Origin of the sequence: Legionella sheltonii (assembly GCF_026191355.1) — a bacterium.
GTDB lineage: Bacteria > Pseudomonadota > Gammaproteobacteria > Legionellales > Legionellaceae > Legionella > Legionella sheltonii.
Genome location: NZ_JAPHOQ010000002.1, coordinates 57,672 through 288,357, shown reverse-complemented (window position 1 = coordinate 288,357; position 230,686 = coordinate 57,672). Strand labels below are relative to the sequence as shown.

Here is a 230,686-nt window from a genome sequence, read left to right as displayed (position 1 = left end):
AAAACGATGATTGTCCAAATAACCCATGTAATCGCTATAAAGTGTGGCATGTCGCCACCTTTTATAAGTCTATAAATTAGTGCTGGAATGGCGGTAATAATTAATGGTAACAAGACAAGAACTAAAATTTTGCGAATCACAAGCCCCCAACCAGTTTGGCTGAATATGGGCGTTAATTTCAAATTAACGTATGTGAAAAACATATCAACATAGACAATAACGAGATGAGCGTATTTTGCAAATAATACTACTAAAATACTGAGTAACAGGTAGATAAGACTGTGTCGTAGCATGTACATCCTTTTTATATCAAATCCCCAGCTACCTATGTGGGACTGGGGAGAATTTGTTTTTTACCAATCAATAAGTTCACCACATCATATTTGATTGAAGCTGCAGTCAAATCTGACTTTTCTTCCCCTAAGGCATTTAAAATGTGGTGAACAGTACCTTGTTCTTAAATTAATTCAATGGCCATGGCTGTTGCTTCGCCACCACCAATACACAATGATGCGACACCACGTTTTTTTCCTTGATGTTTCAAAGCATGTATTAGTGTAACTAAGATACGAGCACCAGATGCACCAATAGGGTGACCTAAGGCACAAGCTCCGCCGTGAATATTAACTTGTTCTGGATTTAATTCAAGTTGAGTCATGGCTGCCATTGTAACTACTGCAAAGGCTTCATTAATCTCATAAAGATCTACATCATTTTGTTTCCATGATGCTTTATTCATCACTTTGCGAATGGCATCTACGGGTGCTGTGGTAAACCACTCAGGGGCTTGGGAATGACTTGCATGAGCAACAATACGGGCAATAGGTCTAATGCCACGTTTTTCTGCTTGTCCAGCACTCATTAAAATGAGACTTGCTGCACCATCAGAAATGGAACTTGAGTTGGCTGCAGTAACGGTTCCATCTGCTTTAAAAGCGGGTTTTAACTGAGCAATTTTTCCCAGTTTTGCCGCATCAGGACCTTCATCTACAGTTACCGTAACATCACCTTTGCGTGAGCTGACTGTTACTGGGGCAATTTCCTCTTTAAAAGCCCCTTTTTCTATTGCTTGGAGGGCTCTGCTCATGGAGCGAATAGCGAATTCATCTTGTTGATCTCTGGTAAAATGAAAATGACTTGCAGTAGCTTCTGCGAAAACACCCATTAATTTTCCTTTATCGTAGGCATCCTCTAATCCATCAAGAAACATATGATCTTTTAATTCACCATGTCCAAGTCGATATCCAGAGCGTGCTTTACTCAATAGGTAAGGTGCATTGCTCATGCTTTCCATACCACTAGCAAGGATAATATTTGCAGTTCCAGCTCGAATTAAGTCATGAGCGAGCATTACTGCTTTCATTCCTGAACCGCACATTTTATTTACAGTGGTAGCACCAGAAGAATTGGGCAATCCTGCCTTAATCGCCGCTTGTCGCGCTGGAGCTTGACCAATTCCGGCTGATAAAACACAACCAGAAATTACTTCATCGATTTCTGCTGGACTAATACCTGCTTGGGATAAAGCTGCTTCGTGTGCAATTGCCCCTAACTCTGGAGCTGAAAGAGAAGATAAGTTTCCTAACATGGCTCCCATAGGAGTTCTTTTTGCTGCAACGATTACTATTTCATTCTGTTCCATTTTCATTCTTCCTTATGCTGTTTCTTTAAAAAGTTCTCGTCCAATAAGCATTCTTCTGATTTCAGAAGTACCGGCGCCTATTTCATAGAGTTTTGCATCACGTAGTAAACGTCCTGTAGGATACTCATTGATATACCCATTACCACCAAGGATTTGAATCGCTTGTAATGCCATTTGTGTTGCTCTTTCAGCTGTATATAAAATAACACTTGCTGCATCTTTACGACTTACTATACCTTGATCACAAGCTCTGGCTATAGCATACAAGTACGCTCTTGAAGCGCCTAGATCGGTATACATATCTGCTAATTTGCCTTGGATGAATTGAAATTCACCTATAGGTTGTTCAAATTGTTTGCGTTCATGTACATAAGGTAAAACAACATCCATGCATGCTTGCATGATTCCTACGGGACCTGCAGCCAGAACGGTCCGTTCATAATCAAGGCCACTCATTAATACTTTAACACCTCGATTCACTTCACCCAAAACCTGTTCTGCAGGAACTTCACACTGTTCAAATACCAATTCACAGGTATTTGAGCCACGCATTCCCAGTTTGTCGAGTTTTTGAGCGGTTTTGAAGCCAGGCATTCCTTTTTCAATCAGAAAGGCGGTGATTCCCTTACTTGCAGCCTGTTTATCCGTCTTTGCATAAACTACTAATACATCGGCATCAGGTCCATTAGTGATCCACATTTTTGTGCCGTTGAGAATATATTTATTGCCTTCTGGACGGGCATGTAATTGCATGCTGACTACATCAGAGCCTGAATTGGACTCACTCATAGCCAGAGCACCAACATATTCTCCACTAATAAGCTTAGGCAGATATTTTTGTTTTTGCGAATGATTACCATTTAAATAGATTTGGTTGACGCATAAATTGGAATGTGCACCGTAACTCAGGCCTATTGAAGCGGATGCGCGAGAGATTTCTTCCATGGCAATGACATGCGCAAGATAGCCCATATTGGCACCACCATATTCTTCGCTGACGGTAATTCCTAATAGCCCCATATCACCTAATTTTCTCCATAAATGATTAGGAAATGTATTGTTTTCGTCAATTTGAGCAGCGAGTGGGGCAATTTCAGCACGAGCAAATTGACGAACACTGTCGCGCAACATATCGTAAGTTTCACCGAGTTGATAGTTCGGTCCTGTGTACATAGATGACTTCCTGTTGTTGTAGCTACTTATTGATAAGAGTTTTGCAAACGCTTTATTTCATATCTCTTGATAAATGAGTAGTCTGTTGAATTTTACAAATGTGTTAAACTATACCCAATCAAGTTGAAGATGAAAATAGAGTTTCTCAGATCTTTTTTCTTATTAGAAAAGTTGAAGACATTATTTAGGTATCCACTTAAATTGTTCTTTGTATAATCGGCTCTCAAGAGATTGAGCGGCATAATTTAAGTAAATATTGAGAAAATAGTGAAAGGTTGTTTCTTTTATTATCAGGTTTGTTGAGCAAGTAGTGATTTTAAATGTTCCTTTACCTGATTTAAAAAATCGCCTAATCTTAAGCCAAAGGAAAACTACCGGTTATTAAGGAGGTAGTTACAGCCAAAGTGTTAGCGTTCAGATTTATTATTTAGGAGAGTCATTCATGCGTAAATTAGTACTCTGGGGACATAGTGTTGATGAGTATCGTGAGATGTTTGATTTGTCTCAAGAGGACATGAATTCCAGGATTTTAGAATATGGATGTGGTCCGAGTGCAGTAAACGCCCAACAATTTCAAGAAGCACATCAAGCCGTAAGCTGCGATCCTTTATTCGTTTTGGATAAAGATACTTTATCCTCCAAAGCGATTATGATTTTTGCACAAATGGCTGATGAAGTACGCAGAGAGCAAGAACAGTTCGATTTCAGTCGGAGCGGAAGCTTAGAACAATTGCTTGAGCATCGAAAAAATGGAATGAAAAAATTTTTTGCAGACTACGAGCAAGGCAAGGCTGAAGGACGTTATTATGGCGCAGCAGATTATCATTTACCTTATCCTGATTTCTCTTTTGATTTTGCATTAAGCGCGAATTATTTATTTGCTGATTTGGAAGATCAAACAGTTGCATTTCATTTAAATGTAATTCGTGAATTAGCAAGAGTAGCTAAAGAAGTAAGAATTTTTCCTTTAAATGATATGGAGGGAAAAACTTCTGAATTCTTAGGTCCAGTATTGTTGGAACTGCAAAAACAGGGTTATGGTGTGGAAATTAGACAAGTAGATTATCATTTGCATAAATCTGAAAACGCAATGCTACGGGTCTGGGCACAGAAATGTGATATTTAATCAATGTAGTCTAGGTGAAGAGTATCCACTGTTAATTAAGAAACGTTTATTGCCTCCGTTCAGCAAGCGTGTCCGAGGATTCAGTGATAGCGAGTAATTCTTAGATCCCGTGGGCAAACTGCTGGACGTAGAGGATAAGTATAATCCAGGAATTCAAGGTTTTTGTATGTATTCAATGTTACGCCCTTTGCTTTTTAGTATGGCTCCCGAACGTGCTCATGCTTTTAGTTTATCTGCTTTACATTATCTGCCTAGTTTTTGTTTTAAAAAGGCAGAATCAAAACCCATAGACGCTTTGGGATTGCAATTTCCACACGTTGTCGGTTTGGCAGCAGGTTTGGATAAAAATGGAGAGCATTTGGATGCATTGGCCAAATTGGGTTTTTCTTTTATTGAATTAGGAACAGTGACACCAAGACCACAAATTGGTAATCCTAAGCCGCGATTATTTCGTTTGCCAGAGGCTCATGCCATTATTAACCGCATGGGTTTTAATAATCTAGGTGTAGATGCTTTGGTGGGCAATGTAAAGAAAGCACGTTATAAAGGAATTTTAGGGATTAATATAGGTAAAAATAAAGATACGCCATTAGAACATGCTGCAGAGGATTACATCCATTGTTTGGGTAAAGTATATGAGTATGCTTCCTATGTAACCATCAATATTTCCTCGCCCAATACTCCTGATTTACGCCAATTACAGCAAAAAGAATATTTTGCCAATTTATTATCGCAAATACAGACGGAACAAATTAAATTATCCAATAAATTTCAGCGTCATGTGCCTTTAGTCGTTAAAATATCACCTGATGAAGATTTAGAAACATTAAAACAAATGACTGAAGTGATTTTGAATTATGGTATCGAAGGGATTATTGCGACGAATACGACTTGCTCTCGCAAGGGAGTTGCCCATTTGCCTTATGCTGAGGAAGCTGGGGGATTAAGTGGTGAACCTTTATGGGACTTATCAACCCAATGTTTGCGTTTGCTGAAACAGTATGCAGGTGACGACATAACCTTGATCGGCGTGGGTGGCATTGACAGTTGTCATACGGCTCAGGCTAAGTTGGATGCAGGGGCTTCTCTAATCCAGGTGTACACCGGTCTGATTTATCGAGGTCCAGGTTTGGTATATGAACTATCAAAGGGATTGCAATAAGAATCTGACAACCTTTAATAAGTTTGTTTATGGTTTTGCCTGCACTCAGACACTGGTTTGATAGGAATAATATGAGATGAAATGTATTACTAAAAATCTGGCAGCACAGATGGAGTCTTGCATCAAACAAACCCATATAGAAGTGACCAAACAGTATCCACAAGGAAGAATTTTGGAGGTCAATGGAGGCGCTGCCTGTTTTTCAGGGTTTGATTCGTATTTATCGCAGGTAGTTGGATGGGGTTTTGCTTCAAAGCCGGACCATTTTCGGACTGAAATTGAATATATCGAACATTTTTATAGAACCTTGAATCATCATCGTGTAGATATCGAGTTGTGTCCTTTTGTTGGAAATGATCTCACCCTATTTTTAAGTCAACGTGGCTACCGTATCAGTGAATTAAATAATGTATCGTTATTGGATTTAAAGTCATTTCAGCCTCTTGATGATGCTGCAAAAAATTTCACCATCAGAGAAATAAAGTCAAATGAAAAGGGCCAATGGGCCAAAAAAATAGCTTTAGGCTTTGATGCGCCTGAAGCTGAAGATCAATTTTTTCGTTATGCCCAATCTAAAGGGGTCAGTACCTTCGCTGTTTACGATAATGAGGTGATTGTAGCAGGAGCGACAATTGCTATGCATGGAGATTTTTGTGATTTAGGTGTTACCAGCACTTTGCCTGCCTATCGAGAAAGAGGATTACAAAAAAAATTATTAATCGCTCGCTTAAATATGGCAAAACAACGTGGGTTATCTTGGGCGACAGTCACTACTGAACCGGGAAGTGTTTCAGATTGTAATGTGCAAAAAATAGGTTTTCATTGTGCTTATACTCGAATCAAGATGACTTTAGAGTGACAGTTAACCAACTACAGTAGCGCTGGGTGCAGTGAAAACTGCCCTTAAAAATCTCCTCTTCCACTCGAGGGAGAGGGGCAACTAGCTATTATCAAGCCCCTCATCCGCCCTAACGGGCATCTTCTCCCCATGGGGAGAAGGAAATACCATTAACTTTATGGCTGCATCGCTGCGCAATCCTTGTATGAAGGAACATTAGCACTTCCAACTAATAACAGTTACAATAACACACTTTTCGATTGAACCATTGAGTGATGAAAAAGAAACTCTCAGTTAAGACCAGCATTTTATACAAACGTTTGTTAGCTTATGTGAAACCGTTCTGGCCCATATTGGCATTAGGTATTTTCGCAAACATTTTGTACTCCCTGATTGATGCTGGTTTCACGTACATGATGCGGCCTTTTTTTGATAAAAGTTTTATTAATATCGATATGGATTTTATCAAGAAAATTCCATATATCGTTTTAATAGGGATTACTTTGAGGGGGCTTGTCAGTTCACTGGGAAGTTATTGCATGACTTGGGTTGCCCGAGCAGTAGTTAAGGTATTAAGAGAAAAGGTTTTTAATCATATTTTGCATTTACCTGCCGATTTTTATGATGAGGCAACCTCTGGGCAAATGCTTTCTAAAATTCTTTATGATGTAGAGCAAGTAGCCCAGGTTAGCGCAGATGCCTTAACTGATATTGTTCAAAATACCTGTTTAATTATTGGTTTTCTTACCGTCATGATGGTGATTTGCTGGCAATTATCACTGATGTTTCTGTTAACCATCCCTTTTGTTGGCTTTATTGTGAACTACACAAATAAACGGGTTAGACGAATCAGTCATAAAGTCCAAAAAACAATGGGCGAAGTGACGGAAATCGCGAGTGAAGCCATTGAAGGTTATAAAGTAGTTCGTATTTTTGGAGGCATTACTTATGAATCTGGAAAATTTAGTAATGCGATAGAACGCTCCCGTCAAAATGATATGAAAGTTGCTGCGAGCAAGGCACTGAATGTCTCTGGCGTACAAATTGTCATTGCTATAGGCATTGCAGCAATTATTGCGGCCGCAATTCAATTGTCTACAGTAGTCATTATTTCTGCTGGATCTTTTTTAGCAATTATTGCTGCAATGATCCAGCTAATCAAACCTATGAAAACTTTAACTACGTTGAATGCTGTAATCCAAAAGGGTTTAGCTGGCGCAGAAAGTGTGTTCCATATGCTGGATCTGCCCATAGAGCAAGAGCAAGGTAACGTTTTGCCACAAAGAGCACGTGGTGATCTTGAGTTTAAACAGGTATCTTATGCATACAGGCAAGGAGAAAATGTATTACATAACGTGAGCTTCACTGTTGAAGCCGGTAAAACGGTTGCATTGGTAGGGCATTCAGGGAGTGGTAAAACAACTATAGCCAGTTTATTGCCTCGTTTTTATGAAGTGACTCAAGGTGTTATCACTCTAGATGATACACCGATCAATGAAATAAGTTTAAGTAGTTTACGTCAACAAATGGCTTTGGTGAGTCAAAATGTGACACTTTTTAATGATACTTTAGCTAATAATATTGCATATGGCCGTTCTGATGTTAGTCGTGAACAAATCATACAAGCCGCCAAAATGGCTTTTGCTGATGAATTTATCCGTCGTTTACCTGAAGGTTATGACACGCGTGTTGGAGAGAATGGGGTATTACTTTCTGGTGGCCAGCGTCAAAGGATAGCGATTGCACGGGCTATATTAAAAGATGCGCCTATTTTAATTCTTGATGAAGCAACCTCTGCTTTGGATAGCGAGTCAGAACGATACATACAGATTGCTTTGGAAGAAGTCATGAAAAATCGTACGACTTTAGTTATTGCGCATCGTTTATCAACCATTAAACATGCAGATAAAATTATAGTGATGCAAAATGGATGCATCGTGGAGCAAGGTACTCATCAGGAGTTACTTGATTTACAAGGGTACTATGCACAACTTCAGGGAATACAACGCTCAGATACAGGTCAAAAGGTTGCAATAGTCTGATGTATTTCTTCTTTGAGAAATTATGGTATGGTGATCACCCGATGCAATGGGTATTACGTCCGTTCTCTTGGGTGTATGCGGTTTTCGCTTCAGTCAGACGCTCTTTTTTGCAACGTTTTAGTCAGTTTGATTGCCCAGTTCCGCTAATTGTTGTGGGAAATATAACGGTTGGGGGAGTGGGTAAGACCCCATTGGTTATCGAATTGGCCAAGCGAGTACAACAAAAAGGATTAAGAGTGGGGATCGTAAGCCGTGGTTATGGCGCGAAAATCAAACATTTTCCTTATGAAGTACAGGTTAATGATTCTGCACAGAGGGTTGGAGATGAGCCCTTACTGTTAGCACAAAAAACCAAATGTCCTGTAGTGATTGCCCCTAAACGCACTGATGCGGTTCGGTACCTTTTGGAAAAACATCAAAGTCAAATTATTATTAGTGATGATGGACTACAGCATTATCGCATGGGACGAGCTATAGAAATAGCGGTTATTGATGGAACTCGTGGATTGGGTAATGGTTTTTGTTTGCCAGCAGGGCCGTTAAGAGAACCTGCTACACGCTTAGATCAGGTTGATTTTATTGTGGTGAATGAAGGTAAGTGGAATAATGCGTATTCCATGGTATTAAGACCTGGAAAAATAAAGAAATTAAGTACTGATGAGGAAATTGATCCCTATGCATTAAATGGTAAATGGGAAGCGATTGCTGCGATTGGTAATCCTCAACGTTTTTATTCCACTTTGCAGCAATTAGGGATAGAATTCGATACGTGTTCTTATCCTGATCATTATCAGTTTAAGCCAGATGATTTGAATTATTGCAAATCACTTATTATTATGACGGAAAAAGATGCAGTGAAATGTCGATCTTTTAGTTCAGACACAATGCATTATTTGCCCGTAGACGCTGTATTGGATGATGCTTTTTGGGATGCATTGTGGTTACATCAACAGTTAAAAGGTTATTGCTGATTATGTTTGCTTGGATTCGCTGTTTTTTATTTTTAATCATATTTCCTATAAGTACTGGAGTGCTTGCAGCTGAAATAAAATCAGAAGCGCAGCAACAGGTACAACCCATAGATCCTAATGTAGGAAGTTGGACTTTTTCCGGCATGGTAAAGAATGAAAGTGGTGATAAATACGGATATTTTTTTGAAATGCAGCGCCAAGGTACCGAATTTCATACTCAAGCTGCTTTAATCGATGAAGAAACCAATACGCTGGTATTTTTTTACGAAAATAAAGAAAAAATAGAGCAATCAACACCGCTTGATTGGCATGTTGGTTATGCATTTATCCGCTATAATCCGATCAATGACAGCTGGATCTTTGGCGTTAAAGCAGCAGATAAAAAAGGCTTTAATTTTAAAGTGGACATGTTGAAGCAAGCAAACAACAATGAAACCTTGGTCTTACGACCTGGAGTAAAATTTCAAGTGTTACAGACTAGCCAGCTCAATGGACATATTCGTATTGATGATAAAGAGCAATTTGTTACCGGGAATAAAGCATGGTTTGGTAAATTGGTGTTAAATGATGATCAAAAAGACACTCATGAAATCAGCACCACGTTTTGTCGTTTAAATGATGATAATGGATTTTACTCGGCAAATCTTAAGGAAAAAGATGCGACCAGTGCCGCAGTTGCTGGTTGGCTAGATCCTTTAGGCAATAAAGTAAAAATGTCTCAATTTATTTCACTAAAACCTTTAGATGATGATCAGTGCATGTTAAAGGTGGGCTTGCCTAAGCTGAGCTTAAAATTGATTAATACCTTAAAGAGTAATGATTCATCATCACATACTGTGGCAGGTTTTTCTAAAGACAGTAGGGCGGGCTTTTGTTTTATGACTCAGCAATCATTTTTAAAGAATAAAGCCACTGAATTATCTGAGCATGACGTTAAGTTACATGCTTAATCCGGGCTACCAAGCGGTCATCCCTGCGAATGCAGGGAGCCATTTGTAAAGTACATCCTTTGCCTGGTTAGGATATTCTATCTTCCCAACGTCGCAAACAATGCTCAGTGGATTCATTTGAGTTATGAACTATTTTTATGAATGCATCTCTGCCTTCGCAGTGATGACAGAGCATGCGAGAAACGATAGGCTGTTCAACCACCCTGAAGAAATTGTACCATTTTAGGGGGGAGGGGGAGTGCAAAGATATAATCAGACAGCCGCGAAGTACCAGGCCATTATTATATAGTTAAAGGGGTGCTAATAGACACCTCTTGTTTTAAATCTGAAGTTTTTATTGGTTGTAAAGGAGTCTCTGGTTCCTTGATACTCGATTTATTATCCATCATTTTTTGTAATCTTTCTTTTACTGCAGGATCTAAAGCCAGCAGTTCGGAAGGAGGAATTTTTTTGGGCAGAGGTTTTGGCTCTGCACTCTCTCCACCTAATGCCCCGCGCATCATCATCTTATACGAATCAGGTTTCACTAAATGAGGATCTAACTCTGCTTCCAACTTTCGTGCATAATCAGGATCCACAATCCACATCGCATCGGCTAGCGCAGGAATTCGCATGTTGGGTTTGTCATCTATCCACCAGCCTAAATCAGTCATTGTTTCGCGTACACAATCACCGTCAACGCTTTGGTCAGTACGTGCATAATGCAATATGGAGATAAGTGCTTTTTCTGGTTTCTCATAAGGAATACGAAGTTCGGTACAAAAACTAAAAAATCCAAATGAAAGCTCTTCTAATTTTTCATGATATTTTCGATTAAAAATTTCAGATATACGTTTTGTGCTTAATTCTTGTTATTTTATCGAAAGATTATTAAGGCATTATTAATTGAATAAGCCTTGCTGTTGTTTTTTTAAAAAAGTAAGACAGGATAAAAAGATAGACAGCTTTGGTTACATCTCTTTCTCTGGAAGAAATTGTGATAACGCACTGGCAATAACTAATGCAGCCGGAATGATTAAAAGGGTTAATTGATAGTCCGCTAAAACATGGAGGTTCGTAGCGCCTTTGGAATAATCCAATAAATAACCAACTAATGGTTGGAGTAGGGGGGCTGTGACCATCGCTAAGGTATTCGTGAAGCCTGTACAGGCAGAGAGTGACTCTTCTGGGGCCAGCTCATTGGCAATAGTATAGGCAAGCATATACGCGCCACAACACAGTCCGATTGCGAACAACAAGATCCCTGTGAGGAGCATATTATGTATGGGTAAGTAAAGAACGAGAATGAATAAAACCGCAGTGGACAAGCAAGAAATATGGATTAGCGGTTTGCGCTTAGGCAGATGGATAGACAACCAGCCATATATGGGACAACTTAAACCAGCTCCTAACAAGATCATTGAGGTGAGAATACTGGCTGCTTCTATAGAGCAATCTAATTTCAATTGGAGAAAAGGAACGGCCCACATGGCGGCAAAAACAGTAATTACCGAAAATTCCAAGCCTACAAATAATCCATTCATCCATACCAATTTGTTTTTTACCATGAACAGCAAATGTTTTTTGTATTGATGATGATTGGTGATAACCGGTTTGTTGCTGGGAATAAAATTCGCACATAAAAAAGCAATTAAAAGACCAATGCCCCCTGCGGCAGCAAGAAAATAATGCCAGCTAATGTGAGTTATTTGCGAACCCATTCCAATCATGCTGATCACCGTTACAGTAAACCCTAGCGTTTCTGTGAGACCAATCATAAATGCATATTGTTTCAGAGGATAATGCTGACGTAAGATTCGAGTCATGCCAACAAAAGCAAAAGAAGACCCGCCACCAATAATTAAACGGCCAAGAAATAAAACAAATAAGTTATAACCAGAAGCAAATAAAAAGCAGCCTAAAGCGCATAATACGGCATTTAGGGACAATAAAGTTCGGGTATTGTACCTGTCAAAAAGAAGCCCAACCGGAATTTGCATTGTAGTATAAACGTAGTAAAAGGCACTACTTAATAGACCGGCGGTGAATGCAGTTAATTGTTTCTCATGCATTATAGCGCCAATAATAATCCCTGAAGACAATTGCAAGAAAAATTGAAATAGTAAAAAAAATACTCCGACCAACCAGATAATGGTTCTTTGGGGGCTATATTTTGGTGTGGATTTTAATAAATTCATTAATTCAATTTGCGAGCAAAAGGCGCAATATATAGCATCATGGGGAAAGTGTAAATTTATTTTAAATAATGCAATGTACTCATATTAAAGATAGGGCGGATCTTTTAAACGAAACGTAGCTACTGAGGCGATGCTGTTTCTTTAAACTCTCCAGCTTTGTTCATGGTGATTAGAGATTCATCCAATTTATTCCATCCAGAGCCTAGCTAAACCCAGGCTATCAATATTACACATACAGCCACATATTAACGGTATCTAAGGGAAATGTGTGATAGGCACACCAACGTTGGATCATATCTTTATCTAATGTTGAGGGTATTCCATGTACCCCAGAAGTCAGTTTTTCTTTCAGAAAGGTTAAAGCAACCAGATTATGGATATAAAATTCGGGATCAATATACTTCATTGGTGTAGGGTCATTCAGTACAAAATTAACTGGCATTTTATGATTTAAGACTTCATCATCACTAAATTGAGGACCAAATTCATCATAAACCCCTAAATTGGCAAGTATCTTGCCACTAAACCAGGAGTGAGGGTAATTATTCATAATCGCTTTTTTTCCGGTCGCAGTAATCACCACATTTGCGTCGATTAATGCACGTTCGAGTCCGCTGAAGTCTTGGGGATCGAGCGCTTTGATACCTAAGTTTTGAGCGAGATTTCTTTGTTTTTCATTAGGATCTACAACTACAACAGGTACTTTATTTTGAGTACAGAAATAGGCAATCCCACGACCAATCTTGCCAAAGCCAAAAATAACCCATGATGTTTCAGCTGGATTAATTCCTGTTAATTGAGTCAGAGCCATGTGGCTGCTCTCCGCGCATCCAAAAACTGTTTCCAATTGTTTTGTGAGCGAGCGATCAACACTGATCACTGGAAAATCAAGCAATTGTTGGCTATAGAGTTGATCTCCTGAGCCGGTTAATTCGATTGCTCCAATTTGGGGTTTTCCAAGAAATTGATGCAGTTGGGCACCACAATCAAAATAAAGATCAAAAGTTTCCCCAGCTAGAGTATGTGGATCCTCAACATAACGAATTTTTGCTTCATTTAAACAAGAGATTGCCTGTGGTTGTGCATAACAAAAATCGGAAGGATTGGTTACCGTTATATCCGCACCTGCTTCAACTAAACAGGCTATTTTTAATAAGGTATTCATCACTAAGGGAACATGGTGGACTACCCGTAATCCGGTTAAAGGACGTGTATTACTCCACTCAGTGAGTTGTTGGTGCATAAAGGGAGCTTCTGTTTGAGGATATTTTTGAAAGAGTTTTTTTAAAGCGTCCTGCATCATGTTTTCAAAATTAGTAGAGAATAGCCAATCCTAACATAATTTATTAATGTAGAAATATTTTTAAAGATAAAAAGAGAATTGCTATATAGCTCAATTGCTTTTAGCCCGGATTATACTGAGATAATCTGGGCTAAAAGACTAAAATAATGCTACAAGGACAATTTATTTTTCTCAGTAGAGGTGTTGTCATCACCGAGCCAGCTTTCAATCCATTGCAAAAATCGAGATATTAAATCGGGTTTTGGGGCTTGGAAAAATGACAGCGGCTGCAATGTCCTTTGGTGATTACGTATTTGTCCTAAATAGCCCAACTCCTCTTTAAATAAGCTCTTTGTATCCGTTTGCTCATCTGTATTAATTTTTTGATTGATCGAATCAATCCAGTTATCTAATTGAGATAAGTCGTTCGATGTAAAGGCATAGGATTTTTTAATTCGTGCTTTGAGTTGTTTGATATAGGCGCGGTTTTTTGGACGAAAAAAGGTAATTTTTAAGAGCTATTCTTCTAAGTAACAGAGGAGAATAGAATGAGCAAAAAAAGAAACTATTACACGGCATCAAAAAAATCAAAGATAGCAGTTGCGGCAATTGAAGGAAAATTGACTCAGGCTCAACTGACCAGCGAATACGGTGTGCATCCTACCCAAATTAAAGCATGGAAGCAAACAGCATTGCAGGCTATTTCAGATGCTTTTTCCAATTCTCATGATAAGGATAAAAAAGAGCAAGCCGAGCTTGTTGGTGCTTTGTATGAGGAAATTGGTCGACTTCAAGCCCAATTATCATGGTTAAAAAAAAAGACTGCCACTGAGCTTGGATGAAAAGCGTAAGCTGATTGATAGCAACGCTGAAATATCAATCCGAGAACAATGCATGCTACTCGGATTGAGTATTTCCAGTTATTATTACAAAGCGTCTCCTATATCAGCAGAGGACGAGCGGCTCATGGCGCTGTTAGACGAGCATTATCTCCAGTATCCATGTGAAGGTAAAGTGAAGCGCGCACAATGGTTGTCCCTTGAAGTTGGCTATCCTGTTGGTAAACGACGCATCAAGAGACTCATGGAGGCTATGGGATTAGAAACCGTCTACCCAAAGCCAAATACAAGCGTTCCCAATAAAGAGCACACCGTGTACCCCTATCTATTACGTGACATCGATATCACTAAGCCTAATCAGGTCTGGGCTGCTGATATTACCTACGTGCGTATGAAGGGAGGCCATGTTTACTTGGTTGCCATCATGGACTGGTATAGTCGGTATGTGCTTCAATGGGCGGTGTCCCCAACATTAGAAGCAGAATTTTGTGTAGAGGCGCTAAAAAACGCGTTATTACAGGGGCGGTGTGATATTTTTAATACCGATCAGGGTGCTCAGTTCACGTCTAATGATTGGATCAATACCTTGAAGGCCCACAAAATCTCTATCAGTATGGATGGGCGCGGCCGATACCTCGATAATATTTTCATAGAACGTTTATGGCGCAGTGTTAAGCAAGAAAAACTCTATCGGTATGATTTCGAAACAATCGAAGAGATAGAGCTGGAATTAGCTGAGTATTTTGAATATTATAACAACCGAAGACTCCATCAGTCTTTTGGATATTTAACACCAGCTCAAGTGTATTTCGGACACCCTAGTACGGTTTCTAAAACATAGTTCGGTGTGTCATGGCTTACCCACAGGGTCCACAGGCCTATCCGAGACGATGAAGGCTCTACTGGCCTATGGACTTGTGGATAAGCCATTCTGTGAGAGCAGGAGTTAATAAACCAATTCGGAATAGCTCTTATTTTTCCTGAATTTTGTTCCAGATTACCAGACCTAGATTAGTTCTTGAGCAGTATATTCATCTTTGAATTTGAGTTGGTCTGCCAAATCTTTCTTTAATTGTGTTCCATTCTCATTGGTTAAAATAGCATATTCTAAGAGATACAACTCTTGTTCGGTTTGCGCCGATGCAATTAAATTCTTGTAATGTAGGGCACGAGTTTGTCCACGATAATAATCAAAAAAATAAGAAAAAAAGCTTAAATTTTTATCGCGATTTTTCAGGTAATAATTTAAGGCTTGGGCGCATTGCGTTCTCAAAGCATGGAAATCGGATTGTGCACTTATCGATTGAGTAGGCGTTTCTCCTTTTTTGTGTTGTCGATTTTGGTTTGTTTGAGAAGGATTTAACTGTTGCTGAATTCCACCATCTTGAGGTTCTCTGGGGTTTGGCGAACCAGGTATGGTTTTTGAAGGAGCTCGATGAGCCTGAGTTTCATGACCTAAGTTCGATTCTTCAATGATTGCAGTGGGTAACACTTCTTCTTTTGTTGGTTGAGGCAAATACTGCAAAATTTCTGGGAGAACAAAATGTGTAGGCAAGTTTGTTACTTCCAAAGCATGCAGGAGTGACTGGATTTTTGTATTGAATTCTTTTCGAGTCTCCTCACTTTGTTCTAAAAGTGGCTTTTTAAATAGTCTGAGTAAACGATAAAGCTCGAGTTCCAATAGGCAAACCTCTTTAAATCGAGGGTTTTCTATTAATTTTTCTAACAGATTATAATGGCTTTCGTCGAGATAATCGGGAGCAATATCTTGTCCTGCAATGATAATTTTTATTTGTGCCAGATGATTCACTATTTCAGAGGATTCAATGGCTTTATCAAGATCAATGTTTTTCTCTTGAATGACCTTTTGACATTCTTCGAATATTTTGTCGAGTTGCTCAAGTGCTCGCTTGAGTGGCAAAAGATTAAATGTATGACGGTAAATTTGATTATTTAAATCAAGTTGTTTTTGCAGCATATCAAGCTCAATTTCTTCGAGTGCTTTTTGAATTTCCTCTCGATGCGGGATTGCCAATTGAGCAAGTACTTGAGGATTTGTGCTTTCCAGTAGTTTAAACAACTGAGGGCGAACGTCCGTCTTATCATAATGCGCTTTGAGATTTGCAACATATGCTTTAATGATATCCATCCCGTGATCTTGTATCGGTTGTTGCAGCTCAGCATCCAAATCACTTAATTTTTGCCTCTCAATAAGATTTGCTAGAGCAGCCCATTCCTTTTGTTTTAGCGCTTCAGTTAATAGTTTTTTATAGCCATATTTTTTTTCAAATAAAGGGGCGATGCCTTTAAAGAGTACCGGATCTTTTAAGAGGTCTAGAATACTTTTATCGGGATCACTTGGAAGGTCACTTTGAATAAATAGGCTTTTAAATACCGCTTCATTTTTTTCTTTAATAGCTCGTTTTAAAGGACTTAAAAAGTCTGAACTTGTAAACAATTTTGTATTCTGGAATGTAGGATCTTGTTCCGGATTTTTAATAGAGCTCAATAAGGAAGCTTTAGGGTGTGGTACGTTAGCTTTTAAAAATAATTGATATAGTCTACCGAGCCCTTGGGCATAAACTTGTTCAAACAAAGCCGAAGCGGATTGATCACCAGCTAATTGTTGGACAGCATATTGTTGTTCACTAGTGCTTAGGATAATTTCCCGCGCCAGTAGCTGATTGGCTGTTTTTTCTTGTTTTTTTTCGCAACTAAAAAGAAATAATTCTTTAAAATCCAGTCCGAAGTTAAGCTTTGATTCAATAAAAGGTTCTAAAACAGCATCATTGCCTTTTTCTATGGCTTGTTTTAATAATTCTAAAAGAGGTTGTTTTAATTGGGTTTTTGGGGTTACTCTTCCTTGACTCAAAAATCGAGCGACAACGTTTTTATTGTTATTAACTAGCGCAGAGGTAAAAATTTGCTCCGTTAATTCTGGCTCAATCACCACACTTTCTTTATCCAATAAAAAATCCAATGGAATTAACATGTGATTTTGTGCCAGCAGCGGAATCAGCTTTGGATTTTCCTTTAAATTGGGAAAGAGTTGCAGCAGTAATTTCATCCCATTTTGATTTTTATTCTGAATTAATTCAGTAATGAATTCTTCAAGTTCAGTTTCTTCCCAGGTTACCTTGGGACATAACGATTTAGCTAGATAAGGAAGCTTATTTTGAAAACAACTTTTGACTAGCTTTTTTTGCTCTTCTGGTGTCAGTTTCTTTAATGAAAGCGCACTGGGTGGAATCTCGGATCCAGCTCTATTGAGTTTGGCCAGTTTTCCAGGGTTTGTAGCTGAATTACTGAGGTACTCATTAAAAAGTTCAGGGTCTTGTTGGACACAAGCCTTTATTACGGAAGGAATATTCCAATTTAAACCGTTTTCTAAAGTGAGTTCTTTGATCTTAGGGCTTGCTTTTGCAAGACTTTTTTCGATGATTGAATAATCATCATAATCAGAGCACAACAGGAATAATTCACGTATATCCTTAGTATCATGCAGCACATTGTAATTTAGCTGAACTAATGTGGATAAAATGGATAAGTCTTCTTCTTGTAATCCTTTGGCATAGAGAAAATCCAAGGTTTCCGGTTCAAGCTGACTTTTCTTCGCGTTGAGTTTTTCCTGAAGAAATAGGCTCATTTCTTTATTGCCATTCAATATGGCAAGAGTAAGTGCATTTTTAATCGTTTCTTCAGAAATATTATCTTTCCATGAGTTCTTTACAAGCTCATTTTTTCTCAAGAAAATCAGCGCATTAAGTAGCGTTGTAGAACCAAGTGCTGTATTTAAATCAATTAATTGATACTGATGCTCATCAATGTTTTTCCAAAGTGTTGGCTGATGCGTTTGTTCTGCCCATGCACGTGCATAAGTTTCAAAAATGGTTGTGTCATTACGTTCCATGCACAAGGTGAGCAAATCTGGATCGTGAGTATCTACAACAAAACCAATTTCAAGAAGTCTTTTCAAAGTTATCGCATCAATATTTTGGACGAGCTCTTTGTTGAAAATGGATGGGAATGTCTTGGGATCAATTTTCGCTGTGGTTAAATAAGGTATTAACAGATTTAAAACTTGATGTTGGTTAGTGATGGCTGCATGCTGGATTTGTTTTATGATTTGTTCTGGGGACAACTTATTTAAAAACTGATTAGTTTGAACCGACGGTGTTTCCTGTTTAACAAAAGTTAGAAATTGTAGATGGTTATAAGCAGTTTGATTTTTAGGTTCCTGAGAAAGATTTAATTGATCGAGTACCTTCAATAAGTAGCTGTGATCGGTTTCTTTTTTCATTAACAAACGGTATTCCGTTACTGAGCTGTTAAAAATGAGGCGCAGTTGGTCTTTTAATTCATTTTGTTCATTAGTTGCAGTATAGGTCTGGAGATAATGCTCAATTAATTTTTCTGCCTCTTTTTGATTTCCCATACACAAAGTGAGAATAATTCCTTTCAAAACAGCTTTTTTTAGAATGGGTGATTTAGACTTTTGCAGTAAAAGATCATTGAACTCAGGACGAAAATATTCTTTTGATAAGTTGTCGTAATCGATTTTATCTTGTTGAAATAAGTATTTGAGTGTCTCGACATCTCCTGCCATGGCAGCAAAGAAACTTGAGCGTGTATCGATCTGATTTGAGAAGGCAATTTGATGTAATTCATCATGAGAAGGGTAGTGCTCGGGAGTTGCATTGGGATGAGCAAATGTACGAATAAGGAGACCAAAAGAATTATCCTTATAATCAAAGCAAATCTTAATTTCTTTGATTAACTCATCAATTGTCTCAAACTCTTTTATTTTTCTATTGTAGTTTGGATCGTAAACGACATATTTTCTGTTTTCAAAAGATAATGCAATTCCATGGTTATGACTGAAAACTAGGTAGGACCGATTCTCTCGGCCAATTTTTTTGAATATTTCTTCCCAGTGTGACTGCTCTGTAGTGAGTCCTAAATTAAATTCATTTTTTAATGGTTTGTTACCTATATTCAAGATTTTTTCAATATCACTTTGCTGAATCTCGTAATTACTATACTCATCAGCATGAAATGTTTTTTCGATTTGGATAATGAAATTGTCAATAGCAGGATTATTACCAATATGATAAGTACTAGGTAGGGAGGCTAACTGATCGAGTAAATCAAAAAACTGTGTCCTTTTATTTTGTAACGTATATTTGATGTATAAAGCAGCAAGTGCGGCACAAATTCCTTTTTTATTCAGTATAAAAGAGATATTTTTTTTTTGCTTTAGGCAAACGTTAACTGCGCTAATAATTTTGCCTTGGTTTGGCATGGGAGGACCCTCTCAATTTTAAATTTTTGACATTATAAGTGACACGTTAATTTAATACAATTCACTATGAACAAAAATAAATCATTTGTTCGGGGGGGGATTAAGAATTTAAGTAAAGGAAATATAAAAAATATTATGCTTCTAAAATAATTTCTTTTGCAGGTGGTCTTAAATTGTAATTGGAACTCATACAGTGTCCATAGGCCCCGGTATTGGCAATTAACATGATATCTCCTTCTTGAGTGATAGGTAATAAGCGGTCATATCCCAGTGTATCACCTGATTCACAAATCGGACCTACAATGTGTGCTACTCCGGATTGTTCTGAATAGAGCCGACTTAAGTTAACAATTTCATGATAAGCCCCATATAAAGAAGGCCTAATTAATGAATTCATTCCCGTTTCAATTCCTACAAATTGCACCGATCCTTTTTCCTTACATTGAGTGACCTTAGCTAAAATGATGCCACTTTCTGCGACAAAAAAACGCCCGGGTTCCATCCAGAATCTTAAATGAGGATATTTTGATTTGATTGCGAGTAGTTTTGAGTCAAGTTTTTTGAGATCTAAAGAGCTTTGTCCTGGTTTTTCAATGATTCCCAAGCCACCACCTAAATTAATGAACTGAACCTGAGGGAATTGCTTAAGAAATGAGGTAAGTACTAAAGCAGTTTGTTCCCAAAGTTCTGGAGTAAGAATCCCACTGCCTGAATGGGAATGCAGACCAATGACATGGATGTTATGTTCCTGGGCTAAAATTTTTAGTTGTTCTATATCATTTTGAGTGATACCAAACTTTGACTCATTGCCTCCAGTCACAACATGTTTGTGATGACCCGCACCAACACCTGGGTCAATGCGGACTATGACCTCGCGATTTTTAAATAACTCAGGCCAATTCCTTAGTGGGTACAAATTATCTATTGTCACATAACATCCTGAGTTCATCGCAACTTGATATTCCCTCTTTGGAGCAAAATTCGGAGTAAATAAAATTCGCTTTTTATCGATGTGAGGAAATAGATTATGTATGTGACTTAATTCCTGGATGGAAACGCATTCAAAACCAATACCTTCTTTTTCTAATGTTTTTAAAATTGATGGATGAGGATTGGCCTTGATTGCATAAAATAGCGTGTCGATTGCTTGTAGCGCCAATAATTTTCGTGCCTGGGATGTTTGTGTTGGGCAGTGATAAACATAACAGGGTGAATGATCCTCTGCAAGAGCGAGTAAATGTGTGCGTTCCAGTTCCCACCATGGGATAGCTCGAGTAACTGGTTTTTCCTTTTTTTTGGGGTGGAACACTTTTTCCAGTTGAATGATAAAATTATCCAAAATTGGATTATCCCCAATGAGATAATCGTTAGGTATAGAGCATAATTGGGCCAATGCCTCAAAAAATTGTTCCGTTTTATTTTCTAGAGCATAGTTTTCATAGAGGTTGGCAAGCCCTGCATAAGCAGATGAATTATCTAATTTAAAATCCTTAGTGGATTTTTGTTTGAGACATAAAGTGAGCGCATCAATCATTCGGTTGTGTGTGGGCATTATGAGCTCATGATTCCATTTTTGTCATATGAAATTATAATGCACAGCTTGCTTTAATTCAATTCAAAATGAATTTGGTTTCGTATTATGCACTATGGTGTTTTAAATTTATGCTTGCAATTTTATTGGCACTCAAATAGGCTGTATTGAAAAATAATTATCATAAGGAGTTGATATGTCACAATCTAAAATCAATATGGATGATGCTGGAAAGACGGGCGCATTGCTGGCAATTGGAAATACCCTTTTAGCGCCACTGTATTGGCTTGATGCAAAATTCGGTTTGACTACAGCCATTGTGGCAACCGGCGCTTTTTTATATGGTGCGCACGAGATAGGCAAAAAAAGAAGAGCAGTTGAGAATGGAGTAAATAACATGAATTCTTTTTTTGGTGGTAAAACGGGTGATAAAAGTACAGAGGTTCAAAATACTCTGGCAAATATTTCCGTTGGAGGCGCAGCGATATTTGATGAAATTATGCCTAGTGATAAAAATGCTCGCCCTTAATGGGTACGTTTTCAAATTATGTATCAAGGAAGTGTAGTATGCCTAGAGATCAAGTAAATCCTGAAAAAACCCTCAAGACTGGTGCATTAATCAGTTTTGGAAATTTATTTATGTCCCCTTTTTATGCCAGATTAGGTCCATTTGCCTCATTAACTCTAACCGCAGCAGCGGTGTTTGGATTGCATGAGATTGGCAGAAGCAAACAAGCAGGGAATGGTTTTTTAGGCTTTTTTTCAAACAAGCCTAATCCCGGTGTCTCTGATGTAAATACAGCGATGAAACATGTAGTGGAAGGTGGTGCAACGGTATTTGATCAAATTTTTTCTCCTGGAAACAAATAAATGTTGTAATCTGATGCAGATCAGCGAAACCGGTGATCTCATTGACCTTCACTTATAAAAGCTCCTCCCTTCGTTATCTCGAGCATAGCAAGGGAGCGCCTCGTTGAGACTCGTTGAAGAGCTCCCTCGTTATGCTCGTGAAGACGGGAATAGGAGAGAAGGGAAGTTTCTTTATGACTCCAATTGGTGAATCTTAACTAACATGCCTATTTGAGCATTATCTAAATAATACACAACATTCTCTTTAAGGCGTTGTTTTTGTGAAATAGTAAATGACGATTGTGGATTATTGGGCGGTGATACTTGGAACTTTGCATCAAAAAAATAATAACTCGCTTGTTTCACATTTAAAGTCCCTTGCATTTGCCAGCCGTTATGTTCAACCATCGGAAAAGCGACACTACTTTGATTATTAGCTGGTTGCCTCCATGAATAATGGGCTAGGACTTGATAGTGGGATTTACGAGTTAGCAAATAGTATTCATCACGCAAGCTTGAAGAAGATGGGGGCAACAATCGGTAAGGTTTTCCTGATTTGTCTGTATCAGTCTTTAAGGATATCGCGTTTGCACCCATTGGAATGAGCGGTGCGTCGATAGCTAGGCCAGCGTTTTGATTGGGGTGTGCAAATAGGATCAAATCAATTTGATAGGGAGATTTGGCTAAGGCCAGACAGGAATACAGAATACTTATTGCTACTATTATTAATCGTTCCATGGCTAATTTATTTTTATTGTTATTGATGTACCATCGTAGTTTAGGTGCAGAATAATTACCCTTCTCCCTATTAGGGGAGAAGGTGCCCACCAGGGCGGATGAGGGCTACGATGATCCTATATTAGTTGAGCAAGTATACCCCCTCTGGAAGAATTCACTCAACAACAATTTTAGGAAACTTGTCTGCGTAATTAACTGGTTTTTTGGCCAATTCAATCGCGCTCTTCATTGCTGTTTTAATTAATGTATCCGTTAATTCATCACGGGCTTTAGTTGCAGTGGGAGTACCTTCATCACAGTTTTCTCTTATGCGTCCATCTAAGGGAAGTTGTCCTAGTAATGTCGTATGGTGCGCAGTACAAAGTGTTTCTGCACCACCTGCACCAAAAATTGATTCTTGATGTCCGCATTGGCTGCAGATGTGAGTGGACATATTTTCTATGATACCAAGAACATCAATTCCTGTTTTAGAAAACATATGTATTCCTTTTTGTGCATCAAGTGTTGCTACGTTTTGTGGGGTAGTCACTACTATTGCTGCAGTCAATGGAATTTTTTGTACTAAAGTCAGTTGGATATCACCCGTACCAGGGGGTAAATCAATGAATAAATAATCTAAATTATCCCAAAGGGTAATATCCAGCATTTGGATTAGGGATTTGGCAAGCATAGGACCTCGCCAGATTATCGCTTGGTCACTGTCTGTTAGATAGCCAATAGACATGCTTTCTATTCCATGGGCTTTTGCAGGAAGATAATGTTGTCCACTCACTTGCACTGGTTCTGTTTCGCCGAGCATTAAAGGCATACTAGGGCCATAGATGTCTGCATCTAAAATGCCTACCCGCGCCCCTAATCGAGCTAATGCAGTTGCTAAGTTAACGGTTATAGTTGATTTCCCGACTCCTCCCTTTCCGGACGCTACAGCAATAGTATTTTTTACTCCACGTAAGCCTTTGCCTACGAGTTGCGTTTTGTGAGGTTTAATCCATTGATTGAAATGAATTACTATCTCTTGATTAGGAAATGCTGATTGTAAGGCTCCGAGAAACAGGGGTTTGTAATTTTCTTCGAGCAAATTACAAGGAAAGCCTGCGGTAAGATTGACGAGCAACTGATTGTCAGCCATTTCAAGGCTAAATTGTAAGTTCATTTCCTTACCTGTGAGGCCGAGAAACGGATCTTTTAGAGTATTTAGTAAGTGAATTACAGTATTTTCAGTGGTCATGGCTTAACCTTGAATGGAAAAGAGGAATGATAGCGCAGAGGTGGGTCTGTTTACAATTCTACTATCTTGGTCAAAATGGCTCAATCTAGCGAATTGTAAATAGACCCTAGGAGAAAAGATTCTATGTGATGAGCATTTCGGAGGGCTCGTATTGCCAATTAGTCCAATGATTGCTCAGGAGATAATAAATCCCGCAATAGATAGGTAAAGGTGTTTGTTTTGATATATAAGAACCGTACTCATTCAATTGATCTCGGTGTTTTCTCAAGGATGTTTCATCTTCTTTTCCTGTTTTGAAGTCGATAATCCAGCGTTTTCCTTGATCCTCAAAAGTACGATCAATAATCCGGGTAATCGGTCTATTTTGTTGTTCTACCAATAATTCGTATTCGTTTTGTTCTTGATGATGTTTGCTAATAATCCACAACCCTACTTGATCCTTAAACATTCGGGTGATTTGTTCTTGCATATTGAGCAGGGCCTCATGTTGCATTGATTCATCGAAGCCTAGCTTCCGTAATTCATAACGGGCTAAACTCCAGGGGATTTCGGTTAGGGTTTTAGGATGATTATCACATATCCATTGCAATAATTGGTGCGTTACTATACCGATGAGTCGAGGAGTAGTCGTTGATAAAGAGGAAGATGTTGTCTTGACATGGGTGAGCATTTCAAGGGTTTCAGAAGTTTTATTTTGATAATAAACGAGGGGTAAGCGTCCGATTTTGGGTAAAAGCTGGTTTGATTCTTCAATACTGGATAATGGCTCTTCTGCAATAAACTCTATATTTTTCAGAAGGTTTCGAAATGAAGTTTTAGAAGACTTTTCTGAGTGATCCGTTAAATACAAACGCGACTTTGCTCGTGTTACAGCAACATACAGTAATCGTTGTGCTTCATAACGACTTTTTACTTCATCTAACTGACTTAAGTAATCATATAAAGCACAATGGTCTTGATGTGCCGCGTGGATAGGGGACATCAGCAACAAATTACCATGTTTCTGAGTAGGTAAATTGAGCCAACGTAACATTGGATTATCACCACGATTGGGTTGTGCTCCCAAACCAGGTAGAAATACAGTATCAAACTCCAATCCTTTAGATTTATGAATCGTCATCACGTGTAACCGTGAAGGATTTGCTTGTTGTGAATAGAGTTTATTAAGTTCTGCGAGAAATTCATTCATATCCGATAAGCGACCGTCTTGTTGATAACGATCAAGCAAGGTCCAGAATTGTTCCAGGTCATTGAGTTGATTGGCATTTAGGATATGTTCAATATGTAATTCTTTTAAGGTTCTGATCACCCAGGCTGAGAGTTGGGTTTCATATCTTTGGCTGAGTGATTTGTGCATGACACGTATCAAATAACTCGCGCGAATCCTGCCTTCTTCACTGAGGCCTGAGATCTTGTCTAAATGTAATAAAGCGAAGTAAATCGATTTTTTCTTATTGAACTGGGCTATGGCATGAATATCACTTAAAGACAACCCACAATAAGGACTATGCAGGACAGCGAGCCAGGAGAGGCGATTGGCGGGTGTCAATAAAGCTTGAGTTAGTGACCAAACATCACGTAAGTGGCCTAGATTGGCCAATAAAGTAATATCAGTGCCTTGATAGGGGATTTGATGTTGGCGTAAGAGACGAATAATTTCGCTAAGTTGGGTTCTTGAGCGTACAAGAATCGCCATAGTTTGCTCAGGATCAGTTTGCAGCTCCTGTTGGATGATTTCTATGAGTTTTTTTGCTTCCTGTTTTCGATTTTTAAATTGCAGGGCTTGTACCATGCTGCATTCTTTATTTTGAATGACATTGACACTAGGATGAAATGAAACGGCCCCAGATTCTATATCGACTTGCTTAGGGAAAATATGGGTGAACTGATTATTTACCCAATTAACAATGGTTTGTGTAGAGCGAAAATTACAGCTTAACTCTAGAGACTGAAGTGTAACAGGACCTATACCTTGTTCTTTAGCACGAAAGAATAAGCCTACTTCCGCTTGCCGAAAACGGTAGATGGATTGCATGGGATCGCCCACAATAAAAAGGGTTCTTCCATCGCCTTCTTCCCATCCCAAAACTAGTTTAGTTAAAAGTTCAAATTGGGTAATCGAAGTATCCTGAAATTCATCAACCAGAATATGTTGAAGAGTATGATCTAAATACAAAGCTAAATCAGTTGGATTTTCTTCATTACCTAAGGCATTTAATGCTTGCTGAGCTATGGCAGTAAAGTCAATTTCATTATGTTCGCTAAATAAAATGTGCAAATGACCTACAAGGATAGGGAGCAACAAAAACAGGGCTTGCAGAACTTCCCATTGCTCAGGATCATATTCTGGTGCGGGTAAATTACTGACTTGGATTAAAGCTTCCAGGAAATCAGGGTACTCATTTAAATCAGTGAGTAATTCTTTGCTTGCATTTTTAAGTCTCTTGTATTCATCAGCCGGGCAGGAGGTACTAAGCAGGCCAACATGATGATCAAAACTTTTACGTAAATTGCCATCACCAGTAAGCAATAATTTACTTAAGGCAGTTGCAGTTTCTTGATTTGTCTGTTGAAAATCATACCAATCTTTGAGACGGTAACGTGGCGAATTCGGGTTGTTTTCTATAATCGCTAATTCACGTGCAGATCGAGTCAACTCCTCACATAGATGTGGGGGGAGACTTTGTTTGAATCGCTTTAACTCGTGTTGCTCTATAAGTTGGAGTGCTCGTTCAAAAGTCGATTTTTCTTGAGTACGTGCTTGAAATAAAGGGGCTAACCATTGATCCCTTTGAGATAGGAGTGTGGTAAAGAGTTCTAGCAGTCGATCTTGACGGTTATCCACATGCAACAAGAGCGTTTTTATTGCTTTTTGGTATTCTGGTGTTGTCAGAGCAAATTGAATACAGCGTCGTCCAGCATTTAAATAATGACTCTCTACTTTTTCCGTAATTTGTGAATAAGCAATTTGTTTTTCCAAAAGAGGAATTGCTTGATTGATGCTTTGGCATAAGGAGTCAATCGTAATCACTCTCAATCGATTCGGCTGTTGTAATAAATTCCATTGAAAATGTGCATCTCGTTGAAGCGCTTCTCCAGCGAAAGCAAGTGTCTTTTGTTGATGGGGTGTATCGGCTTTTTTTTTATTTGCTGCTTGCTGTAAGGCATGCACAATACGTTCGCGCATTTCGCTTGCTGCTTTACGCGTGAAAGTTAGTGCGATAATTTGTTCTGGGGCAGTGACTGTGCTTAACAGTCTCAAATAACGTTGGGTGAGAATTTCAGTTTTGCCTGAGCCTGCAGGAGCTTGTACGATAAATGATAAGGAAGGATCCGTAGCTTGGCTTCGTTGATCACTGTCGACTAACATTGTTTTAATCCCTGTATGTTTATTTTTTGAGAATGTAAGATGTCTTCACCCGTCTTGGCAGGCACATTATCCCCATGTAGCTTAGGCCTTGGCCCAACATCACTGAATCACAATCGTCTTTGTCGTTGGGCCAAGGCCTAAGCTACATGGGGATAAGGAAGACTTATTCAATAACGATTTCTTGTGCTGGTGGGCGCAAATTGTAATGTGAACTCATGCACCGGCCATAAGCTCCTGCGTTGGCGATTAATAATACATCGCCTTCCTCTGTCACGGGCAATAATCGGTCATAGCCAAGGGTGTCACCTGATTCACAAATTGGACCAACTATATGCGAAAATCCGGCTTTTTCTTCATACAATCTGCTTAAGTTAACAATCTCATGGTAAGCACCGTATAAAGAGGGACGAATTAGGGAGTTCATCCCTGTTTCGATGCCAACAAATTTTACCTTACCTTTTTCTTTACATTGAGTTACTTTGGCAAGAATAACACCACTTTCTGCCACAAAAAATCGTCCGGGCTCAAGCCAAATTTTAATTTGTGGATAACGTGTTTTTACTGCCATTAACAGGGCATCTAAACTTGTAAAATCCAATGGTTGTTGCCCTGGTTTTTCCACTACGCCCAATCCTCCACCTAGATTAATCGATTGAACGTGTGGGAATTGTTCCGTTAAAGAGGCGAGCATTAAAGCTGTTTGTTGCCACAATTCTGGGGTTAGAATGCCGCTTCCTGAATGAGCATGCAATCCCACCACTTTGATATTATGCTTTTTGGTTAATGCGACAACTTGCTCAATATCATTTTGTGTAATACCAAATTTTGACTCATTGCCTCCTGTTGAAACGTGCTTGTGATGGCCAGCTCCAGTACCTGGATCGATACGAATAATGACTTCACGGTTTTTAAACAGATCTGCCCAGTGCTCTAAAGGATACAAGCTATCTATGGTGACATAACAACCTATATTGAGTGCATACTCATACTCAGTTTTTGGTGCAAAATTTGGTGTAAATAGAATACGCTTTCGGTCTATCTTAGGGAAAAATTCCAATACTCTATCCAGTTCTTGAATAGAAACACATTCAAAACCGATGCCTTCTTTTTCCATAGTTTTTAAAATCGAGGGATGAGGATTGGCTTTTATCGCGTAAAACAGCGTATCAATCGATTTTAAAGCCAGTAGTTGCCTGGCTCGGGCAGCTTGGGTTTCGCTATGATAAACATAGCAAGGTGAATTGAGTGAGGCAATGGTTAATAAACGGTCGCGCTCTTTTTCCCACCAAGGAATACTACGCACAGTAGGTTTACCGAATTCTTCATGCCAGCTTTTTGAGTAATAAAAAATTTGAGGGTTATTTTCTATGAGCAAATGATGCAGCTTTTGGCATAATTGATTTGCTTGTGATTCATCAACAACAAACGTGAGGTTCAAATCATTGGATGCAAGCGACATTAAATAGACTTGTTTGGCTTCAAAAACTTCTAAAGCTGGCCCAAGTTGTGGCAGTACCGTTCTGATGTGATGACCAACGAGACTTACTGCACTACAGGGTTCAATGAGTTTCGCTCGACCGAATTGATTTAATTCTGCTAATAAAGCATTAATTGCAGGTCGATCATGTATTTTACTATTGATATCGAGGGATAAAGTCACGTTAAACTCAGAAGACGAGAGTAAGTCTACTGAGAAACCATGATGTTTAAAAGCGGTAAATACATCAGATAAAAAACCCACTTGTTGCCACATGTGTAATGTATCAATAGAGATCAATAGGATACTGTTTTTTATCTGAATGGATTTAATGAGGGGGGCCGTTTCATCAATATCTTTAGTGATGAGCGTTCCTGAATGTTCCGGCATTTGTGTAAATTTGACTGACATTGGAATATTGGCTCGACGAACAGGAGGAATGCAATTGGGGTGTAATACTTTGGCACCCATAGTTGCAATTTCCTGCGCCTCATCGTAGTTTAATTTCTTCAATAAACGGGCTTGTGGCAGTTGATGCGGATTGGCTGTATATATTCCAGGAACATCCGTCCAAATTTCACACGATGCAGCTTGAAGTTTCCCTGCGAGCAGAGCAGCTGAAGTATCCGAGCCTCCTCTGCCTAGCAAAACGGTTTCACCTTGTGGATTTGCAGCAAAAAAACCTTGAGTAATAATGGCTTGAGCGCCACAGGAGATAAATTTTTCAACTAATTCAGAATCATACTCACTCTCACAACGAGCGGATAGATAATTCGCAGACCCTCCATCTGGGAATGGGATACTGGTTAAGAGTTCACGAGCATCATACCATGTACAATGAATTCCTTGCTTTTCGAGAAAAGCATGGCCTAGGCGAGTCATCATGAGTTCGCCCATACTTAAAATTTCCGCATGAGTCTTGGCAGGAGCTTGTTTCAATAAGGCAATACCAGTGAGCCATTGTTCTAATTGAAGCAGATCTTTAGCAATTAACTCAGGATCTACCTCAAGTTGTTCCGCAAGATTGAGATGTCCATTACGAATCTCAGTCAAAATGCTCTGATGTTCATTGATTAAAGCAGCCTCAATGGCTTTTTCAAGTTTATTGGAAACTTGCGTCAGCGCGGAGCAAACAATAACAGGTTGTACCCCAGAATTTATATGTTTCTTAGTAATGGAGGCGATATTATTCCATGTGTTACGAGTTGAAACGCTGGTACCACCAAATTTGGTTACTATTTGTTGCATGATTCATTTCCGCACAAAATTAATACACATTACCATGGAGGGGAGGAGCAGCACAAGTCTCCAGAACACGAATTAAAAATTCAATGGCAATATTACTCATTAATTAACCATGATGGATTTAATTGCTTCATTATGGATTAATATTCATTAGCTGTTGAATCTAAATAAGAAAAAAGTATTTTGAAGGTGTTTTTAATGATTTGAAAACAGGGTACACTCGCTTTTTAGCGGACGTATTTTATTCAAATTTTGAAGTATGTTATTAAGGAGTAATAAGGAGTGAAAAATATGCACAAACCTTTAAGGACACTAGTTAATGCAGCTGTTATTAGTGTTCTAGCTGCTGCTGGTGGCGCTCATGCAGCTGGATTCTCTTTATACGGAGAAAGCGCTGGATATGCAGTTGGTAACTATGCCGCGGGTTCTGCAGCTGAAGCAGCCGACGCATCAACAGGCTGGTATAACCCTGCCGGTTTAGCTTTGCTTCGTGAGCAGCAAGTGGTTTTCGGTGGTATTGGCATATTTCCCACCCTGAAAATGGATGGCTCAAGTACATTTACTACTTCAACGGGTCTTCCTCCACCTTTCCCTCCTGTCGTTCAATACGTACAAAATTTCGAAGGAGTTGATGGCAGTTATGATGCGTTTGTTCCTTCATTCCATTATGCTTTGCCGTTAGGTGAGCGTACTACTTTTGGCTTAAGTGTTACTGCTCCATTTGGATTAGCTACTGATTGGGCTCCTGATTCCCCAGTACGCTATTCCGCGACTTATACCGAAATTTTAACGACTAATATTTCGCCAGAATTAGGAACTCGACTGACTGAGCATTTTGCATTGGGAGCTGGTCTGGATCTGCAATGGGCGCGTGCAAAGTTTAATCAAATGATTGGTGCGCCGACTCTTTTCTTGCTTCTGCAAGAAGATCCCGCTAAGGTTGATTCTTTAAGTTATAACAAAGCTTCATCTTGGGGCGTTGGATTCCATGTTGGTGCGATGGGAATGTTTAATGACAATCACACTCGCATAGGTCTTAATTATCAATCCAGAGTGCGCCATGTTTTCTATGGACATAGTCGCTTATCAGGAATATTGGCTAATAATAATTTTGAATTGGTTTTCCCAATATTGCCTCCTTCAGCATCCCGTACAAATGATGACTTATTTAGTAACCCACAAGAATTCCCAGATGTGGTTACATTGAGTGCTTATCAAGACATCAATGACAAATTGGCTTTATTAGGTTCGGTTGTATATACCGGCTGGGGTGTGTTTAAAAACATCCAATTAAATAATGTTGCGGTACCCAATATTGGATCACCACCATTTTTTAATGTGACTCAAGCAAATATTGATAGTAATGTAATCCAAGATTACCATGATTCTTGGCGTGTTGCTCTGGGTGCCAATTATTGGGTAAACCCAAAATTAATGCTTCGTTTGGGTGGTGGTTATGATCAGACCCCTACAAATGATACCTTTAGAAATGTTCGCTTACCTGACGTGGACCGTTGGGCTATTGCTGTTGGTGCTCATTATCAATGGCGACCCAATGTTGGTGTTGACGTAGGCTATACTCATTTGTTTGCTGGGTCTAGACCAGATGTTGATTCCTTCCAGGCTCTTTCAACAACCTCTGTATACAACGTAGATATTGATGGCGGTCATTTTGCTGCTGATCTAGTGGGTGCTCAATTGACATGGGTTATTGATAAAGTCCCTGAAGCACCAACAAAATAAATAGTTCAGACATTCTGAATAGTAAAAAGCCACTTTATGTGGCTTTTTTATTTTATGAATTAATGTGTCCAGTTATCAGCCTATTACGCATAAACATCATTCCATGGGTAGAGGAGGCAATGTGCTGCCAGCGTTATTGATATTAAATCAAGAGATCCTTTGTCGTAAAATCCTCAGGATGTTGAGGCGGAGAGGAATTTCTAATGTATCTTGGGGGCAGGGCCGTTTTGCTATATGTTACTGAATTTTATGATTTATCGATAGGTGAATACCGAGATGGAGGCGAGAGCCGCCTCCTAGCATATATGGAGCATTAGCCTTTGTTTATAGTCGCTTCACCAGGTCCATTTACAGTCAGCGTATATCCATTCTTTGATAAATATTTTGGAGTAATATCACCAGAATCAAGATCCATATGAACCTCACCTACTTCTACTGGATTAGAAGTATTAGTAGCCATTTTAATTACTGCTGTACATTGTTTGCCAGTTGTATGTCCATAGCAGGCTAATTTTACGAGATTCCAATAAACTTTTTGTGTTGAATTGCCAGCAGTTGGGTACGCAGAAGGAACGCCTGCTATATAAGCATTTGATTCTTCTGGGGTATTATTGTGAGTGACTAGATAAGCTGGACTTGCAAAAGCTGTGACAGCACTTAAACTTAAAGCAATTGCTGAAAAACCTTTAAATAATAAATTCATTATATCTTTTTCTCCGTTTAATTATAAATGATTGGTTCGTGTTGTCCTTTTCAATCTCTAAAGCAAACTTAATGTTCTAAACCAATCGACTTTTCTACATCTTAAAACGCACCAAGAGTATATCGCAAAATATCTTAGTGTCTATCACCATCAGTCTTAGGCCATTTAATAGCTTACTAAGACTTAAGTTTTTTAGGAAAATTTATTCTGAGATATTAAACGTGCGATATCTTTAGCAAAGTAAGAAATAATAAAATCCGCCCCAGCACGCTTTATCGCAGTTAAGCTCTCTATGATGGCGTGTTCTTCATTGATGAGTTGGTTTTGGGCGGCTATCTTAATCATTGAATATTCACCACTTACCTGATAAGCACAAAGGGGCACCTCAGGGAAATGTTGCTTGAGTCTTGCGATAACATCCAAGTAAAATCCGGCCGGCTTAACCATCATCATATCAGCACCTTCCTCCAGGTCTAATGCGGTTTCTCTTAAAGCTTCAGCGCCATTGGCGGGATCCATTTGATAGCTCTTGCGATTGCCAAATTTGGGTGCTCCCTGTGCTGCCTCTCTAAAAGGTCCATACAGGCAAGAGCAATATTTCGCACTGTAACTTAATATAGGTATATGCTGATATCCTTGGGCATCTAATGCATTACGAATCGCATGGACCATCCCATCCGTCATTCCGCTAGGCGCGACCCAATCAGCACCAGCTTTTGCATGACTTACAGCTTGTTTTGCAAGAAAAGTTAATGTCTTATCGGTATCAATACATTCGCCATTGAGTACACCACAATGTCCATGATCTGTGTACTCACAAAAACAAAGATCAGTAATAATTAAGATGTCTTTATTCACAGTGCGAATTTTTTTTATCGCTTTTTGGATGATGCCTTCATCATTGAATGATTCACTGCCATATGCATCTTTATGTTTAGGAATACCAAATAGCAGGACAGCAGGAATACCTAAAGAACTAAGTAATTCAATTTCCTGAGGAAGGCAATCGAGGCTTAATTGAAATTGACCAGGCATAGCACTTATTTCTTGAGGCTCATGAATGAGTTCGCTAATGAATAAAGGAGCGATAAATTGCTGAGGATGCAACCGTGTTTCTTTAACTAAAGCACGAGACATCGCATTGCTTCTTAAACGAGTCAATCTTAAGGGAATGGTGTAATCGGTCATGGAATTGATCCTGTTATTTGTTCATTTTTGTAAGGCTCGTAGTGAAGAGCCAAAATAAAAGTGGAGGTATTTTAACATAACTCGTGTAGCCTGAGTGAAAATGCATGGAATTCGAGTTGCGAAATTTCCCCATCCCGATAGAGGGATCTCCGTGCGAAGCACGGGTGTTATGATGGGAGAACCCTCGCTACGCTCGGATCACGTGATTACTTCAGGAGATGAGGCGGATGATAACCAATTTAGTATTTCCTTTTTTTAATTTTCTTATTTGAGGTATACAAAAAATCAATGGCGCTACTGGTATCACTGTTGCTTATTTGAATACTAAAAAATCTGTTGAGTAAATATCTGAGGGTCAACATATTGGTATCTGTTTGTGAGAGACCAATGTTATAGCTTAAATAAAGGCGTTTTGAGAGCGATTTACCAACCACCAATGAAGTTGTGTCACTTGAGGTGTTCGTGATTTGATTGTAATTCGTATTGGTTTGCACATTAAAATCAATACCTGCAGTTTGTTTGAGTTGCTCTAAAAGTTGGAGGCTGTTGGTATTACTTCCCAAGTTCATCGACGATATCGCTGCGAGCAGCAATTGTCCTCCAGCCTTATTGGCCTGATTTGCTGGTCGCCTTAGAACAAGCATGGAAAGAATATCAGCTTGAGAAAGAACAGCAGGCTCAGAAAATAGTTGAATTTTCGGACGAGTTAACCGACCTGTTACTTCCACTCCTAAAGTCATGGTTTCCCCATAATTAATGTTTTGCAGGTTCGTACTATTAAAGTCTAAAAGTTGGCTGGAACTGGCAAAGGTTGTGGGAGAAATACTAATTTTTTTTGCTGCACGCACATTAATTTCTGGAGTAGAAATCGGTCCTCCAGTAAAAATGAGTTGTCCTTGTTGTATCGCTAAATCTTGTCCATAAGCCTTATAAGTACCGTTTCTAACTGATAATTCTCCATATGCATTAATTGAATTCTGTTGCGATTGTTTTACATGCAGTGTTCCATCCAAATTCCCTTTTAATCCTTTAACATTGATGGCCACTTCTTTACCCATTTGAAGATCAATATCCATGCCGTTAATTAGTGTAAAGGAGGGGGATGCTTTCTCTTTACGCTTATAAACTACGTCATCGGGTAATGAAATACTATTGTGGAATGAGCGAGGTTGAATTTCAGCATAAGGAACCAAAATGGTACCCGAAAGAGTTTGGGTTGTTGGTGTGATATTAAGATTAAGTTTTGGGGAAATATGGATTTTATATTCGCTGGTTTGAACTAATGGAAAATTTTCTCCTTCTAGAGTGAAATTCCCCATAAATTGGGTACTTAAATTTCCTTTTCCGCTAAGTGATAAATGATGGCCTGCAGAGACTGCCGAACCGATTGCTTCCCAGGATCGTTGTTTACCGTGTACATTCATCTCAAGTGCATCAAGATGAAGTCCTATTTTAGGCAATGAAAGGCTGGTTTTACTGAGTATGAGCCGACTTTCAATAGTATTTTTATTCAAAGTACCGCTTATTTTTAATGAGGCAACCAATTGTCCTTTTAAGTTATTAATTTCTGGACTGATTTTTTGTAAAAAGTCTAATGAGCTTACATTCAATGATAATTCACCGTTTATGGGTTGGTTGTCTTTTAAGCCAGTATCAAGAGCAAATTTAGGTAGTTTAAATTCCAGTTTTAAATTTTTCTGGTCATCAATGGCCAAAGTGCCAGTACCTTTAAGCTGTTCAGGTGAAAGGATGATTTTTAGAGAGCCCCCCTTAAATTGCAGACGAGGTAGGGTATCCTTATTAGGTGTTTGGTAAAAACCGGGATGTATCTTGAGTAGTAAGTGTCCCTGATTTTTAGCGCTAGTCTCCCCTTGAGCAGATAAATTGGTGTATAAGCCAGTATGCTGACTCGATACCGTGTCAGGTTGCGTCAGATTGCCATCGAATGTCCATTGCCATGGGAATCTTCCACGAATATTTGCATCCATCAGCCAATGATCATTGGGGGAAGTGTTTGCTTTAGAGTGTAAGTTAATTTGCATGTTAGGTAAGACGCCAGTCGCGGTGATTGTTCCCTTTTCACTAGCCATGACTTTATCTTGTGCTTTGTACCATTGCATGCCATGCCATTGAGCAGTTATTAATTGGCTTTCTCGCAGAGAATGAGGCTGCCATTGAACGTCTAGTTGTTCTATTTTTAATTTAGAAGATTTATTTTGATACTCAATTCCGCTCAAGACAAAATGATTTAATAAACTGCCCTCAATTTGTTGCACTTTAAGAGTCCCTGGTAGATACAAATGGCTGAATTGAATGAGGGATCTTAAACCTGACTTTGTTTCTAATAAAAATAAGGCTATCCCTGCAAATAAAATAATAAATAAACAGCTAATATAAAGGATCTTAACTAAAATTCGGAGCGTTTTTAGCAGGAATCGCTTCATAAGTCGGGTCCCATGCTGATCACCAAACGTGGGCTATTGCTATCGCGCTGCCATCGGCCATTAATTGCCTGAGCTAATCCTACTTTAATTGGACCTACGGGTGAAACCCACATTAAACCACCGCCTGCATCATAATAACTTTTTAGAGGAGTTGGATTGTAAATCGCTCCTGCATCATAAAATGCAATTAAGTACCAATTTTTTTTGGTTTCTTTTTGAATTTCAAAACCAGCATAACTTATTATTCTACTTGGACCTATTGAATTAAAACTAAACGCTTTTAAATTATCCGTTCCTCCTAAAAGTAATGCAAGTGATAAGGGCTGCTGGTTAATATTATTGATTGCAGTAAATCCTTGAATTGCATGTCCATAAAGACGTAAACGGAGTGGTTCGATTCGCATTGCAGCTTTCATGTCTAATGAAGCTTGAGCAAAATTAATAGTCGATAAAAGGATTTGATTCGCAGCAAGACCATTAATGGTGATGTTATATCCGGAGGGTGAGAAGAGGAGATCTTGAGTTTTGCTCCAGGTAATAGTTGCCTTGGGATAGAGTAAAAATTGTTTTGTATTTTGTTGAAGTGCGTAATGAAATCCTTCGTAAAGCGAGTTTATAGATAAAGTACGTTGATAATTGGTTATTCGATGTTGTTGGGCAAGTGAGATAAGAAACGAATTACTGTATCCCGCACTGTAGTTTAAATTTGAAAAATTGCCTGTAAGTGTGTATTGATCCTGAATGGGGTTTTTTCCAGGAATAACATACTGGGCCTGTAATGCGTTTTGCACAAAAGAACCTTGAGCCATGAGATTGAATTTATGTCCTTGGCGATTGACGGGTATTACATGCAAAGCAGCACGACCACGAACGCCCGTATCTGTTCCATAACCCGCACCAAGAGTATAAGAGTATTTAGATACAGGCTCGGTATAAATTTGTACAGGTACTGTTGGATTTTCGGTAATTTGTGGCTTTACAAGTACCGAACTAAAATATCCGCTATTTGATAAATCATTATTTAACTGGAGTACTTTATCACCAGAATAGACTTGTCCAGGGTGAAAAGGAACAAAACGGTGCAATAAGGCTGGATTAATGTATGTAGGATTAAATTGAACTTGCCCAAAATAAAAAAGAGGGCCCGTGTCAAGAATTAGGGTGATTTCTGCTGTATAGTTCTCTTCATCAATTAAAATTTCACTTTTTTTAAAGCCTGCACGCATATAACCTTGGTTTTCTGCTGCATCAAGCAGTTTTAATTTGGTTTGCTCGTATTGTTCGGTAAAAAGAGGGGCTCCTGGAGCGAGTGGTATATTTTTTATTGCATCCCGCAACATGCGGTTATGTGAACCTTCCCCGATCAGCTCAATTTTAAGTCGCGAAATCATGACTTGAGGACCAGCATGAATAATAACAGTCAACTGATGAGCGTCAGGTCTTTGTAGTTTCACTTCCCCTTTAAAATAACCAAAAGGTTGAATTGCCTGAATGACATGTTCTTGTAACTCATCTAAGCTGAATTGGGCAAGGGGTTTTAATTTTTGTAACTCATTCAAACGTTTTTCAACATTGGCTTCGACTTTTCCAGAAACTCCAGAAATTGTAATTGATACTGAATCATTGCCTTGAGCAAATAATGCAAAACAGGTAATGAGAAGTATCAGATAAATGAGTTTTTTCACGATAGTCTCAATACTCGTTTCACTTAAAAAGTCCTCTTGATTTGCATAGGAATCATTTTTAAGAATATACACTTATTAGACATATAAAGGCTAGGCATCAACTGTTTCCATACTCTTAAATCGATATATCAAATCAAGAGCCTCTCTTGCAGTTAATCGATCCGGATCAATTTGAGCCAGTTCGCGTAAAATGGGTGATTGGGGTTTCACTTCGACTGATGTGTGTATTGGAGTGGCTGAGGGATTCTGATTTTGAATATGATTTAAGTGCGTATGAGCCATTGTTAAAACATCAGCAGGTATCCCCGCAAGTTCTGCTACTTCAAGCCCATAACTTCGATTCGCATGTCCTGGTTCGACTCGATATAAAAAGATAATCCGACCAGAATCCAAGGATGCTTGTAAATGAACATTCCGAATGCAAGGCCATTGTTGGGGAAGATTGGTTAACTCAAAGTAATGTGTGGAAAATAAAGTATATGCTTTAATGGTCGTGGCGAGATAAGCGCAGCTGGCATAAGCCAAAGCCATACCATCATAGGTACTGGTACCGCGGCCAATTTCATCAATTAAAACAAGGCTCTCATGAGTTGCCTGTCTTAAAATTTGTGCCGTTTCCGTCATTTCTACCATAAAAGTTGAACGACCGGAGGCTAAATCGTCACTGGCGCCAATACGGGTAAAAATTCTATCGATAGGGCCTAAAGTTACTGACTTAGCAGGTACGAAACTGCCAATATGAGCTAATAGTACAATTAAAGCGGTTTGTCGCATGTAAGTTGATTTACCGCCCATGTTGGGGCCGGTAATGAGCAATATATTTTGCGATGGTTTGAGTTGTAGGTCATTTGCGATGAAGCGTTCTTGCAGTAACTGTTCAATTACTGGATGACGACCTGCTTCAATAGAAATTTGTGACTCAGGTACCAGAGTAGGGCAACACCAATTGAAACTTTGAGCCCGTTCTGCAAGAGTTGCTAATACATCCAATTTGGCCAGTGCTTGTGCTAAAAGCGTTAATTCGTGTATATGGTTCTGGATTTCGATCAATAGATTTTCATAGAGCCATTTTTCCCGCGCCAAAGCCTTAACTTGTGCTGACAACACTTTCTCTTCAAATTGCTTTAACTCTGGGGTGATATATCGCTCTACATTTTTTAAGGTTTGCTTTCTGTGGTAATGAGGAGGTGCTTTTTCTGATTGGCCTTTTGAAAGCTCGATGTAATATCCCTGTACGTTATTGAAGCCAAATTTCAGACTCGACAGACCAGTTTTTTGTTTTTCTTCTTGTTCTAAATGGATAAGTTTATCATTGGCACGCGTACTGAGGATTCTGAGCTCATCCAATTCTTCATCAAAACCTGGGGCGATCACCCCACCATCACGAATCAATACGGGAGGATTTTCTATAATCGCTGTCGCAAGTATTTGCTGGAGTACAGGTAACGGTTTAATATGTCTTTTTAATTGAACTATGAGTTCGCTTTGGTGATGAGTAAGTACGGAATTCAATTCTGGAAGTAATGCTAAAGTATGACTCAACGCAACCAAGTCACGTGGACGAGCTGATTTTAAAGCAATACGCGAGACAATCCGTTCTACATCACAAGTTTGTCGCAACAACTCATGGAGTGACATGCTTTGTTGCAATTGCATGATTTCCAGTACGGCATTCTGGCGAGCCTTAATTAGGTTATGTTGTTTCAGCGGTCTTCCTAACCAACGCTTGAGTAAACGACTGCCCATGGTACATGCGGTTTTATCCAACAACGATAACAAACTGTTTTCATGGCTGCCGCTCATATTTTCAAATAATTCCAGATGTTTTTGGGTCGAGGCATCCAGTTGCAAGTAATCATGGGTATGTTCAAGCGTCATTGTTGTTAAATGGGGAAGAGCTTGTTTTTGCGTCGTATGTAAATAAGATAATAAAGCACCCGCGGCAATAAGGGCATTAGTATGATCTTGCTCACCGAATGCTCTAAGATCATGTACTGCAAATTGCTCACATAAAAGTTTTTTAGCATGATCAATGTGAAATTCCCAACCTGGTCTCATTTTAATTGGGAAATTCAGGCAGTATTCTTCCAAGGGAGATGTTTCTTGTAAAAGTAATTCAGCAGGCTGCAATCGTGTTAGTTCCGCGCTAAGCTGATTCGTTTCGGTTAATTCCAGTAAATGAAAACGCCCACTACTGAGCTCAACCCAGGCAAGGCCAATTTTTTGTTTTTGGTGATGTACTGCCAGTAATAAATTATCTTTTTTAGCATCTAAAAGTGCTTCATCAGTCACTGTTCCTGGAGTAATAATACGAGTAACTTGGCGTTCAACTGGTCCCTTGCTGGTTGCAGGATCCCCTATTTGTTCGCAGATTGCTACTGATTCCCCTTTTTTAATCAATCGTGCTAGATAATTCTCCACTGCATGATAAGGAACGCCGGCCATAGGAATTGGTTTGTCAGCAGATTGACCGCGATGGGTCAAAGTGAGATCTAACAATTGTGACGCACGTTTGGCATCATCAAAAAATAATTCGTAAAAATCACCCATACGATAGAACAAGAGCATATCAGGGTGTTCTGACTTTATGCGTAAATACTGTTGCATCATTGGTGTATGGGCAGTGGTCATGAAGGTTTTTTATTTGAGTGGAAAGTGGGGCGATTTTAGCAAAATCATTTAAGGTAGAGTAGAGGCAATAGAACGAAGAGCGTGTGGATATCCAAATCCGCTTAATGAAGAAAAAGATTAAGTCGCGGAAACGTGGCAATTAACTGGTTTGCCATAATGTAATTTTTATTTGGGTAATGAGTCTATAAAGCCAAAAAAACCTGAGCTAGAGATACAAAAGGAAGCAATTATCTTTACATAATTGTCTCTACAAACTTCAATAAATAACCCTGGATTCAAGAATAGAATCTGGGATATTATCAATTACTTATCATGGAATGGCAAAGGAAAATGCTATGTTAACGACAAAGGATGTTAAGTCTGTTGAGGCCGCAAAACAAATTATTGAAGAGCGTAATCTCACTCATGTCAAGGTTGGTTTATTTGATGTGGATGGGGTGATGCTTGGAAAATATATGAGCCGTAATAAATTCTTCTCGGCTTTGGACAATGGTTTTTCTTTTTGTGATGTAATCTTAGGTTGGGATTCCAAAGATAAACTCTATGATAATGGGAAATATACCGGGTGGCACACCGGTTATCCCGACACTTCGGTACGCATTTTGCCAGAGACATGCCGAGATCTTGTTTTTGAAGAGAATCAACTGTTATTTATGGCGGAATTTTCAGGGGAAGCAGAGAATTTATGTCCGCGAGCATTACTTCGCCGAATTATTAATAAAGCAGATTCGATGGGATTTGACGCTTATGCAGCCCTGGAATATGAATTCTTCATGTTTAATGAAACGCCTGAAAGTATACGCTCTAAAGGTTTTCGTGATTTAAAACCCATGACCCCTGATTTTTTTGGTTACTCAATGATTCGAAATACCGTTCATGCGGAATTATATCATCAAATCCTCAATATGAGTGAGATTATGGACTTTCCTATTGAGGGTTTGCATGCTGAAACAGGTCCAGGGGTAATAGAAGCGGCGATTGCTGTAGATAAAGCTGCAGAAGCCGGCGATAAGGCTGCATTATTTAAGACCTTCATGAAGGTCTTAGCACAACGAAACAATAAAATAGCAACCTTTATGGCTAAATGGTCCCCACACTATCCAGGACAAAGTGGACACATCCACCTGTCCTTACGGCATAAAAATAATAGGGGTAGTGCTTTTTTCGACCCTACAATGCAATATAACATGAGTAAAATTCAAAGACATTTCGTGGCAGGACAACAAAAACTCATGCCCGAATTTTTAGCCATGGTTTCTCCTACTGTGAATAGCTTTTCTCGACTCATTCCAGGTTTTTGGGCTCCAACAGATGCGACATGGGGGGTAGAGAATCGTACCACAGCATTACGCGTTATTCCGGGAAGTGATAAGTCACAGCGTGTTGAGTATCGTTTAGGTTCTGCTGATTCGAATCCTTATTTGGCTTTGGCAGCAGCTTTGGGATCAGGTTTGTATGGAATTGAGCATGAACTGGAGCCCTATCCAGAAATTACAGGTAATTCTCATTCGCAACAGCATCAATCGGAGCTCGCTTTGCCACGGACCCTCTGGGAAGCTGCTACTCGTCTAAGGGAATCACAAGCTGCCCGTACGTTATTTGGCGAACCATTTGTTGAGCATTTTGCTGCCTCACGCGAATGGGAAGAACGTGAGTTTCGTCGTCATATAACCGACTGGGAATTGGATCGCTATTTTGAAATTATTTAACTCGGATTTTCCAGATCATGAATGATACATTGAAAACCTATTCACCTATAGATAATTCACTCTATGTAGAGCGAGCTTTTTCGGATGACGATGCGATCCAATTGGCATTAGACCGAGCATCAAGTGCCAAAAAACAATGGGCTAATACCTCGTTGGCTGAGCGTGAGCATTATTGTCAGGCTGCAGTAGATGCTCTAGTTGCCAATAAGGAAGAGATTGCCTGGGAAATCTGTTGGCAAATGGGAAGACCAATTCGTTATGCCCCAGGAGAGATTAATGGTTTTGAGGGGCGTGCTCGATATATGATTGCTGCAGCAAGTGCTGCACTCTCGCCGATTAGATTGCCTGAAAAAGCAGGTTTTATTCGTTACATCAAACGCGAGCCACTAGGACTCGCTTTTGTCATAGCGCCCTGGAATTATCCTTACCTTACCGCTGTGAATGCAATTATCCCAGCCATAATGGCTGGGAATGTAGTCTTGCTGAAGCATTCAGCGCAAACGCCGCTGGTTGCTGAGCGATTTGCTCAGGCATTTAAAGCAGCAAATCTCCCAGAAGGGGTTTTCCAATATTTGCATCTGACTCATGCAGACACAGAAAGGGTTTTACGTCACCCAGCAATCAATCACGTTGCTTTTACAGGTTCTGTTGCGGGTGGTGAGATGGTGGAACGTGTAACTGCAGGGCGTTTTTTGAGTGTTGGATTGGAACTTGGAGGAAAAGATCCAGGGTATGTTCGTTTTGATGCAGATATTGATCAAGCAGTAGAAACGCTGATAGATGGAGCGTTCTTTAATTCAGGTCAATCGTGTTGCGGTATTGAGCGCATTTACGTTCACAAAGATGTTTATGAGCAATTTGTGAATAAAGCGGTAGCATTGGTGATGCAATATAAACTTGGACGTCCTGATGATCCGGATACTACTTTAGGACCACTCGTAAGGCCTTCTGCTGCGGAATTTGTTCGTACCCAGATTCGAGAAGCAGTGACACAAGGTGCTGTAGCGCATATTGATAGTCAAAAGTTTGTTATGGATCAACCAGGGTCTGCATATATGGCACCCCAGATTTTAACGGAAGTAAACCATAAAATGAGGATAATGACGGAAGAAACATTTGGACCTGTGGTGGGTATCATGTCCGTTGACAGCGACGATGAAGCGATTGCGTTAATGAATGACAGTGATTACGGTTTAACGGCAGCTGTCTTTACTCAAGATATCGACCAGGGAATCGCCATTGGTGAACAGCTTGACACTGGAACATTTTTTATCAATCGTTGTGATTATCTGGATCCTGCTTTGGCCTGGACTGGAGTTAAAAACTCAGGGCGTGGATGTACACTTTCTGCTATAGGATATGAGGCATTGACCAGGCCTAAATCTTTTCATTTAAAAACAAACGATTAGGGTTTTTTATACAATTTGCAGCATTTTGACCAAGAACTAAAATTGTATACAAACCCCAGCAAGGGATCTATAAATGAGTACATTATCAATGAAAGCTAATTGGAATTATCCTACTTCGATAAGGGTAGGGGCGGGGCGTGCACGCGAACTTACTGAAGCGTGCCGTACTCTGGGCATGAAATCCCCTCTGTTAGTCACAGACAGCAACCTTGCAAAATTACCGATGATTGAAACAGCATTAGCAGATTGTCGAGATGCGGGTTTAAATGGTGCTTTGTTCACTGATGTAAAAGCGAACCCCACCGGTGAAAATGTTGCTGCTGGTGTCGATGCTTATCGAAGTGGTCAACATGATGGGGTTATTGCTTTTGGGGGCGGATCAGCTTTAGATGCTGCGAAAGCAATTGCATTAATGGTTGGCCAAACTCGTCCCCTTTGGGATTTTGAAGACATAGGAGATAATTGGCGATGTGTGAATGTTGCCGGTATAGCGCCTGTTATTGCCTTGCCAAGCACAGCCGGTACTGGTTCGGAAGTTGGGCGTGCTTCGGTGATAACCGATACACAACACCATCGAAAAAAGATTATTTTTCATCCTAAGATGTTACCTTCCATCGTTATTTTAGATCCAGAATTAACGGTTGCTTTACCACCGAAGATTACGGCAGCAACAGGTATGGATGCATTATCTCATTGCCTGGAGGCTTATTCTGCCCCCAATTATCATCCAATGGCTGAAGGGATTGCTGTTGAAGGAATCCGTTTAATCAAAGAACATTTGCCTCGAGTAATGAAAAATGGAAACGATTTAAATTCCAGGACACAAATGCTTGTTGCATCAATGATGGGAGCAACCGCATTTCAGCGTGGGTTAGGTGCAATGCATGCGCTCGCTCATCCTTTGGGCGCAATATATGATGCGCATCACGGTCGATTAAATGCTATTTTGATGCCTTATGTAGTGCAAGCCAATCGCTCAGAGATAGAACAAAAAATAGCGCGCCTAGCGTATTACTTAGAGATTGATAATGGATTTGATGGGTTTCTAGAGTGGATACTGCAATTGCGCCGTGAACTAGGCATCGAACACAGCCTGGTTGAAATTGGCATCGATGCACGTGATGTGGCTCGTATTGCGACCATGGCCACTGAAGATCCCTCAGCGCAAAGTAATCCAATTCTTTTTGATGCGTTGCAATACAAAAACATTCTTACTGCAGCGATTCATGGAGATCCTCATCCTTTGTAGATGAAGCGATTATATTGGCAGAGGCACCTTGAGGAATATCATGAATATTGGAATCTTACAATGCGATGAAGTAGAAAAAGGGTTGATAGCCATTCATGGCACGTACCCAGAGATGTATATTAAATTTCTACAGCAAGCAGAACCAAATTTAACCTTTAAAATTTATGATGTTCGTCAAGAGGAATTACCAAGCGATATCGATACTGCAGATGCATATGTGATTACCGGTAGTCGTCATGGTGTCAACGATGGTTTTCTCTGGATTGCTGCGCTTGAAGAATTTGTTCGACGTCTTCATGAGTCAAGAAAAAAAGTCATAGGGATTTGTTTTGGCCATCAGCTTATCGCGAAAGCATTAGGGGGAGCAGTCATTAAATCGCCTAAGGGCTGGGGAGTAGGAATGTCCGTAAATAAAATGACACAACATAAATCGTGGATGTCCCCATCCCTTAATCAACTTAACCTGCTCGTTAGCCATCAGGATCAAGTTGTAGTTCTTCCTTCAGAAGCAGAGGTTCTGGCCACAAGTGATTTTTGTCCCTTTTATATGCTGCAAATTCGTGACAACCTATTAACTGTTCAAGGTCATCCCGAGTTCAGTAAAAGCTATTCCCAAGCTTTGATTGAACTGCGTAAAAACAGACTTGGTATGGAAATAGTTGAGGGTGGATTACAATCATTACGGCAACCCTGTAATGATACCGTATTTGCCGAGTGGGTTGTTAATTTTTTGAACTTTTAAAATACATATCGTCACTGTTGTTGACTTTTTTATTGAAATATCAATAGGTCATGGTTGAATTTAAATTTATTTGCTAGAATCTAAAGGGATTTAAAAAAATATTAAATTTATAGGGAGAATGAAATGAATCGTTTCGCGTTAATTGCAGCTACTGGTTTTTTAGCACTCGCTTTAACTGCATGTGGTCAGCAAGGTAACAAACCTACTGCAGGAACTGAAAATACTACTACAACAACTCAACCAGCTCCAAATCAACCTGCTGGTGGAACTCAAAATCAAACGCAACACTAAGTCTTTAACCTGGGTGAAGGCGTAAGCCATAACCCAGGTTCCTTGAGGTATACTCATGAGTTCCTTTGATAGTCTCATCAAAGAAATTGCCGCCATTTTAAAGAAAAAGAACTGGCAATTAGTTACGGCTGAATCATGTACTGGCGGACTTGTCGCAAGTTATCTTACAGAAATTCCCGGAAGTTCAATTTGGTTTGAACGTGGATTTGTTACCTACAGTAATTTAGCTAAAGAGGAATTGTTGTCTGTTCCTAAGCAATTAATTGAGGAATATGGCGCAGTGAGTGAGTCTGTTGCCCAAGCTATGGCGACTGGTGCTTTACTACACAGCGCGGGACATGTTGCCGTATCCGTTACGGGCATTGCTGGCCCAGATGGAGGCAGTCTTGAGAAGCCTGTGGGAACTGTGTGCTTTGGTTGGGCCGCTAAAGATATGAATCCTAAAGTAGTAAAAAAACAACTTACCGGAAATCGACAAGAGATACGCCTGGCTGCATGCAAAGTGGCATTATCAGGCATTCTTTCTTACATCAAAGATTAATAGATTAACAGTATGAGTTTGCTTGGAGGCAAAACGGCTCATGCTTATCTCAAAGAAATAAATATTCATTCTCTTATTGGTTTACTCACTATGAGGTGGCTTGTTGTCTATAATTTAAACAATAGACAGAGTAGACCATGGAGGGCTTATGCATACATTCAATAGCGGAAATAAGATAACGGTTTATAAGACAGGTGATCGAGATCTTACAGTAGTCAAGGGAGTCTCAGGGGTGCTCTACCCATTCTACAAATCATCAGGTGTTAATAGTGGAAGCAGTGAAACCTGGTTTCCCTGGATGGGCTACTTAGAGCAACACCCTCTTAGTAAAACAGATCCCACCTTTAATAATAAACTCTACATGGTCAAACCCGTTGAGAGAACTTTATCGGAGGAGTCAAAAGGAATTATCAGAAATCACCTTGGAGCATTGGCCGATACTTTTATTAGTCGTATGGGCAATGATGAAGCATTAGCGATTTCTTGTTCTTTTGGTGGCGGAGAGTGGGATAAAGAGAAACATCCAGGATTTCGTAATGATATATTGAGTGCTTTTTCAACAAAAAAATTCGTCCTGCCTATTAAAGAAGAAGACATTCTTTATAAAGAGGCCATTATGGAGAGCATACCCGAAGTAGAGAAAGATGAAGTAGTGGATTTTGTGGGTAAAGGATATGAAGGTCAAATTATGAATTCCCATGCAAAAATGGCTACTCATGTGGAAAATATTATTGCTCAGGAATCAGATAAATATGTCTCATCCTATTCAATTCAGGACGAACAAAGGTTCCCTACTACCGAGGAGATTGCTCCACTTGGACATGCTCGAGAATTAAGGGAAAAATATGTAGGGTCAATACTTAAGGTAGTTGGGGAGCACCGACCAGAAAGAGAAGAAGAAAAAGCGAAGCTAGAAAAAAAGCTTGGTTTAGATGGAGATGAGATTGAAGGGGGTATAAAGTTTAACTAAAGCAAAATAGGGCTGTTTTAATTTTGGTTCATCTAAATCAGTGTTAAAGCAGCCGTTTGTGCAATTATTGCATTATAAATTATCCTAAATATGAGAAATGGGGCTGGTAGATCGCTTAGGCCCTTTTACTTCATACAGCTCTAAGTGTCTTTTTACGCTCTATGCTTGGACAAAAAACTTTTTTAAACCGGTGAATCAATTTGCTGCTTATTCTTATCTGTGTGATAATTTTACCCTTGCATAAACTACCTGGAAAATATTATGGAAGAAAATAAACAAAAAGCATTATCAGCCGCCCTCTCGCAAATTGAACGTCAATTCGGTAAAGGCTCAGTGATGCGTATGGGCGACAGCACCGTATCTCGAGATATCGAAGCCATTTCAACAGGGTCTTTAGGATTAGACATTGCATTGGGAATTGGTGGATTACCTAAAGGACGTATTGTTGAAATTTATGGACCAGAGTCCTCTGGTAAAACAACACTCACATTGCAAGTTATTGCTGAGTGTCAAAAAATGGGTGGAACAGCTGCATTTATTGATGCAGAACATGCTTTAGATCCAAGCTATGCGCAAAAACTGGGTGTTAATGTGGATGAGTTACTGGTTTCTCAGCCAGATACCGGGGAACAAGCACTGGAAATTACCGATATGCTGGTACGCTCAGCCGCAGTGGATGTAATTATTGTCGACTCTGTTGCTGCGTTGACTCCCAAAGCGGAAATTGAAGGGGAAATGGGGGATTCTCATGTCGGTTTACAAGCTCGTCTCATGTCACAAGCTTTACGTAAATTGACTGCCAATATTAAGCGCTCCAATACCCTAGTCATTTTTATTAACCAGATTCGTATGAAAATTGGTGTCATGTTTGGCAGCCCTGAAACAACTACGGGTGGTAATGCACTGAAATTCTATGCTTCTGTTCGCTTAGATATTCGCCGTATCGGGTCAATTAAGAAAGGTGAAGAAATCTTAGGTAGTGAAACACGAGTTAAAGTAGTGAAGAATAAAGTGGCACCACCATTCAAGATGACGGAATTTGATATTCTCTACAATGAAGGTATTTCTCGTGAAAGTGAAATTATCAATTTGGGTGTTCAACTCAATCTAATTGAAAAATCTGGAGCTTGGTACAGCTATAAAGGAGAGAAGATTGGCCAAGGCAAAGATAATGTGCGTTTATACTTGAAGGATAACCCTCAAGTTGCAGCTACTCTTGAGCAGCAAATTCGTACTGAGCTTTTAGAGAAAAAGCTGCCTATGCTTGCGTCAGCCAGTGCGGAAGAGTTTGAGGCTGTTGATGACTAAAGCTTTTGATAGTGCTGTGCGCCTACTGTCCAGGCGCGAGCACAGTGCATTCGAGCTTTGTGAAAAATTGAAACAAAAAGGATATAGTGCCACAGAAGTAAAAGAAGCGTTGGATGAATGTCTACGCTTGGATTTACAATGTGATCGACGTTTTGTAGAAGTATATAGTCGTTCACGTATACGTCAGGGTTATGGACCTTTAAAAATAAGTCAGGAATTGAGTAGTAAAGGAATTGATAGGGAATTAATTCAGCAATTCTTACACCATGAAGAGGACAATTGGTTGACTTATGCTTTGGATGTTTGGAATAAAAAAAGCAAAGGACAACTTGATTTATCTTTTGACGAATTGCAAAAACAACAGCGTTTTTTGCTGTATCGTGGATTTGGAATGGATACCATTGTTCAAGTGAAAAAAGAATTGAAAAAATAAAAATGAAATCGTAGTCTTGAGGAAAAAAAACCGCTGTGTAGCCCGGATTAGCGCAGCATAATCGGGAGCTCCGATCCTAATACGGGGCTACAAGTGGAGAGCCATCGCCAGGTTCGTGATGATGAAGCGTTTCCGCTGCGCCGCCCCAGGTTATGATTAAAAATTAAAATTAACTCAAATTGGTGTTGATTAGAAAATGAAAAGTTCTGAAATTAGAAAAGCCTTCTTTGATTATTTCACACAACGTGGTCATCAACTCGTGGAATCCAGCTCTTTAATTCCTGCAAATGATCCTACTTTATTATTTACCAATGCAGGTATGGTGCAATTTAAGGATTTATTTTTAGGACTTGAAACGCGTTCTTATCAACGAGCTGTTACTGCACAACGGTGTGTGCGTGCTGGTGGAAAACACAATGATTTGGAAAATGTGGGTTATACCGCAAGACATCATACGTTTTTTGAAATGTTGGGTAATTTTAGTTTTGGCGATTATTTCAAGCGAGAAGCCATAAAATTTGCTTGGGAATTTTTAACTCAAGTTCTGCGTTTACCCGAAGAGCGTTTGTGGGTGACTGTTTATAAAGAAGATCAGGAAGCAGAAGATATTTGGTTAAAAGAAATGAAGGTTTCCGCTACACGCTTTTCACGATGTGGTGAAAAAGATAATTTTTGGTCCATGGGGGATACTGGTCCTTGTGGCCCTTGCACTGAAATTTTTTATGATCATGGTCCTGAAATCCCAGGTGGTCCTCCAGGAAGCCCTGATGAAGATGGGGATCGATATATAGAAATTTGGAACCTGGTATTTATGCAGTTTAATCGGGATAAGGATGGAAACCTACATCCGCTACCCAAACCTTCTGTGGATACAGGTATGGGGCTCGAGCGACTCGCAGCAGTAGTGCAAGGCGTACACAGCAACTATGAAATAGACAGTTTCCAATATTTAATAAAATCTATTGCAAAACTTGCTGATATTGCCGATTTAAACCATACCTCGTTAAAAGTAATTGCTGATCATATTCGTTCTTGTGCGTTTTTAATTGCTGATGGAGTAATTCCAGGCAATGAAGGCCGCGGGTATGTGCTGAGAAGAATAATTCGAAGAGCGATAAGACATGGTAATAAGTTAGGTTTGCCAACTCCATTTTTTTCTAAATTGGTAGAGCCTTTAATTGAAGTCATGGGAGATGCTTATCCTGAATTGATAAAATATAAGGCGCATATAGAAAAAATTCTTAATCAAGAAGAGAATCAATTCGCTCGTACTCTGGATCAAGGTTTACGCTTATTGCAAGAACAAATGCATTCTCTTGGTGGCCATGAAATATCAGGGGAAATTGCATTTAAGCTGTATGATACTTATGGTTTTCCTGTTGATTTAACTGCCGATATCGCCAGAGAACAAGGTCTCTATGTGGATATGGATGGTTTTAATCAATTGATGCAACAGCAACGCGAACAATCGCAGGCAGCCAGTCAATTCAGCGTTGATTACAGTACCAGTGCTCCATTGGATTACCAATCTGATTTTCATGGGTATGAGAAAAAAGAGATGGAGTCCAAAATTATTGCCTTGGTTCAGGATGGAACAGAAGTGAACTCTTTAAACGAAGGCATCAAGGGAGCTGTAGTCCTTGATCATACTCCGTTTTATGCAGAGAGTGGGGGACAAGTAGGCGATAAAGGATTCTTAACAGGACCAGGTTTTAGTTTTCGTGTCGATGACACACAAAAGAAAGCTCAAGCCATTGTGCATTATGGAGAAGTAGTCGAAGGTACTGCGACCCTGGATCAGTTAGTTAAATCGCAAATCGATAACGAACGTCGAGAGGCAATTCGTTTAAATCATACTGCAACTCATTTGTTGCACGCAGCACTTAAAACAGTCGTCGGGCCACAAGTCCAGCAAAAAGGTTCATTAGTTGATGCAGAGCGCGCCCGCTTTGACTTTTCTCATTTTGAATCATTAACTTCGGAACAAATACAAGCAATTGAACAATTAGTTAATGACCAAATTCGTGCAAATAATGAAGTTGTAACCCAGATTATGGATATTGAGTCTGCTAAAAAAAGCGGTGCCGTCGCTCTTTTTGGGGAAAAATATACCGATAAAGTGCGTGTATTATCCATGGGCGAATTCTCTAAAGAACTTTGTGGCGGAACACATGCACGAAGGACGGGCGATATCGGGTTGTTTAAAATCGTTGCCGAATATGGGATTGCCAGTGGGGTACGACGTATCGAGCTGGTGACCGGTCGTTATGCTTTAATTTGGGTGAATGAACAACAGTTTTTGTTACGTGAATTAGCGTCTTTATTAAAAACCACAACCAATAATCTACCAGATAAAATCACGCAACTCATCTCTGAAAATAAAAGTTTGGAAAAAGAAATTACCAAATTGCACAGCGAGAAAGTACAAAAATCAGGAGCTGATCTGGCCAATGAGGTAGAAAAAATCAATGGAATTAGTTTGCTTGTGAAACAATTGGAAGGAGCAGACAGTCAAACCATGCGCACTACTTTGGATCAATTGAAATCAAGACTTGATTCAGCTGTGATTGTTTTATTTACACTCGATGAAAATAAAATGAATGTGATTGCTGGGGTGAGTAAAAATATTTTAGGCAAAGCTCCTGCTGCGGCCAGTTTGGTAAGACATCTCTGCGGGAAAGGCGGTGGCCGGGATGATATGGCCCAAGGTGGCGGTGTTGCTCCGGATGACTTGGAGAAAAAGATAGAAGAAATTAGAGAAATGGTTCGCCATTCATAAATGAATTGGATGTAGCCTGGAATTTTTTCCAGGTTACTTTTGTAAATAAGCATATATAGGGAGATGACATGCGTTTTTTACAAGAGTTTAAACAGTTTGCCCTCAAGGGAAATGTAATTGATCTTTCTGTCGCAGTGGTTATTGGTGCTGCCTTTGGCAAAATTACGAGTTCATTAGTTAGTGGCATTGTTATGCCTTTGATAGGCCTATTATTAGGCGGAATCAATGTTGCAAATAAAACATTTACCGTCGGTGATGCGGTGGTGAAATGGGGCGAGTTTCTCCAGGCAGTGATTGATTTCACCATCATTTCCTTTTCAATTTTTATAGCAATTAAAATGATTTCTTTATTAAGGAAAAACGAAGAAAAGAAAGAAACGCCACCAACAAGGGAAGAAACTTTATTAGCTGAAATTCGGGATCTATTGAAGGAAAAAACAGGCCCTCAAAGCGAATAAGGTGTTTGTCAGTAATTTTCTATTGCGTGTCGCATGGTTGTAAGATGCCTTTGATTAGCAGAGGTTGATCAGGGGCATTTAGCCCTCATCGCGAGGGTCAGATTATCCTCACATTTTTTGTCATCAGTCTGCAAAAATCTAAGTATTTGTAACTCTGCTATAATTTTAAGAAACAATCTTAATAAGGACAGTCATGAGTGGACTACTCAATTTAATTGCCGTAATTGTTATTTTTGGGGTAGTGTTATGGTTAATAGACACTTTTATCCCTATGCCTCCATCAATTAAAAGTCTGTTAAATGTGCTGGTACTTATTGTTTTAGTGATCTACATTTTACAATTTTTTGGATTGATAAAAACCATCTTGCCTATGATTAAGATCATAAAATAACTACATCTATTAGATATTTCTCATTGCCTGGGTGATGGCGAAGCCCTAACCCGGGTTCCACTAAAAATCGATAGGCATTCAACATCAAATCTTGCCCATTTTTTTATACAGAAAAAATGGTACTCTAGTGATAATTGCCATAATCATTCGCCAGAAATGAGGATAATAAAATATCCTTTTTCTACGCATTAAAGCCTTCCAACAGGCTTTTGCACAAGACTCTGGTGGTGCAGCATAAAAAATTCCCGGAAGGCCATAGGTTTGTTTGGTATCAATAAAGCCTAAGCGGGCGATGGTGATGTGTTGATTAGTGCTGGCAGCCTGTTGTAGGCCTTGAAGATAAACTTCGATACTTGCTTTACTTGCACCATACAGACTGTTTTTGGAACGTCCTCTACATGCCGCAACGGAACTTAAAAAAAGTAAATGATGTTCTTTTTGCTGACGATTTAAATAGCTGTGGATGACTAAGGTAGTCGTTAGAATATTGAGTCTGATGAGGTGGGTTATTGTCTCGACATTAAGATGCTCGTTATCGGTGAAATCACTGTGGGCAATGAACAAATCCAATTCATTCTCTGTTGTTTTAAATACAGTGATTAATGTATCGACCTGTTCCATCAGATCCACAACAAGTACATCGCAATTTATTTTATATCGAAGCATAATATCGTTGGCAATGATTTGGAGCTGCTTTTGTTGGCGTCCTACCAACAGTAATTGATGCCCCGAGCGAGCAACAATATGTGCAAATTTTTCGGCAATAATGGAGGTTGCGCCGAGTATCATCCAAGTTCTTTGCGTCATTTTACAATCCCTAATCGTTTTGCCAGATCAGAGTGCATTGTACAGCCATAATGGCCTAAAATCTGAGAAAATTGTTGATGATTCTCATACATGCTATGAAATTGTTGTTCATTCAAAAACAAATCCTTAGCTAAGTAAATTCGACCGTTAAGTTCAGTGATTCGCTGATTCATCGCCGATATTGCTTGTGTTGCCTGAGGATTATGAACGAAATCAACGGCTAAGGTAAATCCTGGTTTACAAAAAGAGAGTAAGCCCTCACCGGGTTGGGTAAACAACTTGAGGACAGCTAGAGTAGGGGTAGCTTTATTAATCCGCATTAATTCGATTAACTGCTCCAAAATAATTGTCGCATGATCGACATCAAATACAGCTTGGAATTGAAGCAATCCTTTAGGGCCATAAAGTCTATTCCAGTGCATGAGTTTATCAAGTGGATTATTAAATTGTTCCAGTGCTAATTTTTCTTGACCTTTTTTACTGGTAAAAAAATGCTGATTAAACAATTTCATATTCCATCGCTTGATCAGAGAACATGGAATTTTAGGTACGGTATGGATCTTTGGTTTTTCTGCGTTGATTGGTTCACAATGATCCGCTGTAGAAAGAATGGCTCGAGGGGTGGAATTCAGAAGATCAAGCCAAGATACCTGATAGTCATGATGAATACCCTCGGCTACCATATTTTCAGTTAATGCCTGGATGGATTCAAATTGCTTGTGTTCTGCATGAACAAAGCGAGGCGCTTTTTTTAGACGAAGTTCGGCTCGAGTAATAACACCGGTGAGTCCTAAGCCCGCAATGGTGGCATGAAATAATTCGCTGTTTTCCTCACGGCTGCAATGAAGTTTTTTATTGCCCATGAGTAGATCAAATCCAAGGAGATGATGGCCAAAACTCCCAGATTGGTGATTGTTTTTTCCATGCACATCATGAGCAATTCCACCGGCTACGGTAGCATGAACGGTACCAGGAAGAACTGGAGGAATGAAATCAGGATGTACTAAAAATAAATCTTGGAGTGATACTCCAGCTTCACATACTATAATCCCGGTCTCATGATTAAAATCGATAAAATGATTCAGACGTGCGGTGTCGATAATCAAACCATCAGTATTAAAACAACTGTCGTTATAACTTAAGCCTGAGCCCCGTACGAGAATGTTTTGCTGAGGATTATGAGCAAGATAATCAGCAAGTTGCTCTTCATTATCTGGACGTATGCAAAACGATTGACTAAAGCGTGCACGGCTAAAATTAGTGAACTTTCTTGTTTTGCAGTGCATTTTTTCTTCATTCAATTATATTCTATACTAAGACTATAATTCATTTAGGAACACATTTAAAAGGAATTATGATGAAAACTTGTTTAATCATTTTTGGATTTTTCTTTTCTTTTTCAGTTTGTGCAGCGGATATCCCTCAAGATAATTTAGGCGCACAAAAATATGACAAGTCGCAGTGTTTCAATAATACAACCCAAGATTGTATTAATTCACAATGCTTGAACTCAGATCAAATTGATTGCCAGGATAATTGTCGAAGAATGGCGCAAGCGAAATGCCAGCAACAAACGAATGAATAAAGTTGCTTGCATTTTTACCCATTAATTTGAATACATTGTCAAATGATTGGCAGATGATTTTTTGACTGTCAAATTTAATAGGCTCCTCATTCTTCCCTCCGTCATCACGAGGGCAAATAGGACTCTCTTAAAATACTGTGCTACAGCATCGAGAGTCCTTGCTGAACTCGGGATGACCAGGGTGGCTTGGGCTGACGAGTGTTGCTTGGGTGATGGGACCTGAGTAGTACCCAAGTTGCATGTCCTAGTCTGATGACAACACTTTATATAAATGGCATATAGTTTGCATAACGTAGATATTCAATAGAAAAATCAGGTGGTTCCTTGAATTTAATGAGTGAATTCAAGTTTAAAATTAGTATGGATTGCTGATATGGCTGATAAAAACGTTTTATCACAAGAAGAAATAGATGCTCTGCTGAAAACTGTGGATGAACATCCTGAAGATCTCCATCAAGACTCAAAAGAGCCTGCAGTTTCTGATGAAAAAGGCGACAATAAAAAAGCAAAAGCGAATAAAAAGAAGGTTACTGAGGCTGTATTTGAGACAGTAGAGATAAAAGACGAAAATGATGTAAAAACACTGAATTTTACGGCTCAGGAACGCATAGTCAAAGGCAAATTACCTGTATTAGATAGAATTTATGATCGCGCTGTGCGCTTATTTGCATCAGATGTCTACAACGTTACCGCCAAAGATTTTGAGATTAAACAAGATCCATTGCTCATTACCAAACACCGTGATTTTATGGAGAGTCTACCCAATCCAAGCTTAATGTGTATTTCTAAATTTAAACCATTACGTGGTAAAGGGATTATTCTTTTTGATAGTACTTTTGTCTACGATCTGGTCGACTATTATTTTGGTGGAAGCTCGCAATTTTTTGCTCAAAAAGACAAAACTGATTTTACTGCGACTGAGTTACGGGTAATGGATGTAATTACCAAGAAACTGATTGCCAACCTGACTCAGGCTTGGAAGCCAATTATACAGCTTGATATTACCAAATTTAATGATGAAACAAACCCGCAATTGGTCAATATAGCAGAACCTGAAGAAATGTTGTTAGTTGCACGATTTTCGATGGATTTTGGGAAAGAAACAGGAACTTTTTATTTCATTTTACCGTATTCCATGGTTGAACCGATTAAAGAGCAATTGGAACTTGGTGCCTCTAGACCCGATGATGAAATTGATCCTAACTGGGTTAAATCGCTGAAAGAAGAATTAATGGATGTTGAATTAACGGTAAGCTCTGTAATGGCTGAAACAAAAAGCACTCTAGGGGCAGTGATGTCATGGCAAGTAGGTGATTTCATACCAATGGAAATGAAAGAAGTGGTTACTTTAGATATTGAAGGAATTCCAGGTTTTACGGCAACTCAAGGTGCTGCAAATGAAAAACGCGCAGTAAAAATAATAAAAAACATTAGTTATTAGGAGATAAGTAATGTCTCAAGAAATGGAACAACCCAAACCAGCAAATACTCTTCCTCAGGAAGCAGACAGCGACAAACTCGATTTAATTTTAGATATACCGGTATCTGTGAAGGTAGAAATTGGTCATACCAAAATGACCATTCGTAATTTGCTTCGATTAAACCAAGGCGGGATTGTTGCCCTGGATCGTTTAGCGGGTGATCCGCTTGATGTTTTAGTCAATGGCACTTTAGTTGCGCACGGAGAGGTTGTTGTCGTTAATGATAAGTTTGGAGTGCGATTAACCGACATTGTCACTCAAGCAGAACGAATTAAGCGATTAAGATAATGCAAAGTGCACTCAATCAAGGAGAGCTCATACGTGTGGTGATGGGCCTATTGTTGGTTTTATTACTCATCATGTTATTGTCTTGGGTAGTGAGGCGATTTCATGGTATGCATATGGGCTCGACCAACGGATTTCAATCCATGGCCAGTATGATTTTAGGACCTAAAGAAAAAATCACCTTATTAAAGGTGGGAACTCGTTATTTATTGGTTGGTTCAGGTTCCGGAAACATCACATTACTCCATGATTTTGGCGAACAGCTTCCACCAGGATTTGAGGACACTCTAAATAAACCTTCATTTGCGGCTCTGCTTAAATCGGTTGTGAAATCATAAGATGAACATAATGAATTTAATTACTCATTGGTATCCAATATTCTGTAATTCTCATGAGAAAAGTCTCCGTCATTTCGAACGTCGCGCGGGATCTTATCGCTTTAGCGCAGGGTTGCGATGGGAGATTTCTCGTGACACTCGGGATGACGGTAAAACATCCCGTATTCCGCTACGCTGCACCCAGGCGACACTATTTCTTATTTTATTTTGTTGCTTCCCACTGATTTTACAGGCAGCACCGTTATCCTTGCCTGCAATGACCGTACAACCTGGTGCCAATGGCGAACAGACCTACAGCGTTAACCTCCAAATTTTGATTTTTATGACGTTGTTAACCGTGTTGCCTGGGATGTTGATGGCAATGACAGCGTTTACAAGAATAATTATAGTGCTTTCCATTTTACGTCAGGCTATAGGGATGGCTCAAACTCCAACTAATCAAATTTTAATTGGTATTGCTTTATTTATGACTTATTTTGTGATGTCACCTGTATTTAATAAAATCAATGACAGTGCAGTACAACCTTATCTCGCAGAGACTATTAAATTTCCTCAGGCCCTAGCCAATGCCCAAGTACCTTTACGGGAATTTATGTTAAATCAAACACGCAAAAATGATTTATCCATGTTTGAAAAATTCGCTCAAGAAAATCCCGCTACGCTTAATGAAGTACCAATGAGTGTCGTGATTCCTGCATTTATCACCAGTGAATTAAAAACAGCTTTTCAGATTGGATTTATTTTATTTTTGCCCTTTTTGATTATTGATATGGTGGTATCTAGTGTTCTAATGGCTATGGGTATGATGATGTTATCGCCTTTAATTATTTCATTACCCTTTAAGATCATGCTTTTTGTTATGGTTGATGGTTGGACACTCATTTTAGGTTCACTGGCTTCGAGTTTTGCTATGAGTTAATGCAGCATTACGTCCAGCGTTATAAATTAAGAGAAAATAGGGACTATTTACAATTCGCTATTTTACCACATCATTGCTCGTTGCCTGGGTTGACGTAGGGATGGGCCGAGAAGGTAGCGCTGTAAACAGAGCCCCAAATTATAGGGAAATAATATGACTCCAGAGTCTGTAGTTTCTATATGCAGTGAGGGTGTGTATTTAATGCTGTTATTGATCACAGTACTCATTCTTCCTGGTTTAATTATTGGTGTTCTCGTTTCTATGTTTCAAGCAGCGACACAAATTAATGAAACGAGTTTGAGTTTTATACCCAAATTATTTATTACCTTTTTGATGCTTGTATTTGCTGGTCCTTGGTTATTGAAAACGATGGTGAATTACACCGATTCGTTAATTACCAATATTCCTTACTTAATAGGCTAATTCAAGATGAAGCTGGATTATCCAACAATTATCGGTATGATAAGTCAGGCTATTTGGCCAATGGGTCGTATTGGCGGGTTGTTGCTTACAGTACCAGTGTTTTCTTCTGTCTTATTACCAGCGCGCATTAAAATTATTTTCCTTTTTGTTTTAAGTTGTGCCTGTGCTTTTATGGTTCCTAAAGAACTTTCTTTTCTGAATTTCAAAGGAATTTTTTTAGGATATATCCTCCAGGAATTGCTCTTTGGTTTGTTAATGGGATTTGTCTTACAACTCGTTTTTCAGGTTTTTGTTTTGGGTGGACAAATTATTGCAATGCAGGCTGGCCTAAGTTTTGCGGTGATGATGGATCCTGCAAGCAGAGCCAGCGTCCCACTGGTTAGCCAGCTTTACTCCATGATGATGACCTTAATTTTTTTGGCACTTAATGGTCATTTGACTGTTTTTGAAACCTTATTGGATAGTTTCAGAATCATGCCTATAGGACAGCTTTCAGTGACTCAATCTATGGTTTGGAATGTCATTTTATTTTCGGGCTGGATGTTTAAACAGGCCTTATTGATTTCAATTCCGGCTTTATTGTCTTTACTTATTGTGAGCCTTGCATTCGGAATTATGTCTCGTGCAGCACCACAATTGAATATTTTTTCCTTAGGATTTCCTATAACGTTGATCATGGGAATGGTTGTGATTAAGGTGGGTTTGCCTAGTGTTGCCGCACAAATGGCAGATCTTATCAAAGATGGAATGCGTTTTATGATAGGGATGTTGCACTGATGGCAGAGCAAGAACAAGCACAAGAAAAAACCGAACAGCCCTCGGCCAAACGGCTCAAAGAAGCACGAAAAAAAGGTCAGGTTGCTCGTTCAAAAGATTTCAACACCACAGTGACCTTACTTTTTACTGCTTTAGGATTTCTTATTTTTGGTAAACAGTTAGCGCATCAGATGGCAACAATGATGCGTCATGCCTTTGAGTTTGATACACGCGTTATTATTACGCCTATGACAAGTTTAGAACGTTTATTTTTTCTAGCCAAGATGGGATTTTGGTCTTTAATACCTTTATTGGTTGTAATTTTTCTGATTACTTTGGCGGCTCCTTTGCTTATGGGAGGGTGGGTGTTTAGCGCGCAAGTGATACAACCTAAGTTTTCACGACTCAACCTATTTCAAGGACTTAAACGAATGGTTTCGGTGAAAAGTTTTGCCGAAATGATTAAATCGTTTTTCAAATTTCTTTTAGTCGCAGTTGTAGCCATAGTGGTATTGAAAGCACAAGTACCTGCCTTGTTAGCTTTGGCTCATGTTCCCATAGAAACAGCAATTGGCAGCGGTGCATTGATCGTAGTGAAGTCATTTGTATTAATTACTGCCAGTTTGATTGTGATTGCTGCTTTTGATGTGCCTTTTCAATTGTATGAACATCAAAAAAATATGAAAATGACGATGCAAGAATTGAGAGATGAATATAAAGAAACAGAAGGTAAGCCGGAGGTAAAAAGTGCAATTCGTCGCGCCCAGCAAGAAATCTCGAGGCGACGGATGATGAATGAAATATCTAAAGCGAATGTCGTGTTAACTAACCCTACTCATTATGCCGTAGCAATCAGTTATAAAGAAAAGAGTCATAAGGCACCCATAGTTGTGGCAAAGGGCAAAGACTTAGTTGCTTTTCAAATAAACAAAGTTGCAAAATCACATCAAATTCCCATTATTTCGGTACCACCCTTAGCACGTGCGCTCTATTTTTCTACCAAATTGAATAAGGAAATACCCAGAGGACTCTATGTCGCTGTAGCCCAGGTCTTAGCCTATGTGTTTCAGCTGCGAGATAAGGAACGTTACGATTATAAACCCACGGTATTACAGGATGTTCCTATTCCGCCCGAATTAGCGCGCAAAGCAGAGGAGAATGCTAATGAATAAAGCATTGCACTACATTCAATATTGGCTGCGTCAAGGTTTAGGTACGCCTTTAGTGCTGGTCATGATGCTTGGCATGATGATGCTGCCTTTGCCTCCTTTTTTATTGGATGTGTTCTTTACTTTTAATATTGCTTTATCTCTTGTAGTGCTGTTAGCAGTAATATACAGCGAAAGACCTCTCGATTTTGCTGTATTTCCAACCGTGATATTGCTTGCTACCTTGTTGCGATTGTCGTTAAACGTTGCGTCAACCCGCGTGGTATTACTCAATGGATATAAAGGAACGGATGCTGCTGGGCATGTGATTCAATCATTTGGTGAAGTAGTTATTGGTGGAAACTATGCTGTAGGCCTTGTCGTATTTATTATTTTGGTAGTAATCAATTTTGTTGTGGTCACTAAGGGTGCGGGGCGTGTATCTGAGGTCAGTGCGCGTTTTACTTTAGATTCTTTGCCTGGGAAACAAATGGCTATCGATGCTGATTTGAATGCAGGGTTAATCAATCAAGAACAGGCAATAAAGCGTCGATTAGAGGTAGCCCAGGAAGCAGACTTTTATGGTTCTATGGATGGTGCCAGTAAATTTGTTCGTGGTGATGCAGTAGCTGGAATTTTAATTCTGGTTGTAAACATTATTGGTGGTTTGATCATTGGTGTTTTTCAACATGGAATGAACGTCTCTGATGCACTGCATAATTATATCCTATTAACTATTGGTGATGGTTTGGTTGCGCAAGTACCTTCTTTAGTTTTATCAACTGCCGCAGCCATTATTGTTACGCGAGTTTCTAGTGCGCAAAATATGGGACATGCAGTGATTTCCCAATTGCTGGCTAACCCACGTTCGTTAATTATTGCAGCGGCAATTATCGGATTGATTGGTATTATCCCTGGAATGCCTCATGTCGCATTTATTTTACTTGCTGCAGGTTTGTCGGGAATTGCTTATTTGTTTCAACAGCAAGAAAAGGTAAAACGCAAAGAACAACTCAATCAGGAAAATGAATCTCTGGCCATGCAAAGTCCTAGTATTTCATCGGAACTCTCATGGGACGATGTGAATCCAGTTGATGTGATTAGCCTCGAAGTAGGATATCGCCTGATCCCTTTAGTGGATCAGTCACAAGGCGGTGTTTTACTATCTCGTATAAAAGGGGTACGCAAGAAAATATCTCAAGAACTGGGGTTTTTAATTCCCTCTGTGCACGTACGTGATAATTTGGATTTAAAACCTAACCATTATCGAATTAGTTTGGCGGGAGTTGTAATGGGAGAGGCCTCAATTCATTTAGATCGTAGTTTGGCTATCAATCCAGGACAAGTTTTTGGCGAAATTGAGGGAATAAAAACTCATGACCCAGCATTTGGTATGGAAGCGGTTTGGATAAATGAAAGTCAAAAAGAGCAGGCACATACTTTGGGGTATACTGTAGTTGATGCCTCAACAGTCGTTGCTACGCACCTAAGCCAAATATTAGAGCAAAACAGTCAACAGTTATTAGGTTATGAAGAAACACAGCAGCTGTTAGATAAGCTTGCAATAAATTCACCTAAATTGGTAAAAGAGCTGGTCCCAGATGGACTTTCATTAGGCATGGTCAGTAAAGTATTACAAGGATTATTAGTAGAACACATTCCTCTCACTGATATTCGGACCATAGTCGAAACTTTGGCGGAACTAGCGCCAAAATCTAAAGATACAGAGTACCTAATCAGTCAAGTACGAATTGCCTTATCACGATTAATTACGCAAAAAATCAGTGGTATTCATGAAGAGCTGCCGATCATCACATTAAAACCCGAGTTGGAACAATTATTGCAAAACATTATTCAGAGTAGTGGATCTGGCGGCGTAAATTTTGAGCCAGGAATGGCAGATAAGATACAACATTCTTTAACACAATTAGCAATGCAACAGCAGGCAAAGCAGGAGAGTTCAGTTTTGGTTGTACAACCGGGGATACGCGCAGTGTTGGCACGATTTGTGCGTAATATCTCTCATGACTTTCATGTTTTGTCATATCAGGAGATTCCTGATAACAAACAAATAAGAATAGTAGGCACAGTAGGATAGAAATGGACACATTTTTTTCATGGAACAGTAACCTAGGCCAGGAAAAAAAGGCGCTAAAGAGTATAAATTTCTCAGTTTTCCTACAATCGGACTACAATTTCTATAGAGGCATTGCGTGAATAGTGGCAAATTTCTTCATAAGCAGGAGGCTTTATGAAATTAAAACGTTTTGTTGCGGCCGACACACGCAGCGCTATGAAACAAATTAAAGAGACACTTGGTGCTGATGCCGTTATTTTGTCCAGTCATCATATAGAGGGTGGAGTAGAGGTTGTTGCTGCAATTGATTTTGATGAAACCATTCTATCCGCTTCTGCGGCAGTTGCTTCTGCCGAGCCACCGAGTCAGATTAATAAATTTCAAATGCAAACACCTCTTGATGATATGCGTCAAGAAATTCAAACGTTAAGAGGCATGCTTGAAGCCCAATTACGGGGAAATGTGGGGGTTTATGAGCCTTTGCATACCATTTTGCTGCAGAAACTTTTGTATCTTGGCGTAAGTCATACGACCGCTGCTGCTTGGGCATGTTCGGTACGCCCCGATTTTAATCAGCAAAAAGGATGGGAAGCCATATTGAATTTAATTTCTGAGCAATTAACCATTCGTGACAACCATAGGATAGAAGAGGGGGGCGTTTATGCTTTTGTTGGACCAACTGGTGTCGGAAAAACGACGACCCTGGCCAAAATTGCGGCGAGATTTACCCTGAGATTTGGGGCAGATAAGTTAGGTCTTGTGACGATGGATACCTATCGAATTGCCGCACAAGAGCAACTCATGATGTATGGAAAAATTTTGGGGGTAAAGGTTTGTGTTGCTCAGGATGAGGTCTCTTTGGCGCGAGTACTACGACAATTAAGTGATAAGAAATTAATTTTGATTGATACCGCGGGAATGAATCCGGCAGATGAACGAGTTGTAAAACAAATGCATGTATTGAGTACTTATTTGCAGTCGATTTCGAAAGTTTTGGTTTTACCTGCAACCAGCCATTATCAAGTATTAATTGATGCAATAAGACGTTATGAAGCAAATCAAGTCGATCAGTGCATTTTAACCAAGCTGGATGAGTCATTAGCTGTAGGTGGCGCACTCAGCGCACTCATTGAATCAGGCTTGGGGGTCAGCTATCTCACACACGGACAACGTGTCCCTGAAGATATCAAAATGGCAACACGTCACCAGCTTATTGAGCTGCTTGCGGAGCAGGAAACACAATTGTTTCAGGCGGACAATGCTGGGAAAGCACATCAAGGTGCTGGGAGAGAATATCATGTCTAAAGTAAAGCAGAATGTAAGTGATCAAGCTTCTGGTCTGAGGAATCTATCACGTGCGAAACCCATTAAAGTAATTGCTGTTTCTGCTGGGAAAGGAGGTGTAGGTAAGAGTAATGTTTCCGTTAATCTGGCAGTTGGTTTGGCTCAGCTTAATAAAAGAGTCATGATACTTGATGCCGATTTAGGATTGGCAAATATCGATATCATGCTCGGATTACACACTAAATATAACCTGTCTCATGTAATTCAGGGAATCTGTCATTTAAGTGACATTATTTTGCCAGGACCTAATGGCATTAGTGTCATTCCTGCAGCTTCAGGGACAGAGTTCATGACGCAACTTTCCTCACCAGAACTTGCCGGAATTATCGATGCATTTAATGAACTCACCGATGATTTAGATTACATGATTATAGATACCGCTGCGGGGATTTCAGACACCGTTCTAAGTTTTACTCGTTCATCGCAAGAATTAATTGTCGTTGTATGTGATGAACCTACTTCATTAACTGATGCATATGCTTTAATTAAAGTAATGAGTAAGCGTTATGAATGGACTCGCTTTCATATACTGGCGAATATGGTGAGAAATGAAAGAGATGGGCGGGAACTATTTAACAAATTATTCAAAGTTTCCGAGCAATTTCTTGAGGTTCAGCTAGACTATTTAGGAGCGGTACCATTTGATGAACACATACACAGGGCAGTAAAAATGCAGAAGCCTGTATTAATTGCTTATCCTGATTCTGCTGCTGCTTCGGCACTCAGGCAGTTAGCTGATGAAGTCTCTGAATGGCCTCCCAGTTCTTTATTGGGTGGTAATACCAGTTTCTTTTTAGAGCGTTTGGTTGCAGGTGAATTTTAAGGAGAATATTGTGGATGCTTTGGCTGCCTATAGCAAAGTAAATCAGCAAATCCAAGAAACGCTGGTAAAAAACCATGCCTTGTTGGTTAAACGCATCGCACATCATTTATTGGGGCGTTTGCCTCAAAGTGTGCAGTTGGATGATTTAATACAAGCGGGAATGCTTGGATTACTGGAAGCAACAAAACATTATGATTCTTCCAAAGGTGCATCATTCGAAACCTATGCAGGAATTCGAATTAAGGGGTACATGCTTGATGAAGTAAGGCGTAATGATTGGGTGCCTCGTTCTGTATATCGAAATTCAAGAATGATTTCTGAAGCAGTAAAACATGTCGAGCATCGGTTAGGTAGAGAAGCTAAAGATTCAGAAATTGCAGCAGAGCTTGGCATCTCACTAGATGAGTACCATGAAATGTTACAAGACTCAGTGAGTAGTCATTTATATGGCTTTGAAGATCTGGGTGTTACCGATGATGTTTTGCAAGTCGAAGATGGATATGCTGAACCTCATGCCAGTGTATTCCATAGTGATTTAATGAGTCGTTTATCGGAGGTTATTCGCGGATTGCCGCATAAGGAGCGAATGGTCCTCTCTCTATACTATGAACAGGATTTGAATTTAAAAGAAATTGGGGAAGTTATCGGCGTCAGTGAATCACGTGTTTCACAGATTCTTAGCCAGGCAACACATCGGATTAAATCACGTTTACCGGAATAAAAAAGAATGGATGTTTTAACTTTACTAGGGATGTTAACCAGTTTTCTAGCCATTATAATCGGCCAAGTGTTTGAAGGCGGGAATATGCAGGCATTAGTCAATTTGTCTGCACTGTTTATCGTGCTTGGAGGAACAATTGGTGCGGTTATGGTCCAAACACCGCTGAGTACCTTTAGGAGAGCATTTACTATTTTACCTTGGGTCATCAGACCACCCAAACTTGAATTTGAATCCTGCCGTAACAAAATGTTTGAGTTGGCACGAAAAGCGCGTCAATTGGGATTACTTTCTTTGGAAGAACATTTGGAAGTTGAAAAAAATCCACTCATTAACAAAGGATTGGAGTTATTGGTTATTGGTGTAGATAAACTCACTATCAGACAAGTTCTCGAGGATGAGATTGAGCGAATTGAAAATCATGACCTCCATGCAGCACAAGTTTTTGAAAGTATGGGAGGGTACAGCCCAACTATAGGAATCATGGGAGCAGTATTAGGGCTGATCCAAGTCATGCGACATTTAGCCGAGCCGAGCGAATTGGGATTAGGTATTGCAGTTGCTTTCGTAGCAACTATATACGGTGTTGGCATGGCTAATCTTATTTTTTTACCTGTGGCGAATAAATTAAAAAGTTGTATTGCCCATAAGGTGCACTACGATGAGATGATAGTGGAAGGTTTAGTCGCCATCGCCTCTGGGGAAAGTCCCGGGATCTTGTTGTTAAAACTCAATAACTTTGGCCAGCACAAGAAAGATGAAATCAAGAAAAAAAAGAAATGAACAACATAACGACCATCATCGTTGGGTAGTCTCCTATGCAGATTTCATTACCTTGCTTTTTGCATTTTTTGTAGTGATGTATGCTATTTCTTCCGTGAACACCTCAAAATACAAATCGCTTTCGGAGGGGATGAAATCGGCGTTTAATAATAAAGATGCGGCCCGTGCGCTTAAGTCAACGGACAATAAAAAAGACGGACCACAAACCCAACAAGTTCATGGACTCTATAACGATGGTCTTGATGAATTAAGCCAATCCTTATCAGAATTAGAAGATGGCAATTATAAAATTAACCGCCAGGAAGGCTGGATTGAGCTGGACATCAAATCAGGAGCCTTGTTTGAGTCAGGTGAAGCAGATTTAAAACCAGATGCTTTTGTTAAGTTAATGCGATTGGCGAGTAAAATTAAAAAATCATCCGCTATTATTGCTGTAGAAGGGTATACTGATAATGTCCCCATAGAAACCCCTCAGTTTCCTTCAAACTGGGAACTTTCAGCCATGCGTGCGGCGGTTGTTGGCCGGACTTTAAATTCATTTGGCATTTCAACGGAACGTATTTTAGTAACAGGTTATGGTGAACAATTTCCAGTTGCAGACAACATCACAGATCAAGGGAGAGCGGCAAATCGTAGGGTCAGTGTCGTTATCGCCTTGAATCGAAATGTTCCTCGTCTTTTGAATCCGGCATTAAGTGAGCCAACTCACCGCGTAGTCATCGGGAATTCTGGAAATAAGGATACAAAATGATTATTTTTCTTTTAAGCTTAAATGCAGCCATTCTTTCATTAGGAGTGAATTACCTATTAAATCAGCGAAAAAAATTAATCGCTTTTCAGGAAAAGTTAGATACACAACAAAAATCAATCGATGAAATTACCAAAGATCACCCCATGTTAATTCATGCTGATTTATTATTCTCCAAGCAATTAAAGGAAATTAATACGCAATTAATCAGCATGGATAATCAAATTCAAGATTTGGAAAATAAACGAGATAATGATGGGGGTTATCGTCATGCTTTGCGTATTTTGGAAATGGGTGGTAATCGAGATGAAATTGTCGAAAGTTGCCATTTGTCTCCTGCTGAAGCTGATTTACTAATGAACTTACAAGCCTACCGAACAGCAATGAAGACTTCATAAAGTTGTTTTTTTCATTGCATTCACGGTAAAATCTCAAGCTTATTTTTTACTAGGTTAAGCTTACATAAAATTGTAGCTCGGATTAGTCATGTATCCCGGATTAGTATCGTGTAATCCGGATAAGAAGCATGCGGTTACAATTAGAGCATTGACTCAATCACTATTTTTTAAAGAGACAGTTATGTTAGAAGTAAACCAAATTAATCTTAATCTGGTGGATCTTGAGAAGCGAGTAGAAGCGCTTAGGGGGTATCTTTGACTTTGATGCTAAAAGTGAGCGCTTGGAAGAGGTTGTTCGTGAACTGGAATCGTCTTCAGTTTGGGATAATCCGGAAGTTGCTCAGGCGTTAGGACGTGAAAGAACCCAGCTTGAAGCAGTAGTTTCTACTTTAACTCAATTAAATCAATCCATTATTGATTTCCATGAATTATTTGAGATCGCACGGGAAGAAAATGACGAACAAACGATAAATGAAATTGGTGAAGAGTTATCCTCTGTCGAGCAAAAAGTTGCTGATCTTGAGTTTCGTCGGATGTTTTCTGGGAAAATGGATAATTCAAATGCTTATTTGGATATTCAATCCGGTTCAGGTGGAACCGAAGCCCAGGATTGGGCGGAAATGTTATTGCGCATGTACCTGCGTTGGGGGGAACAACATGGATTTATTACTGAATTAATTGAATGTTCTCCTGGCGAGGTCGCTGGTATTAAAAGCGCTACAATCTATTTTAAGGGCGAGTATGCTTTTGGATGGTTGCGTACAGAAACTGGGGTGCACCGTTTAGTTCGAAAATCTCCTTTCGATTCGGGAAACAGGCGACATACTTCTTTTGCTGCAGTATTTGTTTCACCTGAAATTGATGATGACATTGATATAGAAATTAATCCGGCTGATTTACGTATCGATACATACAGAGCATCCGGAGCTGGGGGACAGCATGTTAACCGAACCGATTCGGCAGTACGTATTACCCATGCTCCCAGTGGGATTGTAGTACAATGTCAGAATGATCGAAGCCAACATCGTAATAAAGATCAGGCAATGAAGCAGCTGCGTGCTAAGTTATATGAATTGGAAATGCAAAAGAAAAACGCGGAGCAGCAGGCATTAGAAGCCAGCAAATCAGACATAGGTTGGGGATCTCAAATCCGTTCTTACGTATTAGATCAATCTCGTATTAAAGATCTACGCACTGGTGTTGAAACGAGCAACACCCAGGCAGTATTAGATGGTGCATTGGATCAATTTATTGAAGCCAGTTTAAAGGCAGGAGTAGGGCAGCATGAGTGATGAGCAAATAGAACATATCGATGAAAGCGAAGTTTATTATATTCGTAAACAAAAATTGGCTGAATTACGTACAAAAGGTTTTAATTTTCCAAACCAATTTCGTCGTGAAAATTTAGCTCAGGAAATTGTAAAACATTACGATTCATTAGATAAGGAATCCTTAGCACAACAACATGTTAAAGTAATTGTAGCGGGTCGTATTGTATTAAGACGTATTATGGGAAAGGCTAGTTTCTTCCATATTCAAGATTTTTCTGGGCGTATACAAGTATACATTCGAGCGAATGATCTCCCTGAAGAGTATGAAGAATTTAAGCATTGGGATTTAGGCGATATAGTCGGTGTTCAAGGTGAGCTATTCAAAACAAATACAGGTGAGCTGACGGTACATTCGGAACGTATAGAATTATTAACGAAATCATTGCGCCCTTTGCCTGATAAGTTTCATGGCCTAGCCGATCAAGAGGTGAAATATCGCAAACGTTATGTTGATTTGATTGCCAATGATGAAAGTCGACTTACGTTTTTAACGCGCTCACGATTGATTCAAGCGTTTAGACAATTTATGGATAAAAACTACTTTCTGGAAGTGGAAACACCCATGATGCATCCTATTCCAGGCGGTGCTATGGCTCGACCTTTTGTTACGCATCATCATACATTGGATATGACCATGTATTTGCGTATTGCCCCCGAACTTTATTTAAAACGTCTTGTTGTAGGTGGTTTTGAGCGAGTTTATGAAATTAATCGTAATTTCCGCAATGAGGGTATATCAACACGTCATAATCCAGAATTTACAATGGTTGAGTTTTATCAAGCATACGCAGATTATAAGGATTTGATGAATTTTACTGAGGAATTATTACGTTATCTCTGTGATACGGTAATAGAAAAGCGTCAAGTTGAATATCAAGGCCAAATTATCGATTTTGATAAGCCATTTGCCCGCATGACTGTAAAAGAGGCAATTTTACATTACCATCCGGAAATTGATGCGCCTCAACTTGAGAGCATCGTGAGTTGTCGTGCGATTTTACAGAAAAAAGGGTTTCCTTTTAAAGAAACTGACGGGTTAGGTAAGCTGCAAATTATATTGTTTGAGGAAACTGTTGAACATCAGTTATTCCAGCCTACTTTTATTACGGGTTATCCCACTGAAATATCACCTTTGGCTCGCCGCAGCGATGATGATCCAGAAGTAACTGACCGTTTTGAATTCTTTATTGCGGGCCGAGAAATTGCTAATGGATTTTCTGAGTTAAATGATGCAGAAGACCAAGCAGAGCGTTTTCGTAAGCAAGTTGAAGAAAAGGATGCAGGTGATCTAGAAGCCATGCATTTTGATAGTGATTATATCGAAGCTCTAGAATATGGCTTGCCTCCCACAGCAGGAGAGGGCATTGGAATAGATCGCTTAATCATGTTATTTACCAACTCACAGTCAATACGTGATGTGATTTTGTTCCCTCATCTGCGGCAATAAAATGAAATCCATCTCCTGCTTGTGAGCAAACAGGCGGAGGCATTGTTATTAAGTTAAGAAGAAATCCCTCTCCCATTGGTGGGAGAGGCGTAGAGGTGAGGGTACATTTGCTGTAATCAAATACCCTCATCTGCTCTGACGGGCCCCTTCTCCCCTACATGGAGAAGGGGCAATACAACCTGAATGTTCTAGAATGTACCCAAAGATCCTGATAGTAACAATCAGGCTACATTTTTAGAGTTTTGTAGGGCTCCCAAGTACAAAAATAATAATAATTATCAGGAGGCTTATGTTTGTTACTCAACTCCAGAAGGCGATTACCTACATTAGAGAAACGCAAGAGATAGCCCTATTTATTACGATGGCTGATACAAGACTATCAGCAATGTTTCGTATATCACCTTTATTTTACATCACGTTGCCTTTTATAGGTTTTTTGTTGACTGTAAATGCGATAATTAATGGATATAAACTTGCAAAAGCCAGCAACCGCAATTTTGATCAATGGTCTCTTTTTCTAACTTCTGCAGTGTGTGCAGTATTAGCAAGTATATCACTTTATGGCGCCGCTCTATCCAAATTATTTAGTTTTAGCTTTGCAGCAGGTCCTTGGTTTTTTTTCAGTAGCTTAGCCTTATCATTAGGGCATCAGTTGGTAATGTTGGCTCTCAATTCATATAGAGCCTATGAGTCTCCCCAAAACAGTACTCAACGAATGCATTACATACAGGCGGCTTTCAATAATGTGTTTGTGATAACTTTCTTAGCTGCCGCTTTGGGATCAGTTGTATTTGCGTTGCTCTTTCCTATTGCACCTGCTTTAGGTACGGTATTTTCCCTTGCGGCGGTATTGTTTACTGGCGTTGATATCTTGTGGCGTATGATTCCTCATGAGATAAAAAAATCCGTCAAGGGATGGTTTCATTTGAGTAAACCTGATGTCATCCAAGATGCGATTGCAAATCAGGAGGAAACATTAACCCCCCAGGATTCCAACGAAATGGAGCCGAGACATCATAGACTGTTTACCTGTCGTGATTACAGCGCGTTGATTCGAACAATGGCTTTGGAAAAGGCCAAACCATATCTGTTAGAACTTATTCGTCAGAAATTAATGAGGTTAACGCAAAATGAAGATCCACAGAATGACACAATAAAAGATAAAATTTACTTATTAACAGCCATGTCAAAAGTAATACAATGTTCTGAAGAAATCTCTAAAAAGGATATGTTGACGAAATTTCCCTTAGCTTTTCAACACTTTTGGGCTGAAAAGGGAGAGGTAGAGCAATTATTTGATGCTGTACTTGTTTTTCGAAACAGAGAGCAAGCAAATCAGGATACTCCTTCAGCAGAAGTAGTATTTACAGGATAGTTTTACATCTTAATAAATATTTATCGAGTCTTTAAGACATGGGAGTTAATTGGTTTTTCTTTTCGGATTTATTTTATTTGCTGTATAATTATCTTTCTTTGTGATTTGAATGTCACTCAATTGCTTTGTGCGTGGGCTATATTAATACTATGCATAACTAAAAAGTCTCCGAGAGTAGAGAGTTATCATGCCATTTAAATATCGAGCAATTACAGCAAATTGTGGTAATGATACCATTGGTATTGATGCCAGTAGGGAGCTTGCCGAGAAGATCGAAGAGGATATTGAAAAGGGTGGAGCCGATTTTTATATTATCAACTGTCAAGAAACCCACTTTGAGAAAACTCAACAACAGCTTGAAGCGGTAATTGGCGAGGGCTATAAAGTACAGTGTTTGGGGCAAATGGCTACCCATACTAAATTAGATACTCAATTTCATTCAAATACAGGAATAGCAAGCTTTATTGTTTATAAGAAAGAATTGGTTATAAGCGATATAAATTCAACAGAAGCAAGACGTACTCCTGCAAGTGGTTTTTTGGAAAGAATCAGTAGTGGTGCAGGTTTTAATAAAGGAGGATTAGTTACTAATTTTGCCATAACGCGAGAAGATGGGGAACGTATTGATATACAAGCGTTAAGTGGGCATTTAGATGCAAGCAGTATGTTGAAGCGCAACCAAGATTGGCATGTGCTTCATAAAAAAACGATAAAAGATGTGCGCAATTGGGATGAACTTCTGGCGGCCTGTCCTAATTTAATGGTTTCAGGATATGATGCGAATACACGCAACCGACTTGATGATAATAACAAAGAAATTAACATGTGGGAAAGTCCCGAGAAATATCCTGAAATACAGGCACTTGATCGTGTTTCTCTTGCGGCAGCTCGATATAGTGGTAAATCCACCTATGAGCATGCACCAGGTCCAGATCCCAAACGACCTGGTTATGCAGGAGGAGGTATGCTTGATTTTGTGACGATTTATGATGGAGAAATATCCGCAGGAAGGATTATAACTGATGAGCAACTTGTAAAACAGATCGAACCCGAGCCCAATTCTGAGCGAGATCATAATGTGATTATCAGTCCACTCCATACCAGCTTTAATGTAAGCCCTTTTGAACGTGTTAGGAATCTAATGGCATCTCGCTTACATGGTGTTGCACCTCTCTTGGCGGAAAAAATTCAAAAAATGAAGGAGACTGAGGATGCTAAAGATCAACTAATAGAAATTTATCAAAAATATTTAGGCCCAGAGGGTTTTTTAGATAAAGCAATTGCTTTACATCAAAGCAAATTGGAGTGTGTTCAGCAGTTAAAGAAGCTTTCATTGGATGAGCGTTTGCAAGAGCAGGTTTCAAAGACGCTATTTGGTGAACTTGAATGGTGTGCTGGCGATCCAGAACAATTAGCAGCAAAACAAGAATTAATGAAGGCATTTCTTACTTCACTAGCTGATTGTGAGCATGCGGTAGGAATTAAAGTGCGCTTGAATTGTTATCTTGATCTGAAAGAAAAGATTGAGAGGAATGAAAAAATAAATGCAGACAAAGCCTTTCAAGATGCAGCAGTAAAATCCTATGAAAGTTTTTATATTGCTTTTGAAAATAAATTAAAAACCGAAACAAATGATAAGCCTGAGCTTCAAGGTGCAATGAAGAAATTATTAAATCGACTTGATGCTATTGCTGATCATGAAAATTTTGAGGCCTTGAGAAATCTGGAGCCAAAGAAGTTGGATGTGCTGACTCATATTGTTGCAGAGTGTTATGATAGCTTTAATTTTTCACATGCAGGTGATATTGAGGACATGGAAAAAACTAATGAAGAAATAAATAGACTTGCTCATGAGGCAATGGGCAGTTCTTCTCCGGTATGGCGGGCTTTGGCTGAGGCTGTGAAATTTTTTGTATCTATAGTTTCTAAGGTATCACGCGACTCAACGTTGGCTGAACAGGGAGAGCTCGTCAAGAGTAAACAATTATCGGATTCTATAAGACAGTATAGGACTGCTTTGCATGATATGCGCCCCCAAGAGAACAGCGGAAGCGATGACGAAAATATAATGACGTTGGATTGATTTTTTAAATAAAATTACCGAGATATAGTTTATGGTTTGGGAAGATACCCTAAAAAAAATCAGCAGTAAAACAGCACTTCAAGCGGCTTCGCAATGGGTTGATCGACCCAATAACCTGCAACTGATTAACAATCAAATCAATTGTGTTTATCGTTTTGAATCCGCGGGAAAAGGATTCTATTTACGCATGACTCATGAACAGATTAGACCACAAAAAGAACTGCTCGCTGGCATCGATTATCAACAACACTTGCTTCAAAATGATGCTCCAGTTTGTGACGTTCTTGTGTCAAAGAACGGATCTTATATTGAAAGCGTTAGACAAGATGAACTTTTTTTCTGGGCCCAAGTATGCTCTGAAGTACCAGGGACAACCATGCATTTTGGATATCAAGATAAAAATACCTACTTTCTCTGGGGACAAGCTTTGGCGCGTTTACATCGTGCTGCGGGAACTTATCAGGCGAAAGAACATCATTTTAGAAGCTGGAAGGACTTGTGGAATGAAACAGCCGATTACCTTGCTGATGAGGAAACGGCGATTCAGGATTTATTTTATACCCTTGACCAACGCTTTGAATGCTTTACGCCGAATAATGTCAATTTTGGCCTCACGCACGGAGATCATCGTCCTGGTAATGTGCTATTTGACGGTAAACAAATCCATTTTATTGATTTTGATGAACCTGTCTATCATTGGTTTATCGCCGATATTGCAAAACCATTTTTAGACTTATGCAGTAGTCCTTTTGCTGAATGGGCAGAAAAATTTGCATGGATGATTGAGGGGTATCAGAGTATTTTGCCTATAGACGCACATTTATTGCAGTCGATTAATGATTTTAGTCAAATGAAAAGCTTGGATATTTATCTTTGGTGTAAATATAATTGGTTCGAACCTACAGCACCGGTAGTGTTTAAATAACTGTGTCATCTCTTTTAATTTGTTTATAATTTAACACTTAAAAGAGGTAGATATGAATAAAAAGAAAATAGATTTATCGAATTTTGATTTCAATGAGTTCAAATTAGAGGCTTTGACCCAGTTAAAGTCTGGCCAATCTCTCACTGGAAAAGACGGCATACTGACCCCCTTAATAAAAGAGCTATTAGAGGCGGCATTAGAAGGTGAAATGGATTCTCATATGACTGATTGTCATGAGACAGGTATTTCAAACCGTCGCAACGGCAAAACGACTAAAACAATTAAATCAACAACTGGAGTTTTTGATTTAGAAACACCTCGAGATAGGGATGGCAGCTTTGAACCCGAGCTTGTAAAAAAACGTCAAACGGTACTCAACGAGTCACTGGATAATAAAGTCCTAGCCCTCTATGCGATAGGCATGAGTTACGAGGCGATAAGCGAGCATTTATCTGAGATGTATGGACTAGAAGTCTCGAGTGCTAAAATCAGCCTGATTACTGACAAACTATTACCCCTGATTACCGAGTGGCGTAATCGCTCCCTAGAATCTGTATACCCAATCGTTTTTCTTGATGCCATGCACTTTAAAGTACGTGTTGAAGGTAAGGTCATAAGTAGAGCATTTTACACCGTCCTTGCTGTAAATTCAGAAGGTAAAAAAGATATTCTAGGGCTCTATTTATCTGAGGCAGAGGGAGCTCGTTTTTGGCTTAGTGTATTAAATGACCTTAAAGCTCGTGGTGTAGAGGATATCCTTATAGCAAGCATCGATGGACTTAAGGGATTTCCTGATGCCATTGCTGAAGTTTTTCCTAACACCGAGATCCAGCTTTGTGTCGTTCATCAAATTCGCAACTCATTAAAGTATGTGGTTAGTAAGGACCAGAAAGCCTTTATGGCCGATTTAAAGCTGGTTTATAAGGCTTCAAGCAAAGATATGGCTTTGCATCATCTACTTGAGTTGGAAGAGAAATGGGGCAAAAAATACCCGGCGGTGATGAAATCCTGGAATAACAACTGGGAAGCTCTATCACAATACTTCAAATACCCAGAAGAGCTAAGACGCATCATTTACACTACCAATATTGTTGAAGGCTTTCATCGGCAAATTCGCAAGTACACTAAAAATAAAGGCGCTTTCACCAGTGAAAACGCCCTTATTAAGCTTATTTATTGTGCTTGCCAGAAAGTACTGGAAAAATGGAATCAGCCCATGCACAATTGGGCGCTTATCGTGTCCCAGTTACAAATCTATTTCGAAGACAGACTAACCCTGGGACTTAGATAATGACTGAGGTGACACAGTTGGATGAACACTCTCACAGCACCAGGAGGAACGCCAAGAGCGCAATGGTTGAATGAATTGCGTCATATGGCTTTTACTCCCATATTCAATCTTAAATGATTTAACAAATACTTTCTTACAGTTGCTATTAGTCAATATTCTAAATTTTTAATAAATATTCCCTTATCTCCCCGCATACTTCATTATCTTCGTTCAACCATCCCATGCTCTTCATTATTTCCTGACTGCGTTTTCCACTGCCTTGTTTGGAATGTCCTTGAGCATGATCAACTAACTCTTGTAAGGACATATCGTTTTTAACATAGCTGGTAGCAAAAAATGAATACAAACCACACCAGGCTTTTTTATCGGAGGTTAATTTTGCATTATATTTTTGCATAAAATTGCTTTTTAAACGTTCTACCACAAGATGACTATTTAAAAAGTCAATGTTGATAGGATTTCCATATTTTTTAGATTCGGCCATAATTTGATCAATATGTTCTTGGGGCAAATCAGTAGGATTAGGGTAGATCCTGAACGCACGCTGGAGTAAATCAGGCTCTTCAAGTGAGAGAGCCGACTTCATCAGTTCAACAAAACCAGCGGGAACTATATTTTTATTTTCAATATTGGTTAACTCATCTAAGAATCGAGTAAATAAAATAATGCCTTTCCTTCTTGCTTGAGACAGGGCGATTTTAAGGGTTTCGTCATTGTTTAGTACTGGAATTAAATCCTCTTCAACTTCTCTTACAAAATCAAACCCATCTTCTTTTTTAGAAGACATTTCGTACATGGTACAAGCAATATTATTTGCTAAAAACCTTAATCCTCTAAGAGGGCTATATAAAAAGTCGGATTTGTTCCTGGTTCCTGATTTTAACTCTTCTAGAGTTGGGACATAAGGTAAACTTGTTCCTGAAAAATCTGAGACCACATCCCAAAACATAAAGCCTATTACTGGGGGCTCGGTAGATTGCTCTGGATGTAATTTAAAATAAAAATGTTCGCTATCATCTATGTAACTCAGAATGCTAATGGGCAAGGAAAATGTAAATGCGGTTGCATATTCATTGATGATATTTTCTACCATTTTTAGTGCAAAACTCTTATCCTTCAAGCGTTCTTTTAAGATAATAATATCTGGAGGTGTACCAATAACCTTTTGATCCCCTTTGGCGTTATAAATAACAATAGATTCTTCTTGGCAAAGACTTGTAAAATCTTTTGTTACAAGAACATTAATGGTGTAGGTTGGCTTGTCGGGTTCTTGTATTTCGATTGGAGCAATTTCAAATCGTTGTGTTTTTAATCCCAGGTCCGTGATTTGATCAAGCAGGAGTTTTTCCGCTTGAATTTTGTCATCCCAATTACCCCAACCTTTGTTTGGAATAAAAAAGCATAGGTTTGTGTCTTTAATCTTATAGACATGTTTTTCGGAACCCCCTCCAATTCGTTCACAATCCGTTTTTTTAAAAGTTTTACCGTTTAAAGTTAAGGTGATGTTATGATTTTGTGAATAAAAACGCTGTAACCATTCTCTCATTTGATGTAAGAAAAAAGTTGATTTGCTTGGTATTTTGCCATTTGAGAAAAATAATGGCAATACTATTTATAAATTGATCGCCTTTATTGATTTTTTATCACACCTGAAATATAACCAAATTATATAGAGGCCCGATAGCATGGTTTGCACAGAAAAAATACTTAATTTCTTAATTTAAATGAAAGCTATGAGTATTAAGAAAGGCCAAGCTGGGATCGTTATCTGGTTTAATACCAAAAATAGTTTGAGTATTTACCACGAGCAATGCTTGAGATTTTGCTTGCTTTAGCTTCTCTACTTCCTCATCGATTCTGAGATTATCTTGAGCTAATGTTTGTGCTTTAAGGAGAGATTGTTCTGCTTTTTCCCAATTTTTTTCCAGTCGATAACAACAGGCTATATTTAACCAAGCATCAGTTTGAACCTGTATGTCACTGGTTTGTTCAAGAATCATGACAAAAATTTTTCTTGCCTCCGTATACATCTCTTGTTTGAAGAAACACATACCTGCTTGATTGAGTGCGGGAATATGACTTTGATCCACTTCAAGAGTTAACAAATAGAGTTCTTGTGCTTTTATATAATCTTTACTTTGATACAGATGATGCCCAAATTGAACATAACATTCAGTTAGATCCTCTGTAATCACTTTTTTAAATGCGCAATCCTCTTTAGGGCAATGAGCTAAGGCTTCACGATCTGAAAGATCCCCACGAAATTACCAAACACGGTTAAGCTCCTGTTCTATAATCTCTTGTAAGGTTCTAGGGTCAGGGGCTAAGGAACAGAGCTGATTATGCTCAATCATAAGCTTACCCAGGGTAAAATAAGAGAATATTTTCTTATCTTTGACCGTATTGGCTTGGAAGTATTGTTGTTTATTTTGACTATGTGCAATTACTCCAATAACCCAATAAGTAATTTGCACAATAGCAGCAAGAAGCATTTTTACTCCCCATCTATCTACTGAATGAGTACGCACATAACGTCCTGCTAGTCCGAATTGATGACTTTTAACATCTCTAAACGATTCTTCTATTTGCATTCTTTTAAAATAGAGATTGATAATATCAGTAGGCCCTACATCCAATGGTAAATTAGTAGCCAAAATCCATGGCTCTTTATTAGCTTGACTATAACTTCCATTAGACAGTGTCGAGGTGGTTTTTCCTCGTGATGTCTTTACCTTTCTTCCCTTAGGCTTACGATAGGTTGTAACCACCCTACAAGGTCTTGTATGCTCTTTGGTTAATAGAGCATGCTCATAATGTGTCGTTTTAGATTTAATATCAGGGATTAGTTCTTTAATGAGTTTCCATCCCAGTTCTTCGGATAATTGTACCGATTTAACTCCTCTTACACGACTTAGCCAATACCAGCCCAGCGCTTCTATTTCTTTAAACCATTCTTCATAAAAACCGGCATCCATGATTACGATTACTCGACGATTTTTGGGCAAACAAAGACTCAACTCTTTTAAAAAGTCCTTAGCTCGTCCTTTTGTTTCGGTATCTCTATACACTTCTCGATAAAGAGGAAGACTTCTACCTTTTAACGCTATTTCTGCACTGAGCATTTGAATTTCTCGGTCGTCTTTTAAGCAGCAAATATCTACAATCAAAGGTAAGGTTGTATCTTGCGAGATGTAAGTAAAAACAAAGCTTGATAACCCTTGATAAATGGAAAAAAGTTCATTATGCAGTGCCTTATTGCCTTCCAGCCTATCAACTTTCTTTATCTTATTTTTTAATTTTGCATCTCCAGGCAAGTTCCTCCCTAATTCACTTAATGAAAGGTTTTGGCTATGTCTTAAGCCTGATGCTACATCCATTACTGCATTCAATCGTGATATATGAATTTCAGGACATGATTCTGTAAGCGAATTATAAAGATAGGTTTCTACAGCTAACATTTTAATTTCCATGAGTCTTAATGACGCTCATTTGATCATGAGACGCTCTTTATTTCAACTCATAATTCGTGGGGATAGATCAGTTCACGATAATGGTGAATGGCACACATAAAGTGCACGTTGATTTCCTCTTGCATATATTTTCCAGCTGATGATTGATTTAATAGAAGAATATATTGTTCATGCCAACTTGCGGCTGTATGGAAAAACTTAGGATTATCGCTACATAGTTCCAAGACTGAAATAAGTGCAATTTGTGCGTCCCTAAGTAAAATGAAACAATTTTTTAAATTGGACTTGAGATAATCTTGAGCTAGCTTCATATAGCTTAATCCCAAATTATATCGTGCTGACACACAATTAAAGTCATTCTCAATCGCAGCAAAGTAATAGGAAATTGCCACCTCATTCTGGTTGTTAGCCGCATAACATTGTCCAAGAAGATCAAATGCATCAGACCAGTTTTCCCGATTTTTTGTGTTCATCGATAATTCAAAAAATCGGTTCAAATAGGAAATCGCCTCGTTTTTTTCGTCAGACAAAAAACATGTTTTACACAAAAACAAATAAGCTTCTGGACTTTCAGGATTTAGATTAATTTCTTGGAGAAATAGTTCTTTAGCTTGTATATACTCGCCTTTTTTAAAAGCTTCTACACCTTGTAAATGGAACGAATCAAACATTTTGCCGTCCTTAGAGTAGTTAAATGCTTTTATTTTTTATATGCCCAATGCCAGATTAACCCCAAATTTAGAATATAATAAGCCGATGTTTTTGAATAGCCATTGAACTTATGAGGGTATCTAATGGTAATGATACTTGGTATTAGTGGGGTATCCGGTGCAGGCAAATCAACACTAGCTGCAACTCTGGCAAAGGAATTAGGTGCTGTACTCATCAGTTGGGATGAGTTTGATGCAATTTCAATCGCTCCTGAAGATTATGTTGATTGGCATCAACGTGGACGAGATTATCAAGAATGGAATTACAGTGAACTTGCTCAGGTTCTCCAGGTATTGAAGTCAGAAAACTCTATGGTGCACCCTGTAACTCTTGAGGTACTGGGACCGACTGAGTTTATTATTTTTGATGCACCTTTAGGTCGTTTGCATCAGCAGACGGGACAATATATCGATTTATGCGTTCATATTGAAGTTCCTTTGGATGTTTCTTTATGCAGAAGAGTGTTGCGTGATTATTCAGAAGAAAATAAGGGCAAAAAGGAGCTTTTGGAGGAGTTGGCGTTTTATTTAAATGAAGCAAGAATTTTATTTTTTGATGAGGAACTGAAAAAAAGAGCAGATCTTATTCTTGACGGCATGGCTAAAATTGAGTTTCAAGTACAATTCGTTAAGAGTTTTTTAAGTCATGGGCAAAAGAAGTAATGCACGATCTAATGAAAAGAAGTTAGATGAACCAAAGGGATTGATTCACCTAACGTTTTAATCCTTTATTTTCTCATAGGAGATGGAAATGAATTCTGCTCAACCAGCCTATCATAAGCTTTTATCAAACAATCGGTTGTGCATTGTGTCACTCGTTCATAGTCTTCAACAGTTAATACCGTTTCCAAATATTTGAATAGCTTTTCAATAACATCTTCAAGTTCTAGACCTAAAAAGGACACACTCGATTGGTTTTCAGAAAATTGCATTCTTAAATGAAGAATAAATTTTTCAGGGAGGGGCGTATGGATAAATGAACGAACAAATGGTTTTAAAAGCATTGAATATTCTTTTGATAAGCTTTTTAGCTTTTCTGACGCCTCGAGAGTTGTTTGTGTATCCTTGGCACTTGCTAATAAAAATAGCTGTACTGCCATTTGAATGGCGGGATTAAATGGCTTCCCTTTATATACTGAACTTTCTTGTTGCAATTTCATGGCAGCAAACAATAAAGAATGGGCAATTTTTGCTAGAGATTTTTCAGCTCTTTTGCCATCTGAATATTCCCCTCTTGAATAAAAATATGCCGCAGACCATTTTTTGAATTCAGTTAAAAACAATTCACTGTCTTCCCTAGCTTTGGCAATAGGTTGTGGCCAAAAAATTTGCGGCACTGGACTAGGTTCTGTCATCGATGTCACCAAAATAGGGTTATCATCCATCACCATAGGGGCTATTTCAGTGGCAGCGGTACTTAAAAGTTCTAAGCCACTCAATTCAAAGAGCGTATTTCCATGCTCAAAATGTATTGAATCCGAACTGGATGCACTTGTTTGAACCATTTTGTCAGCCTTTTTCTTCTTTGTATCGGATAAATCTTCTGTATCTGCATGACTATCATCGGTTTCAAGGTGATGACGTTTTGCTGTTTGTTGTGGGGGTGGGCTATCGAGTAAATTTCGTGCTGATTTAAGTCCTTCCTGAATGGAATCTAGGAGTGTACTGTCAATTGAAAGTTGCTCTCGAAGAATGCGATCTTTGTATCTCTTGGTCAGAATTTTGTTAAACTGAGTATATTCAGCAATAATATCTTTTATTTCTTCTCGTACTGAGCTGGAATTTTGCAAGTTGTTCTTTAAAATAAAAAAAAGTCGCATCTCTGCTTGAAGAAATTTAATCTTATGCAGCTGAAAGTGTGCGATTAGCAGATGCTCTGACAGTTCTTTATTTAAGAGCGCAGGAGGGAGTAATTCAGTGGAATTAATAATTCTTTGAAAGCAAACACTTGCTTTGCTAAAAAGACTCAGTAGATTATCAAGATTTTCGATATTATTTTTTTGTGCAAGCGCATAATGAATGTAACTGGATGCAATGGTTAATAAAGCCTGGTTATTTTCCACTAAATCAAAAGCAGATACTTTTTTGTAGAGTTTTCTTAAATAGGAGTTAGAGATCTCTTCAAAAAGTCCAATATTTTCAGCCAATAAGTCTACTTGATTTGTATCAGCTAAATAATTATTTAAATTAGTGTGTATTTTTTTTAGTATTTTCGTTAATTTGGACATGCGTTCCCTTCGATAAAATTGATATTATTTAAAGCCAACAGCACAAGGCTGTTTCACTCTGTTTTATGAAGGGCGAATTATGAGGCAGAATGATGAAAAAAACACTATCAAAATGACACTTTTTTTGTGACATTGTTCAGTATATAGAATTTCAATGCAGGTTGAATTGTAGAACCCAACCTGTCTGAGCGCTTACATCCCAGAATAATTAGGCCCACCGCCTCCTTCAGGCGCATGCCAGACAATATTTTGTCGCGGATCTTTGATATCACAGGTTTTACAATGAATGCAATTTTGAGCATTGATTTGTAATCTGGGGCCATTTTCCTCCTCAATAATTTCATATACTCCAGCAGGGCAATAACGACCCTCAGGGAATGCATAAGTTTTTAAATTTAAATCTATTGCCAATTGAGGTTTTTTCAACACAAGATGGCAGGGCTGATTTTCCTCATGATAGGTGTTGGATAGAAAAACAGATGAAAGCCTATCGAAAGTAAGTACTCCATCCGGTTTAGGGTAGTCAATTTTCTTGGCTTTGCCCGCTGGAATTAAGGTATTGTAATCGGCATGATTTCTCAAGGTCCATGGAGAATAGCCTCGTGTGATATAAGTTTCCAGTGCGGCATTGAGCAAACCTGGAATCAAGCCGTATTTGAATCCTGGTCTTATGTTACGTACCGAATAAAGCTCTTTATTCAGCCAGGAGCTTTTGACTTTCTGGGGGTAGTCAGTAAGTTCAAATGGGGCGAGGTGATCTTGCTGTAATGATTCGAAGCATGCTTCTGCTGCGAGCATACCCGATTGCATGGCTGTATGGATTCCTTTAATTTTAGGAACATTAAGGAAGCCCGCCGCATCACCAATTAATGCACCACCAGGAAAAGTAAGTTTTGGTAGCGATTGCCAACCCCCTTCAATCAGTGCACGCGCACCATAGCTGATTCGCTCACCTCCGGTTAAAACAGGTTGTACCAATGGATGTGTTTTAAAACGCTGAAATTCAGCAAAAGGACTTAACCATGGATTTTTATAATCTAACCCCACTACAAAACCAATGGCAACACGATGATTAGACAAATGATATAGAAATGAACCACCATAGGTTGCGTGATCCATCGGCCAGCCTATGGTATGGATGACTTTTCCAGGTTTATGTTGTTCTGGTTGGACTTGCCAAATTTCTTTTATACCTAGACCATAAGTTTGGGGGTTGGCTTTATCCCTAAGGTGATAACGGGCCATTAGGCTTTGGCTAAGTTGTCCTCGACATCCTTCAGCGAGCAAAGTTTGTTTCGCAAGTAAATGCATTCCAGGTTGGTAATTGTTTGTTTTTTCTTTATTTTTGTCGATGCCTACACTCCCTGTTGCAACGCCAATCACTTGATTTTGATCATTATAAAGTGCTTGAACCGCAGCAAAACCAGGATAGATCTCACAACCCAGAGATTCTGCCTGTTGCGCGAGAAATATGCAAAGCTCACCTAGGCTAATAATATAATTGCCTTCATTATGCATAGGTTTAGGAGTCGGAAGTTTGTAGGCGTTTTTTTTAGTAAGAAAATAAAAAAGATCTTCAGTTACTGCAGTATCTAAAGGTGCATCTTGCCAGGTTTCTGGAAGAAGCTCTTTAAGACTTCTAGGCTCTAAAACCGCTCCAGAAAGAATATGAGACCCGACTTGAGCCCCTTTTTCTAGAATGCAAACTGATAATTCTTTTTGAGCGGCTAAAGCCAATTGTTTTAATTTAATCGCGGCAGATAACCCCGCCGGTCCTGCACCGACGATGATTACATCAAATTCCATGGTTTCGTATTCCACTCGCGCTCCTAACTCTGATTTCAAAAGATAAAATAATCGCTTTTCTATGCTTTAATATCAAGATTTATATTGAAAATTATGAAATCGAGAGTTTTAGTCAAGTGCAGCAGCAGAACCCTGGCTGTAGGGGATTAGGGGGCATACCACTTTATCGATAAATGAGAAATGAATCATCATCTGCACCACAATCAGTTGTTCCTGTAACGGCTGTAACAGTTGAGCGAGTAACGAGAGAAACAAGGCTATGAGGGATACTAAGAACGGTTAGTAATGCACCTGCGACAGTTCCAAGAAGTGTAAAACCTTCAAGACTGAGACTGTTTGCGATGCCTTCTAATGCTGTATTACGATGTTCAGCACTCATCATTATAATTGACGCTAGACCATACAATAGGAAGCCTACGAAATAACATGCAGCAATAAGTGCGGTAAATGCCATAAGAGCTGTACCAATTGTAGAAGCTAAAGGATACCAAATCGGTGCCAGTAATTCTCCCGCAAACTCATTACCATTTTGATATGGAGTAAAGAACCCCGGACGTTCTCGATACTTACTTACCGCTCTGTTCATAATTCCTGAGAGGTAATTTTCATCTTCTGCTTCATCGTTTAAATCTAATATTTCGCTTATTTCAAACCAGCCAATTAAATTTAGCATAAAATTCTCTCGATGACTTAGCTTTGCGCAGGGTATCTAATTTTATGAATACAGTCAATGAGTTATAATCATTAAGAGTTTTAGCCTGCTTTTATCGTTTTAATCAGCATCATTTTAAGCAGTGTATTGCTCAGGATTTGAGAATCACAGAATCTGGTAAAATAGGCTAAACTGATGGGTAGAATATCCAAAAGGAGCTGGTGAATGAAAAAAGTACTTGGTTTATTACTTCTCAGTTGTTCGATGATGACCTATGCAAATGATACTTCAACTATGGAAGTGAGTGCGAATAATCCTAATTTTGTAGTGACGTTACCTGCTAATCCAACTACCGGATTTCAATGGAAGGTAGTTAGTTTTGATAAAAATTTATTAGTCCTCAGCAACAGTACTTATGAAAGGCCAAAGACTAATCTCATTGGGGCTGGTGGGCAAATGCATTTCACTTTTGAATTACAGAAAGGGAAAAGTTATCCTGCAAGTACTATGATTGTACTTAAATATGCGCGCTCTTGGGAGCCTGATACTGCAACAGTTAAAAAAATTAAAGTGAATTTTGTAAAAAACTGATAAAAATTAATAGTGAGTTCGTTTCACTGGACATCCAAATTCTGTCAAAGAGAAATAAAAAAAATTTTATCTATTTTCTTTATCCAACGATGCCTCTCAACATGCAAGTGGCAACAAGAGTGTTTTGGGCTTTCTTGGACAAGTTCAGTTCTGTTGAAATTTTTGTATTATTTAATACACTCTTAATTAGAATAGTTCGATTACGAGTATTAACTATAATTATCAGACAATAAGAAAGGGATGCTGGAAAATAATAATAATAAGGATGTTCTCTCATGAAAAAAATTATAGTTTGTGGCGCATTGTTTCATTTAAGCTTGGCTCAAGTATATGCAGCACAAACTCCAGCTATTCTTTCTGAAACAATATCTACGAATTCCAAATCTCATCAAGGGATACAAAAAGTAGAGACAACTCACCAAAAAAAGAACACGACAACAAAAAAGCGACAATTAGTTGGAATCAATTGTGATTATCGGATTTCTGGTGACACTCAAAAAATTGATAAAGCCTTGGTTGTAAGCTGGGCCGAATATGCTGTACTCCATTCTTTTGATTTTAATTTTCAGTCTTTTGATACTCAGTTGAAAAATTTAAGAGCTTGCTATACTAAAAATGGGTGGGCTAGTTTCGTTAATGCATTACACGATTCAAAAAATATTAATTCAATTAAAACCAAAAATCTAATGGTGAGCAGCACCTTAGATGGGGAAGTTCAATTTATTGATACTCAGGAAAATCAATGGCAAATGAATGTGCCCATTAAAGTTCTTTATAAAAATGATAAAGAAGAGGTGACGCATTTTCTTAATGTTTACATAATTATCAGCTGGAGAAACCCATTTAAACTCGGTATAGCTCAAATTGTCGCAACACCACGTGCTACCCCGTTATCTCAAAAAGCAATAACAATAAGAGAAGCGATGAAAGGTTTTTCTTTGAGTGTTACTCAGCAAATGGATAATGTTGAAAACCTACAAAAAAAGGTTGCTTCGTTTCTCACCTCTTTACTCACCAGCGCCCCAATAAAATCATTTTCTGAACTAGATAAAGCCCTAAATCTGCCCGAATTATGTCTAAAATCAGTGCGCGATGATGCACAAAAGGCCCAGCCTTTAGTTGAAGTACAAAAACATCAGGTACAAAATCATAAGAAATCAATGGCAGCTCAGCCAGTAAATTTAGCTTCTATTGATAAAAAAACTGAGGAAATAATAGCGATTGAAAATCCCTCCAAAGCCAATGGATTTGAATGGGCTCAAAATCAATTCCTTGCTATTAAATCAGATTTCGTGGATACAAAATTGCCTCAGTTACTCACCTATTTCAAAGAGCAAGGTGCTGTTGGATCTAAGCTTGCATTAGAACATTTAGATAAAATAAAAACGCTGAAAACACAAAATTTAGACAGCCAACAGAGAGACAAGAAACGTCAACTCGCTGAAAATAAAACAAATCAATGGCATATTAGTTTCCCCATGCAACTAGTCCACCAAAATGATACCAATCAAATTACTCAATTAAATGTAAATTTAACCCTAGGCAGGAAAAACAGTGGTGAGCTAGTCATTTTAAAAACGAACGCTATGCCGACGGTTAATTCCTCATCTTCCAATCATGCTGAAGCTTTGGTATCCAATGCGCATCTCCCTGCGAGTTACCAGCGAGCTGGTTCCATGCAACAGACTAATAAAATACAACCAGTACAAGATCTCGAACATTTGCAAGCCACTCAAGTCCCGAAAATTATTTTTAACACTACTTCTGAACTACTTAAGACTCCAGAAGCAATCAATTGTGATTTCAAAGTTCCGGATGGAATGACCAAGATCGATGAAGAACTGGTTAAAAAATGGGCGGAAAATGCCACAATTCAATCTTTTGATTTTAACTCGGATTCTATAGATACTCAGTTACAGAAATTAAAGTCTTGTTATACAGCAAAAGGTTGGGAGCACTTTAAGAATGCTTTAGATAAATCAGGAAACATTGAGGCAATTAAATCACAAAAGCTTATTATGAGCAGTAAGGTGAGCGGTCAAACAAAACTCATTGCAACACGGAATAATCAATGGAATATGGAGTTACTTTTACAAGTTGTTTATCAAAACAAACAAATTAAAGTAATTAAATTTTTGAATGTTGACTTAAGCATGGAACGTAAACCTTCTGGCGATTTTGGTATTGCGCGAATTATTGCTACGCTTAATGATCCCGCTAACGCAAATACAGCAGTGACTAATTTATCCAATAAGGACATTGATTCAGTTCAAAAAACGCAACAAGTTCAAGCGGAACAACAAAAGAAAGCAGACTTTATTGATTGTGATTATAAAGTTTCTGCTGAAACTAATGAAATCAATCAAAACATTATATTAGATTGGGCTCAGTATGCTGTAATAAAATCGTTTAATTTTGACTCTGAAGCCATAGATTTACAATTGAAGAAATTGCAGGCTTGTTATACGGATCAGGCTTGGTATGAGTTTATAAGTTCCTTGGAAAAATCAGGCAACATGAAAACATTTAAAACCAAAAAATTAAGGGCTACAAGTCAAATAGATGGAAAAATACAAATTGTTGAATCTAGCGACAATACATGGGCACTAACCCTTCCTTTAAAGATTAATTATCAATATGAAAATGGGAATGTAATCCAATTACTTAAAATTGATTTAACTATAGGTCGGAAAAACACTGGTGGCTTTGGGATTATCCAACTCAATTCTTCTTTAAGGGTTGCTTCAATTCCAAGGAGCATGGAGCTTCTTGCAAATCCTAAGTATGCATTCGGTTAAAAATGAGAGGAATGGGGTAGGTGGTATGTCCATCCCTAGTGCAGCGGGAGATCTCCTATTGTAACTACAGTACTACAGCTTAGAGATCTCTCGTTGCACTTTGGGATGATGTTGGCTCGTTGTGAACCAAGAATCAAGTTTTGCTGAATTTAAATGGCAAATATCTTGGTTCCCAAAACATATCTGCTACCAATTTTTCCAAATTTGCGTCATGGTTTCTTTGCGCAAGACCAGAATCGATTGCACAACGTGCTACAGCTACGGCTATTTCTTTAGCAACAGTTTGGGCATCATCTAGAGAAGGTAATAAAGGTAAATAACTTTCCTTTTTACTTGGGGCAAATTTACATAATGCATGTGCTGCAGCCAGAATCATTTCTTTGGTTAATTTTGTTGCATTAACAGCAAGTACTCCCAAGCCTATCCCAGGAAAAACCAATGCATTATTGCATTGGGCAATTTGTACCATGCGATTATGGTATTCAACAGCAGGAAAAGCAGTCCCTGTAGCAATTAATGCTCGTCCTTGACTCCATGTTAAAATATCTGCAGGTTTCGCTTCGCATCGTTCATCAGGATTTGATAATGGAAATATAATAGGGCGTTCACAATTAATGGACATCGTTTCAATGATGTCTTGAGAGAACGCTCCTGGTTGAGCAGAACAACCGATAAGAATAGTCGGTTTAACATGTCTTACGGTATCAGTCAGTGAAGGGTGTTGTTTTTCATTGATAGCCCATGTCTCGATTTCTTTAGAGTTACGAGCATAGCATTTCTGTGCCTCAGTTAAGTCCGGGTCGGTATTGAGCAATAACCCTTGGCGGTCTATGAGCCAAAAACGTTGATAGGCTTCTTCATGACTGAGTCCTTCGCGAACCATAGCGTCAATAATTTGATCGCTAATTCCTGTTCCTGCAGATCCCGCTCCAAATACTACAATACGTTGTTCATGTAATTTTGAACCGGTTACATCGCATGCCGCTAATAAAGCCGCTAATGTCACTGCACCAGTACCTTGAATATCATCATTAAAGGTACACAGTTGATCTTGAAATTTATCCAGAATGCGTCGTGCATTGCCTCGACCAAAATCCTCCCAGTGTAAAAAGGCGTTGGGGAATTGTTTGTGGATTTCATGAACAAATGTTGAAATGAATTCATCGTATGCTGCTGAATTAATTCGTGGATGGCGACATCCCAGGTACATGGGATCATTAAGAAGCTCTTGGTTGTTTGTACCTGCATCAAGAAAAATTGGCAGGGTGCGGGTCGGCTCAATACCGCCACATAAACAATAAACCATCAGCTTGGCAACAGGAATATCCATGCCTCCAATCCCTTGGTCCCCAATCCCCAAGACACCTTCTCCATCAGTAACCACGATTACATCAATTTCAGGATTGGAACGATTTTTTAATATTTCATCGATCTGATTTTTATCTGAATGAGAAATATACAATCCCCTGGGCTGCCTGTACTCATGACTAAAGCGTTTTACTGCGGTTCCTACTATAGGGGTATATATTACAGGCAGCATTTCACCTAAATGCCGATTGATTAATTTATAGAAAAGAATCTGATTTTTATCATGTAAGTTATTTAGATAAATATTTTGTTGTAACCTTGTGGTATAACTTGAATATTGTAAGTAGGCGCGTTTGACTTGTTCATCCAGTGTTTCAACCCGATGAGGAAGTTTACCTAACAGTCCAAACTCTTTTCGTTCTTCATTAGTAAATGCTGTACCCTTATTTAATTGGGGCGTAGTGAGGAGTGGTTTACCACAAAGAGAAGTTTCAATATATTGTTCTCCTGTTTGCGGATCACGTAGCAATTTAAAATCAAGCATGGTTATCTCATAAGATGGCGTTAGCAGTTGTCTAATGATAATATCGCTTTTTTGTAGTTTATAATAGGTTGAGTATGAATAAATATTTGGCAGTGCTATTCGTAATTTTAGGAGTAACATCATGTTCGCAAGACAATGAACATTATTACAAATCGCACCCCAATGAATTGCAGCAAGCGATAAAGAGTTGTCCACAAAGACAACCACGGGGCTTGACTTGCGACCAACTCGAGGCCCTTGCCAATCGGATGAACCAACTGGCGTATCAATTACAGCTTAGTCCCCAAGGTTTTGGGAAAAAAATACTGGTCTTGCAGGAAACCATTGCAAAGCAGCAGAACCAATTAAAAACTGAGGCTACTAATGCCAATTTACAAGCCGAGTTAACTAAAAACAAAAGTGACTTAACGGATCATTTGGCAGTAGTAAAATGGTTTGAATCACCAACGAGTTAAAAATGAATGTATTGATAAGTAATGATGATGGGGTTTTTGCACCCGGAATTAATATTTTGGCAAAAGAATTGTCAACTTGTGTGAATGTTGATGTGGTTGCGCCAGATAGAAATCGAAGTGGTGCAAGTAACTCTTTGACTCTGTCTCAACCAATAAAAGTCAAAAAACTGGACAACGGTTATTATAGTGTTGAAGGCACACCGACTGATTGTGTACATTTAGCAATAACCGGTCTTTTAGATACTCATTTTGACATGGTTGTTTCTGGAATAAATGATGGTGCTAACTTAGGGGATGATACTCTTTATTCGGGCACTGTAGCTGCCGCAGTGGAGGGGCGCTATTTGGGTTTGCCTGCTCTTGCGATTTCTATGGTGGGAGATAACATTCAACATTATGAAACAGCCGCTATTATTGCCAAACATTTGGTGATGAAATTGAGCAAACACAGCCTTCCTTCACAAACTATTTTAAATATTAATGTTCCTGATATGCCATTACATCAATTAAAGGGTTTGCAGGTAACTCGCTTAGGAACTCGGCATAGCGCGGAGCCTATTGTGAAAGACCGGGATCCTAGAGGACGTCCTATTTACTGGATAGGCTTGCCCGGACCACAAGCAGATGCAGGCCCTGGAACTGATTTTTATGCAATAAGCGAAGGGTATGTTTCAATTACACCACTTCATTTGGATATGACGAATTACAAAATGTTTGATCAATTAGCCAATTGGCTCAATGGGATCCGCATCGAATAAAACAATTGTGTTTGAGGTAATAAATGATAGGTACATTTTGCAAAAGATTATTATGTCTTTTCCTCGTCATCACCTTGGTTGGATGTGGTAGCAATTTAGCTCCCGTTACGGAGTTAAAATGGAATCCCTGGCGCCAACAAAAAGTTTATGTTGTGAAACATGGAGATACACTCTTTTCCATCGCGTTTCGTTATGATACGGATTATAGAACTCTGGCACGCTTGAATCGTATAAGTCCCCCCTATTCATTAAGGGTCGGGCAGGTAATCAACTTACAAGGTATTATACCAAGACATAGGCAAACAGTTCGTCGAAGCGTTCCAATGAGGCATTACTCTATCAAACCTCAAATAAGACCTTCAGTGATTCGTTCGCCCGCAAATAGATATGCCCGTTCTCCTTCAGGATGGTTGTGGCCTGTTAGTGGACATGTGGTTACCTCCTTTGTTCCTGAACAAGGTAAAAAAGGCATAAATATTGCTTCTAGAAAAGGAGAGAAGGTAATCGCTGCGGCAGCTGGGGTAGTCGCCTATGCTGGAAGTGGCTTGGCTGGTTATGGTAACTTAATTATTATCAAACATAATTACGGCTATTTAACTGCTTACGGGAATAACTCAAAAATTATGGTTTCCGAAGGACAACATGTAAAAGCAGGGCAAATTATTGCCGAAGTTGGGGTTGTAGATCGTAAATATACTGGTGTTCATTTTGAAATCAGAAAATCGGGTATACCAGTCAATCCTTTGAATTATCTACAAAAAGGTTGACAGATAGCTTATAGTTATAGCAACAATAATCTTTGTTTTGAAGTATAATGTAGTTATGGAATAAATTTCGCAACATGACTAACACTATAGGTGAAAAAGAATGCACGAAGACGATGAGTCAATTAAAGAACCGGAACTTAAGGATGGGGAATGGACTGAACCAGACGATGAATCGCTCTTAATGGCTGAAGACATTGATTCGCTTCTTGAAAAAGATGATGAAGATGAAGAGCTTCATGATTTTACAGATGATATCGCATTTCCTACTTTTCGTGGCAAAAATGCACTCAAAATGATGGATGCGACTCAACTGTATTTGAGCGAAATCGGATTTTCTCCTTTACTTAGCGCTGAAGAAGAAGTGCATTATGCAACCCTTGCTCTGAAGGGGGATGTTGCTGCTCGAAAAAAAATGATTGAGTCCAATTTACGTTTGGTCGTTAAAATTTCACGTCGTTATCTTAATCGCGGTTTGCCACTTCTTGATTTAATTGAAGAAGGCAATTTGGGGTTAATGAAGTCCGTAGAGAAATTTGATCCGAAACGTGGTTTTCGATTTTCAACTTATGCCACGTGGTGGATCAGGCAAACGATTGAACGTGCTATCATGAATCAAACCCGAACAATTCGCTTACCTATCCATGTCGTTAAAGAGCTGAATGTGTATCTTAGGGCGGCAAGGCAACTCACGCAAAAATTGGATCATGAGCCTTCACCCGAAGAAATTGCAGAAATGGTTGATAAGCCTCTGGAAGATGTACAAAAGTTGCTGGGGTTAAATGATAAGGTCACTTCTGTAGATACCCCCATAGGCTTTGATGAAAATAAATCACTATTGGATACGATCGCTGATGAAAACAGTGTGAATCCTGCAGAACTCTTAACCAATGAAAATTTACGCCTGCATATAGAATCTTTATTGGATAAATTGACTGAAAATCAGCAACAGGTTATTGCAAGAAGATTTGGCCTGAGGGGTTTTGAAAAAGCAACTCTTGAGGATGTGGGTAAGGAAATTGATTTAACACGAGAACGTGTTCGTCAAATTCAAGTTGAAGCATTAAAGACATTGCGTGGTCTATTGGAAAAAATGGGATTAACGCAGGAAGATTTGTTTTAAACTAAATTTTTTATTTTAGCCTGGGCAAAACGAAATAACTTGAGATGTTTTTAGTTTTATTTCGTTTTACTCAGGCTAATTTATTTTAAAAGCCGAAAATAAGGAGAGTAAGCTAATGATAAAAATGATTATATCTGCATTATTTATCTCATCATCAGTAGTCCATGCAGAACAATTAACAACTTTTACAGACATCGCTGATTCAATATCTCAAGGTAAAAAAATTAAATTGGTAATGAATATTCAAGAATGCAATGCAGAAAAATTATCTTCGAATTCTATTATAGCCTCAGTACAACCTAATGCCTTTCTTGTTATTGATAACAATCGAATTGCTGCATCAGTGAAGCATTTTACTTTGGATAATCCTCTTGCTCGTGGTAATCCTGTATTTGAATTTGTTAAATACAATATCAATTCAGATGGAAGTGTTTCTATCAAAAAAACCGTAATGAATGCTAATAATTACCAACAATTAGCAAGTTTTCAAATTGAGTGTGCCCTAAATAAAGGATTTAAGGCGTTTTATTAAATCCTACACAGTAATCGGGTTACAAACCGATGTAAATTTTCTAAAAACCCCCTCACTCTAGCCCTCTCCCCAAAGGGGCAAGGGCGAGGGTGATTTACGGACACTCAAAATTTGCTTTGAGCCCTTGCCAGCAGTTTGTGTACTCTTTTTGCATCTGAGGAATACGCATTGCTTGCTCCGTAACTTGCCATACATCCTTTGTTTCAAACATAAAGGCTAAGGTATTTAAATAAAGCTCAGGTTTAAGTTTTTGTGTTGCAGCCTTTTCATAACTTATTTGATCCGGCCCATGGGGTGTCATGCAATTATGAATACTTACCCCACCGGGTAAAAATCCCTCTTTTTTTGCATCATACTCACCTCGAACAAGGCCCATGAGCTCATTCATATAATTACGATGGTAGTAAGGCGGTCTAAATGTATGTTCAGCAACCATCCATCGAGGAGGGAAAATGACGAAGTCTAAATTAGCTACGCCGGGTGTATCACTATCTGATGTTAATACTGTGAAAATACTTGGATCTGGGTGATCAAAGCTTACCGAATTAATTGTATTGAATAAACTCAAGTCATAGCAATAGGGTGCATAATTACCATGCCAGGCTACTACATTAAGGGGAGAGTGATTGCATTTTGCTGTCCATAATTTATTTTGATACTTACAGATCAGAGTGGCCTCAGTAATACCTTGTTCAAATGCAGCAAGTGGATATTGAAAATGTCGAGGGTTAGCTAAACCGTTTGCGCCTATAGGTCCTAACTGGGGCAGAGTGAGTGGATTACCGTTGTTTTCACAAAGATATCCTTTGGTTTCAGGACCAACAAGCTCCATTTTGAATTTAACACCGCGCGGAATGACGGCTATCATGCCCGGACAGATATTTAATTTGCCAAACTCAGTGTGTAAATTAATTTCGCCAGAGTAAGGAACAAAAAGCATTTCTCCGTCATTATTAGCAAAGTATTTGTTTTGCATGGATCGGGTACAATGATAAAGATATGTATTCACATGCTGACTTCCAGCAAGATGGAACATTCCTTCTACAAAATCAAAATCCTCTTCTTTAAATAAGTCTATGGGAGACCAACGCAAGGGATTAGGTGACTGTTCTGCATGATAGGGTTTAAACAGTTCCATTTCATAGGCTTGATAGTTGCCTTGAACTACAGAAGGTAGTATTCGATAAAGCCAGCTGTGCAAATTATTTTGCCTTGGACGAGTAAAGGCCGTTCCACTTAATTGTTCAGCATAAAGTCCTAAGTTACAGTGTTGTGGTGAATTTTGGCTACTGGGTAAAGCACCTGGAACTGCTTCAGTTTGATGATGATTACCAAATCCTTGCAAATACACTGTTGATCTCCTTTAGCGTTTATGATTCATTGAATAGCTTAGGTGTTTGTACTCGTCATCCCAACTCAACGAGGGAACACCACAATGTAATTCGGGATGATAGGAGCAAATAAAGCACCAAGGCTAGATTTCAAAAATTAAAAACTGAATGTTGGTGGCTACTATAGTCTAAAAAAGTTAAAAATGTCGAGCCTAAATGAAAGTTAAGTTATTCTTTTTAACAAAAGAGCATGTATAATTTATACAAAATTAAATAAGGTTTTGAGGTAGTATTATGGCAGGTCATAGTAAGTGGGCAAATATTAAATTCCGTAAAGGGGTTCAAGACGCAAAACGTGGAAAAATATTTACTAAATTAATTCGTGAGATTACCGTAGCTGCACGTATGGGAGGAGGGGAAGAGTCTTCCAATCCGCGATTAAGAGATGCGGTTAAAAAAGCGCTTGGTGCGAATATGAAGCGTGATACAATTGATAATGCCATCAAACGTGGTGTTGGCGGACTTGATGGCGAAGCAATGACTGCTATGCGTTACGAAGGTTATGGACCTGGTGGCGTTGCGGTTCTCGTAGATTGTTTATCTGATAATAAAAATCGAACTGTCTCCGAAGTGCGTCATGCCTTTACGAAAAATGGTGGCAATTTGGGAACGGACGGTTCAGTATCTTATCTCTTTACCAATCAGGGAGAGATTTTGATGGCATCTGGTCAGTCTGAAGAACAGGTTATGGAAATTGCCATCGATGCAGGAGCCAGTGATGTTTCTGTAGATGAAGGACAAATTGAAGTAATTACTCCTGTTGAGGCCTATCATAGTGTATTAAATGCGCTAACCGAGGCTGGCCTGGAAATTGAACAATCTCATTTAACCATGCGGGCACAAACTTTAGTCCCTATCGACGATGATTCAGCGGAAAGTCTTTTAAAGTTAATTGATATGCTGGAAGACCTCGATGATGTACAAGAGGTATATAGCAATGCTGAATTTTCAGAAAAATTATTAGAATCAATCAATTAATGAGCATTATTTTAGGGATAGATCCTGGATCAAGGATAACCGGATACGGTCTGATAAAAGAATCAGACCGTAAAATCGAATACATTGATAGTGGTTGTATACGTACTAATCCAGATAGTGAGTTAAGTCAAAAATTATTGCAAATCTATGATGGTATTTGTCAGTTAATGGACCATTATTCACCTGCCGAAGTAGCGATCGAACAAATATTTATGCATGAAAATCCTAATTCAGCATTAAAATTAGGGCATGCTCGTGGCGTGGCGATGGTTGCTGCAGCATCGCATCGAGTGAAAGTAAGTGAATATTCAGCGCGTGAAATCAAGCAAATGGTGGTTGGTTATGGGGCTGCAGAAAAAGCTCAGGTAAGCCATATGGTCGTTCATCTTCTTGCATTGAATAAGGCACCACAAAAAGATGCTGCGGATGCGTTGGCTATAGCAATATGTCATAGTCATATGCGTCATAATTTATCATCTGTAATTGGCAGACGAGGATTGAGGAGACGGAAGAGATGATTGGTTGGTTGGATGGGCAGATTATAGATAAACATCAACCAGGAAAATTGGTTCTTAATGTTCATGGCGTTGGATACGATGTTGAAACTTCATTAAATACCTTTTTTCAACTAGAAAGCATTAATGGTTCTATTGGATTACACATACATACTGTAGTGCGTGAGGATGCTTTATTGTTATATGGTTTTCTAGAGCGACAAGAAAGAGAGTTGTTCAGAGCGTTAATTAAGGTAAATGGTATTGGTCCCAAAGTCGCTATGTCGATACTTTCTAGTACTACTCCGAATGAGTTTATACAATGTATTCAACAGGAAAATGCCTCTTTTTTAATGAAATTGCCTGGTATAGGTAAAAAAACTGCGGAGCGTTTGGTTGTTGAAATGCGTGACAGTATAAAACAATTTTCTGGCTCCGTTTCTAACGCACAGAGTAAGGCGATTCCTCTGATGAATGGACCAGATGAAGCAGTGAGTGCTTTAGAAGCTTTAGGCTATAAGCCTCAAGAGGCATTAAAAGCAGTGAATAAAATAAATGATGGTTCTAAAAGTTGTGAACAGTTAATTCGTGATGCACTACAAGTTTTGGCAGTTCGATAAGGTAACAAATACTTGTTTAGCTGTTTTGTGGCCCGGATTACGCTACGCTAATTCGGCTACAGAAAATAAAAGGTTCGCCTTATTTTTCTTCAATGGGCACAAAAAATCTTACAATTAAACCGGTGCCTTCTTTTGGAGTATCCAACATGAGTCTTCCACCATGTAACTCCGCAATCTGTTGAACTATTGCCAAGCCAAGACCACTACCAGGGCTCTTGTTCCCGAGGACGCGAAAGAAACGTTCAAAAACACGCGATTGCAATTCTGAAAGAATACCTGGTCCATTATCACTGACCTCAAGCATTATTTCATTTTTTAGTTTAGCTAAACGCACTATAATCCGACCATGTTCATTACAGTAGCGTATTGCGTTATCTACAAGATTACGAATTAATATTCCCAGCGCAGTTGAGTTACCATAAATAATTAAATTTTCGGCATCGCTTTCGAATTCAAGGTCAATTTGTTTTTCCACGGCAGCTGGTGCAAGCATGGCGAGTATTTCGCGGGTTAGCCTGCTTAAATTGACTTCATCCTTTTCTTCCATATGAGCGGCTTCGGGTACAAGTCGACTCATAGTAAGTAATTGTTGGACTATATGGGTACTGCGATTAACGCTTGCAATAAGTTTTTGTAATGCCTGGTTTTTTTCTTCCACGTCATTAGAATGCAATGCAACTTGTGCCTGTGTTTTAAGTGCTGCAAGTGGGGTGCGTAATTCATGTGCTGCATCAGCAGCAAATCGTTTTTCGCGTTCAAATCCTTCTTTAAGCCTAAAGAACAATTTATTTAACTCGTCGATCACCGGCTTAATTTCTTCAGGTACCTCATGCAAATCAACCGGTTCAAGATGGCTGGGAGCACGGTTGGCTACCTCTTCGGCCACTTTATCTAAACTATCTAATCCTCGACCAATAATAATCCAAATTAGCAAACCAGATAATGGAAAAGTTAAAAGCATGATGTAGAGATCATCTTGCGCGATTCGATGACCCAGTTCATTTCGTGTATCGTAACGCTCGGCTAAAACAGTACGGATTCCTGCTTTATCATTGTAGGTAGTGAAAACGCGCCAATCTTGTTTTGATATTTTTTTATCACTAAACCCATCAACTTCTGAGGTTAAAGGAATTTTGGGAGCTGAAGACGAGTGTAACAATAATTTTCCACCATTGGTCCAAACTTGAAAATTAAACTTATCCAGGTAGTTTTCCGGCGGTTCCTCATTCAAAAATCGTTTTTGATAGTAGGTATCAATTTTTTGAGGGATCGTTTCAAGTGCTTCTTGAATTTTAGAGAGAGGACGTTCATGGAGATCATCACCCAATAACGCCTGATATGAAAGAGCAGAAACTGCCATTAAACTATCTAAGTGATCTTGGATGTCTTTTTGATCTAGGTAATAGTTCCCTATAGCAGTTAATGTGGTCGTTATAGTAATGGCCAACAATAGATTTATGAGAAGAAATTTTCTTATAGATGATTTCACGATACAGCTATACCATCATTTTTTTCTGCCATATACCCAACACCTCTTATCGTCCTAATAAAGTTGGCATTAAGCTTTTTACGTAAATTATGGATATGAACTTCCAACGCATTACTGTCCACATCTTCTTCCCAGCCATAGATACTTTGCATCAGTTGTTCGCGCGATAAAACTTGACCGCTGTTTTCGAGAAGCTTTTGTAACAGTGCGAACTCTCTGCGTGGCACATTAACTAAAACATCATCAACGAATACTGAGTGGGCAGCCGGATCCAGAGTAATATTTCTATATTGCAGAACTGAATCAGCTCGACCTTGTGAGCGTCTGACTAGAGCTCTGATTCGTGCACTGAGTTCATTGAGGTCGAAGGGTTTGATCAGGTAATCATCTGCTCCACTATCCAAGCCTTTTACCCGATCTTCGACTGACTCGCGAGCAGTTAGAATAATAACGGGAGTAGGATTACCATCATGGCGTATACTTTGTAATAATGCGAGTCCGGAGAGTTTAGGTAAGCCTAAATCTAAAATAATTAGCTCAAATGACTCAGATTTTAAAGCAGCACGAGCGGCTTCACCATCTTTAAGCCAATCTACAATATAGCCAAACTGGGTTAATCCAGTTTTGACCGCATCACCAAGTAACTCGTCATCTTCAACTAGCAATAGTCTCATTCTTGCTCCTATTGTTTTTCAAGGCCGGTTTCATCCATATGTTTTGTAAGATAAAAAGCTTGAATTAACACAAAAAGCAGAGTAAAACCAACCCCACCAAATAATTTAAAGTTAACCCAGGCATCAGTATTGAAGTTATAGGCAACATAAATATTTACTGCACCCATTAAAAGGAAAAATAATACCCATGCCATATTAAGCCTATGCCATATTTTTCCAGGGAGTGTTACATTGGCTTCCATCATTTTTTGGATTAATGGCTTACTTCCAATATAACCCGAGCTGAAAAAGGCAAGAGCTGAGAGCCAATAAATACCTGTTGGTTTCCATTTAATAAACCAGGGGTTGTGAAAGAAAAGCGTTGCCCCTCCCAAAACCATGATGATGGCGAGGCTTATTAAATGCATTTTTTCATAATGTTGGAATTTTAATCTATAAAAAGCTACCTGACTTAAAGAAGCAATCATCGCGATAGCTGTCGCGGTATAGATACCAAAAAATTTGTATACTATAAAAAATAAAACTATAGGAAAAAAATCAAATAGTAATTTCATATATCTTGAATACAATAAAATAAGTTACTTTGATTATAACACAAGTTTTTGTGCTCTCCTCCTTGCTTTATACCAGAAATGAAAAATAATTGTTAATAAGGTACAACTATGGAGTTCATAAAAACGATCCGCCTAATTCTGGAACAGAATGGTAGAAGCCTAAAATCAAACTCAAATCCTCATCGTACTCCAAGGACAAAACTAACCAACGAACAATTTTTGTCCAGAATACAATGGGTCATTCCGCATAAGTCCGGGGTTTAATGCAATAATACGTTCTATGCTGGTTTTATGTTGTTGGGCAATGGCGCTCAGGCTGTCGCCTTTTTTTACAATATATTGAATGGGTTGATTGACTTTTTTCCATATCACAAGTTGTTGCCCTTTTTGTAAGGGTTGATTGCTTGCTAATTTATTCCATGCCTGTATCTCCTGGGGACTGACACCATAAGTTTTGATCAGTTTTTGATACGTATCATTTTCTTGAACAATGTGAATGACACGATGATTTCGTACCGCTGCTATTTGATGTTCTAAGGGCATGGTCGCAGCAGCCGGTTCTTTTTTAACAACAGCAGGAGCATTTTTGGTACTGGGGATTAAAATGGATTGATTGGGACTAATTTGATCAGTTGTTAGCTGGTTTAATTGTTTGATTAAACTAACTGTTGTGTGATACCGAACCGCAATGTTGTCTAGGCTATCTCCTGGCTGTACGATATGTTTTTCCCAGCTTACCCTTTTGTCCTCAGGAAGATTGGCAAGATTTAAAATAAATTGGTGTACTTTCTCCGCGGGAATAAGCAATTTAATCGGTTTGTGGGGATCAGTGGTCCAACGATTAAATCCCGGGTTTAATTTAATTAACTCTCGATAGCTAATCCCCGCCATTTTTGCAGCGTGGTTCAAATCAATTGGACTTCCTATATTTACTTCCTGGAAATAAGGAACATAGGGGATTTCAGGCAATATTAAGTGATATTGACCTGGATTTTTGATGATTTCCGCTAAGGCAAACAGGCGTGGAACATAAATTTGAGTTTCACTTGGAACTGGTAATTCCCAAAAATTTACTGAGCGACTCCCTGTGCTTTTGATCGCACGATCAATCGTTCCTTCTCCGGCATCATAAGCTGCTATGGCTAATACCCAATTGCCATTAAAGAATTTATTGAGATACTGGAGATAACTGAGTGCGGCATCAGTTGATGAGCTGATGCTACGTCGGGCATCAAACCACCAATCTTGTTTTAAGCCTAAACCTGCTCCTGTACGTGGCATTAATTGCCATAATCCAGCAGCACCAGCCCCAGAGTATGCAAAAGGGTCAAAAGCGCTTTCAATCATTGGGAGTAGGGCCAATTCACCAGGAAGCTTTCTTTTTTTTACTTCAACAACAATATGATAAATATAGGGTTCGGATTGACGACATACTTTATGTAGATAGCTCGGATGAGCTACCAGCCACCTAATTTGCGCTTGCACTTCAGCTCGTGACGATTCATGATTTAAAGTGAATTCATTGCGCAATACTTCCCATACATCTGGCGCTGCAAGTGCTAATGACCCATTAGTAATAGCAAAAAAAATGAGTAAACAGAATAAAAAGTCTTTTATTTTGAAAAACTTAATTTTCAATGGCTATTACCTATGAATATTATTGGCTATCGAGTTTACTAAAATTAGTTATAGGATTAAACCCTTTTTGCGCTCACCTAATCCATAAAGAAAGAAATTAATTCTTTCTGGTTAATTATTTGAATGAATTTTTTTCTTCTCTTAAAACTCTAAATATTTCTAATGAGCTATTTGATGTCGCTCCATGTGTTAATGCGTATTTTTGCACTTCTGCTTGCTCAGTACGTAAAAAGGGATTAATTAATAACTCTTGTTCTAACGTTGATGGAAGGGTACAGGAAATGGGGGAGTTTTGTATTTTTTCCAAGTATTTTTGAATAGTAGAGTTATTAGGTTCTACTGTATGTGCAAAGCGTAAATTTTGTTGGGTATATTCATGAGCACAAAATATTTTTGTAGTGAGAGGTAATGTTTTAAACAAATTTAGTGATTGGTGCAATTGCTCTAAAGTTCCATCAAAAACACGCCCACAACCCGCTGAAAAAAGTGTGTCACCACAAAACAATAATTTTTGCTGGGGTTCATAATAGCTAATATGGCTTGAGGTATGGCCTGGATTGAGTAAAATTTTGAAAACACATTGTCCCAAGTTAATCATTTGATTCTCTTGCACAGTACTATTTATATTGGGGATGCGTGGATCACTTGGACCGTACACTGTGCATGATCGATAGGCTTTGAGTAATTGACTTACACCACCAATATGATCTTGATGGTGATGAGTTAATAAGATGGCACGCAATTTTAGCTGATTTGCCTGAGCAAATTGCAATACTGGCTCTGCATCGCCTGGATCAACGCAGTCAAATAAACCTGTGGTTTTGTCAACAATCGACCAAATATAATTATCTGAAAAAGCAGGGATAGGAAAAATGGTCATGAATGGCTCTCAATAAGGTAAGAGGAAACTCCTGGATTAAAATATACTTTCAGTGAGTTTAATACTATTTGCATTTCATCTGCTAAGGTAAAAGGTGGATTGATTATCCATAGACCACAACCACTCATACCATCTATTGATTTTGATGTCAGACTAAACTCAATGTGTAAACTATTTTTGGCGTTAATTTCTTTCATACCTCTATTGAGTTTATCTGTTAATTTTTTATTGACCAATGGATACCAAAGGCAAAACACTCCTGTAGCAAAACGAGAATAAGCATGTTTTATTGCCATGGGAATTTCTTTATATTCTTCTTTTACTTCAAACGAAGGGTCAATAAAAATCAGTCCTCTCTTTTCTGGCGGAGGAAGTAATGCATTCATCGCTACTATGCCGTCAGTATTGCTAAAATGTATCTTTTTATTCAAGCGATGCAATTGGTTCAGTGCTTCAAATTCCCTAGGGTGAAGCTCGCAAAAATACATTCTATCTTGTACCCGTAATTTATTAATGGTTAAAAAAGGCGAACCGGGATAGGATCTTAAAGCATGAGTAGGATTAAGCTTCTTAATGACTTCAATGTAGTCTAGAAAAACAGGAGGAAGTGAATCTCGTTCCGACCAGACCAATTCAATACCCTGTTTGTATTCTTGTGTTTTTTCAGCTTGTTTGTTTTTTAAATCATATAACCCCTTTCCTGAATGCGTCTCAAGATAAAATAGGGGCTTTTCTTTACGAATTAAGTAGTCCAGAAGACGTGTTAAAGCAATGTGTTTGATTACATCTGCAAAATTTCCTGCATGATAGCCGTGTTGATAACTGAGCATGTGGTTCCTAAAACATTTTTAATGATTGTCTACTATACTCTTTTTAAGAGAGTATAAAAGGGGAAAGCTATGGGACTTCACGAAGATTATGATGACCAATCATTCTCTGATTATAATTATGATGATGATATTGACTCTTCAACTCATCGAAAGAACGTGAGACGTATGCTCGAAGAAAAGCTAGAGCGTAAACGTTTAAAAGAGGAGTTTAAAGATGATTTTGATGAGTTGAGTGGAGATTTTGATTGGGATATTTTAGACAAATAATTATTTTAACCCGGGCCTAGACGCTAAACTCAGGGCAAATAATGTTTCAGTGCTTGATTTGCATGCTATTTATTTCTTAGAGTTGCGGCTTTAAGAGTATTTTCAAGCAATGTCACTATAGTCATAGGCCCTACACCTCCAGGTACGGGTGTAATCCATGAAACTTTGTTTACTGCATTTTTAAAATCTACATCGCCGCGAATACTGCCATCTGCTAATCGATGGATACCAACATCGATGATTATGTGATCTTTATGAAGCCACTTGGTATCAAGAACATCCATTTTTCCTGTTGCTACGATAACCAAATCAGCGATGTGTACCAATTTTTCTAATTGTTGGGTGAATTTGTGGGCAATTGTGACTGTTGCTCCTGCCAGGAGTAATTCTAAACTCATAGGCCGACCAACAATATTCGATGCGCCAATCACAAGCGCATGCTTTCGTTTAACCTCAATCTGATAATGCTTCAATAAGTTCATGATACCCAGCGGGGTGCATGGACGTAATAATGGATTACGCTGAGCGAGCCGTCCTAAATTATAGGGGTGGAAGCCATCAACATCCTTTTCGGGTTTGATGTGTTCAATAACGACACGTTCATTTATATGTTTGGGTAATGGAAGTTGGATGAGAATTCCATCAATGTGATCAAAGTGGTTTAAATCATCGATAAGCTTAAGTAATTCTTCTTGAGTTGTTTCTTCAGGTAAGTCAAAGGAGTGTGAGCTAATACCCACCTCAGCACACGCTTTACGCTTGTTCGCTACGTAAACAGTGGAAGCAGGATCGTTGCCAATGAGAACGACAGCTAGGCCAGGTGCTCGATGTGTTTTTTTTAAAAACTCGCGTACGTGTTCTTTTAATATATCTCGACGAAGAGAAGAGACGACTTTTCCATCAATTAGAGATGCTGACATAGTTACCCAGAAGAAAAGCAAGGTAATAAATTATGAATTAGAGGGGTTGGTAATGCAATAGGATTAATGGGGCTAGCGCAATTCATCGAAGCCCAATCATTTCATACATAGCGTGGTGCGCTAGCTATTAAGCCTGTGTCTTAATAGATTGTAGGCCCAGGCTACGATATAACTTCCAACGAAGGTACTAACCGATACGGTTATTCCAGCCAGCAAACATTGGAGAAAAGAAAAATCATAGGTAATGTATATTGCTCCCATCGTGCCATTAAAGGGCTTCCCTGTATTAAAAATTAAAATCATCAATCCCATAAAAAAGGTAGATGTTCCAGAGAGAATGCCAAGAGATACACCTAAAGAAACGGGATCTATTTTCCCAAATGTCATGATAATTACCTTATGTTCTATAATAACCAATTCCATTATTAATCATTATCCTAGTCATGGGAAGTGGTTCAATAGGTGGGATAAATTAAAAATATACATTCATTAGGATGAAATGCTGTAATTGTAAAGAGAAGGAGCATAAATGACGCAAAAGGTTTACTGAAGCAGTATCATTGACTCATGAGCTTGCTGTGTCTATACTGGAAAATCATTGATTTTATGGTAAATATCGTGGATGAACTGACTGAATTACTTAGACCATCTTGGGGTGCTGAAAAATGGATTTTAGAAGGGTGGAACAAGATTACTGCAGATGAGAAACAACTCATTAAAAATAGGATAAATGAGTTATTTTCCGATGGTTTACCTTTTGAGCTTCAATCTGACAAACTTTTTTATATTTATACATTCTCACTTTTAGCACAGCTCGAAGTTTTGGCTGTTCAAATTCCTCTTAAATTTGAATCCAAAATGTCTACTGCGGAATACAGAGAACGCATGCGTCAACAATTACTTGACGAAATATTTCATGGTTTAGTATTTACTAAAATAGTCTATATGCTGTGTGCGCCTTATGCCTCTCCACCTCCATACAGTCCCCAGATCGAAATTATTTGTAACTATATCCGAAATGAGACGTGTCCCAAAGTAGCGATTATGTTGCTTAACCTTATTGGTGAGGGATGGATCGAAGAAATCTTTGAGAGTTTACATCGATATGGAGTGGCACCAAAGGTATTCAAAACAATTCTAGAAGATGAACATCGCCATGTTTGCGAAGCAGATTTATATCGTGATATCGGATTGCCAGACGTTGACCAAATAAGGCCAAAAATTGCTTATTTGGAAGAACAATTGATAACCAATATTTTTATGCAATATAAATATATGTCGTCAGTATGTGCTTTATTGGGCGTCGAAGGGGTCATTTATTTTAAAGAGTCTCTCAATAAAAAACATACGCAGCAACTCAGTAAAGTGAATCTCCAGCCTAGTGAAAATTGGAAAAACTTTATTGAATTTGCCGATGAGGTATTACCAAGAGTTCAGAATTATACCGAGTCCAATCGGGAAGTGGAAATGACTCCCATTCGAAAAGTCTTTATGACTCAGTGGGATGGTCCAAGTGATCCAACCATGACAGGGCAGTTTAGTGTCGATATCTCCTGCCTCGATTTTTTCAATAAAAAATTTGCTTCAGAGACTTTGACTACGTTAATGTTGCAGGCTGTTAGTTCCTGGATGACATTATCCGATCATCATAGAAATTATTTAAGTTTTAGAAAAATCTTTCAAACCAAAGAAGCCTATGTTGGTCTGGTTGTCATGTTACCAGGCTGTGGTGATCATCTAGGCACAATTGTTTTTGAAAATTGTCATAATCTTAGTTTTTATGAATTATCCGCAAAAATTCGAACTATAGTGTCTATGATGGTTTATTGTTATAAGAAGCGCGAACAACTAGAAAAAACAAATCCCCGAGTACAACAGCTCATGAAAGATATGGTTTATGAATATGCTTATAACACTTATCCATATCCACTTGCAGGAACTCCTTATATTACGCTAAGTAATATTGGAGTGTTTGGCTATACCCAATCTATGGCTCCTCTTCGCAAAACCGAGGCCATGAGATTTACAATAATGGAAGTTGACCGAAAACTTGTTTGGCAAAAAGATACCCAATCATTCGAACCTAAAGATATGTTGCCGGTATCCATCAGTGCGGACCATCGTATTTTTGATGGTAATTCTACGGTTCCTAGAATGGTAGAAGAAAGGTTTCAGACTATGTTTGCCAAAATGTGTAAAGAAAAACCTAAAGCAAAACAACCAATACATCAGCAGGAGCAATTACAATTACTTTTAGATCAACTCATTGCAACAAATATTGAAATGGGATACAAGACTTTAATGTTATTGCAAACTTGCTGGTATGATTTTATTTCGATAGAAGAGTGTTATGTAGCGTCCAACTATCATGGTATTGCACAAAACCAGGATCAAACTCGGGAAACGACACTTATCTAATGTAATCAAGTAGGAAGTTGTATATCCATGCAACAATATAACTACTAATGAAAGTGTTCATGAGTACTATAGCTGCACCTAGTGCAGCATTACCCATAGAGGGATTATAGGATAAATACATCGTTCCAACCATGCCTACAATGGGTTTATCAGCAAAAAAAACAAATGCTGCTAGGCCCATAAAAAATGAAGCAATTGCTGATGGAATACTAATAGAGATTCCCAGAGCAAGCGGATTTATTTTAGTGAATTCCATGATTTTTTATCCCTATTTTCAATAAATAATTCATTCTATTATTAATCATTCTTCTTGAGATGGGAAGCTCATTTTTGTCAGAAATTTTAAAGGAGTAACTCAACTATTCTGTTGAAAAATAGGAATAATAAACGATTATTTAGAAAAAGGAGTTTACAATTGAAATATTTCTAGATTAACTGTTCAATTAAGTTCTAATTGCTTGAATAGATTAGGAAATAATGTTAGTTTTTTTAAAAACCAATTTCCTTTCTTCAACCCGCCAAGGGCATGGAGCTCTGATTGAAAAAAACTGCTTTATTTTCATCCTTATTTTCACTAACGGTGCCTGTATATGTTTATGCTCTCGGTTTGGGTGAAATGAAAGTAGAGTCAGCTTTGGGCCAGCCTTTTCTTGCTGAGATTACGCTAATTGATTCCCATAACATTTCTTTGTCGAATATCAGGGTGGGGCTTGCTGACCCACAAAGCTATCAAAGTTTAGGGATTGAGCGCTCTGAAGCTGTTGGCGCTCTTTTTTTCGATGTGAGACAAAATAAACATGGATTTGTTATACAAGTTCATTCCAACGAACGGATGACAGAACCTTATATGCAGCTTATTGTGGACTTAAACTGGCCTAAAGGACAAATCTTTAAAGTTTATACTGTTTTGTTAGATCCACCAGGTTATAAATTAACGAGTACTATGGCGCAAAGTGGTCTAACTTATCAGAGGAAGTTCTCAAATTATCATCAGAATACAAAAGCTTCTTCTGGAGAATATCAAGGTGAGTCTGGGGGGACAAAGAAAAAAACAATTTATGGTCCTACAGTGTCCAATGAAAATGTATGGCAAATTGCTCAAAGATATAAAACTTCAGACGCAATTTTACCGCAAATTGTTCTTGCTATTGTGGGAGCAAATCCTGGGGCATTTATTGATGGGAATTTAAATGGATTAAAAACGGGTGTTCGTCTTAAAATTCCTTCTGCCAAGGAGTTCCTTGAGGTACCAGCTGATTTAGCTACAGTTGAAGTAATGGCTCATGATAAGTCATGGAATGAAAAAACAACGATCAATCATGTGTTGGCTCCACCCTATATGACAGGACAAACATCCAATGCTGCAACGGTTGAGTACTCTCAAATACCCCCTGTGCCAAAGTTTTCTGAGACTGAAGCTTCTGTGCCAGATCATATTCTGTCTTCAATTCCGTCTTTGGTAGCTCCGAAACAAGTAAGTCCAGAACAAGATAGGACACTCAAGGCTGAAATATCAATAACAACTGCTGCAGTAGATTCCTTACGAGAGTCTAATGCTCTGCTGACTGAACAATTGAGTTTTTTACAAGCACAAAATACAAAACTGCAAAAGCAATTGGATGAACGTGATAAAGAACTTCGATTAATACATAACCAAATTCAAACCATGATGAAAGAGCGAATGGCAATTGCAGGACAAGCAAGTTCCATGGACTCAGCCAACAATTCATCTTCCGAATTTTGGCTTATATTTATGCTGTTACTTATTGCTGGAGGAGGTGGTGGAGTTGCTGCTTATTTCTATTTAAAACGATCGGAGCAAGCAAAAAGAAGAGTAGGCTCATCCTCAGCAACCGATACTTCAACCTTAACATCCTCTTCGACCCCGCCCATTATTAGTCTAAGAGAAGGGATGGTTACTCAAGAACCACTGCATGATGTAAAGCCAGAAACTAAATTAAAACAGTCTGAGTTAACTCCTAAGCCTGAGTTAACTCCTAAGCCTGAGTTACCCCCTGAGCCTGAATTAACCCCTGAGCCCGAGTTAACCCCTGAGCCCGAGTTAACCCCTAAGCCTGAGTTAACCCCTAAGCCTGAGTTAACCCCTGAGCCCGAGTTACCTCCTGAGCCTGAGTTAACCCCTGAGCCTGAGTTACCCCCTGATCGGGGATTAAATATAGAGCCTGTTGATGAGTTTGCAGAACAAAATTCTCTTGCGATTGAACCTCAATCCACCACAGCAAATGATGAGCCATTATTGGAAATTATCCCGACTGAAAATGAAAATAAACCATCTTCTCAAACTAATGAAGACAAAAACTCCAGTGGTGATATAACTCAGGAAGATAATCTTTTGGAGTTTGAATCTGGTCTACACCATGTACTTACAACGAATCCAGCTCCCAAAGAAAATAATTTTCAAGAGCAAATCAGTGAGGATGGAAATAGTGTGGAGTTTGTTCCTTCTGTCCCTGTCGATTTACCACTACAAAAAGAGGATGAAACCAAAAATCTTTCCCCTTTAAAGAACAAGAAGGCATTAGATACACTATTAGCTTTAGCCAGAACTTATATAGGTATGGAAGATATAGAATCTGCACTGCATTCTTTAAATGAAGTCCTGGAACACGGAAGTCAATCACAAAAAGAAGAAGCACAAAGCTTAATTGATGAGATCAAAGGGAAATCCTAATTTTGCTGTTTTCTTTCCCGAATGCGCTAGGCATCTCCCATCGTAACAGCGTGTTACTGCATATCGATACTTTACTACTCTTAGAATGACGAGGATTTACGCTTTGTCTTTTCAAGGCTAAGCCACAAAGATAATTTTGCTCGGATTTTCCGTGTTTAAAAAATAATCATTGAAAAATATGAATGTACTATAATTACAGGATGGATGAATGATTTTTTAATTTTATGGTGAGGGAATATCATGAGAGCAAAATTGCAGCAGATTGATAGGTTCAATTTGGAATTGCGAGACTTGCAAGAGCGGGTTAGAACCTTGAAGGGCACATTCTACGAAACATACACGAGAACAGAATTAGAGCCAGACACATATAAATTTAAACAGGAAGTTGATCCCAATGCCCCTGATGAATTTAATCTTGAGCCGGATACATGGAAGGAAGTAGAAAAACAGATATTCGTGCCTCGTGATCCGACTATGGGGGAAAAGAATCAACTTGCAGATCTGGCACAACAAATTAAATTTAAAGAAAGGCAAATCAGTCAATTACAGGATTCTATACAGGTAGCCAAGGTTATGGAAACTGTTTCAGATGTTATAAGTTATCTCGATCCAAAGACGCATAAAAATGACATTGCCAATTTGAAATACTTACAAGAGCAGCATTTTTCTGATTTACACGCACTCAAAAGTCATATTTCTGGATTGTCACGTGGTCAATCTAGCGTAACACGAGAACTATATGAAGCAATTCAGAAGACCCAAGGAGCTGATATTGATGACCAACTCAGTAAAGTTTCTGAGAAAATAGAAGAAAGAAACAATGTTCATAAAACTGAAAGGTCATTTAACTTTAAATCATTTAAAGAGCAATTACCGCGTGTAAATATTGATGAGGATTCGAGTAACGAGAACAATGATAATTTCACTTTATAACAACATGAGTGATTCTATTGAGTATTTCTATACCTCAGGAATATTTTTAGAGTTAGAATCTTTGCTGTCATCCCAGGTGCAACTAGGGATCTCCCATCATAGCAACCTGCTACTGAGCGGAAATCCCTCGCTATGCTTGGAATGACGGGAGCTGCGCTAATTCCGCCTACGAAGCCCCCTGACAATTAGCATTCTATTAATCAAAATAGGTTTCGTTTAAAGACTGTATCAGTAAAAGAAGTTTTATCCATAAAAATCCCCATTATTTTTTATTAGCGGTTATTTTATAAAGGCTTTTTCTGCACCAAATAGATACGTTGCGGTGATTAAAACTTCGTTTGATCGATAAGATCCAGGATTTAAGGATTGTTCTGCCCATGTATTAATCCCATTACCCGAAGAAATAGGGCCTAAATCTTGATAAATATAACCTACTGAAAAAATAAGTTGAGGGAAAAATTGTACATCAATACCTGCACCCACGTTATAAGCAAACTCACTGCTATTCGAGTCCCTAAATCCAGGACTGACTCTTGGAGTAACGTTAGTAAAAGCTTCTTCACGATAGTTAGAGACTCTGTTGAATGAACTTCCTATTCCTCCATTAATGTAGGGTGAAAATGCCCCATATCGAAACAGATTAATTTTTCCTGATGCTAATAAAAGATTGGAAGTAAAATCCATGTTATAAGTGTAGTTAGTAAATTCGGGTAAGGAGTATTGTGTAATTTCACCTTGGATTTGAGTTTTAAAAAAATACTGCCAGAAGACACTTAATGAGTAGGAAGGAAACCAGAAATTACTAGTTTGCCAACGTCGACCGCCAGATGCAGCAATAACTCCTCCATTATCACTACCGACTGAGAGTCGATCATAATCAAAGGGGGAAGGAAACTCTGAACCATTATTTACTTTCATATGAGAATGTAACTGAGGGAATTGGGCTCCTCCTCCAAGAGCTAAAAACCAATTACCTTGAGCATTGAAAATAGATTGTGGTAGTGGATTTTGTATGCTTTCAATATTCTTAGAAAAAGATTGGCTATGGCAGACAAATAATAAAGCGGTGATACCTGGATAAAATAAATTCCATTTCATAATGAGTCTCAAAAATTTAAATAATCGTTATAGTAAAGACAGGCACAATTATTGATAATGATTAATTGCAGCATGAGAAAGTATCATGATTGAATGAAATAAATCAATAAAATGGTTAGAAGTTAATTAGGTCTAAAACAGGCTATAGATTGATTCGCAAGTACCCTGAACAATAGCATAATTATTAAAAATCAGAATTTAGACCAAGAGAAATTACTATAATAATTAATAAACTTGTAAATCAATTATGTTAAGGTATAGACAAAACATATACTGTATTATAAATTGGCCCTTTTATCAGGAATAATCAATGCGTATTGCCTTGGTGCTTGAGTACGATGGTAGCCAATATCATGGCTGGCAAGCACAAACAGGCTTGCATACAGTGCAACAAGCCGTAGAACATGCTTTATCTAAAGTAGCAGATAGTCCTATTTCTGTCGTTTGTGCAGGAAGGACAGATACTGGTGTACATGCTACTAATCAAGTAATTCACTTTGACTGCGATAAGGTACGTAGCATCCGAGCATGGATTCATGGTGCAAACTCATTCCTACCTAAAGATATTTGCGTCAAGTGGGGAAAAGAGTTGTCGGAAGAGTTTCATGCAAGGTATTCTGCTACTGCAAGAAGATATCGTTATGTCATTTATAATGGCGCTATTCGACCTGCTTTATTCCGAAGTAATGTTACTTGGCAATACAGGCAATTAGATCACCGACAGATGCACCAGGCAGCTCAGGTTTTATTGGGAGAGAATGATTTTACTTCATTTCGTTCCGTTGAGTGTCAGTCGAATACCCCTATGCGGAACATCCACAAATTACAGGTTAGCCGTATGGGTGATTTAGTAATAATTGATATTACTGCCAATGCTTTTTTACATCATATGGTGCGAAATATTGCTGGTGTACTAATTGCGGTAGGCTCAGGAAAACATCCTGTATCGTGGGTAGATGAGGTATTAAAAGCAAAAGATAGAAGATTAGGCGCTGAAACTGCCCCTGCCTATGGATTGTATTTAGTGCAAGTGACTTATCCTCAGGAATTTTCTATATTACAGAATAATCCAGGGCCTTCTTTTCTTTTGGAGAAATAATTGAATTTGGCACGTGTACGAGTCAAAATGTGTGGAATGACGCGTAGAGAAGATATCGCACATGCTATTAATCTAGGTGTTGATGCTATAGGGTTGATTTTTTATTCAAAGAGCGCTCGTTGTGTTTCTATAGAACAAGCCAAATTATTATTAAAAGATCTTCCTGCATTTGTAGACTCGGTTGCTGTTTTGGTTAATCCTGAGCAAGATTTTGTTCATCAAATACTCGAGGAATTGCCAATCCAATTATTGCAGTTTCATGGTGATGAAACCGTGGGGTTTTGCCAACAATTTAAGAAACCTTATATTAAAGCCATACATTCTGATTCAGCGGAGCACATTCATCAAGCTGCTCGAAATTTTGTGTCAGCACGTGCCTTATTGTTGGATACACCTTCTGAGACTGTTAGGGGCGGGACTGGATGTGTTTTTAATTGGAATATTATTCCCCAAAAGGTAGAAAAGCCTTATATATTGGCTGGTGGATTGGATGAGTTTAATGTACTTGAGGCAATTAAATCATGTCACCCTTATGCGGTAGATCTGTGCAGTGGTATTGAGATGTCGCCTCGAATTAAAGATCATGGCAAAATGAGTCGATTTATGCAGAAATTATTACAGTAGCCTGGGGCAGCGTAACCCGGAAAATTAGTCCTCTGAACCCGGGTTATGCTGCACCGAAACAACACTTTTGAGCAGTTAATGAAGGTAGATTCATGAATAAAAAAGAGCTTCCTGATGAGCGCGGGCATTTTGGTCCCTATGGTGGTATTTTTGTAGCAGATACTTTGATGTATGCATTAAAGCAATTGGAAGAGGCTTATGCAAAATATCGAAAAGATCCTGATTTTTTAGCTGAGCTTGATGCTGAATTAAAAGATTATGTAGGACGGCCTAACCCCCTTTATCACGCACAACGTTTAAGCAAGGAAATAGGCGGTGCTCAAATTTACTTAAAACGAGAAGATTTGAATCATACTGGGGCACATAAAATTAATAATACGGTAGGGCAAGCGCTACTTGCCAAACGTATGGGAAAAACTCGTGTCATTGCCGAGACAGGTGCAGGTCAACATGGCGTTGCCTCGGCAACCGTAGCTGCTAAATTAGGTTTAGAATGTGTCGTATACATGGGTGCTGAAGATATAAAGCGTCAATCATCTAATGTGTATCGCATGAAATTGTTAGGTGCAGAGGTTGTTCCGGTCACCGCAGGTTCACAAACATTAAAAGATGCGTTAAATGAAGCCATGCGTGATTGGGTAAGTCATATTGATGATACTTTTTATATTATTGGAACGGTTGCTGGGCCACATCCTTACCCTCAAATGGTCCGTGATTTTCAAGCGGTCATTGGTATTGAGGCACGAGCTCAGTTTTTAGAAAAAACAGGACATTTACCTGATGCTTTGGTGGCCTGTGTCGGTGGTGGCTCTAATGCAATCGGTTTATTTTATCCTTTTCTGAATGATGCAACTGTTGCTATCTATGGTGTTGAAGCTGGAGGTAAGGGTTTAGAAAGCGGCCAGCATTCTGCTTCATTAATTGCTGGAGCTCCGGGCGTCTTACATGGTAATCGGACTTATTTGCTCTGTGATGAGTACGGTCAAATTAAAGATACTCATTCTGTTTCGGCAGGTCTTGATTATCCTGGTGTAGGTCCAGAACATGCCTACTTAAAAGATACTGGTCGCGTCATTTATGAAGCAATTAATGACGACGAAGCATTGCATGCATTCCGTACCTTAACGCAGGTTGAAGGAATTATCCCAGCTCTGGAATCAAGTCATGCAATTGCTTATGCAATGAAACTTGCTAAAACCATGTCAACGAAGCAAAGCATTATCGTGAATTTATCTGGTCGAGGTGATAAAGACATGCATACTGTGGCTCAAATTGATGGAATTACCGTATGAATCGAATTGATAAAACTTTGATGCGCCTTAAATCTCAAGGCAAAAAAATGCTTAGTCCTTATATTACAGCTGGAGATCCTTATCCAGAGGCCACGGTTAAACTGATGCATGAATTGGTAAGGTCCGGAGCTGACATTATAGAATTGGGTATTCCTTTTTCTGACCCCATGGCAGAAGGCCCTGTTATCCAAAGAGCAATGGAGCGTGCACTTGCTCAAGATGTACATTGCCATACCGTATTGAACATGGTGAAAGAGTTTCGATTACAAGATCAAGAAACACCGATTGTTCTAATGGGCTATTTAAATCCTATTGAACATTTTGGTTATGAGCTTTTTGCACAACAAGCAGCAGAAGTGGGTGTGGATGGAACCATTCTGGTAGATTTACCCCCAGAAGAAGGTGAAGATGTAGCAAAAGTCTGGCAAAAATATGGTTTATACAGTATCTTTCTGTGTTCGCCTACGACTTCAGATGAGCGAATGGCATTAATTAATCAATATGCCAAAGGATATTTGTACTATGTGTCTTTAAAGGGTGTTACTGGATCGGATCTGGATGTTTCATCTTTAAAATCGCAATACCAACACCGAAAAACACAAACCACACTTCCTTTAATGGTGGGGTTTGGTATAAAAACACCTGAAATGGCTGCAGAGGTTGCTAGTTTTGCAGATGGTGTTATTGTGGGGGCAGCCCTCATTACGCGAATTCTAGAAGCTTACAATACGAATAATGATATATTGCAAGCGGGAGCAGATTTAATTTATTCCATGCGACATGCTATGGATGATTTAAAATGATGGCTTTATGAGTAGGGGCTATCATCAATTCGCCATTTTGACCAGGATAGTAGAGTGGTCAACAGACCCTAATAACTGTGGTGGAAAATCTAATGACAGAAATAACTGAAAAACGAGCTCATTTTATAAGACAACTGATTACTGATGAACTGGCGAGTGGCAAACATAAGTCTGTAGTGACTCGTTTCCCTCCTGAGCCAAATGGGTATTTGCATGTAGGTCATGCTAAGTCTATATGCTTGAATTTTGGTTTGGCGCAGGAGTTTAACGGTATTTGTTATTTACGTTTCGATGACACCAACCCCATTAAAGAGGAAGAAGAGTACGTCAATGCGATTATTGAAGACGTGCGCTGGCTCGGTTTTGAATGGTATGCAATGACGCATTCTTCAGACTATTACCATGAGCTTTATGAGTTTGCAGTATTATTAATTAAAAAGGACTTGGCCTATGTTGATAGCTTAAACATGGATGAAATTCGGGCTTATCGAGGAACTTTACAAGAGCCTGGACGCGAAAGTCCTTACAGAAATAGACCAATAGAAGAAAGTTTGGATTTATTTACGCGTATGAAAGCAGGGGAGTTTCCTGATGGTACTCATGTGTTAAGAGCAAAAATTGATATGCAATCAGGTAACTTAAATATGCGTGATCCTGTGATCTATCGTATTCGACATGCACATCATCAACGTACTGGAGATGAATGGTGTATTTATCCTATGTATGATTATGCTCATCCTATTTCTGATGCGCTAGAAAAAATCACGCATTCTTTATGTACATTGGAGTTTCAAGACCACCGCCCACTTTATGATTGGTGTGTTGATAATTTACCGTTACCTGCAAAGCCGATACAAACTGAGTTTGCTCGCTTAAATTTGTCGCACACAGTCACTTCAAAGCGCAAATTACGTACCTTGGTTGAAAAGAAGGCTGTTTCCGGATGGGATGATCCACGTATGCCTACAATCAGAGGGATGCGTAAACGTGGTTATCCTGCTGCTGCAATTCGTCAATTTTGTGAAGTAATAGGAATATCACGTAGTGATTCAGTAATTGATATGTCCTTGTTAGAGGAATGTGTTCGTGCTGAATTAAACAGAACAGCGAAGCGTGCTTTGTGTGTTATGGATCCTATAAAAGTAGTTATAGAGAATTATCCTGAGGGTAAAGTAGAAATGCTAAAGTCTGCGTACAATCAGCAAGATCCAGATGCAGGCATAAGGGAACTACCTTTTTCTCGAGAGGTCTTTATTGAGCGTTCAGACTTTATGGAAGAGCCACCTAAAAAATACTTCCGGCTATCTCCTGGTTCTGAGGTACGCTTACGTCATGCCTATGTGATTAAATGTCATGGGGTTGTTCATGATGAACAGGGCAATATCATAGAATTACGTTGTACCTATGATGAAAAAACCTTAGGAAAAAATCCGGAAGATAGAAAGGTAAAAGGGGTTATTCATTGGGTGTCATGTGCACATGCTTATCCTGTAACTGTACTGGAGTATGACCGTCTATTTAACGATCCTAATCCTGGTCGAGAAGAGGATTTCTTTCAATTTTTAAATCATGATTCATTGAAAATAAAACAAGCCTATTGCGAGCCTGCTTTAGCAAATCAGCAATTAGGAGAAGTATTTCAGTTTGAGCGTTTAGGATACTATTGTGTTAATGAATCAAAAGAAGGTCGTGTTTGTGCATTTCATCGTGTCGTTGATTTGAAAGATACTTGGGCAAAATAATAGAGTCTGTTGACAAATCAAGAGCGAGTCAAAATGACGATTTAGAGCCCTAAAAATCCAGGTCACCCTCAGAATATCGAGGGATGAGGTAGCAGTAGTTACCCTGGGATTTGGGCCAAGATTGTAGGTTTGTCAATAGAATCTGAATGAAGGGGCTGATATGTTGCATTTATATAATTCTTTAACCAGAACTAAAGAACCATTTGTTTCCATTTCTCCCGGAAAAATTGGCCTCTATGTTTGTGGTATTACCGTATATGATCGTTGCCATATAGGCCATGCCCGCTCAATGGTTTCTTTTGATGTCATTGTTCGATACCTCCGCTCTCAAGGCTATGACGTTAAATACGTACGTAATATTACAGATATTGACGATAAAATTATTGCGCGCGCGCATGAACGTGCCATACCAATCGATGAGTTGACCGCTCAGTATATTGCGGCAATGAATGAGGACACACAAGCGCTAAAGATTTTGCCTCCCGATGTAGAGCCACGTGCCACAGAACATATCGCGAGTATTATTCAATTAATTGGACGATTACTTGAGAAGGGAAGCGCCTATCTTAGTGAGAATGGCGATGTATGCTATCAAGTTGATTCGTTTGCTGACTACGGTAAATTATCCCACAAAGATCTTGAGGGATTAGTTGCGGGAGCACGAGTAGAAATTGTTAAGGAAAAACGTTCCCCATTAGATTTCGTTTTATGGAAAAAGGCAAAACAGGGTGAACCAAGTTGGCCCTCACCATGGGGTGAAGGACGTCCAGGTTGGCATATTGAATGTTCTGCTATGGCTATGAGTGAATTAGGTGAGCAATTTGATATTCATGGGGGAGGGTTGGATTTACAATTCCCGCATCATGAAAATGAAATCGCACAAAGTGAAGCGGCTACTGAAAAGCCTTTTGCAAACTATTGGCTGCATGTAGGGATGCTACAGGTTAATAATGAAAAGATGTCCAAATCATTAGGTAATTTTTTTACGATAGCTGATGTTTTAGCCAAACATCATCCAGAGGTTGTTCGCTATTTCCTTTTAAGTAGCCATTATCGCAGCCCATTAAATTATTCCGAAGAAAATTTAGTCAATGCTAAGAAAGCCTTAACACGCTTATACCAGACAATAAAAGACACTCACAGCATCGCTGATGGTGAATTAGATAATCATTGGGTCAATGAGTTTAATCAAGCGATGAACGATGATTTTAATACGCCTGTCGCCCTCTCTGTTCTATTTCAACTTAGCCATGAAGTAAATAAAAGTCGTTCACCTAATTTGGCTATTACATTGAAGCATTTAGCAGGGGTTATGGGGTTATTACAAGAAGACCCTGCATCTTTTTTACAATCTGGGTTTGCTGAAGAAGACAAGACTGAAATTGAACAATTAATTGTAGAGCGACTTCAAGCTCGTGCTGATCGAAATTGGGGTCGTGCTGATCAAATAAGAGCAGACTTGTTAAGTCGAGGAATTGAGTTGGAAGATGGACCACATGGGACCACTTGGCGTAGGATGGAATAAGTAGGTTTTAAATGATACTTCTCATACGAAGCCTGGGTTAGCGCAGCTTAACCCAAGCTACAGTTCTTTTATGGAATACCTTCATCTAAAAATAATTGCTTGTCTTTGCTTGCTTGAGTCCGGCTTCCTCTAGTACGTAATAAAAAAATAACAATTAAAAGAAATAATAAAAAAAGAACCATCCAGCCCATGAGATAAAAACAATCATCTAACGCCAAAGCAGTGGCTTGTCGAGTAAGATAAGCATTTAATTGAGCAGAAGCGTGTTTTCCTTGAAAATGGAATAATTTTGCTCGTTCAAAAAAGAGTTGTGTTTCATGGGAAAAAGCAGTCAAACGACTTCCCAAGCGAAGATGAAAAAAAACTTCCCGTCTGTGCCATAAAATAGAAAATAAAGCCACTCCTAATCCACTTCCAAGTAATCTTGAGATGTGGAAGAAACTTATAGTTTCAGCACGCTTTGTCTCAGGAAAGGCGTTTACTGTCAATTGAAAGAGTGGTGATAAAAACAATGCAAGTCCTATACCGGCCAATACTCGCGAAAAAGCTATCCGCCTAAAATCAATTTCCACATTGAAATAAGTGGTATAGAAGCAGGAAATGGCAAAAAATAGTAAGGTGATGAATAATGGAAAAAATGGGTTATATTGCTTCTTGTTGATGAGTACAGGGATCCACCCACAAAATGCCATAGTTCCAATGATTAGCGCGATCCAATCAGGAGTATAATTAACATAAAGCTTCAACCATAATGACAATAAGATCACCATTCCAAAATAAAGTGCAAAAAATAAAATGATATAGATCATAGCAAGTGAAAAATAAAAATTCTTAAGCAATTTTAAGTCAATGACGGGATGTTGCGCTGAGCAACTCCGTAAAATAAAAAATATAAAGCTGATGAAACCAGAAACAAGTAAAAAAGTGATAAAAGGGGAGCGAAACCAATCTAACTCCTGGCCCGTTGTTAAAGCGCTTAAAATAAAAACCATGCTGATGCAGTAATAAAAATATCCGAGCGTGTCAAAATAGGTTTTTTTTACTGGTTCATGATATTTTCTATAGCCATAACCAACATATACAATAAAAAAAAGGCAAATCGGTATGTTCGAATAAAAAAGAAAACGCCAATCGTAGATGTATGCAATCCAGGCGCCATATGAAGCACCAAGTACTGGAATTATTGACAGACAAATCAACACTAAGGAAACGATAAAGACATTATCTTTATTCGTTGAAAGTAAGGGAATGAGTGTATAGGTAATAAGAAGAAACATTGGTCCTGAAGCAAATCCTTCTAAAAACCTAAATAGGATAAAAGAAAAAAAATCAGTAGCGGTAGCGCATTCCCATGAGAATAAAGCGGTAAGACTAAGACATACCACATAAAGTTGAATGGGGCTTAAGCGAGTCACAGCGGGTTTGCCTAACGGCACCCCGAGTAAGTTGCCAATACAAAAGAAACTGACAGTATAAGATGTCATATAGAGACTACCGCCCAGATCACTGACAATATAGAGACCCGCCATTATAGGTAAAGTCAGATTTAAAATTACCGCAGCCAATGATAAGAGTAAGATATAGAGAATCATCATTACTTTCCATTTAAGACAACTTGATTGAGCATCAGCGGAGCATTGGCGTATTTCTGAAGATTAGGATCTAAATTACTCTGAATAATATGCGCGATAAGATGCTCATTGCCTATTTCTTCTTTTTGGAAAATATCAGTGACGTATTGAGGCGAACCAGCAGTGGACGTGGGTACCAATGGTCCATCCTGATTCGACAGATTTGCGGTAACCTCAAGGGAAAGACCGATTCGTAATGGAAATTTTTTTAATTCGTCTTGATTTAAAGCAACACGAACAGGCAGTCTTTGTACGATTTTAATCCAATTTCCAGAGAGATTCTCAGGAGGTAATAGTGAAAAAGCATTACCCGCGCCTCCTGGTAAACCAACAATTGTTCCGTGGTATACAACACTCGATCCATAAAGATCAGAAGTAAAAGTAACGTTTTGACCGATACGCATTTTTTTGAGTTGTGTCTCCTTAAAGTTGGCATTGACCCATACTTGATCCAAAGGAATAATGGCCATGAGGGGTTCTTTGGGTGAAATCCACATACCCACTTGAATCGTTCTTTGTGCTACAAGTCCATCTACTGGGGCATAAATTTTACATCGATAGAGTTGAACCCAGGCATTACGTACCTCTTGTGCAGCGGCTTGAACCCAAGGATGTTCGGCAATGGAGGTTCCCTGTACAAAAGCGAGCGCTTTTTGGTAATTGTTTTTAGCTCTTTTTAATGCAGCAGTCGCGGCTTTAAGATCATCTTGTGCGTTTTGATAATCTTCTAAAGAAATCGCTTTGGCGCCAATGACATCATAACGATGTTTGAGGTTTTGCTGGCTTTTTAAGAGTTCAGCATTTCTCACTTCAATTTCTGCGGCTAATATAAATACATCATGAAATGCTTGGCATACATCTCGTACAGTTTTGGCAAGTTTCTTTTTTGCTTTTTCTAGAGCAATCAGAGAATCTGTTTCATTTAATGAAACAAGAAGTTGTCCTTTTTTTACCAGAAAACTATCATCTGTATGAATGCCTGTGACAAATCCTGGTTTTAATGATTTGATGTAAACCTGATTTCCTTGTACATAAGCATCATTGGTATAGGCTTGGATTCTCCATACAAAAAGCCAATACAAAAAAAGGAAAATAAATAGAACTAGGACCATGATTGTAAAATAAAAAGAAGGCGACTTTTTTTTCATGAGTTTTTCACCAAGGGTATGGTATTTTGATAGTAACCTCCTCCCAAAGCTTTGGTTAATTTGATCGAGGCTAGGTATTGGTTATAAAGTAAAGCCACATCAACCAGTCTTTTTTGAATCACATCTTCTTGTAACAAATAAACATCAAGTACACTATCTAAACCTTTTTTCTGACGTAAATAACTTAATTCATAACGTTGTTTTGCATAATCAACCACTTGATTTTGTTCCTTTTTTTGTTGATAAATGTCTTCAGCAAATGCGAGTACATCAAGAACTTCTTGAGTACTGTACAGAAGTAAATTATTGTATGCAGCAATTGCTGCATCAAATTGCGCTTTATTTGCTTTGATATTTGCCTGTATGGCACCTGCAGTGAAAATAGGTAAATCAAGCGCGGGTCTAAGCGCTGCTGTGCCACTTGATATATCCAAAAATTTTCTCCAACTGGTACTTTCAAGGCCAACAAGGCCAATTAGGTTTACATTAGGATAATATTCTGCCATGGCTGCCCCGGTTTTATAGGCTAAGGCTTTGGCTCGCCAAATTTGCGCTATGAGATCCGGTCTGCGGGCTAAGAAATCTAATGGCAATATTGGAGGAATTTTTAGAGTTTGGGGTAATTTGGGAAGCGCTGAATCAATCGATAGGGGATTATCCGGACCACGTCCTGCTAGGGTATTAATTAAATGTTTGTTAGCAGAAAGTTCATCATTAATGCTTGATAGTAATTTTCGGGCTTCAAGCAATTGTTCTGAAGTTTCTAATGCAGGTATTTTTGAAGAAAGCCCTTTTTGTACTAATAATTTTTGTAATGTTGCAATTTTTTGGCGTACATTGATTAACTGCGTGAATAATTTTTTTCTTATAAGATTAGTTTTATATGCAAAAAAAGCTTGAGCGATTGCAGTACTGGTTATTAATTCAACGTCTGCTGCTTCCGCTTCTTGAGCCTTTGCTTCTCCTAGCGCTGCGCGGAAAAGATTTCGGTTTTTTCCCCAAAAATCAAAATCATAATTAAATGAAAGTGATAGATCTAAAAGTGTCGCATTTAAAGGAAATCGATGATTGAATGCGCGATATAATCCGTTTTGACTTATATATTGGCGGTTTTCATCTGCATCAAAAAATATTAAAGGAAATAATAGAGATCGCGTAACCCTGGCTTGCTGCTTTGCAACCGCAACTCGGCTCTTGACCTCTTGAATTGAAGGATTGTTCATTAACGCTTCTGTAATCAAAGTATTCAATTCAGGCGTATTATAAGCCAACCACCATTGTCTATTAGGCCATTTTCCTTTGGAAAAAATAGCTTTTTTTTGCAGGTTTTTTTTAATGGAATGTTCCATATTTGGAACGGGTTTTATATTTTTAATTTGGCTTTGTTGCGGTAGCGAGATAGTGCAGGATGCTAATGAGCATAAACTAAAACCAATAAATCCTTTGAACCAAAGCCGCATAAGAAGTCCCTGTTTATTTGGCAGCACATCTTAAATATTTAAAAACAGCTCCATTAAGCTGTTCCTAGTATTGAAGCCATCTGTATCTTATATAGTAACCATTAGTATTTGATTTTCATAGGAGTTTTCTATTGATAACTAGGAAACAAATTTTTTCAGTTTATGTTATCTTATTTTTCCAAAAGTGTATCAACTAACTTTGCGTTGTTACCCGAAGAATTTCGGCAAGGGAGGTGTCTCCGATGAGCACACGCTTAAATCCATCATCACGAATATTGGGAGTAGTCGGACGTAGGTAATTTTCCATCGTTTGTAAATTTTCATTGCGGTGGATCATTCCCCTTAAGGTCTCATCAACAGGTATCAATTCATAAATCCCAGTTCTCCCTTTATAGCCTAAGTGATTGCAGAAGTCACAGCCTTTAGGTTCAAAAACGTTTGAAGTATCTGCGTCAGGTGCTAGTCCCATAAGTTCTTTTTCATCATCTCTTAATTGATGTGGTGTCTTACATTGGTGACATAATTTTCTGACCAGTCGTTGCGCGATAAGTCCAACAATACTTGATGAGAGGAGAAAGGACTCGACACCCATATCGCGTAAACGAGTTAATGCACCTAAAGCACTGTTTGTATGTAAGGTTGAAAGTACTAAGTGTCCTGTCAGACTTGCCTGAACTGCAATTTCAGCCGTTTCCAAATCACGAATTTCGCCGATCATGACCACATCTGGATCTTGTCTGAGAATCGCTCTTAAACCTTTAGCAAAGGTCATTTGTACTTTAGTATTAACCTGAGTTTGCCCAATTCCTTCAAGATCATATTCTATGGGATCCTCAATGGTTAGAATATTACGTGAGACCTCATTTAACTCCGTCAACATGGCATATAAAGAAGTAGTCTTTCCTGAACCAGTCGGTCCAGTAACTAAAATAATGCCATGAGGCTCAGCGATCATTCGTCGCATGGCTTTTACGGTTGGTTCAGGCATACCTAACAGATTCAAATCCAATTGGGCCGCTTGTTTATCCAGAATTCTTAAAACAACACGTTCACCATGGTTAGAGGGAAGGGTGGAAACCCGAACGTCAATATTATGTCCACCAATACGTAGTGAAATACGACCATCTTGTGGAATACGTTTTTCGGCGATATCCAGTTTGGCCATAACTTTAACTCTAGAAATCACTAAAGGTGCTATGGCACGTTGAATTTCTAAAACCTCATGTAACACACCGTCAATTCGATTACGTACTAATACGCGATCTTCATAAGTTTCGATATGAATATCAGAGGCCTTTTGTTTTATTGCTTGAGTAAATAATGCATTCAATAAGCGAATTATTGGTGCATCATCTTGATTTTCCAATAAATCTTCACTTACTGGTAGTTGGCTTGCCAGTAACGAAAGATCCATATCATCCTCCATACCGCCGGCCGCTTCTAATATGGATGATTTTGATTGATAGACATGCGCTAAATGTTGTTGAAAAGCAGATTCATCGACTTGTTTTAAAGTAAATTCACATTGTAATAATCGTTTTATTTCAGCAAGTGCTTGCAAAGGGGTATTTGGTAAATAATAAACAAGGACATGGTTATCACTCATTTCACTGGCAACAACAATCCCATGGTTTTTTGCAAAACTGTATGGGATTTTCAGTGATTTATCTTCATGTTCCATAGTTTATTTCGTTGCTAATAAAGGTGGACGATTAAACGGTTTAGGTAATTCTGCCTGTTTTAAAGCAGGCATTACCGTAGCATTATTACTTTGTACAAATGCATCTTGTGATCTGACCCAATCGAGTTCGTATTGACGTACATTATTATACTTTTCACTGGTCATATGCATACTATCTCGTTCATTACGTAAAATAATGGGTTTAATAAAGACCATCAGCACACGTTTTTCGCGTGAATTTATATTACGTCTGAAAATACGACCTACACCGGGTATATCGCCTAATACGGGGATACGGTTATCATCATTACCCAGACTGTCTTGGGTCAAACCTCCTAAAACAACGATGTCTCCACTATCAACATGAACTGAAGTAACTATGCTACTAATTCTAAATGTTGGAGTAGTTGTATTCGGAGCAACAACCGGCGGATCCAGAGTGTCATTTCCTTGATCGATTTGCATTTGAATACCTTCGCCACGCGTAATTTGGGGTCTGACATAAAGATGTAATGCAACGTTAACCCGATCAAAAGTAGTAAATGGTACGCCATTATTTGTTGTACCCCCCGCATTGGCGGGCTGGGTGGTGGATGCAATCGAAACCTGTTTACCTACCAAAATTTTAGCTTGTCGATTATCAAGAACTACTACTGAAGGCGTTGATAAAATGTTGGCTTTATTTTCCCTTGCCAAGGCGTATATTTGAGCCTGAAAATCATCAAGTCGGGTTTTACTATTAATTATAGCAAATCCAGGTCTAAAGCTACCTGGTTTTCCTGTTTGTTGCTGGCTACCCCATTCTATACCTAAGTCATTGACGTCCTCTTGATTTATTTCGGCGACTAATGCCTCAATAAGAATTTGCGCAGGTTTAATATCCAGTTGGCTAATTACCTTTTTCAGAATTCGTATCACAGATGCTGGTGCATTAAGAATGATGGAATTGGTATTGGGCTCTGCAATAATTTGTACTGATGGTTTTGTAGTACCCTCATTCTGTGATGTTGTTGATGAGGTGTTTCCGGTAGCCCCAGGTGATGTTAATGGGGAAGCACCTGTTGGAAATGGAGAGTTAGAACCAGGGCTTTGATTAGAACCACTATTACTCACAAGATTGGAGGCAGGATTAGTACTGTCTAAAGCAGGTCGAGTGACAGTACCAATAGTTGTCCCAACATTACCGCTGAAATTTGCTTGAGCAATACCGGCAAGAATTGGCACCAGGTCCTCTGCTCGGAGATAGTTCAGATAGACGACTTGAGTATTGGAGTTAAGCCCTGCAGAGCTTTCCTTATCCAGCTTTAAGATTAACATCCTAATGCGGATTCTATCTGTTTTTGAACCACTGATTAATAGAGAGTTGGAACGATCATCAGCGGCTACAGTTAATTGAGTGCGTGCTGCTCCCATACTGGGTTGGGTTTTTACTAAATCTTTTAGAGTGGCTGCAATGTCCATTGCTAAAGAATGTTGTAAATGAACCATGTCGATGCCATTAGCAGACGAGTTATCTACTTGTTTGATGATGTCTGCAAGACTATGAATGTTGTTCGCTCTTCCTGACAGGATGAGCATGTTTGAGGGGGCATATGCAGAGATACTGCTCCATTGTGGCATTAACGGACGCAAAACAGGCACTAATTGCTCTGCCGGAACATAATGAACGGGAACAACCGCGACCATCATGTCATCGCCACGCGGTGGATGTCTCAGTTCATCCAGAAGATCAGGTGATTGAGTTTTCGCATCAATATTAGGAATAATTTTAACGATTGCACCACTGGGTATGGCGGCATAGCCGGACACTTGTAAAACTGAAAGGAAAACCTGATAAAGTTCATTATTATTCATTGGTGTTGACGACACAATCGATATTTTTCCTTGAACTCGAGGATCTATCACAAAATTTTTCCCAGTAACCCGTGATACTTCGGCGATAACCGCTCGAATATCCGCATTTCTTAAATTCCATATTTGGCCATTCTGAGGGAGTGTTTGTGTTTGCTCAGCTGCGCTCTCATTTTCAGATTGATTCGTTTGTATTGGAGAGGGAACTTGATTGTTATTTTGTTGATTTTTTTTGGCACTGAGCTGTAGGGATATTTTATTCTGTAACTCACGCGCTGTAAGATAATCGCTAATAGGACCTATCTGCACAAGATAAAGTTTTTTATCGGATAGGTTCTTAATTTCTACATGTTCACTAACAAGTGCAGACAATTCCTTTTCACGCTGTTTAGCATCTTTTTCTAAATTAAACGCTCCTGCTTGCAGGTAAAAAGTAGTATTCCCGTTCTTCGTTGTAGTGGAAATATTAATTTCGTTTGCGTGAGTTAACGCAGAGCAAATAAATATTAAAATTATAATTACTATCGAGCGCATTGAAAAACCGCAAAATCATAAGTAAATAACATAATAACTAAATTTATAAACTTACCATAGCTTTTTTGGCGAGTAACGGAAGGTATTTTGAAGCAATTTTCTATTTTGCTTTAAGATTATCTTAATTGTTAATAAATTAATGAAATACGGTGAGTTACTCTTTTATTTTGCTCTGGGATAAATAAAATTGGATTAAATACCTTATTAGTCCCGGAGCATATGACGCTATCCGGGACCTCATTTTTGCTAGGGATTGTAATGTGTATGAGTGTGTGAATCATGGTGCTGGTGTTGATGATGGTGATGCTGATGTTGTTGTGGGTGTTGGTAGGGATGATGTACATGGTGATGAGTAGCGAAGAAACCATTAGGGTGGTTTGCGTGTACGGGATTTGTAACAATTACTGTAGTTTGTGGTGGTTGTGTTGTGGATGGGTGATTGTGTTGGTGTGCGTTTTGCTGATGCCCGTGCGTTCTTGAATTATTCATATTTTTTCATCCTAATTAAATAAAGAATTAATGACGCCTAAGATGATAATGAACACTAAATTGTACATTTTAAATATCATCTTAACGCATTATATGCAGAGAGTTTGGTAAATGTATATGTTTTTCAAACAATTCAAATTTTAAATAGTATCACAGCATTAACCTGATTTAGGGCATTGCCTTCTACCCTAATTTTGCAGAAGGCTCTATCCTATTCTTGGGAAGGATTAAGGACAATAAATCGTGTCTATCACTTCTACGAGATCTGCATTGCTCTGATCCTTTAAATCAAAATTACCATGGAGTTCTTCTCCTGATGAACTGATGTAATGTCGTTCAAAAAATCGTGATAATGCAGCGTTTTGTCTCCGAAGTACGAGAGCTGCAGGCATTTCATCAGAATCCGGTAATTGCTCTAACGGATTTTCTGATAAGTCAGCTTCATTTGTTTTTTCTCCGGTAATGAATAAGGTTCTTGTTTTTCTATCGAAAAATTTAGTCATGCGAATCTCCAGGTGAGTGAGTTGGTGATTACATACAACAATTCAGTTGAGCTGATATGGCAGAGCAAGCTCAATAGAGTCTGTTTACAATTCTACTGTCTTGGACAATCCAGGAATTATAAGCAGGCCCTAAACTTTTCTACACGAACGAGACTGTCCCGTCAACATCCTTAGTTGAATAGGTTTTATTATGTAACGTGTTAGTGCTATGAATACAGTATTTCAATTGGACAATACCGCAGCCAATATTCTTTGTCTCTAAAAGTTCCAGTTCGACATCCTCTTTCAGTGGACCAAATAATGATCGACCCGAACCAAGTAAAACAGGAATCAATGTAATTGTTAATTCATCAATGAGATGCTCCGCAATGAATTTTTGAATCGTGATTCCTCCATCAATATAAAGATGTTTCATTCCTTGTTTTGCTAAGCGTTGAACGAGGGCAGTGGGAGATTCAGACGATGAAGAAACGTAATTTTGTAGATGCTTAGGAATATTTACTCCCTTACTACTCATGACTATTACTGGGAGTGTTCCATATGGCCATTCATCAAATGATAATACTTGTTCAAAAGAATGCCGGCCCATGATCAATCCATCAACTGACGCAATAAAGGATTTATAACCACCATCCTCACCTTCGGGTACAAGAGAATTAACTTTCATGAGCCAATCAATAGATCCATCATGGCGCGAGATAAATCCATCAACACTGGTAGCAATAAATACAGAACATTTTATGGACATAACAAAAATATCCTTGTGATTATTTTTGCAAAACATACAGGAAAATGAATTCCACCTGTTTTAACTAACCAGGAAGAATATTATAAATACAATACTCAATATAAACAGTAAAAAATTAATTTTTTGTCGGGTTAATAGTTTTAACAGCGTATAAAGAATTATCCCTCCACCAATTCCATCTGCAATCGATGCAGTAAAGGGAATCATCATAATTGTAACCATACAGGGCGCAGTTTCACTAACATCCTGTAATTTCATATCAGTGAGGTGTTTCATCATACAACACGCTACATAAAGAAGCGCAGGACCTACAGCAAAATTAGGGATCATTCGCGCTAAAGGAGAGAAAAAGAGCATGAGGATAAAGCCGATTGCTATGACGATTGCTGTGATACCACCACGTCCGCCTGCTTCAATACCTGCCGCAGATTCAATATAGGGAGACGTACTCGCTGAGCCCAGTAACCCTGCCACAGCAGAAGCGGCTGCATCCACTGTTAAACAGTTACTGAGACGTTTCGCATAATTTTTTTGTTGTTTGAATACAGACGGATTCAATAAACCGATTAATGTGCCTGTTGCATCAAATACAGCAATTAAAAAAAAGGTGAATGTGGCTTTTATGGCGAGCACCGTATTGAGGCCGGAAAAATCAAGCTTTAAAAAAGTAGCCTGCATGGAAGGGGGCATGGAAATTAAACCTTGCCAGGTAGATAAGCCCATTAACAAACTTAAAGCAGTAATACTCAGTATTCCGAGGATAATAGCCCCAGGTATTTGAAAAAAATCCAGAATCAGTATCAGAAGAAAACCTAAGAAAAATAATCCGGTTTCAGGGCGATTGATTTCACCAAGACGCATTAAATTATGATTGTCCGCGATTATAATTTGATTATTTTCTAAAGTTATTAGCGCAATTAACAGACTTATCCCTATCAAGATAGCAATTTGTAAATTGTAGGGAATGGCTTCAATTAAAAGACGTCGCAGACTGGTGAGCGACATTAAAAAAAATAAAACGCCCGAGAGAAACACAATTGCCAAGGCTTGTTCCCAGGGTATGCCCATTCCTTGTACTACTGTATAGGAAAAAAAGATATTTAAAGCCATACCAGGGGCAATGCCGATGGGCGTATTGGCAAATATGCCGGCAAGAAGACAAGCAAAGGCAGTAATAAGGCATGTCGCTGTAAATACGGCTCCCTGATCCATTCCAGCATCATGAAGAATGCTTGGGTTAATGAACGCAATGTAAACCATTGTTAAAAAAGTGGTGATCCCCGCAAGGACTTCAGTTCTCAGGGTAGTGTCTTTCAGAAAATAGGATTTTAACCGTTCCATAATGTTTTATTCTTCTATTTTAAAATTAAATTTAAAGAATTGGGTACCATTTGTTTCTTATTAAACATAACAAAAATTCAATCTAAAGTATCTATGATTAGTTGATAATTTATAAGTATGAGGTTAATGAATAAATGTAAATTACCTATGTGAATACAATAATATTAATTGCTGCTCACGTAGGGATTTATTAATAATTTTTGTTTTTGATTCATACTACAAAGCCACTTTGAAGTCGTTTCGACACTTAGAAAGTCGTATTTTTACCCAGCTTATGTTTTATTGGGCTGTTGGCGTCAATTTTTTTATCATCCTATAGTTTATAAATGTTGTGCCACCCATTTCTTTAGTTTGTCTTGCTTCAGTAATGTAACCATGATGATCAAAAAATGGTTTCGCTGTAATGCTGACATCAGAGAAGAGTTCTCGGACTCCTAAAGCCATTGCTTTATGCTCACGAACCTCGAGTAAGGCTTTCCCAATTCCTTGATTTTGATAGTCCTTATGCACATACCCACGATTGAGATAACCATTTTCTTCTAAGTCTGAAAATCCAACAATCTTGCCACTTTCTATATTAATTGCGACAAAGGTATAGTTTTTAGCAAGAGATTTTTGCCATTCAATCAAATTGGGATTTTTAGGGGCCCATGCATCGAGTTGTTCTTGGGTATAATCCTTGCAGTTGACATAGTGGACTGTATCATAAAAAAGCTGGTAGATTTCCGCTTCATCGCCTGCTTCAAAAAGTCTAATGTAAAATTTTTGATCGGATGCTCTAAAGGCCGGATAAAATTCTAAGGGTTTTGCACCAGTCCAATGTTTTTTAATTTCAAAGAGTATGCTCTCTGCCATTTGTCTTAAATGAGGTAATAAGTTATTCCTGGATGCAACATGAATAAATGCTTGCAAACGTGATACAACTCTTGGTCTTACCCAATTTTCTTCGGCATTCCATAATGAGTTTTCTGGAGTAGGACCTGAAGGACCCACTCTGTCTTTTTCTAGAGTGGAATTAAGAAAAGGGAGTGTTTGTTGTAATAACCAAAAACCACAGGCTTCGGTATAAGCTTTAGCATAAGCCAAATCATCTGATGCCGCAGGAATAGTTCGTTTCAGTTCTTCTCGATAAATAATCTCGAGAGGGGATATGACATCCTCGGGGATCGCTTGAGCACACCAACATGTTGGCATGCTCATTCTAAGATACGTACCATCCAGTAGGGCATTGCGTACAAAGGCCCATTCAAAATCAATTAGTTGTAAATCACCTGTTTCCTCATGGTCGAAAACATTATCGGGACAAATATCCCCATGAGTTAAAACAGTAAATGGACCCGGTTTAAGTAATGATTCAATCAGTAAAGTAGATTCATTGATGCATTCTGTTGTTAAAGTCAGATTGAGATTTTTAGTTGTTGTGCGTAGTTTCTCGAGTAAATCAGTACGAGTGAAATCTAAATCTTCTTGATGAGTTTCGGCGATCCCATGAATTTGACTTAAAATCGCTTCGTAGCGTGCTGTTTTAGCAAAACCTGCCGCATGGAAGCTTCCTAATGCTTTCATAAAACGTCTTAATGCAAGAATCGCCCTATCTCTATCCGGAAGTGTTAATGTGTCAACTAAACTGATATGCCGTTTTCCTAAATCTTCGATAAGAATAAATCGATGTTCTTTATCACCACCATAAAAATGTGGAACATTATGCATGTTTTGGTGAATTTGATTGGCAAACTCCAGTCCGGCCCAGTCGCGGGCAAAACGCGCATAGGCATCTTGGTCATCCGTCTCTGATTTCTCAGGCAATGATTGTTTGAAAATAATGCTTTTGGGGATGGTGCTTAGGTTGCTGTTCAGCATAATCCGTAACACAATATTTCGACGATCTGGTTCACTTAAAAACTGTAAAGAATCAATTTCAATTTCTGTCATAAAAAGGTGTTGAAGCATTTGGGTGACTTTTTGCAGTATTACTGGATTGATTGTTTGTTGTATACTCATATTGTGTCGTCCCTTAGCGTAACGTTTTCAGCAGAAGCAGATGATGTTTATCCTCACTATACTCAGTGCGCTTAAATCCCGCTTTTTCATAACAGTGAATCGCTTGGTAATTATTAATCTCAGGGTCAACGACAGCAGCACAAAAAGTATTAGCCAGGTTCTCTGTAAACCTATCTAAGATGTGTCTACCTAATCCTTTACCGCGATGTTCATTTGATGCAATAAAGAGATCCAAGCCGACCAACTCATTCAGTTGATAGATATCAAATAAGGAATTATTAGGATGCAAAACACCTTCAGGGAAATGATCTTTGAAACAATAATATTGAATAAAGCCTATGGCTTGTTTATCTAAGTTAATTATAAAACTAGGAACATTATCTTGACCCTGAATTCTCGGTAAGTATTTCCTTTTTATCGCTTCAAGTGACCAAATTGTTCCTCGAGCGTACCATTGACTAATGATAGGTTCCTGGAACCAAGAGTAAAGACGGTTGATATCCTGTTCACATAGAGGCTTAAAATGGAGTGATTCGCGAGGATTCATAATATTCTATTTTAAAAGTTTATTTCTTAATGACGCGCTTCTTTTGCGACATCGGTACTTCTAGTGTTGTAATTTTAAAGAGATGGGTCAACCATTCGCTTTCATCCCATAGCTCTGCTGAGATGACTAAATAGGGCTTTGCACCTGGATAGGGAATGCCTTCATCATAGTTATTGATAAATGCTTTGCCCGCATGAGTCGGTTTAACGAATAATTGATCATCGCAAACTAAAGCAATGACCTTGTTATCGCAGTAAATAGCATATTCACCAAACATCTTGTTCGCATAAACACTTCCGGCTTTTGCAGTTTGATCGATGATAAAGTCAACAGTACTTTGTCTGGAGGCCATTACTCATTCCCATGCTGATCTTGTTTTATAAGTTCTCAATAAAGCCTGAAAATCGGGATTTACTATTTTTTTTATTTGAAAAATAAAAGAGCTGTTGATTTTAATTTATTGGTTCTTAACCAACTAAGGGGAAGCAAATTTTACGTAACTATTTGATTTAATGGTGGCTATGGGTGGACTCGAACCACCGACCTCAGCATTATGAGTGCCGCGCTCTAACCGGCTGAGCTACATAGCCACAAGACGCGTGATTTTGTCGTTTTAATGGAAAATTGTCAATACCGTTATTCTATTTTTTTGGATTTTTTTCATATTCTCTCTAAGCTTTTATATTTTCTACCTCTATATTTCATAAATTCACTTAAGTAGAAATAGAGCAATTGAATGATTATAAAACAAAAGAATAAGGAATAAATACGTGCTTAGGTCTGTTCGCTGTATCCATAATAGAGACAAGGTCATAAAAAATAGAACAAATAGAATCGGTACATTCTATATCAGCTTATTGGGCAGGAAAGATTATTTGAGGAGCACTTAGGGTGAAGTCCTGGGCTCAGCTGCGCTTCACCCAGGCTACCTTTGAGAAAGTTAGATGATGAGTAAGTACATAGCACCTGGTCCACGTAATACTTGAACCAATAACTCTTGTTTTTTCTGTTGAGCAATTTGTTGCAACGTTTTAACGTCTTTAACAGGAGCTTTGTTTGCAGAGATAATGATGTCTCCGGGTCTTAAACCAGCACGCCATCCTGCACTTGTTTCTGAAGCACCGACAACTTGGACACCAACCACGTTTCCATGAGGAGGGGTCTCTTGCTCAAAGTTTCTTAATGCCAGTCCATAAAGGAACGGATTCTCTGATTGCATTTTTTGTTCATGAGACTTAATGTCAGTGACGACTGCATCCAGAGTGATTGTCTTTCCATCACGCTGAACAACCATTTTAACATTTGAACCGACACGTAATAGACTAATGGTAGTCTTTACCTGAGTTGCCTGTGTGATTTTTGTGTTGTTAATTTGGGTAATTATATCACCTGATTTTAAACCAGCACGTTCAGCAGGAGAGTTTGGATTAACTTGTGATACCAAGGCACCTTGAAAATCCTCAGGATATCCTAATGAATGAGCAAGCTCTGGGGTTAAATGTTGAACAAATATACCCATTAAACCTCGATGAATTGAGCCAAATTTGATTATCTGTTGGGCAACATCTTTGGCCATGTTAATGGGGATCGCAAAACCAATTCCCACATTACCACCATAAGGAGAAAGAATTGCAGTATTAATCCCAATCAATTCTCCTTTTGTATTAACGAGTGCACCACCAGAGTTACCAGGGTTAATTGCAGCGTCGGTTTGAATAAAGTTTTCTACACCTTCAATATTTAAATCACTGCGTTTTAAGGCACTCACAATACCAAATGTTGCAGACTGACTATTACCAAAACTGTTTAAACCAAAAGGATTACCAATTGCCACTACAAAATCACCCACTTGCAGCTGATCTGAATCACCTATAGGTAAGGATTTTAAATTGGTAGCATTAATTTTTAATATAGCTAAATCAGTTTCGCTATCACTGCCAATAAGTTTTGCTTTTAAACGTCGACCATCTTGCAACGTAATTGTGACCAGTTCTGCATGACGGATTACGTGATCATTCGTAATAATGATCCCATTTTGTGCATCCACTATGACACCGGAACCTATGCTTTCAAATTTACGTCCTTTTTCGGCATTGGGTTGCTGGCGCTTTTTGTTGTTTTGCGCTTCATCATCAGTGCCAGGTGGTGTTGTATTTGCAGGCAGATAGCCCTGTACTGCAACATTTACAATGGCTGGCATGATGTTTTTCAATGCTGGGGCCAAACTGGGCATAGGAGTAGGGGCTGCTTCATTAGCCGCATAACTGAATGAGGCTGTTATAAGAAGCAGGGTACTTATAATGAACTTGATATGTTTTATCATAATTATTAGTCCTGAGGTTGATCATTAAACCAGATTAAGGTAGCTATTCTACCTGTTTGTGATGCTCTTCGATAGGAATACAACTCATTTTTTAACTCAAAAGTGCATAATTCAGACTGATACACTGCTTTTACGCCCTTTGAAGTCAAAATAATTTCAGCAATTAGAGGTAAATTAGCCAACCATTTTCCATTAACAGGCTTGAATGCTTGTTTACTTAAAGGATAAGTATCGGTAAACGTTTGGTATACTTCTTCACCCACTTCATAACAGTTTTGACAAATTGATGGTCCTATCCAGGCGAGTACATCGGATGTCAAGCTGTTCATTTTATCAAATGTATTTTCGATAATACCATGAGCTAATCCTTTCCAACCAGCATGAATTGCGGCAATTTCGTTACCTTGTACGTTACAAAGCATTATGGGCAGACAATCGGCGGTAAGGATTGCTAAAGGATGATTCATGGAACGGGATATAGAGGCATCTGCATTTCTATTGGGATCCTCTTCAGCAATAACACAATGCGTACTATGCGTTTGATTTAGCCATTGGGGTTCGCCGGGTAAGTGCAACAATTCCACAAGTTGTTGTCTGTTTTGCAACACGTGTTGTTCATTATCACCCACATGCAAACCCATATTATTGCTGTCATAGGGGGCCTGGCTATACCCGAATAGACGAGTTGTGCTTAAGGCAGTAATATTCTTTGGCGCTGGCCAATTTGCTAGGTTATTCTTCATAATGCTCGTCCAATGTGTTAAGAAGAAATTGAAAGTCATCAGGTATTGGAGCTGTAAACGTCAACTCATTTTCTGTTTTTGGATGATACAATGAGAGCGTACGTGCATGCAGTGCCTGTCGTTTAAAATCTTGGAGTAGAGTTCTTAACTGTTCTGATGCATGGGCTGGAAATCGCATTCGACCTCCATACAACGAATCCCCAACAACAGGATGATTAATGTAAGACAAATGAACCCTGATCTGATGAGTTCGCCCAGTCATTAGATTGACATCCAGTAAAGTAAAATCCTGATATTGTTTTTTTACTGAGTAATGAGTTATTGCTTGTCGGCCTTGCTCTTGCACGGCCATTTTTAATCGATTCCGTGGATGTCGTCCAAAGCCGGTGTGTATCGTTCCGCCTGAAATAATATGGCCTTGTACTAACGTAATATAATGGCGTTGAATCTCGCGAGCCTGCATTTGACGGATTAAAGAAGTATGTGCAGGTAATGTTTTTGCTACGATTAACAGCCCCGTTGTATCTTTATCTAATCGATGAATAATGCCTGCTCTAGGTAAGTGTTGTAAGGATGGCGCATGATGTAACAAGGCGTTAACCAAGGTATGTTCTTTATTTCCCGCTCCAGGATGAACGACCATGTTTGCAGGTTTGTTGAGTACCAAAATGTCTTCATCTTCATAAACGATATTTAAAGGAATATCTTCAGGGGCACAATGATTGAAATCTTTATCCATTAAAGTGAAATCAACATTGATCTCAATCAAATCACCATCTAAAGTTTTGTCTTTAGGCTTACAGGGTTTATGATTGAGTGTTATTGCGCCGCATTTAATCCAATTGCTGATTTGTGAACGCGAATAATCGGGAATTAAGTGCGCGAGTACACTATCAATACGTTGATTATGGTACTCGCGTGGAACAGTTAATTGTTGGTGAATGTGCTCAATCATCAAATTGTTTCAATCTCAACTTCAATGAGACGTCCTCGTAAGGAATTGGGTAATGCTTCATTGATTTGAACATTGACGAATTGGCCTATTAAATGGGCTGGACCATCAAAATTCACTACTCGATTGCATTCAGTACGACCGGAAAGCTGCTGGGAATCTTTTTTAGCATGACCTGTAACTAATATTTTTTGTGTACTTCCAACCATCGATTGACTGTAACGAGAAGCGTTTAGTAACAGTCTATTTTGTAATATCTGCAGTCTTTGTTTTTTCACTTCCATAGGCGTGTCATCTGGCAAATTCGCTGCCGGAGTACCCGGTCTTGGGCTATAGATGAAGCTAAAAGAGGTATCAAAACCAATTTCATGAACCAAATCCATCGTGTCTTGGAAATCTTTATCTGTTTCTCCTGGGAAACCAACAATGATGTCGGTAGATAAACGAATATCCGGGCGTACCTTCCGTAATTTCCTGATCTTGGATTTGAATTCCAAAGCGGTATAACCGCGTTTCATTAAACCTAAAATACGATCAGAACCACTTTGTACCGGTAGATGCAGATGATTAGCCAATTCCGGTACTTCTGCATACGCATTAATTAAATTATCTGAGAACGCCAAAGGATGTGACGTTGTAAAACGAATTCTGCCTATCCCTTCTATAGCAGCAAGATAATGAATTAATAGAGCCAAGTCAGCGACATCACCATTTTCCATCATACCACGGTAGTCATTAACATTTTGTCCTAATAAATTGATTTCTCTCACGCCTTGGGTTGCTAATTGATAACATTCAGCCAGTACATCATCAAAAGGACGACTAATTTCAGTACCACGGGTATAGGGGACAACACAGAAACTGCAGTATTTACTGCAACCCTCCATAATCGAGACAAATACAGTTGGACCTTCAGCTCTCGGGGCGGGTAGGTGATCAAATTTTTCTATTTCTGGGAAACTGATATCGACTACTGGCTTTTTCTTTTCCATGCGCGCATTGAGCAATGCTGGAAGTCGGTGTAATGTTTGTGGGCCAAAAACGATATCGACAAAAGGAGCTCTTTTAATGATGTCTTCACCTTCTTGACTCGCAACACAGCCACCTACACCAATCACTACGTGAGGATTTTTGGCTTTATATTCACGCCATTGTCCTAATTGAGAAAAAACTTTCTCTTGTGCTTTTTCACGAATAGAGCATGTATTGAGTAATATCACATCTGCTTCTTCAACGTGTTCGGTTTTAACTAAGCCATGTGATTGCAGCAAAACTTCTGCCATCTTAGTTGAATCGTATTCATTCATCTGGCAGCCGTTGGTTTTGATGTATAGTTTTTTAGCCATATCAAATCTACTTTAAAAATGTATCTGAGTGTAGCAAAGCAGTCTTGTTTATCCTTATCCTCATACGAGGAGAAGGGGCCCAAGAGGGCGGATGAGCGAATAACTAGGATTAACCTCAATCCTAACCCTTACCCGAAACGGGAGATGGGATTTTAAAATAAATAACAAGACTGCTTTGCTGTACCCAGGTTACTTTATTCCAGGAAGTGTCGTATTATTTCATTAATGTACACTTTGGCAATAAGTTTCTTTAATTTTTGGTAAAATAATTAAAGCAATAAGCATTCCTATTGGAAGAATAGCAAGTCCGGTATAGTACGCTTCCAATGGATATACCCGAACATTCCCATTCAGTTCACCTTTCCACATTCTATCAAGGATAAAACCAATCAGTGGTTGTGCCAGTGCAATACCTATCATATTCATCATGTTCATAAAGCTTAAGCCCGTAGCAACATATTTTTTATTGCATAATTCTTTTGCTACAGTAAATGCAGGTAAAAAACCTGCGGAAAATATACCAAATGCGAACAACAACAGTTCCATATATATTTCGTTACTGATTGGAGCAAAAATGAAAATCGTAGAACAAATAAGTGCACCGATGCTTCCGATGTACATAGGTGGTTTGCGTAAGCCAATGCGATTTGAAAAAATTCCCCATAAGGGGCTGGCAATCGCCCAACCGATAAACACTAAAGAAATATAATTTGCAGCGGTCGTCTTGGTGATCTCCATTTTAGTCATCAGGAAGGGAACACCCCATAGGCCGCAAAAAACTGGGGTTGCCATATACATCAGGCCGCCATAGCAAGCAACTAACCAAAGTTGTTTATTTTTTATTAGCGACAGTAAGCTCGGTATTAACGGTTCTTCCTCAATAGGATGGTGATGAGTGATTTCATGATTCTGAGGAGTATCTTTAGCTATGACACTGAGTAGGACTGCAAGAACAAGACCAATGGTGCCCATAATGAGCATGCTTTGACGCCAACCAAAACCATCAATCAATAATGCTAAAGGTGCTTCACCACCAATGGCTCCTAACATTCCTATGGTAACCATAAGCCCCGTAAGCAAGGCAAACCGTTGTGAAGAAAACCAATTTGCAGCGAGTTTCATGGTACCTACAGCTGCAAAGGCTGAACCAAAACCTATCATCAATCGGGCGACACAGGCCATAAAAAAGTTATTGGTCATACCAAAGGCAATGGTACTTACAGCACAAACAATAGTAGCTAGGGTTAATAATCGTTGCGGACCGAAATAGTCCATTAATACACCACCAGGTAATTGCATGGCGGCATAGGAATAGAAATAGACACCCGATAGAATTCCTAATGTTTGGCTGGTAACTGCAAAATCCCTCATTAGTTCATTACTCATAACGCTGGGTGATACTTGTAAAAGACATTCGTAAAAATAAAATAAACAACCTAAGCCCCATACCATCCAAGGCATTATCGATTGAATCCCAAAATTAATTATTGATTCGGACCGTGTATTGTATTGTTCCATGCTTTTATCATTCTCCAAATTCATTTATATGAAATTGATTTTGTATCTACTACTTCAATCATAAAGTAAGAGTTGAGTCTGACTTTGGTCAATTATTCTGAGGCATTCTTCAATTAAAAGAGGCTCATCTGTAGGTTTACTCCACCTTACTTTTCTGACCATAGCGTACTCTAATTTACTTTGTGAGTATGCGAAGTATGTATTTTGAATAAAAACTGGGAATAGCTCCGTAGGTTAGATTATTAAAACCTCGCGTCACTTGTAAATGCAGTTTTTTAAATTACAAAGTCAACCGGCAACGTTAACACACAAATATATAAATTTCACCATATAAAATATTAACAGTTTGTGTATTATTTGTCTACTGTTCGTTTGGATCATCAGGGGGATCAATTACTACACGAGTACCTTTCATGCCATCACCAGGAAGATCAATAAACTCTTCATTAAGCCAACGTGCATCTTCAATAAACATTCTGACACAACCGTGGCTTGCTCTGAAACCTGGTACATCATAACTTCCATGCAATGCATAGCCTCTAAAAAAATGCATGCAATAGGGCATTAAAGCTCCTCCGTCGTTACCATCAGCTCTTCTTGGAAACACAGTGGACACGCAGTCTATATCTTGTTTGCGAATAATTCGAAATGAACCTGTAGGGGTACTACACCCCCCTATGACACCAGGACATTTTCCTATTCCCGAAGAAATTGGCCCCCACCAGAGTAACTCTCCATCTTGATCATAGGCAGCCCAAGCTAATTTTTTTTGACTCACATAAATTGCTTTTTCTCCTGTAGATTCAATATATCTTGGAAAAGGAGAAACGTCATAAATCGTTAGGCGATCGATGTTTTTGGGTACAGCAATAGTCATTCCTGGACGCAATGAAGTATTCATGCGGTTAATTCGTCGTACCATATCTTGTTCTTCGGCATTGGGAAATAGTTTTTCCCAACTTTCGCCATTTTTTATTTTCATGCAGAAATAATCAGGTGAATTGCATAAAGTCTCACCATACCGTGTATAGGCAAGAGCGAGCTGACTGAATGTTAGTAAAGCGATTGAGACGGTCATTGATATCATATTCTTCATAAATGATCTCAATTAGGGTCGTTGTATTCTCTATAGCGGCACTTTAAAAAATAACTTTAAAATGAAATAAGTTTCTATTTGATGCGAATAAATTAAGTAGAAAAAATATTGGGCAAAAGGACCTGGTGTTTATACGGAGAAATACTAAGGATAATCCTAAGTGAAAAAAAGGGAAAAGTTACTTAAGATTAAAACGGCGCTAAGATGCCAGAAAAGCAGCGAGGTTATATAAAAACACAAATCCTCGTAAATTCTTGAGCCACTGAGCTGAAGTCTTTGACCTAACAATTTATATGAGGATCTGTGTTTTTAATTATTTGCTAACCTAGAAAGGGTAGAATTGCAAAGTGTCTCATAATTTCTTCTGCTCTGACTCCATATGTACCTGAAGCACCAGGAACACCTACAGTAGTTAGGGCGCCATTTGCTGTGTCAAAAACTGGAGCTGATGCTGCACCTACACCCCAGGCTGTTGCAGAGGCTGTAACAGCAGCACTTGGAGTTCCAGTTCCAGTGACTATAAGTGCTAAGTTAGCATAAGCAGTTGTTGGAGGCGTAAAGGTTGTAGCTGTTGCTGTAGTTGCAGGGACTGTTGTTGTGGTTACAGAGTCATAAACTACTGTTGAAACAGTTCCAATTGATGTTTTAAGTGGTGTTACTGCTACAGAGCTAATACCAGTACATGAAGTTGAGCTGTGTGTATTTGAAGCAGCCCATTTGACAGTTACAGTACCATTATAAGCAACGGTTGCAGTAGTTGAGCATGGTCCAGTACTGTCTGATACTACAACAGAAATACTTGAAGCCGTACTTCCAGCGTTGCCTGAAGTGGAGTCCACATTACCAAGGCCATTAATTATGACGAGTTGTCCACTTGTAACCCCAGCCGCAAAAGCGGAGCTTGATGCGAATAAGGCAATTGCAAGGGTAGATTTTAAAAATGTATGTTTTAATTGTTCCATTTAAATATTCTTCCTTTGATTAATGATTAAACAACAAAACGTGGAATATACTGCAACCACTCGTGGTAAAGTCTAGCATAAAATTGTAAATCTGTAGTAATTTTCAAAATAAAGTTTTTTCAATTATTTCAGTGAGTTGACAATTAATTGAAATGAGAACAAACACACGTTGATTCAATGTCCAATGATGGCGCTTGTTTGAAAAAAAGAGGGTGGATAGCGCTCGTCATCCTAAGTACAACGAGGGGTAGCTCCCCATCGTAACACCATTGCTACAACACGAATAGTTCCTCGTTGTGCTCGGGATAATTTCCCTGCCTGTTTGTGGCTACATTGATTATCTGTCAAGACGGGCGTGATGAATCTGATTCTGGGTGAGCAGGGCTAACTTTTTGCCACGCATCATGCAATTGCGCAAGCAATGAATTAGATTGTGCTAACAGTTCTTTGTCATTATTAAGATTGGCTTTTAATAACAAAAATTCGATATGTCCATATAATTGGAGTAAGTTCTCTGCTATTGCCCCACCTTGATCACGGTTTAAGCTGTTTTTTAAACCTTCAATGATACTTAATGCTTTACTGATATGCTCTCCCTTTTCTTGTATTTCCTTGCGTTCAATATTACCTTGTGCTGTAGCAATATGAGTGCGGGCACCTTGTAACAACAAATTAATTAATTCATGAGGAGAAGCAGCATCAATACGAGTTTGTAGTTCAATTGTTTTATATTGATTTATAACTTGTTGATAAGGATTTTTCATTAATTATGCTCCAATTTATTTGTTGGTATTCAATTTGGGGAGGTTCGACAAGATTTGAGTCAGCGTATTGCTGGTGTTTTGCATCTGTGAAATTAAGAGATCCACGGCGTTCCATTGTTTATAATATCTTTTTTCTAGAGTAATGCTCCGTTCATTAATGCGCTCTTGCATTTCATCTAATTGCTTTGCTTGACTATTTAATCGGTCTATTCTTTCTTCAATTTCCCCATCTTCGTCCACTAAGGACTCCAAATAGCCATCAATCAACGAGGCTAAACCATCACTAATAATAATTTGGCCTCTATTTCCAGCTTGTCCTGAGAGCACATCAATCGATAAGGTACTGTAATCCCCTGTGCCATTTAGAGTAATTCCATCCGTTGAATTAGCTAAAATACCACCTATAGTCCCTGACATACTCACTCCGGGAGTATATTCACCTAATATAACATCATATGCTCCTGCAGCGACTTCAGTATCCATGGAATTGATTTTGATGTTTGGATCGGTAGCTGTAATTTTTTTTGCAAATAGATTGCCTATATATGGGTAATTATTATCAATAGCCTTATCCAACATTTCTGGGTCAATTTCTAATAAACCATGCTTGTCTGAGGTAATACCTAAGTCAGCTAGACTTTGGATCGGTCCAACTGGAGTTAATGGAGTGGTGGCCAAGTTATATAGGTTGGTTTTCAATTCTCTAAGATTACTGTCGCCTTGCAGTACCCCTTTTTTTCGAGTCTCCATATCGAAACCAGTTAAGTTGGTTAGGAATTTCATAAAATCATTATATTTTTTGACGAAATCATTAATTAAACCCTTCGCATGTTCTACATCTTTTTCCAAAGTTAAAGTGACAGTCGTTGCTGGATCAGCTTGTTGTAGATCGAGGGTGACCCCTGTTATTGCACCTTCAATTTGGTTGCTGCTCTCATTTAGTAGTAATCCATTAATTTTTACCAGGCTATTTTGAGCGGCCATACTTTGGGTTAAAGGAACATTATTTGTTGTAGGATCATAATTGAGCGCAGCCAAGCTTCCGGTAATTTGCATCGCGTAATTTTCACCTGTTTCTGCTGAGGTCAAGGTTAATCTTGAACCTAGACTATCTTGTACAATGGACGCTGTTACACCTGCATTTGCGGCATTTATTGCATCGCAAATCGCAGTAAGACTGTCGTTTCCTGAAGTAATATTAATTGTTACTGGGGAGGCTGCAGTATTTTGAGTGAACGTTGTATTGTTATTACTGTATGTTCCAAAGTTAATGGTCATACTGCCACTACCCACTGAAGTACTGCTGTTGGCGAAGTAACCACTGGCAAGACTTTGTGCTTGAGCTAATTGTTGGACTTGGATTTGATATAAGCCTTCAACTGGTTGTCCTGTACCTGTAAGGGATGCAGAGACATATCCAGGTTCATTGATTTGGCAATTCATTTGATTAAATTCACTAATAAAAGATAGCGAATTAAGAGTTGCTTGAAAGGTTGATATAGCACTTTTTAATTGGCCAAAAGCAGACAACTCGGTAGCAACAGAGTTAAATTTTTTATCATGTTTTAGTTGTAATGGCATGAGATCTGCTTTTACCAGGCCTTCAACCATTGATTTAATGTCTAAACCTGATCCAATACCTGGAGTTGATAGACCCATAATATTCCCTTATCTGTTGGGTAATTTCCTACGAAATTACTTTATCCATAAATTGCATCAAACATGTTTATCTATAGAACCACTAATTATCCCATCAAGCAAGTGTAGTAAATGCAAATATTCGTCTGAGGGTATTTTGCGAATTATCTTATCCGAGATTTTGTCAGTGACTATAGTTTGCAGAAGGCCTGTGGCATGATCGATAGCTTGTTTCGAATCAGTATCCAAATTCAGATCCGATGTAGCACATTTGGTCACAGGTTTAATGTTTTTATCCTTTAGTTTGACTGAATCTGTCTGTAGCAATTTATTATTTGCTGGAGGAATCGATTCCATAGTCATTTTTTTACTCCTTTCCCTTGATTGGTACCATTAATCATTGGGATACAAATAAGCCGAAAGCGGCAAAAGCCGCATTTCGGTTTTTACTTCTTTTTTTACAACTATCCTAACAAGGATAGAACAGATTGTGGCATCGCGTTTGCTTGAGCCAACATGGCTGTTCCAGCTTGTTGCAGGATTTGGTTCTTAGTTAAATTAGCCATTTCTGCAGCATAATCAGTATCTTGAATACGGCTACGTGCAGCAGACATATTATCGGATACGTTTTGCAAGTTAGTTACGGTTGCATCAAGTCGGTTTTGCAAAGCACCTAATGAAGAACGGTTGGTGGTAATACTGTCCAAAGCAGCACCAATTCTCAATATGGCTTTTTCTGCACCAGCTTGAGTAGTGATATCGATTATATTAACTCCATTAGTATCCAAACTAATACTTGATAAACCGATATCGGCTGTTGTTCCACCCACAGTAATGGCTTCAGGAGCACTCATAGTGATATTTCCTCGTAAAGTTGAGGCAAATGAACCACCGGTGACGCTTAATCCATTAGTACCTGCAGTGAATCCAGTACCACTTTCTGTGACGGCAATATTTCTTCCATCTGCTGCAGTTAAAGACATACTTGAACCATTGAGTGTGGCTACAACACCAGTTTGTACGCTAGATGCATTGATTGCGTCCAAAAGGGCGTTGTTGCTTAATGCAGTAGACACGTCTTGGTTAATAAATATGTTAACACCATTAATACTCAGGTTATAAGTATCTCCGGCTGCACCACCGATCGCACCAACAGTTGCACTACCACTTGTAGAAGCAGTTACTGTTAGACCAGAGATACCTGCTGCATTAAGTGCTGCTGCTTTAGCATACGCTGAAGAGCTGTCTTGACCAGTTGCTGCACCAACATAGTTTGCAGAAGAACCAATACTCACTGCTGCACTAGAGCCAAGAGCAATCGTAATATCAGTTGCAGCACTAGCGCTTACTGTGCTTCCTGTTTGATAAGCAATATGACCTATATCTGCAGATGCAATACTGTTTATCGAAAATGTGATGGTTTCGCCAGAGTTAGCACCGACTTGCAGTGAAGCATTGGTGTAGGAGCCATTTAAAATGGTTTGGCCGTTAAATTGGGTGCTGTGAGCGATATCATCCATCTCACTCAAAAGGTTGTTTACCTCATTTTGTAATGCGGCACGGTTTGATTGGCTATAGGTTCCGTTTGCAGATTGAAGTGCCAACTCTCTCATACGTTGTAAGAGGTCAGTTGACTCTTGCATTGCACCTTCAGCTACCTGTGCTAGCGAAATACCGTCATTAGCATTTTTCACTGCCTGGTCCATACCGCGGATTTGTGAGGTCATATTTGTTGAAATTGCCAGTCCTGCAGCATCATCTTTAGCGCTATTAATTTTTAGACCAGATGATAACCTTTGAATCGCAGTAGCCATAGCGCCACTGGATTTAGATAAGTTACGCTGAGCAAGTAACGACGGTACGTTGGTATTAATAATTTGAGCCATAATTATAGTCTCCTCAGACCTAAATCCCTGGTTTGGGACATTTGTTATTTGGTAAATTCCTTTTTAAATGCAAATTCACCGTACGCAAAAAGGTTATCGGACACAATGCGAAAAACTTTAGGCTTATACTTGTTTTTTTTCAAAAAAATGGAAAATTTGTTTATTAAAATGAATGAGTTGTATTTTTGTTCAATCCGTTTTTGCTTCTATTATTTAGTTGTTTTGTTGTTCTCAGAGAGATTTGAAGATTTAACATTCACAATAGGCCATCCATCACCCATTTTTTTTAATAAAAGAAGCAGGCATACCTGATATGGATTTAAGAATATTTTTTTCTGTGTATAATATTGTGATTCTATAATATTAGGTTCCAATTATGAGTTGGTTTAAAAAATTATTGCCTTCAAGAGTGAGTACAGACTCTTCCCAAAAAAAAGGAGTTCCTGAGGGTTTATGGCTTAAATGTTCAGGTTGCAATGAAGTTCTCTATAGTACTGAATTAGAAAGAAATTTAATGGTCTGCCCATCTTGTAACTTTCATCACAGGATTTCCGCACGTGTCCGAATCCAACAATTTCTCGATGAGGGTGGTCAAGAAGAAATCGCTGCATCATTGGAACCTCAAGACCGCTTAAAATTTAGGGATTCAAAAAAATATAAAGATAGAATTTCACAAGCTCAAAAAGCAACTGGTGAGAAAGAAGCTTTGATAATTGTCAAAGGAACCTTGTTGCAGCAGCCTGTAGTTGTTGGTTCTTTTGAGTTCAATTTTATGGGGGGCTCCATGGGGGCTACAGTAGGGGAGAAATTTGTTCGTGCAATTCAAGTAGCAACAGCAGAACAAAGACCCTATGTTTGCTTTACTGCAAGCGGTGGCGCACGAATGCAAGAAGGACTTTTTTCTTTAATGCAAATGGCCAAAACTTCAGCAGCTCTAGCAAAATTTGCAGAGCTTGGATTGCCTTTTATTGTGGTTCTAACTGATCCAACAATGGGAGGGGTTTCTGCAAGTTTTGCAAGTCTTGGTGACGTGATCATTGCTGAACCGAATGCATTAATTGGTTTTGCTGGTCCACGGGTTATTGAGCAGACCGTAAGACAAACATTACCTGAAGGGTTTCAGCGAAGCGAATTCTTGTTAGAACATGGACATATTGACATGATTCTTGAACGGAAAGATATCCGTCCAGTCGTTGCAGAGTTGATATCTAAATTAACGCGCAAAGGCGCAGGTGATTCAGTTGCCAAAGCTATCTCATATTAGACCTCTTACAGCGTTTCAAAAGAAATCTATCGACGAGTGGTTATATGATTTAGAAACTAGAAATACACAAGAGATACAACTTGGTTTAAAACGTATTATGGAAGTTGCGCAAAAATTAAGCCTGCAACTTCCAGGTTGCCCAGTTATTACTGTTGCTGGTACTAATGGAAAAGGTTCAACGGTAACATCTCTTGAAACAATTTATCATGTTGCAGGATATAAGGTGGGTGCCTATACCTCACCTCATCTTATTCAATTTAATGAACGTATTCGTGTTAATTTAACTCCCATTTCTGATGATGATTTATGTCAGGCGTTTAGTGTTATTGAAGAACTTCGTGGAGAAGTTCTTCTAACTTACTTTGAAATGACTACTTTGGCTGCATTGTGGTATTTCAAAAAAATGGACTTGGATATTGTAATTCTTGAAGTTGGATTAGGGGGGCGCTTGGATGCTACGAATATTGTTGATGCGGAATTGTCTATCATTACTACAATCGATTTTGACCATCAAGATTATTTAGGTACTACGCTTGACGCGATTGGTTATGAGAAGGCAGGGATACTCCGCACTGGTAAACCCTTTATTTATGGGGATATTAGTCCACCTGCCTCAATCATTGATGTGGGGATGCAACTTTCTGCACCTGCTTATTTACTTGGACAAGAATTTTCGATTCAAGAACAAGACTCTGTCTGGAGTCTTCATTATAATGAAAAACTTAAACTTGCTTCTGTTTCTGGATTGCCTAAACCTTCAATACAATTGAAATCAGCAGCAGCGGCAATTACTGCTTGTCAGTTGCTAGCACATGATTTGCCAGTGACGCATAGCCATTTTCAAGTTGCGATGCAGCGTATTTTTATTCCTGGACGTTTGCAATTACATAAGGACACCGTGAGTACTTTATTTGATGTGTCTCATAATCCTCAATCGGTAAAATTGCTAGCAGATACTGTATGTACATTAAAAAAAGCAAAAGTACATGCGGTATTCTCAGCTTTAAAAGATAAAGATATTTTGGGTTTGATTCGACCATTAAAGGATTGCGTTGATTGGTGGTATCCTGCACAATTGGATAGCAAACGTGCTGCCAGTGCGGATTTGTTGCTTACATTTTTTAAGGATGCAGAAATTCCTGTGGATATTTGTTATAATAATCCACTTGTAGCTTTTGAAACTGCATTGAAGCAAGCTAAACCTGGTGACTTAATTGTTGTTTACGGGTCTTTTTTTACTGTGAGTCATGTTATGGCTAATAGGAGATTCAATGAAATTAGTAATTGATGAGAAGCTAAAGCATCGTTTAGTTGGTGTGGCTGTTGTTTTATCATTAGGAGCAATTTTCCTACCTGCGATGATGAAGAAGTCGAGCCAACGTCTTGAAAATAATTTTAGTGTTAATGTGCAGTTACCCCCCAAACCAACAACTCCTAATGTCGTAATGACAAATGAAAAGGAGATGTTTAAAACCATAAAAGTAGCTAAGATTGAAACTCCTGATTTAGGGCAAAAAGGCTCCGATCTTGGTAAGGAAGATTTTATTCAATCCATTCAAGTGGCTGATAATGCAGCTGTGGATGCTGCTGTTCCTGTTGCGAAAGCAGCGTCAATGCCTAAGGTCGCATCGACCCCTAAAGTTGATTCAATAGCAAAACCAATTGAACTGGCATTGAGTAATGCAGCAAATAATGTAGTTAAAAAACAAGTCAAAGCCGTGCCTACTAAACCGGTTCGACCTGTTGCACGAGTACAAGTGCAGCCGAAAAATAAACCCATTGTAGCAAAGGCAAATACCACCCGTTTAAATAAGAAAGATATTTATGCAGTTCAATTGGCTTCATTTTCACAATTGAATAATGCCCAAGCTTTAGTTAATAAATTACGCAGCAAGGGTTATAAAGCAAACTATATCAAAACTAATGGAAGACAAGGGGCTATTTATAAAGTCTATGCAGGACATTCACCGGTTAAAAGTGATGTGATGAAATTAAAAAATCAATTAGCAAGTGCCATGCAGCTGAATGGCTTTGTGGTTAATACCGGAGTGAGCTAATGCAAGCACAATGGGTTGATATTATTTTAATAATAGTAATTGGCTTATCTACTATAACCGGCTTACTCAGGGGATTTATTAAAGAATTTATTGCCTTAGGAGTATGGGTGTTAGCTATTTGGGCAGGTTATAACTACTCAAACGCACTTAATCCTTATCTGCAACCTTATATTCAAGATCCCTCTATTCGTAGCATAGCCGGTTTTGTTATTATTGTTCTTGGTGTTTTAATTACAGGTGGTATCGCTAATGCGATACTTGGCCTCTTTTTAAGAGGTAGTGGCCTGGGAGCTATGGATAAAGTTTTAGGCGGGATGTTTGGTTTTGCTCGCGGTGTTCTTATTCTTTCCCTTGTTTTCGCAGTACTCAGTATGACCTCGTTGCCTTATCACCAATATGTTCAAACTTCCAGGGTTTATAATCAACTTTTACCTGTTATAAACTGGATTTCTGGATATTTACCAGGACTTATAAATAAAGCGAAACAGACAGTATCGGTAAATGAGTCCTTTAAGCTTATTGATATAGTCCCTGAGACTTAATGTATTCATAGACTGCTTCAGGGAGCTTGTTTTTTACATCAGCTCCCTTTTTTATTTCTTCACGAATGGACGTGGAAGAAATTTCATAGTGACCCGCATCAAATAAAAAAACTCTTCCAGCATGAGTACTTAAAAAGTCGTGTTTGTTTTTAACTTCATACTGTTCCAAAAATTTTTTCATGATTACCGGAATGGGTTGACTGGAAAACTCAGATCGATTGATTACCAATAAGTTAGCTAAAGTAATAATTTTCTCCCATTGATACCAATTGGGTAATGAGATAAAAGCATCATAGCCAATAATTAACGTTATGGATGAGTTAGAATATTCCATCCGGAAGCTTTTCAATGTTTCAACCATATAGGATGGAGTATCTCGTTGTACTTCACGTAAATCGAGTCTAAAGTAAGGTATTTTTTTTATAGCCAATTTAATCATTTCTATTCTTTGATTATTACTGGCGAGAGTAGGGGGCTTTATAGTTGGTGTTTTACAAGGAAGAAAAATATAGGAATCAAAATTAAAATGCTTTTGGATTGCCATGCTGGCCTGTAAATGGCCATTATGTATCGGATCAAATGTACCACCCAAAATAGCTATGCTGTGCATACGTCACCTATTAAATTTCCCAGACAGAGTGATAGAGCCGCATTTTCCAGGGAACTCCATACTAGAGTATTGAGATTTGATTTAATTCGTTCGTCTATGGAATAACAATAGCGATGAAGTTGTTGTAACATGGTCTTATTGAGTCGATTACAACATGCTTTATAAAGATTAACGCGCTGAGGCCAAATTTTAAGTTGATTGCAAGCACTTTGAGCATCAATTTGTTGTTCCATTAAATTGGACAATTGCATGATTAGGCGTATTTCTTGACTGATTATCCACAGAACTAAAGTGGCTTCGGTCTTATTATTTGCTGCATGACGTAAAATCTGAATCGCTTTATCACTTTGGCCAAGCAGACATGCATCAACCAGTTCAAAAAGATCATGATCGCATTGATTGGATAAATGCTCTAATGCTTGTTGTGTATCTACTTTACTGTTGGGAGCACAAGATAAGGCTATTTTTTCAATAACCTGGGAACAAGCCAGCATATTTCCCTGGGTGTATTGATGAATTAATTCAGGAACCTGAGGATCATAGCTCATTGAGTTTTTCTTTAATTGTACGGCTATCCAACTTTTGATTGCCTCCGAATTCAGTGGGTAGGCTAGTGTAAGAATGGCCTGCTCATGAGAAGATAACCATTGTAATTGCTTCGCAGGTACATTGGGCGCCCTAATAACAATAAAGCAACGTGAATTTACCGAATTAAGGTATTCAGAAAGAATTTTTTTTCCAGTAGCATCTATTGATTTCTTATCATAGAAAATATTTAAGAGTACTGTCTCTGAAAATAAGGAGTAACTGTTCGCTTCTTCTTTTACAATACTCCAATCGTCCACTGATTGGATAGATATGATTTTTTCATCATAATTATAATTTTTTTTAATTGCTGATTTTATGGTTATAAAAGAATCTTCTAGCAAGTAATTATCCTGCCCAATAATTATGTAGAGTGGTGCAATTTTTTTTTGTACTTGTTGAGCAAGCAATTGTTGTCTGATTTGCATGATAATTTAGCTTAAGCCTGTGTATATGATATTGGATGAAGAACAGTGTGCTACTCATGGTGAGAGCGTAGCCTGGAAACTTTTGCCCCATCCTGAGAGCAACGAGGGATCTCCATGCTATAGCAGAGTGTTACTATAGGAGATCCCTTGTTCCACTCGGGATGACGTGAGTTTCCGTTCGCTGCACCCACGCTACAATACTCCAATATCTCCTGTGGTACTGTTCTCCTCTCCAGTCTAACTTGTTTATCTGGGCGGAGGAGGGGGCAAATGACCAAGTCGATAAATGATTTGGGTCACCGCATCTTGCTTCATTTCTCCAATTAAAATACTTTCTTCATCTTTAGAGCCAAGAATTCGATCATTATTTAATGTAAGTTCTCGAGAAATATTGATTTGACCAGGAACCGTTACAACCTGGCCTGCGCGTGTTTTCAAAGCAAATAATACGGTTAGGGTTAAAGTATATTGCCTAGGATTCGTGCTTGCTCCAACACTGATAATCTGTTGTTGCAGGTTTACTTCATTAATCATCAGCCAATATTGCGCACGAGAAGGATCCGAATTAACTTCAATTTTTGATCCCTCAAGTCGGGACTCGAGTATTGAGATAAATTGCTTGTCATTATTCTCAGAAATAATGGCTACATTATTAAGCCAACTTGGTGCATTACTTATGCCTCGAAGATGAAAGCCACATGCTGAGAGTAATAAAACGAGTATAAAAGGAACTGTACTGCGCAAAGTTGAAAGGGGTCGTATTTGTTGCTTTTGATGTCCCGCAGATTGTTCTCGAAGACGATACGGGACATTGGAAGAAGAATCAGAATAATGAGGCTTCATTAGCTAACAACCAAGTTAATTAATTGTCTATGCGCCACAACAATTGCTTTTTTTACTGTTTTATCAGTAAGAAAATCTTTTGCATGTTGTTTTGCTGCAGCAATTAAAGCCTCTTCTGTCGCATCAACACTAGCGGTAAATTGAGCTCTTAATTTTCCGTTAACCTGAACCACATAATCTACTTCATCAGTTTTTAAAGCACCTTTATCCACTCTAGGCCAATTAGCGTCAATAATTGCTTTTTCAAAGCCTAACTGCTGCCAGATGTGATGTGCAATATGTGGTGTTATAGGAGCCAATAATCGCAACAGAATACTTAGACTGGAATGAATAAAGAATTTATCTTCTTCAGTTTCTATTGCGTAATTGGATATTTCATTAAACAGTTTCATACAACCTGAAACTACTGTATTGAATTGATTTCGATCATAATCATGCGTTGCTTGTGCAAGAATTTGATGCACGACATGACGTGATTTTTTTAATCGGCTTTCTGCTTGTTGCCAGTTCACATGCCCATTGCCACTCAGGATGATGTCATTGACTTCAATGAACATATTTTGGTGCTGGTGAGCAAAAGCCCAAATTCGTTTTAAGAAACGATGAGCGCCTTCCACAGCAGTATCTGACCATTCCAAGGATTGCTCTGGTGGGGCTGCAAACATAACAAATAATCGTGCTGTATCTGCACCATAAGTATCAATCAGGTGGTTTGGATCGACGACATTACCTACGGATTTAGACATTTTATGTCCGTCTTTTAAAACCATGCCTTGGGTTAGTAGGGCTTTAAATGGTTCGTCTGAATTTACTAAACCTTCATCACGCATTAATTTATGAAAAAAGCGGGCATAGAGTAAATGCATCACAGCATGTTCAATACCACCAACATATTGATCTACTGGAGTCCAGTATTTTGCTCGATCATCAAGCATTGCGTTTTCCTGGCCTTTACATGCAAAACGGGCATAATACCAAGATGACTCAACAAAAGTATCAAAGGTATCCGTTTCACGATATGCATCCTGACCACATTTAGGGCAGCTTACATTGACGAATTCTGGGGATTGGGCTAATGGTGAACCGGTTCCCGTAAATGTCACGTTTTCTGGAAGAACCACCGGAAGCTCTTCATCTGGAACAGGAACAGTACCGCATTGGTCACATAAAATCATGGGAATAGGTGTTCCCCAGTATCTTTGTCTCGATACACCCCAATCACGTAATCTGTAGTTAATCGTTGCTTTACCTACATCATGTTCTTCAAGGTAGCTGGTTATAGTTTCTACTGCTTGAGAAGAACTTAAGCCATCGAACTGACCTGAATGAATCAATGTACCTTCTCCTGTATAGGCAGATGCATTGAAATCATGTTTTGTATCATTTGCAGGTTTAATGACTTCCTTAATGGGAAGTTGGTATTTACGTGCAAATTCCCAGTCTCTTTGGTCGTGTGCTGGGACTGACATTACTGCTCCCGATCCGTATTGCATGAGTACAAAATTTGCAACCCATATAGGGAGTTCTTCACCGGTTATGGGATGGATTGCTGTCATGCCTGTAGCCACGCCTCGTTTTTCCATGGTAGCAAGTTCCGCTTCAGCCATTTTGGTGCCTTGGCAGCTATCAATGAATTCTTTGACTTCTTTACGGGTACTGGCTGCTTCTTTAGCAATGGGATGATCGGTTGCTATGGCAAGATAGGTTGCACCCATTAAGGTATCAGGACGTGTTGTGTATATTTTTAAGCGTTTAGGATAATTATTAACGTTAAAATGAATTTCAGTCCCGGTGGAACGACCAATCCAATTGCGTTGCATTTGTTTTACTTGTGCCGGCCATTCGTCCAATGTATCCAGTGAGCTCAGTAACTCATCAGCATAAGCCGTGATTTTTATAAACCACTGAGAAATTTCTTTGCGTTCAACAAGCGCGCCAGATCGCCAGCCGCGTCCATCGACGACTTGTTCATTTGCCAAAACAGTTTGATCTACTGGATCCCAATTCACTACAGCATTTTTTTTGTAGACTAAACCTTTTTCAAATAATCGAATGAAGAACCATTGTTCCCATCGATAATATTCAGGTGAACAAGTACAAATCTCACGTCTCCAATCATAAGCATTGCCTAGACGTAAAAATTGCTTTTTCATAGACTCTATATTTTTTCTGGTCCATTCTGCCGGTGGAATTCCGTTTTTGATGGCCGCATTTTCAGCGGGCAAACCAAAAGCATCCCAACCTATTGGTTGAAGAACATTTTTGCCCAAAGCACGCTGATAACGAGCAATAACGTCTCCAATGGTATAGTTGCGAACATGGCCCATGTGCAATGTTCCACTCGGGTAGGGGAACATGGATAAACAATAAAATTTCTCTCTGTTTAAATCTTCTGAAACGTTAAATGATTGTTTTTTATGCCAATACTGTTGAGCTTGTTCCTCAACTTCTTGTGGTATATAGGTATTATCCATAGTCCAGTTTTTTAAGTGACTCTAAATCTGCTAAGGATAACTCCTCTTGTGTCTGCCAGCAATAGATTATTATTCGAATAAGCGACGAAGTTGAATAAAAAGTATAAAAATAATAAAAAATGAACAAAAAATGAGGGATGGATACTCATGCCATATAATCCAAGGAGTTAAACCTTCTGCAGGGAGTATACTGCTTTGTAGGACACCAGGACTAAATGGAGGAAGACTTTCTATTATATCTCCACCTGAGTCGATGACTGACGATAGTCCATCATTATTGACGACTACTTGATATCGTCCTGTAAGCAGAGAAAGCACTTGGGCCATTTGTAGTTGTTGGTAACTGGCTAATGAATGCCCAAACCAACCATTGTCACTTATTGAAACGATCCATTGGGCTTTAGGCATTTGTTCGCGCAATAGCTTGGGGTAAGCAATTTCATAACAAATGAGGCTTGCTATCGGATGATTTTCAATTCGAATCAGGGATTGTTTTCTTTTTCCTGGTAATAAATTAGGTTCAGGTAAATGAAACCAATGATTGATCCTCACTAAAGGTTTTGGAATGTATTCTCCAAAAGGAACAAGTTGGCGTTTAAGTTTTTTACCTTTGGCTTGCCCAAGCGTAATCACTGCGTTGTAATAATTGGTTTCCCTATCATTGGTAGGTTGTAAAATACCTAACATCAGTGCGCTTTTTGCTTTTAATGCTTTGTTATTCAGTCTGAGTAAATATTTATCCAAATAACTTGCGGGAAGTGGTATGGCAGACTCGGGCAAAATAATTAATTGTTTTCCTAAGAGTTTATTGATTGCCTTTTCATAGTACTCCAGCAGGTTCCAAAATAAGGCTTCATCCCATTTATCGCGCATGGATAAATTGGCTTGAACGGCACCAATACTTATAGGTTCTTGTTTTACTTTTGACCATGAAATGTTTTTTAACAGCATTGGACTGATAAGAATCAGTACAATGGCAATTAAATAATGGTAACGCCTCGGAGCGTTTTGTGACACCGCTAAGGTGAGTAATGCGGAAATGAGGACACAAACTAAACTTAGCCCATAAATTCCTAAAATAGGAGCAATATATTTTATTGGTGTATCAATAAGCGGTGTTCCTACTAACAACCAAGGGAAGCCGGTAAATAAATTAGCACGGCAATATTCACTCAAACACCATAAGACACAAAATAAAACTAGAGACAACAACTTCCGATTTTTGAGTTCAAACACTTTATATAGGTAAGCAACTAAGGCAGGGAAGAGTGAAAGATACATAATGAAAATTAATGTAACCAATCCTGCAAGGCAATAATTGAGTTGACCATAATCATGGATACTGACTATGACCCAAGAAACCCCAAATCCGAAATAACCCATCCCGAAAAAAAATCCTAGAGAAAGGCCTTGTTTTCTAGAGCAATTTTGGAGGCTCGAATAAAGAAATGCCAAACTCAATAGTGTCAGCCCTGGTATATGAAAAGGAGCAAAACCAAAGGGTGCCAGCAGACCTGCTATAAATACAAAAAAGTATTTAATAGAGCCAAGACGAATTGAGGAGTTTAATGGGATAGAATTGGCTAAAGCAGTTTGCTTCATGAGTTGTAAAAAAAATATAAAAAGATAAGATAATGTAGTCCTCTGCTCAGGTCAAGGATTAGTGGAGTATTTTAGTAACAATTCACATCAGCTCACTGAAAAGTCATGTATGCCTCATTATTGTTCAATTTGGGGTTCAATCAGGCTGTTTGCCAAGATTCATAAGTGTTGGAAATAATTGCATATTTTATAATTCCGGCTGAATTTTAATCTCCAGCCATTTAGGTTATTTTTTTAAAACATAAGTCCCCGGTGCATCACAAAGTGGTCTTATATCTTTTGCAGGATTACCGAAATCAGGCGGTTTCTTTTTGGAGCTTGAGAGATCTGCAAGCCATTTTTCCCAAGCTGGCCACCAGGAATTTTTAAAATGAGGGGCTTTTTCCAACCAAAGGTCAGGTGATAAATGTTTGTCATCTATCTTATGAGTTAGCATCTGATAGCTTCGTCCCGATTCACCAGGTTTATTAACAATGCCAGTATTGTGTCCGGCGTTAGTCAATACAAAGGTAATATCGCTATCAATGAAGTAATGAATTTTATAAACAGATTTCCAAGGTGCTATGTGATCTTTTATGGTGCTTACTACAAAAGTTGGTACTCTGATGTCGGCAAGATTGATCGTGTCATCAAGAATTTTAAAACGTCCCTCAACTAAGTCGTTATTTAAAAATAAACTACGTAAATACTCGCTATGCATTTTGTAGGGCATTCGTGTAGTATCATAATCCCATGCCATTAAGTCACTGACCTCCTGTCGTTTACCCAATAAATAATCATAAACCAGACGAGACCAAATGAGATCTATAGACCGTAACATACTGAACGCACCAGCCATTTGAGACCCGTCCAGGTAGCCTTTTTCCCACATAATGTCCTCAATGTAAGTAAGTTGGTTTTCGTCAATAAATAACTGCAGTTCACCTGCATCCTGAAAATCAGTTTGGGCTGCGAACAAAGTCATTGTTTTTAATCGATCATCTTCCTTTGCCGCCATTTTTGCTGCAACCATGGATAATAAGGTTCCTCCAATACAATAACCTACTGCATGGATTTTTTCTTTTGGGATAATTTGATTAATTGTATTTAATGCATCCATCACACCATGTATTGCATAATCGGAGAAATCCAAGTCCCGATCTTCAGACGTTGGATTTTTCCAGGAAATCATAAATACAGTGTGCCCTTTATCCACTAAAAATTTAACCATGGAATTGTTAGGTGAAAGATCGAGTATGTAATACTTCATAATCCAGGCAGGGATGATTAATATGGGTTCCGGATAGACAGTGGATGTTGTTGGCGCATATTGGATAAGCTCAATTAATCGATTTCTATAAATAAACTTTCCAGGTGTTATCGCTATGTTTTCTCCCACTTTATAGTGTTCACTACCTGCAGGCGGTAAATTATTTAGATTTCTGGTCACGTCATCAATAAAATTATTCCATCCGTTGATAAAATTCATACCTCCTTCATTAAGTGTCGCATTGATTACTTCAGGATTCATTCCAGGAACATTTGACGGAGCACAGACATCCAGAAATTGACGTGTGACAAAATTAACAATATTTTCGTTATGCTTGGAAACCCCACGAAGATGTGTAGTGGCATCATCCCACCATTCTTCAGTTAATAAAAAAGATTGAGCATATACGTTGAATGGAAATTGAGACCATAACTCATTTTGAAAGCGATAATCTGTTTGACGCACTTCGATACAAGGTTTGTTTTCATCCTGGCTCTGTTGCTGTATGTATAACAATAAATGGCCCAATTTTTTGAGTGCTTCTATATTTAAGTTGCCTAGTTTTGCTGGTGAAAAATATAAATAAAGTAACCAATCTGCAAAAGACAGCAAGAACGTAGCGGGTGATAACCAGTTGCTGAATCGGCTGATTGCCGCATGGAATAGTCTATCGTAACTAAGTCCTGCATAGTCGCATTTTTTTTCTGATTCAGTGGATAGAGGGGCTTGCATATTTCCAACTGATTTTGGATGCTGCTTTTTTGATTTATTCATGACAAGTTCCTTTTGCCAAATCTAAAAGTATTTTAAATATAGTTTTTTTCTAACATTATGCATCAAAAATTGAATTAACTCGATTTTAAAAATAGCATTTTGGAGTTTCTTGGGTATCGATTAGAGAATACTATCCAATTCCCAATATTTTGTGTAGGATGATTGCGTTTTATAATGGAGAGGGATTAAATGTATAATGTAATGATTACTGGTGCAGGGAAAATTGGTAGCTTAATCGCTTGTTTATTATCAGACAGTGGTTCTTACCAGGTCCATTTAGTTGATATAGATTTTAATGGATCAGATGTGAAAAGACTGTTGGAAGCAGTACCCAAAATTAAAACAGTCGCCTTAGATGTTAAAGATCAGCAGTCAACTCAAGCTTATATGGAAAAGCATGATATTGTAGCTGTTATCTCGAGTCTTCCCTATTTTTTAAATACATATGTTGCTGAGGCTGCAAAAGCTGCTAAAGCACATTATTTTGATCTTACGGAAGATACGGCAGTTACAGAAGCAGTAAAAGCGATTGCTCTTGATGCAGAAACTGCCTTTGTGCCTCAATGCGGATTAGCCCCTGGATTTATCAGCATCGCAGCGAATAGTCTCATGCAGGAGTTTGAAGAGAGTTTTCATGTGAAATTACGTGTAGGTGCTCTTCCACAAAATGCAAACAATGCACTTCAATATTCATTAACTTGGTCTACTGATGGCGTGATCAATGAATACGGTAACCCTTGTTACGCAATTAAATATGGAAAAGCTGTAACTTTAGCACCTTTGGAAGGATTAGAAACCATTCAAATTGATGGTTGTGAATATGAAGCGTTTAATACCTCTGGTGGTCTGGGAAGTTTGGCAGAGATGCATGCTGGTAAAGTGCAAACCATGAATTATAAAACAATGCGTTATCCAGGCCATTGTTCTAAGATGCGTTTATTAATGAACGACTTACGATTAAATCAAGATAGACCTACTTTAAAACGCATTTTAGAAAATGCCATTCCCAAAACTTATCAAGATCTTGTGATAGTTTATGTTTCTGTTGAAGGAATGAAACGTGGTGAGTTGACAGAAAAAAATTACGTGAAAAAGATTTATCCCGAGGAAATTTGTGGTTTGGAATGGTCCGCAATTCAAATAAGTACCGCTTCAGGTGTTTGCGCGGTGGTGGACTTGGTGCTGGGACAATCTAATGAATATAAAGGCTTGGTATTACAAGAAAAATTCCACTTGTCTGCAGTTTTAGAAAATCGCTTTGGCCGCTATTACGCGTAACCTGAAATATCGTAGCACTGTTCCCGGGTTCACCTAGTTGTATCCGGGTTACCATGGAGATAATGAATGGATATATTAAAACGCTTGAGAATTCATGCAGTTAATCCAGGTGCCTATAGTGGCCAGGGTTGGCAAAGTGGAGTTCATGAGCATAAATTAATCTCTTATAATCCAGCAAATGGTGAAAAGCTTGCGGAAATAGCAACCTGCACCCTGGATGATTATGAAGAGGTAATGACCCGTGCACAGCATGCGGCACATGAATGGAGGAAAATTCCTGCTCCCAAAAGAGGTGAAATAATACGGCAAATTGGTCAGTCATTGCGCGATCATAAGGATGCTTTAGGCAGTTTGGTTTCTTTAGAAATGGGCAAATCCAAGCAAGAAGGGGATGGTGAAGTTCAGGAAATGATTGACATCGCTGATTTTGCAGTAGGTCAGTCACGGATGTTATATGGGAATACCATGCATTCTGAACGTCCTCAACACAGAATGTATGAACAATGGCATCCGTACGGTATTGTGGGTGTTATTTCAGCATTTAACTTCCCAGTCGCAGTTTGGTCTTGGAATGCTTTTCTTGCGGCCATTTGTGGTAATGTCACTGTGTGGAAACCTTCAGCAAAGACACCTTTGTGTGCTGTAGCCGTTCAGCATATTTGCAATGATGTGTTGGCAGCTAATGGATGCCCTGAAATATTTAGTCTGGTGATTCCGGAAGACCATGATGTAGTAGAGACTTTGGTTAATGACCAGCGGATACCGCTTATTTCATTTACAGGTTCAACGGCAGTAGGAAAGCAAGTTGCCGCAAAAGTTGCTGCCCGCTTAGGTAAGACTATTTTAGAGTTAGGGGGCAATAATGCGATAATTCTTGATGAGTCAGCTGATCTTCATTTAGCAATTCCAGCGATTGTTTTTGGAGCAGTGGGTACTGCAGGTCAACGGTGCACTTCTACTCGACGTTTGTTTGTTCATCATTCGAAATATGATTATGTTGTTGAACGCTTACGTTTTGCTTATGAGCAGATAACAATTGGCGATCCTTTAGATAAAATAAATCTTATGGGCCCTCTAATTGACAAACAAGCCGTAGACCAATTCACTAAAGCAATCGCCCGAATCAAAGAAGCAGGGGGGCGAATTATCTCTGGTGGCGAGGCTGTTCATCGACCAGGCTTTTTTGTACAACCTACATTAGTATGTGATGTAAAAAACCATTGGGATATTGTACAAGAAGAAACATTTGCCCCCATTTTATATGTTATGCCTTTTCAAACAATTGATGAAGCGATTGCTTTACAAAATCATGTACCACAGGGGTTATCTTCTGCCATGTTTACTCAAAATTTAAAAAATGCAGAGCATTTTTTAAGTGCTTGGGGGAGCGATTGTGGTATAGCCAATATTAACATCGGTACTTCGGGTGCCGAAATTGGCGGTGCTTTTGGTGGAGAAAAAGAAACCGGTGGTGGTCGTGAGTCAGGCTCTGATTCGTGGAAAGCCTACATGCGTCGACAAACCAATACGATAAACTGGGGAAATGAACTACCTTTAGCCCAGGGTATTCGTTTTGATTTAGTTTAATGAGTAGCAACTGTGCCCGGGTGAAGCGAGGCGTAACTCGGGTAATTTAATCTGCCATAAGAACCCGGGTTACGCCTTGCTTCGCCCAGGCTACATTTTAATTAACGAGGAAGAAAGAAATGCATGGACCTTTTTTTATAAAAAAAGTCGCAGTTCTGGGAGCAGGCGTTATGGGGGCACAGATTGCCGCGCACTGTGTTAACGCAGGTATTGAAACCTTACTTTACGATTTAGCGTCCAAAGAAGGAAACACGAATGCACTAATTGATAAAGCAATAGCTAACTTAGGGAAATTGAAACCTGCTCCACTTGCAACAGCTCAAACTGCAGCGTTAATGCAAGCACGAAATTACGAACAACACCTCGCTGATTTATCTTCATGCGATTTGATTATTGAAGCCATTGCTGAACGTTTGGATTGGAAAGAGGATTTATACAAGCGAATTTCCCCATTTTTAGCGGAGCACTCTATTTTAGTGAGTAATACATCGGGTTTAAGTATTGATTCTTTATGTTCTGTTTTACCTGAAATGCATAGAAGAAATTTTTGCGGTGTTCATTTTTTTAATCCTCCGCGTTACATGCATCTTGCTGAGCTTATTCCTGCCAAAACTACTGATAAGGAATTGGTAGATAATCTTGAAACTTGGTTAACTCGTTATTTGGGTAAAGGAGTGGTGCGCGCCAAAGATACTCCGAATTTTATTGGTAATCGTATTGGTGTATTTTCACTCTTAACGACCTTGCACCATGCTTTTGCTATGGATATGGGATTAGATGAAGTGGATGCATTAACAGGTCCATTGCTGGGAAGACCGAAGTCTGCGACTTTTCGTACCATGGATGTTGTTGGTCTAGATACCATGGAACATGTAATCCATACCATGCAACAACAGTTGCAAGATGACCCATGGCACTCTAGTTTTAAACTTCCGGAATGGCTCACTAATCTTATTAAAGAGGGGCATTTAGGACAAAAAACTGGCCAAGGTATTTATAGGAAAAATGGTAAGGTTATTGAAGTTTATGATGTTAAATCGGCGACTTATCGCACCGCTCAACCAGCGGTAAATGATGAGTTAAAAGCCATCATGAGTGAGTCTGATCCTGCTGTACGCATGCAAAAACTTATTACTTCCAATAACAAGCAAGCACAATTCTTGGCAAGCTGTTTCAGAGATTTATTTCATTATTGCGCCTATCATCTTAAGGCGATTGCAGATAATGTTAGAGACGTTGATTTGGCAATACGTTGGGGTTTTGGCTGGGTGCAAGGACCATTTGAAACATGGCAATTAGCTGATTTAACTCGAATGACACAGTATATTGACCAAGCCATAAAGGATAAATCATCTCTTAGTACAGCCGAATTACCTGGATGGTTGTTTGAAATTGATGCCTTCTATACAGAAGAAGGAGCTTATTCGCCACAAATGAATGATTATCAGCCTCGAAGCCAATTGCCTGTTTACCAACGCCAATACTTTCCTGACCGCGTCATTAAGCAAACAGCTCATCCTACACCTGTGATTTATGAAAATGAGGGGGTGCGCTTATGGAATTTACAAGATGATGTTGCTGTAGTGAACTTTAAAAGCAAGGCGAATACAGTAGGGCAGTCAGTTCTTGATGGACTGGAAGCGGCGGTTGAAATTGCAGAGAAACAATGTCGCGGTTTGATCATTTATCAACACGACGCGACTAATTTCTGCTCGGGTGCTGACTTACGTGGTGTCCTGAATTTAATTAAAGACGACAAAATGCATGCTTTGGACGACATGATTGCCCAATTTCAACGTGTGGCTTTGCGTTTGAAATACAGTTCTATCCCAACAGTAGCGGCATTGAGGGGACGTGCTCTTGGTGGTGGTTGTGAATTAATGATGCATTGTGATGCTGTTGTTGCTGCCTTTGAGGCTTATCCAGGACTCGTTGAATTTGGTGTTGGAGTGATACCTGCTGGTGGTGGATGTAAGGAAATGGCAATGCGGGCTGCCCAACTGGCTCCCAAAGGCGATTTAATGACAGTACTTCAAGGTTACTACCAACAAATTGCCACTGCACAAGTTGCAGGCTCAGCAGCTGATGCAATGCAGATGGGGTATTTGCGTAGTACAGACAGCTATGTGATGCACGCTGATGAAGTACTCTACGTTGCTTTGGCCAAGATTAATTTTATGCATGCAGCGAATTATCTGCCTCCTTTAAAGACACAATTTCAAATCGCTGGAATTGAAGGTAAAGCACGATTACAAGCAGGGTTAGTTAATTGGTTAGAAGGTGGTTTTATTTCTCAGCATGACTATTTTATTGCTACGGAATTGGCAACAGTACTTTGCGGTGGCAATCTCAATCAAAACACTTTTGTTGATGAAAACTGGATGCTTAAATTAGAGCGAGAAGCGTTTATGACTCTAGCTGCATCACCATTAACTCAAGCGCGGATTAGTCATTTATTAGAAACTGGCAAGCCGTTACGTAATTAAGGGAGATTTAAAAAATGACTAATGTATATATAGTTGACGCATTACGTACTCCTGTTGGTAAAGCACCCCGTGGTGTATTTAAGAATACTTTACCCGATGATTTATTGGCTCATGTGATCAAAAATTTAATGGGGCGTTATCCATCTGTGGATCATCAAGAAATAGGGGATGTTGTCATAGGTTGTGCTATGCCTGAGGCAGAACAAGGTATGAATGTGGCTCGCATTGCTGTATTACTTGCTGACTTACCCCAATCTGTTCCGGCCATGACAATCAATCGTTTTTGTTCCTCTGGAGTACAAAGTATTGCTACAGTTGCAGAGACTATACGAAGTGGCGACATAAACTTGGCTCTAGCAGGCGGCGTTGAAAGCATGTCTATGGTACCTTTAGGCGGAAATAAATACACAGCAAACCCTGTTATATTCAATAATGAAGACATCGCGATTGCGTACGGGATGGGGATTACTGCAGAAAATGTTGCAAAACGCTGGGAAATTACTCGAGAACAACAAGATGAGTTTGCTGCTGAAAGTCATAAAAAAGCAGTAGCGGCTCAGCAACGAGGTGATTTTAAAGCGGAAATTAGTCCCATAGAAATTACTTTAAGACAGGCTGATTTAGCGAGCTCGACAACCATAGTAAAGAAAAAGTGGATCAATGATGATGAAGGACCACGAGCAGATACTTCCTATGAAGTCATTTCTAAATTAAAACCTGTTTTTGCCGCCAGAGGAACAGTCACGGCAGGAAACAGTTCACAAACTAGTGATGGAGCAGGCATTGCTTTGCTGGCTAGTGAACAGGCTTTGCGCCAATATAATTTAAAACCAATAGGACGATTGATGAGTTATGCCGTGGCCGGTGTTCCTCCTGATATTATGGGAATTGGCCCCATAAAAGCCATTCCGGTTGCCTTAAAGCGAGCAGGTATAACTGTAGACCAGCTTGATTGGATAGAGCTTAACGAGGCTTTTGCCGCTCAGGCTTTGGCAGTAATTAAAGAACTTGATCTTCCTCGAAGCAAAGTAAATCCCTTAGGCGGCGCTATTGCCTTAGGACATCCCCTAGGCGCTACAGGGGCAATCAGAACAGCTACTTTATTGCATGGTCTGAGGAGGATTAAAGGACGATATGGTATGGTAACGATGTGTATTGGAACGGGCATGGGAGCCGCTGCAATATTTGAAGCTTTATAGAATAAGGCGAACAGTTACTACTTAATACTATTATTCAAGTGTAAGTTGGGCCTTGGCCCAACTTTTTGAAAATATTTGCCCAATTTGAAATTTTATAAAGGAACAGTGTTTTTTTAAAACGTTGGGCCAAAGCCCAACATTTGTTGTAGTCTTTTGAAGGGCCAGGCTTAAACCGGGAACCTATAGATTACATGTTGTAAAGAAAAGAGTTTTAATTAGGAAGTCGCTTAGTTTTTATCGCGGAAAATGATGCGGCCTTTAGTTAAGTCATAGGGAGTTAACTCGACTTTAACTTTATCACCAGTCAAAATTCTAATGTAATTTTTACGCATACGACCAGAAATGTGGGCAGTGATAACATGTCCATTTTCTAATTCAACACGAAACATGGTGTTGGGTAGGGTATCTATAACAGTACCAGCCATTTCTATATGATCTTCTTTTGCCATAGGTCTCTCAGTGATGTACCAAATTTATAATGTTTATTGTGTATGTATACTGCACTAAAATGAAGAAAATGGCAATCCAAGCATGTCAAAATTTAACTATTATGTCATTCTGTAAGGACAGTTTTCCTAAAAATAATTTATTAAGATAAGTTCGAGCCTAAATTTTTGTTGATGTGAGTTAATTGAGCTATCATCTCAGTTATAAATACCTCACCAACATAACTCAAAAAGTGTTTTTCTTTACTCGCTTCTGCCGGACTCGGTCTAATCAGTCCACTCAAATCAAATTTATACTCTTCTTTTCTTAACTCGTTGATTAGCCGCTTAATTTGATCTGGGGTCGCATTGTGTTCGAATAGAGTCTTAGCTGTATTGATAAAATTTTGCATGTCTTTATCAAATTTTGTTTTATCAAGCGCGTATTTTCGTTTTACTTCAAGTGTATCAGTCAAAGCGGGTTCTTTAGGTGGCTTAGGAACTTTTTTCCAACCGTCACTGGTTAAACCAAATCGGATATTTTTTACCATATCATGCTCTTGTGAGTAATATGAAACGGTCATGAATCCTCGAAAGTTATCATCTTCTCTGATTAAAAATACGGCTTTAGTTTCTTTTTTCTTGGCATCGCTGTTTTCCAAAATCTTATGTAATTGATCCTCCTTCATTTTTCCAAAAATAACAGGAACCTTTGACACAGTTTTTGATTCCATAGGAAAATACTCCAGGTTGTTTACTGCATTACATTATCATCTCATGAGGTTATAATCGTATGAAATGAAAATGAATGATTCGCCTTGTATAATGATAGTACATGATTGTTGCTATTTGAAATATTAAGGCAAGGTGATATTCCATGAACCCTGCTTTGTAGGATGCTCTAATGATTGGCGCAGCAGATGAAGAAATTCTTTACGTTCAATAATTTTAGCGCCCAGACTTTGTAGATGATTGGTGGGAATTTGGCAATCAATAAAATCAAAATTCCATTTTGCCATAGTTTTGCATAAATAATAAAAAGCAATTTTTGATGCATCCGTTAGCTTATGGAACATGGATTCACCAAAAAAAACGCGCCCTAAGCTGAGCCCATACAGACCTCCGACCAATTCATTTTTATTCCATATTTCAAAAGAATGCGCATAACCCATTGTATGCAACTGGGTATATGCCTCAATCATTTCTCGAGTAATCCAGGTATTATTCTTGCGACCAGAGCAAGTGGCACATGCCATCATGACCTCTCTAAATACAGTATCTACAGTAAAGCCAAAGGGTTTTTTTATTGATTTTTGCAAACTATGCGATACCTTGAATTCAGTAGGAATTAATATAAGTCTTGGATTTGGGGACCACCAAAGAATAGGTGTTCCTGGTTCATACCAGGGAAACACTCCTTGTCGATAAGCTTGAAGTATACGTTGAGGCGATAAATCCCCCCCAATGAATAATAAACCCTGATCATCACTCGTTTCTGGATTTGGAAAGGAGTAGATTTCATTATAACTCAATACAATCTCCTAGATTTATCTGGGATTTTTTCTCTCATAGGACCTTTTTGTATTCTACAATTATTATAAACAAGAATTGGAGGAAACAATTGGATTATTTGTATAGTTTAGGAAATATTTTAATTCTTCTTAGTCTTAGCTTTAGGAAAGTGCTTATTATTCGCACGATTTTTGTGCTATCTGATTTATCTTTTTTACTTTATGGAGCATTGGCTAATGTTCCTCCTGTTGCTTTTTGGGCTATCGCATCATTAATTATTAATTTTGTGCAGATTGGCATCTTGTTAAGAGACATGATGCCTAGGGAATTACCTTATGATTTGCAACAAATAAAAGATTTATTTTTTTCAAATATGCAGACGAGTGATTTTATTCGTTTGATTAAATTAAGTCATAGAGGTACTTCAAGTAACGAAAAGATATTAATGAAGGGAAATCCCGTAGAAAATCTCATGTTGATTACAAAAGGGAAAGTTTATATCGAAGTGGATGATGGTATTCTTGAGTTAGGCCCTTATCACTTTATTGGTGAGATGAGTTATTTTAGAGATGGGAAAGCGAACACTACAATTCATGCACGAGAACCTGTAGATTATTTATATTGGCGATATACGGATTTGCATCGCTTGCAAGAAAGAAAACCACCTTTATTTATGAAAATGGTTGAGGCTATGGGAAAAGATATTATGTTGAAAATGCTCAAACAACAAAAAGCCCCAGAGTCATCATAAATAGTATAATCTGCATTTGGCACAGCGGAAGTTCCCTAGCCCCGAGAGAGCAGAGACTCCCTTGGTAACATGCTGCTACCGTAAGGGACCCTGCGTTACATGCGGATGACAGCAAAAAATTTCGATAAGTCCTCAATAGATCTAAATTTTTCCTAAATTCAAATCTAAATATTGTTCTGCATCAAGGGCGGCCATGCAACCAAAACCAGCTGAGGTAATGGCTTGTCGATATACATGGTCTGCCACATCGCCACAGGCAAATACACCAGGAATTGAGGTGCTGGTCGCCATTCCTTCCAGTCCTGATTTAATGACAAGATAACCATTATTCATAAGAAGCTGGTCTTTAAATAAATCGGTATTGGGTGTATGTCCTATCGCAATGAATACGCCATCGACATTTAGTAATTCTTTGGTATCATTTTGTACATTTCGGATTAAAGCGCCAGTTACTTTTTTACCATCTCCAATCACTTCATCAAGAGTAGAATTCCAGATGATTTTAATGTTACCGTTGCGGGTTTTTTCAAAAAGTTTATCCTGGAGAATTTTCTCAGCGCGCAGACTGTCTCGTCGATGTACTAAAGTAACACTAGACGCAAGGTTTGATAAATAAAGTGCTTCTTCCACAGCAGTATTTCCACCACCAATAACACAAACTGCTTTATTGCGGTAAAAAAAGCCATCGCAGGTGGCACAGGCAGAAACCCCTCGACCTTGATAAGCTGATTCGGACTCTAATCCCAGATAACGTGCAGAAGCTCCTGTTGCAATGATTAGTGCATCACAAGTGTAGGTATCGCTATCCCCATGAAGAGTAAAAGGTGCTTGTGTTAAATTCGCTTTAACAATATGATCAAAAATAATTTGAGTGTCAAAGCGTTCTGCATGCTTTTGCATACGTTCCATTAGGGCAGGGCCTTGTAATCCCTCTATATCACCGGGCCAATTATCTACATCGGTAGTGGTCGTTAGCTGACCTCCTGGTTGCATTCCAGTAATTAAAACTGGATGAAGATTGGCTCTTGCGGCATAGACTGCAGCAGTATAACCTGCTGGTCCTGAACCGAGTATAATTAAGCGATGATGATTGCTTGAGCTCATTGTCTCTGCCTTCCTTAATATTTTAATATTTTGTGTTAAGATGGCGAATATTATGACAAAAACAAAGATATGAAAATACCTATGGAAAAACAACAGTCAGGAAAAAAATCGAGCGGTTCTAAAAATCATATGCCTAGCTATGTTGTAAAGCGGCTTAGCGAGGGTAGTTTTATATTAATTTTAACAAGTGCTCTTTTTGTGCTCTTGTCATTACTCACTTATAAAATCAGTGATCCTGGATTGTCACATGTTTCTCGAGCTGGAACTGTTGTTGCAAATTCGGGTGGACAAGTAGGTGCTTATATTGCGGATGCACTTTATTTTGTATTCGGATATTTTGCTTATTTGGTACCGATTGCTTTTGTTTATATTTCTTGGGCTCTGTTACACGATGTACGCGCTCTAAATCGACTAGATAAACGTGTTTTAGTACTTCGTTCCGTTGGCTTAATGCTCATGTTCGCAGGAGGTTGTGGCTTATTAAGCCTTGAAGCAGAAATGAATCAATTGGATTCCATCCATGGTGCCGGGGGATTTATAGGACAAGCTGTTGGTGGCGGTTGGTACCAAATGCTCAATTTGCATGGAGCAAGTTTAGTTCTACTCGCTATGCTTTTGGTAGGAACTACCTGGTTGACAGGCTTGTCTTGGATAAAAGCAGTTGAGTTGATTGGTTTTTATACTTTATTCGTTGTGAATTATATTTCTAAAACCACACACAAGGCACTATCTGTTATTAAATCACGAGTTCAACAATCAAAATCAAATGTGATCCCTAACGCACCGAAGATTCCTCGAGAAAAGCCAGCTCCTAAATTATTTAAGCCCAAAGCAGAGAAAGAAAAAGAGGAGAATATTCCTCCTGTTTTAATTACTCAGGAAGTGAAGCCGGAAATTGTCAAACCGGTTAAAGAAGTAAAAGAAATCCGTATCCCCAAAGTGAGCACTTCAGGTGATTTGCCATCCCTAAGCTTATTGGATAAAGGTCAACCCGGTAAACCTATGGGTGGATATACCCACCAGGAACTAGAGAATTTATCACGCGAGGTAGAACAACACTTACTCGATTTTGGTATCCAGGCGGGTGTAGTAGCAGTGCATCCAGGACCCGTCGTAACTCGTTTTGAGTTGCAATTGGCTGCTGGTGTGAAAGTGAGCAAGCTGACTGCTTTAGCTAAAGATCTGGCGCGTTCTTTATCCGTAATTTCAGTTCGTGTTGTTGAGGTCATTCCAGGTAAAACGGTAGTGGGTTTAGAATTACCCAATCATTCACGAGAGATGGTTCGACTGTCGGATGTATTATTAGCGGATGTATACCAGCAGGCCCATTCGCCTGTTACCTTGGCTCTGGGGGTGGATATTGCAGGTCACCCTGTAGTTGTTGATTTAGGGAAAATGCCTCATTTATTGGTCGCTGGAACAACAGGCTCCGGTAAGTCAGTGGGTATTAATGCCATGATTTTAAGTATCTTATTTAAGGCAACTCCAGACCAGGTTCGTCTCATTATGGTTGATCCCAAGATGCTGGAATTATCTGTTTATGATGGCATTCCGCATTTATTAACTCCCGTTGTTACTGATATGAAAGAGGCTGCTAGTGCTTTGCGTTGGTGTGTTGAAGAAATGGAGCGTCGTTATAAGTTGATGGCTGCTTTAGGTGTAAGAAATTTGGCAGGTTTTAATAGCAAAATCGCCGAAGGCATCGCCAATGGGCAACCTATCGTTAATCCTTTATGGAAACCTGTTGATTCAATGGATGAAACAGCCCCAGAGCTGGAACCTTTGCCCTATATTGTCGTCGTTATTGATGAGCTTGCTGATATGATGATGGTCGTGGGCAAGAAAGTGGAGCAGTTAATTGCTCGTATTGCTCAAAAAGCACGCGCTGCTGGAATCCATATGATTCTTGCGACTCAAAGACCTTCTGTAGATGTTTTAACTGGGTTAATTAAATCAAATATTCCGACTCGAATGTCATTCCAGGTTTCGTCAAAAATTGATTCTCGTACTATATTAGATCAACAGGGTGCTGAACAATTACTAGGACATGGGGACATGTTGTATTTAGCACCCGGAAGTGGGGCGCCTTTACGAGTTCATGGTGCTTTTGTTGATGATAAAGAGGTACATCGTATTGCGGATGATTGGCGTGCTCGTGGGGAGCCTGATTATATTGATGATATTTTGAAATTAACGGGTGACGGTAATGAGGGCGGTTCTGATGAGGACGGTCAATCTGCCGAGGATGATGATCCTCTTTATGATCAAGCGGTAGAATTCGTTATCCAAACACGGAAGGCCAGTATTTCTGCAGTACAGCGACGACTAAAAATAGGCTATAACCGGGCAGCTCGTATGGTTGAAGAAATGGAGCGAACAGGAATTGTGGGCCCATTAGATGGTGGTTATCGAGATGTCTTAGTGTCATCCGTGACGGAGGATTAATTATGAAAAAAATATTAACCGTATTACTTTTAAGTATTTCAACTGCGGTATTTAGTGAAACGCCTGATGTATTGCTTCAGGCTAAATTAAATGGAATTCGCTCAATGACTGCCGTGTTTAAACAAGCAGTTAAAGCAAAACAGCGAGTAGTCTCTCGTTCATCAGGAACAATGGCATTACAAAGGCCGGGTCGATTCCGTTGGCAAACCGTGCAACCTATGGCGCAATTAATGGTTGCTGATGGGCAGAAAATTTGGGTTTACGATAAAGATTTGGAGCAAGTAACGGTCAAAACGCAACGAAAAGGTTTAGGGGGTACTGCTGCTTTATTCTTAAGTGGTTATGATAATACAGTTACCCGAGACTTTAATGTGACTCAAAGTAATGTGGGTGATGACTTGGTTTTTGATCTAAAATCAAAATCACCTAAAGCAAATTTTCAACGAATCAAACTGGTGTTTCGTCAAAATAACCTAACTGGTTTGGAGTTATATGATCAATTGGGCCAAGTAACTACGGTTCAATTATCTCAAATTAAAACAAACCCTAAATTGGCAGCTAGCTTGTTCCAATTCAAAACGCCTAAAGGGGTTGATGTGGTTCAGCAATGAGTTTGTTTAAGACAATGCCTCAACCACCACTGGCAGAACTTTTAAGGCCCAAAAGTCTGGACGAAGTGATTGGACAAAGTCATTTATTGGGTGAAGGTAAATCATTGCGTCTTAGTTTTGCGAGTAAAAAACTTCACTCAATGATTTTATGGGGACCTCCAGGAGTCGGTAAAACAACAATTGCTCGTATTGCTGCTGAAGCATTTGATAGTGAATGGATAGCGCTTTCTGCGGTGTTTTCGGGGGTTAAGGATATTCGTGCGGCAGTTGAGAACGCGCAGGAAAATCTAACTCATGGTAAACACACTATACTGTTCATCGATGAAATTCATCGCTTTAACAAAGCGCAACAAGATGCACTATTACCTTACACAGAATCGGGTTTAGTAACTTTTATAGGGGCTACAACTGAAAATCCTTCTTTTGAAGTGAATTCTGCCTTGTTGTCACGTGCTCAGGTTTATGTTTTAAAATCTTTGACTGATGAAGAATTGAGACAACTGTTTCAAAAAGCTTATCAAGCCCTCTTATCTCCTATTCAATTCGACGATGATGCGCTGGACATGCTCATTGGGTTTGCTGATGGTGATGCCCGACGATTATTGAATAGTTTAGAACAATTACATGGCGCATGTACTGCGATGAACAATGTGCATGTCACTAAAGAATTTGTGATGAATGCTTTGGCAGAACAAGTCAGACGTTTTGATAAAGGTGGAGAAAATTTTTACGATCAAATTTCTGCTTTACACAAATCAGTACGTGGTTCTAATCCTGATGCCGCTCTCTATTGGCTTTGTCGTATGTTAGATGGGGGTGTCGACCCCAGTTATTTAGTGCGACGGATTGTTCGAATGGCTTGGGAAGATATTGGATTAGCTGATCCTCGAGCAATACAAATAGCAAACGATGCTGCTGTAACCTATGAACGATTAGGCTCTCCGGAAGGAGAGCTTGCACTAGGACAGGCTGTCATTTATCTGTCAATCGCTGCAAAAAGTAATGCAGGATATGTTGCTTTTAATCAGGCGATGGATTTTGTAAAACATGATAAATCACGAGAAGTGCCTGTCCATTTACGTAATGCACCTACACGTTTAATGAAAAAACTAGGTTACGGAAAAAAATATCGTTATGCCCATGATGAACCGCATGCATATGCGGCTGGAGAACATTATTTACCGGAGGGAATGGAGGAGCCCGGTTGGTATAAACCAGTACCGCGCGGTTTGGAAATAAAAATTGCAGAGAAACTAGCATTTCTAAAATCGTTGGATGAAAAAAATTCAGAGTCATAATCTAGATATTCTTTGCTTAAGCACCTCGCAGCGAAATCCAGTAATTAGGAACATGAATGAACTGCTCACTCACCTGGTTCCTCAGTGATTAAAATAAATACATCGCTGGTTAATCAATTGGATATTATCGATGTAAAAATTTTGTGTTTTTTTAATAAGTTCTTCTGCAAAGGATGCAGAAAAGTTTTCTAAACTCATTTTTTATATACCATTGGCTTTGATGTTGTATTTTTCATGTGAATTACAAAAAATGATTTAATTTTAATCAATAAAAAGAAGAAATGTTGCTTGATTAATTACATGATTTTAAATGTATTTTCATTTTATCTTAAATTTGTTACAGTCTTCTTATTAATTATAATAATTTCATCCAGTATGCATTATTCTAATTACCAAACATGTGCTGTAAGACCACATATACCTCTTTCTGAGTGGGATATTTTATCCAGCCTCCCTACGGCTTTGGTAATTATTAATTCTCAGGGGCGTATCGTATGGCTAAACCCACCAGCTGAAGCAATGCTTGGATATGGATTACTTGATTCTTTATGGTTGGATGTGATTTTACGTGCTTTTGTTCCTCGCGCTGATGACGGCCATGAAGTTTCTCTTGCCGATGGTCGCCGTGTCCATGTAGCCATCGCAACTTTGGACAGTTTACCTGGCATATTAGTCAGTTTAACGGATATCACTGCTACAAGAGATTATGAGAAAGCCAAAGAAAATGAAAAGCGATTAGTCTCGATTGGTACAATGACTGCACAGCTCGCACATCAAATCAGAACTCCCTTGGCTTCTGCGATGTTGTACACAGAGCATTTGAATAATCTTCCTGATTTGGATGTTCGTACCCAAAATTGGATTCATCGATTGCAAGAATGCCATACCAGTATTGAGCAGCAAATTCAGGACTTATTACTTTTTGCGCGAGGTACTACAATCGAGCCAACGCGTATGGATATGAATTATTGGTGCTCGTTACTGGTACAACGCGCACAACCTTATGTATTGGCCCGTAATGTAACATTCAATGTGAATAATCAGTTAGTTACTCTCGAATCATTAATTCATGCAGAGTCATTAATTGGTGCAGTTTTAAACTTGGTGATCAATTCATTGCAATCTGATGCAACAGAAATTAATTTAACACTTGCATCTATAGATGATTCAGGTATACAAATATCAGTAGAGGACAATGGAAAAGGAATGACTGAAGAGGTGAAGGGCCAGGCTTTTTCACCTTTTTATACTACAAAAGCGCAAGGCAATGGTTTGGGTTTGGCAGTTGTTTATGCGGTAGTAAAAGCACACGGCGGTCGAGTGAGCCTGGAGTCTACAGAAGGAGTAGGTACACAAGTTAATTTGTTTTTGCCGTAATATGTTGAGTCGTCATCCTGAGTAGACGAAGTACCCCTGATTTAATTTTTGATTAAAATACAGGGAGCACTTTGTCGCCTTGGGATGATATCCTTTTTATAACACTTAGAAAAAGGACTTTTTATGAGTCACGTCTTAATCGTTGAAGATGATCCAGTATTAAGGGAAGCGCTGGCTGAAACAATGACTATTGCTGGCCATACATATATTACTGCTAAAGATGGCAAGGAAGCTCTAGCCCTTCTTGAAATCCATAATCCATCGGTCGTATTAACAGATATTCGCATGGATGAACTTGATGGAAATCAGCTACTAGCAGAAATCCAAAAAAGAAGACTTGGATTGCCAGTGATTTTGATGACTGCTTATGGATCGGTACAAGATGCAGTGAATGCACTTCATCATGGTGCAGTAGATTATTTACAAAAGCCATTCAGTGCTCAGTTGTTAACTGAAAAAATCAATCAATACATTAAAGTAGAGCTTGATGAAGACACTGGCGAACCGATTGCTAAAGATCCTAAAAGCCAGGCTTTGTTGACTATGGCATTGAAAGTAGCTCAATCAGATGTTGGTGTGATGATTAGTGGAGAAAGTGGGACAGGAAAAGAGGTTTTAGCCCATTTTATTCATGATCATTCACCGCGAAAAAAGCAACCATTTATTGCTATTAATTGTGCTGCAATTCCCGAGCAAATGCTCGAGGCTACTTTATTTGGTTATGAAAAGGGTTCATTTACTGGGGCTTATAAATCAACTCCTGGTAAGTTTGAACAGGCGCAGGGAGGGACTTTGCTTCTTGATGAGGTGAGCGAAATGCCATTAAGCCTGCAAGCGAAACTGCTTCGTGTTTTGCAAGAGAAAGAAGTCGAACGTATCGGTGCCAATAAAACAATTAGTTTGGATGTACGCATACTGGCTACAACCAATAGACAGCTAAAGGATGAGGTCAAAGCGGGTCGTTTTAGAGAGGATTTGTTTTATCGTTTGAATGTTTTTCCTTTGCAGTGGCACCCTTTACGTGAAAGAAAAAATGATATTATTCCTTTAGCGAACTATCTGATTCGCAAACATTGTCAGCATAAGCAGCCGATTGTCCCGGTGATCTCTCCAGCAGCTCAGAAACTGATGTTGGCTTATCCTTGGCCAGGAAATGCGAGAGAATTAGATAACGTAATTCAACGGGCATTAGTATTACAAACCCAAGGTATTATCGAAGCAGAGCATTTACAATTGTCATTAACCACTACCTTGATTCCTGAAACTAGCCCGGCTGCTCACAGTAAAAATTTACAAATTCATGAATTTGAATTGATCGAAAAAACTTTATTGGAGAATGAAGGAAACAGACAAAAAGTAGCTGCCTTGTTAGGTGTCAGTGAGCGAACATTACGTTATAAACTAGCAAAAATGCGCGAAGAAGGGTATACAGTATAAAAAGTTTTATAGTTTGTAGCTGGGGAAAGCGCGCAGCCGGAACTCCGGTTACACCTGCAAAGACTAAAAGGATAATTACTAAATACTTATGAGGTAAATAGGGATATGAATGATATTAATACAGTTAATCTGTTAAACCAAATAAAGACAATGTCTGCGAAGGCTGAAGGCGGGATTATTGATACAGAGAGTAACCCATCTCCCTTTGGTACAGTATTTCAACAGGCCTTAAATCAAGTCAACGATTTAAACCAAACTGCAGATGCGTTAAAAACTCGTTTTGAAATAGGTGATCCTAATGTCAGTTTAGGGGATGTAATGGTAGCAACTCAAAAGTCCAACTTGGGGCTTGAGGCTACTATTCGAGTTCGTAACAAAGTGGTACAAGCATATCAAGACATAATGAATATGCCAGTATAATTAGGAGCTTGATATGGCATTGGCTGATAGTGCATCAACAGTAGCAGCAAAATTTGCAAATCTATCTATTGCCCGACAAATTGGTTTACTCGTAGGGATTGCTGCAAGCATAGCAATTGGTTTAGCGGTAGTGTTATGGTCTCGCGATCCAAATTATGTGCCTTTATACACCCAAATGAATGCGCGTGATGCAGCTGAGGTGGTATCTGCACTGGAACGCAATGGTATTGATTTTAAGATTGACGGAAACAACAGCATGGTTATGGTTGCAGCAGATAACCTGCAAAATGTGCGTCTTAAATTGGCAATGGAAGGATTACCCCGAGAGCCGGTCGGTTCAGAAGAGCTTTTTTCTAGTTCCAACGCGTTTAATAGCAGCCAATTTATGGAAAATGCACGTTATAAACAAGCCCTGGAAGCAGAGTTGGCGCGTACTATAAGTAAATTTAATGACATTAAATCAGCCCGGGTCCATCTCGCAATTCCACGTGAGTCTGCTTTTGTCCGTGATGCTCATGAACCCAGTGCTTCAGTTTTTCTTGATGTATATTCTGGTTTGGAGCTTAAAAAACATACAATTGCCGCTATTGTGAATTTAGTTGCATCCAGTATCCCCAATTTATCTGCTAGTCGGGTTACAGTGGTTGATCAAGACGGGCAGTTATTAAATGAAGGTGGTGGACAAACCCTCTTTTCAGATACGGAGCGCTTTTTAGATTACAGACAAAATTTGGAACATCAATATGCGCAAAAGATTCAAGATATTCTAACGCCAATACTGGGTTATGGTCGTGTTAGAGCAAAAGTTTCTGCTGATGTCGACTTTACCAGTTACGAGCAAACACAAGAAATGTTTAATCCCGAACAGCCTTCTTTACGTAGTGAACAGACTATGGAAGAAAAGCGTAGTTCTTCAAATGATGCGGTGGGTGTCCCAGGTACTTTATCTAACATACCGCAAAATAATCCAGCTCTTGCTCCCAAGAGTGCTCCCCCTAAAAATGCGCCACCACAAGCTCAAGCAGCCTCTGATTCAAATCAATCCACGGATTTACGTACGCAAAGTACCAAAAATTTCGAGTTGGATAAAACAGTGAGTCATACTAAAAATCAGCCAGGAACAATTAAACGACTCTCTGTAGCCGTTTTGGTTGACAATCGAGCAGTAATGGATGAAAAGACTAAAAAGATGATGAAAACACCATTGACCGCTAAGGAAATAAATCAAATTAAATTACTGGTTGCTGATGCAATTGGATTAAATGCTCAACGAGGTGACAGTTTGAATGTAATCAATTCTGATTTTGTTAAACCCGATCCTATAGCAGCTATCCCTGAGGAGCGTTTTTGGCAGAAAGAGATTTTCTGGTCCATCGTGAAGCAAGCAGCAGCAGCTGTATTTGTTTTAGCACTAATTTTTGGTGTGCTAAGACCCATGCTGAAGACATTAGCAAGTAACCGAAACGTTGTGAATGTTCCGAGTGATGATCAGCCGATAGGTGATTTAACCTATGATGGGACAATCTCAATTAAAGATGCAAATGATTATGAATCACAATTAAATTTATTACGTCAAGTTGTTGATAAGGAACCCAAACGGGTAGCACAGGTCGTTAAAAATTGGGTTGATCGGGGGTAGTTATGGATGGAATAGAGCGTGCAGCCATTTTGTTATTAAGTATGGGTGAAAAAAATGCTGCGGAAGTATTAAGACATCTAGAGCCGAGGCAAGTACAAAAAGTTGGTGTTGCAATGACGACACTCAGTAATGTGACTAAGGCTAAAATGGAAAATGTTTTGGTCGAATTTACCAGTGCGATTGGGGAACAGACAAGCTTAACAGTAGATACAGAACATTATTTACGTACAGTACTCATTGAGGCATTGGGACTCGAAAAAGCCACTCCATTTATTGATCGAATTCTTGTATCTGATAAAGACAGTGGACTTAATCGCTTAAAGTGGTTGGATGGTCGCTTAATTGCTGATGTGATTCGTAACGAACACCCGCAGATTATAGCAACCATATTAATTCACTTAGATAGTGAACAAGCAGCTGAAGTAGTACGCTATTTTAGTGTGGAGAAAAGATCAGAAGTTTTATTGCGTATGTGCAATATTGATACAGTTAAGCCCGAGGCTATCTCAGAGCTAGGACAAGTCATTGAAAAGCAACTCAGTGGTCAAAAGGTCAGTAAAACTGCCTCAGTAGGAGGAATTAAGAGTGTTGCGGATGTAATAAACTATTTCGATGGTGCAATGGAAGAGGAAGTGCTGAATAAAATTAAAGATTGGGATCAGGAACTGAGCGAAAAAATCCGCGATAAAATGTTTGTATTTGAAAATTTGGTCGATATGGATGATCGAAGTATGCAAACTTTATTGCGTGATGTGACCCCTGAACAATTAAAATTGGCTTTAAAAGGGACGACAGAACCCACTAAAGAAAAAATATTTTCTAATATGTCCAAACGTGCTGCTGACTTATTGCGTGAAGACATTGAATTACAAGGTCCCGTTAAAGTTGTTGATGTAGAGCGTGCTCAACGTGATATATTAGCAATAGCAAAAAGTCTTTCCGAAGAAGGTAAGATTGCACTGGGTTCTAAAGGTGGAGATGAGATGATTTAGTTGTAGCTTGAGAATTAGCGCAACGCAACCAAGTCATCTTGAATGAAGCGAGGGATCTTATACTGTAGGACGGTGTTAGGAGAGGGCGATCTCTCGTTTCACTTGGGATGACGGCACGTTATTGTATGATTTCAGGATGATAAGTATATGTCAGATAAATTTGAACCCTTCTTAAAGAAAAAAGGGAGTGAACAAGGGTTTAGTGCTTGGGAATATGAATCGATTTTCAATAATGAACCGAAAGTAGAAGTCAATGAGGAAGAGCGTTTTCTCGCTGAATGTGAACGATTAAAAAAAGAAGCTATAGAAAAAGGTTATGCCGAGGGAATGCAACGGGCCCAGGCTGAAATCGATGAGAAGAGAAAACAGTTTGTGCGTTGGTTTGATATATTAAAAAATCCGGTAAAACTTCTAGATGAACAAGTAACACAAGAAATAATTCAAACAGTAATTTGGTTAAGCCAGCATTGTATTGGGGTTGAATTATCTACACATCCTGAACAATTGAAAAATTTACTCCATAACATCAAATCCGAATTACCCTCCGTAAAAGCCTACAAAGTACTTGCCATGCATCCAGAAGATGTGAATTGGGTTCAAAATGAGTTTGGTGAAAGGGACATCGACGGATTACATGAAATTTTGGTAGCAGATCCTTTATTAAATCGAGGTGATTTTTATCTAAAGGGTGATTATAGTGAATTAGATGGTCGGATAAATACTCGTTTAACGACCTTATTTGCCAAATATATAACTGAAGATAATCCGATTGCACCTATGAAAGATCAGGATTGATCGATGAAAATTTACGAGTCTCGTTTGGTTAAAGTACTGTCAGAAATTCGCGAAAAGAAGCAATTAGGATTATTGCATTGCGGTCGAATAAGTCGGGCTGTAGGACTCACTCTGGAAGCCAAAGGTTTTAATCAGCCTGTTGGCGCACGTTGTTTTATTACTATCGATGAATCACATAGTATTGAGGCGGAAGTAGTTGGCTTTGGAAATGATCGTGTTTATTTGATGTCCATAGGTGCTATCCAGGGTCTTGCTCCAGGTATGATTATTACGCCAACTGGACGTGTTGCTCAAGTTGAGGTAGGAAATCAACTATTAGGACGAATTGTCAATGGTTCAGGAGTACTTATAGATGGGGGGCCTCATCTTGAGTTAAATGAAACATATCCTTTAATTAGTCCTGCCATTAATCCTTTAAAAAGAGCGGTAATTGATACCCCTTTAGATGTGGGCATACGAGCAATTAATGGATTACTTACAGTAGGACGTGGTCAGCGAATAGGCTTATTTGCAGGATCTGGAGTGGGAAAATCTGTTTTGTTAGGGATGATGACTCGTTTTACCAAAGCAGATGTAATCGTTGTTGGATTGATTGGTGAGCGAGGTAGAGAAGTCAAAGAATTTATTGAGGTAAATTTAGGTCCAGAAGGCTTAAAGCGTGCAGTTGTCGTAGCTGCTCCAGCAGATGAAAGTCCTCTGATGCGCTTGCATGGTGCTAAAGTCGCTACAAGTATTGCGGAGTATTTTCGTGATCAAGGCAAACACGTCTTGCTCCTCATGGATTCTTTAACTCGTTTTGCACAGGCACAAAGAGAAATTGCTCTTTCAATAGGTGAAGCACCGGCAACAAAAGGTTATCCACCATCAGTATTTGCCAAATTACCCAAACTCGTTGAACGTGCAGGTAATGGAGAACCAGGAAGTGGTTCGATTACAGCATTTTATACCGTGTTAACTGAGGGGGACGATTTACAAGATCCTATTGCGGATGCCGCGCGCGCTATTTTGGATGGGCATATCGTTTTAAGTCGATCCATTGCTGAAGAAGGACAATATCCTGCTATTGATTTGGAAGCTTCTATTAGTCGAGTAATGCAAACTATAGTATCTGAGCAACAGATGGCTGATATGTTATTATTCAAAAAGAACTTATCACTTTATGAAAAGAATAAAGATTTTATTTTGCTTGGAGCTTATACCAAAGGAAGTGATCCAAATCTTGATATGGCCATTCAAGTCAGAGATAAAATTCGAGAATATATGGAACAAGGCATTAATGAGCGGTTTGATTTCAAGGAAAGTATCGATATGTTATCCCATTTAGCCTCCTCTTTAGGAGTTAAAGGATGAGTCAGCGACTAGAGCGTTTAAAACAACTTTTGCAAATTAAAAAGGACGCAACTTATGCTGCCTACCAAGATCTTTTAAAAGCACAGGAACAATTTAAACAAAATAAAATGAAACATGAGCAACTGGTGAATTATCGACAGGATTATTTAAAGCAAGTTGAGAAAATTGGTGAACAAGGAACGGTCATTGCTCGACTACGTAATCGCATCGATTTTATTAGCCATTTGGATAATGCTTTAATACAATTGAATGCGCATTTAGCTTATTTAGGAAAGGTTCGCGCTAAGGCTGAACTTAATTATAAACAAGCGAAAATTTCTGAAGAGGGAGTCAGTCACTTGGTAGAGCGGGTTACAAAGAGCGAACAGATTAAATTACAGCGCATTGAGCAAAAAGAAAATGATGAGTATGCGCAAAAGCAATGGTATAGTAAAAAAATCAATGAGTAATCGAACACGTACCGTGAACAAAGTACTTAAAAGAATTTGGCTGTTTATAGCTGTCTTGATCATTTTTATGGCTGTATTATCCAGCATATTTCGTTCTCTAACTCCCTGGGCAAAAGAATATAAAAGGGATGTAGAACATCATCTATCCGTTTTAATAGGACAACCTGTAACCATTCAAACCATGGAAACAGGATGGTATTGGTTCCAACCCGTGCTTAAATTGAATCAAGTCACTTTGGGCGACGATTCCACACATAATTTTCGTATCAATAAATTGCTAGTAGGCATTAACTTATTTAAATCCTTATGGAGTTGGCAGATACAACCAGGGGTTCTCTATATTGATGATATGCATCTAAATTTGAGAGAAATAGATCAACATTGGTCTATCGATGGTGTTACAACAGACTCACTCAATAGCGGTGATATGACTCCAGAGAAAACCAAACAAATTTTAATCTGGTTATCACAGCAAGAACATTTAATTATCAGACGTGTTTCAGCCTATTTTCATTTTAGTGATGGAGGATTGATTCCTGTTAATGGTTTAAACATATCAGTAGCAAATAGTAGTGGACATTATAAGTTTAAGGGGGAAGCACGACTTGAACAAACAAGCAGTACTGATTTTCAACTCTTAGGTGATGGATACTTCGATCCCGAGCACTTTGAGGATATTGAAGGACAGTTTTATTTTTCTGCCAAAAATATAGTCCCTGCCCAGTGGCAAAGTCTATTTCCGAAGACCACACAACATTTAGAAGGAGGTAAGGGCAATATTAATTTATGGCTTGATGTCCATCATGGTTCAGTTTCCTCAGTACAAGCACAGGTATCCTTTAAGCGACTTGCTTGGAGGCTTTTGAATAATCAACAAAGTCAGCTGATTCAATCATTTTTTGCTAATCTTTCTTGGAAACCTGATAATGCGGGTTGGCAGCTTCACGTTGATCCAATCAAATTACGTATTGGTGGCGTGACTTGGCCTGAGAATCAATTATTAGTTAAATACAATAGGGAACAACGAAGTTATCTATTTTATGTAAAATCGCTCATTATTGAATCATTGTTGTCAAATGCCATTAACTGGCCGAAAAGCATCCAGACTTTACTGGACATGAAACCACAAGGAGTCTTAAAAGATACCCAGGTCCTTATAACATTAAATGATAATGTTTCAGTTATTCCTCCCATTCCATTTTTTAGTGCAGTTGCAAATGAGCACTCACAATCAGAATCCTCCACTTCTCAGGCTGCAAATCAAAATAACATTAATATCATGCAAAAAAGCAAAAGCATGTTTTCCATTAATGACTATTCAATGAATTATTTTTTAACACGATTTGAGCAGATAGGATGGGATGCTAAAGACAGTATTCCCAAAGTAAAAAATCTTTCGGGAGTGATTAATTGGCAACCTGACCAGGGACGTTTAGAGCTTGATTCCGAAAACACATCAATTAAAGTTAAGGGGTATCCTGAGCAAACATTGGCCATGCTCAATGGCGCCCTTGACTGGAAAGAATTAAGTGATGGTTTACGAATTAGTATGGACCGATTTGTAATCAATCAACCTGAGTTGACCTTAAGTATACAAGGCGCTGTCGATCAGGTGACCCGCCATTCTGTAGGTCATATTCGTTTTGGTGCGGAGTTTGCTGGCAAAAATTGGCAGCAATGGACCGTGTTTCTACCTAAAAAATACATGAAGCCCAAATTGTATCACTGGCTCAAAAATGATGTGAAACGCATTGCAAATGCTAGTGGAAAAGTGAGACTTAATGGTTTAGCAAAAGATTTTCCCTTTGATGACAATACAGGCGAATTCGCGATAGATAGTTATGCGAGCGGAGGGGAGATTGCGATTAATTCCCAATGGAAGGTTGTAAAAGAGATTGATGGATATATTCATTTAAAAAATCGTAACCTAAATATTGATATAGTTCATGCTAATTTTCAGGGGGTGCCTACAAAAGATATGCACTTACGCATTGCTGATATAGGTAAGAATAAAGAAAACTTATTGGTAAATGGCACAATTGATTCATCAGTACAAAAAATGATGAATTATGTTTTAGCTTCCCCACTGAAGCATAAGTTGTCTCTTTTAAAAATGCTTTCGATTAAAGGTTCAGCCTTACTTAATTTAAGTGTACTCGTTCCTTTATATCCAGAAAATGATGAGGTGCTTGCTAAGGGAAATGTAGCATTTAAAAAAAATACGATAATGGTCAATTATGAGTTAGCTCAATTTGCTGTACGAAATTTATCGGGTCAGTTGATGTTTAATGAAACTGGAGTAACGGATAGTTATTTGTTCGCTGATATCTTGGGGCACCCAATGAATATCAAAATACAATCAGCTAAATTGCCCAATCCTGCGACGACGATTGCTATTAATGGAAAGTGCTCGGTTGACTCCTTGAAAAATCAATTCAAATTGCCCTTATTCGATTTATTGGCTGGTTCCTTTGAAGCGAATGCTTTATTAAAGTTAAGTGACAAACCTACCGAGGCGGATAGCATTAGTTTTACTAGTTCTTTGGAGGGACTCGATGTTAACTTACCCGCACCTTTCGGTAAAAAATCAGATGCAAAAGTACCCTTAGAGTTAAACCTTGAACTCAAAGCGAAAAAAGTAATTCGTATTCGTGGTCATTATGACAAACGTTTAAGTTCTGATTTATTGTTTAAAAATTCCCAGGAGGGTTATGCATTTGATTCTGGGCAATTGCGATTAGGCAGTGAAAATGCTGTAAATCAGAATTTACCTGGACTTTCTGTTGTAGGTACTTTACCAGGATTTGATTTAGAAGAATGGAAAGAAATATACAATCAATTTTCTTCAGCAAAAAACGACAGCTCTATCTTATCTAATCTACGAATTATCAATGTAACTATAGAGAAATTCGGCTTTTTGAAACAACAATTTAATACAATGGTTGTTAAAGCAAAAATACTACCCAATAAAGATTGGTCTTTTAATTTACAACAAAAAAATATTGCAGCGGATTTAATTTATCATCCACCTGTAAATGAATTAAGCGGTCATGTTCGTTATTTACATTTGGATAAAATTGATACTGCAGGCGATGATCGAGCTGAAGCGACTGAACTTCATCCGAATCAAATACCAAACCTTAATTTACGCATTGACAATTTATCTGTTGGGAAAGTGCAAGTTGGTGATTTAACTTTAAAAAGCCAATCGACAGCTGAAAAATGGAAAATGGAATATTGTCAAATAAATTCTCCAGTATATCAGTTAAATGCCCAGGGTGAGTGGACTCAAAAAGAGAATTTAAATCAGACTAATCTTGATATAAAACTGAATATTACTAATTTAGCTAAAACTTTAGAACGTTGGAATGTAACACCAGCTGTGCATGCCAAAAAAGGCTATATGGAGTTCCATGGCGGTTGGAAAAATAGTTTGTATCAATTTTCTCTTGCTTCTCTAAAAGGATCTATGTATTTACAACTTAAAAATGGAAGAATTACTCATTTAAGCAAGGAGACCGAAGAAAAATTAGATTTGGGTAAATTATTAAGTATCCTCAGCTTGCAGACTATACCGCGTCGCTTGCAACTGGATTTTAGTGATTTAGCTCATCAGGGATATAGTTTTGATATTTTTCAAGGAACTTTCGTTGTGAATAAAGGAATTATGGGGACACAAGACAGCTACCTTGATGGTCCTGTTGCTTATGCAGGCATGAAAGGAGATCTTGATTTGGTCAAACATACTTATGATCTGAATTTGAAAATATCGCCGCACATCACTGCAAGCTTGCCTGTTGTGGCGACTATTGCGGGTGGTCCTGTAGCAGGTGTTGCAGCTTGGGTGGCGAATAAAATTATTATTCAAGGTATGCAAAAAATTTCTGGATACAGTTATAAAATTTCAGGGCCATGGAATGAGCCTGTTGTGCAACAACTCAATATCGTAAAGAAATTAATAAAAAAGGAAGAGCAGAGCTGAGAAACCGTAGCCCGGATTAGCGCAGTGTAATCCAGGTTTATATGCAAAGCCCCGAATTACGCTGCGCTAATCCTACGAAGAAGAATTAAATGTTACATCTTATATTTGATCGTTATTGGGATATTTGCTTATTGAAAGATAGCCCAGAAAATACGCCTTATTCTGTTACTCGAATGGTTTTGAGTGGCGTTTTGTTGGCATTACTTATGACGCTCGAATGGAATTATTCTTATTTTAACTCTTCTGAAGATATGGTAAATAATCTATTTATTTCTGTATGCTTAGTCATTTCTTATATTATTTATACTTATCTCATTTTGTATTTTAAAGGATTGACTTCACGGCTCATACAAACAGTCACCTCATTATATTGTATCAATATCATCATCCATATATTAGTTATTCCATTATTGATCCTCGCACCTTATTTATCGCTTATTCATTTAAGACATCCTATATTTTTATTTATGGGTATTGTCTATTTATTCTTAAGTCTAGGCTTGTCTGTTTGGCAATTTGTCATTACAGCACATATTTATAAGTACGCATTAAGCACAACAGCGATTCAATCGGTATTAGCTGCATTTGGTTTAATTGCTGTTAATATTTTAACAGTTTCTTTTTTACAATGAGATTAGGATTATCATGCACATACATATTTTAGGTATAAGCGGAACTTTTATGAGCGCCCTTGCTTTACTGGCGCGTGATGCCGGATATAAGGTTACTGGAAGTGATGCAAACTGTTATCCCCCAGTAAGTGATTTGCTTGCAGCAAAAGGAATAGCCTGGACTGAAGGCTATGATGATACTACCTTAGCTTTGCAAGCCGATTTGATTATTGTAGGGAATGCAATAAAAAGAGGTATGCCTGTACTTGAAGCAGTTATTGAATCAGGGAAACCATACACTTCTGGACCGCAATGGCTTGCTGAAAATATTTTACCCGGATATCAAGTAATAGCAGTTTCTGGTACCCATGGAAAAACGACGACCACTTCAATGATAGCCTGGATTCTACATCAAGCAGGTCTTAATCCCGGTTTTTTAATTGGTGGGGTATCATCCGATTTTAAAACGAGCGCATGCCTAGGCTCAGGCAAATGGTTTGTGATTGAAGCAGATGAATACGATAGTGCTTTTTTTGATAAACGTCCCAAGTTTATGCATTATCGTCCCAGGATTGCTATTTTAAATAATCTGGAATTTGACCATGCCGATATTTATCCTGATTTGGCAGCAATCCAATTACAATTTCATTATCTATTACGAACAATCCCAGCGAGTGGTGTTGCAATTAAACCCCGAGATGATAAAGCACTGAATGAGGTCATGGCTCGTGGTCAATATTCACGAGTTGAAGAACTGGCTTTGGATAGCAACGCTCAATGGTGGGCACAATTGATCGAAGAGAACGGTTCAGCATTTAAAGTCTTGCATCAAGGTGAAGAGGTAGCGGAAGTCAGATGGCCTTTAATTGGGCGTTTTAATGTGGAAAACGGTTTAGCCGCTCTCGCAGCTAGTGTTAATGCGGGTGTTAGTCCCAAAATCGCTGCTGAGGCGTTAGGACGTTTTACTCCAGTAAAACGTCGTTTGGAGGTTCGATCGGATAAGCATGGCATCACTGTTTATGATGATTTTGCACATCATCCTACGGCGATTATGCGGACAGTTGATGCTTTAAAACGAAGTAACAGGCATCAACGCATATTTGCAGTATTAGAATTTGCATCGTATACCATGCGTACTGGTGTTCATGCTGATGAAATGGCACATGCATTAAAACCTGTTCAGGGTGCCTATGTTTTAGAGCCACATGATTTTAATCTGTACGAAACGGTTAGCAACTGGACCTGTCCTTATAAGATATGTAAAAGCCACGATGAAATAATTAATGAAGTAACGAACATAGTGCAAGAAGGAGATGCTGTTTTAGTTATGAGTAATCGGGGTTTTAATGGGATTCATCAAGGGTTAATTAATGCAATAGATGAACGGTTTTCAAGATAAATTGGTGTGGTGTCGTTGTAGTCTCGAGCCTTGTAGCCCGGAGTCGCGGAGCGTAATCTTGGTATCGACCCGAGTGTAATGAGTGAGCAATATAGTAAACACTCTGCTGTGCGTCGAGATCTCTAGTTGCACTCGCGATGATGGAGGACTGAATTATCCTCGAACGCATTGGGCATAAAAAATTAGAAAAAAAACTTTTAATTCTTTTTATGTTCAAATAGTTAAATTAATAGTTGCAATATTTTTTATAGGTTGCTATAAAAAATGGAGGGGTTACATTTTTGGACAAATGACGCGTTGCAGTTATTGCGGGTCACTATTTGCAGGAGGGACGCAATGACAAAGTTTGCCGAATTTCAGCAAAATGCAAAACAAATAGCGACGTGTTTAGCAAGAGCTCATGGACAACATGTGGGGTGTTTAAGTTTTTTTTCATTACTCATTTCTAGCCATGCGGCCATGAACGATGCAGCTACAATAAGTATGCTTGCTGACAGTTTAGATGAAACATATGAATTAATACCATATGCTAAACTCGTTAAAAAAGATCCACAGTTAACCCTGGATGATTTCAATGAATTTAGAAGAAAGGTTATTATCGGAATATATTTGGTAAAGTGGTTTCAACATAATTACTCGGTTAGTCATTATCTTCATCATTCTTTGATTGAATTATTTCGAAGTCATTTAGGAGTTCAATCCATTGAGGAAATAGATCGGGATTTTTTTGAATCATGTTTAAGCGAGCTCAGTTATTATTGCACTTTTGTATATGAGCGGCGCGAAGAAAAAGCATATTCTGATCTAAACAAGCAATTAGGAGCAACAATTCAAAAAGACATTCATGAGGCAAAATATTTTTCATTGGACAGAAATTCTTCGTCGTTGTATCAGTTTTGTAGAGGAATCATGGATTCTTTAGGAAAGAATGTGTATTAAGGAGGATGTATGACTTTTATCCCACCAGCATTTGAAACATTTAAAATCAGTACGCTAAACCTGAAACCTAAATACTCTCTTTTATTGGAAAGATATAACATAATGGATGGTACGATTAGCGGCGCATCAACATCTTGCCTTGAGGTACTAATCGCCAGAACAAATGATGTAATAACATGTAAAACGGATAGAGAGTCACAAGTTGAGGTATTCAATTTATTAGTTAATGAGCTACGTCAAATACCCAAAGAAAATGAGAAACAAATTGAACAGGGTGCTTTATTTTTATTGGGCGCATTAATTCATCGCTATTTTCGCTTAATTAAAGAATATGATGATTTTAATAGTTATGCGTCCTGGACCATCTTTGGCAAATGTGAAGTAACCAGTTGTCGGTTATTCTTAGCTATAAGAAAAGCCTTGCATTTTAAAGAGATAGAGGTTGTTAAAAAGAGATTTAGAGAAGAAGATTTAAAAATTCTTGATGCGGTTACCGCAGTAGAGGCGTTGGAAACGTTCCGCGACAATATGCTCATGGAGAATAAAGAAAAAGTTCCTCAATATATGAAATATCCCCATTTTGCTAAAGATGAAAATTTTAAACAGTATTTAGGGGACATGATCAAAGAACAGACCAAACGTGGTGAAGGATGCTTGCGTCGGTTTAAAGCAATTCATTTTGTCCAATCTCTGGCAATACAAATCGAAGAAGAACGTAAAGAGGTTGAAAAAGATATAGAAAAATGGTGTAAGGCTATCACAAAGGATTATAAAGATTTTAATGCGTTTCGACTTTTAAATGATGTAGCTATTCTTGAAAGTATCATGAAGCATGTCAAATCAGAGAGAGCAAGAAACATAATATTCAAATTATTTTATACTCCTCTCATCCAAGACAATTTAGCCGCTACGGATCACAGTACGTTCCTAACAAAAATGAAAGAATGCCATAATTCTACTTGCAGCTTTATGCTTTTTGGAGGCTATGTTTTATTACTGCAACAGCCCAAGTTGCTTGACTCAGACTTGTTATTCACTGTTCAACAGGCTTTAGGATTGGAGAAAACTCTTGATGAGTTGACTAATGATGATATGCGTGATGGCGTGAAATTTCTCAGAGAGTATCTTGAAACAGAACCTGCTGTTTCGAATGATGGATTAGATTATGAGTTTTTTGGAGGGAAAGATAAGATGAAGGCCGCTATTACAAGAGCGGAAAAAGAATTGACTTTGCCTAAGGCTTCTCAAAAAGAGGACACTGAAATAGTCTTCACCTATTAATTTATTATAAGGTAGTCTGGAAAAGCCTTAAAGAGCAATACGCTCTCGAATTCTGTAGACTCGTCCGGACTACATATTCTAATTTGACTGGGCTTTAGCCTTAAAAAATGGTTACTCTCGAGTATGTCTCTGTTTAAAAACTCATTCTCTTCTTCTATATAATCAAGATCAAAATGAAATAAATTAAATTTTGTTTTTTTATCATAAATATCAATTTGTTCTATTCTTTTTAGTTTATTAACCAAATTTATAGACAGAGGAAGTCCGCACAACTCCATAAATACTTTAATAAACCACATGGTCACCATCATGGTCATCAACACGGAATCAGGTATTGATTTATAAAATGCAATCGTTGTAAAAATCATACTATCTAGACCTGATGCCAAAAATGAGGAAAGAAAAAATCGGCCTGCCATATATCGTCCCCGAACTCTAATCTTGGTTTTGGCGATAAGGTATGAATTAAACGATTCAGAAAGAAGGTAACTGATGAAAGAGGCCAAAATAATTCTGAAGTTAGTGGCTAACAGTGTATCAAAAAGAGCATTATTTGTTGCAAAATTGGGGTTGGGCATATGGATTACGAGTTGGCCATATAAAATGAAAAACACATTAAATATAAATCCACACCAAATAGTACGACGTGCGTATTTATAACCATATACCTCGGTGAGCAGATCAGAAAGCAAAAAAGACAAGGGAAAGATTAAGGTTCCAGCATCTGTTGTTAATCCCCAAATACTAATTAACCGTGGATCAAACCAATTAGCCAACACGATGATCATGGAATAGGTTAAGGTTAAATACCATAAATAACTTGAATGAATAATAACGGAGCCATTTTTGTGTATTGCTGTATCCATTATCAAAGCTCTAATGAGAATGGGTTGAAATTCGTTTTCACGTCATAATGATCGATATTATCTTTTCTTTTTAAATAGTTTGAAACGTGATACGTAATCGGTAATGCACATACTTCATACAAAACTTTGAATAAATACATCGTGCCGATGATTTGCCAAATTCCTGCGTAAGGTATTATGAATAAAAAGGCAATATGAGTAAAAATCAGTGTATCAATACCAACGCCAATAACGGTGCTTGTAATTGCACGAAGCCAAAGTCGCTCTCCGGATGTCAGCACTTTCAATTTGGCCAAAATTATTGAATTGGTAAATTCACCGAAAAAGTAACTGATGATAGAAGCTAAGAAAACCCTTAATGTACCCTGGTATATTGTTGCATATGCCTCTTGGTGCGGCCAATAGGGTGATGGGGTCAAATAAATGGTAAGCCATGTACCTAAAAATACGATAGTATTCGCGAGTAATGCCATCCAAATAATTCGTCTGCTCACTTTAAACCCGTACACTTCGGTTAAAATGTCATCAAAGACATAAGTTAACGGAAAAAAAACTAAACCAGCAGCAAAACTGATTGAGCCAAAAGCTGCGATTTTAAAAGCCGCTAGATTCGATAAGATTAAAAAAGTTGTAAACAGTATTCCTACACTGATGACACTGGATTTGTTTGCTGCAGTTTGCTTTGGAAATTTTTTAATTAAATCCAGATTATTGGTTTGTTCTGCAGAATACAAGGCTGCAATATGCGCGACATCTTCATGTGAAAAATTATCTAGCCATTTCTTTTGATACAATTCACTCACAGGCTTATCAAAAGTTGCTGCGTTACCTGCTACTTGGACTGTAACATAAACCTTCTGGGTATTTTGATAATTGTCATCAATTCCAATAATCCGATAGGCATTAGAAATAATTTTATCTGCTGGTACTTGAAACAGTTGTTTAATTTGGTGAAATAATTTATTGATCATGGTTTCATAGGAGGAACAATAATGTCTGACCTATTTATTATGCCTAAGAATAACACAAAAGTCAGTACACTTGTGCCTGAAACGCTTATTGGTACTTCAATTCAAATGGAGCCCCTTGCCATAAATCATTATGAATTTTTGCGTGTTCCAGCTAATGATCCGCGCATTTGGACTTATATGCCAAATAAAGCGAATGGTGAGTTTTATGAATCTTGGTTTCAAGACTGTCTGATGAAGCAGATTCAAGGCTTACAACTCACGTATGTAATAAGACGAATCAAAGATAATGCATTAATTGGAAGTCGTGCCTATTATGAGATAGAGCCAAAACATAAAAAGTTGGAAGTTGGTTACGGTTGGTTTACTCCATCAGTATGGGGTAAGCGATATAATCATGAATCTTTGTTATTATTATTTCAGAATGCTTTTGAAGCATGGAATATGAATCGAGTCCAAATCGCAACAGACCCATGCAACGTCAAAAACTATAATACCTTAAAAAAATTAGGTGCAACGAAGGAAGGTATTCTTCGCCAGCACATGATCCATCATAATGGTCACATTACCGATACGGCTTTATTTAGTATACTTGCTGAGGAATGGCCGGGTGTGAAAAAGAGGTTGGTGGAGCGATTAGAGCATATAAGGAAGTGAGGATAGAAAGACCACCTACTCGATTTGCTTGTTACACATCATTTATTGGTTAAAAAGTACAGGAAATAAATAAACTATATAAAAAAAAGCTTTTATCTTGTTGTAATGAACAAAAAGACTTATAATTGAGCACTTTTTTATGGGCGCACCACTATGTCTAAAATAATTGCAACACCTAAGAATTCTTTTTTTAATGATCTGCTAATAAAGCAACATTTTTTTACTCAACCTGATGCTCCTTTTAATTGGGACGAGATGATTGCTAAAAAAGAAAATATAAAAAAAATAAAACGCGATCAAGGCGGCGATGTCCTCTATGCTTACATTGAATCTCGGTTCGCTCATGCTCATGCCAGACTCTTTAATGCTAAATTAAGGGAAAGAATTGCAAGCGAAAATGATATGGAACATTTAGAAGTTCGAAAAATCTTAGCATATTTCATTAGCAAGGATATAAGTAAGCACACTTCTCCGATCGCCCAAATTAATTCTTTCCGCCGATGGGTAGATACAGCGCTTATCTTGAGGAAAATGCATAATTATGAAGGATATTTTTTGGTGCGTGATACTTTAATGGAAATGGATAGGGAATATCAATTAACTCAAAACAAGATGTTTAAACCCTATCTTAAGCAGTACCACCGATTGGTAGAAATTGATGCCACCCTGATTGATGAGCAGTTAAGAGCGGATTACAGCAGAATCTCATTAGACAGTTTTGCAAACCCAGACGGTTTTGCCAAGAGAGGGAAGGCGAGTCCAGAGCTTAAAACATTTTTTGAGGGTAGAGAGTACATCGAGTCTTGTATTACAAGAGATACAAAGGACGCTCAAGAAGACTGTCAAATTAAGCACTTTTGTCACTGGATTGACATAGCCATTAGCCTTAGAAAAAAACATAATTATGAAGGATATTTTTTAGTGATTAGCAATTTACAATTGCAAGATAAGATCATTCAAGCCGACTTTCCTAAGTCTTATCTCAAAAAATACAAGCAACTTCTTGAGCATGCCAGTCCTTTCGGTAATTTTGCAAACCTTAGAAAATTATGGGATGAAGATAATTCCCCTAATAAATTAAGAGCTACTTTCTACTGGTCCAAAGAGTTAGCTAATCTTAATGAAAAAATGGAGCAGCAAGAAGGTAATGGGGAAGTACTCGCTTCAATGCATCAAGAAAAAAATAGAAAACTTGCTCTGATCAACAAAGAACAGCAAAGTTTTGCTGATCACGCTGTAACCTATTCAACGAGAATACCGGAGTATTTAGAATCAAAGTTTGCCACGGTCGAGGAACAATACAAAAACAGTAAAAATAAAGTAACTGTAGCCAATCCATAGATCCAAGAGGGTAGTAAAAGTTTAGAGAGTACCAGATGAAAAGAACTTGTCTCCCAAAGGGTACTTTGAGAGACAAATCTTTGCAACTAGAGACTCTTAAACTGCATCTCACCATCTTTATAAGTTACTTTAATCGTTTCACCTGCTTTAAATTTCCCTGTCAATATATCTTGAGCCAAAGGATTTTCCATTTGTTGCTGAATGGTGCGTTTTAAAGGTCTTGCACCATATACCGGATCGAAACCTGCTTCTGCTAAATGCGTTAAAGCTTCTTGAGTTACATCAAGATGAATGTCTTGATGCTTCAGGCGTTTTTGCAAATAGGCAATCTGGATCGCAGCAATTTTTGCAATTTGCGCTTTTTCAAGTGAATGGAAGACCACAGTATCATCAATACGATTAATAAATTCAGGACGAAAATGTTGTCGAACCATTTCCATTACTGCATCTTTAATTTGTTCGTATTTGAATTTATTACCCATCTCTTGGATTAGGTTGGATCCAAGATTTGAGGTCATGACAATAATGGTATTGCGGAAATCTACAGTACGCCCTTGGCCATCTGTCAAACGACCATCGTCCATGACTTGTAACAGTATATTGAACACATCCGCATGCGCCTTTTCTACTTCATCAAGTAAAATCACAGAATAAGGTCTACGACGAACTGCCTCTGTTAAATATCCTCCTTCTTCATAACCTACATATCCTGGTGGTGCTCCAATCAGACGAGCAACAGAATGTTTTTCCATAAATTCGGACATGTCGATACGCACCATGGCTTCTTCAGTATCAAATAGGAATGAAGCCAATGCCTTACATAATTCTGTTTTACCTACACCAGTTGGGCCAAGGAATAAAAATGAGCCAATGGGACGATTAGGATCGGATAAACCAGCACGTGAACGGCGAATTGCATTGGACACAGCATCTATGGCCTCATTTTGGCCTATGAGACGATTATGCAATACTTCCTCCATACGCAGTAATTTTTCTTTTTCGCCTTCCATCATTTTGGCAACAGGGATACCCGTCCATTTAGAAACGACTTCTGCAACCTCATCTTCTGTCACTTTGTTACGTACTAATTTATTCTCATGAGATTCTACTTCAGCTACTTGGGCTAAGCGCTTTTCAAGTTCTGGAATACGACCATATTGTAACTCAGACATACGACTCAGATCCCCAGCTCGGCGTGCAGTTTCCATTTCAAGCTTGGCCTGTTCCAGTGATTCTTTAATTTGTGTGGCTCCTTGCATGGTTGCTTTTTCAGCTTTCCATACTTCTTCCAAATCAGAATAGTTATGTTCCAACTCGTCAATGGTATGTTGCAAATCTTCAAGTCGCTTTTTAGATGCTTCATCATGTTCTTTTTTGAGGGCTTCACGTTCAATTTTCAGTTGAATCAAACGTCGCTCTAATTTATCCATGCTTTCTGGTTTTGAATCGATTTCCATACGAATCAAACTTCCTGCTTCATCGATTAAATCAATCGCTTTATCCGGTAATTGTCTGTCGGTAATATAACGATGTGATAAAGTAGCCGCAGCGACTATAGCTGGATCAGTAATTTCAACTCCATGATGTACTTCATAACGCTCTTTTAAACCGCGCAGAATAGCAATTGTGTCTTCAACACTTGGCTCATCAACCAAAACTTTTTGGAAGCGTCGTTCTAAAGCGGCATCTTTTTCGATGTATTGACGATATTCATCTAAGGTGGTTGCACCGATGCAATGAAGTTCGCCCCGTGCTAAAGCGGGTTTCAACATGTTGCCTGCATCCATTGCGCCTTCAGCTTTTCCAGCGCCAACCATGGTATGAATTTCATCAATAAAGAGAATAATCTGACCTTCTTGTTTGGCTAAATCATTAAGAACTGCCTTAAGTCGTTCTTCGAATTCACCGCGATATTTTGCTCCAGCGATTAAGGCGCCCATGTCTAAAGAGAGTAATCGTTTGTTCTTTAAACCTTCTGGAACCTCACCATTAATAATGCGCTGAGCCAATCCTTCGACAATCGCGGTTTTTCCTACACCAGGTTCACCGATTAAAACAGGATTGTTTTTAGTGCGTCTTTGTAACACTTGGATGGTTCTACGAATTTCATCATCACGGCCAATTACAGGATCTAATTTACCTTGTTCCGCACGAGCAGTTAAGTCAAGCGTATACTTTTCTAAAGCTTGACGTTGCTCTTCGGCGTTAGGATCGTTAATCGTTTCACCACCTCGTAGTTCCTTAATTGCGCTTTCGATGGCTTTAACTTCGCCACCAGCCTGTTTCATGATACGAGAAAGACTACCTTCTTCGCTAATTGCTGCTAAAACAAAAAGCTCACTGGAGATAAAATTGTCTTTCTTTTGTTGGGCTAGCTTATCCGTAAGATTTAATAATCGGTTTAATCCATTGGAAATGTGGATATCACCACCAGTTCCAGATACTTTAGGAAGTTTATCCAATGCCTGATCTAATAGTGTTCTTAATAGAGGAATATTAACTCCTGCTTTACTAAGCAAAGGTCTGCAACTCCCTCCTTGCTGATCGAGAAGAGCCTTCATTAAATGTTCTGGTTCTATAAAGCCATTATCTCGTCCTAGAGCTAATGATTGGGCATCTGCTAAGGCTATTTGAAACTTTGATGTTAGTTTATCCATTCTCATAATATATAACCTTTTAATAGGTGTTAATTTTCTGCAAATGTTCACCACGTTTCATCTTGAGCGATCTTAATTCAAAAAATACTTAGATACGAATAAGCACCGCGTATTTTTCTTAGTTGAGATGGTACATCCCGCTCTCAAATACCGCTTTTTCTCAAAGTATTCAAAATGTGGCGAATACTTACAATTTTCTTGTATCTACCGTAAAATGAGGTTTAATTTAATTATTTCAAGTGACTCATTATGACAAATGACCATCCTTCTAATTCTACTCCGGATTCGCAAGCTTTGCTGAACCAAATTATCATTGATTATATGAAAGAGGCAAAGAGGAAACGCAGATGGAAATGGATAATGCGCGTTATTTATTTGTTAATTATTTTATTTATTGTCTATCGTGTGTCATTAAGTACTAGTGAAGACTCAGGCCTCAATATAAAAGATCATGTCGGTATAATAGACATAACCGGTGAAATGGCTGAAGCAAAAGCCAACGCAGATGATTTTGCTAAGGGATTGGATTCAGCTTATAAAAATTCGGGGTTAAAGGCATTAATTATTCGGATTAATAGCCCTGGAGGCAGTCCGGTTCAGGCTGAGTACATGTATAACATGATAAAGTTTTATCAAAAAAAATATCCGGATATAAAAATTTATTCAGTGTGTGTGGATGCATGTGCGTCTGCTGCATATTATGTTGCTGTTGCAACGGATATGATTTATGCAAGTCCTGCAAGTATGGTGGGGTCTATAGGTGTTTTGTATAATGGTTTTGGTTTTGTTGATCTGATCAATAAAATTGGTATTTCCCGTAGATTACAAACATCAGGTGTAAATAAGTCATTTTTGGATCCTTTCTCTCCTGAAACTGATTTAGCCAAACAAAAATTGCAAGTGATGCTGGATCAGGTTCATCAACAATTTATTAATAGAGTAAAAGAAGGGCGGGGAAGTCGTTTACACATTGATGATGAAACATTTTCCGGACTTTTTTGGACTGGTGAACAAGCTTTAACTATGGGGTTAATTGATGGTTTTGCGAGCAGCGGACAGTTAGCTCGTGACGTGATTAAAATTCCTGAGGTTATTGACTACACTCATAAGCAAAATCTTTTTGATCGCGTGACCAAAAATCTGGGAACTGCTTTAGCTGACGAGCTTCCTTTAAGTTTTGGAGCCAAGCAAGGGTTTCAATAAATTTGTAGTTTGGACTTTTCGTAGCCTGGATTAGCTTAGCGTAATCCGGGCTACAGCCCTGAAAAAGAAATCCCCCTCACTCGGTCCAAGAGAGGGGATAGGGTTCACAATAATTCTTCTTATTTCAAAACAGGTGAAATCGTTTGTAATAATGATTTAAATACTTTAGGAGTACCTGCAACAATGTCTCCGTGCTTGAGAAAATCATCGCCTCCTTGCAAATCACTAATTAACCCGCCTGCTTCTCGAATTAATAATGATCCTGCCGCAATATCCCAAGGACGCAAGCCTAATTCCCAAAAACCATCAAGTCGTCCACTTGCCACATAGGCCAAATCAAGCGCTGCTGATCCAGTTCTTCTAATCCCAGCACATTTACCCAATAAAGCTTCGAAAGTAGGTAAGTATTTTTGTGCAATACTGATATCGCGCGATGGGAAGCCTGTTCCCAGAAGTGAGGATATAAGTTGTGTCTGTTTGGAAACACGTATTCTACGATCATTCAATCGTGCTCCGCGCCCTCGGCTTGCAGCAAAACATTCATGTCTTAATGGATCGTATATAACCCCATGTTCTATCCTTCCTTTCACTTTCACTGCTATAGAAACGGAAAAGAATGGAAAGCCATGTAGATAATTGGATGTGCCATCGAGTGGATCAATAATCCAGACTGATTCTCCATCTCCTTCCTGCAAGCCACTTTCTTCGGCAAGGATACCATGCTCTGGATAGGCCTTATGGATTGTATGGATAATTGCTTGTTCGGCTTTGATGTCTACTTCACTAAAATATTCATGGTTATTTTTAGCGGTAATTTTAAGACGATCCACTTGCTCCATGTGTCGAATAATAATTTCACCTGCCTGTCGTGCTGCGTTAACTGCTATATTTAAAAGTGGTTCCATGAATATACTCTTTAATCTACAAAACCGGTGATTCTAACATATTTTTTTTGAACAAAGAGAGTGAAATATGAAAAAAGCAAAAATCGTAAAAAAGGGTGTTCAATGATATGATATAGTGATCTTAATATGTGAATAAAAAGTTTTTATGAATTTAAGTTCTATCCGTATCATTTTAGTAGCAACATCTCATCCAGGTAATATAGGCTCAACAGCCAGAGCCATGAAAACAATGGGATTAAGTTCACTTTATTTAGTACAGCCTAAATCTTTTCCTGATTATAAGGCAAAAGAAATGGCGGCTGGTGCCGATGATCTATTAGATCATGCCATTGTTACTGAAACTTTGGACGAAGCCTTGATTGGATGCCAGCTTATTCTGGGAACCAGTGCACGGCCAAGAGGTATTTCCTTACCCGGCTTAGTCCCCGCTTCTTGTGCGGACTTAATTAGTCAACACGCGGACAATACTCAAATTGCGATTGTATTTGGAAGAGAGCATGCAGGTCTTACCAACGAAGAACTGCTAAAATGTCATTATCACATTAATATTCCAAGCAATCCCGAGTACAGCTCTCTCAATTTAGCCCAGGCTGTGCAGATTATTGCTTATGAATTGCGAATGAAATTATTAGCACCTAAAGCCGAAGTGGCATTGCGGCAGGATGAGTATGCTACAGCAGATGAAATCGAGCAATTTTACGAACATCTAAGGGAAGTTTTTATTGAGATTCAATTTTTAAAAACTTCAAATCCACGACGATTAATGCAGCGGGTACGACGTTTATTTAATCGTGTAAACTTAGAAAAAATGGAAGTTAATCTGTTACGAGGAATGTTAAGCCAGGTACAAAAATCATTGGAATGGGCAAGGAAAAGAGGCTTAAGTGAACGGGATAATTAAAATACCAATCTATTTTGATTATATGGCAACAACGCCTGTTGATCCGCGTGTAGTGGAGCGCATGATCCATTATCTGGGACCGGAAGGAGATTTTGGTAATCCTTCTTCTATAACCCATGAATATGGACGAATTGCAGCTCTTGCTGTAGATCACGCTCGTGCACAAGTTGCCAATTCAATTCATGCATCGGCACAAGATATAGTATTTACCTCGGGAGCCACAGAAGCAAATAATTTGGCAATAATCGGCGCAGCACACTTTTATCAGAATAAAGGGAAGCATGTAGTTACTATGAGTACAGAGCATAAAGCGGTGCTCGATAGTTTTAACCGGTTGGAAAAAGATGGATTCGAGGTAACTTACCTTCATCCTGAACCCAATGGATTACTCGATCTGGAACAATTAGCTCAAGTATTAAGACCCGATACTATTTTGGTTTCCATCATGCATGTAAACAATGAAATTGGTGTGATTCAGGATATTGAGTCCATTGGTGCTTTATTACGTAATAAAGGAATCCTATTTCACGTCGATGCAGCGCAGAGTGCAGGAAAAATTCCCATCGATTTGACCCGTCTTTCTGTTGATTTAATGGCACTTTCTGCGCATAAAAATTACGGTCCGAAAGGTGTTGGTGCTCTTTATGTCAGGCACAAACCGCGAATTCGTCTCCAACCACAAAGTTTTGGGGGCGGGCATGAAGGTGGGTTACGTTCGGGAACCTTAGCTACCCATCAAATTGTGGGTATGGGGGAGGCGTTCGAGTTAGCTGAACGGGTGCGAGAAGAAGAGCAATCACGATTTTTAAAATATCGCCAGCACTTATGGGAGGGTATTAAACATTTGCCTGGTATTCAGCTCAATGGAGACAAACAAAAACGGATTGCAGGTAATCTGAATTTCAGTTTTGCTGGTTTAGATGGGGATTCCTTGTTGTTAGCCTTGAATGAGTTAGCAGTATCTACTACTTCAGCCTGCAGTTCTGCCAGTATTCAACCCTCCTATGTACTGAGAGAAATAGGGCTAAGCGATGATTTAGCACAAAGTACTATAAGATTATCCATAGGACGTTTTACTAAGGAAGAGGAAGTGGAGCACGCGATTCATGTTATTTGTACGCAAGTGACTCGATTGCGCGACATGTCGCCATCATGATATATAATAAAATAGTACAAGATTGTTTTTTTTCACCCAGACATGTGGGCCTTATTGATTTAAGTGAGCGTTTTACAGTTGTTGTTAAAAACAATCAAAAAGGCCAAGGACTTATTGAACTATACATTCAGTCTAATTCAGATGGTACAATTGTACGAGCTTGCTTTAGAACTAATGGTAATCCTTATATTATTGCAAGTTTGGAATGGTTATGCAGACAGCTGGAAGGGCAGACTACAGATACTGTCCCACAAATTGATTACCAGCTCATTGTCAAAGAATTGGATATCCCTGTTGCTCAGTACCCTATAGCATTAAGAATTATGGATGTTTTTAAAGAAGCATTGCTTTTAATAAAAGATAAATCGAATTGAGAGGTAATATAAAATGAGTGTCGTTATGCATCATGTAGAAAATGCGGTACCCGAAATCAGTTTTACTGACGCAGCGATAAAACATGTGGTGTCTTATTTGCAGAAAAACCCTGAATGTAGGGGAATTCGTTTATCAGTAAAAAAAACGGGTTGTTCTGGTTTATCTTATGTCGTGGATTATGTACTGGCTCCTCAAGATAGCGATTTGATACTTGCGTTGACTGAAAATTATATTTTATGCATCGATAAGTCCAGTTATCCCTTTTTAAAAAACATGAGTGTTGATTATGTAAAACAGGGGTTAAATTATAAATTTATTTTCAATAATCCGAATCAGACAGGTCAATGCGGATGCGGGGAAAGTTTCACAGTGGATTAGATGCTCGTCTAGCCGCAATGAAACAACCCGTCATCGCGAGCTCAGCGAGAGATCTCCACGCTGTAGCACGTTATTATTATGGGAGAGCATTCACTGGGCTCGCGATGACGGGGTTCTATACTACATAGAAAAACGGAAACTCGCTTGATGCTCTTTAATTTGTTTTCGGCTTAATTGTTGCTTATTTGAAAAAAAGCCTAAAAATCGATTCAACTCCATTTTGGCTGAGGCGCCGAAAATCGATTCATCATCAGTCCCGGGTACAATGGGATCACTGACATCTTGATAAATCGAGGTCACTGGATGAGGCTCTTTTTCGAGATGCCAATTCAACTTGCTGTGGCAGCTGGGACAAACCTCTATCGGAAGACCCAATTTGTTAATCCGTTCTTTTTGCAATTGAGTTAGGTAAATACAATGGCCTAACCGTACCTTACCATGTAAGGGATTTTTCTCTTGCACGGGTTGTTGCAATTTCCATTCCTCTAAAGCAGTTAAGATTGCGTCTGTGTCGTTTCGTTCTTGTTCACTATCAGACTCACCTGCATGAATAGCAATGGCGATACCATTTTTTAGAGCCAATAGAATCACTTGAGCTAACTCATCTCCTGCAAGCGTTCTCTTGGCTAAAGGGTTTCCGGAAATGTCCAAACCGACTAATACATTATTTGGGCTTTTTAATATGTGTTCGATAAAGTCATTTGCATCTGCCACAGTGTGCAACGTTCTGTCTAAGCTTAACAATCCCACCGCTTTTTTATTCGGTATTTTTTCACGCGCCTGCAATAGACCAGAAACAAATGCATCTATATATTTATCACGCGACTCATTTGCCATTTCTTTGGGGGTTGTTCTTATTTCAAGATATTTTGCTTCGGAGCATTGCACTACATCCACGACACCCTCAGAAATATCCTCCAGATCTTGGATTATTTTGTGGATCAGGCCAAATTGTTTCCAAATAATGTCGATTAACTCTTTAGTATAACCATTTTCTGGCTGTTGGTTTGTATTATGGAGGTATTCGGTCCGTATGCGTATTAACGCATTGTAAAGTTCAAGGCAATTATGCTTTTTGGCTATTTTTTTCAAAAACTTCAAACTAAAACTTCCATTTAAGTGACAATGCAGGTCGCTTGTATGTTTTTTGGTCATGTTTATCCTTAAAAAAAATTAATTGGATCAGTGTATTAAGAATATTTTTAAAATAAATAGGCGCTTCTGATTTTTTTTTATGAAGGAAATAAAATGTGCAAAATTTCTTATTAATATCCGAGACTTGATAAAAAATGATAAAGGGCGATGAATTAATTAATAAATTCGCCTTGTCCACTTTACATGTAAAGTGGTAAAATTTTTTTTCCTTAATATTTCCTTAAGAAATGAATATCATTAAAACAATATTTACACTCTTTGAGATGTTTGGTACTATATAGGCCATAGTGTTCGGTGAGTGTAAGTACTGGGCATAATTTTGTTTAATTTATTTGTACTAGGAGACTTAAATGAGCACAGATACAATGGTGCAAAGCAGCGAAGCACTTTCACATCAAGTAATTCATGCTGTTAAAGGTTATTTAACCAGTGTTAGTAATAAAGATGCTAATTTGAATTTGTATCAATTAATTGTTGAAGAAGTTGAAGCACCTTTATTTCGCACTGTTATGGAATTAACTCGTTATAATCAATCAAAAGCTGCACGTGTTCTTGGCGTAAGCCGTGGTACTTTGCGTACTAAATTAAAGCGTTATTTTGATGACGAATTTATTGGAACTCGCGATTTCTAAGTGATTAAAACAACCTGTTTTTATTGGTTTTTTCTTATTAAATTTCCTAATATAGTGGCCTTTAGCTAGGCACTCTGCTACTATTGATATCAGAGTTGGTCAGACAATCGCTCTTTGCTTTGCAAAGGGAGGAAAGTCCGGGCTCCCAAGGGTAGAGTGCCAGGTAATTCCTGGGAGGTGTGAACCTACGGAAAGTGCCACAGAAAATATACCGCCTCTTTGAGGTAAGGGTGAAATGGTGCGGTAAGAGCGCACCGCGCGGCTGGTAACAGGCGTGGCAGGGAAAACCCCACTCGGAGCAAGACCAAATAGGAGTCCATTTGACTGAAAAGTCATTACGTGTGACCCGCACGGGACTCGGGTAGGTTGCTTGAGGCATGTGGTGACACATGTCCCAGATGAATGATTGTCCGCGACAGAACCCGGCTTATCGACCGACTCTTTTTATTTCATTGGCCAATCATTTATTTGTCGATTTAACTTTAATCCTGATAATAATTTTCAAAAAGAAGATTGGCGACCTCATATCGTTCCCAAAAGTCTGGCCACGTATCCATTCACGCAATGAGCCTCTTAAGCTGATCTTAATCCCGGATTACAACTTCGTCTAATCCGCGCTGCATGTTTTAAGTCACACCATTGCAAGAACTGATACCCGATTTATGTAAAATCAAAGAAGCTGTTATCGAATTTATCTAACTCAATAGATCGAATTATTTTGTGACTCAATCCTATTGCCTCAATGAAAGGTGTTGCCGAAGGACAAAAAATATACTGAGTCGTTGCCTCAAAATAGGTGTTGCTTTTGAGAGGTTTTGTTGCAGTTAATAAATAGTTGCTATTGAGCCTGGGTAAGCGCGCCAGCAACTACATAATTTAATAATTATCTCCGTTTCGTCATACTCTGCAACATCAATTTAGAGAGGAGAGTACGATGAATATATCCCCACAAATTATATCCCCCCAAGAAACAGATGGCACGAAAGAACAGAGATGGATGGAGCATGTAACGCATCAAAAAGAAAGTGGTTTGTCGCGAGTAACGTACTGTCGAAAGCATCAATTAAACTACCATCAATTTGGCTATTGGGAGCGAAAGTATCGGGAAGAAATAGCTTCATCCAAATTAGTACCGATTCAATTAAATAAGCTGACACAAAGAGCTCCAGAGACAGTATGCACCTTGGTATTGAACAATGGGCATGAGCTAAAAATTCACGACCAGACTTTATTGCCAATGTTGTTGTCCTTGTGGGGTTAGCCATGTTTTTATCATTTAATGCAAGCATATGGCTCTATCCAAAGCCTATTGATTTTAGGCGACAAATTGATGGACTGGTGATGTTGATTTCCGACCATCTTCAGTTGAACCCCACATCAGGGCAAATTTTTCTTTTCAGAAACCGCCAAGCCAATAAAATAAAAATGCTGTGGTGGGAGCGAAATGGGTTTTGGCTCTGTTATAAGCGATTGGAGCAAGGAAAACTAAAATTTCCCAAACACGATGACGCGGTCATGAGCCTTACCAATGACCAATTAAGCTGGCTGCTCTCAGGATTGGATTTTGCAAAACACACATTGTTGCCGGAAGTATTGGCTACGAATTTCTATTAGAAATAATTTACAAAAAACGATTAATTTGTTTTTAAAATCAACGTAATGTGATATAATTGACTCAGCAAACAGGTGCCATTTCAACATGATGTACGAAGAAAAAATAGAGCAATTAAGTAACGAAATACTCGCATTAAAAGCAGAGCTTGCTCTATCTCAAGCACGCAATGAACACTACGCGGAAGCCTATGATTCTTTAAAAGCACAAATCATGGAGCTACGCCGTCACCGTTTTGGCAAGCGCTCTGAGCGTTATATTGACCCTGAAAATCCTCAGCTGTCTTTGTTTGAAAATAATCAGAGCATTTTTTCTCAGGCTGAAGCAAGCGGTGAGCAGACCGAAGAAATGACACCAGTGGCTGCCCATACAAGAAAGAAGAATAAAAAAGCGCAGAAAGAACTACCCCGTCGCATTGAAATTATTCCGGTATCTGATGAAGACAAGCAATGTGCCTGTGGTGCATGCAAAACAGTGATTCGTTATGAAACCAAAGAGCTACTGCATTACCAACCTTGCGTCATCGAAATTGTGGAGCAACGACGTGAAGTAGTTGCTTGCACTAAAGGATGCGAGAATCAAATCGTAACCGCAGCAGCGCCCAAACAAATTCTCCCCAAAATTAAAGCAACAGAAGAGTTTTTATCATTCCTGGTGGTCAGCAAGCTGGATGACAGGCAACCACTGTACCATCTGGAGCGACAACTCAGCGAACGACATGGTATTGATTGCTCACGCCAAACCATGGCGCGCTGGCTCATTGAGTTAATGACACCACTGCGTCCCATTTATAATCTGTTGAAAGACAGTGTGATTGAGTATGATGTGGCCAGTTGTGATGCAACGACCTTGCAGGTCTTGCATGAGCCTGGAAGAAAAGCAGAAACCAAATCCTATGTGTATTGCATTCGGGGTGGACCACCGGATAAATCCGTTATTCTTTATGACTACAACGATGTGGAGCACAAACAATTTATTTACGATTGGTTTGTCGGATTCAATGGCTATTTACATGTCGATGGTGACAATTTTTTTGAACTTGTGGGTAGCAGCAATGCGCACATTGTCAATTGCAACGCGCATGCGCGCAGAAAATTTGAACCTATTGCCCAATCTAATAAAGGCAAAGGCATTGCCAAAGAAGCCATGCGCTTTTTTAAAGAGCTTTATAAAATAGAGCGTGAGGCTAAAAATAATCAACTGAATCCAGACCAACGTCACCAGTTGCGTCAGGAAAAATCCAAACCACTCATGGAAGCCTTTAATACATGGGTTGATAAGGTCTATCCTACAACTTTGCCCCAATCACCGCTTGGGAAAGCACTCAATTACTGTGTTAAATATAGAGATGGACTGATGCGCTTTTTAGATGATGGGCGTCTGGAAATCGATAACAATCTTACTGAACAAGAAATCAAACCCTTGGTCATTGCTCGAAAGAACTTCTTGTTTTGCGCCTCTGTTGAAGGTGCTGAGGCCTTGTGTTTACACTTCAGTATCATCAGAACGGCTAAATTACACAATCTCGACCCTTATCATTACTATGTCATGTTGTTAAAGAACGCTCCTCTTTGCAACAGTGTTGATGATTATGAAAAACTGTTGCCTTGGAATATTGGCTTAGATTATACCCCTAAGTTGTAAATTGTAAGCCTGTGGTTCTTGGAGCGCTTACGAGCCTGGTCGATATGTGGACGAGAAGCCTGTGAGTGTGAGCAATAGCTGTGGGTAACATCTTTTTGTTATCCATGGCTTTGTTCACACGTCCCATAGGGCACAGGCAGGTCCGAAGGACTCGTCCATCATATCCACAGGCTTTATCCCCAAACAGGTCTAATGTAATGTTTAATCTTTTCATTAAATAGCCTTTCTCTGTTTTGTATTCTGAACCTGAACGAATCTAAATACTAATTTTAGCTTCTTTTGGATCTTCTTTTGCAGATTAAATGGGTCCAGTGTAATAAACTGCTCTTGTAAGGTCTTTTTTTGATCTAATGTAAGACAGCTGGAAGCCATTAACCGTTGGTAAGGAGTTTGCGGTTTGTCATATTTTTTCTTAATCTTGGATTGGATTCGCACTTTATCAATCAATTTAATACAGGGATAGAAAAAATTAAAAAGAAGAGAAACCTCATTAGAATATAAGCCATTCATGAGTTCCACTATCTTTGGATTATCAAAGCGATGATAGCCAAAGAGCTGACGAACATGAGTCCAGTTTTTCTGTTCAACATGCGCATTATCGTCTTTTTTATAAGGACGTGAACGGGTAAATTGTACGGATTGTTGAGAACCGCGGTCAGTAAAATAACGAATAAGGTGCCAATTAAGAAACTCTGAGCCGTTATCACAATCAAACCCTTTGATTTCAAAAGGTAAGTTTTCTTCTATGTTTTCTATGCCTTGCAGTACACCTGTCGCTCCTTTATTCCAAGTAGCACGCATTTCTGTCCAGCCACTGAAAATATCGGTCATTGTAATTGACCAGACAAAATCACCCATTAGCGAAGTACCACAATGTGCCACAGTATCTGCTTCCATAAAACCAACTTGTCTGGTGTCCCACTGGGTTGTATTAATCGGAATATGTTTTCTTAAAAGGCTTCCGGGTTTCGTTCCACTTAAACCTTTTCCATAGCGAGATTTAATGGGTTTTAGCAAGCGATCGATTGTTGCAGCACTCATTGCCAGCAATTGAGCAGAGAGCTCATCTAATGAAGTCTCATGATGTTTCTGATAATGTGGTAACCATATGGGCAGAGCCTCTTTTAAGCGCTTGCCACACATCTGATCCGTAGCAAGCCAAATCTTTTTAAGCGGCTCCAATAATATACTAGGGTCATAAATTTTCTTTTTGCCTGGTTTTTTAGGTTTTTTATCACCAACGGGTAACTGCCTTAATAACCTAGCTGCCGCTTTACGGTGATAGCCATGTGTCTCGCAAAACTCATCCAATATGCGTTTCTTCACCTCACGATTACCTCGGTGATAACGCCAACGCTGTGTTTTCAAATATAAATCCATGCGTACTTCCCCCATTTTTGCTTTCCTCCTTTCGGCAACAGCAATAGTGAGGCAACGATGCAATTTACATACTTATTTGGACATGGCTTCGGCAACAGGTATTTTGAGGCAATGTGTCAATTGGCTAATCTTTCATCTCTTTAAGTATTCCTTAATCTTAATTGGCTATAATATGTCCATACTGTTTCCTATGCATCAAAATTAATATGAAAACTGAACAGCTGCGGGCCATTTATACTAACCCAGAAGAAATCTCCGAGAAGCAAATGCTCCTAGAGCAAATTAAGGAGCTCGCTGAATTAGAGTTTAATGAAAATTTCAACAAATTCATTAAATCAAAGGAAATGGACATTCAGTTATTCATGTCGCCTGCCGGGTTTGATGCCTCAAAATACAGCTAGAACTATTTGGATTTCCTAAATGATCTCATTCTTGCCCTGTCCTTAGAAGAAAAGGATATCAAGACAGACATTATTCGTCAGAAACGTGCTCTGAATGAAGATTATTCAACACGGAGAGGCTCTAGGGACAAATATAAGCCTATTAACGACGTTGGCGGAAACACGACTCTTCCTAAGAACGTTATTATACGTCTGCATGCATTTATAGAAAAGTTAGAGCCCCTTCGAAATCAACAACTAATCCTCCAAGCGCAGTCCTTAGTAAAATTAACAAATGAAGAGATCACTGCAAAACAGCACGACCTCACACGCATGCAAGGCGATTATCTTAAGTTGCTTTCAAGCTCACATACTTCGCCCCAATCATTTGTTGAGTTTGAGCGGAATTTTGATCTTTTGTTGAATGAGAAAATTTTTTCCGCGCTGAAACAACAACTTGTCAAAAGAAAACTCGATATGAGTGGAATTATGGAGAAAGGAAACGCAACCTCTGTTGAGGAAGCGATTAGGGAGGAGCAATCCAAGCTTGATGTGCTCATCGCGAACTTTGAATCGATTATGGAGCAGGCTGCAGTATTAAAAAACTTAACGGCACTGTTTAAGAAAATAAAAAATATTGAAGGCATTGTCATACAAGCAGATAATCTACTAATGCCTTCAGACGCTCAGAAACTTCAAGAGTTAATCCAATTGCTTGAAAAGAAGGAACAAGAAATACAAAGTATTAAGCAAGAGATTGAGATTAGTGGAACCTCAAAAGAACATCAACAAACTGTCCAGAATATTAATAATATTGAAAAATGCATTAAGCAAAAAAGGGAACAAGCTACATTATTATTAGAGCAAGTTAGTACTACAAGCAGTAAATCCCAACAAAAAGAAGAGCAATCAGATACAGTTTCTACTCCAAAAGAAATTACACCAGTCGTTGTAGAAAGAGTGGAAGAAATACAGCAACCAACTACCCCGCCTATTGAGAAAACGGAACCATCCATTCGGCAGGAAAAGGAACAAGATGTATCGTTGATACCGCTAAATGGCCAACAAAAAGAAGATCCCTCAGACCATATTTCTCTTACTTCAAACGGCGAGCAGCCTCCTAATCAAAGCGACCAATTGAGTGAAAAAGCGATCGCAGATAAGAAAATACGACTGCAAGAGGCAATCTCGTTAATAAATATGTATAAGGGAACATTAGAAGACGAAAAAGTACATTCGGTAAAATTTTTCCATAAATCACGAAATCAAGCGAAGATCGACTATTGCTCGTCATTAGAAAAAGAACTTGGAAAACAAATGGAAACTTTAAACTCTACAAGCAACGTACTTGATATTATTAATGAGGCTCATAACAGCGTAACACAAGGTTCTATTGAAGAAATTACCAAAGGCGGTAGTTATTTCGGTACAAGCCGCATGCTCAGTGTACAACGACTTTTGGGTGTTAAGGAAGCCTGGGAAAAGAAAGGACACTCCAAATTTCTTGGAATTCCAACAACCTCTGATTTTCATGGGCTTAAAAGCGCGGGTATGGTGGGTACGAATGTACAAAACATTGTGAATAATTTCTATAATGAAACAGTGCAAAGTGATAACGAATACCAGGCACTAAAAAAACAGGTATTCCCCGAAGAACCTGTCAGTAAGCTAAGTAATAATTAATAAAATTCGCCTCATTTGAACTCGCGGGAGAAGTGCTTTGTCCCGTCATCCCGAGCGTAGCAAGGTATCTCCCTTTATAACGTTGTGCTAGAACATGGAGATCCCTCGCTACGCTCGGGATGGCCGAGTATTTTGAAGTACCGCCATCACCGATTTCCCTGCGGTAATCCAGGCTACAAAAAACTATAAATTGACCTGTGCGAATGTTATTAATTTTTTCATCTAGATTACTGACTTTCCGCTAAATGTTTTTTTAGGAGCATATTGATTTGCTCGGGATTCGCCTTTCCTTTGGTTTGCTTCATGATTTGTCCTACAAAGAAAGCCAATAATTTCTCTTTTCCTGCTCTGTATTCTGCGGCTTGCTCAGGGTACTGTTGAATTAATTTAATAATCATCTCTTCCCAAGCAGCTGTATCATCTACTTGTTGATACCCTTCGCGTGCGATAATCGCTTCAATATCTTCTTCTCCAGCCCAGAGCAAAGTAAAAATGGCTCGGGCATTGTTTAAAGAAATAGCACCCTCATGTAGTTTATTGAGAAGATTTGCCATAAGCTTTGCTGAGATACGCGGTGTATCAAAAGTTAAGTTCTCTTCATTTAAAGCTGCAGCGTATTGACCTTTTAACCAATTAATAACCATTTTTTCCGGAGCCTGGCATTGGCTTTTAATTGATTTAAAAAATTGGTAAGCGCTGGGCGAAGAAAGAATAAAATTAATGTCTTCTTCATTGAGTGACGGTGTATTTTTTAATTCAGTATGAATTTTATCAGGTAAGTCCGGTAAATTATTCTTAACTTCAGCAATAAGGAAACGGGTGATTTGTATTGGCAGTAAATCGGGATCAGGAAAATATCGGTAATCATTCTCATTTTCTTTACTCCGCATTGCGTGCGTCGTATGAGTATCTGGATTATAGAGACGAGTTTCTTGAATGATTTGTTGTCCACTTTCCAATACATCTTGATGTCGTGATTGTTCATAAGCAATCGCTTTTTCAATGAAGCGGAATGAATTCAAATTTTTCAATTCAGTTCGCGTTCCTAAGACAGAACTCCCTTTGGGTTTTAAGGAAAGATTCACATCACATCGGAAACTTCCTTCTTGCATATTACCATCACAGATACCTAAAAACTGGACCAGCTGATGCAGTTTTTTAAGATAACTCACTGCCTCATGGCTTGAAAACAAGCAGGGGGCAGTTACTATCTCCAATAAGGGAGTTCCTGCTCGATTTAGATCAATACCGCTATAACCAGAATGCACCCCATGCAATGATTTACCCGCATCCTCTTCTAGATGGGCACGGACAATCAAAACCTCTTTCACACGGTCGTCATTCAGAGTAATTGCTAATTTACCATTGCTGACTATGGGTTTTTGAAATTGACTGATTTGATACCCTTTGGGTAAATCGGGATAAAAATAATTTTTGCGCTCAAAAACAGATTGATCATTAATGTCTGCTTGAATCGCTAATCCAAACTGAATTGCCATAATGACGGCTTCCTGGTTCAATACAGGCAAAACTCCAGGATACCCTGCATCAATAAAGCAGGTCTGAGAATTAGGGGCAGAACCAAAAGCAGTAGATGCGCCAGAGAAAAGTTTCGATTTTGTTTTGAGCTGAATATGTACTTCAAGGCCAATGACTGTATCCCATTCCATAATTCACCTTTATTGGTTTGGACTGGCTAAATGCCAGTTGGTATTTTGTTGATAATGATGAGCAATTTGGAGTAATTGACTTTCACCAAAATGTTTTCCCATGAGTTGCAAACCTATAGGGAGCCCCTCAGTAAAGCCTGCGGGGATGGAAATTGCGGGGAGTCCAGCAAGATTAGCTGCTACTGTGAACACGTCAGCAAGGTAATTTTGAATGGGATCTGCAATTTTTTCACCAAGTTTAAAGGCACAGGTTGGGGTAGTTGGTCCGAGAATAACATCAACAGATTTAAGGGTTGTGACAAGTTCTTCCTGGATAAGACGACGGATTTTTTGAGCTTGCAGGTAGTATGCGTCAAAATAGCCCGATGAAAGTACATGTGTTCCCGTAAGAATTCGGCGCTTTACTTCAATTCCAAAGCCTTCACTGCGCGTATTGCGAATAAGCTCCGTTAATGTTGATGCATGTTCACTGCGATAGCCAAAACGTAAACCATCATAGCGTGATAAATTAGAAGAGGCTTCAGCACAAGCCACTACGTAGTAGCAGGGTACCCATAAAGGTTGAAGTTCCAAATTTAAAGAAACAATTTCGGCTCCTGCACTTTCAAAAACCTTCACTGCATCAAGAATCGCCTGTTGTATTGCTTGATCTACTTGTGGCTGAAAAAAACAGGATGGTAAACCTATTTTTAGTTTAGATAAGGGTTTATTAAGATCAGCACAATAATCAGGAATTGCTGAATCAACTGAAGTGGAGTCCTTAGGATCGAATCCAGCCATCGCTTGAAGAACCAATGCTAAGTCTTCTGCACTTCGCGCTAAAGGACCCGCCTGATCCAGACTGGAGGCGTAAGCAATCATCCCATAGCGAGAAATAAGACCATAAGTGGGCTTAATTCCACTGATTCCACATAAGGCAGCGGGTTGCCGTATTGAACCTCCCGTATCAGAACCTATAGCAAAAGGGACCAAGCCAGCGGCTACAGCTGCTGCAGAACCACCCGAAGAACCACCTGGAACGCGCTCTTTATCCCATGGATTTTTTACAGCACCAAAGTAACTGTTTTCATTGGACGAGCCCATCGCAAATTCGTCCATATTCGTTTTACCAATCAAAATAGAACCTTGAGCGAGCAAATTACTGACTAAAGTTGCTTCATAAGGGGATTGAAAATGGGCAAGCATTTTTGAAGCACAGGTCGTTGGCATGCGCAGGGTACAAAATAAATCTTTTAATGCCATAGGAATACCTGTAAGCATTTTACCATGACCTTTTTTTAGTTCTTGATCTGCTTTTTTAGCTTCAAGAATCGCGTGTTCCTCATCTAGACTGATAAAAGCATTTAACTCTTGATGCTTTTTAATTTGTGTGAGGTACTGCTGAGTTAATTCAACACTAGAGAGGTTCTTCTGATGTAATGCTTGAGATAGCTGTTTTAAGGATAAATGTTCCATGATTACTTACTCTGGTCAATAACTTGAGGGACTAAATAAAGATCTTGTTCAAATCGTGGGGCAAGGGTTTCTAAATCGGAAAGACAATTTTCTTCGGTCACCACATCGGATCTTAATCGTTGATTTAATGCAAGAGGATGAAAAAGAGGTTCTACTTTTTGAGTATCAATAGAACGGAGTTGGTCGACAAACTTCATGATTGCATTAATGTCTTCGATGAGTTTAGGTGAATGCTCTATGTCTGTATCCAGATAAGCGAGCTGGGAAATTTTGTCTAATTCTTTTGCCGAGATAGTCATAAAATATAGTACCTCACAGAGTTAATACCTCATTATAGGGCTTGTGTTGAAAAAAAAGTTTGGAAGGGTGCGTTAATTCCCAAACTCCATTTTTGTCACTCCCGCGAAGGCGGGACTCCATTCTTAAATGAGAGATAATGCCAGTTTCACATACGATAGTTTTCAACAAACCTCATTATAACGGGGATGTTATAACTTAAAAATAAAAAGTAAACTATTAGTAGAGATATTCTATTGCAACAATAACACGCGTAATAGAAACTTTCTTTACACTCAATTCTCAGGGTGAAAAATCATTATTACTCTGATCTTGTGATGGTTTTGGATGATCAGGCTGTTTTTTAAAAAAATGACTCAGTAATGCTCTTACCTTCTCGGTAGAGGGCTTAGAAGATCCCTGAATAGGAAAAATTCCCTTTTCAACAGATCTTAACTCCTGATCATCGATTTTCATGGCACCCAAAAGAAACAATTTATTTTGGCTGTCTACATAAATAGTATGATGATCTGCCGTATCAAAATACTTCACATCAGAAGCGATTTTCATGAATCCTTCGAATTCTTCAATCGGACCCAATTGTCCTTTAGTATTTGAACCACTTGCAAGTAATAAATTATCATGAGTTAGAATGAAACAACCTAACGCCGTGGCCTTAATTTGTTTTGCCTTAACATCTGACAACTTAGTCCAAGTATTAATAAACACGTTTTCTGGATTTAATCCTAATAATCCTGATTGATTGTTCCCGTATACATAGACTTCACCATCCGTAGTTAACAAAAGTGCACATTGCTGTTGATTGTTCACCGCAATATCAGCAATTTCTAAGTCAGAAGAGGGCGTGGGAAGCCAATCGGATAAAAAAGCTTTAATGTGTTTCAATGGATAAGCTGTTAATGGGTTACCCATTATTTTAAACGCCTTGTCGGGGGAGTCGTCAGTGAAAATTAAAGCGCTTGTATGATCTTGGGCAAAAACATTTTTTAGTGTTGCTTGTACTTCTATAGGGGTAGGTACATAAATGCTTGTAGCACCTGAATCAGGGGCTATCTGGCTTTCTTCATTTCTTCCCAGGCCATAGACTTTACCTGATTCACCTAAAAAAATTGCATGTGAAAATCCAGTTGCAATATGAGTCACACGCTCTCTAAGTGCAGTGATTTCGGTTAATTGAGAAACATGTTTTATATGTTCACCGAGTCCAAGTTGTCCTCGTAAATTACTTCCTATAGCTAAAACTCGTCCGTGGTTTAAAAGAATCAGAGTGAAATCTTGGCCACAATGCACCTCTTTTATTTTTAATTCCTCAATTAAATAATCTGATGCCAATATGTTAACGGCTTTAGACACTTTTTTTAGTTTTAATATTTCCGTTATGGTGAGGTTATCGAGAACTAAAAATAAGATTTCCTTAGGAAGAGTGGTGAGTTGTTGTAAATCTACCTCTAAACGGGATTCACCCATAAAAAAAATTCTCCTGGCATTTTGTCACGGGTAAGCCTAATTCAAGGCGTAACTTGTTTATTATTTCCACTATCTGCAGAAAATGTATGTTCCTCTTTTTGGGGCAAAAGATCAACTACTTTTCGCAAATGGTTTACGTCCATTTTGCTGATTTTTTCATTAGGAGGAATCGCCTCATGTTTGCTAAGATATCTACTCCAATAGGGTTTAGATTTCTCAAATGCAGGTAATAAAGCGGATAAGGTCTCATTAGTTATATTGGATGAAGCAATACTCCACCGGTAATTATTGTTTCCAGCTTTTTCAATAGATCGTGCTAGAACCGCTTGAGCAGCTACCTTGAGCGCTAATTCAGGGGTGATATCACCCGCTCTTACCTGTCTGTTTAATACATCAAGTAATTCGAGCTTTAAAGTATGTCTGGAAGTCTTATTTACGTAGGCTTTCAAATCATCCAAAAAGGTGACCGCAATTTGTTGTTTACTATCAAGTTGTTGAGAAAAGAAACTACCACCTGAAACAATAGATACTTTTGCCAATTGCTCCCGAAAAGATCGACTCGAAATTGCTGTTTCGTCTGATTGAAGTTGTTCTATTTCTGGTTCCTGAGAATCATAGCAAGAAACCAATTGGGATGTCATCCGGGGAAATGGGTAATTACTCGTCAGAAATGCACCATAACCCTCTTTAGTATGCCCCATAACTACCGCCCATGGATCAACAATAATGCATTGAGATAGATTGTTCAGATCCTGAGAGTTATGATTAAGGAGAAGATAGGTGTGCGAGTATCTACCTCTTTTATGGCTCACCATTTTAATGTGCATCTGAGGTAATTCCCCAGTATCCATTTTTTTTAATAAATGATCAGCAGCGAGCAAAGCGAAGGAATGACAAGCTCCCAACCCCGATTCTCTAACTTTTTCAGCGGTTTCGGCAATTGCAGAGCGTCTATAAGTGGCTTGTGCTCCCCCCAGCCCCATAACTAGTTTTTTTGGAGTTTGTCTTGCTTTCGCCAAAACAGATTCTCTTGCAGATGGTGGTATTAAATCTTCAAATGCCCCTGCATCCATTGAACCATATTGAGAAAGATTTAATTGAAATAACTGAGCAGTTAACGGTGTATAGACAAATGACTTTGGGTCATGTACACGATTAATTGAGGCTAACTGGTTGAATGCGGGATTATTTATTGTGATCTCAAGTACCTGCAATTCAAAAATAGAAAGCTTTCCGTTATTATCGTTAATGTATTTTTGTGGATTCTTTAAAAATGATTCCAACTTTTCATCTGTGTCTATTATTTTTAAAAAATCTGGGAGTGTGCTTGCTAATGAAGAAAATCTAAATTTGTCCCCTGCGATAATATTTCTAACCTCAGTAACAAAAGATAAATCATCTAATTTTTGCCTTTTCTCTAAGAGCTTAAACATCTTATCTTGAGCATTTTCGCTAAGATTCTCATAAACATCTTCAATAAGTTTTGCTAGTTTACTTTGATCATATTTGTTATCAATGTAGCACTCTTTGTTTATTTGCTGAAAAAGGGTTTCATGATAATCATTCCACTCTTTTTCTCTCATTGCAGAAAGTTCGCTGGTTAATTTTAAAATTCTTGCATTGGAGCTTGCCTTTGGATTGATGCTTGTTTTAGCAGTCGGAAATTGTTCTGGTTTGTATCTCATAGTAGATTATCAACGAATAATTGATTCATGAGATAACTATAGAATTTATTTCTTAAGGAAAAATTACTTATTTATTAAGGATTTATTAACAAAAATGAGAAAAATAATAAATACAATAACTTATGGTAAATATACAAATTGAAAAAATATTGGTCTAATTGCTGTGTGGCTCTTTAATCTCAAAAATAGTGAAGGAGCTCTCTCGTTGCATTCGGAATGACGGGATTACACGATAATATGCCCGCTATTTTATTATGTATCCTGGGTTTGGCGAAGCCTTACCCGGGATTTAGGGGATGAAGAAACCACTGAATACAGTTGAGCTCAGATTAATGTTCTGGATTATTACTTTTTCAGGTAAGGAAACTCATCATGAAGAAGCTGAATGACAGGGTTTAATTGTTCTTTACTTTTTACGATAAGAAGCACGGTATCGTCACCGGCAATCGTTCCTAAAATTCCTGAGTCCTGAATGGCTTGAGGTGAAAAAGATACGAATTTTCTATCAATAAAAAAAGCCAAACTGTTTGCATTTCCAGGGTGAGTATGAAGCACTATAAGACCATAATCGGACACTTGCATATTCAGTACCAAAGGTAAGTTAGGTAGATTGAAGTCGACTACTTGATAAGTTCCACCTATTTTTGCAATTTTTAATTTTTTCAGCCTTCGTGATAGGGTTGCCTGAGGAATCGTATAACCCCGTGCTTTTAAGCTGTTTTGCAAATCAATTTGCTCAGCAATTTTTTCGGTTTGCACAATATTTAATATATGTCCATCAAGGGCAGCGTCTAGGCTCATTCAATTCTCCGCTTAATTGGTGATCAGTGAATATAAAGTCATTTTAATGAAATTATATTCAAAATATCTTGACAGGGCAAGTCAAGATTGCTACATTTGAAAAACGCATAAAAACTGGATTTATATTCAAATGAAACAATTATTTTTTGTCATTTTAATAGGCTTTGCTTTGCTTGTTTCCTTTTGTTACGGGATAATACCTAAGGAGAGCATTCAATATATTCATTTTGCCGTGGCTGCGGAATATCCACCATTCGAATACAATGATCATGGGAAAATCAAAGGTTTTGATATTGATCTTGCTCGTTTGATTGCAAAAAAATTAGGTAAGGAAGCATTTTTTGATAGCATGCAATTCAGCAGCATCTTGCCAGCCCTAAGCTCTGGTCAGGTTGATGCCGCGATTTCTACAATTACGATTACAGATCAGCGAAAAAAGAATTTTGATTTTAGTGAGCCTTATTATTTCGAGAGTATGGCGGCTGTTTTTCCTGAAAACAAGCCGATTAAAAACGTACAACAATTAGCTGACAAAAAAATAGCAGTTCAATTAGGTAGTACCATGGAAATTTGGTTGAAGCAGAACGTTCCGAATGCCAATCTTTTAGTGATGGATAATAACAATCAAACCATTGCAGCTTTAAAAGCCGGCCATGCTGATTTAGTTCTATTGGATGGCGTACAAGGTGCCGTATTTAGTAAGAAAAATCCTGGACTGTCTTTTGCTGTGATTGCTCAATCAGATGATGGCTACGGCTTGGCTTTAAAAAAGAATTCTGAGTTGACGCAAAAAATAAATCAGGTTTTACATGAAATCGAACAAACGGGTGAGCTGAGTGCACTCAAGAAAAAATGGCTGGAGAATACACAATGGAAGAGTTAACACAAAACATCCTCTATATTGGTGAGGGAACTCTAGTTACTTTAATCTTGTTAATGGGTGGTTTGCTCATAGGAACTCTATTAGGAACCGTATTTGCTTTATTGCGATACCAAGGAATTATGAAACCACTAATCAATGGATTTATTTCGGTGATGAGAGGGACCCCAGTTATTTTACAGCTTAGTTTTGTTTATTTTGCTGTACCCGCATTAATCGGTATTAAAGCGAATATTCTGACGGCCGGGCTTTTAACATTTGGTCTGAACAGTTCAGCATACATTGCCGAAATTCTCCGTTCAGGAATAGAACATTTGCCCAAAGGTCAGTTTGAAGCAGCAAAAACGTTACAAATACCTAATTTTTATTTATGGAAAGATATTGTTCTACCCCAGGTCGTGAAAAATATATTTCCTGCATTCATCAATGAAATGATTGCGCTACTGAAAGAAACCGCATTAATTGCGACTATAGGAGGAATGGACTTGATGCGTAGGGCTCAATCAGTTGCTGCCGAACAATTTACCTACTTTGTTCCTTTATGTATTGCGGGTTGCATTTACTACGGTATGGTTCTCTTAATTGAATGCATGGGTAAAAAAATTGAAGAAAGGGGGCTTTATGTTAGTCATTAACCAAGCATCTAAATATTTTGGTTGTCTACCCGTATTGAATAACATTAATTTAGAATTACAGGCTCATACGGTGCTCGGTTTGGCAGGACCATCAGGGAGCGGTAAATCCACATTGCTACGTTGCATACAACAATTAGAAACTCTGGACTCCGGTACGATAACAGTAAAGGGACAAAGCGGTTTTATGTTTCAGGATTTTCAGCTTTTTCCTCATATGAACGTGATGCAGAACTTAGTTTATGCTCCTCGCTTACAAAACAAAACATTAAATCATGAAGAGCAAGCCCATTCTTTGCTGCAGAGTTTGGGGATTAGTGATAAAGCATCTTCTTATCCACATCAGTTGTCTGGAGGACAAAAGCAACGCGTTGCTTTAGCTCGAAGCCTAATGATGAACCCCAGTTTACTGCTTTGTGACGAACCGACTTCGGGTCTTGATCTGGCGACAATTGATGATGTCATTAACTTATTAAATTCAGTCAAGTCTTTAGGCGTTACGATGGTCATTGCTTCTCACGATCTCGATTTTCTCAGCAAAATGTCGGATCAATTGATAGTTCTGAAAGGCGGCCAAATAGTTGCGGATGTGGTCCCTAAAGAATTGGCTGAACCTATTTTGCATTTAAAACAATACTACCAGGAGTAACCCATGAATGAATCGATTAAAAAAATTGTCCTTGCTTATTCAGGGGGATTGGATACTTCCGTAATGATTCCATGGCTTAAAGAGCATTACCAACAGGCTGAAATCATCGCTATGGTGTGTGATTTAGGACAAAATGAAGACTTGACAGCGATTAAGGAAAAAGCAAAAAAAAGCGGAGCCTCAAAAGTCTATGTAATGAATGTTCAAGATGAATTTGTTAGCGACTATCTGTGGCGATTAGTTAAAGCGGGAGCGCTTTATGAAAATCAATATATTTTAGGGACCATTTCACGGCCATTGATTGCAAAAAAAATGGTTGAAATTGCATTGGAGGAAAATGCAGAAGCTGTTGCTCATGGAGCAACTGGAAAAGGTAATGATCAGGTGCGTTTTGAATATACGGTAAAAGCCTTGGCTCCAGAACTTAAAATTATTGCTCCATGGAGAACATGGAAGATTAAGTCAAGACAACAGGCAATTGAGTATGCCAAATTACATGGGATAGAAGTACCCGTTACCCCAAAATCACCTTATTCACGCGATCATAACCTTTGGTATATTTCCCATGAGGGCGGTGTGTTGGAAGATCCAGGACAACCTAGACCCGATGATTTATTATTAATGACAGCTTCTTTGGAACAAACACCTGATAATCCAGAGTTAGTGAGTATTGAGTTTGAAAAAGGGGTGCCTATTGCATTGAATGCTACAAAAATGTCTTCGGTCGAATTGCTCAGACAATTAAATCAAATTGCTGGTTCTCATGGAATTGGAGTGGCTGATCTTGTTGAAAATCGATTAGTAGGCATGAAAATCAGAGGAATATATGAAGCACCTGCAGCCGCAGTTTTATACAAGGCGCATCAAATGCTTGAAAGTTTATGTCTTGATCGATCCACTTTGCATTTAAAACAGTCTTTACAACAAACTTATGCCAATCTTGTTTATGAAGGACGATGGTTTTCTCAAGCCAAGCATGCGTTGGATGCATTGATTGATGTGACGCAACAACATATGACTGGAACTGTAAGTGTGCAGTTATTTAAAGGGAATATAATTCCTTATGGAATGTATTCTCCATTTAGTTTACATGATCCTGCCTTAGCGACATTCGAAGAAGATGGTGTTTATAATCAACAGGATGCTGAAGGATTTATTAATTTATTTTCTTTGTCGGCACAAGTGTATGGCAAGGTACATAAAGGAGGTCAATGATGGCCCATAAAACTTGGGGAGGGCGATTCAAGAAGGAGCTCGATCCTAAAGTCATGCATTTTAATGCTTCTTTGGCTTTTGATAAGGTGCTTTATCTCCACGATATTGTGGGCAGTCAAGCACATGCAAAAATGTTAGCACGTCAAGGACTTATTTCAGACAATGAGGCAGATTTGATCTGCAGTGGACTTGATGAAATAAGTCATGAAATAAAGCAAGGGATTCATCAATTTGATGAGTCTTGTGAAGACATTCATATGTTTGTGGAACAATTACTCATCGCCAAAATTGGTGACGTAGGTAAAAAACTTCACACAGGTCGCAGTCGTAATGATCAGGTTGCTCTGGATTTAAGGCTGTATTCTCGTGATGCCGGGTTGCACATTAATACACTTTTGCAACATTTAAATCAGGCTTTGGATGAATTGGCGACTACCCATGCCAATGATAAAATTCCAGGTTATACCCATTTACAACAAGCTCAACCCATTTATTTAGGACAGTTTTTTGCTGCCTACCGGGCAATGTTTCAACGAGACTTAGAGCGCTTGCGTGATTGGCATACACGAATGAATTGTTCTCCTTTAGGAGCCGGTGCTTTAGCAGGAAGTACTTTGCCATTGGACCGGATTTGGGTGGCACAAACTTTGGGTTTTAGCGGGGTAATTGAGAATACACTGGATGCCGTGAGCGATCGAGATTTTATCATTGAATTTTGTTCTGTTGCCTCAATTATGATGATGCATTTATCACGTCTTGCAGAAGATTTAATTCTTTGGGCGACTCAAGAATTTGGTTTTATAACCCTGGATGATGCTTTTGCTACGGGTTCCTCTTTAATGCCTAATAAGAAAAATCCAGATGTTTTGGAGTTAATTAGAGGTAAAAGTGGACGAGTGTTTGGACATTTAATGGGAATTCTAACTGTAATGAAGGGGTTGCCGCTGGCTTATAACAAGGACATGCAAGAAGATAAAGAGTGCTTGTTTGATACAGTCAATACATTGGGGGCTTGTTTGGAAATCATCACACCTTTCCTGCATAGCGTTCAATTCAATACAAAATTAATGGCACAAAAAGCCAATAGTGGTTATCTCAATGCGACAGCAATATTAGAATCTTTAGTATTGAAAGGAATCCCTTTTAGGGATGCTCATCATCAGGTGGGTTTGTGGGTTCAGGCGGCCATTGATAAGAATTGTTTGCTTGAAGAGATTATGAAAAGTGAATCTTAATTTGCGGCCTGGGTGCAGGATGGTGATTATGAAATTATCCCCCTCTGCCACTTGAGGGAGAGGGGCAGGGGTGAGGGTACCCTCATCCGCCGTAACGGGCACCTTCTCCCCTAGAGGAGAAGGGAAGGATAATGGCTACATATCATCCAGGCCACGAGCTTCTTGCAGAAGCTTATTTTTAAAGTAGAATGAGGGGCACACCATAATTTTTCTATTGAGTTAGTCATTCATGTTGCAACATTATAAAACCCAAGGGGGTGTGGAGTTAGAGTGTTTTCAGACGCCACTGGATTATCAGCAAGGTATAGAAAATCTTCTTGAACATTTGGATTCACAAAGAGGCGCTTTATTTGCGTCAAGTTTTGAATACCCCGGGCGTTACACCTGTTGGGATATAGGTTTTTATAATCCACCGTTGGCTTTTATTTGCAGGCAGAATTTAATTCAAATTGATGCACTAAACCAACGCGGTAAGACGCTATTAACCTTCATTATGCCATTATTAGCACATGAAAAAAGTTTAGAAATTCTGGCACAAAGTCATACTTTGCTGCAAATTAAAATTAAAAATTCCGAAGAAGTATTCAGTGAGGAGGAGCGAAGTCAGCAACCTTCGGCATTTACTGTGATTCGGCTCATTCTGGCTTTTTTTAAAGTCGAAGATGAACCTTATTTGGGATTATATGGTGCTTTTGGTTTCGATTTGATTTTTCAATTTGAAGAGTTACAGAAACATAAAAAAAGAGAGCTTTCGCAAAGAGATATGGTGCTTTATTTGCCCGATGAAATTTATGTAGTGAACCATCGTAAAGAAGAAGCCTTTATTCGACGTTATGATTTTCAATATCAAGGCCAATCTACAAAGTCCTTGGCGAGGGAAGGGGTTTCGGTAACCTACCAATCACCGAATAAACCTGAAAAGGCGTGTGATCATATGCCAGGAGAATATGCACAGGTTGTAGCTAAAGCCAAGGAGCGTTTTGCTTGTGGTGATTTGTTTGAAGTAGTACCAAGTCAAACATTTTATACCCATTATCAGGATCAACCTTCTCTTCTATTCAAACAAATGCGTCGTTTGAATCCTTCACCATATGGTTTTTTTATTAATTTGGGTGATGACGAATATCTGGTTGGCGCATCTCCAGAGATGTATGTAAGAGTTCAAGGAAAAAGGGTAGAGACGTGTCCAATTTCTGGAACCATTAAACGGGGTGCCGATGCTATAGAGGATGCAGAAAACATTCAGACGTTACTTGAATCAAAAAAAGAAGAATCTGAATTAACTATGTGTACCGATGTAGATAGAAACGATAAATCACGTATTTGTGAAGCAGGTTCAGTGAAGGTGATCGGTCGCAGACAAATTGAAATGTATTCGCGAGTGATTCATACCGTAGATCATGTTGAAGGTATTCTAAGAGAAGACTTTGATGCCGTAGACGCTTTTTTAACCCATATGTGGGTTGTTACTGTAACTGGTGCTCCTAAAATTTGGGCTCTTAATTTTATTGAAGAGCATGAAAAATCCCCCCGCAAGTGGTATGCCGGAGCTGTAGGCTGGTTTGGCTTTAATGGAAATTTAAATACGGGTTTGGTTTTGAGAACCGTGCGTATTGAAAACGGAGTTGCCGAAATTCGTGTAGGTGCTACTTTGCTTTATGATTCAGTACCCGAATCAGAAGAGCAGGAGACGCGCTTAAAAGCATCTGCTTTTTTAGATATGTTACAAAAACGTGAATCCGATATTGATCGCAAGATAACGCATTTGCCTTTAACTGGAAAAGGAAAACACGTTTTACTTATTGATCATCAGGATTCGTTTGTACATACTTTGGCAAATTATCTCCGTCAAACTGGAGCGGAAGTCAGTACAATTCGTTTTGATAAAGCGTTGCATTATTTGCAAAATCAAAAATATGATCTTGTGGTTTTATCTCCAGGGCCAGGTAAACCAAGTGATTTTAATCTATCTCAAACAATTGCTATGGCTATTTCTAAGGGGATTCCATTATTCGGAGTATGCTTGGGTTTACAAGGAATTGTTGAGTACTTTGGTGGTGTTTTGGATGTTTTAGAATATCCTATGCACGGTAAGCCATCAATCATAAATGTAGTTGGCGAACCGGAGTTGTTTTCGAGCTTAGGAGATAGTTTCAGAGCAGGAAGGTATCATTCACTGTATGCGCGTTTGAATGCAGTACCAAAAGAATTGAAGATTACAGCGATGAGCGATGACGGCGTGGTGATGGCTATTTCACATCAACAATTACCCATTCATGCTGTTCAATTTCATCCTGAAACCATATTGTCTTTAGTTAATCAGGCTGGATTAAAAATTATTACTAATTTGATGGGGATGGTTTAAGACCATGCGCAGTAAGATATTGATACTCTATACGGTATCTTTTGTCCTAGGTATTGTCGTAGGTCTTGTAGGTTCTACATTTCGATTGTCAATCGATGTACTAAGTAATTTATTCGATAAATTTTTTCATTTTCTTAGTGTGCATGGATGGCCAGCAGGTTTTATTTCTGGATTGGTATCGATGGTTCTGGTTTATGCTGCTTATTTTGCTGTAAAGCAGTATGCTCCTCAAGCATCAGGAAGTGGTGTTCCAGAGATTGAGGGTACCTTGCTTCATTTAAAAACCATACTTTGGCGGCGGTTATTACCTGTAAAGTTCTTTTTTGGAATTTTGGTACTTTCAGCAAAGATGATCTTGGGCCGGGAAGGACCTACGATTCATATCGGTGGAAGTTTAGGAGAAATGCTCGGCAGCTTGTTTAACCTGTCTCGACGAAGAAAGGATAGTTTGATTGCTGCTGGCGCTGCTGCAGGCTTAGCTGTTGCTTTTAATGCTCCTTTAGCGGGTGTTATTTTTGTTATGGAAGAGATGCGTAACCAATTCAACTATTCTTTTACCAGTTTCAGTATGGTAGTGATTTGTTGCATTACAGCTACGGTCATTCTTGATTTGATAATAGGGCCCCAGCCAACGATTCCAATGAATGTCTTTGAGTTCCCTCATCTTGATTCATTATGGTTATTTGCTTTGTTTGGTATTGTGGTAGGGTTTGTAGGACTTTTATTTAATCTCTCTTTAATGGGTACTCTAACACTCTTGGATAAATTGAGTTCAAGACAAAAATCATATTACGTCCTGACGGTAGGATTTTTGATTGGCTTCTTAGCAGTATATCATCCTGAGTCAGTTGGTGGGGGTATGAATATCATCCACCAAGCATTAACCATGTCCCCTGGGTTTGGTTTTTTGTGTTTTCTTTTAGTGGCACGATTTATAGGAACTATGGTGTGCTATGGGACATCTGTTCCTGGAGGAATTTTTGCTCCTATCCTTTCTTTAGGTACGATTCTAGGTTTAGCTATATTCCATATTTTAGAATGGTTACATATTGATTTTTTAACCCAACCCGGGATGTTTGCTGTTGCAGGAATGGCTGCTCTTTTTGCGTCATCCACGCGTTCTCCAATAACTGGAGCTGTGTTGGTGGTAGAAATGACTCATAATTATTATTTAATTTTCCCAGTGATGATGGCCTGCATTACCGCAACGATTGTGCTGCAACTTACTCCGAATGGACCTATCTATGAGCAATTATTAAATCGTACTCTTCGTTTGGATGCAAAGAAGATGGCATCAAAGTAGGTTTTCTTTAGGTGATCGTGTTCACTGAGAATCATTGAAGACACAAGTAAAAAGTGTGTTGTATTAATTTTTACTATCAAAGAATACTGGATGTTGTGAAACACTGGGCTTAACAGCCCAGCCTCCTTTTTTTGTGCAACTCGTTATCTCGATATTGTGAAAGATCTTCTACTGTAACATGGTACTATCTCGTGGAGATCCCTCGATAAAGTCGGGATGACCCGGCTTAAAAAATCAATCTACATGAACAACAATTTTCCCAAAATGCACCCCAGATTGCAGGTGTTGATGTGCCTCTTCAATTTGTTCTAATTTAAATTCCGAATCAATGATAGGGGTTAGTTTTTTTGATCTCAGATGATTTGCCCAAGCTTTATGAGCTTCAGTCCATAATTTGCTTTTTTCCCCAATCGATTGAGAACGGAGAACAAAGCCAAAAATTTGTAATCTTTTTCGCATAATCAATGCAAGGTTGCATTCTACGCTACTTCCTTTAAGGCAAGCGATCTGGATAAGTTTACTTTTAGGCTTCAACAAGTGTAAGTGTTTATTAAAGTAATCGCCGCCTATAAAATCAACAATCAAATCAACGCTGTGATCTTCAATTAAATCCTCGAAATCCTGTTTTTGATAATTTATGACTTGATCGGCACCAAGTTTAATTGCCTTATCCAATTTGTTATCAGTTCCTACCGTCGTAATGACGTGTGCACCAATCAATTTTGCCATTTGAATTGCTAACGAGGCGATACCACTTCCTGCACCATGAATCAGCAACGTTTGCCCTGATTCCAACATCCCTAAATCAAATAAAGTAGCATACACAGTCATCAATGCCTCAGGAAGTGCTGCAGCAAGTGTATAATCCCAAGTTTCCGGGATGTGCTGAGCTAATGAGGCTTCGACGGGGCATAACTCTGCATAAGCGCCACTTCCAACCAATCCATAAACTTTATCACCTGGCTTAAATTGGTTAACCTTTGCGCCCACTTCAATTACTTCTCCAGCAACTTCCAAACCCAGAATATCAGACTCTCCGGCAGGTGGGGGGTATTTACCATAACGTTGCATGATGTCTGCCCGATTTATAGCAGTTGCTTTTACACGCACTAAAATTTGTGAGTCGCTGTATTCAGGGGTTGGGCCTTTTTCGATAACCAATCGATTGTGAGGACCGGGGTTTTCTATGTGTACGTAGCGCAAAATTTTATCCTTAAATTAAATAAATAATTTGGCCTGGGTAAAGCAAAGCAGACCATTCATCAACGAGTGATCTCCATGCTGTACTACATTATTACAATGGGAGATCCCGCGTAGCAATCGGGGATGGCAAAATCTCAGATACCTAATGTTACAGCAGACTACATATCACACAAGCCACTTTTTACCACTTTACTTAAACAACCAGAGCTATATAATGCTTACACAGACCCTCTTTTATGTTGGGCAATGGCTAAATTTAATCATCAACGTCTTTGTGCTTGGCTTTTTATCGTTCCTCAGCTAATTGTTACCCTGATGTTTTTTATTTGGCCTGCATGTAATGCATTATTGCAATCTTTTTTTTATACCGATGCGTTTGGCCTACATAAAAAATTTGCAGGACTATCCAATTTTTTGGATCTTTTTTTTGATCCGAGCTACAGCAAAGCAATTGGAGTGACCTTCATTATCGCTTTTAGCGTAACGTTCTTCACCATGAGCTTAGGTCTCCTTATCGCCATATTAGTGAATAATAGAGGCCGGACGCAAGGGGTATACAAATCTTTATTGATTTGGCCTTATGCAGTTGCCCCTGCAGTAGCAGCAATTTTATGGCGTTTTTTATGTCATCCAACATTAGGATGGCTGACGCATTTTTTGCAGTCGCTTGGAATTAATTTTGATTATGTAAATAATGTAAAACATGCATTCGCGGTGGTGATCTTTACCGCAACTTGGCAGCAATTCAGCTATAATTTTCTATTTTATCTCGCAGCACTTAAAGCAATTCCTTCATCATTAATTGATGCGGCAATTATCGATGGGGCTTCTGGGTGGCAACGTTTTTGGCAAATCATTGTCCCACTTTTATCGCCAACTACTTTTTTCTTGATGATTATGAACTTGATGTATGGGTTTTTTGATACTTTTGGGATTATTCAAGTAATGACCCATGGCGGTCCAGGCAATAGTACAACTAATTTGATTTATAAAGTATATCAGGATGGATTTGAAGGAATGGATTTAGGAAGTTCATCTGCACAATCGGTACTCTTAATGATTATTGTTATTATTGTTTCATTAGTGCAATTTAAATACCTCGAAAAAAAGGTCCATTACGCATGAAATTATATTTCGCTCGTATTTTATCACATGGATTTTTATGTTTTTTTGTTATTTTGATGATGTTGCCTGTTTATTTGGCACTAGTTGCTGCCAGTAATGAAGGCAGTGTCATGATGCAATCTCATATTCCTATGGTTCCGGGTACTTTATTATTTAAAAATTTGAAGGCAGTAATGACGGAGGGCTTAGCAGTTACTGGAGGTGAGCCTATTACTTCCATGTTGTTGAACAGTTTTTTTATGGCGATGGCCATTGCATTAGGTAAGATTATTTTTGCTTTAGGCTCAGCGTTTGCTTTGGTTTATTTTGATTTTCCATTTAAAAAATTATGTTTTGCCATGATTTTCACAACGATGATGTTGCCCATAGAGGTTAGGATTGTGCCTACCTTTCAGGTTGTTGCTTCTTTTGGACTACTCAATTCATTTACTGGATTGACCTTACCTTTATTTGTGTCCGCTACAGGAACTTTTTTATTTCGTCAGTTTTTTAAAACCATACCCTCCGAACTTGTTGATGCGGCAAAATTAGATGGAGCGGGAGCTGTACGCTTCTTTTTTGATATTGTTTTGCCATTATCAAAACCGCAAATTGCCTCTTTATTTGTTATTTTATTTGTATATGGTTGGAATCAGTATCTCTGGCCGTTAGTGATTACTACAGAAACAAAAATGGCTACAGTGGTTATGGGTATTCGATATTTAGCTGGAGTAGCAGATCAAGTCCCACAATGGCATTACATTATGACGGTTGCATTGATTGCTCTAATTCCACCTTGTATGGTGGTCATGTTCATGCAGCGCTGGTTTGAAAAAGGGTTAAAATAAGTATGGCAACAGTTAATCTTATTGAAGTATCGAAGACTGTTGGGTTTTCAACAGTTCTGGATAAAGTAAATGTTAGCATCAAAAAGGGGGAGTTTGTAGTTATTGTTGGGCCCTCCGGATGCGGAAAAACTACTTTATTACGTTTAATTGCTGGTTTGGATAATGTAAGTTCAGGCTCAATTTTAATCAATAATCAATGCGTCAATGAAATACCCGCCGCCAAAAGAGACATGGCTATGGTTTTTCAAAACTATGCTCTATATCCCCATATGACGGTATTTGAAAATATGGCTTATGGGTTAAAAATGAGACGTTATAAGAAAGCAGAAATTAAAAAAAGGGTAGATGAAGCAGCCCAACTGTTGCATTTAACCCCTTATTTGGAACGTAAACCGCAGGCACTTTCAGGGGGACAAAAGCAGCGAGTTGCAATGGGCAGAGCTATGGTTCGTTCCCCGGCAGTTTTTTTATTTGATGAGCCTTTATCCAATCTGGATGCAAAATTGCGTACCGAAATGCGCCATGAAATTCGCCGGTTGCATCAACAATTAAACACGACCAGTTTATATGTCACACACGATCAAACTGAAGCAATGACTATGGCTGAACGTGTTATCGTACTTCATCAAGGTATTGTTGAACAAATAGGTACTCCCCAAGAGCTCTATCAAAATCCGGCAACTTTATTCGTGGCCGGATTTACAGGACAATATCCTATGAACATGGTTTCTGGAATCTTCGATAAAAGCAGTAATACCGTGCACACGGATTTGGGAGTTAATTTTTCAATACCTGAGTTGGCTCTTGAACTTGAAGATAAAGATGAGTTGGTTTTGGCCATTCGTGCCGAGCATATTTTGCTTTGTCCTGAAAATAATTCACAAGGGATCCCCATCCATATTGAATTTATAGATGATATGGGGGCTGACAAATTGATCCATGCAACATGTGTCAAAAATGGTCAGCGTCTTAATTTGCGCGTCACAGCGGATCAATTACTAACGAGTGGACAACTCAGTGTTGAGTTTCCTAAAATTAAATTACATCTTTTTCATCGTACTTCTGGAAAACGTATTGGAGAATGGCGTGCGTAAAGAAAAAAACAAACTAAAACCAATTGATACCCCGGTCTATGGTTATTGGTCTGCATTGTATATGTCTTTCTATTCACGGCGTCTGTATATTGATGTTGGAAAACGTTGGCGGGGACTTGCTCTTCTTTATCTCTTATTGACCATAGCCTTATGTTCCATTCCATTTTCATTAAGAATGAGCTTCAGTCTGAATCAATCTTTTAAAGAGCAAATCACTGATCCTTTATCAAAAATTCCTGTTTTTTATATACAAAATGGAGAGGTTTCTTTTGATAAGCCCATGCCTTATTTGATTAAGAATGATCAAGGAGAAGTCGTTGTTATTATTGATACTACAGGAAAAATTAATGATTTCCCCGCAGATTATCCTTACCTTACGATTTTGATTAATAAAAACAAAATTTCTCTTAAAGTCCCAAGTCTTAAATTGTTTAATATGACGGATTCAAAACCCAGTAAAGGCGCTCCTTTAGTTCAAACCTTTGATAAGGGGACGAACCTGGTATTTGATGGTAAAAAACTTGCAGAAGAAAACTCGATTAAAGAATTAAAATATTTTTCACAATTGATGATTTATCCTATGGTTGTCGCAATATTCTTCTCAATTTTTATTGTTTTTTTCTTAGTGTTGGCATTTTTAGGGCAAGTCTTTTCAACTATATTCTTCTCTTTTAATGTGAGCTTTTTTCAATCAACCCGGCTGTTAATTGTTGCAGGAACTCCTATGTTATTACTGCTACTTATAATGCTCACACTCAATTCAATTTTTCAGGGATCAGGATTCATTTTATTTGCATTACTTATTGCTTATTACAGTTTTGCTCTTCATGCCCTGCGTGCAGAAAGTAGGCATCTTATAAATTTATAAATTATAAAAAATTCTTTGAAACATTTCTAAAACAGATGCAAATTAGATTAAATTAAATAAAATAAGCTCGCTGAATCAAAGTATGAGTCAGCGAGCTTTTTGGTACCTATTGAGTAGTGCCCAAAGGATTTTTCCATGTGTGCGCAACATCCACTTCTTTGATATCCAGCTCTTCAGTGAGAATGTGAGCCTGGGTTCCACACCTAAAAAATGGGACACCGCTGGTGAAAACAGATTTTTTTGTGCTTCCTACTTCCAAATCAGGCGACAGCAGGGATTTAATACTTTTTATAGCTACTCCAATCTCCATACCCTCAATACGTTGGCGTAAACTCTTAGTAACTTTTTCACTCGCTTCTGTACCATCAAGAATAAAATTAACAACATCATCGAGAGAAGCCGCTTTATCTAATTTTTTAAAATTATTTAAAATTGCTTTCTGAATTGTCTCATTTTTAAAAAAATCACTGCTTTCTTTATCATGAAAATGATCCACCTCATAGCGCCAAGCAATCCATTTAGCAGCATCAGCAGGATCGCGGTATGCTCTTACTACCGCTTTAGGATCTTGACTGGTTGGAAATGGAATCGTTATATATTTTTCTCCTTTGGTTAATCCTTCATACAATTTGTCGACGGTATTATCAGGTAACCATTTTTCGTC

General features: G+C 38.7%; 198 protein-coding genes, 1 tRNA gene, 1 other RNA gene and 1 pseudogene (2 of these 201 only partly in view). 115 read left to right on the top strand and 86 right to left on the bottom strand.

Translation table 11 applies throughout. The features are described 5' to 3' along the window. The 3 genes from OQJ26_RS03265 to OQJ26_RS03255 all read right to left on the bottom strand — a co-directional run. Nucleotides 1–293, bottom strand: partial view of a hypothetical protein gene (locus tag OQJ26_RS03265; protein WP_028381993.1) — the 5' portion only. Its footprint begins 22 nt before the window's first position; only the first 293 of its 315 coding nucleotides appear in the window; the start codon lies at nucleotides 291–293; its stop codon lies off the left edge, out of view. 164 nt (nucleotides 294–457) lie between these two features. Further along, nucleotides 458–1,642 (bottom strand): acetyl-CoA C-acyltransferase, encoded by a 1,185-nt coding sequence (locus tag OQJ26_RS03260; RefSeq protein WP_265702488.1) that lies wholly within the window; start codon nucleotides 1,640–1,642, stop codon nucleotides 458–460. A 12-nt stretch (nucleotides 1,643–1,654) separates the two neighbouring features. Beyond that, on the bottom strand, nucleotides 1,655–2,815 hold the full coding sequence (locus OQJ26_RS03255) for an isovaleryl-CoA dehydrogenase (protein WP_265702487.1): 1,161 nt from the start codon (nucleotides 2,813–2,815) through the stop codon (nucleotides 1,655–1,657). A gap of 442 nt (nucleotides 2,816–3,257) precedes the next feature. Between OQJ26_RS03255 and OQJ26_RS03250 the strand changes: the two genes are divergently transcribed. From OQJ26_RS03250 to OQJ26_RS03225, 6 genes are all read left to right on the top strand, one after another. Continuing rightward, nucleotides 3,258–3,941, top strand: coding sequence for a hypothetical protein (locus OQJ26_RS03250; protein WP_265702486.1), 684 nt, complete (start codon nucleotides 3,258–3,260; stop codon nucleotides 3,939–3,941). Between the two features lie 166 nt (nucleotides 3,942–4,107). Next, nucleotides 4,108–5,103 (top strand): quinone-dependent dihydroorotate dehydrogenase, encoded by a 996-nt coding sequence (locus OQJ26_RS03245; RefSeq protein ID WP_265702483.1) that lies wholly within the window; start codon nucleotides 4,108–4,110, stop codon nucleotides 5,101–5,103. 76 nt (nucleotides 5,104–5,179) lie between these two features. Then, on the top strand, nucleotides 5,180–5,962 hold the full coding sequence (locus OQJ26_RS03240; protein WP_265702482.1) for a GNAT family N-acetyltransferase: 783 nt from the start codon (nucleotides 5,180–5,182) through the stop codon (nucleotides 5,960–5,962). 254 nt (nucleotides 5,963–6,216) lie between these two features. After that, nucleotides 6,217–7,983, top strand: a complete 1,767-nt coding sequence (gene msbA, locus OQJ26_RS03235; protein ID WP_265702635.1) for a lipid A export permease/ATP-binding protein MsbA — start codon at nucleotides 6,217–6,219, stop codon at nucleotides 7,981–7,983. After that, nucleotides 7,983–8,954, top strand: coding sequence for a tetraacyldisaccharide 4'-kinase (gene lpxK / locus OQJ26_RS03230; protein WP_265702481.1), 972 nt, complete (start codon nucleotides 7,983–7,985; stop codon nucleotides 8,952–8,954). Before msbA ends, lpxK begins: the two co-directional genes overlap by 1 nt. A gap of 2 nt (nucleotides 8,955–8,956) precedes the next feature. Then, nucleotides 8,957–9,904, top strand: a complete 948-nt coding sequence (locus OQJ26_RS03225; RefSeq protein ID WP_265702479.1) for a hypothetical protein — start codon at nucleotides 8,957–8,959, stop codon at nucleotides 9,902–9,904. Between the two features lie 281 nt (nucleotides 9,905–10,185). Here the strand turns inward: OQJ26_RS03225 and OQJ26_RS03220 are convergent, their stop codons facing one another. The 3 genes from OQJ26_RS03220 to OQJ26_RS03210 all read right to left on the bottom strand — a co-directional run bounded on the left by OQJ26_RS03220 (nucleotide 10,186) and on the right by OQJ26_RS03210 (nucleotide 13,384). Then, nucleotides 10,186–10,611: a hypothetical protein gene (locus OQJ26_RS03220; protein WP_265702477.1), complete on the bottom strand. Its 426-nt coding sequence runs from the start codon at nucleotides 10,609–10,611 to the stop codon at nucleotides 10,186–10,188. Between the two features lie 243 nt (nucleotides 10,612–10,854). Then, entirely contained in the window at nucleotides 10,855–12,081 is a 1,227-nt protein-coding gene (locus tag OQJ26_RS03215; protein ID WP_265702476.1) for an MFS transporter, read from the bottom strand. Between the two features lie 226 nt (nucleotides 12,082–12,307). Next, complete coding sequence (locus tag OQJ26_RS03210; protein ID WP_416209938.1) at nucleotides 12,308–13,384, bottom strand: saccharopine dehydrogenase NADP-binding domain-containing protein; 1,077 nt, start codon at nucleotides 13,382–13,384, stop codon at nucleotides 12,308–12,310. 527 nt (nucleotides 13,385–13,911) lie between these two features. Here OQJ26_RS03210 and OQJ26_RS03205 point away from each other — a divergent pair. Both OQJ26_RS03205 and OQJ26_RS03200 read left to right on the top strand, forming a co-directional pair. After that, nucleotides 13,912–14,205, top strand: a complete 294-nt coding sequence (locus OQJ26_RS03205) for a hypothetical protein (protein ID WP_065235619.1) — start codon at nucleotides 13,912–13,914, stop codon at nucleotides 14,203–14,205. Further along, a complete protein-coding gene (locus OQJ26_RS03200; RefSeq protein WP_082650874.1) occupies nucleotides 14,198–15,043 on the top strand; it encodes an IS3 family transposase in 846 nt (281 codons plus the stop codon). The genes OQJ26_RS03205 and OQJ26_RS03200 overlap by 8 nt, the downstream gene beginning before the upstream one ends. 165 nt (nucleotides 15,044–15,208) lie before the next feature. Here OQJ26_RS03200 and OQJ26_RS03195 read toward each other — a convergent pair whose 3' ends face one another. Then, nucleotides 15,209–19,504, bottom strand: a complete 4,296-nt coding sequence (locus OQJ26_RS03195) for a hypothetical protein (RefSeq protein WP_265702473.1) — start codon at nucleotides 19,502–19,504, stop codon at nucleotides 15,209–15,211. Between the two features lie 133 nt (nucleotides 19,505–19,637). Beyond that, a pseudogene (gene lysA / locus OQJ26_RS03190) lies at nucleotides 19,638–20,891 on the bottom strand (diaminopimelate decarboxylase); the annotation flags it as partial. Between the two features lie 340 nt (nucleotides 20,892–21,231). Between lysA and OQJ26_RS03185 the strand changes: the two are divergent. Together OQJ26_RS03185 and OQJ26_RS03180 are read left to right on the top strand one after the other, a co-directional pair. Then, the gene (locus OQJ26_RS03185; RefSeq protein WP_265702472.1) at nucleotides 21,232–21,564 is read left to right on the top strand and encodes a hypothetical protein; all 333 of its coding nucleotides are present in this window, start codon (nucleotides 21,232–21,234) and stop codon (nucleotides 21,562–21,564) included. A gap of 38 nt (nucleotides 21,565–21,602) precedes the next feature. Beyond that, a complete protein-coding gene (locus tag OQJ26_RS03180; RefSeq protein WP_265702471.1) occupies nucleotides 21,603–21,905 on the top strand; it encodes a hypothetical protein in 303 nt (100 codons plus the stop codon). Nucleotides 21,906–22,076: 171 nt separating this feature from the next. On the opposite strand, the gene OQJ26_RS03175 is transcribed toward OQJ26_RS03180, so the two are convergent. The 4 genes from OQJ26_RS03175 to OQJ26_RS03160 form a co-directional block, all read right to left on the bottom strand. Continuing rightward, a complete protein-coding gene (locus OQJ26_RS03175) occupies nucleotides 22,077–22,622 on the bottom strand; it encodes a CsiV family protein (RefSeq protein ID WP_265702470.1) in 546 nt (181 codons plus the stop codon). A 154-nt stretch (nucleotides 22,623–22,776) separates the two neighbouring features. After that, nucleotides 22,777–23,850, bottom strand: coding sequence for an iron-sulfur cluster carrier protein ApbC (gene apbC / locus OQJ26_RS03170; RefSeq protein WP_265702469.1), 1,074 nt, complete (start codon nucleotides 23,848–23,850; stop codon nucleotides 22,777–22,779). A 121-nt stretch (nucleotides 23,851–23,971) separates the two neighbouring features. After that, nucleotides 23,972–27,220 (bottom strand): UvrD-helicase domain-containing protein, encoded by a 3,249-nt coding sequence (locus OQJ26_RS03165; protein ID WP_265702468.1) that lies wholly within the window; start codon nucleotides 27,218–27,220, stop codon nucleotides 23,972–23,974. A gap of 163 nt (nucleotides 27,221–27,383) precedes the next feature. Then, the gene (locus OQJ26_RS03160) at nucleotides 27,384–29,945 is read right to left on the bottom strand and encodes a bifunctional aspartate kinase/diaminopimelate decarboxylase (RefSeq protein ID WP_265702467.1); all 2,562 of its coding nucleotides are present in this window, start codon (nucleotides 29,943–29,945) and stop codon (nucleotides 27,384–27,386) included. 279 nt (nucleotides 29,946–30,224) lie between these two features. On the opposite strand from OQJ26_RS03160, the gene OQJ26_RS03155 reads away from it, so the two are divergent. Further along, a complete protein-coding gene (locus tag OQJ26_RS03155) occupies nucleotides 30,225–31,685 on the top strand; it encodes an OmpP1/FadL family transporter (RefSeq protein ID WP_265702466.1) in 1,461 nt (486 codons plus the stop codon). A 313-nt stretch (nucleotides 31,686–31,998) separates the two neighbouring features. Here the strand turns inward: OQJ26_RS03155 and OQJ26_RS03150 are convergent, their stop codons facing one another. The 5 genes from OQJ26_RS03150 to mutS form a co-directional block, all read right to left on the bottom strand. Further along, entirely contained in the window at nucleotides 31,999–32,388 is a 390-nt protein-coding gene (locus tag OQJ26_RS03150) for a hypothetical protein (RefSeq protein ID WP_028381973.1), read from the bottom strand. Nucleotides 32,389–32,580: 192 nt separating this feature from the next. Further along, the gene (gene hemB / locus OQJ26_RS03145) at nucleotides 32,581–33,576 is read right to left on the bottom strand and encodes a porphobilinogen synthase (protein WP_265702465.1); all 996 of its coding nucleotides are present in this window, start codon (nucleotides 33,574–33,576) and stop codon (nucleotides 32,581–32,583) included. Nucleotides 33,577–33,815: 239 nt separating this feature from the next. Continuing rightward, a complete protein-coding gene (locus tag OQJ26_RS03140; RefSeq protein ID WP_265702463.1) occupies nucleotides 33,816–35,852 on the bottom strand; it encodes a translocation/assembly module TamB domain-containing protein in 2,037 nt (678 codons plus the stop codon). A gap of 164 nt (nucleotides 35,853–36,016) precedes the next feature. Then, the gene (locus OQJ26_RS03135; RefSeq protein ID WP_265702462.1) at nucleotides 36,017–37,705 is read right to left on the bottom strand and encodes an autotransporter assembly complex protein TamA; all 1,689 of its coding nucleotides are present in this window, start codon (nucleotides 37,703–37,705) and stop codon (nucleotides 36,017–36,019) included. 90 nt (nucleotides 37,706–37,795) lie between these two features. Next, a complete protein-coding gene (mutS, locus tag OQJ26_RS03130) occupies nucleotides 37,796–40,336 on the bottom strand; it encodes a DNA mismatch repair protein MutS (RefSeq protein ID WP_265702460.1) in 2,541 nt (846 codons plus the stop codon). Nucleotides 40,337–40,671: 335 nt separating this feature from the next. Between mutS and OQJ26_RS03125 the strand changes: the two genes are divergently transcribed. The 12 genes from OQJ26_RS03125 to OQJ26_RS03070 all read left to right on the top strand — a co-directional run bounded on the left by OQJ26_RS03125 (nucleotide 40,672) and on the right by OQJ26_RS03070 (nucleotide 52,616). After that, complete coding sequence (locus OQJ26_RS03125; protein ID WP_265702458.1) at nucleotides 40,672–42,045, top strand: glutamine synthetase family protein; 1,374 nt, start codon at nucleotides 40,672–40,674, stop codon at nucleotides 42,043–42,045. A gap of 17 nt (nucleotides 42,046–42,062) precedes the next feature. After that, on the top strand, nucleotides 42,063–43,454 hold the full coding sequence (locus OQJ26_RS03120) for an aldehyde dehydrogenase family protein (RefSeq protein ID WP_265702457.1): 1,392 nt from the start codon (nucleotides 42,063–42,065) through the stop codon (nucleotides 43,452–43,454). A gap of 73 nt (nucleotides 43,455–43,527) precedes the next feature. Further along, complete coding sequence (locus OQJ26_RS03115) at nucleotides 43,528–44,703, top strand: iron-containing alcohol dehydrogenase (RefSeq protein ID WP_265702456.1); 1,176 nt, start codon at nucleotides 43,528–43,530, stop codon at nucleotides 44,701–44,703. Between the two features lie 40 nt (nucleotides 44,704–44,743). Then, on the top strand, nucleotides 44,744–45,445 hold the full coding sequence (locus OQJ26_RS03110) for a glutamine amidotransferase-related protein (protein WP_265702455.1): 702 nt from the start codon (nucleotides 44,744–44,746) through the stop codon (nucleotides 45,443–45,445). Nucleotides 45,446–45,568: 123 nt separating this feature from the next. Next, entirely contained in the window at nucleotides 45,569–45,736 is a 168-nt protein-coding gene (locus OQJ26_RS03105) for a hypothetical protein (RefSeq protein ID WP_265702454.1), read from the top strand. Between the two features lie 55 nt (nucleotides 45,737–45,791). After that, nucleotides 45,792–46,277, top strand: coding sequence for a CinA family protein (locus OQJ26_RS03100; protein WP_265702453.1), 486 nt, complete (start codon nucleotides 45,792–45,794; stop codon nucleotides 46,275–46,277). Between the two features lie 148 nt (nucleotides 46,278–46,425). After that, complete coding sequence (locus tag OQJ26_RS03095; protein ID WP_265702452.1) at nucleotides 46,426–47,247, top strand: hypothetical protein; 822 nt, start codon at nucleotides 46,426–46,428, stop codon at nucleotides 47,245–47,247. A 261-nt stretch (nucleotides 47,248–47,508) separates the two neighbouring features. Continuing rightward, on the top strand, nucleotides 47,509–48,555 hold the full coding sequence (gene recA / locus OQJ26_RS03090) for a recombinase RecA (RefSeq protein ID WP_028381962.1): 1,047 nt from the start codon (nucleotides 47,509–47,511) through the stop codon (nucleotides 48,553–48,555). Beyond that, nucleotides 48,548–48,988: a recombination regulator RecX gene (gene recX / locus OQJ26_RS03085; protein ID WP_265702449.1), complete on the top strand. Its 441-nt coding sequence runs from the start codon at nucleotides 48,548–48,550 to the stop codon at nucleotides 48,986–48,988. The genes recA and recX overlap by 8 nt, the downstream gene beginning before the upstream one ends. 196 nt (nucleotides 48,989–49,184) lie before the next feature. After that, on the top strand, nucleotides 49,185–51,767 hold the full coding sequence (gene alaS, locus OQJ26_RS03080) for an alanine--tRNA ligase (protein ID WP_265702448.1): 2,583 nt from the start codon (nucleotides 49,185–49,187) through the stop codon (nucleotides 51,765–51,767). Between the two features lie 68 nt (nucleotides 51,768–51,835). Then, on the top strand, nucleotides 51,836–52,225 hold the full coding sequence (gene mscL, locus OQJ26_RS03075; protein ID WP_265702447.1) for a large-conductance mechanosensitive channel protein MscL: 390 nt from the start codon (nucleotides 51,836–51,838) through the stop codon (nucleotides 52,223–52,225). Nucleotides 52,226–52,418: 193 nt separating this feature from the next. Further along, nucleotides 52,419–52,616, top strand: coding sequence for a Thivi_2564 family membrane protein (locus OQJ26_RS03070; protein WP_265702445.1), 198 nt, complete (start codon nucleotides 52,419–52,421; stop codon nucleotides 52,614–52,616). Between the two features lie 84 nt (nucleotides 52,617–52,700). Here the strand turns inward: OQJ26_RS03070 and OQJ26_RS03065 are convergent, their stop codons facing one another. Together OQJ26_RS03065 and OQJ26_RS03060 are read right to left on the bottom strand one after the other, a co-directional pair. Then, a complete protein-coding gene (locus OQJ26_RS03065; protein WP_265702443.1) occupies nucleotides 52,701–53,423 on the bottom strand; it encodes an SDR family NAD(P)-dependent oxidoreductase in 723 nt (240 codons plus the stop codon). Continuing rightward, entirely contained in the window at nucleotides 53,420–54,709 is a 1,290-nt protein-coding gene (locus tag OQJ26_RS03060) for an FAD-binding oxidoreductase (RefSeq protein ID WP_265702442.1), read from the bottom strand. Before OQJ26_RS03060 ends, OQJ26_RS03065 begins: the two co-directional genes overlap by 4 nt. A 68-nt stretch (nucleotides 54,710–54,777) precedes the next feature. Here OQJ26_RS03060 and OQJ26_RS03055 point away from each other — a divergent pair, with 68 nt between their 5' ends. From OQJ26_RS03055 to OQJ26_RS02955, 21 genes are all read left to right on the top strand, one after another. Then, a complete protein-coding gene (locus OQJ26_RS03055; RefSeq protein WP_265702441.1) occupies nucleotides 54,778–55,008 on the top strand; it encodes a hypothetical protein in 231 nt (76 codons plus the stop codon). 373 nt (nucleotides 55,009–55,381) lie between these two features. Further along, nucleotides 55,382–56,449 (top strand): flagellar motor switch protein FliM, encoded by a 1,068-nt coding sequence (gene fliM / locus OQJ26_RS03050; RefSeq protein WP_265702440.1) that lies wholly within the window; start codon nucleotides 55,382–55,384, stop codon nucleotides 56,447–56,449. A gap of 22 nt (nucleotides 56,450–56,471) precedes the next feature. Next, nucleotides 56,472–56,777 carry a flagellar motor switch protein FliN gene (fliN, locus tag OQJ26_RS03045; protein WP_265702634.1) on the top strand — a complete coding sequence of 102 codons (306 nt, stop codon included), beginning with the start codon at nucleotides 56,472–56,474 and terminating at the stop codon, nucleotides 56,775–56,777. Further along, nucleotides 56,777–57,112 (top strand): flagellar biosynthetic protein FliO, encoded by a 336-nt coding sequence (fliO, locus tag OQJ26_RS03040; protein WP_265702439.1) that lies wholly within the window; start codon nucleotides 56,777–56,779, stop codon nucleotides 57,110–57,112. The genes fliN and fliO overlap by 1 nt, the downstream gene beginning before the upstream one ends. A 10-nt stretch (nucleotides 57,113–57,122) precedes the next feature. Next, the gene (fliP, locus tag OQJ26_RS03035) at nucleotides 57,123–58,031 is read left to right on the top strand and encodes a flagellar type III secretion system pore protein FliP (RefSeq protein ID WP_265702438.1); all 909 of its coding nucleotides are present in this window, start codon (nucleotides 57,123–57,125) and stop codon (nucleotides 58,029–58,031) included. A gap of 153 nt (nucleotides 58,032–58,184) precedes the next feature. Continuing rightward, the gene (gene fliQ, locus OQJ26_RS03030) at nucleotides 58,185–58,454 is read left to right on the top strand and encodes a flagellar biosynthesis protein FliQ (RefSeq protein WP_265702437.1); all 270 of its coding nucleotides are present in this window, start codon (nucleotides 58,185–58,187) and stop codon (nucleotides 58,452–58,454) included. A gap of 6 nt (nucleotides 58,455–58,460) precedes the next feature. Next, nucleotides 58,461–59,231 (top strand): flagellar biosynthetic protein FliR, encoded by a 771-nt coding sequence (gene fliR, locus OQJ26_RS03025; protein WP_265702436.1) that lies wholly within the window; start codon nucleotides 58,461–58,463, stop codon nucleotides 59,229–59,231. Further along, complete coding sequence (gene flhB, locus OQJ26_RS03020; RefSeq protein ID WP_265702434.1) at nucleotides 59,231–60,382, top strand: flagellar biosynthesis protein FlhB; 1,152 nt, start codon at nucleotides 59,231–59,233, stop codon at nucleotides 60,380–60,382. Before fliR ends, flhB begins: the two co-directional genes overlap by 1 nt. Beyond that, complete coding sequence (flhA, locus tag OQJ26_RS03015; RefSeq protein WP_265702433.1) at nucleotides 60,375–62,456, top strand: flagellar biosynthesis protein FlhA; 2,082 nt, start codon at nucleotides 60,375–60,377, stop codon at nucleotides 62,454–62,456. The genes flhB and flhA overlap by 8 nt, the downstream gene beginning before the upstream one ends. A gap of 153 nt (nucleotides 62,457–62,609) precedes the next feature. Beyond that, on the top strand, nucleotides 62,610–63,740 hold the full coding sequence (flhF, locus tag OQJ26_RS03010) for a flagellar biosynthesis protein FlhF (protein WP_265702432.1): 1,131 nt from the start codon (nucleotides 62,610–62,612) through the stop codon (nucleotides 63,738–63,740). Then, nucleotides 63,733–64,602 (top strand): MinD/ParA family protein, encoded by an 870-nt coding sequence (locus OQJ26_RS03005; protein ID WP_265702431.1) that lies wholly within the window; start codon nucleotides 63,733–63,735, stop codon nucleotides 64,600–64,602. Before flhF ends, OQJ26_RS03005 begins: the two co-directional genes overlap by 8 nt. A 10-nt stretch (nucleotides 64,603–64,612) precedes the next feature. Next, a complete protein-coding gene (locus tag OQJ26_RS03000; protein ID WP_265702430.1) occupies nucleotides 64,613–65,323 on the top strand; it encodes an RNA polymerase sigma factor FliA in 711 nt (236 codons plus the stop codon). A 6-nt stretch (nucleotides 65,324–65,329) separates the two neighbouring features. Further along, entirely contained in the window at nucleotides 65,330–66,103 is a 774-nt protein-coding gene (locus tag OQJ26_RS02995; protein ID WP_265702429.1) for a flagellar motor protein, read from the top strand. Then, nucleotides 66,078–66,854, top strand: a complete 777-nt coding sequence (locus OQJ26_RS02990; RefSeq protein ID WP_265702427.1) for a flagellar motor protein MotB — start codon at nucleotides 66,078–66,080, stop codon at nucleotides 66,852–66,854. Before OQJ26_RS02995 ends, OQJ26_RS02990 begins: the two co-directional genes overlap by 26 nt. Continuing rightward, nucleotides 66,851–67,249, top strand: coding sequence for a DUF2802 domain-containing protein (locus OQJ26_RS02985; RefSeq protein ID WP_265702426.1), 399 nt, complete (start codon nucleotides 66,851–66,853; stop codon nucleotides 67,247–67,249). Before OQJ26_RS02990 ends, OQJ26_RS02985 begins: the two co-directional genes overlap by 4 nt. Nucleotides 67,250–67,430: 181 nt before the next feature. Then, nucleotides 67,431–68,541 (top strand): peptide chain release factor 2 gene (gene prfB / locus OQJ26_RS02980; RefSeq protein ID WP_126325168.1). Its coding sequence is split into 2 segments (ribosomal slippage): nucleotides 67,431–67,505 and nucleotides 67,507–68,541, totalling 1,110 coding nucleotides; the frame shifts between segments, so codons are not numbered across the junction. After that, nucleotides 68,534–70,027: a lysine--tRNA ligase gene (lysS, locus tag OQJ26_RS02975; protein WP_265702425.1), complete on the top strand. Its 1,494-nt coding sequence runs from the start codon at nucleotides 68,534–68,536 to the stop codon at nucleotides 70,025–70,027. The genes prfB and lysS overlap by 8 nt, the downstream gene beginning before the upstream one ends. Nucleotides 70,028–70,316: 289 nt before the next feature. After that, the gene (locus OQJ26_RS02970; RefSeq protein ID WP_265702424.1) at nucleotides 70,317–71,402 is read left to right on the top strand and encodes an MFS transporter; all 1,086 of its coding nucleotides are present in this window, start codon (nucleotides 70,317–70,319) and stop codon (nucleotides 71,400–71,402) included. 187 nt (nucleotides 71,403–71,589) lie between these two features. Further along, nucleotides 71,590–73,485: a hypothetical protein gene (locus OQJ26_RS02965; RefSeq protein WP_265702423.1), complete on the top strand. Its 1,896-nt coding sequence runs from the start codon at nucleotides 71,590–71,592 to the stop codon at nucleotides 73,483–73,485. A gap of 31 nt (nucleotides 73,486–73,516) precedes the next feature. Then, nucleotides 73,517–74,410: a phosphotransferase enzyme family protein gene (locus OQJ26_RS02960; RefSeq protein ID WP_265702421.1), complete on the top strand. Its 894-nt coding sequence runs from the start codon at nucleotides 73,517–73,519 to the stop codon at nucleotides 74,408–74,410. A 52-nt stretch (nucleotides 74,411–74,462) separates the two neighbouring features. Next, nucleotides 74,463–75,701: an IS256 family transposase gene (locus tag OQJ26_RS02955; RefSeq protein WP_265701939.1), complete on the top strand. Its 1,239-nt coding sequence runs from the start codon at nucleotides 74,463–74,465 to the stop codon at nucleotides 75,699–75,701. A 157-nt stretch (nucleotides 75,702–75,858) separates the two neighbouring features. Here OQJ26_RS02955 and OQJ26_RS02950 read toward each other — a convergent pair whose 3' ends face one another. The 4 genes from OQJ26_RS02950 to OQJ26_RS02935 all read right to left on the bottom strand — a co-directional run bounded on the left by OQJ26_RS02950 (nucleotide 75,859) and on the right by OQJ26_RS02935 (nucleotide 79,842). Continuing rightward, nucleotides 75,859–77,247 carry a hypothetical protein gene (locus OQJ26_RS02950; protein WP_265702420.1) on the bottom strand — a complete coding sequence of 463 codons (1,389 nt, stop codon included), beginning with the start codon at nucleotides 77,245–77,247 and terminating at the stop codon, nucleotides 75,859–75,861. 169 nt (nucleotides 77,248–77,416) lie between these two features. Further along, entirely contained in the window at nucleotides 77,417–77,896 is a 480-nt protein-coding gene (locus tag OQJ26_RS02945; RefSeq protein WP_265702419.1) for a tetratricopeptide repeat protein, read from the bottom strand. Between the two features lie 69 nt (nucleotides 77,897–77,965). Then, entirely contained in the window at nucleotides 77,966–79,171 is a 1,206-nt protein-coding gene (locus OQJ26_RS02940; protein ID WP_265702028.1) for an IS4 family transposase, read from the bottom strand. A 47-nt stretch (nucleotides 79,172–79,218) separates the two neighbouring features. After that, nucleotides 79,219–79,842 carry a tetratricopeptide repeat protein gene (locus tag OQJ26_RS02935; RefSeq protein ID WP_265702418.1) on the bottom strand — a complete coding sequence of 208 codons (624 nt, stop codon included), beginning with the start codon at nucleotides 79,840–79,842 and terminating at the stop codon, nucleotides 79,219–79,221. 123 nt (nucleotides 79,843–79,965) lie between these two features. Between OQJ26_RS02935 and OQJ26_RS02930 the strand changes: the two genes are divergently transcribed. Then, nucleotides 79,966–80,544, top strand: a complete 579-nt coding sequence (locus tag OQJ26_RS02930) for an AAA family ATPase (RefSeq protein WP_265702417.1) — start codon at nucleotides 79,966–79,968, stop codon at nucleotides 80,542–80,544. Between the two features lie 65 nt (nucleotides 80,545–80,609). On the opposite strand, the gene OQJ26_RS02925 is transcribed toward OQJ26_RS02930, so the two are convergent. The 3 genes from OQJ26_RS02925 to OQJ26_RS02915 all read right to left on the bottom strand — a co-directional run bounded on the left by OQJ26_RS02925 (nucleotide 80,610) and on the right by OQJ26_RS02915 (nucleotide 84,588). Continuing rightward, nucleotides 80,610–82,109, bottom strand: a complete 1,500-nt coding sequence (locus OQJ26_RS02925; RefSeq protein WP_265702416.1) for a hypothetical protein — start codon at nucleotides 82,107–82,109, stop codon at nucleotides 80,610–80,612. A 192-nt stretch (nucleotides 82,110–82,301) separates the two neighbouring features. Next, nucleotides 82,302–83,930, bottom strand: coding sequence for an electron transfer flavoprotein-ubiquinone oxidoreductase (locus tag OQJ26_RS02920; RefSeq protein ID WP_416209937.1), 1,629 nt, complete (start codon nucleotides 83,928–83,930; stop codon nucleotides 82,302–82,304). A 148-nt stretch (nucleotides 83,931–84,078) separates the two neighbouring features. Further along, a complete protein-coding gene (locus OQJ26_RS02915) occupies nucleotides 84,079–84,588 on the bottom strand; it encodes a hypothetical protein (protein ID WP_265702414.1) in 510 nt (169 codons plus the stop codon). A 204-nt stretch (nucleotides 84,589–84,792) separates the two neighbouring features. On the opposite strand from OQJ26_RS02915, the gene OQJ26_RS02910 reads away from it, so the two are divergent. Together OQJ26_RS02910 and OQJ26_RS02905 are read left to right on the top strand one after the other, a co-directional pair. Beyond that, nucleotides 84,793–85,158, top strand: coding sequence for a protease inhibitor I42 family protein (locus tag OQJ26_RS02910; RefSeq protein WP_265702413.1), 366 nt, complete (start codon nucleotides 84,793–84,795; stop codon nucleotides 85,156–85,158). Nucleotides 85,159–85,433: 275 nt separating this feature from the next. Continuing rightward, complete coding sequence (locus OQJ26_RS02905; protein ID WP_265702412.1) at nucleotides 85,434–87,956, top strand: DotI/IcmL family type IV secretion protein; 2,523 nt, start codon at nucleotides 85,434–85,436, stop codon at nucleotides 87,954–87,956. Between the two features lie 133 nt (nucleotides 87,957–88,089). On the opposite strand, the gene OQJ26_RS02900 is transcribed toward OQJ26_RS02905, so the two are convergent. Further along, nucleotides 88,090–89,808 carry an NAD-dependent malic enzyme gene (locus OQJ26_RS02900; RefSeq protein ID WP_265702411.1) on the bottom strand — a complete coding sequence of 573 codons (1,719 nt, stop codon included), beginning with the start codon at nucleotides 89,806–89,808 and terminating at the stop codon, nucleotides 88,090–88,092. A 74-nt stretch (nucleotides 89,809–89,882) separates the two neighbouring features. Between OQJ26_RS02900 and OQJ26_RS02895 the strand changes: the two genes are divergently transcribed. The 5 genes from OQJ26_RS02895 to OQJ26_RS02875 all read left to right on the top strand — a co-directional run bounded on the left by OQJ26_RS02895 (nucleotide 89,883) and on the right by OQJ26_RS02875 (nucleotide 93,440). Then, nucleotides 89,883–90,263 carry a hypothetical protein gene (locus OQJ26_RS02895; RefSeq protein WP_265702410.1) on the top strand — a complete coding sequence of 127 codons (381 nt, stop codon included), beginning with the start codon at nucleotides 89,883–89,885 and terminating at the stop codon, nucleotides 90,261–90,263. Nucleotides 90,264–90,265: 2 nt separating this feature from the next. Next, a complete protein-coding gene (gene surE / locus OQJ26_RS02890) occupies nucleotides 90,266–91,021 on the top strand; it encodes a 5'/3'-nucleotidase SurE (RefSeq protein ID WP_265702409.1) in 756 nt (251 codons plus the stop codon). 23 nt (nucleotides 91,022–91,044) lie between these two features. Further along, nucleotides 91,045–91,788, top strand: coding sequence for a peptidoglycan DD-metalloendopeptidase family protein (locus OQJ26_RS02885; protein WP_265702408.1), 744 nt, complete (start codon nucleotides 91,045–91,047; stop codon nucleotides 91,786–91,788). A 100-nt stretch (nucleotides 91,789–91,888) separates the two neighbouring features. Beyond that, nucleotides 91,889–92,908, top strand: a complete 1,020-nt coding sequence (rpoS, locus tag OQJ26_RS02880) for an RNA polymerase sigma factor RpoS (protein ID WP_028381925.1) — start codon at nucleotides 91,889–91,891, stop codon at nucleotides 92,906–92,908. A gap of 115 nt (nucleotides 92,909–93,023) precedes the next feature. Continuing rightward, the gene (locus OQJ26_RS02875) at nucleotides 93,024–93,440 is read left to right on the top strand and encodes a VirK family protein (protein WP_265702407.1); all 417 of its coding nucleotides are present in this window, start codon (nucleotides 93,024–93,026) and stop codon (nucleotides 93,438–93,440) included. Nucleotides 93,441–93,534: 94 nt separating this feature from the next. Here the strand turns inward: OQJ26_RS02875 and hmgA are convergent, their stop codons facing one another. Continuing rightward, on the bottom strand, nucleotides 93,535–94,791 hold the full coding sequence (gene hmgA, locus OQJ26_RS02870) for a homogentisate 1,2-dioxygenase (protein WP_265702406.1): 1,257 nt from the start codon (nucleotides 94,789–94,791) through the stop codon (nucleotides 93,535–93,537). Between the two features lie 274 nt (nucleotides 94,792–95,065). Between hmgA and OQJ26_RS02865 the strand changes: the two genes are divergently transcribed. Genes OQJ26_RS02865 through ruvA form a run of 3 tightly spaced genes read left to right on the top strand, consistent with a single transcriptional unit; the run spans nucleotide 95,066 to nucleotide 96,923 of the window. Then, a complete protein-coding gene (locus OQJ26_RS02865) occupies nucleotides 95,066–95,809 on the top strand; it encodes a YebC/PmpR family DNA-binding transcriptional regulator (protein ID WP_265702405.1) in 744 nt (247 codons plus the stop codon). After that, nucleotides 95,809–96,327 (top strand): crossover junction endodeoxyribonuclease RuvC, encoded by a 519-nt coding sequence (gene ruvC / locus OQJ26_RS02860; protein ID WP_028381922.1) that lies wholly within the window; start codon nucleotides 95,809–95,811, stop codon nucleotides 96,325–96,327. Before OQJ26_RS02865 ends, ruvC begins: the two co-directional genes overlap by 1 nt. Continuing rightward, nucleotides 96,324–96,923 carry a Holliday junction branch migration protein RuvA gene (gene ruvA / locus OQJ26_RS02855; protein ID WP_265702404.1) on the top strand — a complete coding sequence of 200 codons (600 nt, stop codon included), beginning with the start codon at nucleotides 96,324–96,326 and terminating at the stop codon, nucleotides 96,921–96,923. The genes ruvC and ruvA overlap by 4 nt, the downstream gene beginning before the upstream one ends. Nucleotides 96,924–97,002: 79 nt before the next feature. Here ruvA and OQJ26_RS02850 read toward each other — a convergent pair whose 3' ends face one another. From OQJ26_RS02850 to OQJ26_RS02825, 6 genes are all read right to left on the bottom strand, one after another. Beyond that, entirely contained in the window at nucleotides 97,003–98,412 is a 1,410-nt protein-coding gene (locus OQJ26_RS02850; RefSeq protein WP_265702403.1) for an ATP-binding protein, read from the bottom strand. Continuing rightward, nucleotides 98,409–99,086 (bottom strand): response regulator, encoded by a 678-nt coding sequence (locus OQJ26_RS02845; RefSeq protein WP_182393300.1) that lies wholly within the window; start codon nucleotides 99,084–99,086, stop codon nucleotides 98,409–98,411. Before OQJ26_RS02845 ends, OQJ26_RS02850 begins: the two co-directional genes overlap by 4 nt. Nucleotides 99,087–99,094: 8 nt before the next feature. After that, nucleotides 99,095–99,640: a septation protein A gene (locus tag OQJ26_RS02840; RefSeq protein WP_028381919.1), complete on the bottom strand. Its 546-nt coding sequence runs from the start codon at nucleotides 99,638–99,640 to the stop codon at nucleotides 99,095–99,097. 201 nt (nucleotides 99,641–99,841) lie between these two features. After that, complete coding sequence (locus tag OQJ26_RS02835) at nucleotides 99,842–101,278, bottom strand: lytic transglycosylase (RefSeq protein WP_265702401.1); 1,437 nt, start codon at nucleotides 101,276–101,278, stop codon at nucleotides 99,842–99,844. A 115-nt stretch (nucleotides 101,279–101,393) separates the two neighbouring features. After that, nucleotides 101,394–102,158, bottom strand: a complete 765-nt coding sequence (gloB, locus tag OQJ26_RS02830) for a hydroxyacylglutathione hydrolase (RefSeq protein WP_265702399.1) — start codon at nucleotides 102,156–102,158, stop codon at nucleotides 101,394–101,396. Continuing rightward, a complete protein-coding gene (locus tag OQJ26_RS02825) occupies nucleotides 102,155–102,988 on the bottom strand; it encodes a 23S rRNA (adenine(2030)-N(6))-methyltransferase RlmJ (RefSeq protein WP_265702398.1) in 834 nt (277 codons plus the stop codon). The genes gloB and OQJ26_RS02825 overlap by 4 nt, the downstream gene beginning before the upstream one ends. Before the next feature lie 69 nt (nucleotides 102,989–103,057). On the opposite strand from OQJ26_RS02825, the gene OQJ26_RS02820 reads away from it, so the two are divergent. Continuing rightward, the gene (locus tag OQJ26_RS02820) at nucleotides 103,058–103,255 is read left to right on the top strand and encodes a PA3496 family putative envelope integrity protein (protein ID WP_265702397.1); all 198 of its coding nucleotides are present in this window, start codon (nucleotides 103,058–103,060) and stop codon (nucleotides 103,253–103,255) included. Nucleotides 103,256–103,320: 65 nt separating this feature from the next. Here OQJ26_RS02820 and folD read toward each other — a convergent pair whose 3' ends face one another. Both folD and OQJ26_RS02810 read right to left on the bottom strand, forming a co-directional pair. Then, complete coding sequence (gene folD / locus OQJ26_RS02815) at nucleotides 103,321–104,175, bottom strand: bifunctional methylenetetrahydrofolate dehydrogenase/methenyltetrahydrofolate cyclohydrolase FolD (RefSeq protein ID WP_265702396.1); 855 nt, start codon at nucleotides 104,173–104,175, stop codon at nucleotides 103,321–103,323. A 120-nt stretch (nucleotides 104,176–104,295) separates the two neighbouring features. Continuing rightward, nucleotides 104,296–104,598: a hypothetical protein gene (locus OQJ26_RS02810; protein WP_265702395.1), complete on the bottom strand. Its 303-nt coding sequence runs from the start codon at nucleotides 104,596–104,598 to the stop codon at nucleotides 104,296–104,298. A 144-nt stretch (nucleotides 104,599–104,742) separates the two neighbouring features. Here OQJ26_RS02810 and OQJ26_RS02805 point away from each other — a divergent pair, with 144 nt between their 5' ends. Then, entirely contained in the window at nucleotides 104,743–106,593 is a 1,851-nt protein-coding gene (locus tag OQJ26_RS02805; protein WP_265702394.1) for a 2-oxo acid dehydrogenase subunit E2, read from the top strand. Here the strand turns inward: OQJ26_RS02805 and OQJ26_RS02800 are convergent. After that, nucleotides 106,586–106,849, bottom strand: a complete 264-nt coding sequence (locus OQJ26_RS02800) for a hypothetical protein (RefSeq protein ID WP_265702392.1) — start codon at nucleotides 106,847–106,849, stop codon at nucleotides 106,586–106,588. The genes OQJ26_RS02805 and OQJ26_RS02800 overlap by 8 nt on opposite strands. A 282-nt stretch (nucleotides 106,850–107,131) precedes the next feature. On the opposite strand from OQJ26_RS02800, the gene OQJ26_RS02795 reads away from it, so the two are divergent. Next, nucleotides 107,132–109,285, top strand: coding sequence for a motility hub landmark protein FimV (locus OQJ26_RS02795; RefSeq protein WP_265702391.1), 2,154 nt, complete (start codon nucleotides 107,132–107,134; stop codon nucleotides 109,283–109,285). A gap of 240 nt (nucleotides 109,286–109,525) precedes the next feature. Beyond that, nucleotides 109,526–110,218: a hypothetical protein gene (locus OQJ26_RS02790; protein WP_265702389.1), complete on the top strand. Its 693-nt coding sequence runs from the start codon at nucleotides 109,526–109,528 to the stop codon at nucleotides 110,216–110,218. A gap of 279 nt (nucleotides 110,219–110,497) precedes the next feature. Here OQJ26_RS02790 and OQJ26_RS02785 read toward each other — a convergent pair whose 3' ends face one another. Further along, the gene (locus tag OQJ26_RS02785; RefSeq protein WP_265702388.1) at nucleotides 110,498–111,316 is read right to left on the bottom strand and encodes an outer membrane protein; all 819 of its coding nucleotides are present in this window, start codon (nucleotides 111,314–111,316) and stop codon (nucleotides 110,498–110,500) included. Nucleotides 111,317–111,626: 310 nt separating this feature from the next. On the opposite strand from OQJ26_RS02785, the gene truA reads away from it, so the two are divergent. The 6 genes from truA (at nucleotide 111,627) to cysS (ending at nucleotide 118,401) form a co-directional block, all read left to right on the top strand. Then, nucleotides 111,627–112,415 carry a tRNA pseudouridine(38-40) synthase TruA gene (truA, locus tag OQJ26_RS02780; RefSeq protein WP_058387607.1) on the top strand — a complete coding sequence of 263 codons (789 nt, stop codon included), beginning with the start codon at nucleotides 111,627–111,629 and terminating at the stop codon, nucleotides 112,413–112,415. Then, the gene (locus OQJ26_RS02775; protein WP_265702386.1) at nucleotides 112,416–113,039 is read left to right on the top strand and encodes a phosphoribosylanthranilate isomerase; all 624 of its coding nucleotides are present in this window, start codon (nucleotides 112,416–112,418) and stop codon (nucleotides 113,037–113,039) included. A gap of 92 nt (nucleotides 113,040–113,131) precedes the next feature. Next, entirely contained in the window at nucleotides 113,132–114,331 is a 1,200-nt protein-coding gene (gene trpB, locus OQJ26_RS02770) for a tryptophan synthase subunit beta (protein ID WP_265702385.1), read from the top strand. Next, nucleotides 114,328–115,134, top strand: a complete 807-nt coding sequence (gene trpA, locus OQJ26_RS02765; RefSeq protein ID WP_265702384.1) for a tryptophan synthase subunit alpha — start codon at nucleotides 114,328–114,330, stop codon at nucleotides 115,132–115,134. The genes trpB and trpA overlap by 4 nt, the downstream gene beginning before the upstream one ends. A 92-nt stretch (nucleotides 115,135–115,226) precedes the next feature. Further along, nucleotides 115,227–116,876 carry a glutamine--tRNA ligase/YqeY domain fusion protein gene (locus OQJ26_RS02760; RefSeq protein WP_265702382.1) on the top strand — a complete coding sequence of 550 codons (1,650 nt, stop codon included), beginning with the start codon at nucleotides 115,227–115,229 and terminating at the stop codon, nucleotides 116,874–116,876. 160 nt (nucleotides 116,877–117,036) lie between these two features. After that, complete coding sequence (cysS, locus tag OQJ26_RS02755; protein WP_265702381.1) at nucleotides 117,037–118,401, top strand: cysteine--tRNA ligase; 1,365 nt, start codon at nucleotides 117,037–117,039, stop codon at nucleotides 118,399–118,401. Nucleotides 118,402–118,469: 68 nt separating this feature from the next. Here cysS and OQJ26_RS02750 read toward each other — a convergent pair whose 3' ends face one another. The 24 genes from OQJ26_RS02750 to OQJ26_RS02635 form a co-directional block, all read right to left on the bottom strand. Next, a complete protein-coding gene (locus tag OQJ26_RS02750; protein ID WP_265702379.1) occupies nucleotides 118,470–119,996 on the bottom strand; it encodes an MFS transporter in 1,527 nt (508 codons plus the stop codon). After that, nucleotides 119,996–121,180, bottom strand: coding sequence for an efflux RND transporter periplasmic adaptor subunit (locus OQJ26_RS02745; RefSeq protein WP_265702378.1), 1,185 nt, complete (start codon nucleotides 121,178–121,180; stop codon nucleotides 119,996–119,998). The genes OQJ26_RS02750 and OQJ26_RS02745 overlap by 1 nt, the downstream gene beginning before the upstream one ends. After that, complete coding sequence (locus OQJ26_RS02740) at nucleotides 121,177–122,640, bottom strand: efflux transporter outer membrane subunit (RefSeq protein ID WP_265702377.1); 1,464 nt, start codon at nucleotides 122,638–122,640, stop codon at nucleotides 121,177–121,179. Before OQJ26_RS02740 ends, OQJ26_RS02745 begins: the two co-directional genes overlap by 4 nt. A 193-nt stretch (nucleotides 122,641–122,833) precedes the next feature. Beyond that, the gene (gene lspE / locus OQJ26_RS02735; protein WP_265702376.1) at nucleotides 122,834–124,321 is read right to left on the bottom strand and encodes a GspE family T2SS ATPase variant LspE; all 1,488 of its coding nucleotides are present in this window, start codon (nucleotides 124,319–124,321) and stop codon (nucleotides 122,834–122,836) included. A gap of 3 nt (nucleotides 124,322–124,324) precedes the next feature. After that, nucleotides 124,325–126,706, bottom strand: coding sequence for a GspD family T2SS secretin variant LspD (lspD, locus tag OQJ26_RS02730; RefSeq protein WP_265702375.1), 2,382 nt, complete (start codon nucleotides 126,704–126,706; stop codon nucleotides 124,325–124,327). 246 nt (nucleotides 126,707–126,952) lie between these two features. Further along, complete coding sequence (locus tag OQJ26_RS02725; RefSeq protein WP_265702374.1) at nucleotides 126,953–127,195, bottom strand: hypothetical protein; 243 nt, start codon at nucleotides 127,193–127,195, stop codon at nucleotides 126,953–126,955. Nucleotides 127,196–127,422: 227 nt separating this feature from the next. After that, complete coding sequence (locus OQJ26_RS02720; RefSeq protein WP_265702373.1) at nucleotides 127,423–127,698, bottom strand: hypothetical protein; 276 nt, start codon at nucleotides 127,696–127,698, stop codon at nucleotides 127,423–127,425. Nucleotides 127,699–127,837: 139 nt separating this feature from the next. Beyond that, a complete protein-coding gene (locus OQJ26_RS02715; protein ID WP_265702372.1) occupies nucleotides 127,838–128,446 on the bottom strand; it encodes a dihydrofolate reductase family protein in 609 nt (202 codons plus the stop codon). 60 nt (nucleotides 128,447–128,506) lie between these two features. Beyond that, nucleotides 128,507–129,787, bottom strand: a complete 1,281-nt coding sequence (locus tag OQJ26_RS02710) for an NCS2 family permease (RefSeq protein WP_265702371.1) — start codon at nucleotides 129,785–129,787, stop codon at nucleotides 128,507–128,509. Nucleotides 129,788–130,066: 279 nt separating this feature from the next. Next, nucleotides 130,067–131,788 carry a GNAT family N-acetyltransferase gene (locus tag OQJ26_RS02705; RefSeq protein ID WP_265702370.1) on the bottom strand — a complete coding sequence of 574 codons (1,722 nt, stop codon included), beginning with the start codon at nucleotides 131,786–131,788 and terminating at the stop codon, nucleotides 130,067–130,069. 13 nt (nucleotides 131,789–131,801) lie between these two features. Beyond that, entirely contained in the window at nucleotides 131,802–132,335 is a 534-nt protein-coding gene (locus tag OQJ26_RS02700; RefSeq protein WP_265702369.1) for a GNAT family N-acetyltransferase, read from the bottom strand. 19 nt (nucleotides 132,336–132,354) lie between these two features. Next, entirely contained in the window at nucleotides 132,355–132,687 is a 333-nt protein-coding gene (locus OQJ26_RS02695) for a TfoX/Sxy family protein (RefSeq protein ID WP_265702368.1), read from the bottom strand. A gap of 161 nt (nucleotides 132,688–132,848) precedes the next feature. After that, nucleotides 132,849–132,925, bottom strand: a tRNA-Met gene (locus tag OQJ26_RS02690). A 350-nt stretch (nucleotides 132,926–133,275) separates the two neighbouring features. Beyond that, nucleotides 133,276–134,658, bottom strand: a complete 1,383-nt coding sequence (locus OQJ26_RS02685) for a Do family serine endopeptidase (protein ID WP_265702367.1) — start codon at nucleotides 134,656–134,658, stop codon at nucleotides 133,276–133,278. A gap of 5 nt (nucleotides 134,659–134,663) precedes the next feature. After that, nucleotides 134,664–135,401, bottom strand: coding sequence for a peptidoglycan editing factor PgeF (gene pgeF / locus OQJ26_RS02680; RefSeq protein WP_265702366.1), 738 nt, complete (start codon nucleotides 135,399–135,401; stop codon nucleotides 134,664–134,666). Next, nucleotides 135,391–136,356: a 23S rRNA pseudouridine(1911/1915/1917) synthase RluD gene (rluD, locus tag OQJ26_RS02675; RefSeq protein WP_265702365.1), complete on the bottom strand. Its 966-nt coding sequence runs from the start codon at nucleotides 136,354–136,356 to the stop codon at nucleotides 135,391–135,393. The genes pgeF and rluD overlap by 11 nt, the downstream gene beginning before the upstream one ends. After that, complete coding sequence (gene miaB / locus OQJ26_RS02670) at nucleotides 136,356–137,699, bottom strand: tRNA (N6-isopentenyl adenosine(37)-C2)-methylthiotransferase MiaB (protein ID WP_265702364.1); 1,344 nt, start codon at nucleotides 137,697–137,699, stop codon at nucleotides 136,356–136,358. The genes rluD and miaB overlap by 1 nt, the downstream gene beginning before the upstream one ends. Before the next feature lie 222 nt (nucleotides 137,700–137,921). Continuing rightward, the gene (locus OQJ26_RS02665; protein ID WP_265702362.1) at nucleotides 137,922–139,217 is read right to left on the bottom strand and encodes an MFS transporter; all 1,296 of its coding nucleotides are present in this window, start codon (nucleotides 139,215–139,217) and stop codon (nucleotides 137,922–137,924) included. A 361-nt stretch (nucleotides 139,218–139,578) separates the two neighbouring features. Beyond that, nucleotides 139,579–140,313, bottom strand: a complete 735-nt coding sequence (locus OQJ26_RS02660) for a L,D-transpeptidase (RefSeq protein WP_416209936.1) — start codon at nucleotides 140,311–140,313, stop codon at nucleotides 139,579–139,581. Nucleotides 140,314–140,633: 320 nt separating this feature from the next. Further along, the gene (locus OQJ26_RS02655) at nucleotides 140,634–141,275 is read right to left on the bottom strand and encodes a hypothetical protein (protein ID WP_265702361.1); all 642 of its coding nucleotides are present in this window, start codon (nucleotides 141,273–141,275) and stop codon (nucleotides 140,634–140,636) included. Between the two features lie 344 nt (nucleotides 141,276–141,619). Beyond that, the gene (fliS, locus tag OQJ26_RS02650) at nucleotides 141,620–142,039 is read right to left on the bottom strand and encodes a flagellar export chaperone FliS (protein WP_265702360.1); all 420 of its coding nucleotides are present in this window, start codon (nucleotides 142,037–142,039) and stop codon (nucleotides 141,620–141,622) included. A gap of 15 nt (nucleotides 142,040–142,054) precedes the next feature. Beyond that, complete coding sequence (gene fliD / locus OQJ26_RS02645) at nucleotides 142,055–143,698, bottom strand: flagellar filament capping protein FliD (protein WP_265702359.1); 1,644 nt, start codon at nucleotides 143,696–143,698, stop codon at nucleotides 142,055–142,057. A 57-nt stretch (nucleotides 143,699–143,755) separates the two neighbouring features. Beyond that, on the bottom strand, nucleotides 143,756–144,040 hold the full coding sequence (locus tag OQJ26_RS02640) for a FlaG family protein (protein ID WP_265702358.1): 285 nt from the start codon (nucleotides 144,038–144,040) through the stop codon (nucleotides 143,756–143,758). A gap of 101 nt (nucleotides 144,041–144,141) precedes the next feature. Beyond that, the gene (locus OQJ26_RS02635) at nucleotides 144,142–145,563 is read right to left on the bottom strand and encodes a flagellin N-terminal helical domain-containing protein (protein ID WP_265702356.1); all 1,422 of its coding nucleotides are present in this window, start codon (nucleotides 145,561–145,563) and stop codon (nucleotides 144,142–144,144) included. 376 nt (nucleotides 145,564–145,939) lie between these two features. Between OQJ26_RS02635 and accD the strand changes: the two genes are divergently transcribed. Genes accD through OQJ26_RS02615 form a run of 4 tightly spaced genes read left to right on the top strand, consistent with a single transcriptional unit; the run spans nucleotide 145,940 to nucleotide 149,426 of the window. Next, nucleotides 145,940–146,827: an acetyl-CoA carboxylase, carboxyltransferase subunit beta gene (gene accD, locus OQJ26_RS02630; protein WP_265702354.1), complete on the top strand. Its 888-nt coding sequence runs from the start codon at nucleotides 145,940–145,942 to the stop codon at nucleotides 146,825–146,827. Beyond that, nucleotides 146,805–148,115 carry a bifunctional tetrahydrofolate synthase/dihydrofolate synthase gene (gene folC, locus OQJ26_RS02625; protein WP_265702353.1) on the top strand — a complete coding sequence of 437 codons (1,311 nt, stop codon included), beginning with the start codon at nucleotides 146,805–146,807 and terminating at the stop codon, nucleotides 148,113–148,115. Before accD ends, folC begins: the two co-directional genes overlap by 23 nt. Further along, entirely contained in the window at nucleotides 148,099–148,884 is a 786-nt protein-coding gene (locus OQJ26_RS02620; RefSeq protein ID WP_265702352.1) for an SPOR domain-containing protein, read from the top strand. The genes folC and OQJ26_RS02620 overlap by 17 nt, the downstream gene beginning before the upstream one ends. Beyond that, nucleotides 148,884–149,426 (top strand): CvpA family protein, encoded by a 543-nt coding sequence (locus OQJ26_RS02615; RefSeq protein ID WP_265702351.1) that lies wholly within the window; start codon nucleotides 148,884–148,886, stop codon nucleotides 149,424–149,426. The genes OQJ26_RS02620 and OQJ26_RS02615 overlap by 1 nt, the downstream gene beginning before the upstream one ends. On the opposite strand, the gene nadD is transcribed toward OQJ26_RS02615, so the two are convergent. The 6 genes from nadD to OQJ26_RS02585 all read right to left on the bottom strand — a co-directional run bounded on the left by nadD (nucleotide 149,401) and on the right by OQJ26_RS02585 (nucleotide 157,991). Continuing rightward, nucleotides 149,401–150,036: a nicotinate-nucleotide adenylyltransferase gene (nadD, locus tag OQJ26_RS02610; RefSeq protein ID WP_265702350.1), complete on the bottom strand. Its 636-nt coding sequence runs from the start codon at nucleotides 150,034–150,036 to the stop codon at nucleotides 149,401–149,403. The genes OQJ26_RS02615 and nadD overlap by 26 nt on opposite strands. Then, on the bottom strand, nucleotides 150,024–151,049 hold the full coding sequence (gene holA, locus OQJ26_RS02605; RefSeq protein WP_265702348.1) for a DNA polymerase III subunit delta: 1,026 nt from the start codon (nucleotides 151,047–151,049) through the stop codon (nucleotides 150,024–150,026). The genes nadD and holA overlap by 13 nt, the downstream gene beginning before the upstream one ends. 246 nt (nucleotides 151,050–151,295) lie before the next feature. Next, nucleotides 151,296–151,892: an LPS-assembly lipoprotein LptE gene (locus tag OQJ26_RS02600; protein WP_265702347.1), complete on the bottom strand. Its 597-nt coding sequence runs from the start codon at nucleotides 151,890–151,892 to the stop codon at nucleotides 151,296–151,298. Next, a complete protein-coding gene (gene leuS / locus OQJ26_RS02595; RefSeq protein ID WP_265702346.1) occupies nucleotides 151,892–154,366 on the bottom strand; it encodes a leucine--tRNA ligase in 2,475 nt (824 codons plus the stop codon). Before leuS ends, OQJ26_RS02600 begins: the two co-directional genes overlap by 1 nt. Before the next feature lie 69 nt (nucleotides 154,367–154,435). Next, entirely contained in the window at nucleotides 154,436–155,968 is a 1,533-nt protein-coding gene (gene lnt / locus OQJ26_RS02590) for an apolipoprotein N-acyltransferase (protein WP_265702345.1), read from the bottom strand. A gap of 226 nt (nucleotides 155,969–156,194) precedes the next feature. Continuing rightward, on the bottom strand, nucleotides 156,195–157,991 hold the full coding sequence (locus OQJ26_RS02585; protein ID WP_265702344.1) for a PHA/PHB synthase family protein: 1,797 nt from the start codon (nucleotides 157,989–157,991) through the stop codon (nucleotides 156,195–156,197). Nucleotides 157,992–158,180: 189 nt separating this feature from the next. On the opposite strand from OQJ26_RS02585, the gene OQJ26_RS02580 reads away from it, so the two are divergent. The 4 genes from OQJ26_RS02580 to OQJ26_RS02565 all read left to right on the top strand — a co-directional run bounded on the left by OQJ26_RS02580 (nucleotide 158,181) and on the right by OQJ26_RS02565 (nucleotide 164,541). Continuing rightward, nucleotides 158,181–159,269 (top strand): saccharopine dehydrogenase family protein, encoded by a 1,089-nt coding sequence (locus OQJ26_RS02580; RefSeq protein WP_265702343.1) that lies wholly within the window; start codon nucleotides 158,181–158,183, stop codon nucleotides 159,267–159,269. Nucleotides 159,270–159,335: 66 nt separating this feature from the next. Further along, entirely contained in the window at nucleotides 159,336–160,856 is a 1,521-nt protein-coding gene (gene amaB, locus OQJ26_RS02575; protein WP_265702342.1) for an L-piperidine-6-carboxylate dehydrogenase, read from the top strand. Nucleotides 160,857–160,975: 119 nt separating this feature from the next. Then, nucleotides 160,976–163,342 carry a 3-hydroxyacyl-CoA dehydrogenase/enoyl-CoA hydratase family protein gene (locus tag OQJ26_RS02570; protein ID WP_265702341.1) on the top strand — a complete coding sequence of 789 codons (2,367 nt, stop codon included), beginning with the start codon at nucleotides 160,976–160,978 and terminating at the stop codon, nucleotides 163,340–163,342. 14 nt (nucleotides 163,343–163,356) lie between these two features. Beyond that, nucleotides 163,357–164,541 (top strand): acetyl-CoA C-acyltransferase, encoded by a 1,185-nt coding sequence (locus OQJ26_RS02565; RefSeq protein ID WP_265702340.1) that lies wholly within the window; start codon nucleotides 163,357–163,359, stop codon nucleotides 164,539–164,541. Between the two features lie 227 nt (nucleotides 164,542–164,768). Here OQJ26_RS02565 and infA read toward each other — a convergent pair whose 3' ends face one another. The 3 genes from infA to aat all read right to left on the bottom strand — a co-directional run bounded on the left by infA (nucleotide 164,769) and on the right by aat (nucleotide 166,498). Further along, the gene (gene infA / locus OQJ26_RS02560; protein ID WP_019233117.1) at nucleotides 164,769–164,990 is read right to left on the bottom strand and encodes a translation initiation factor IF-1; all 222 of its coding nucleotides are present in this window, start codon (nucleotides 164,988–164,990) and stop codon (nucleotides 164,769–164,771) included. A gap of 140 nt (nucleotides 164,991–165,130) precedes the next feature. Then, a complete protein-coding gene (locus OQJ26_RS02555) occupies nucleotides 165,131–165,700 on the bottom strand; it encodes a hypothetical protein (protein WP_265702338.1) in 570 nt (189 codons plus the stop codon). Between the two features lie 123 nt (nucleotides 165,701–165,823). After that, the gene (aat, locus tag OQJ26_RS02550) at nucleotides 165,824–166,498 is read right to left on the bottom strand and encodes a leucyl/phenylalanyl-tRNA--protein transferase (protein ID WP_265702337.1); all 675 of its coding nucleotides are present in this window, start codon (nucleotides 166,496–166,498) and stop codon (nucleotides 165,824–165,826) included. A gap of 89 nt (nucleotides 166,499–166,587) precedes the next feature. Here aat and OQJ26_RS02545 point away from each other — a divergent pair, with 89 nt between their 5' ends. After that, nucleotides 166,588–167,229 carry a Crp/Fnr family transcriptional regulator gene (locus tag OQJ26_RS02545; RefSeq protein ID WP_265702336.1) on the top strand — a complete coding sequence of 214 codons (642 nt, stop codon included), beginning with the start codon at nucleotides 166,588–166,590 and terminating at the stop codon, nucleotides 167,227–167,229. A gap of 141 nt (nucleotides 167,230–167,370) precedes the next feature. Here the strand turns inward: OQJ26_RS02545 and trxB are convergent, their stop codons facing one another. Next, on the bottom strand, nucleotides 167,371–168,333 hold the full coding sequence (gene trxB, locus OQJ26_RS02540) for a thioredoxin-disulfide reductase (RefSeq protein ID WP_265702335.1): 963 nt from the start codon (nucleotides 168,331–168,333) through the stop codon (nucleotides 167,371–167,373). 81 nt (nucleotides 168,334–168,414) lie between these two features. Between trxB and OQJ26_RS02530 the strand changes: the two genes are divergently transcribed. The 16 genes from OQJ26_RS02530 to OQJ26_RS02455 all read left to right on the top strand — a co-directional run bounded on the left by OQJ26_RS02530 (nucleotide 168,415) and on the right by OQJ26_RS02455 (nucleotide 189,358). Further along, entirely contained in the window at nucleotides 168,415–170,778 is a 2,364-nt protein-coding gene (locus OQJ26_RS02530) for a DNA translocase FtsK (RefSeq protein WP_322783953.1), read from the top strand. A 2-nt stretch (nucleotides 170,779–170,780) separates the two neighbouring features. After that, a complete protein-coding gene (gene lolA / locus OQJ26_RS02525; RefSeq protein WP_265702333.1) occupies nucleotides 170,781–171,389 on the top strand; it encodes an outer membrane lipoprotein periplasmic chaperone LolA in 609 nt (202 codons plus the stop codon). Continuing rightward, complete coding sequence (locus tag OQJ26_RS02520; protein WP_265702332.1) at nucleotides 171,386–172,687, top strand: replication-associated recombination protein A; 1,302 nt, start codon at nucleotides 171,386–171,388, stop codon at nucleotides 172,685–172,687. Before lolA ends, OQJ26_RS02520 begins: the two co-directional genes overlap by 4 nt. 375 nt (nucleotides 172,688–173,062) lie before the next feature. Beyond that, nucleotides 173,063–174,064 carry a sensor histidine kinase gene (locus OQJ26_RS02515; RefSeq protein ID WP_265702629.1) on the top strand — a complete coding sequence of 334 codons (1,002 nt, stop codon included), beginning with the start codon at nucleotides 173,063–173,065 and terminating at the stop codon, nucleotides 174,062–174,064. A 123-nt stretch (nucleotides 174,065–174,187) separates the two neighbouring features. After that, nucleotides 174,188–175,501, top strand: coding sequence for a sigma-54-dependent transcriptional regulator (locus OQJ26_RS02510; protein WP_265702331.1), 1,314 nt, complete (start codon nucleotides 174,188–174,190; stop codon nucleotides 175,499–175,501). A gap of 105 nt (nucleotides 175,502–175,606) precedes the next feature. Beyond that, the gene (gene fliE / locus OQJ26_RS02505; protein ID WP_265702329.1) at nucleotides 175,607–175,921 is read left to right on the top strand and encodes a flagellar hook-basal body complex protein FliE; all 315 of its coding nucleotides are present in this window, start codon (nucleotides 175,607–175,609) and stop codon (nucleotides 175,919–175,921) included. 13 nt (nucleotides 175,922–175,934) lie between these two features. Further along, nucleotides 175,935–177,560: a flagellar basal-body MS-ring/collar protein FliF gene (gene fliF / locus OQJ26_RS02500; protein WP_265702328.1), complete on the top strand. Its 1,626-nt coding sequence runs from the start codon at nucleotides 175,935–175,937 to the stop codon at nucleotides 177,558–177,560. 2 nt (nucleotides 177,561–177,562) lie between these two features. After that, on the top strand, nucleotides 177,563–178,552 hold the full coding sequence (fliG, locus tag OQJ26_RS02495) for a flagellar motor switch protein FliG (protein WP_265702327.1): 990 nt from the start codon (nucleotides 177,563–177,565) through the stop codon (nucleotides 178,550–178,552). A gap of 147 nt (nucleotides 178,553–178,699) precedes the next feature. After that, nucleotides 178,700–179,347, top strand: coding sequence for a flagellar assembly protein FliH (locus tag OQJ26_RS02490; RefSeq protein ID WP_265702326.1), 648 nt, complete (start codon nucleotides 178,700–178,702; stop codon nucleotides 179,345–179,347). A 3-nt stretch (nucleotides 179,348–179,350) separates the two neighbouring features. Next, the gene (fliI, locus tag OQJ26_RS02485; RefSeq protein WP_265702325.1) at nucleotides 179,351–180,697 is read left to right on the top strand and encodes a flagellar protein export ATPase FliI; all 1,347 of its coding nucleotides are present in this window, start codon (nucleotides 179,351–179,353) and stop codon (nucleotides 180,695–180,697) included. Beyond that, the gene (fliJ, locus tag OQJ26_RS02480) at nucleotides 180,694–181,146 is read left to right on the top strand and encodes a flagellar export protein FliJ (RefSeq protein ID WP_265702323.1); all 453 of its coding nucleotides are present in this window, start codon (nucleotides 180,694–180,696) and stop codon (nucleotides 181,144–181,146) included. The genes fliI and fliJ overlap by 4 nt, the downstream gene beginning before the upstream one ends. Beyond that, the gene (locus OQJ26_RS02475) at nucleotides 181,106–185,128 is read left to right on the top strand and encodes a YhdP family protein (protein WP_265702322.1); all 4,023 of its coding nucleotides are present in this window, start codon (nucleotides 181,106–181,108) and stop codon (nucleotides 185,126–185,128) included. Before fliJ ends, OQJ26_RS02475 begins: the two co-directional genes overlap by 41 nt. Nucleotides 185,129–185,217: 89 nt before the next feature. Further along, complete coding sequence (locus OQJ26_RS02470; protein ID WP_265702321.1) at nucleotides 185,218–185,760, top strand: hypothetical protein; 543 nt, start codon at nucleotides 185,218–185,220, stop codon at nucleotides 185,758–185,760. Nucleotides 185,761–185,773: 13 nt separating this feature from the next. Continuing rightward, nucleotides 185,774–187,138: a UDP-N-acetylmuramate:L-alanyl-gamma-D-glutamyl-meso-diaminopimelate ligase gene (gene mpl, locus OQJ26_RS02465; protein WP_265702320.1), complete on the top strand. Its 1,365-nt coding sequence runs from the start codon at nucleotides 185,774–185,776 to the stop codon at nucleotides 187,136–187,138. A 336-nt stretch (nucleotides 187,139–187,474) separates the two neighbouring features. Then, the gene (locus OQJ26_RS02460; protein WP_265702319.1) at nucleotides 187,475–188,077 is read left to right on the top strand and encodes a hypothetical protein; all 603 of its coding nucleotides are present in this window, start codon (nucleotides 187,475–187,477) and stop codon (nucleotides 188,075–188,077) included. 9 nt (nucleotides 188,078–188,086) lie between these two features. Beyond that, on the top strand, nucleotides 188,087–189,358 hold the full coding sequence (locus OQJ26_RS02455) for a hypothetical protein (protein ID WP_265702318.1): 1,272 nt from the start codon (nucleotides 188,087–188,089) through the stop codon (nucleotides 189,356–189,358). Here the strand turns inward: OQJ26_RS02455 and OQJ26_RS02450 are convergent. Next, complete coding sequence (locus OQJ26_RS02450) at nucleotides 189,355–190,224, bottom strand: queuosine precursor transporter (protein ID WP_265702317.1); 870 nt, start codon at nucleotides 190,222–190,224, stop codon at nucleotides 189,355–189,357. The genes OQJ26_RS02455 and OQJ26_RS02450 overlap by 4 nt on opposite strands. A 2-nt stretch (nucleotides 190,225–190,226) precedes the next feature. Next, nucleotides 190,227–191,195 carry a queuosine precursor transporter gene (locus tag OQJ26_RS02445; RefSeq protein ID WP_265702316.1) on the bottom strand — a complete coding sequence of 323 codons (969 nt, stop codon included), beginning with the start codon at nucleotides 191,193–191,195 and terminating at the stop codon, nucleotides 190,227–190,229. A gap of 21 nt (nucleotides 191,196–191,216) precedes the next feature. On the opposite strand from OQJ26_RS02445, the gene OQJ26_RS02440 reads away from it, so the two are divergent. Next, nucleotides 191,217–191,849, top strand: a complete 633-nt coding sequence (locus tag OQJ26_RS02440) for a GNAT family N-acetyltransferase (protein WP_265702315.1) — start codon at nucleotides 191,217–191,219, stop codon at nucleotides 191,847–191,849. 153 nt (nucleotides 191,850–192,002) lie between these two features. Next, nucleotides 192,003–193,190, top strand: coding sequence for a RasGEF domain-containing protein (locus OQJ26_RS02435; protein ID WP_265702314.1), 1,188 nt, complete (start codon nucleotides 192,003–192,005; stop codon nucleotides 193,188–193,190). An 86-nt stretch (nucleotides 193,191–193,276) separates the two neighbouring features. Here the strand turns inward: OQJ26_RS02435 and clpB are convergent, their stop codons facing one another. After that, nucleotides 193,277–195,853: an ATP-dependent chaperone ClpB gene (clpB, locus tag OQJ26_RS02430; protein WP_265702313.1), complete on the bottom strand. Its 2,577-nt coding sequence runs from the start codon at nucleotides 195,851–195,853 to the stop codon at nucleotides 193,277–193,279. A gap of 243 nt (nucleotides 195,854–196,096) precedes the next feature. Between clpB and OQJ26_RS02425 the strand changes: the two genes are divergently transcribed. Next, nucleotides 196,097–197,050 carry a S49 family peptidase gene (locus tag OQJ26_RS02425; protein ID WP_265702312.1) on the top strand — a complete coding sequence of 318 codons (954 nt, stop codon included), beginning with the start codon at nucleotides 196,097–196,099 and terminating at the stop codon, nucleotides 197,048–197,050. 119 nt (nucleotides 197,051–197,169) lie between these two features. Here OQJ26_RS02425 and OQJ26_RS02420 read toward each other — a convergent pair whose 3' ends face one another. Beyond that, nucleotides 197,170–197,955, bottom strand: coding sequence for an inositol monophosphatase family protein (locus OQJ26_RS02420; RefSeq protein WP_265702311.1), 786 nt, complete (start codon nucleotides 197,953–197,955; stop codon nucleotides 197,170–197,172). Between the two features lie 145 nt (nucleotides 197,956–198,100). On the opposite strand from OQJ26_RS02420, the gene trmJ reads away from it, so the two are divergent. The 4 genes from trmJ to OQJ26_RS02400 are packed head-to-tail and all read left to right on the top strand — an operon-like array spanning nucleotide 198,101 to nucleotide 200,765. Continuing rightward, nucleotides 198,101–198,856, top strand: coding sequence for a tRNA (cytosine(32)/uridine(32)-2'-O)-methyltransferase TrmJ (gene trmJ, locus OQJ26_RS02415; RefSeq protein WP_265702310.1), 756 nt, complete (start codon nucleotides 198,101–198,103; stop codon nucleotides 198,854–198,856). After that, nucleotides 198,840–200,012 carry an IscS subfamily cysteine desulfurase gene (locus OQJ26_RS02410; protein ID WP_416209935.1) on the top strand — a complete coding sequence of 391 codons (1,173 nt, stop codon included), beginning with the start codon at nucleotides 198,840–198,842 and terminating at the stop codon, nucleotides 200,010–200,012. Before trmJ ends, OQJ26_RS02410 begins: the two co-directional genes overlap by 17 nt. Further along, a complete protein-coding gene (locus OQJ26_RS02405) occupies nucleotides 200,009–200,386 on the top strand; it encodes an iron-sulfur cluster assembly scaffold protein (RefSeq protein WP_265702309.1) in 378 nt (125 codons plus the stop codon). Before OQJ26_RS02410 ends, OQJ26_RS02405 begins: the two co-directional genes overlap by 4 nt. Before the next feature lie 13 nt (nucleotides 200,387–200,399). Beyond that, complete coding sequence (locus tag OQJ26_RS02400; RefSeq protein WP_265702308.1) at nucleotides 200,400–200,765, top strand: HesB/IscA family protein; 366 nt, start codon at nucleotides 200,400–200,402, stop codon at nucleotides 200,763–200,765. Nucleotides 200,766–200,885: 120 nt separating this feature from the next. Here OQJ26_RS02400 and OQJ26_RS02395 read toward each other — a convergent pair whose 3' ends face one another. Continuing rightward, the gene (locus OQJ26_RS02395; RefSeq protein ID WP_265702307.1) at nucleotides 200,886–201,920 is read right to left on the bottom strand and encodes an amidohydrolase family protein; all 1,035 of its coding nucleotides are present in this window, start codon (nucleotides 201,918–201,920) and stop codon (nucleotides 200,886–200,888) included. A 350-nt stretch (nucleotides 201,921–202,270) separates the two neighbouring features. Here OQJ26_RS02395 and OQJ26_RS02390 point away from each other — a divergent pair, with 350 nt between their 5' ends. The 5 genes from OQJ26_RS02390 to tnpC all read left to right on the top strand — a co-directional run bounded on the left by OQJ26_RS02390 (nucleotide 202,271) and on the right by tnpC (nucleotide 205,808). Continuing rightward, nucleotides 202,271–202,552: a helix-turn-helix domain-containing protein gene (locus tag OQJ26_RS02390; protein WP_028381835.1), complete on the top strand. Its 282-nt coding sequence runs from the start codon at nucleotides 202,271–202,273 to the stop codon at nucleotides 202,550–202,552. A 91-nt stretch (nucleotides 202,553–202,643) separates the two neighbouring features. Then, nucleotides 202,644–202,998, top strand: an RNA gene (gene rnpB, locus OQJ26_RS02385) — RNase P RNA component class A. A gap of 488 nt (nucleotides 202,999–203,486) precedes the next feature. Further along, nucleotides 203,487–203,813, top strand: a complete 327-nt coding sequence (gene tnpA, locus OQJ26_RS02380) for an IS66 family insertion sequence element accessory protein TnpA (protein WP_265702306.1) — start codon at nucleotides 203,487–203,489, stop codon at nucleotides 203,811–203,813. A gap of 2 nt (nucleotides 203,814–203,815) precedes the next feature. Beyond that, on the top strand, nucleotides 203,816–204,166 hold the full coding sequence (tnpB, locus tag OQJ26_RS02375; protein WP_265702305.1) for an IS66 family insertion sequence element accessory protein TnpB: 351 nt from the start codon (nucleotides 203,816–203,818) through the stop codon (nucleotides 204,164–204,166). An 85-nt stretch (nucleotides 204,167–204,251) separates the two neighbouring features. After that, nucleotides 204,252–205,808: an IS66 family transposase gene (tnpC, locus tag OQJ26_RS02370; protein WP_265702303.1), complete on the top strand. Its 1,557-nt coding sequence runs from the start codon at nucleotides 204,252–204,254 to the stop codon at nucleotides 205,806–205,808. Nucleotides 205,809–206,021: 213 nt separating this feature from the next. Here tnpC and OQJ26_RS02365 read toward each other — a convergent pair whose 3' ends face one another. Next, a complete protein-coding gene (locus OQJ26_RS02365) occupies nucleotides 206,022–207,188 on the bottom strand; it encodes an integrase (RefSeq protein WP_265702302.1) in 1,167 nt (388 codons plus the stop codon). A 206-nt stretch (nucleotides 207,189–207,394) separates the two neighbouring features. Between OQJ26_RS02365 and OQJ26_RS02360 the strand changes: the two genes are divergently transcribed. Beyond that, the gene (locus OQJ26_RS02360) at nucleotides 207,395–207,589 is read left to right on the top strand and encodes a hypothetical protein (RefSeq protein WP_265702301.1); all 195 of its coding nucleotides are present in this window, start codon (nucleotides 207,395–207,397) and stop codon (nucleotides 207,587–207,589) included. A 6-nt stretch (nucleotides 207,590–207,595) separates the two neighbouring features. Then, nucleotides 207,596–209,251, top strand: coding sequence for a hypothetical protein (locus OQJ26_RS02355; protein WP_265702300.1), 1,656 nt, complete (start codon nucleotides 207,596–207,598; stop codon nucleotides 209,249–209,251). A 227-nt stretch (nucleotides 209,252–209,478) separates the two neighbouring features. Here OQJ26_RS02355 and gatB read toward each other — a convergent pair whose 3' ends face one another. From gatB to OQJ26_RS02325, 6 genes are all read right to left on the bottom strand, one after another. Then, nucleotides 209,479–210,921: an Asp-tRNA(Asn)/Glu-tRNA(Gln) amidotransferase subunit GatB gene (gene gatB / locus OQJ26_RS02350; protein ID WP_265702298.1), complete on the bottom strand. Its 1,443-nt coding sequence runs from the start codon at nucleotides 210,919–210,921 to the stop codon at nucleotides 209,479–209,481. A gap of 9 nt (nucleotides 210,922–210,930) precedes the next feature. Continuing rightward, entirely contained in the window at nucleotides 210,931–212,376 is a 1,446-nt protein-coding gene (gatA, locus tag OQJ26_RS02345; protein WP_265702297.1) for an Asp-tRNA(Asn)/Glu-tRNA(Gln) amidotransferase subunit GatA, read from the bottom strand. A 2-nt stretch (nucleotides 212,377–212,378) separates the two neighbouring features. Next, nucleotides 212,379–212,675, bottom strand: coding sequence for an Asp-tRNA(Asn)/Glu-tRNA(Gln) amidotransferase subunit GatC (gene gatC, locus OQJ26_RS02340; protein WP_265702296.1), 297 nt, complete (start codon nucleotides 212,673–212,675; stop codon nucleotides 212,379–212,381). Nucleotides 212,676–212,955: 280 nt separating this feature from the next. After that, nucleotides 212,956–214,140, bottom strand: a complete 1,185-nt coding sequence (locus OQJ26_RS02335) for an RCC1 domain-containing protein (protein WP_265702294.1) — start codon at nucleotides 214,138–214,140, stop codon at nucleotides 212,956–212,958. Between the two features lie 41 nt (nucleotides 214,141–214,181). Further along, a complete protein-coding gene (locus tag OQJ26_RS02330) occupies nucleotides 214,182–215,825 on the bottom strand; it encodes a hypothetical protein (protein WP_265702293.1) in 1,644 nt (547 codons plus the stop codon). Between the two features lie 345 nt (nucleotides 215,826–216,170). Further along, on the bottom strand, nucleotides 216,171–216,626 hold the full coding sequence (locus tag OQJ26_RS02325) for an arginine repressor (RefSeq protein ID WP_265702292.1): 456 nt from the start codon (nucleotides 216,624–216,626) through the stop codon (nucleotides 216,171–216,173). A 130-nt stretch (nucleotides 216,627–216,756) separates the two neighbouring features. On the opposite strand from OQJ26_RS02325, the gene OQJ26_RS02320 reads away from it, so the two are divergent. From OQJ26_RS02320 to clcA, 7 genes are all read left to right on the top strand, one after another. Then, a complete protein-coding gene (locus tag OQJ26_RS02320; RefSeq protein ID WP_265702290.1) occupies nucleotides 216,757–217,509 on the top strand; it encodes a substrate-binding periplasmic protein in 753 nt (250 codons plus the stop codon). Continuing rightward, nucleotides 217,497–218,141 carry an amino acid ABC transporter permease gene (locus OQJ26_RS02315; protein WP_265702289.1) on the top strand — a complete coding sequence of 215 codons (645 nt, stop codon included), beginning with the start codon at nucleotides 217,497–217,499 and terminating at the stop codon, nucleotides 218,139–218,141. The genes OQJ26_RS02320 and OQJ26_RS02315 overlap by 13 nt, the downstream gene beginning before the upstream one ends. Further along, nucleotides 218,128–218,787, top strand: coding sequence for an amino acid ABC transporter ATP-binding protein (locus OQJ26_RS02310; RefSeq protein ID WP_265702288.1), 660 nt, complete (start codon nucleotides 218,128–218,130; stop codon nucleotides 218,785–218,787). Before OQJ26_RS02315 ends, OQJ26_RS02310 begins: the two co-directional genes overlap by 14 nt. A 3-nt stretch (nucleotides 218,788–218,790) precedes the next feature. Continuing rightward, nucleotides 218,791–220,002, top strand: a complete 1,212-nt coding sequence (locus tag OQJ26_RS02305; RefSeq protein WP_265702287.1) for an argininosuccinate synthase — start codon at nucleotides 218,791–218,793, stop codon at nucleotides 220,000–220,002. Further along, nucleotides 220,002–221,237 carry an argininosuccinate lyase gene (gene argH / locus OQJ26_RS02300; RefSeq protein ID WP_265702626.1) on the top strand — a complete coding sequence of 412 codons (1,236 nt, stop codon included), beginning with the start codon at nucleotides 220,002–220,004 and terminating at the stop codon, nucleotides 221,235–221,237. Before OQJ26_RS02305 ends, argH begins: the two co-directional genes overlap by 1 nt. Nucleotides 221,238–221,466: 229 nt before the next feature. After that, nucleotides 221,467–223,602, top strand: a complete 2,136-nt coding sequence (locus OQJ26_RS02295) for an anthranilate synthase component I (RefSeq protein WP_265702286.1) — start codon at nucleotides 221,467–221,469, stop codon at nucleotides 223,600–223,602. 4 nt (nucleotides 223,603–223,606) lie between these two features. Next, nucleotides 223,607–224,905 carry a H(+)/Cl(-) exchange transporter ClcA gene (gene clcA, locus OQJ26_RS02290; protein ID WP_265702284.1) on the top strand — a complete coding sequence of 433 codons (1,299 nt, stop codon included), beginning with the start codon at nucleotides 223,607–223,609 and terminating at the stop codon, nucleotides 224,903–224,905. Nucleotides 224,906–225,139: 234 nt separating this feature from the next. Here the strand turns inward: clcA and OQJ26_RS02285 are convergent, their stop codons facing one another. Next, entirely contained in the window at nucleotides 225,140–226,108 is a 969-nt protein-coding gene (locus OQJ26_RS02285) for an NAD(P)H-quinone oxidoreductase (protein WP_265702283.1), read from the bottom strand. A gap of 246 nt (nucleotides 226,109–226,354) precedes the next feature. Between OQJ26_RS02285 and OQJ26_RS02280 the strand changes: the two genes are divergently transcribed. From OQJ26_RS02280 to OQJ26_RS02265, 4 genes are read left to right on the top strand one after another with little or no spacing between them, the layout of a single operon-like run. Continuing rightward, on the top strand, nucleotides 226,355–227,233 hold the full coding sequence (locus tag OQJ26_RS02280) for a carbohydrate ABC transporter permease (RefSeq protein WP_265702282.1): 879 nt from the start codon (nucleotides 226,355–226,357) through the stop codon (nucleotides 227,231–227,233). Further along, on the top strand, nucleotides 227,230–228,060 hold the full coding sequence (ugpE, locus tag OQJ26_RS02275; protein WP_265702281.1) for a sn-glycerol-3-phosphate ABC transporter permease UgpE: 831 nt from the start codon (nucleotides 227,230–227,232) through the stop codon (nucleotides 228,058–228,060). Before OQJ26_RS02280 ends, ugpE begins: the two co-directional genes overlap by 4 nt. Nucleotides 228,061–228,062: 2 nt before the next feature. After that, a complete protein-coding gene (locus OQJ26_RS02270; protein WP_265702280.1) occupies nucleotides 228,063–229,154 on the top strand; it encodes an ABC transporter ATP-binding protein in 1,092 nt (363 codons plus the stop codon). Continuing rightward, nucleotides 229,147–230,022 carry a DUF1189 family protein gene (locus OQJ26_RS02265; protein WP_265702279.1) on the top strand — a complete coding sequence of 292 codons (876 nt, stop codon included), beginning with the start codon at nucleotides 229,147–229,149 and terminating at the stop codon, nucleotides 230,020–230,022. The genes OQJ26_RS02270 and OQJ26_RS02265 overlap by 8 nt, the downstream gene beginning before the upstream one ends. Before the next feature lie 106 nt (nucleotides 230,023–230,128). Here the strand turns inward: OQJ26_RS02265 and OQJ26_RS02260 are convergent, their stop codons facing one another. After that, nucleotides 230,129–230,686, bottom strand: partial view of a hypothetical protein gene (locus OQJ26_RS02260; RefSeq protein ID WP_265702277.1) — the 3' portion only. The gene runs 1,092 nt beyond the window's last position; only the last 558 of its 1,650 coding nucleotides appear in the window; the start codon falls outside the window, past its right edge — the gene reads right to left on this strand; it ends in the stop codon at nucleotides 230,129–230,131.

Coding starts and splice junctions, on each gene's coding strand:
- fliO (WP_265702439.1), top strand. CDS start 56,777: ATGCAAAGTGCACTCAATCAAGGAGAGCTCATACGTGTGGTGATGGGC.
- lolA (WP_265702333.1), top strand. CDS start 170,781: ATGAAAAAAATATTAACCGTATTACTTTTAAGTATTTCAACTGCGGTA.
- rluD (WP_265702365.1), bottom strand. CDS start 136,356: ATGATTGAGCACATTCACCAACAATTAACTGTTCCACGCGAGTACCAT.
- OQJ26_RS02705 (WP_265702370.1), bottom strand. CDS start 131,788: ATGAGTATACAACAAACAATCAATCCAGTAATACTGCAAAAAGTCACC.
- OQJ26_RS03005 (WP_265702431.1), top strand. CDS start 63,733: ATGTCTAAAGTAAAGCAGAATGTAAGTGATCAAGCTTCTGGTCTGAGG.
- OQJ26_RS03160 (WP_265702467.1), bottom strand. CDS start 29,945: ATGCAACAAATAGTAACCAAATTTGGTGGTACCAGCGTTTCAACTCGT.
- OQJ26_RS02875 (WP_265702407.1), top strand. CDS start 93,024: ATGATAAAAATGATTATATCTGCATTATTTATCTCATCATCAGTAGTC.
- lysS (WP_265702425.1), top strand. CDS start 68,534: ATGAGTGATGAGCAAATAGAACATATCGATGAAAGCGAAGTTTATTAT.
- OQJ26_RS02900 (WP_265702411.1), bottom strand. CDS start 89,808: ATGCTTGATTTTAAATTGCTACGTGATCCGCAAACAGGAGAACAATAT.
- OQJ26_RS03120 (WP_265702457.1), top strand. CDS start 42,063: ATGAATGATACATTGAAAACCTATTCACCTATAGATAATTCACTCTAT.
- OQJ26_RS02320 (WP_265702290.1), top strand. CDS start 216,757: ATGAAACAATTATTTTTTGTCATTTTAATAGGCTTTGCTTTGCTTGTT.
- amaB (WP_265702342.1), top strand. CDS start 159,336: ATGGATATATTAAAACGCTTGAGAATTCATGCAGTTAATCCAGGTGCC.
- fliG (WP_265702327.1), top strand. CDS start 177,563: ATGGATGGAATAGAGCGTGCAGCCATTTTGTTATTAAGTATGGGTGAA.
- OQJ26_RS02895 (WP_265702410.1), top strand. CDS start 89,883: ATGAATAAATATTTGGCAGTGCTATTCGTAATTTTAGGAGTAACATCA.
- OQJ26_RS02750 (WP_265702379.1), bottom strand. CDS start 119,996: ATGATGATTCTCTATATCTTACTCTTATCATTGGCTGCGGTAATTTTA.
- OQJ26_RS02985 (WP_265702426.1), top strand. CDS start 66,851: ATGATTATTTTTCTTTTAAGCTTAAATGCAGCCATTCTTTCATTAGGA.
- OQJ26_RS02270 (WP_265702280.1), top strand. CDS start 228,063: ATGGCAACAGTTAATCTTATTGAAGTATCGAAGACTGTTGGGTTTTCA.
- lpxK (WP_265702481.1), top strand. CDS start 7,983: ATGTATTTCTTCTTTGAGAAATTATGGTATGGTGATCACCCGATGCAA.
- tnpA (WP_265702306.1), top strand. CDS start 203,487: ATGAATATATCCCCACAAATTATATCCCCCCAAGAAACAGATGGCACG.
- OQJ26_RS02965 (WP_265702423.1), top strand. CDS start 71,590: ATGCCATTTAAATATCGAGCAATTACAGCAAATTGTGGTAATGATACC.
- OQJ26_RS02620 (WP_265702352.1), top strand. CDS start 148,099: ATGAAATTAGTAATTGATGAGAAGCTAAAGCATCGTTTAGTTGGTGTG.
- OQJ26_RS02865 (WP_265702405.1), top strand. CDS start 95,066: ATGGCAGGTCATAGTAAGTGGGCAAATATTAAATTCCGTAAAGGGGTT.
- OQJ26_RS02405 (WP_265702309.1), top strand. CDS start 200,009: ATGATATATAATAAAATAGTACAAGATTGTTTTTTTTCACCCAGACAT.
- lspD (WP_265702375.1), bottom strand. CDS start 126,706: ATGCGCTCGATAGTAATTATAATTTTAATATTTATTTGCTCTGCGTTA.
- OQJ26_RS03210 (WP_416209938.1), bottom strand. CDS start 13,384: ATGATGCAGGACGCTTTAAAAAAACTCTTTCAAAAATATCCTCAAACA.
- OQJ26_RS02925 (WP_265702416.1), bottom strand. CDS start 82,109: ATGTCCAAATTAACGAAAATACTAAAAAAAATACACACTAATTTAAAT.
- OQJ26_RS02720 (WP_265702373.1), bottom strand. CDS start 127,698: ATGACTAAATTTTTCGATAGAAAAACAAGAACCTTATTCATTACCGGA.
- OQJ26_RS03195 (WP_265702473.1), bottom strand. CDS start 19,504: ATGCCAAACCAAGGCAAAATTATTAGCGCAGTTAACGTTTGCCTAAAG.
- alaS (WP_265702448.1), top strand. CDS start 49,185: ATGAAAAGTTCTGAAATTAGAAAAGCCTTCTTTGATTATTTCACACAA.
- fliP (WP_265702438.1), top strand. CDS start 57,123: ATGAATTTAATTACTCATTGGTATCCAATATTCTGTAATTCTCATGAG.
- OQJ26_RS02845 (WP_182393300.1), bottom strand. CDS start 99,086: ATGAGACTATTGCTAGTTGAAGATGACGAGTTACTTGGTGATGCGGTC.
- OQJ26_RS02335 (WP_265702294.1), bottom strand. CDS start 214,140: ATGGGTGAATCCCGTTTAGAGGTAGATTTACAACAACTCACCACTCTT.
- OQJ26_RS02910 (WP_265702413.1), top strand. CDS start 84,793: ATGAAAAAAGTACTTGGTTTATTACTTCTCAGTTGTTCGATGATGACC.
- OQJ26_RS03215 (WP_265702476.1), bottom strand. CDS start 12,081: ATGAATTTATTAAAATCCACACCAAAATATAGCCCCCAAAGAACCATT.
- gatA (WP_265702297.1), bottom strand. CDS start 212,376: ATGGAACATTTATCCTTAAAACAGCTATCTCAAGCATTACATCAGAAG.
- recX (WP_265702449.1), top strand. CDS start 48,548: ATGACTAAAGCTTTTGATAGTGCTGTGCGCCTACTGTCCAGGCGCGAG.
- OQJ26_RS02420 (WP_265702311.1), bottom strand. CDS start 197,955: ATGGAACCACTTTTAAATATAGCAGTTAACGCAGCACGACAGGCAGGT.
- gatB (WP_265702298.1), bottom strand. CDS start 210,921: ATGGAATGGGATACAGTCATTGGCCTTGAAGTACATATTCAGCTCAAA.
- OQJ26_RS02515 (WP_265702629.1), top strand. CDS start 173,063: ATGCATTATTCTAATTACCAAACATGTGCTGTAAGACCACATATACCT.
- OQJ26_RS02665 (WP_265702362.1), bottom strand. CDS start 139,217: ATGGAACAATACAATACACGGTCCGAATCAATAATTAATTTTGGGATT.
- fliN (WP_265702634.1), top strand. CDS start 56,472: ATGGAACAACCCAAACCAGCAAATACTCTTCCTCAGGAAGCAGACAGC.
- mutS (WP_265702460.1), bottom strand. CDS start 40,336: ATGACCACTGCCCATACACCAATGATGCAACAGTATTTACGCATAAAG.
- OQJ26_RS02790 (WP_265702389.1), top strand. CDS start 109,526: ATGAGAGCAAAATTGCAGCAGATTGATAGGTTCAATTTGGAATTGCGA.
- OQJ26_RS02445 (WP_265702316.1), bottom strand. CDS start 191,195: ATGATCAATAAATTATTTCACCAAATTAAACAACTGTTTCAAGTACCA.
- OQJ26_RS02390 (WP_028381835.1), top strand. CDS start 202,271: ATGAGCACAGATACAATGGTGCAAAGCAGCGAAGCACTTTCACATCAA.
- OQJ26_RS02490 (WP_265702326.1), top strand. CDS start 178,700: ATGTCAGATAAATTTGAACCCTTCTTAAAGAAAAAAGGGAGTGAACAA.
- OQJ26_RS02450 (WP_265702317.1), bottom strand. CDS start 190,224: ATGGATACAGCAATACACAAAAATGGCTCCGTTATTATTCATTCAAGT.
- OQJ26_RS02960 (WP_265702421.1), top strand. CDS start 73,517: ATGGTTTGGGAAGATACCCTAAAAAAAATCAGCAGTAAAACAGCACTT.
- recA (WP_028381962.1), top strand. CDS start 47,509: ATGGAAGAAAATAAACAAAAAGCATTATCAGCCGCCCTCTCGCAAATT.
- fliQ (WP_265702437.1), top strand. CDS start 58,185: ATGACTCCAGAGTCTGTAGTTTCTATATGCAGTGAGGGTGTGTATTTA.
- OQJ26_RS02715 (WP_265702372.1), bottom strand. CDS start 128,446: ATGTCCATAAAATGTTCTGTATTTATTGCTACCAGTGTTGATGGATTT.
- OQJ26_RS02810 (WP_265702395.1), bottom strand. CDS start 104,598: ATGGAATTGGTTATTATAGAACATAAGGTAATTATCATGACATTTGGG.
- OQJ26_RS02585 (WP_265702344.1), bottom strand. CDS start 157,991: ATGAATAAATCAAAAAAGCAGCATCCAAAATCAGTTGGAAATATGCAA.
- OQJ26_RS02800 (WP_265702392.1), bottom strand. CDS start 106,849: ATGGAATTCACTAAAATAAATCCGCTTGCTCTGGGAATCTCTATTAGT.
- OQJ26_RS03110 (WP_265702455.1), top strand. CDS start 44,744: ATGAATATTGGAATCTTACAATGCGATGAAGTAGAAAAAGGGTTGATA.
- gloB (WP_265702399.1), bottom strand. CDS start 102,158: ATGACCATTTTTCCTATCCCTGCTTTTTCAGATAATTATATTTGGTCG.
- infA (WP_019233117.1), bottom strand. CDS start 164,990: ATGGCAAAAGAAGATCATATAGAAATGGCTGGTACTGTTATAGATACC.
- lnt (WP_265702345.1), bottom strand. CDS start 155,968: ATGAAGCAAACTGCTTTAGCCAATTCTATCCCATTAAACTCCTCAATT.
- truA (WP_058387607.1), top strand. CDS start 111,627: ATGCGTATTGCCTTGGTGCTTGAGTACGATGGTAGCCAATATCATGGC.
- OQJ26_RS02295 (WP_265702286.1), top strand. CDS start 221,467: ATGTTGCAACATTATAAAACCCAAGGGGGTGTGGAGTTAGAGTGTTTT.
- rpoS (WP_028381925.1), top strand. CDS start 91,889: ATGCACGAAGACGATGAGTCAATTAAAGAACCGGAACTTAAGGATGGG.
- OQJ26_RS02565 (WP_265702340.1), top strand. CDS start 163,357: ATGACTAATGTATATATAGTTGACGCATTACGTACTCCTGTTGGTAAA.
- trxB (WP_265702335.1), bottom strand. CDS start 168,333: ATGAGCTCAAGCAATCATCATCGCTTAATTATACTCGGTTCAGGACCA.
- tnpB (WP_265702305.1), top strand. CDS start 203,816: ATGTTTTTATCATTTAATGCAAGCATATGGCTCTATCCAAAGCCTATT.
- OQJ26_RS02785 (WP_265702388.1), bottom strand. CDS start 111,316: ATGAAATGGAATTTATTTTATCCAGGTATCACCGCTTTATTATTTGTC.
- OQJ26_RS02990 (WP_265702427.1), top strand. CDS start 66,078: ATGAAATCAAGAAAAAAAAGAAATGAACAACATAACGACCATCATCGT.
- OQJ26_RS02425 (WP_265702312.1), top strand. CDS start 196,097: ATGACAAATGACCATCCTTCTAATTCTACTCCGGATTCGCAAGCTTTG.
- OQJ26_RS02700 (WP_265702369.1), bottom strand. CDS start 132,335: ATGAATCCTCGCGAATCACTCCATTTTAAGCCTCTATGTGAACAGGAT.
- fliS (WP_265702360.1), bottom strand. CDS start 142,039: ATGAAAAATCCTTATCAACAAGTTATAAATCAATATAAAACAATTGAA.
- OQJ26_RS02935 (WP_265702418.1), bottom strand. CDS start 79,842: ATGTTTGATTCGTTCCATTTACAAGGTGTAGAAGCTTTTAAAAAAGGC.
- fliE (WP_265702329.1), top strand. CDS start 175,607: ATGAATGATATTAATACAGTTAATCTGTTAAACCAAATAAAGACAATG.
- nadD (WP_265702350.1), bottom strand. CDS start 150,036: ATGCACAGCATAGCTATTTTGGGTGGTACATTTGATCCGATACATAAT.
- OQJ26_RS02930 (WP_265702417.1), top strand. CDS start 79,966: ATGGTAATGATACTTGGTATTAGTGGGGTATCCGGTGCAGGCAAATCA.
- OQJ26_RS02615 (WP_265702351.1), top strand. CDS start 148,884: ATGCAAGCACAATGGGTTGATATTATTTTAATAATAGTAATTGGCTTA.
- OQJ26_RS02580 (WP_265702343.1), top strand. CDS start 158,181: ATGTATAATGTAATGATTACTGGTGCAGGGAAAATTGGTAGCTTAATC.
- OQJ26_RS02825 (WP_265702398.1), bottom strand. CDS start 102,988: ATGCTCAGTTATCAACACGGCTATCATGCAGGAAATTTTGCAGATGTA.
- OQJ26_RS02530 (WP_322783953.1), top strand. CDS start 168,415: ATGGAAAAACAACAGTCAGGAAAAAAATCGAGCGGTTCTAAAAATCAT.
- OQJ26_RS03055 (WP_265702441.1), top strand. CDS start 54,778: ATGATGAAAACTTGTTTAATCATTTTTGGATTTTTCTTTTCTTTTTCA.
- OQJ26_RS03185 (WP_265702472.1), top strand. CDS start 21,232: ATGTCACAATCTAAAATCAATATGGATGATGCTGGAAAGACGGGCGCA.
- clcA (WP_265702284.1), top strand. CDS start 223,607: ATGCGCAGTAAGATATTGATACTCTATACGGTATCTTTTGTCCTAGGT.
- OQJ26_RS02315 (WP_265702289.1), top strand. CDS start 217,497: ATGGAAGAGTTAACACAAAACATCCTCTATATTGGTGAGGGAACTCTA.
- OQJ26_RS02310 (WP_265702288.1), top strand. CDS start 218,128: ATGTTAGTCATTAACCAAGCATCTAAATATTTTGGTTGTCTACCCGTA.
- OQJ26_RS02570 (WP_265702341.1), top strand. CDS start 160,976: ATGCATGGACCTTTTTTTATAAAAAAAGTCGCAGTTCTGGGAGCAGGC.
- folD (WP_265702396.1), bottom strand. CDS start 104,175: ATGTCAGCATCTCTAATTGATGGAAAAGTCGTCTCTTCTCTTCGTCGA.
- OQJ26_RS02360 (WP_265702301.1), top strand. CDS start 207,395: ATGAAAACTGAACAGCTGCGGGCCATTTATACTAACCCAGAAGAAATC.
- OQJ26_RS02640 (WP_265702358.1), bottom strand. CDS start 144,040: ATGACTATGGAATCGATTCCTCCAGCAAATAATAAATTGCTACAGACA.
- fliD (WP_265702359.1), bottom strand. CDS start 143,698: ATGGGTCTATCAACTCCAGGTATTGGATCAGGTTTAGACATTAAATCA.
- leuS (WP_265702346.1), bottom strand. CDS start 154,366: ATGGATAATACCTATATACCACAAGAAGTTGAGGAACAAGCTCAACAG.
- OQJ26_RS02455 (WP_265702318.1), top strand. CDS start 188,087: ATGACTTTTATCCCACCAGCATTTGAAACATTTAAAATCAGTACGCTA.
- OQJ26_RS02460 (WP_265702319.1), top strand. CDS start 187,475: ATGACAAAGTTTGCCGAATTTCAGCAAAATGCAAAACAAATAGCGACG.
- fliI (WP_265702325.1), top strand. CDS start 179,351: ATGAAAATTTACGAGTCTCGTTTGGTTAAAGTACTGTCAGAAATTCGC.
- OQJ26_RS02740 (WP_265702377.1), bottom strand. CDS start 122,640: ATGCGGCTTTGGTTCAAAGGATTTATTGGTTTTAGTTTATGCTCATTA.
- mpl (WP_265702320.1), top strand. CDS start 185,774: ATGCACATACATATTTTAGGTATAAGCGGAACTTTTATGAGCGCCCTT.
- OQJ26_RS02955 (WP_265701939.1), top strand. CDS start 74,463: ATGAATAAAAAGAAAATAGATTTATCGAATTTTGATTTCAATGAGTTC.
- OQJ26_RS03065 (WP_265702443.1), bottom strand. CDS start 53,423: ATGACGCAAAGAACTTGGATGATACTCGGCGCAACCTCCATTATTGCC.
- ruvC (WP_028381922.1), top strand. CDS start 95,809: ATGAGCATTATTTTAGGGATAGATCCTGGATCAAGGATAACCGGATAC.
- OQJ26_RS02760 (WP_265702382.1), top strand. CDS start 115,227: ATGACAGAAATAACTGAAAAACGAGCTCATTTTATAAGACAACTGATT.
- trpB (WP_265702385.1), top strand. CDS start 113,132: ATGAATAAAAAAGAGCTTCCTGATGAGCGCGGGCATTTTGGTCCCTAT.
- OQJ26_RS03225 (WP_265702479.1), top strand. CDS start 8,957: ATGTTTGCTTGGATTCGCTGTTTTTTATTTTTAATCATATTTCCTATA.
- OQJ26_RS02970 (WP_265702424.1), top strand. CDS start 70,317: ATGTTTGTTACTCAACTCCAGAAGGCGATTACCTACATTAGAGAAACG.
- OQJ26_RS02330 (WP_265702293.1), bottom strand. CDS start 215,825: ATGAGATACAAACCAGAACAATTTCCGACTGCTAAAACAAGCATCAAT.
- apbC (WP_265702469.1), bottom strand. CDS start 23,850: ATGACCACTGAAAATACTGTAATTCACTTACTAAATACTCTAAAAGAT.
- holA (WP_265702348.1), bottom strand. CDS start 151,049: ATGCAAATCAGACAACAATTGCTTGCTCAACAAGTACAAAAAAAAATT.
- OQJ26_RS03100 (WP_265702453.1), top strand. CDS start 45,792: ATGAGTTCCTTTGATAGTCTCATCAAAGAAATTGCCGCCATTTTAAAG.
- OQJ26_RS02805 (WP_265702394.1), top strand. CDS start 104,743: ATGAGCTTGCTGTGTCTATACTGGAAAATCATTGATTTTATGGTAAAT.
- ruvA (WP_265702404.1), top strand. CDS start 96,324: ATGATTGGTTGGTTGGATGGGCAGATTATAGATAAACATCAACCAGGA.
- OQJ26_RS03250 (WP_265702486.1), top strand. CDS start 3,258: ATGCGTAAATTAGTACTCTGGGGACATAGTGTTGATGAGTATCGTGAG.
- clpB (WP_265702313.1), bottom strand. CDS start 195,853: ATGAGAATGGATAAACTAACATCAAAGTTTCAAATAGCCTTAGCAGAT.
- trmJ (WP_265702310.1), top strand. CDS start 198,101: ATGAATTTAAGTTCTATCCGTATCATTTTAGTAGCAACATCTCATCCA.
- fliJ (WP_265702323.1), top strand. CDS start 180,694: ATGAGTCAGCGACTAGAGCGTTTAAAACAACTTTTGCAAATTAAAAAG.
- fliM (WP_265702440.1), top strand. CDS start 55,382: ATGGCTGATAAAAACGTTTTATCACAAGAAGAAATAGATGCTCTGCTG.
- OQJ26_RS02950 (WP_265702420.1), bottom strand. CDS start 77,247: ATGAGAGAATGGTTACAGCGTTTTTATTCACAAAATCATAACATCACC.
- OQJ26_RS03245 (WP_265702483.1), top strand. CDS start 4,108: ATGTATTCAATGTTACGCCCTTTGCTTTTTAGTATGGCTCCCGAACGT.
- OQJ26_RS03125 (WP_265702458.1), top strand. CDS start 40,672: ATGTTAACGACAAAGGATGTTAAGTCTGTTGAGGCCGCAAAACAAATT.
- OQJ26_RS03240 (WP_265702482.1), top strand. CDS start 5,180: ATGAAATGTATTACTAAAAATCTGGCAGCACAGATGGAGTCTTGCATC.
- OQJ26_RS02325 (WP_265702292.1), bottom strand. CDS start 216,626: ATGAGCCTAGACGCTGCCCTTGATGGACATATATTAAATATTGTGCAA.
- OQJ26_RS02905 (WP_265702412.1), top strand. CDS start 85,434: ATGAAAAAAATTATAGTTTGTGGCGCATTGTTTCATTTAAGCTTGGCT.
- surE (WP_265702409.1), top strand. CDS start 90,266: ATGAATGTATTGATAAGTAATGATGATGGGGTTTTTGCACCCGGAATT.
- OQJ26_RS03105 (WP_265702454.1), top strand. CDS start 45,569: ATGAATCGTTTCGCGTTAATTGCAGCTACTGGTTTTTTAGCACTCGCT.
- OQJ26_RS02725 (WP_265702374.1), bottom strand. CDS start 127,195: ATGAATAATTCAAGAACGCACGGGCATCAGCAAAACGCACACCAACAC.
- hemB (WP_265702465.1), bottom strand. CDS start 33,576: ATGACCGATTACACCATTCCCTTAAGATTGACTCGTTTAAGAAGCAAT.
- OQJ26_RS02660 (WP_416209936.1), bottom strand. CDS start 140,313: ATGAAGAATATGATATCAATGACCGTCTCAATCGCTTTACTAACATTC.
- OQJ26_RS02280 (WP_265702282.1), top strand. CDS start 226,355: ATGGCTAAATTTAATCATCAACGTCTTTGTGCTTGGCTTTTTATCGTT.
- OQJ26_RS02840 (WP_028381919.1), bottom strand. CDS start 99,640: ATGAAATTACTATTTGATTTTTTTCCTATAGTTTTATTTTTTATAGTA.
- cysS (WP_265702381.1), top strand. CDS start 117,037: ATGTTGCATTTATATAATTCTTTAACCAGAACTAAAGAACCATTTGTT.
- OQJ26_RS02745 (WP_265702378.1), bottom strand. CDS start 121,180: ATGAAAAAAAAGTCGCCTTCTTTTTATTTTACAATCATGGTCCTAGTT.
- flhB (WP_265702434.1), top strand. CDS start 59,231: ATGGCAGAGCAAGAACAAGCACAAGAAAAAACCGAACAGCCCTCGGCC.
- mscL (WP_265702447.1), top strand. CDS start 51,836: ATGCGTTTTTTACAAGAGTTTAAACAGTTTGCCCTCAAGGGAAATGTA.
- ugpE (WP_265702281.1), top strand. CDS start 227,230: ATGAAATTATATTTCGCTCGTATTTTATCACATGGATTTTTATGTTTT.
- tnpC (WP_265702303.1), top strand. CDS start 204,252: ATGATGTACGAAGAAAAAATAGAGCAATTAAGTAACGAAATACTCGCA.
- OQJ26_RS02400 (WP_265702308.1), top strand. CDS start 200,400: ATGAGTGTCGTTATGCATCATGTAGAAAATGCGGTACCCGAAATCAGT.
- OQJ26_RS02395 (WP_265702307.1), bottom strand. CDS start 201,920: ATGACCAAAAAACATACAAGCGACCTGCATTGTCACTTAAATGGAAGT.
- flhA (WP_265702433.1), top strand. CDS start 60,375: ATGAATAAAGCATTGCACTACATTCAATATTGGCTGCGTCAAGGTTTA.
- pgeF (WP_265702366.1), bottom strand. CDS start 135,401: ATGAAGAATAACCTAGCAAATTGGCCAGCGCCAAAGAATATTACTGCC.
- OQJ26_RS02555 (WP_265702338.1), bottom strand. CDS start 165,700: ATGGAATCAAAAACTGTGTCAAAGGTTCCTGTTATTTTTGGAAAAATG.
- flhF (WP_265702432.1), top strand. CDS start 62,610: ATGAAATTAAAACGTTTTGTTGCGGCCGACACACGCAGCGCTATGAAA.
- OQJ26_RS02820 (WP_265702397.1), top strand. CDS start 103,058: ATGGGACTTCACGAAGATTATGATGACCAATCATTCTCTGATTATAAT.
- OQJ26_RS03255 (WP_265702487.1), bottom strand. CDS start 2,815: ATGTACACAGGACCGAACTATCAACTCGGTGAAACTTACGATATGTTG.
- OQJ26_RS02635 (WP_265702356.1), bottom strand. CDS start 145,563: ATGGCTCAAATTATTAATACCAACGTACCGTCGTTACTTGCTCAGCGT.
- OQJ26_RS03115 (WP_265702456.1), top strand. CDS start 43,528: ATGAGTACATTATCAATGAAAGCTAATTGGAATTATCCTACTTCGATA.
- OQJ26_RS02885 (WP_265702408.1), top strand. CDS start 91,045: ATGATAGGTACATTTTGCAAAAGATTATTATGTCTTTTCCTCGTCATC.
- OQJ26_RS02915 (WP_265702414.1), bottom strand. CDS start 84,588: ATGCTAAATTTAATTGGCTGGTTTGAAATAAGCGAAATATTAGATTTA.
- OQJ26_RS02475 (WP_265702322.1), top strand. CDS start 181,106: ATGCGCAAAAGCAATGGTATAGTAAAAAAATCAATGAGTAATCGAACA.
- fliF (WP_265702328.1), top strand. CDS start 175,935: ATGGCATTGGCTGATAGTGCATCAACAGTAGCAGCAAAATTTGCAAAT.
- OQJ26_RS03205 (WP_065235619.1), top strand. CDS start 13,912: ATGAGCAAAAAAAGAAACTATTACACGGCATCAAAAAAATCAAAGATA.
- msbA (WP_265702635.1), top strand. CDS start 6,217: ATGAAAAAGAAACTCTCAGTTAAGACCAGCATTTTATACAAACGTTTG.
- OQJ26_RS02440 (WP_265702315.1), top strand. CDS start 191,217: ATGTCTGACCTATTTATTATGCCTAAGAATAACACAAAAGTCAGTACA.
- OQJ26_RS02600 (WP_265702347.1), bottom strand. CDS start 151,892: ATGAAGCCTCATTATTCTGATTCTTCTTCCAATGTCCCGTATCGTCTT.
- OQJ26_RS02710 (WP_265702371.1), bottom strand. CDS start 129,787: ATGGAACGGTTAAAATCCTATTTTCTGAAAGACACTACCCTGAGAACT.
- OQJ26_RS02685 (WP_265702367.1), bottom strand. CDS start 134,658: ATGATAAAACATATCAAGTTCATTATAAGTACCCTGCTTCTTATAACA.
- argH (WP_265702626.1), top strand. CDS start 220,002: ATGGCCCATAAAACTTGGGGAGGGCGATTCAAGAAGGAGCTCGATCCT.
- OQJ26_RS02435 (WP_265702314.1), top strand. CDS start 192,003: ATGTCTAAAATAATTGCAACACCTAAGAATTCTTTTTTTAATGATCTG.
- OQJ26_RS03095 (WP_265702452.1), top strand. CDS start 46,426: ATGCATACATTCAATAGCGGAAATAAGATAACGGTTTATAAGACAGGT.
- OQJ26_RS02510 (WP_265702331.1), top strand. CDS start 174,188: ATGAGTCACGTCTTAATCGTTGAAGATGATCCAGTATTAAGGGAAGCG.
- OQJ26_RS03070 (WP_265702445.1), top strand. CDS start 52,419: ATGAGTGGACTACTCAATTTAATTGCCGTAATTGTTATTTTTGGGGTA.
- OQJ26_RS03175 (WP_265702470.1), bottom strand. CDS start 22,622: ATGGAACGATTAATAATAGTAGCAATAAGTATTCTGTATTCCTGTCTG.
- miaB (WP_265702364.1), bottom strand. CDS start 137,699: ATGGCTAAAAAACTATACATCAAAACCAACGGCTGCCAGATGAATGAA.
- OQJ26_RS02995 (WP_265702429.1), top strand. CDS start 65,330: ATGGATGTTTTAACTTTACTAGGGATGTTAACCAGTTTTCTAGCCATT.
- OQJ26_RS02365 (WP_265702302.1), bottom strand. CDS start 207,188: ATGGATTTATATTTGAAAACACAGCGTTGGCGTTATCACCGAGGTAAT.
- OQJ26_RS02470 (WP_265702321.1), top strand. CDS start 185,218: ATGTTACATCTTATATTTGATCGTTATTGGGATATTTGCTTATTGAAA.
- gatC (WP_265702296.1), bottom strand. CDS start 212,675: ATGACTATCTCGGCAAAAGAATTAGACAAAATTTCCCAGCTCGCTTAT.
- OQJ26_RS02695 (WP_265702368.1), bottom strand. CDS start 132,687: ATGGCCTCCAGACAAAGTACTGTTGACTTTATCATCGATCAAACTGCA.
- OQJ26_RS03180 (WP_265702471.1), top strand. CDS start 21,603: ATGCCTAGAGATCAAGTAAATCCTGAAAAAACCCTCAAGACTGGTGCA.
- OQJ26_RS03165 (WP_265702468.1), bottom strand. CDS start 27,220: ATGTTAGTCGACAGTGATCAACGAAGCCAAGCTACGGATCCTTCCTTA.
- OQJ26_RS02655 (WP_265702361.1), bottom strand. CDS start 141,275: ATGGAACAATTAAAACATACATTTTTAAAATCTACCCTTGCAATTGCC.
- OQJ26_RS02520 (WP_265702332.1), top strand. CDS start 171,386: ATGAGTTTGTTTAAGACAATGCCTCAACCACCACTGGCAGAACTTTTA.
- OQJ26_RS03260 (WP_265702488.1), bottom strand. CDS start 1,642: ATGGAACAGAATGAAATAGTAATCGTTGCAGCAAAAAGAACTCCTATG.
- OQJ26_RS02940 (WP_265702028.1), bottom strand. CDS start 79,171: ATGGAAATTAAAATGTTAGCTGTAGAAACCTATCTTTATAATTCGCTT.
- OQJ26_RS03150 (WP_028381973.1), bottom strand. CDS start 32,388: ATGAATTTATTATTTAAAGGTTTTTCAGCAATTGCTTTAAGTTTAAGT.
- trpA (WP_265702384.1), top strand. CDS start 114,328: ATGAATCGAATTGATAAAACTTTGATGCGCCTTAAATCTCAAGGCAAA.
- OQJ26_RS03060 (WP_265702442.1), bottom strand. CDS start 54,709: ATGCACTGCAAAACAAGAAAGTTCACTAATTTTAGCCGTGCACGCTTT.
- fliR (WP_265702436.1), top strand. CDS start 58,461: ATGAAGCTGGATTATCCAACAATTATCGGTATGATAAGTCAGGCTATT.
- OQJ26_RS02305 (WP_265702287.1), top strand. CDS start 218,791: ATGAATGAATCGATTAAAAAAATTGTCCTTGCTTATTCAGGGGGATTG.
- accD (WP_265702354.1), top strand. CDS start 145,940: ATGAGTTGGTTTAAAAAATTATTGCCTTCAAGAGTGAGTACAGACTCT.
- lspE (WP_265702376.1), bottom strand. CDS start 124,321: ATGGAACATGAAGATAAATCACTGAAAATCCCATACAGTTTTGCAAAA.